180 protein-coding genes, 6 tRNA genes, 2 pseudogenes and 1 riboswitch (2 of these 189 only partly in view) are annotated in these 230,686 nt (G+C 40.6%); of the genes and pseudogenes, 92 read left to right on the forward strand and 96 right to left on the reverse strand.

Going from position 1 to position 230,686, the window contains the following annotated elements:
- The 5 genes from IEY03_RS01350 to IEY03_RS01370 all read right to left on the reverse strand — a co-directional run.
- Positions 1-63, reverse strand: the 5' portion of a protein-coding gene (locus IEY03_RS01350) for a YnbE family lipoprotein (RefSeq protein ID WP_188840017.1). 81 nt of this gene lie to the left of the window's left edge; only the first 63 of its 144 coding nucleotides appear in the window; its start codon is at positions 61-63; its stop codon lies beyond the left edge, outside the window.
- Between the two features lie 58 nt (positions 64-121).
- The gene (locus IEY03_RS01355; RefSeq protein ID WP_188839538.1) at positions 122-3,262 is read right to left on the reverse strand and encodes an intermembrane phospholipid transport YdbH family protein; all 3,141 of its coding nucleotides are present in this window, start codon (positions 3,260-3,262) and stop codon (positions 122-124) included.
- Between the two features lie 103 nt (positions 3,263-3,365).
- Positions 3,366-4,211, reverse strand: coding sequence for a D-hexose-6-phosphate mutarotase (locus tag IEY03_RS01360; RefSeq protein WP_188839539.1), 846 nt, complete (start codon positions 4,209-4,211; stop codon positions 3,366-3,368).
- A 96-nt stretch (positions 4,212-4,307) separates the two neighbouring features.
- Complete coding sequence (locus tag IEY03_RS01365; RefSeq protein WP_283103296.1) at positions 4,308-4,910, reverse strand: DUF938 domain-containing protein; 603 nt, start codon at positions 4,908-4,910, stop codon at positions 4,308-4,310.
- Positions 4,907-5,569 (reverse strand): response regulator transcription factor, encoded by a 663-nt coding sequence (locus tag IEY03_RS01370; protein ID WP_188839540.1) that lies wholly within the window; start codon positions 5,567-5,569, stop codon positions 4,907-4,909. Before IEY03_RS01370 ends, IEY03_RS01365 begins: the two co-directional genes overlap by 4 nt.
- Positions 5,570-6,289: 720 nt before the next feature.
- Between IEY03_RS01370 and katG the strand changes: the two genes are divergently transcribed.
- Entirely contained in the window at positions 6,290-8,452 is a 2,163-nt protein-coding gene (gene katG, locus IEY03_RS01375; RefSeq protein WP_188839541.1) for a catalase/peroxidase HPI, read from the forward strand.
- Between the two features lie 422 nt (positions 8,453-8,874).
- Here katG and IEY03_RS01380 read toward each other — a convergent pair whose 3' ends face one another.
- The 5 genes from IEY03_RS01380 to kdnA form a co-directional block, all read right to left on the reverse strand.
- Positions 8,875-9,315, reverse strand: coding sequence for an acyl-CoA thioesterase (locus tag IEY03_RS01380; protein WP_188839542.1), 441 nt, complete (start codon positions 9,313-9,315; stop codon positions 8,875-8,877).
- Between the two features lie 280 nt (positions 9,316-9,595).
- Complete coding sequence (locus IEY03_RS01385) at positions 9,596-9,841, reverse strand: DUF2897 family protein (protein WP_188839543.1); 246 nt, start codon at positions 9,839-9,841, stop codon at positions 9,596-9,598.
- A gap of 20 nt (positions 9,842-9,861) precedes the next feature.
- On the reverse strand, positions 9,862-10,599 hold the full coding sequence (gene kdsB / locus IEY03_RS01390) for an 8-amino-3,8-dideoxy-manno-octulosonate cytidylyltransferase KdsB (protein WP_188839544.1): 738 nt from the start codon (positions 10,597-10,599) through the stop codon (positions 9,862-9,864).
- A 71-nt stretch (positions 10,600-10,670) separates the two neighbouring features.
- Positions 10,671-11,741, reverse strand: coding sequence for a 3-deoxy-alpha-D-manno-octulosonate 8-oxidase KdnB (kdnB, locus tag IEY03_RS01395; protein WP_188839545.1), 1,071 nt, complete (start codon positions 11,739-11,741; stop codon positions 10,671-10,673).
- A 76-nt stretch (positions 11,742-11,817) separates the two neighbouring features.
- Positions 11,818-13,002, reverse strand: coding sequence for an 8-amino-3,8-dideoxy-alpha-D-manno-octulosonate transaminase KdnA (gene kdnA / locus IEY03_RS01400; RefSeq protein ID WP_188839546.1), 1,185 nt, complete (start codon positions 13,000-13,002; stop codon positions 11,818-11,820).
- 499 nt (positions 13,003-13,501) lie between these two features.
- Positions 13,502-13,601, forward strand: a riboswitch (TPP riboswitch).
- A 190-nt stretch (positions 13,602-13,791) separates the two neighbouring features.
- Between kdnA and thiC the strand changes: the two genes are divergently transcribed.
- From thiC to IEY03_RS01440, 8 genes are all read left to right on the forward strand, one after another.
- Complete coding sequence (thiC, locus tag IEY03_RS01405) at positions 13,792-15,768, forward strand: phosphomethylpyrimidine synthase ThiC (protein ID WP_188839547.1); 1,977 nt, start codon at positions 13,792-13,794, stop codon at positions 15,766-15,768.
- Positions 15,768-17,645 carry a bifunctional hydroxymethylpyrimidine kinase/phosphomethylpyrimidine kinase gene (locus tag IEY03_RS01410; RefSeq protein WP_188839548.1) on the forward strand — a complete coding sequence of 626 codons (1,878 nt, stop codon included), beginning with the start codon at positions 15,768-15,770 and terminating at the stop codon, positions 17,643-17,645. The genes thiC and IEY03_RS01410 overlap by 1 nt, the downstream gene beginning before the upstream one ends.
- A complete protein-coding gene (locus tag IEY03_RS01415) occupies positions 17,642-18,427 on the forward strand; it encodes a HesA/MoeB/ThiF family protein (protein WP_188839549.1) in 786 nt (261 codons plus the stop codon). The genes IEY03_RS01410 and IEY03_RS01415 overlap by 4 nt, the downstream gene beginning before the upstream one ends.
- 53 nt (positions 18,428-18,480) lie before the next feature.
- Entirely contained in the window at positions 18,481-18,684 is a 204-nt protein-coding gene (gene thiS, locus IEY03_RS01420) for a sulfur carrier protein ThiS (RefSeq protein ID WP_188839550.1), read from the forward strand.
- A 2-nt stretch (positions 18,685-18,686) separates the two neighbouring features.
- Positions 18,687-19,463 carry a thiazole synthase gene (locus IEY03_RS01425; RefSeq protein ID WP_188839551.1) on the forward strand — a complete coding sequence of 259 codons (777 nt, stop codon included), beginning with the start codon at positions 18,687-18,689 and terminating at the stop codon, positions 19,461-19,463.
- On the forward strand, positions 19,463-20,590 hold the full coding sequence (thiH, locus tag IEY03_RS01430) for a 2-iminoacetate synthase ThiH (protein ID WP_188839552.1): 1,128 nt from the start codon (positions 19,463-19,465) through the stop codon (positions 20,588-20,590). The genes IEY03_RS01425 and thiH overlap by 1 nt, the downstream gene beginning before the upstream one ends.
- Before the next feature lie 69 nt (positions 20,591-20,659).
- A complete protein-coding gene (locus IEY03_RS01435) occupies positions 20,660-20,941 on the forward strand; it encodes a chemotaxis protein (protein ID WP_188839553.1) in 282 nt (93 codons plus the stop codon).
- A 66-nt stretch (positions 20,942-21,007) separates the two neighbouring features.
- On the forward strand, positions 21,008-22,483 hold the full coding sequence (locus IEY03_RS01440) for a putative metalloprotease CJM1_0395 family protein (protein WP_188839554.1): 1,476 nt from the start codon (positions 21,008-21,010) through the stop codon (positions 22,481-22,483).
- On the opposite strand, the gene IEY03_RS01445 is transcribed toward IEY03_RS01440, so the two are convergent.
- Together IEY03_RS01445 and IEY03_RS01450 are read right to left on the reverse strand one after the other, a co-directional pair.
- A complete protein-coding gene (locus tag IEY03_RS01445; protein ID WP_188839555.1) occupies positions 22,459-23,382 on the reverse strand; it encodes a LysR family transcriptional regulator in 924 nt (307 codons plus the stop codon). The genes IEY03_RS01440 and IEY03_RS01445 overlap by 25 nt on opposite strands.
- A gap of 242 nt (positions 23,383-23,624) precedes the next feature.
- Positions 23,625-24,167, reverse strand: a pseudogene (locus IEY03_RS01450) (DUF4287 domain-containing protein).
- A gap of 676 nt (positions 24,168-24,843) precedes the next feature.
- On the opposite strand from IEY03_RS01450, the gene bufA2 reads away from it, so the two are divergent.
- The 3 genes from bufA2 (at position 24,844) to IEY03_RS01465 (ending at position 27,198) form a co-directional block, all read left to right on the forward strand.
- On the forward strand, positions 24,844-25,302 hold the full coding sequence (bufA2, locus tag IEY03_RS01455) for a BufA2 family periplasmic bufferin-type metallophore (RefSeq protein ID WP_188839556.1): 459 nt from the start codon (positions 24,844-24,846) through the stop codon (positions 25,300-25,302).
- A 145-nt stretch (positions 25,303-25,447) separates the two neighbouring features.
- Positions 25,448-26,392, forward strand: coding sequence for an MNIO family bufferin maturase (bufB, locus tag IEY03_RS01460; RefSeq protein WP_188839557.1), 945 nt, complete (start codon positions 25,448-25,450; stop codon positions 26,390-26,392).
- Complete coding sequence (locus IEY03_RS01465) at positions 26,389-27,198, forward strand: HvfC/BufC N-terminal domain-containing protein (RefSeq protein WP_188839558.1); 810 nt, start codon at positions 26,389-26,391, stop codon at positions 27,196-27,198. The genes bufB and IEY03_RS01465 overlap by 4 nt, the downstream gene beginning before the upstream one ends.
- A gap of 277 nt (positions 27,199-27,475) precedes the next feature.
- Here the strand turns inward: IEY03_RS01465 and IEY03_RS01470 are convergent, their stop codons facing one another.
- The 7 genes from IEY03_RS01470 to IEY03_RS01500 form a co-directional block, all read right to left on the reverse strand.
- Positions 27,476-27,823: a hypothetical protein gene (locus IEY03_RS01470; RefSeq protein WP_188839559.1), complete on the reverse strand. Its 348-nt coding sequence runs from the start codon at positions 27,821-27,823 to the stop codon at positions 27,476-27,478.
- A 103-nt stretch (positions 27,824-27,926) separates the two neighbouring features.
- Positions 27,927-28,964, reverse strand: coding sequence for a DUF262 domain-containing protein (locus tag IEY03_RS01475; RefSeq protein ID WP_188839560.1), 1,038 nt, complete (start codon positions 28,962-28,964; stop codon positions 27,927-27,929).
- Positions 28,961-30,001, reverse strand: coding sequence for a hypothetical protein (locus IEY03_RS01480; RefSeq protein WP_188839561.1), 1,041 nt, complete (start codon positions 29,999-30,001; stop codon positions 28,961-28,963). The genes IEY03_RS01475 and IEY03_RS01480 overlap by 4 nt, the downstream gene beginning before the upstream one ends.
- 104 nt (positions 30,002-30,105) lie before the next feature.
- The gene (locus IEY03_RS01485; RefSeq protein ID WP_188839562.1) at positions 30,106-30,744 is read right to left on the reverse strand and encodes a hypothetical protein; all 639 of its coding nucleotides are present in this window, start codon (positions 30,742-30,744) and stop codon (positions 30,106-30,108) included.
- 757 nt (positions 30,745-31,501) lie between these two features.
- Positions 31,502-33,169, reverse strand: coding sequence for an asparagine synthase B (gene asnB, locus IEY03_RS01490; RefSeq protein WP_188839563.1), 1,668 nt, complete (start codon positions 33,167-33,169; stop codon positions 31,502-31,504).
- A gap of 405 nt (positions 33,170-33,574) precedes the next feature.
- Complete coding sequence (locus IEY03_RS01495; RefSeq protein ID WP_188839564.1) at positions 33,575-35,251, reverse strand: M28 family metallopeptidase; 1,677 nt, start codon at positions 35,249-35,251, stop codon at positions 33,575-33,577.
- A gap of 395 nt (positions 35,252-35,646) precedes the next feature.
- A complete protein-coding gene (locus tag IEY03_RS01500; RefSeq protein WP_188839565.1) occupies positions 35,647-37,023 on the reverse strand; it encodes an L-serine ammonia-lyase in 1,377 nt (458 codons plus the stop codon).
- A 300-nt stretch (positions 37,024-37,323) separates the two neighbouring features.
- Here IEY03_RS01500 and nagZ point away from each other — a divergent pair, with 300 nt between their 5' ends.
- Positions 37,324-38,340 carry a beta-N-acetylhexosaminidase gene (gene nagZ, locus IEY03_RS01505; protein ID WP_188839566.1) on the forward strand — a complete coding sequence of 339 codons (1,017 nt, stop codon included), beginning with the start codon at positions 37,324-37,326 and terminating at the stop codon, positions 38,338-38,340.
- Positions 38,341-39,083: 743 nt separating this feature from the next.
- Here nagZ and IEY03_RS01510 read toward each other — a convergent pair.
- Genes IEY03_RS01510 through IEY03_RS01520 form a run of 3 tightly spaced genes read right to left on the reverse strand, consistent with a single transcriptional unit; the run spans position 39,084 to position 44,276 of the window.
- Positions 39,084-40,127 (reverse strand): peptidoglycan binding protein CsiV, encoded by a 1,044-nt coding sequence (locus tag IEY03_RS01510; protein ID WP_188839567.1) that lies wholly within the window; start codon positions 40,125-40,127, stop codon positions 39,084-39,086.
- Entirely contained in the window at positions 40,127-43,636 is a 3,510-nt protein-coding gene (mfd, locus tag IEY03_RS01515; RefSeq protein WP_188839568.1) for a transcription-repair coupling factor, read from the reverse strand. Before mfd ends, IEY03_RS01510 begins: the two co-directional genes overlap by 1 nt.
- A gap of 28 nt (positions 43,637-43,664) precedes the next feature.
- Positions 43,665-44,276, reverse strand: a complete 612-nt coding sequence (locus tag IEY03_RS01520; RefSeq protein WP_188839569.1) for a hypothetical protein — start codon at positions 44,274-44,276, stop codon at positions 43,665-43,667.
- 156 nt (positions 44,277-44,432) lie between these two features.
- Here IEY03_RS01520 and IEY03_RS01525 point away from each other — a divergent pair, with 156 nt between their 5' ends.
- The 4 genes from IEY03_RS01525 to IEY03_RS01540 all read left to right on the forward strand — a co-directional run bounded on the left by IEY03_RS01525 (position 44,433) and on the right by IEY03_RS01540 (position 48,140).
- Entirely contained in the window at positions 44,433-45,677 is a 1,245-nt protein-coding gene (locus IEY03_RS01525; RefSeq protein ID WP_188839570.1) for a lipoprotein-releasing ABC transporter permease subunit, read from the forward strand.
- On the forward strand, positions 45,677-46,384 hold the full coding sequence (gene lolD, locus IEY03_RS01530; RefSeq protein WP_188839571.1) for a lipoprotein-releasing ABC transporter ATP-binding protein LolD: 708 nt from the start codon (positions 45,677-45,679) through the stop codon (positions 46,382-46,384). Before IEY03_RS01525 ends, lolD begins: the two co-directional genes overlap by 1 nt.
- Positions 46,377-47,618: a lipoprotein-releasing ABC transporter permease subunit LolE gene (gene lolE / locus IEY03_RS01535; protein WP_188839572.1), complete on the forward strand. Its 1,242-nt coding sequence runs from the start codon at positions 46,377-46,379 to the stop codon at positions 47,616-47,618. Before lolD ends, lolE begins: the two co-directional genes overlap by 8 nt.
- Positions 47,619-47,885: 267 nt before the next feature.
- The gene (locus IEY03_RS01540) at positions 47,886-48,140 is read left to right on the forward strand and encodes a DUF3624 domain-containing protein (protein ID WP_188839573.1); all 255 of its coding nucleotides are present in this window, start codon (positions 47,886-47,888) and stop codon (positions 48,138-48,140) included.
- 134 nt (positions 48,141-48,274) lie between these two features.
- On the opposite strand, the gene IEY03_RS01545 is transcribed toward IEY03_RS01540, so the two are convergent.
- Entirely contained in the window at positions 48,275-48,778 is a 504-nt protein-coding gene (locus IEY03_RS01545; RefSeq protein WP_188839574.1) for a DUF2062 domain-containing protein, read from the reverse strand.
- 31 nt (positions 48,779-48,809) lie between these two features.
- Here IEY03_RS01545 and IEY03_RS01550 point away from each other — a divergent pair, with 31 nt between their 5' ends.
- The 4 genes from IEY03_RS01550 to IEY03_RS01565 are packed head-to-tail and all read left to right on the forward strand — an operon-like array spanning position 48,810 to position 54,538.
- Entirely contained in the window at positions 48,810-51,482 is a 2,673-nt protein-coding gene (locus IEY03_RS01550) for a DNA internalization-related competence protein ComEC/Rec2 (protein ID WP_188839575.1), read from the forward strand.
- A 36-nt stretch (positions 51,483-51,518) separates the two neighbouring features.
- Positions 51,519-53,318 (forward strand): lipid A export permease/ATP-binding protein MsbA, encoded by a 1,800-nt coding sequence (msbA, locus tag IEY03_RS01555; protein WP_188839576.1) that lies wholly within the window; start codon positions 51,519-51,521, stop codon positions 53,316-53,318.
- The gene (lpxK, locus tag IEY03_RS01560; protein ID WP_188839577.1) at positions 53,318-54,358 is read left to right on the forward strand and encodes a tetraacyldisaccharide 4'-kinase; all 1,041 of its coding nucleotides are present in this window, start codon (positions 53,318-53,320) and stop codon (positions 54,356-54,358) included. The genes msbA and lpxK overlap by 1 nt, the downstream gene beginning before the upstream one ends.
- Positions 54,359-54,538, forward strand: a complete 180-nt coding sequence (locus IEY03_RS01565) for a Trm112 family protein (RefSeq protein WP_188839578.1) — start codon at positions 54,359-54,361, stop codon at positions 54,536-54,538.
- A gap of 160 nt (positions 54,539-54,698) precedes the next feature.
- Here the strand turns inward: IEY03_RS01565 and metG are convergent, their stop codons facing one another.
- A complete protein-coding gene (gene metG / locus IEY03_RS01570; protein WP_188839579.1) occupies positions 54,699-56,771 on the reverse strand; it encodes a methionine--tRNA ligase in 2,073 nt (690 codons plus the stop codon).
- A gap of 152 nt (positions 56,772-56,923) precedes the next feature.
- Between metG and apbC the strand changes: the two genes are divergently transcribed.
- From apbC to IEY03_RS01615, 9 genes are all read left to right on the forward strand, one after another.
- Positions 56,924-58,045, forward strand: coding sequence for an iron-sulfur cluster carrier protein ApbC (gene apbC, locus IEY03_RS01575; protein ID WP_373290820.1), 1,122 nt, complete (start codon positions 56,924-56,926; stop codon positions 58,043-58,045).
- 6 nt (positions 58,046-58,051) lie between these two features.
- Positions 58,052-58,690 (forward strand): uridine kinase, encoded by a 639-nt coding sequence (udk, locus tag IEY03_RS01580; protein ID WP_188839581.1) that lies wholly within the window; start codon positions 58,052-58,054, stop codon positions 58,688-58,690.
- A 31-nt stretch (positions 58,691-58,721) separates the two neighbouring features.
- Positions 58,722-59,309 carry a dCTP deaminase gene (gene dcd, locus IEY03_RS01585; protein WP_188839582.1) on the forward strand — a complete coding sequence of 196 codons (588 nt, stop codon included), beginning with the start codon at positions 58,722-58,724 and terminating at the stop codon, positions 59,307-59,309.
- Entirely contained in the window at positions 59,306-60,139 is an 834-nt protein-coding gene (gene pabC / locus IEY03_RS01590) for an aminodeoxychorismate lyase (protein WP_188839583.1), read from the forward strand. The genes dcd and pabC overlap by 4 nt, the downstream gene beginning before the upstream one ends.
- A gap of 51 nt (positions 60,140-60,190) precedes the next feature.
- Positions 60,191-61,201 (forward strand): endolytic transglycosylase MltG, encoded by a 1,011-nt coding sequence (gene mltG / locus IEY03_RS01595; RefSeq protein WP_188839584.1) that lies wholly within the window; start codon positions 60,191-60,193, stop codon positions 61,199-61,201.
- Positions 61,198-61,833, forward strand: a complete 636-nt coding sequence (gene tmk, locus IEY03_RS01600) for a dTMP kinase (RefSeq protein ID WP_188839585.1) — start codon at positions 61,198-61,200, stop codon at positions 61,831-61,833. Before mltG ends, tmk begins: the two co-directional genes overlap by 4 nt.
- 98 nt (positions 61,834-61,931) lie before the next feature.
- A complete protein-coding gene (holB, locus tag IEY03_RS01605) occupies positions 61,932-62,891 on the forward strand; it encodes a DNA polymerase III subunit delta' (protein ID WP_188839586.1) in 960 nt (319 codons plus the stop codon).
- Positions 62,892-62,955: 64 nt separating this feature from the next.
- Complete coding sequence (locus tag IEY03_RS01610; protein WP_188839587.1) at positions 62,956-63,282, forward strand: PilZ domain-containing protein; 327 nt, start codon at positions 62,956-62,958, stop codon at positions 63,280-63,282.
- 45 nt (positions 63,283-63,327) lie between these two features.
- Positions 63,328-64,116, forward strand: a complete 789-nt coding sequence (locus tag IEY03_RS01615; protein WP_188839588.1) for a TatD family hydrolase — start codon at positions 63,328-63,330, stop codon at positions 64,114-64,116.
- A gap of 371 nt (positions 64,117-64,487) precedes the next feature.
- Here the strand turns inward: IEY03_RS01615 and rsmF are convergent, their stop codons facing one another.
- Positions 64,488-65,942, reverse strand: a complete 1,455-nt coding sequence (rsmF, locus tag IEY03_RS01620; RefSeq protein WP_188839589.1) for a 16S rRNA (cytosine(1407)-C(5))-methyltransferase RsmF — start codon at positions 65,940-65,942, stop codon at positions 64,488-64,490.
- Positions 65,943-66,055: 113 nt separating this feature from the next.
- Between rsmF and IEY03_RS01625 the strand changes: the two genes are divergently transcribed.
- The gene (locus IEY03_RS01625) at positions 66,056-67,282 is read left to right on the forward strand and encodes a spore maturation protein (RefSeq protein WP_188839590.1); all 1,227 of its coding nucleotides are present in this window, start codon (positions 66,056-66,058) and stop codon (positions 67,280-67,282) included.
- Positions 67,283-67,401: 119 nt separating this feature from the next.
- Here the strand turns inward: IEY03_RS01625 and IEY03_RS01630 are convergent, their stop codons facing one another.
- The 8 genes from IEY03_RS01630 to IEY03_RS01665 all read right to left on the reverse strand — a co-directional run bounded on the left by IEY03_RS01630 (position 67,402) and on the right by IEY03_RS01665 (position 75,138).
- Positions 67,402-68,217 carry an alpha/beta fold hydrolase gene (locus IEY03_RS01630; protein ID WP_188839591.1) on the reverse strand — a complete coding sequence of 272 codons (816 nt, stop codon included), beginning with the start codon at positions 68,215-68,217 and terminating at the stop codon, positions 67,402-67,404.
- Between the two features lie 181 nt (positions 68,218-68,398).
- Positions 68,399-69,073 carry a M15 family metallopeptidase gene (locus tag IEY03_RS01635; RefSeq protein ID WP_188840019.1) on the reverse strand — a complete coding sequence of 225 codons (675 nt, stop codon included), beginning with the start codon at positions 69,071-69,073 and terminating at the stop codon, positions 68,399-68,401.
- 32 nt (positions 69,074-69,105) lie between these two features.
- A complete protein-coding gene (dapE, locus tag IEY03_RS01640) occupies positions 69,106-70,236 on the reverse strand; it encodes a succinyl-diaminopimelate desuccinylase (RefSeq protein ID WP_188839592.1) in 1,131 nt (376 codons plus the stop codon).
- Positions 70,233-70,577 (reverse strand): ArsC family reductase, encoded by a 345-nt coding sequence (locus IEY03_RS01645; RefSeq protein ID WP_188839593.1) that lies wholly within the window; start codon positions 70,575-70,577, stop codon positions 70,233-70,235. Before IEY03_RS01645 ends, dapE begins: the two co-directional genes overlap by 4 nt.
- Before the next feature lie 202 nt (positions 70,578-70,779).
- Positions 70,780-71,295 carry a PTS glucose transporter subunit IIA gene (crr, locus tag IEY03_RS01650; RefSeq protein ID WP_188839594.1) on the reverse strand — a complete coding sequence of 172 codons (516 nt, stop codon included), beginning with the start codon at positions 71,293-71,295 and terminating at the stop codon, positions 70,780-70,782.
- Between the two features lie 155 nt (positions 71,296-71,450).
- Complete coding sequence (gene ptsP / locus IEY03_RS01655; RefSeq protein ID WP_188839595.1) at positions 71,451-73,169, reverse strand: phosphoenolpyruvate--protein phosphotransferase; 1,719 nt, start codon at positions 73,167-73,169, stop codon at positions 71,451-71,453.
- A 9-nt stretch (positions 73,170-73,178) separates the two neighbouring features.
- The gene (locus IEY03_RS01660; protein ID WP_188839596.1) at positions 73,179-73,436 is read right to left on the reverse strand and encodes an HPr family phosphocarrier protein; all 258 of its coding nucleotides are present in this window, start codon (positions 73,434-73,436) and stop codon (positions 73,179-73,181) included.
- A gap of 97 nt (positions 73,437-73,533) precedes the next feature.
- Complete coding sequence (locus IEY03_RS01665) at positions 73,534-75,138, reverse strand: methyl-accepting chemotaxis protein (protein ID WP_188839597.1); 1,605 nt, start codon at positions 75,136-75,138, stop codon at positions 73,534-73,536.
- A gap of 269 nt (positions 75,139-75,407) precedes the next feature.
- Here IEY03_RS01665 and IEY03_RS01670 point away from each other — a divergent pair, with 269 nt between their 5' ends.
- From IEY03_RS01670 to IEY03_RS01685, 4 genes are all read left to right on the forward strand, one after another.
- On the forward strand, positions 75,408-76,121 hold the full coding sequence (locus IEY03_RS01670) for a DUF3334 family protein (protein ID WP_188839598.1): 714 nt from the start codon (positions 75,408-75,410) through the stop codon (positions 76,119-76,121).
- Positions 76,122-76,174: 53 nt separating this feature from the next.
- A complete protein-coding gene (locus IEY03_RS01675) occupies positions 76,175-77,206 on the forward strand; it encodes a LacI family DNA-binding transcriptional regulator (protein ID WP_188839599.1) in 1,032 nt (343 codons plus the stop codon).
- Positions 77,207-77,305: 99 nt separating this feature from the next.
- Positions 77,306-78,229: a transporter gene (locus tag IEY03_RS01680; protein WP_188839600.1), complete on the forward strand. Its 924-nt coding sequence runs from the start codon at positions 77,306-77,308 to the stop codon at positions 78,227-78,229.
- 24 nt (positions 78,230-78,253) lie between these two features.
- Entirely contained in the window at positions 78,254-79,192 is a 939-nt protein-coding gene (locus IEY03_RS01685; protein ID WP_188839601.1) for a DUF808 domain-containing protein, read from the forward strand.
- A gap of 199 nt (positions 79,193-79,391) precedes the next feature.
- On the opposite strand, the gene IEY03_RS01690 is transcribed toward IEY03_RS01685, so the two are convergent.
- The 11 genes from IEY03_RS01690 to IEY03_RS01740 all read right to left on the reverse strand — a co-directional run bounded on the left by IEY03_RS01690 (position 79,392) and on the right by IEY03_RS01740 (position 99,426).
- The gene (locus IEY03_RS01690) at positions 79,392-79,775 is read right to left on the reverse strand and encodes a DUF805 domain-containing protein (RefSeq protein WP_188839602.1); all 384 of its coding nucleotides are present in this window, start codon (positions 79,773-79,775) and stop codon (positions 79,392-79,394) included.
- A 221-nt stretch (positions 79,776-79,996) separates the two neighbouring features.
- Entirely contained in the window at positions 79,997-82,453 is a 2,457-nt protein-coding gene (locus IEY03_RS01695; protein ID WP_188839603.1) for a glucan 1,4-alpha-glucosidase, read from the reverse strand.
- A gap of 53 nt (positions 82,454-82,506) precedes the next feature.
- Positions 82,507-84,066 carry an MFS transporter gene (locus IEY03_RS01700; RefSeq protein WP_188839604.1) on the reverse strand — a complete coding sequence of 520 codons (1,560 nt, stop codon included), beginning with the start codon at positions 84,064-84,066 and terminating at the stop codon, positions 82,507-82,509.
- A gap of 657 nt (positions 84,067-84,723) precedes the next feature.
- Positions 84,724-86,898 carry a glycoside hydrolase family 97 protein gene (locus IEY03_RS01705; RefSeq protein ID WP_188839605.1) on the reverse strand — a complete coding sequence of 725 codons (2,175 nt, stop codon included), beginning with the start codon at positions 86,896-86,898 and terminating at the stop codon, positions 84,724-84,726.
- 123 nt (positions 86,899-87,021) lie between these two features.
- A complete protein-coding gene (locus tag IEY03_RS01710) occupies positions 87,022-88,806 on the reverse strand; it encodes a protein adenylyltransferase SelO (protein ID WP_188839606.1) in 1,785 nt (594 codons plus the stop codon).
- Between the two features lie 225 nt (positions 88,807-89,031).
- Positions 89,032-89,628: a tRNA (pseudouridine(54)-N(1))-methyltransferase TrmY gene (gene trmY, locus IEY03_RS01715; protein ID WP_188839607.1), complete on the reverse strand. Its 597-nt coding sequence runs from the start codon at positions 89,626-89,628 to the stop codon at positions 89,032-89,034.
- A 322-nt stretch (positions 89,629-89,950) separates the two neighbouring features.
- Positions 89,951-90,823 carry a GGDEF domain-containing protein gene (locus IEY03_RS01720; protein WP_188839608.1) on the reverse strand — a complete coding sequence of 291 codons (873 nt, stop codon included), beginning with the start codon at positions 90,821-90,823 and terminating at the stop codon, positions 89,951-89,953.
- A gap of 303 nt (positions 90,824-91,126) precedes the next feature.
- Positions 91,127-93,127 (reverse strand): alpha-amylase family glycosyl hydrolase, encoded by a 2,001-nt coding sequence (locus IEY03_RS01725; protein ID WP_188839609.1) that lies wholly within the window; start codon positions 93,125-93,127, stop codon positions 91,127-91,129.
- Between the two features lie 4 nt (positions 93,128-93,131).
- Complete coding sequence (locus IEY03_RS01730) at positions 93,132-95,048, reverse strand: glycoside hydrolase family 13 protein (RefSeq protein WP_188839610.1); 1,917 nt, start codon at positions 95,046-95,048, stop codon at positions 93,132-93,134.
- 70 nt (positions 95,049-95,118) lie between these two features.
- Complete coding sequence (locus IEY03_RS01735; protein ID WP_188839611.1) at positions 95,119-96,618, reverse strand: tryptophan halogenase family protein; 1,500 nt, start codon at positions 96,616-96,618, stop codon at positions 95,119-95,121.
- An 84-nt stretch (positions 96,619-96,702) separates the two neighbouring features.
- Complete coding sequence (locus IEY03_RS01740) at positions 96,703-99,426, reverse strand: TonB-dependent receptor (RefSeq protein WP_188839612.1); 2,724 nt, start codon at positions 99,424-99,426, stop codon at positions 96,703-96,705.
- 500 nt (positions 99,427-99,926) lie between these two features.
- Here IEY03_RS01740 and IEY03_RS01745 point away from each other — a divergent pair, with 500 nt between their 5' ends.
- From IEY03_RS01745 to IEY03_RS01760, 4 genes are all read left to right on the forward strand, one after another.
- Positions 99,927-101,549, forward strand: a complete 1,623-nt coding sequence (locus tag IEY03_RS01745) for an alpha-glucosidase family protein (protein WP_188839613.1) — start codon at positions 99,927-99,929, stop codon at positions 101,547-101,549.
- A 79-nt stretch (positions 101,550-101,628) separates the two neighbouring features.
- On the forward strand, positions 101,629-102,897 hold the full coding sequence (locus tag IEY03_RS01750) for a sugar MFS transporter (protein ID WP_188839614.1): 1,269 nt from the start codon (positions 101,629-101,631) through the stop codon (positions 102,895-102,897).
- 288 nt (positions 102,898-103,185) lie between these two features.
- Positions 103,186-104,400, forward strand: a complete 1,215-nt coding sequence (locus IEY03_RS01755; RefSeq protein WP_188839615.1) for an RsmB/NOP family class I SAM-dependent RNA methyltransferase — start codon at positions 103,186-103,188, stop codon at positions 104,398-104,400.
- 161 nt (positions 104,401-104,561) lie between these two features.
- Entirely contained in the window at positions 104,562-106,799 is a 2,238-nt protein-coding gene (locus tag IEY03_RS01760; RefSeq protein WP_188839616.1) for a sensor domain-containing phosphodiesterase, read from the forward strand.
- Positions 106,800-106,999: 200 nt separating this feature from the next.
- Here the strand turns inward: IEY03_RS01760 and ald are convergent, their stop codons facing one another.
- Positions 107,000-108,115, reverse strand: a complete 1,116-nt coding sequence (ald, locus tag IEY03_RS01765; RefSeq protein ID WP_188839617.1) for an alanine dehydrogenase — start codon at positions 108,113-108,115, stop codon at positions 107,000-107,002.
- Between the two features lie 181 nt (positions 108,116-108,296).
- Between ald and lrp the strand changes: the two genes are divergently transcribed.
- The 6 genes from lrp to serS all read left to right on the forward strand — a co-directional run bounded on the left by lrp (position 108,297) and on the right by serS (position 115,398).
- Positions 108,297-108,800 carry a leucine-responsive transcriptional regulator Lrp gene (gene lrp, locus IEY03_RS01770; RefSeq protein ID WP_188839618.1) on the forward strand — a complete coding sequence of 168 codons (504 nt, stop codon included), beginning with the start codon at positions 108,297-108,299 and terminating at the stop codon, positions 108,798-108,800.
- 247 nt (positions 108,801-109,047) lie between these two features.
- Complete coding sequence (locus IEY03_RS01775) at positions 109,048-111,735, forward strand: DNA translocase FtsK (RefSeq protein ID WP_188839619.1); 2,688 nt, start codon at positions 109,048-109,050, stop codon at positions 111,733-111,735.
- Between the two features lie 11 nt (positions 111,736-111,746).
- The gene (gene lolA / locus IEY03_RS01780) at positions 111,747-112,388 is read left to right on the forward strand and encodes an outer membrane lipoprotein periplasmic chaperone LolA (RefSeq protein ID WP_188839620.1); all 642 of its coding nucleotides are present in this window, start codon (positions 111,747-111,749) and stop codon (positions 112,386-112,388) included.
- A gap of 6 nt (positions 112,389-112,394) precedes the next feature.
- Positions 112,395-113,726, forward strand: coding sequence for a replication-associated recombination protein A (locus tag IEY03_RS01785; protein WP_188839621.1), 1,332 nt, complete (start codon positions 112,395-112,397; stop codon positions 113,724-113,726).
- Positions 113,719-114,093, forward strand: a complete 375-nt coding sequence (gene crcB / locus IEY03_RS01790; protein ID WP_188839622.1) for a fluoride efflux transporter CrcB — start codon at positions 113,719-113,721, stop codon at positions 114,091-114,093. Before IEY03_RS01785 ends, crcB begins: the two co-directional genes overlap by 8 nt.
- Before the next feature lie 18 nt (positions 114,094-114,111).
- A complete protein-coding gene (gene serS, locus IEY03_RS01795) occupies positions 114,112-115,398 on the forward strand; it encodes a serine--tRNA ligase (RefSeq protein ID WP_188839623.1) in 1,287 nt (428 codons plus the stop codon).
- A gap of 378 nt (positions 115,399-115,776) precedes the next feature.
- On the opposite strand, the gene IEY03_RS01800 is transcribed toward serS, so the two are convergent.
- The 6 genes from IEY03_RS01800 to punR all read right to left on the reverse strand — a co-directional run bounded on the left by IEY03_RS01800 (position 115,777) and on the right by punR (position 119,095).
- Positions 115,777-116,106 (reverse strand): TusE/DsrC/DsvC family sulfur relay protein, encoded by a 330-nt coding sequence (locus tag IEY03_RS01800; protein WP_188840020.1) that lies wholly within the window; start codon positions 116,104-116,106, stop codon positions 115,777-115,779.
- A 17-nt stretch (positions 116,107-116,123) separates the two neighbouring features.
- Positions 116,124-116,420, reverse strand: a complete 297-nt coding sequence (gene tusB, locus IEY03_RS01805; protein ID WP_188839624.1) for a sulfurtransferase complex subunit TusB — start codon at positions 116,418-116,420, stop codon at positions 116,124-116,126.
- The gene (gene tusC, locus IEY03_RS01810; protein WP_188839625.1) at positions 116,417-116,773 is read right to left on the reverse strand and encodes a sulfurtransferase complex subunit TusC; all 357 of its coding nucleotides are present in this window, start codon (positions 116,771-116,773) and stop codon (positions 116,417-116,419) included. Before tusC ends, tusB begins: the two co-directional genes overlap by 4 nt.
- A 13-nt stretch (positions 116,774-116,786) precedes the next feature.
- Positions 116,787-117,176: a sulfurtransferase complex subunit TusD gene (gene tusD / locus IEY03_RS01815; RefSeq protein WP_188839626.1), complete on the reverse strand. Its 390-nt coding sequence runs from the start codon at positions 117,174-117,176 to the stop codon at positions 116,787-116,789.
- A 58-nt stretch (positions 117,177-117,234) separates the two neighbouring features.
- Positions 117,235-117,894: a Bax inhibitor-1 family protein gene (locus IEY03_RS01820; protein ID WP_188839627.1), complete on the reverse strand. Its 660-nt coding sequence runs from the start codon at positions 117,892-117,894 to the stop codon at positions 117,235-117,237.
- A 298-nt stretch (positions 117,895-118,192) separates the two neighbouring features.
- Positions 118,193-119,095 carry a DNA-binding transcriptional activator PunR gene (gene punR / locus IEY03_RS01825; protein WP_188839628.1) on the reverse strand — a complete coding sequence of 301 codons (903 nt, stop codon included), beginning with the start codon at positions 119,093-119,095 and terminating at the stop codon, positions 118,193-118,195.
- Between the two features lie 112 nt (positions 119,096-119,207).
- Here punR and punC point away from each other — a divergent pair, with 112 nt between their 5' ends.
- The 16 genes from punC (at position 119,208) to IEY03_RS01905 (ending at position 140,601) form a co-directional block, all read left to right on the forward strand.
- The gene (gene punC, locus IEY03_RS01830) at positions 119,208-120,476 is read left to right on the forward strand and encodes a purine nucleoside transporter PunC (protein ID WP_188839629.1); all 1,269 of its coding nucleotides are present in this window, start codon (positions 119,208-119,210) and stop codon (positions 120,474-120,476) included.
- An 89-nt stretch (positions 120,477-120,565) separates the two neighbouring features.
- Positions 120,566-120,655 (forward strand) — tRNA-Ser (locus IEY03_RS01835).
- 98 nt (positions 120,656-120,753) lie between these two features.
- Complete coding sequence (locus IEY03_RS01840; RefSeq protein WP_188839630.1) at positions 120,754-122,166, forward strand: site-specific integrase; 1,413 nt, start codon at positions 120,754-120,756, stop codon at positions 122,164-122,166.
- A 945-nt stretch (positions 122,167-123,111) separates the two neighbouring features.
- Positions 123,112-124,086, forward strand: coding sequence for a retron St85 family effector protein (locus IEY03_RS01845; RefSeq protein WP_188839631.1), 975 nt, complete (start codon positions 123,112-123,114; stop codon positions 124,084-124,086).
- Positions 124,083-125,015 carry a retron St85 family RNA-directed DNA polymerase gene (locus IEY03_RS01850; RefSeq protein ID WP_188839632.1) on the forward strand — a complete coding sequence of 311 codons (933 nt, stop codon included), beginning with the start codon at positions 124,083-124,085 and terminating at the stop codon, positions 125,013-125,015. The genes IEY03_RS01845 and IEY03_RS01850 overlap by 4 nt, the downstream gene beginning before the upstream one ends.
- Before the next feature lie 144 nt (positions 125,016-125,159).
- Entirely contained in the window at positions 125,160-125,627 is a 468-nt protein-coding gene (locus tag IEY03_RS01855) for a hypothetical protein (RefSeq protein ID WP_188839633.1), read from the forward strand.
- A 412-nt stretch (positions 125,628-126,039) separates the two neighbouring features.
- On the forward strand, positions 126,040-126,531 hold the full coding sequence (locus IEY03_RS01860; protein ID WP_188840038.1) for a hypothetical protein: 492 nt from the start codon (positions 126,040-126,042) through the stop codon (positions 126,529-126,531).
- Between the two features lie 137 nt (positions 126,532-126,668).
- Complete coding sequence (locus tag IEY03_RS01865) at positions 126,669-128,201, forward strand: DUF1254 domain-containing protein (RefSeq protein WP_188839634.1); 1,533 nt, start codon at positions 126,669-126,671, stop codon at positions 128,199-128,201.
- Between the two features lie 214 nt (positions 128,202-128,415).
- Entirely contained in the window at positions 128,416-128,865 is a 450-nt protein-coding gene (locus IEY03_RS01870; protein ID WP_188839635.1) for an acyltransferase, read from the forward strand.
- 644 nt (positions 128,866-129,509) lie between these two features.
- Complete coding sequence (aguA, locus tag IEY03_RS01875; protein ID WP_188839636.1) at positions 129,510-130,622, forward strand: agmatine deiminase; 1,113 nt, start codon at positions 129,510-129,512, stop codon at positions 130,620-130,622.
- 95 nt (positions 130,623-130,717) lie between these two features.
- Entirely contained in the window at positions 130,718-132,421 is a 1,704-nt protein-coding gene (locus IEY03_RS01880; protein WP_188839637.1) for an amidase, read from the forward strand.
- 183 nt (positions 132,422-132,604) lie between these two features.
- Positions 132,605-133,414 (forward strand): RecX family transcriptional regulator, encoded by an 810-nt coding sequence (locus tag IEY03_RS01885; RefSeq protein ID WP_188839638.1) that lies wholly within the window; start codon positions 132,605-132,607, stop codon positions 133,412-133,414.
- A 189-nt stretch (positions 133,415-133,603) separates the two neighbouring features.
- Positions 133,604-134,467: a tetratricopeptide repeat protein gene (locus IEY03_RS01890; protein ID WP_188839639.1), complete on the forward strand. Its 864-nt coding sequence runs from the start codon at positions 133,604-133,606 to the stop codon at positions 134,465-134,467.
- 395 nt (positions 134,468-134,862) lie between these two features.
- Complete coding sequence (locus tag IEY03_RS01895; protein WP_188839640.1) at positions 134,863-138,267, forward strand: EAL domain-containing protein; 3,405 nt, start codon at positions 134,863-134,865, stop codon at positions 138,265-138,267.
- Positions 138,268-138,340: 73 nt separating this feature from the next.
- Positions 138,341-139,027, forward strand: coding sequence for a pseudouridine synthase (locus IEY03_RS01900; RefSeq protein WP_188839641.1), 687 nt, complete (start codon positions 138,341-138,343; stop codon positions 139,025-139,027).
- Positions 139,028-139,485: 458 nt separating this feature from the next.
- Entirely contained in the window at positions 139,486-140,601 is a 1,116-nt protein-coding gene (locus IEY03_RS01905) for an AI-2E family transporter (protein WP_188839642.1), read from the forward strand.
- A gap of 164 nt (positions 140,602-140,765) precedes the next feature.
- Here the strand turns inward: IEY03_RS01905 and IEY03_RS01910 are convergent, their stop codons facing one another.
- The 8 genes from IEY03_RS01910 to sodB all read right to left on the reverse strand — a co-directional run bounded on the left by IEY03_RS01910 (position 140,766) and on the right by sodB (position 155,072).
- Positions 140,766-141,656: an MBL fold metallo-hydrolase gene (locus tag IEY03_RS01910; RefSeq protein ID WP_346055472.1), complete on the reverse strand. Its 891-nt coding sequence runs from the start codon at positions 141,654-141,656 to the stop codon at positions 140,766-140,768.
- Between the two features lie 30 nt (positions 141,657-141,686).
- Positions 141,687-144,752 carry an efflux RND transporter permease subunit gene (locus IEY03_RS01915; protein ID WP_188839643.1) on the reverse strand — a complete coding sequence of 1,022 codons (3,066 nt, stop codon included), beginning with the start codon at positions 144,750-144,752 and terminating at the stop codon, positions 141,687-141,689.
- Positions 144,749-148,000 carry an efflux RND transporter permease subunit gene (locus tag IEY03_RS01920; RefSeq protein WP_188839644.1) on the reverse strand — a complete coding sequence of 1,084 codons (3,252 nt, stop codon included), beginning with the start codon at positions 147,998-148,000 and terminating at the stop codon, positions 144,749-144,751. Before IEY03_RS01920 ends, IEY03_RS01915 begins: the two co-directional genes overlap by 4 nt.
- 12 nt (positions 148,001-148,012) lie before the next feature.
- Complete coding sequence (locus IEY03_RS01925) at positions 148,013-149,080, reverse strand: efflux RND transporter periplasmic adaptor subunit (RefSeq protein WP_188839645.1); 1,068 nt, start codon at positions 149,078-149,080, stop codon at positions 148,013-148,015.
- Positions 149,081-149,394: 314 nt separating this feature from the next.
- The gene (locus IEY03_RS01930) at positions 149,395-150,948 is read right to left on the reverse strand and encodes a SpoVR family protein (protein WP_188839646.1); all 1,554 of its coding nucleotides are present in this window, start codon (positions 150,946-150,948) and stop codon (positions 149,395-149,397) included.
- A gap of 8 nt (positions 150,949-150,956) precedes the next feature.
- Positions 150,957-152,228: a YeaH/YhbH family protein gene (locus tag IEY03_RS01935; RefSeq protein WP_188839647.1), complete on the reverse strand. Its 1,272-nt coding sequence runs from the start codon at positions 152,226-152,228 to the stop codon at positions 150,957-150,959.
- 65 nt (positions 152,229-152,293) lie between these two features.
- Positions 152,294-154,228, reverse strand: a complete 1,935-nt coding sequence (locus tag IEY03_RS01940) for a PrkA family serine protein kinase (RefSeq protein WP_188839648.1) — start codon at positions 154,226-154,228, stop codon at positions 152,294-152,296.
- A gap of 262 nt (positions 154,229-154,490) precedes the next feature.
- On the reverse strand, positions 154,491-155,072 hold the full coding sequence (gene sodB / locus IEY03_RS01945; RefSeq protein ID WP_188839649.1) for a superoxide dismutase [Fe]: 582 nt from the start codon (positions 155,070-155,072) through the stop codon (positions 154,491-154,493).
- Between the two features lie 241 nt (positions 155,073-155,313).
- On the opposite strand from sodB, the gene grxD reads away from it, so the two are divergent.
- Positions 155,314-155,655 (forward strand): Grx4 family monothiol glutaredoxin, encoded by a 342-nt coding sequence (grxD, locus tag IEY03_RS01950; RefSeq protein ID WP_188839650.1) that lies wholly within the window; start codon positions 155,314-155,316, stop codon positions 155,653-155,655.
- 83 nt (positions 155,656-155,738) lie between these two features.
- Here the strand turns inward: grxD and IEY03_RS01955 are convergent, their stop codons facing one another.
- From IEY03_RS01955 to cmoA, 7 genes are read right to left on the reverse strand one after another with little or no spacing between them, the layout of a single operon-like run.
- Entirely contained in the window at positions 155,739-156,881 is a 1,143-nt protein-coding gene (locus IEY03_RS01955) for a DUF3541 domain-containing protein (protein ID WP_188839651.1), read from the reverse strand.
- Positions 156,859-158,634 (reverse strand): hypothetical protein, encoded by a 1,776-nt coding sequence (locus IEY03_RS01960; protein ID WP_188839652.1) that lies wholly within the window; start codon positions 158,632-158,634, stop codon positions 156,859-156,861. The genes IEY03_RS01955 and IEY03_RS01960 overlap by 23 nt, the downstream gene beginning before the upstream one ends.
- Complete coding sequence (locus IEY03_RS01965; protein WP_188839653.1) at positions 158,597-159,553, reverse strand: alpha-L-glutamate ligase-like protein; 957 nt, start codon at positions 159,551-159,553, stop codon at positions 158,597-158,599. Before IEY03_RS01965 ends, IEY03_RS01960 begins: the two co-directional genes overlap by 38 nt.
- Positions 159,553-161,058, reverse strand: coding sequence for a UUP1 family membrane protein (locus tag IEY03_RS01970; RefSeq protein ID WP_188839654.1), 1,506 nt, complete (start codon positions 161,056-161,058; stop codon positions 159,553-159,555). Before IEY03_RS01970 ends, IEY03_RS01965 begins: the two co-directional genes overlap by 1 nt.
- A gap of 8 nt (positions 161,059-161,066) precedes the next feature.
- A complete protein-coding gene (locus tag IEY03_RS01975; RefSeq protein WP_188839655.1) occupies positions 161,067-161,843 on the reverse strand; it encodes an ATP-dependent zinc protease family protein in 777 nt (258 codons plus the stop codon).
- A 25-nt stretch (positions 161,844-161,868) separates the two neighbouring features.
- Complete coding sequence (cmoB, locus tag IEY03_RS01980) at positions 161,869-162,861, reverse strand: tRNA 5-methoxyuridine(34)/uridine 5-oxyacetic acid(34) synthase CmoB (protein WP_188839656.1); 993 nt, start codon at positions 162,859-162,861, stop codon at positions 161,869-161,871.
- Entirely contained in the window at positions 162,858-163,589 is a 732-nt protein-coding gene (cmoA, locus tag IEY03_RS01985; protein WP_188839657.1) for a carboxy-S-adenosyl-L-methionine synthase CmoA, read from the reverse strand. Before cmoA ends, cmoB begins: the two co-directional genes overlap by 4 nt.
- A 331-nt stretch (positions 163,590-163,920) precedes the next feature.
- Between cmoA and IEY03_RS01990 the strand changes: the two genes are divergently transcribed.
- The 7 genes from IEY03_RS01990 (at position 163,921) to IEY03_RS02020 (ending at position 175,695) form a co-directional block, all read left to right on the forward strand.
- Positions 163,921-166,749, forward strand: a complete 2,829-nt coding sequence (locus IEY03_RS01990) for a diguanylate cyclase domain-containing protein (protein WP_188839658.1) — start codon at positions 163,921-163,923, stop codon at positions 166,747-166,749.
- A gap of 567 nt (positions 166,750-167,316) precedes the next feature.
- On the forward strand, positions 167,317-169,095 hold the full coding sequence (gene aspS / locus IEY03_RS01995) for an aspartate--tRNA ligase (protein WP_188839659.1): 1,779 nt from the start codon (positions 167,317-167,319) through the stop codon (positions 169,093-169,095).
- Between the two features lie 150 nt (positions 169,096-169,245).
- Entirely contained in the window at positions 169,246-169,992 is a 747-nt protein-coding gene (locus tag IEY03_RS02000) for a YebC/PmpR family DNA-binding transcriptional regulator (protein WP_188839660.1), read from the forward strand.
- A 3-nt stretch (positions 169,993-169,995) separates the two neighbouring features.
- The gene (gene ruvC / locus IEY03_RS02005; RefSeq protein WP_188839661.1) at positions 169,996-170,517 is read left to right on the forward strand and encodes a crossover junction endodeoxyribonuclease RuvC; all 522 of its coding nucleotides are present in this window, start codon (positions 169,996-169,998) and stop codon (positions 170,515-170,517) included.
- Positions 170,514-171,131, forward strand: a complete 618-nt coding sequence (gene ruvA / locus IEY03_RS02010) for a Holliday junction branch migration protein RuvA (RefSeq protein WP_188839662.1) — start codon at positions 170,514-170,516, stop codon at positions 171,129-171,131. Before ruvC ends, ruvA begins: the two co-directional genes overlap by 4 nt.
- 20 nt (positions 171,132-171,151) lie before the next feature.
- On the forward strand, positions 171,152-172,156 hold the full coding sequence (gene ruvB / locus IEY03_RS02015; RefSeq protein WP_188839663.1) for a Holliday junction branch migration DNA helicase RuvB: 1,005 nt from the start codon (positions 171,152-171,154) through the stop codon (positions 172,154-172,156).
- 977 nt (positions 172,157-173,133) lie between these two features.
- On the forward strand, positions 173,134-175,695 hold the full coding sequence (locus IEY03_RS02020) for a TonB-dependent receptor plug domain-containing protein (protein ID WP_188839664.1): 2,562 nt from the start codon (positions 173,134-173,136) through the stop codon (positions 175,693-175,695).
- Positions 175,696-175,768: 73 nt separating this feature from the next.
- Here IEY03_RS02020 and gloA read toward each other — a convergent pair whose 3' ends face one another.
- The 4 genes and pseudogenes from gloA to IEY03_RS02040 form a co-directional block, all read right to left on the reverse strand.
- Positions 175,769-176,179, reverse strand: coding sequence for a lactoylglutathione lyase (gene gloA, locus IEY03_RS02025; RefSeq protein ID WP_188839665.1), 411 nt, complete (start codon positions 176,177-176,179; stop codon positions 175,769-175,771).
- A 573-nt stretch (positions 176,180-176,752) separates the two neighbouring features.
- A pseudogene (locus IEY03_RS02030) lies at positions 176,753-177,013 on the reverse strand (iron-sulfur binding domain-containing protein); the annotation flags it as partial.
- Positions 177,014-177,201: 188 nt separating this feature from the next.
- A complete protein-coding gene (locus IEY03_RS02035; RefSeq protein WP_188839666.1) occupies positions 177,202-178,143 on the reverse strand; it encodes an NADP-dependent oxidoreductase in 942 nt (313 codons plus the stop codon).
- 20 nt (positions 178,144-178,163) lie between these two features.
- A complete protein-coding gene (locus IEY03_RS02040; protein ID WP_188839667.1) occupies positions 178,164-178,550 on the reverse strand; it encodes a putative quinol monooxygenase in 387 nt (128 codons plus the stop codon).
- Between the two features lie 116 nt (positions 178,551-178,666).
- On the opposite strand from IEY03_RS02040, the gene IEY03_RS02045 reads away from it, so the two are divergent.
- Positions 178,667-179,587 (forward strand): LysR family transcriptional regulator, encoded by a 921-nt coding sequence (locus IEY03_RS02045; RefSeq protein ID WP_188839668.1) that lies wholly within the window; start codon positions 178,667-178,669, stop codon positions 179,585-179,587.
- 135 nt (positions 179,588-179,722) lie between these two features.
- Here IEY03_RS02045 and IEY03_RS02050 read toward each other — a convergent pair whose 3' ends face one another.
- Together IEY03_RS02050 and IEY03_RS02055 are read right to left on the reverse strand one after the other, a co-directional pair.
- Positions 179,723-180,154 carry a phenolic acid decarboxylase gene (locus IEY03_RS02050; RefSeq protein WP_188839669.1) on the reverse strand — a complete coding sequence of 144 codons (432 nt, stop codon included), beginning with the start codon at positions 180,152-180,154 and terminating at the stop codon, positions 179,723-179,725.
- 28 nt (positions 180,155-180,182) lie between these two features.
- Positions 180,183-181,037, reverse strand: a complete 855-nt coding sequence (locus IEY03_RS02055) for an NmrA family NAD(P)-binding protein (protein WP_188839670.1) — start codon at positions 181,035-181,037, stop codon at positions 180,183-180,185.
- Between the two features lie 108 nt (positions 181,038-181,145).
- Here IEY03_RS02055 and IEY03_RS02060 point away from each other — a divergent pair, with 108 nt between their 5' ends.
- On the forward strand, positions 181,146-182,075 hold the full coding sequence (locus IEY03_RS02060) for a LysR family transcriptional regulator (RefSeq protein ID WP_188839671.1): 930 nt from the start codon (positions 181,146-181,148) through the stop codon (positions 182,073-182,075).
- A gap of 332 nt (positions 182,076-182,407) precedes the next feature.
- Here IEY03_RS02060 and nth read toward each other — a convergent pair whose 3' ends face one another.
- From nth to IEY03_RS02125, 13 genes are all read right to left on the reverse strand, one after another.
- Positions 182,408-183,040, reverse strand: coding sequence for an endonuclease III (nth, locus tag IEY03_RS02065; RefSeq protein ID WP_188839672.1), 633 nt, complete (start codon positions 183,038-183,040; stop codon positions 182,408-182,410).
- A gap of 7 nt (positions 183,041-183,047) precedes the next feature.
- Positions 183,048-183,743 carry an electron transport complex subunit E gene (locus IEY03_RS02070; protein ID WP_188839673.1) on the reverse strand — a complete coding sequence of 232 codons (696 nt, stop codon included), beginning with the start codon at positions 183,741-183,743 and terminating at the stop codon, positions 183,048-183,050.
- Positions 183,736-184,359, reverse strand: a complete 624-nt coding sequence (gene rsxG, locus IEY03_RS02075) for an electron transport complex subunit RsxG (RefSeq protein ID WP_188840022.1) — start codon at positions 184,357-184,359, stop codon at positions 183,736-183,738. The genes IEY03_RS02070 and rsxG overlap by 8 nt, the downstream gene beginning before the upstream one ends.
- 24 nt (positions 184,360-184,383) lie before the next feature.
- The gene (rsxD, locus tag IEY03_RS02080) at positions 184,384-185,436 is read right to left on the reverse strand and encodes an electron transport complex subunit RsxD (RefSeq protein WP_188839674.1); all 1,053 of its coding nucleotides are present in this window, start codon (positions 185,434-185,436) and stop codon (positions 184,384-184,386) included.
- A gap of 2 nt (positions 185,437-185,438) precedes the next feature.
- Positions 185,439-187,736, reverse strand: a complete 2,298-nt coding sequence (gene rsxC, locus IEY03_RS02085; protein ID WP_188839675.1) for an electron transport complex subunit RsxC — start codon at positions 187,734-187,736, stop codon at positions 185,439-185,441.
- Entirely contained in the window at positions 187,736-188,311 is a 576-nt protein-coding gene (gene rsxB, locus IEY03_RS02090) for an electron transport complex subunit RsxB (protein ID WP_283103301.1), read from the reverse strand. The genes rsxC and rsxB overlap by 1 nt, the downstream gene beginning before the upstream one ends.
- The gene (gene rsxA / locus IEY03_RS02095) at positions 188,311-188,889 is read right to left on the reverse strand and encodes an electron transport complex subunit RsxA (RefSeq protein WP_188839676.1); all 579 of its coding nucleotides are present in this window, start codon (positions 188,887-188,889) and stop codon (positions 188,311-188,313) included. Before rsxA ends, rsxB begins: the two co-directional genes overlap by 1 nt.
- 146 nt (positions 188,890-189,035) lie before the next feature.
- Positions 189,036-190,934, reverse strand: a complete 1,899-nt coding sequence (locus tag IEY03_RS02100; protein WP_188839677.1) for an EAL domain-containing protein — start codon at positions 190,932-190,934, stop codon at positions 189,036-189,038.
- Positions 190,935-191,179: 245 nt separating this feature from the next.
- Positions 191,180-191,255 (reverse strand) — tRNA-Asn (locus tag IEY03_RS02105).
- A 22-nt stretch (positions 191,256-191,277) separates the two neighbouring features.
- Positions 191,278-191,353 (reverse strand) — tRNA-Asn (locus tag IEY03_RS02110).
- A gap of 18 nt (positions 191,354-191,371) precedes the next feature.
- Positions 191,372-191,447: transfer RNA gene (locus IEY03_RS02115), tRNA-Asn, on the reverse strand.
- 18 nt (positions 191,448-191,465) lie between these two features.
- Positions 191,466-191,541: transfer RNA gene (locus IEY03_RS02120), tRNA-Asn, on the reverse strand.
- 33 nt (positions 191,542-191,574) lie between these two features.
- A tRNA-Asn gene (locus IEY03_RS02125) sits at positions 191,575-191,650 on the reverse strand.
- Between the two features lie 1,341 nt (positions 191,651-192,991).
- Between IEY03_RS02125 and uvrB the strand changes: the two genes are divergently transcribed.
- On the forward strand, positions 192,992-195,010 hold the full coding sequence (gene uvrB / locus IEY03_RS02130; protein WP_188839678.1) for an excinuclease ABC subunit UvrB: 2,019 nt from the start codon (positions 192,992-192,994) through the stop codon (positions 195,008-195,010).
- A gap of 96 nt (positions 195,011-195,106) precedes the next feature.
- Here uvrB and asnS read toward each other — a convergent pair whose 3' ends face one another.
- Complete coding sequence (gene asnS / locus IEY03_RS02135) at positions 195,107-196,507, reverse strand: asparagine--tRNA ligase (protein ID WP_188839679.1); 1,401 nt, start codon at positions 196,505-196,507, stop codon at positions 195,107-195,109.
- Positions 196,508-196,739: 232 nt separating this feature from the next.
- Between asnS and IEY03_RS02140 the strand changes: the two genes are divergently transcribed.
- Entirely contained in the window at positions 196,740-197,075 is a 336-nt protein-coding gene (locus tag IEY03_RS02140) for a hypothetical protein (protein ID WP_188839680.1), read from the forward strand.
- Between the two features lie 10 nt (positions 197,076-197,085).
- On the opposite strand, the gene IEY03_RS02145 is transcribed toward IEY03_RS02140, so the two are convergent.
- The gene (locus tag IEY03_RS02145; RefSeq protein WP_188839681.1) at positions 197,086-197,661 is read right to left on the reverse strand and encodes a CoA pyrophosphatase; all 576 of its coding nucleotides are present in this window, start codon (positions 197,659-197,661) and stop codon (positions 197,086-197,088) included.
- Between the two features lie 221 nt (positions 197,662-197,882).
- Here IEY03_RS02145 and IEY03_RS02150 point away from each other — a divergent pair, with 221 nt between their 5' ends.
- Positions 197,883-198,794: a DMT family transporter gene (locus IEY03_RS02150; protein WP_188839682.1), complete on the forward strand. Its 912-nt coding sequence runs from the start codon at positions 197,883-197,885 to the stop codon at positions 198,792-198,794.
- 166 nt (positions 198,795-198,960) lie between these two features.
- On the opposite strand, the gene IEY03_RS02155 is transcribed toward IEY03_RS02150, so the two are convergent.
- On the reverse strand, positions 198,961-200,370 hold the full coding sequence (locus IEY03_RS02155; protein ID WP_188839683.1) for an anti-phage deoxyguanosine triphosphatase: 1,410 nt from the start codon (positions 200,368-200,370) through the stop codon (positions 198,961-198,963).
- A 192-nt stretch (positions 200,371-200,562) separates the two neighbouring features.
- Between IEY03_RS02155 and IEY03_RS02160 the strand changes: the two genes are divergently transcribed.
- Positions 200,563-201,228 carry an SDR family oxidoreductase gene (locus IEY03_RS02160; RefSeq protein ID WP_188839684.1) on the forward strand — a complete coding sequence of 222 codons (666 nt, stop codon included), beginning with the start codon at positions 200,563-200,565 and terminating at the stop codon, positions 201,226-201,228.
- A 130-nt stretch (positions 201,229-201,358) separates the two neighbouring features.
- Here IEY03_RS02160 and yfaE read toward each other — a convergent pair whose 3' ends face one another.
- The 5 genes from yfaE to ubiG all read right to left on the reverse strand — a co-directional run bounded on the left by yfaE (position 201,359) and on the right by ubiG (position 207,222).
- Complete coding sequence (gene yfaE / locus IEY03_RS02165) at positions 201,359-201,757, reverse strand: class I ribonucleotide reductase maintenance protein YfaE (RefSeq protein WP_188839685.1); 399 nt, start codon at positions 201,755-201,757, stop codon at positions 201,359-201,361.
- Positions 201,747-202,877, reverse strand: coding sequence for a class Ia ribonucleoside-diphosphate reductase subunit beta (gene nrdB, locus IEY03_RS02170; protein WP_188839686.1), 1,131 nt, complete (start codon positions 202,875-202,877; stop codon positions 201,747-201,749). The genes yfaE and nrdB overlap by 11 nt, the downstream gene beginning before the upstream one ends.
- Positions 202,878-202,953: 76 nt before the next feature.
- Positions 202,954-205,242, reverse strand: coding sequence for a class 1a ribonucleoside-diphosphate reductase subunit alpha (gene nrdA / locus IEY03_RS02175; RefSeq protein WP_188839687.1), 2,289 nt, complete (start codon positions 205,240-205,242; stop codon positions 202,954-202,956).
- A gap of 574 nt (positions 205,243-205,816) precedes the next feature.
- Complete coding sequence (locus IEY03_RS02180) at positions 205,817-206,497, reverse strand: HAD family hydrolase (protein ID WP_188839688.1); 681 nt, start codon at positions 206,495-206,497, stop codon at positions 205,817-205,819.
- Between the two features lie 2 nt (positions 206,498-206,499).
- Complete coding sequence (gene ubiG / locus IEY03_RS02185; protein WP_188839689.1) at positions 206,500-207,222, reverse strand: bifunctional 2-polyprenyl-6-hydroxyphenol methylase/3-demethylubiquinol 3-O-methyltransferase UbiG; 723 nt, start codon at positions 207,220-207,222, stop codon at positions 206,500-206,502.
- 380 nt (positions 207,223-207,602) lie between these two features.
- Between ubiG and gyrA the strand changes: the two genes are divergently transcribed.
- Both gyrA and serC read left to right on the forward strand, forming a co-directional pair.
- Complete coding sequence (gene gyrA / locus IEY03_RS02190) at positions 207,603-210,311, forward strand: DNA gyrase subunit A (RefSeq protein WP_188839690.1); 2,709 nt, start codon at positions 207,603-207,605, stop codon at positions 210,309-210,311.
- 173 nt (positions 210,312-210,484) lie between these two features.
- The gene (gene serC / locus IEY03_RS02195; protein ID WP_188839691.1) at positions 210,485-211,576 is read left to right on the forward strand and encodes a 3-phosphoserine/phosphohydroxythreonine transaminase; all 1,092 of its coding nucleotides are present in this window, start codon (positions 210,485-210,487) and stop codon (positions 211,574-211,576) included.
- A 55-nt stretch (positions 211,577-211,631) separates the two neighbouring features.
- Here the strand turns inward: serC and IEY03_RS02200 are convergent, their stop codons facing one another.
- Complete coding sequence (locus IEY03_RS02200) at positions 211,632-212,822, reverse strand: amino acid aminotransferase (protein ID WP_188839692.1); 1,191 nt, start codon at positions 212,820-212,822, stop codon at positions 211,632-211,634.
- A 386-nt stretch (positions 212,823-213,208) separates the two neighbouring features.
- On the opposite strand from IEY03_RS02200, the gene aroA reads away from it, so the two are divergent.
- From aroA to IEY03_RS02245, 9 genes are all read left to right on the forward strand, one after another.
- Positions 213,209-214,492 (forward strand): 3-phosphoshikimate 1-carboxyvinyltransferase, encoded by a 1,284-nt coding sequence (gene aroA, locus IEY03_RS02205; RefSeq protein WP_188839693.1) that lies wholly within the window; start codon positions 213,209-213,211, stop codon positions 214,490-214,492.
- Positions 214,493-214,685: 193 nt separating this feature from the next.
- A complete protein-coding gene (gene cmk, locus IEY03_RS02210; protein ID WP_188839694.1) occupies positions 214,686-215,372 on the forward strand; it encodes a (d)CMP kinase in 687 nt (228 codons plus the stop codon).
- A 136-nt stretch (positions 215,373-215,508) separates the two neighbouring features.
- Positions 215,509-217,176 carry a 30S ribosomal protein S1 gene (gene rpsA / locus IEY03_RS02215; protein WP_188839695.1) on the forward strand — a complete coding sequence of 556 codons (1,668 nt, stop codon included), beginning with the start codon at positions 215,509-215,511 and terminating at the stop codon, positions 217,174-217,176.
- Between the two features lie 79 nt (positions 217,177-217,255).
- Positions 217,256-217,543: an integration host factor subunit beta gene (gene ihfB / locus IEY03_RS02220; RefSeq protein WP_188839696.1), complete on the forward strand. Its 288-nt coding sequence runs from the start codon at positions 217,256-217,258 to the stop codon at positions 217,541-217,543.
- 122 nt (positions 217,544-217,665) lie between these two features.
- Positions 217,666-217,974: a LapA family protein gene (locus tag IEY03_RS02225; RefSeq protein ID WP_188839697.1), complete on the forward strand. Its 309-nt coding sequence runs from the start codon at positions 217,666-217,668 to the stop codon at positions 217,972-217,974.
- Between the two features lie 2 nt (positions 217,975-217,976).
- Positions 217,977-219,137 carry a lipopolysaccharide assembly protein LapB gene (gene lapB / locus IEY03_RS02230; protein WP_188839698.1) on the forward strand — a complete coding sequence of 387 codons (1,161 nt, stop codon included), beginning with the start codon at positions 217,977-217,979 and terminating at the stop codon, positions 219,135-219,137.
- A 67-nt stretch (positions 219,138-219,204) separates the two neighbouring features.
- Positions 219,205-219,909, forward strand: coding sequence for an orotidine-5'-phosphate decarboxylase (pyrF, locus tag IEY03_RS02235; protein ID WP_188839699.1), 705 nt, complete (start codon positions 219,205-219,207; stop codon positions 219,907-219,909).
- A gap of 37 nt (positions 219,910-219,946) precedes the next feature.
- A complete protein-coding gene (locus IEY03_RS02240; RefSeq protein WP_188839700.1) occupies positions 219,947-220,759 on the forward strand; it encodes an SDR family oxidoreductase in 813 nt (270 codons plus the stop codon).
- Between the two features lie 12 nt (positions 220,760-220,771).
- The gene (locus tag IEY03_RS02245; protein WP_188839701.1) at positions 220,772-221,323 is read left to right on the forward strand and encodes a DUF2058 domain-containing protein; all 552 of its coding nucleotides are present in this window, start codon (positions 220,772-220,774) and stop codon (positions 221,321-221,323) included.
- Between the two features lie 41 nt (positions 221,324-221,364).
- On the opposite strand, the gene IEY03_RS02250 is transcribed toward IEY03_RS02245, so the two are convergent.
- Positions 221,365-222,219, reverse strand: coding sequence for a hypothetical protein (locus tag IEY03_RS02250; protein ID WP_188839702.1), 855 nt, complete (start codon positions 222,217-222,219; stop codon positions 221,365-221,367).
- Positions 222,220-222,416: 197 nt separating this feature from the next.
- Between IEY03_RS02250 and IEY03_RS02255 the strand changes: the two genes are divergently transcribed.
- Positions 222,417-224,171 (forward strand): acyl-CoA dehydrogenase C-terminal domain-containing protein, encoded by a 1,755-nt coding sequence (locus IEY03_RS02255; RefSeq protein WP_188839703.1) that lies wholly within the window; start codon positions 222,417-222,419, stop codon positions 224,169-224,171.
- Between the two features lie 172 nt (positions 224,172-224,343).
- On the opposite strand, the gene dacB is transcribed toward IEY03_RS02255, so the two are convergent.
- Positions 224,344-225,864, reverse strand: coding sequence for a D-alanyl-D-alanine carboxypeptidase/D-alanyl-D-alanine endopeptidase (dacB, locus tag IEY03_RS02260; RefSeq protein ID WP_188839704.1), 1,521 nt, complete (start codon positions 225,862-225,864; stop codon positions 224,344-224,346).
- A 231-nt stretch (positions 225,865-226,095) separates the two neighbouring features.
- On the opposite strand from dacB, the gene IEY03_RS02265 reads away from it, so the two are divergent.
- From IEY03_RS02265 to IEY03_RS02285, 5 genes are all read left to right on the forward strand, one after another.
- Positions 226,096-226,428, forward strand: a complete 333-nt coding sequence (locus IEY03_RS02265) for a DUF1904 family protein (RefSeq protein ID WP_188839705.1) — start codon at positions 226,096-226,098, stop codon at positions 226,426-226,428.
- 10 nt (positions 226,429-226,438) lie between these two features.
- Positions 226,439-227,752: a CDP-diacylglycerol--serine O-phosphatidyltransferase gene (pssA, locus tag IEY03_RS02270; protein ID WP_229778172.1), complete on the forward strand. Its 1,314-nt coding sequence runs from the start codon at positions 226,439-226,441 to the stop codon at positions 227,750-227,752.
- Positions 227,753-227,820: 68 nt separating this feature from the next.
- Positions 227,821-228,582, forward strand: a complete 762-nt coding sequence (locus IEY03_RS02275) for a tRNA-uridine aminocarboxypropyltransferase (RefSeq protein ID WP_188839707.1) — start codon at positions 227,821-227,823, stop codon at positions 228,580-228,582.
- Positions 228,583-228,674: 92 nt separating this feature from the next.
- Positions 228,675-229,043, forward strand: coding sequence for a hypothetical protein (locus IEY03_RS02280; RefSeq protein WP_188839708.1), 369 nt, complete (start codon positions 228,675-228,677; stop codon positions 229,041-229,043).
- A 22-nt stretch (positions 229,044-229,065) separates the two neighbouring features.
- Positions 229,066-230,686, forward strand: the 5' portion of a protein-coding gene (locus IEY03_RS02285; RefSeq protein ID WP_188839709.1) for a RecQ family ATP-dependent DNA helicase. The gene runs 338 nt beyond the window's last position; only the first 1,621 of its 1,959 coding nucleotides appear in the window; the start codon lies at positions 229,066-229,068; its stop codon lies off the right edge, out of view.

A 230,686-nucleotide genomic window follows, 5' to 3' on the forward strand; every position in this document is an offset into this window, starting at 1 on the left:
CAAATTAATCACGATTGGTTTATCTGGTGGCTCGATTTTTACTGTAGGTGTACAGCCAGTCATTATGCTGGTCAGTAACACGCTTAAGGTCAGGGCTGCGGCAAATTTCAAAGTATCTTCCTTATTTAACAGACTTTTCTATATTGGATTGTAGCTGATTACCAATTTGGGTGCTGCGGTATAATTGAATCAAATTTTCTTCATGGGTGTAATTGAGATGAATGGGTCTTACGATATCTTGGCTTTTCCCTTTAACGGCGATATTAAATTGCGCATCACCATTAGCTTGCATATCAAGCGTGCCTGCCAGTTGTTGATAATTCAAATGTTCTAAGGCATCGAATACTAAATCCAAATAAGGTTGGGTTTGTTTTAACTGCTCTATAGCTTCGCTGTTTGCTACCTCTATCAAGCCTCCAGGTGCTCGAGCGGCAATGTGACCTCCTGTGATGGTCAGTTCGCCGTTAATTAACTCTAAAGGTAAGACACCATCAAAAGTACCGTTGGCGTACACACCCACTTGCGGCTGCTGTGTCAGTAATGCTTCTAAACTTAACCCCTGTAATAATAAATAGCCATGCGATCTGTCTTGCAACTTAAATACAAATTCAGGAATTAAAAATTGTCCTTCTAGTGCATCACCCGACATGGTCATGCTTACGTCGGTATGGCTTAATCCAGTCAGTTTTTGCAGCCAGTTGTTCAATGGCTTGTCAGGATCCATTGTTAAATCTAAGTTTGCGAGAATATGCACATCTTTGAAGATGATCCCTGAGCGGCCATTAGCAATATTGATACGTGTTTGAGGGCAACTCAGTTGACTGAATGAAACGGCTTCAGTCATTGCTTGCTGCCAAGTAAATTTACACTCTGTGTGAATTTTTGTATCGCTAATATATTGGTCAATATAGTCAACATTGAGCTTCTCTATCTCTGGTTTTAGCAACATTTCAAAGTAATTAACCCCTTGTCGCTGGCTCATTGAAAAGCTGCTGTTGAGCGTTATTAATCCCTCGATATTGAAACCCGATGGTAACTTTTGATTTTTAATTATTGTAGGTAAAGCGGCAGTGATATCAGTTTCTAGCTGCCATTGTCCTGCTAACGAAAATAATTGGGGTTGAAAGTAATGTTGACTGCTGGCGTGGATAGTATCAAATTGCCATTTATCATCACTTTGTATTAAGCCGTTGTGGATATTGAACTGCTGATTAATGGCCAATTGATTTAAATTAAGCAAAGTTTGTTTGCGCTGTTTTAATGGCGTTTTAGTGACTTTCAATTGCTCAAAGCGTGTGTCGAGAGAATGATTACTGCTGCGCGCCAGTAGTTGTTCAGGGAGTGACAAAGTTGTGTTCAATGAAAAAGTAAACGCAGTTGGTGTTTGCCAAGTAAACTGCGCTTTTTCAGCGTTAATTTGTTGCTTGGTTGTTGGGCTTGATAGCAAGGTAGCTACCTTGTTAAAAGATGCCAGCACAGGGGGAATGTTTAGCTGAACACTGTTATGGTTAACCTTTATCTGACTGATTTTGGTTAGCTGTATCTCGGCATAATCACTGATCACTTTCTGCATCTGCGACTCAGGCGCTTTGTTAGTCGTTTTAGCTAATTGAAGCTGATCTAGTATGACTTTACTTGATGGGTGTATGGTTAATACCTCATCAAAGCCATTATTAACCCACTCACGATGATAATCGGCAGCCAATCTCACTAACCCTTTGCCTAATGATAATTCATCCATAGGTAAGCGTAAGGATAAAGGCTCTGCTTGCAGTGGCGATAATAAGCTCACAATATCCGTTGGTTGTTGAAGCGAAAATTCACTATTTAAGGCAAAGTGGATTTCACCTAGACTATTAAGCTTTAATTGGCTCAGGCTAAGTTGGTTATTTAATATTGTTCCGGATATATGGGCATCCATTTTTGGGGTGCTAAAAGTAATAGGCCAAGATTGCGATGTGGGTGTCGCTGGAGCCGGGTCTGTTAACTTGGATTGCGCCGCACTTAATGGTATCCAAAGCGTGCTCGCTTCTGGCAATGAGGCTGAAAGCGTAACTTGGGCAACATTTTCTTCTAAACTGGACAGTAACAAGCCATTAATAAATTCAGCAGCCTGATGTGCTTGTGATGGTGACGAAAATTGATTGAGTATTCGTTTTAGCTGGTCAGGGGTAAAACTAAATTGCTGCTTAAAAGGGGTAAAGTCAAGTTTGGCACCATAGGCCAATTGCGTAATATCTTCTATTGGTTTTTTACCAGTCGCGTTCGCGCCAATGGCAGCTGGCATCAATTGTTCTTTAACTGAAACCTCTATAGCAAATTCATCCTGCAGATGAAGGTTTAACCAGGGATAAAGTGCTGAACGAATATCTAACGTTGTAAAATGATTTGAAGAGGTTATCTCGCCATTGATTAAATCAAAGTGCGTTGTGGCATGCCAGTCACCTTTGATGTGGATCTGTTGATCATTTATGGGGGATAACACTTGTGCAAGTTGCTGTTCAATCTCAACAATAATACTGTTTTTAGCCACTTCATTATCTTGCAACGCTAATTTGTGTAACGCTGCCGTTAAGTATGATGAAAATGCATTTAACCCTAGTTGGCTTTGCTCTAGATTAAGCCTGGATGAAAAAGTGACAGCATTGGGTTTAAGCTGAGCTTGAAGATTAAATAACTCATTATTATCAAATCGCCACCGCGTATTAAGATCTCCCTGATTGTTAAGGGTTAGCTTATCCATTTTTAAACTGTGACGAAAACTCACTGGAGCTGTCTTTGCTGGATTATTTGTAGCGATAGCGGGCAGGTTTATCAACACTTCGCCCAAATCAATATCAGGTATTTGATTAAATACCAGTTGCCATGCCGCGCTGGATTCGGCTTTTTGCTGACGTTGGCGATTAAAAAAGCTCGCACCCAAATCAATATACACATTTTGACTGCTGAGCTTGATGATATCACTTGGGTCGAGCTGTTGTTTCTGTACTATCGCCAACGTATCAGTAAGGCTTAATTCAAAACCTTGAATCGCGATATAACTGTCTTCAATTTGTAGAATAAGTCTCGGGATCTGCAATTGATTAATTGATACTAATTGCGAGTCTAGATTAAGTACTTGAATATCATAGGGTGCAAGCAGTTGATTGAGCACCTTTACACTGATGGGATGAATATTTTGGCTGACATACCAACCCGCACCGATAAACATCAGCAGGACAAATAGCAATAATCGTTTAACGGTGAATATGCCTTTAATCATTAACATGTCATGGTAAATTAAAAAGCCAGAGTATCAAACTCTGGCTTTAAAAGTAATGCAAAAAACTATTTGGTTTAAAACAGATTTACTGGATCAAAAAAGGCTAAACCCAGCGAATGTGGGTGGTTAATATATGACACTCACCCGCAGCTAATGTCACTTTATCTTCAAGTACATTTGCCGCTTCTAAACACACCATAGATAAATAATCATCAGCTTTGAATCGTGAAAGACGAGTCGACTTTTCTATCCAGGGATTCCATAACACAGCTGAACGGCTATTTTCACGGCTAACTTCAATCGTGCCTTCAGGGGTATGCAAATGCTGTACTAACGATAAATCTGTGTACACGCGATCGGTTTCTTTATCAAAACTTACATCATCTGTCGGTTGTTTATAGGGTCCTTCGCCAAACTCTATGTATTTAGACTGACTAAAGCCAGAGGCTTTAAGTTGGTGAATATCCTTTACAGGAAAATAAGTGTGTAATGCTTGAGTTAGGCTAACTGCATAATCAGCATTATTTTGGTTTACTATACTAACAGATAAGGTTTCACCTAACGTAAATAGCACTTTGACTTCAGTATCGTGCGGCCAATACTGCTTGTCGTGTTCGCTTATTTTCAAACTGAACGTTAGGTCCACAAGTTGATCACGCATTTTTACCGAATCTAAATCCCATATACGTGTGCGAGCAAAACCGTGTTGCGGAAAACCTTCAACCCCATTCATACCAAACCAAGGCCAACAAACCGGAATACCACCGCGGATCCCATTACCTATTTGGTAATCGTCAGCTTCTGAAACCCACAATAACGGGGCTTTTCCTGTGGGGGTAAATTGATCAATTTGTGCGCCTTGCATAAAAATACGTGCCTGACAAAGATCAGTGTTCACCTCGACATAATCAAGGCCATTAGGATGCTTCTTAGTGGTCACTGAACCCATAATATATTTCCTTGTGTTCAACTACGTAGTGCTTTTAAGATTGATGCTTAACTTAACCGTTTTTGCGTCAAAAAGTAAGTCAGTAAACAGTGGAAATTATCGCTTGATAAAATGCACTAAACGATTATTGGCAGGCATAGAAACATCTTCTACGAGTTCAAATTGTTGTGCGTTTGCTAATTCCACTATCCATTCAATATCACGAATTCCGCTTTGTGGGTCACGTTGTTTTAGCCAAATATCAAAATTAGCATTACTGTCACTGGTATATTGTTTTTGATAGTTAAAGGGGCCATAGATAAACAGGTTTGCATTTGTGAGAGTGATTTTGGCAACTCCTGCAAAAAATGCCTCTACAAGTTGCCGGTTGACTATATGTAAAGTATTAGCTGTAAAAACAGCATCATAATTTTGTGTTGGCCATGTTTGACTAATATCAAGTGCAATAGCAGAAGGTAAATTTGATCGCTTGAAATGGTTAATACGGCAATTGATATGGTTAATATTGCAGTGCTGGTCGCTTGCTTGCCAGGTTAAATGAGGAAGTTGATGGGCAAAGAATGTCGCATGTTGCCCAGTGCCTGAACCCACTTCAAGTAACTGAAGCGAGTCTGTTAGTTTAGGCTTTAATACATCTAATATAGGACGTTGGTTATTTTCACAGGCTTGAGAAAACGGCAGCTGCGCTAACTCAATCAAGATAAATTTACCTTTTCCATTTCAAGTTGCTGCAACGCAATTACCGCCTGAGTACGGTTTCTTACCCCAAGCTTTCTAAAAATAGCAGTGGCGTGAGCTTTGATTGTGGCTTCCGACACACCAAAATCATAGGCAATTTGTTTGTTGAGTAAGCCTTCGGCAAACATTTGTAACACCTTGTATTGCTGTGGTGTTAAGTCAGATAAACGGCTGGCCATTTGATCTGTTGCATCATCACTGACCGGAACTATTTGTGTTCCAGGAGGTAACCAAATATCGCCATAAAGCACAGCATTAAGGGCTTGTGCAAGGGTCTCCATAGATGAAGATTTTGGTATAAAACCACTGCTTCCGTAATGAATCGCTCGACTAACAGTATTAATATCCTCATGGGCAGATATCACCACAACAGGAATGTTAGGGTAGTGACTACGTAAATGGATCAGCGTCGAATATCCATGCGAGCCTGGCATTTGCAAATCCAGCAAAATAAGATCGACTGGCGCTTCATTGTTATCCATTAATTGTTGCAATGCTTCGGCACTGTCAGCTTCAAACCATTGAGTGTTATTGAAAGCTGAGCTTAGTGCTTGTCGTAAGGCATTGCGAAATAAGGGGTGGTCATCGGCAATAATAATGTTTAAATTTTCTAGCTTCATGGCTGTTATATTTCGTTGTTGCGCGTGAAGATTAAGTCAATGTAACAGAAAAGTAACTGGAAATTCCAACGCTTTATATCAGAATTAACTAAGATTTTTAAAAAGTTAGACTTTGGTCTAATAAGCGTTAGCGGAAGGCTATCTTTGGCTGTTTGCTCATAGTTACCATGTCGTGTTTATCCAATACTGGCTAAAAAACCTACTTTAATAAAACAATTTTGATCTTAAATTTACGCTAACGGGTATAGAAAATAGTTAAAGTCACTGCAACTTGAATGAAGAGATGAAATGGATATTTAAAATAATTCCATTCAATCACTTACAGTCAAACTTGAAGTCTTTGTTGATAACAGTGCTGCATTTATTGTCCCGAATTGAAGTGATGGCGACTTATTCACTCAATAAAGTAAAAGCGGTTGTCAATATCACGATAAATAGCAGTAATTATCTGAAAATCATCATAAATCAACTCGAATAAATGAAATTATCTAATTTTAAGTTGCAGATGCTAGGCGCATCACGTTTCAGCAAGTGTCTCATCGATGCACATTAACATTTGGTTTAGATTAGGTTTTTCATATTTAAGTTTTTGTTTTTGTTGCTTAAATGTGTATTTATGTTGTCGGTTAGTAACTTTTGTAATGCAAGTGAGAGCGCATATTTTTGATTCAAAGCTAAACTCATTAAGTTGACATTTAGCTTACAAATAGGAGATTAGAAATGACAGGAAAATGTCCAGTAATGCATGGCGGTGCAACCACTCAGCCAATGGCGAGTACCGATTGGTGGCCTAAGTCATTGAACTTAGATATTTTGCATCAACATGATAGTAAAACAAATCCAATGGGTGCTGATTTTGATTATCAGCAAGAAGTCAAAAAGCTTGATGTGAAGGCGTTAAAAAAAGACTTGCACAACTTAATGACCCAAAGCCAGCCTTGGTGGCCAGCTGATTGGGGGCATTATGGTGGTTTAATGATCCGAATGACATGGCATGCAGCAGGTACCTATCGTGTCGCTGATGGTCGTGGCGGAGCCAGCACTGGTAATCAACGCTTTGCACCATTAAATTCATGGCCTGATAACGGTAACTTAGATAAAGCCAGACGTTTATTGTGGCCAATTAAAAAGAAATACGGCAACAAACTTAGCTGGGCAGATTTAATTGCTTATGCGGGGACGATCGCCTATGAGTCGATGGGCTTGAAAACCTTTGGTTTTGGATTTGGCCGCGAAGATATTTGGCATCCAGAAAAAGACATTTACTGGGGCGCTGAAAAAGAGTGGCTTGCCCCAAGTGATAACCCTAATAGTCGCTATTCAGGTGAGCGTGATTTAGCCAATCCTCTGGCAGCGGTAATGATGGGGCTTATTTATGTTAATCCTGAAGGGGTTGACGGTAAACCTGATCCACTTAAAACCGCGCAAGACGTGCGCGTGACATTTGCACGTATGGCAATGAATGATGAGGAAACCGTGGCGCTAACAGCCGGTGGCCACACTGTAGGTAAAGCCCATGGCAACGGCAAAGCCAGCTTATTAGGTCCTGAGCCTGAAGGCGCTGATATTGAAGATCAAGGTTTCGGTTGGTTAAATAAAACCTCACGCGGAGTGGGTCGTGACACTGTCACCAGTGGCATTGAAGGAGCGTGGACAACCCACCCAACACAATGGGATAACGGCTATTTCGACATGCTACTTAATTACGACTGGGAGCTTAAGAAAAGTCCTGCCGGAGCATGGCAGTGGGAACCGATAAATATTAATGAAGCGCATAAGCCTGTTGATGTTGAAGATGCTTCTATTCGTCATAACCCCATTATGACCGACGCTGATATGGCGATGAAAATGGATCCTGAGTACCGCAAAATTTCAGAACGTTTTGCTAAAGATCAAGATTATTTCTCCGATGTATTTGCAAGAGCATGGTTTAAATTAACCCATCGAGATATGGGGCCTAAAGCCTGTTACATCGGACCGGATGTACCAAGTGAAACCCTCATTTGGCAAGATCCAATACCAGCTGGTAAAGTGGATTACGATGTGCAAGCCATCAAAGATAGTATTGCAGCGAGTGGTTTAACGGTTGCCGAAATGGTCTCAACCGCTTGGGACAGTGCGAGAACATTTAGAGCATCTGATCGCCGAGGCGGTGCAAATGGGGCTCGTATTTGTTTGGCTCCACAAGCACAATGGCAGGGCAATGAGCCAACACGATTAGCCAAAGTGATTGGTGTACTTAAACCCATCGCCACAAAAAGTGGCGCCAGTGTCGCCGATGTAATTGTGATTGCTGGTAATCTTGGGATTGAATTAGCCGCTAAAAAAGCAGGCCATCAATTGACTGTGCCATTTTCTCCAGGACGAGGTGATGCAACAGAGGATATGACAGATGCAGCATCATTTGATGTACTAGAGCCATTGCATGATGGCTATCGTAATTGGATTAAAGGCGACTATGTTGTTAGTGCTGAAGAGTTACTGCTAGATCGCAGTCAACTGATGGGGCTGACCGCCCATGAAATGACGGTATTAGTTGGTGGCATGCGCGTAATGGCAACCAACTATGGCGATACTAAGCATGGTGTGTTCACTGAAAATGCGGGCTCACTTAGCAATGACTTTTTCGTTAACTTAACAGACATGAATTATAGCTGGAAACCTACGGGTAAAAATCTGTATGAAATTTGTGACCGAACGACTGGCAAAGTAAAATGGACGGCCACTCGAGTTGACTTGGTATTTGGTTCTAATTCTATTCTTCGCGGATATGCCGAAGTGTATGCGCAAGATGATAACCAAGAAAAATTTGTTAAGGATTTCGTCACCGCTTGGACCAAGGTGATGAATGCCGATAGGTTTGATTTACACTCGGCGTGTTGATCAAAATAGGGCGATAAAAAAATCCATCCGAGTCGTGTTATATACCCAAACAACCTGAAGATGCTCGATTTCAGCAAGAATTTAAACGCGTTTAGGCAAGGCATTGATTGCGGGGAATGGTTATTCCCTTTTCAAAATCAATAACGCAGCATAAACGCGTGTAAAACTTGCCCTCAGGGAGTTTCACCGTGTTCCCCTGATTTTTAAATCAAGAGCGTTGTTGCGCTAATTTATAAGGTACCTACATTACCGCATTAACGCGCCTAGTATTGAAAATACGGTGAAGCTCTGAAACACGTATATTCAAGTTGTTTGGGTATAAACGATTGCGGATGGATTTTCTCTTTATTGGCTAGCAATACCAGCTACCAATTAATTTTCCGTAATACTGTCAAGTGAGAAAGCCACTTGCATTATCACTGTTAGCTTAAAGGCCACACCTTAGTCGGATTACGTTGTTCATCAACGGCCACAAAGGTGAATACCCCTCTGATGGCATGCTCGCGGTGGTCGTTATACATATCTTCAACAAAAATATTCACTTCAACCTTAAGTGAAGTATTGCCAACATGGATCACCCGAGCGACTAATTCAGCAAGGCTACCTGCGGGGATCGCTTTTTTAAAATCAATTCTGTCAGAGCTTACCGTAACTAGAGATTTACGGCAAAAACGTGTCGCGGCAATAAAGGCTGTTTCATCCATCCAGGCTAGGGCGTCACCACCAAACAAGGTGTTATGGTGATTTGTGTTCGATGGGAAGATGGCTTTAATTACGCGAGCTTCAGAGTGTTCTATACGAGCCTGCATGGCATCAGAAAGTGGGCTGGTTTCTGGACTAGTATCTGTAACAGTAAGGGGCATATTACTACCTGGTTTGTATAAAAATTGATGGTGAAGTAAAAAATCATTCAAAGCTTCATTTCAATCACATGAGAAGCTTGGAATATTCGATTGAGTTGATTGTATTGATAGTAGTTTCAAGGTCTTTTGGCAGTGAATGGTTAGCCATTACTTAAACGTATCACAATAAGGTTGAGTGTTTTTTGTACTGTTCTGGCATCAACAACCAACAAAAAAATCAGCATAAAAAACCAATAAAAAACGGCCAACAAATGATGGCCGAATTTCATAACAGCCTAAATTAATCAACTTTTGATGATGGCTTATCTTTGGCATTAACCTCGCTCTGTTGTTCAGATGCGGTTTCATCGGGTGCTTGTTTCTCAGAGGCTTGGCGGCCATCTTCTGAAACAATGCTTTTACCCTTGTGAGTGCCTAAATGTGGCATTTTAAACTTAGCACTGTATTTTAATACGGCTAGATTGCTGGCAATAATGCCCACCACTAAACCTATGATAATCCAAACTTCAAAACCTGATAAATCCATGATGGCTCTCCAAGATTTTGTTAGTCAACGGCTAAACGTAATTCACATTTACGAATATCTTCTGGTGTGTCGACCTCGGGAGAATCAAATGCGCTGATCGCAATTTTGATTTTGTGGCCGTACTCTAGGGCACGCAATTGCTCTAACTTCTCTAAATCTTCTAACTTACCCAGTGGCAATTGAGCAAATGCATTAACAAAACGGCGGGTGTAAGCATAAACACCTAAATGTTTATAGACTGGATAATCTTGGGTGTCGCGGCCAAAAGGGATGCGCGCACGCGAGAAATACAGTGCATTAAAATCATTATCAAACACCATTTTAACGTGCATTGGGTCATCTAATTCTTTTTTATCGACAATTTCAAAGCCCAAGGTCGCCATTTCAAATTCGCCAGGGTGACGTTCAAATAAGCTAATGATTTGTTCAATCGAAATAGGGTCAATGAGTGGTTGATCGCCTTGCAGGTTAATCACTAAGTCATCGTCGGCTAAACCTAATTGGCTAATTGCATCGTTAATTCTGTCGGTACCTGATGCCGCATCAGCACTGGTCATTACCACTTTGCCACCAAAGCCTTCAACAGCATCTTTAATGCGCACATCATCTGTGGCAACGTAAATGTTGTCTAATCCTTTGGCTAAAGACGCACGTTCGTAAACGTGTTGGATCATGGGTTTACCATTAATCGGCGCTAATGGTTTGCCAGGAAAACGACTTGAACCATAACGAGCTGGAATTAATAGAGTAACATTCATTAATAAAAACCTATTTTAATGGTAAACAAAAGGGCTCATCTGAGCCCTTATGACAAAATGACTTAGAGGTATTATATACGACGGAACAACTTAGTCAGCATTTCATCGGTAACTTTTTCTTCCCAGCCTTTACCGTAAACATTGTCCCATAGTGGTCCCATGCTCTTAGTCACAGCAACCATCTTGGCGATAGTTTCGTCTGGTAAGTCTTTACAGATGTTTTTCGGTAGTGTGATGTTGTGAATTTCCATCATTTTACGGAACTCAGCTACACCTTCAGGATAGAATTCTTCTAACACATCAAATGCTAAACAGTTACCGATACCATGATGATAACCCAGTACATATCCTAAACCATAAGATACAGCATGACATGCACCTACTTGGCTATAAGCAATGCTCATACCGCCCATGTAAGAGGCCATCATTAGCTTGTCATCTTTTTCTGGATGATCGTCTAAATACACTTCACGACATAAATCCATCGACTTTTCAGCGAAAGCTTTAGCAAATTCGTTAAGGTAAGTGCCTTGTAAAGACTCAACACAGTGGATAAAGCAATCCATACCTGTGTAGAACCATTGATCAGTAGGAACACCAGCAATCAGTTCAGAATCCATAATGATTTGATCAAATACAGTGTAGTCTGAGTTCAAACCTAACTTACGCACCGGTCCACATAATACTGCAGTACGTGATGCTTCTGCGCCAGTTCCTGATACCGTAGGAATACCAATATGGTGGATGGCTGGGTTTTTGATTAAATCCCAACCTTGATATTCAGATGAACTACCTGGGTTAGTTAGCATGAGCGAAACGGCTTTAGCTAAATCCATTGTAGAACCACCACCTAAACCAACAACACTGACAGGCTGTTTAGTATTAAAGGCTTTTACCTGTGCGGTTAACGCATCAACTTGAACCGTTGTTGGCTCGTCATCTACGTTAACGTAAATAACTAAGTCATGGCTTTTGCTAGGAACTCGGCCTGCTAAAGGTTTGTCTTGGTGTACATCGTCAACAAGAAATACCACAAAATCATCAGCTAGCTTGCGTTCTTGAGCTAATACATCATCAAGTTGCACGAACGAGCCACGACCGAAAATCATTTTTGGTACACATTTAAAATTTTTAAAACTCATTACAACACTCTCCAGTTGAGATATTTACTGTAAAAAGTACTGTCACCTCAAATGAGGTGACAGAAATAAAGGCTAATTAGGCAAAAGCACGTTTGATGTTTTCAATACGTTCTGCAATTTGTTCGTCAGTCCAAGACAGCTTGATCAGCATAGAAATGGTGCGGCTCATAATTGCATCAGACTTTGGTGTCTTAATTTGAGTATAATCTGGGCGATCGGCAATAAGCATAATCGGTAACGCTGCAGGGGCTTTTAACTCCTGAATGTGCTTCCAGTTTTTCAAGTAGTGCCAGTTGTTAATATACCAGTAAAAACAACCATCAACTTTGTTTGCCGCAAGCTTTTTGTTGATTTCAATGGTACGTTCTTCTGTTGGTAAGAAGAAAGTTAAGAAACCTGCTGAGTCACCCTGTGGATCCGGAATTTCACGGAAAGTCACTTCAGGGATGCTCGCCATAGCATCTTTAATGGTTTTTTTGTTCTTACGCTGAATCGCGATAATTTTATCTAACTTACGTAACTGAGCTAAACCCATAGCAGCATTCATTTCAGAAATACGGAAGTTTAAGCCCATAATAGGGTGGCCTTCAGCACCACGATCGTTACCTACATGGTCATGGCCATGATCTGAGAACATGTGGCTGTGGTTGTAGATTTCAGTGTTGTTAGTTACTACAGCACCACCTTCACCACAAGTAATGGTTTTCACTGAGTCAAATGAGTAACAACCTACATCACCGATAGTACCTAATGCTTGACCTTTATAACTGCCACCAATGGCTTGGCAAGCATCTTCTAAAATGACTAAGTTATGCTTTTTACAGACGGCTTTAATCTCGTCCATTTTTGCCATAGAGCCACACATATGAACTAAGTTAATGGCTTTAGTGCGAGGCGTAATGACAGCTTCAATGCCTTCAGGCGATAAACATAATGTTTCATCAATTTCAGCAAAAATAGGGATGGCGCCTGCCATGAATACCGCTTCAACAGAAGCTACAAAGGTAAATGGCGGAACGATAACTTCATCGCCAGCGCCAATACCCGCAGCAGCCATAGCGGTTTGAAGAGCGGCGGTGCCACTTGATAAAAGATGAGCATGTTTAACATTCATCTTTTCACAGAGTAACTGCTCCATGTCGCGAGTTTTCCAGCGATCATTGCGCATGTGGTCAAAGTTATAACGGAAGGTAAAACCGTTCTCCATTACATCAGCGACTTCCTGCTTTTCTTCTGGACCGAATAATTCAAAACCTGGCATGGAAATTATCTCCTAAAATTCTACGCATCTTTGCGTTTACATAAACTCGCTAATTATAACTAGGTTAATGGGGAGACTGCGACAGTTATTGAAAAATAATTCATTTTTCTTTAGTGCTGCGGATTAATTAGTCTAACCCGCGCCTCACTGATACATATCGCCATCTTTATTTAACGATTATTGGGCTGTGATAAGGCATGTATTTAAGCCGAACTGGAAGTTAGCCGATGGCAGACCCAAAGCGTTAACTTGCTTCCACACACCGCAGCGAGTGACAGCCAATGGCTGCTTCAGAGTCGAGGTGAAATTCAAAATCAGTGACTCCCGCAAATATTCAGTGATGAATGCTGGATAACAGTAATATTTTCAACAGAAGGCTTATAAGAGGTGAATCTGAATACAACCACAAACGCTAAAAAAGTGCATGGATTATAAAGGGATAAATATTTAATCTGATTGGTATGACTTGTTTTTAATCAATAATTCTGATTATACTGCTGCCATCTTGTCGGAGTGCCATTAAGGCTGAGACCGTTAATTCGGGATCCGTTGAACCTGATCAGGCTAAAACCTGCGTAGGTAACAAGCATAATAATCCTCAGTGATTATTCATGCGTAAAACTTGAGTGGTTTTACCATATCCACATAGTTTTACCCGTGTTTACCCCTTTTGATTATTGACAGCAATTTGAGTTAAACACAGATTTGTAATGTGTTTTTCATATTGCTCGCTCTCAACACATTTTCCTCCAGACAAGCAACTTTCTCTCATTTAATTCGAGGTTGCTCATGTCAAATCGTCGCCAAACCCGTGCCAGTGCACAAGCTTTTATTGATACTTTAAAACCGCTACAACATCCTAATTCTGAGAAAATATACCTTCAAGGTAGTCGGGCTGATCTTCGCGTAGGAATGCGTCAAATACTGCAAACCGATACGCTGATGGGGGGGGATGAACAACACCCAATTTTGCAAGCGAACCCGCCCATTAAAGTCTATGACTGTGCAGGCGCATATTCTGATCCACAGGCAAACATCAATGTGCGTGAAGGCTTAGCTAAGCTTAGACAGAGCTGGATTGAAGAACGCAACGATACAGAGCAGCTTAACAGTGCAAGTTCGCATTTTACCCAGCAAAGATTAGCCGATGATGGCTTAGATCATTTACGTTTTGATGCTTTAGTGCCACCGCGCCGCGCTAAAGTGGGCAAGCGGGTAACCCAAATGCATTATGCTCGCCAAGGGATTATTACCCCTGAAATGGAATACATTGCCATTCGTGAAAACATGGGCAGACAAGAAGTTACCGACAGTGTATTAACCCAAAAAGCCCAAGGCGAGGCTTTTGGTGCTGAAATTGGTGCCTTGATCACCCCAGAGTTCGTGCGTAGCGAAGTGGCAAGAGGCCGAGCGATCATCCCGCTGAACATCAATCATCCTGAATCTGAACCTATGATTATCGGGCGTAACTTTTTGGTTAAAGTGAACGCCAATATTGGTAACTCAGCGGTGACATCCTCAATCGAAGAAGAAGTGGAAAAACTTGTCTGGTCGACTCGTTGGGGCGCAGATACCGTGATGGATTTATCGACTGGGCGCTATATTCATGAAACCCGTGAGTGGATCATTCGCAATTCACCCGTTCCTATTGGCACAGTACCTATTTATCAAGCACTAGAAAAAGTTAATGGCGTTGCGGAAGATCTCACCTGGGAAGTGTTTAGAGATACCTTGATTGAACAAGCCGAGCAGGGGGTAGATTACTTTACTATCCATGCTGGGGTGTTATTACGTTATGTGCCAATGACGGCAAAACGCTTAACAGGCATAGTGTCCCGTGGTGGGTCGATAATGGCGAAGTGGTGTTTAAGTCACCATAAAGAAAGCTTTTTATATGAGCATTTTCGTGAAATTTGCGAGTTGTGTGCCGCGTATGATGTGTCATTGTCATTAGGTGATGGCATGCGACCAGGCTCGATTGCCGATGCCAATGATGAGGCGCAATTTGCAGAATTAGAAACCTTGGGCGAATTAGTTAAAATTGCCTGGGAATACGATGTGCAAACCATCATCGAAGGGCCTGGGCATGTGCCAATGCAGTTAATTAAAGTCAATATGGAGAAGCAATTAGCCCATTGTGATGAAGCGCCATTTTATACCTTAGGCCCGCAAACAACCGATATCGCACCAGGCTATGATCATTTTACTTCAGGGATAGGTGCCGCCATGATGGCATGGTATGGCGTAGCCATGTTGTGTTATGTCACCCCAAAAGAGCATTTAGGCTTACCCAATAAAGAAGATGTTAAACAGGGACTTATTGCCTATAAAATTGCCGCCCATGCTGCTGATGTCGCTAAGGGGCATCCGGGGGCACAGGTACGGGATAACGCCTTATCAAAAGCCCGTTTTGAATTTCGCTGGGAAGATCAATACAACCTAGGACTTGATCCTGATACCGCCAGAGCCTACCACGATGAGTCATTGCCACAGGAATCCGCTAAGGTGGCCCATTTTTGTTCTATGTGCGGACCTAAATTTTGCTCGATGAAAATTACTCAGGATGTACGTGAATACGCCGCAAACCTTGAAAAACAAGCCGCGCAAACTATCGAGGTCATATCACCTACCGATTACCAGTCTTACCAAGGCAGCAGTCATACCGCCGATGATATTGCAGTGAAAATGGCACAAAAATCTGCTGAATTTAAAGCGACGGGTTCAAAGCTTTACCATCAAAAGTCACTGGAAGAGGTAGCACAATAATGTCTGCTACTCATGTGTCGGCGTTGTCATCAGCGTCTGAACCGGACAGTAGTGCGCACGCACCGGTTGGCAAAATTGTCTGGACGATAGCGGGTTCTGATAGTGGTGGCGGTGCAGGTATTCAAGCCGATTTGGCCACTATTCAAGATTTAGATTGCCATGCCTGCACTGTCATTACCACGCTGACAGCGCAAAATTCGGTCAATGTGAACTTAGTTGAAGCGGTATCAGAAGCAATGTTATTTGCACAATTAGATACCTTGCTGATAGATATGCCGCCTGATGCAATCAAAATTGGCTTAATTGCCAATCAGCAGCAAGTAAACCAGTTGGCACTGTGGTTAACCACGGCATTCGCTAAAGCGCACAAAAAAATCCCGATTATTTTAGATCCTGTGATGGTGGCCAGTAGTGGCAAGCTGTTAAATCAGCACTCGCTTGATTTTTCGCCTTTTCGTGGTGTTGTTAGTGTGATCACCCCAAATCAGTCAGAGTTGGTAGCATTAGCGGGGGCGCTTAAACCTCAACACCAAGCAGGCAATCCAGCTAAGGGCCAAGCTAAGCCACAAGTCGATGCCGATATACGCGTTCAAAGTGTGTTTCCATCAGCAACCCCTAGGTCGCCATTAGCCGATAACGTTTTAACCTTAGGTAAAATGGTGTTGATGGCGCAGCAAGTCAGTCAATTTTTTGATTGTCATCTTGTTGCCAAGGGCGGTGATGCAGCGTGGCAAGTAGATAAGGCTATGGATGTGTATGTTTGTCAACACGTTGAGGGCGGCAGCACTGAACATAATGACAGTGTTTTTGTGCTGAGCAGTGAGCGAATTGACACTGATAACAATCACGGTAGCGGCTGCACCTTATCCACTGCTATTGCCTGTTTTGTCGCCCAGGACTTTGTGTTACATGATGCGGTAGTGCTAGCAAAAGCCTATGTTAATAAAGGGCTAAAACACAGCATTAAAATCGCTCAGGGGCCAGGCTATTTGGCCCGTACGGGTTGGCCAACCTCGCTAGCGTTAATGCCGCATATTACTCCGTTAATCGTTAACCATGAACAATGTATTGAGCGTGATTTTGCCAGTATTGAGCAGCAAATCAGCCAGTCTCTCAGCCAAAAAACACGCATTCAATTTGCGCAGTTATCACGGCCACTTGAAGTCTATCCCGTCGTCTCAAGTGTATCTATGTTGGAGTCGTTGTTGCAGGGCGGTTGTAAAACGCTGCAGCTGCGGCTTAAGCAACAAGTGGACTGCTGTGATAAAGGTGTCGCTTTTGGGGATGATCTGCAAAAAGTCCTCTGGATTGAGCAACAAGTGATTAAGGCCATTCAATTAGGCCGAAAGTTTAATGCACAGGTATTTATTAATGATCATTGGCAGTTAGCGTTAAAACACGGCGCATTTGGGGTGCATTTAGGCCAAGAAGATGCTTTATCAGCCGATTTAGTGGCTTTAGCCGAAAAACAAATCGCCTTAGGTTTATCTAGCCATAGTTATTTTGAAATATTACTCGCCACTCAAGTTAACCCATCATATATCGCACTCGGTCATATTTTTGCTACCACCACAAAAAACATGCCCTCTAACCCCCAAGGATTAGCAAAGTTAGCAAGATATACCTCGTTATTGCAGGCTCATTTTCCAACGGTGGCGATTGGTGGAATTGACTATCAAAGCCTTAAGGATATTGCAGCCACAGGTGTGGATGATGTGGCTGTTGTGAGGGCAATTACCCAAGCGAGCAATCCTGTTGCAGCTTATCAGGCGCTAAACCAGCAGTGGAAAATGCTCAAAGGTTTATCAACTGAGGTGAATGCACAGGGGTTAACTCACACGCCGATTATCGCAGAACATTATCAGGAGGCATTGTGAAAACAAGTTTGAACGATCATCAGTACATACTTTATTCCAAACAAATGCTATTGGCAGATGTTTCTGAGCAAGGGCAACTTGCCTTGTTGAATGCAAACGTTGCTGTGGTAGGTGTGGGTGGACTTGGCCAGCTGGTGGCACAATATCTAGCCGCAGCAGGTGTGGGTCAAATACATTTGATTGATGATGATAAAGTGGCGTTATCTAATTTGCCCAGACAATTATTGTTTAATCCAACTGATATCGAGTCGAATAAAGCCCATGTTGCGGCTGATAAGCTGCAACAGCGGAATCGCGACAGCAAAATATCGGCTCATTCAATTCGGTTAACGTCGGATAATTATCAGCTGTTATTCAACACCATATCGCCACAGGCAATATTTGATTGCAGTGACAACTTTGCCACACGCCAGTTAATCAATCGCATCGCGGTTGAGCAACATCTTCCCTTGTTCAGCGCGGCAATTTCTGCAGATCAGGGCCAATGGTTTGCCTACTTACCAGAGTCAATGTTGACAAAAATTCCACGCACCAACACTAGGCCGCACGGATGTTACCACTGTGTATTTCCTGCCGACAGTTTGCTAAGTCAAAACTGTAGTGAAATGGGAGTGTTAGGGCCCGCTGTGGGCATAATGGCATCGATGCAGGCGTTAGCAGGCATGAATTACATTGTTGGCCGACATGTTGAATTTGGCGTGCTGCATCGATTTGATGCCAAACGCTTGTCATGGTCAAAAGCCACCATGGCGATGGATAAACACTGCTGTGTGTGTCGTTAACAGCTAACTAGACGACAACAAATGAAGCAAATTGAAACCAGTAAGGATTGTCAGTGATAGAAATACACATCAATGGCGAGTCGCAACAGCTTGCTGCCAATATCACTTTGGCCGAGATACTCGCACTGAAGCACATAACGCCGCAAAGTGTTGCTGTGGTGGTAAATCACACCATTATACCGCGCAGCCAATGGTCACAACACCAGTGTCAAGCAGACGATCAGCTTGAATTTTTTTCTGCAGTATCGGGGGGGTAATTATGTTAACGATAGCCGATCATCAATTTGAATCACGTTTATTTACCGGCACAGGAAAGTTTACCAACTCGGCAACCATGCTGGCATCTATAGAGGCATCGGGGTCGCAATTAGTGACCTTAGCCATGAAGCGCATCGATTTTAAAATGGGTTTAGATGATTTACTCAGTCCATTGCAATCGCGTGGGGTTAAACTGTTACCTAATACCGCTGGGGCAAGAAATGCCAAAGAAGCCATATTTGCCGCTGAACTGGCTTATCAAATGTTAGGCACTAAATGGATTAAGCTGGAAATTCACCCCGATCCCAAATATTTACTGCCCGATCCCATTGAAACCCTCAATGCAGCCCAAGTGCTGTGTGAAAAGGGCTTTATTGTATTGCCTTATATTCATGCTGACCCAGTGCTTTGCCGAAGATTAGAAGAGGTTGGCTGTGCTGCGGTGATGCCATTAGGAAGTCCAATAGGCAGTAATCAAGGATTGGCCACCGAAGCTTTTTTGAAAATCATTATCGAGCAGTCATCTGTACCCGTGATAGTGGATGCGGGTATTGGCGCGCCGTCACAAGCGTGTCGGGCGATGGAAATGGGGGCAGACGCAGTGTTGGTGAATACTGCCATTGCCAGTAGCGCTAATCCTATTTTAATGGCGCAATGTTTTCAGCAAGCGGTACAAAGTGGGCGCAAGGCCTACAAGGCAGGTTTAGGAGCGGTAAGTCATAATGCCAATAATACCAGTCCTCTTACTGGCTTTTTAACCACTCGTAAGGTGTCGTAATGAGTTTTTCAGCGCGTTTTAGCCAGTTGAATATTGATGATTTATCAATGAAGCTTTATGCCTCTACACCCGCTGATGTTGAGCGGGCATTGCAATATCCTAGTGGCAATTTAAGCAGCTTGATGGCATTACTATCTCCCGCAGCAGAAGCTTATATTGAACAGATGGCGCAGGCTGCGGCGCAAATTACTCGCCAGCGCTTTGGCGCTAATTTGGGGCTATATTTACCGCTATATTTATCTAATTTATGCGCTAATGAATGTGATTATTGTGGTTTTAGCATGAGCAATAAAATCAAGCGAAAAACCCTTAATGATGACGAATTACTTGCAGAAGTCGACATCATCAAATCGCGGGGGTTTGATTCAATTCTATTGGTTTCAGGTGAGCATGAAACCAAAGTCGGTATCGAATATTTCGCTCACGTTTTACCACAAATAAAACAACATTTTAGCTATGTTGCGATGGAGGTGCAGCCGTTAAAAACCGACGAGTACCAGCGGCTAGTCGCACTCGGTTTAGATGCCGTAATGGTTTACCAAGAAACCTATCAACCTCAAACGTATACAAAACACCATACCCGAGGTAAAAAGCAGGATTTTATCCAGCGTTTAGATACTCCAGATAGAGTTGCTAAGGCGGGGGTTGATAAAATTGGCTTAGGGGTCTTGCTCGGCTTGGATGATTGGCGGCTAGATGCTCTGCTAATGGGATATCATCTCGATTACCTTGAGCGCCATTATTGGCGCACTCGTTACAGTATTTCACTGCCAAGGCTTAGACCTTGTACCGGCGGCATTGAGCCAAAAGTGCTGCTAACCGATACCGGGTTAGTGCAAATGATTTGCGCTTTTAGACTTTTTAATCAACAGCTTGATATTAGTTTATCAACGCGTGAAACACCTGAATTAAGAGATAATTTACTGCCGCTAGGTGTAACTCAACTCAGCGCGGGCAGCTCAACTCAGCCAGGAGGTTATCAGCAACCGGATAGTCAATTAGATCAATTTGAAATCAGCGATGAACGCACTGTGGCTGAAGTGATCGCTGCCATGAAAACCCGTGGCTTTAACCCAGTATTTAAGGATTGGGAAAAAGCATGGGGACTTAACAACGCCAATGGTTAAATACTGTACATTTATGCCAGCATGAGCGATACTGTTTAGCAGGCTCACCTGTTTATTTAAGGACGTTTTATGCAAATTCAATCCGCGTATTCATCGGGTGTTCAAGGTTTACAAAGCTCACAGCAGGGTCTTGCTCAAGCTACCACTGCTGTAGCCGCGCCTGATCCAAAGCCAACTGCACCGCCAGCACAACAAGATACGGTCACATTAAGTAGCCGTGCCGTTGATCAGTCTGATAAAACAAGTGCGTTGGTGTCTGCTGTTGAGTCACAACAGCAAGGCGAAGCCTCAGTTAAAGTGATAGAAGCTGCCACTGAAACAGTGGGTAGCATTATCAATATTGAGGCTTAATAACTAAGCTGGTTGTTGATTTAAATATAAACTCTTCAACCAAACTTAGCTTATTAGTGATGAAAAATGGATATTCGTCAATCAAGCTTAACCATGAATTCTCTCCAACCTGCTGCGACTCAATCAAAGCAGGTTTCGTCATTAGCTGCTAATTCTGCTGCCACCATGGCAACGTCTATTGCACCAAGTCACTCTGCCTCATTGACAAGTGTCACAACAAATATTACTAAGTCAGCTGCGCTGACTAGCCCATTAGTTTCGAGCCCCTCAGTTGCTAACTTAAGTACAGTATCAACCCCTGCAACGGGATCATCTGTCCCAAAGGTTACAGCCACGTCTGTCGCTGCAGTATCAACATCTTCGGCAGCAGCGGTATCACCAAACCAGAGCAACAGTTTTAACTTACGTACCGGGCCTAGCCAAATTGGTGGTTTTAATCCTGGGCAAATAGCTAATTTATCTGGGGAAATATCGGGCACAACAGCATCATTTACCGCGTTAGCTGATGCAAGTACTGCCCCAACAAGCACCAATAACGCTATTAATTCAGGATCGAATTCATTATCTGATACCACTCCAGTCGCCAATCCTTTTGAATCAAGTTCACCCTCGTTAGATGGCGCAAACGATGCCGCCGCACAAGAGAGGATAAATCCATTTGAGGATACAGGCTTGATAGATGATGCTACTCAGCAAGATGCATTACCTCCAGCCATGCAAGAGTCTGTTAAACAAACTGAACCTCAAAAACAACAAGCTGTTCAAGCTGAATCTAACCAGACTAATGAACAGTCTGATGCAGAAAAAGCCGCTGAACACGCTGAGAAACAAGTAAAGGCGCAACAACAAAAACAGGTTCAAGCTGAGCAACAAATCATCAGTGAACTGTCAAAGCGCGATATTGAAGTGAAAACCCATGAACAAGCCCATAAAGGCATAGGTGGGATGTTTGCCCAAAGCCCGTCATTTTCATATGAAAAAGGGCCAGATGGTAAGCGCTATGCGGTTGATGGTGAAGTGCAAATTGATGTGGGGGTGATCAAAGGCGATCCCCAAGCCACTTTTAACAAAATGCAAAAAGTGTATGCCGCGGCTATGGCGCCCAATCAGCCATCAAGTGCTGATATTCGGGTTGCGGCAGAGGCGGTGCAAAAAATGAATCAAGCCAAAGCTGAAATGGCCGAACAAAGACAGGAAAAAATCGTTCCAGCAGAAGACATTCAATATATCAATGAATTAGCCAATATTTATAAACAGGCAAATGTGGAACAAAATGGCTTTCAGGAGTCGCAATTAACCCCGTTCGCATTACCTGATAACAATGATGCTATCCCCAAAGTGACCTTTGGTGTGAATAATGAGGCCGATGAAGTGTCTAACCCTGCAAGTCGATTTATTGAGAAAATGAATCAAGCAGTCGATACGCAATCGCCACAAATGCCATCGGCCACTTTAGCTTACCTCAAAAATCAACAGCCAGAGTCCACCAATAACTTACCCACCTATGATAAATCCTATCAAGCTTTAGCCTTTTCGGTATAAGCCGTCATCGCCTCAATACCATGTTGAAGTGAAATTAAACTTTCAAGCAAACGGCTAGCTGGCCCTTGTCTGTCACGGTTGGGAATAATGATATTTAGGGTGATCCTGCGCTGATAGCTGCCATGCAACTTGAGTTTGTGTAATTTGCCGTGTTTTAAATGATCTTCAACCAAAAAATTGGGGATCCAACAAAATCCCATTTTTCGGCCTAATATGACTTTGGCTTCATGAAAATTGGACACAGTAATCCGCTGCTCTGCTTTTAACCACCCAATATCATTCATAGAGTTAGAGCCCGTATCTTTGATGACTACCTGTAAATGCTGTGCCAGTTGTTTTTCATCTTCTATGACATCAAGTTGAGCTAAAGGATGATCAGGATGACAAACCAAATCAAAATCGCACTCGCATAGTGGTTGTGCTAAATGTCCGCGCGGTGGCGTAGCGCAAATGGCAATGTTAACCATTTGCTGATTAATTAAATCATGGGTGCCAGATATCACTGAATCAAGTACGGTCACTCGAGTGCCACGGCTAAGTGGAATAAAAGCTTCAAGCGCATCGACTAACTTTTCAGTTGGGTAAATAATTTCTTTGGCTATGGTTAAACTGGGTTCCCAACCTTGGCCTAAGTTGGTTGCAAGCTGTTCAAGCTCATCAACGGATTGTGTAAGGTGACGTGACCGACGCAGCAATACTTCACCTTGTTCGGTTAGGTAAGCTTTGCGACCTTTCACTTCGAGTAACTGAATACCCAATTGATGCTGCAGTTTGGCTACCGCATGATTAAGTGATGACTGGCTTTTATTGAGTTGTTCGGCCGCCTGAGCATAGCCACCATGATCAACCACTGCTTGTAAAATTCGCCATTGCTCAAGGGTGGATTTTGCACGAGTCATATCAAAGCCTTTATTGTCATATTCAGTTAGTTGAATGGCGTTAACCAGCACTCAGATAGTAGCATTTTGTCGCACAAAACATAGTGAAGAGGGCGCTTTTAAATCTGTTATCAGTATGGCATCACTTTCTATTAGCTTGAGACTGAATATGGGTGCATGTGGCATTAACAACTGAAAATACAAATAAGCAGGCTTGAAACACGGTCATATAGCATAGCGCGGCCTAAACTGTTTTGTTTTGACTAAACCGATGCCGCGTATGCTTTTGCTAGCCATTCTATCAGTTCGGCATCAACGTCAGATATATTGTTAAGCTGTATTCTATGCGTGCACATGGTGCCAAATGGACCAGAATCTTCTAGGCGGCCTTGAACTTCGGCTCCTTTTAACTTCAAGCCCAAGTCTATTCTCGTTTAAGTTGCTGGTTTAATTAAGGCAAACTGATTTTTTCTAATGAAACTGACACTGCCTTTCTTGGGGGTAATGACAATATCTTCGCCTAATTTGCATATTTCAGAGAGCAAAATGTCATAAATCGGTTTAAGCAGCTCTTTACCAAGATACTGATTTAAAACCAAATCGTCTGGTGAGTCAGTTTGTTGCTTAGATAAAGTGACAATTGTATTTGCAAATCCATGTGTCACGCCATACTCAGTTTTCAAAAAATTCACCGCAATAGAGTGCTTTTAAAAATGTTTTTTATTCAATATTTGAATCCATTCTTCCAGCTTTTTCCCCGTTTTATCAGGCATATTTTCAATCATTGTTTGTAGTGCTTGATCCATATACTCCACCTTTTGATTCAAAATATAACGCTTGGCTTGACTGTCCCGAAGCGAAACTACTTCAACAACAGCCACTTGAGAGCACCCAGTATAGGCATTAACTTATGAGGTGAAAGCCTCCGCATAAGGTTCACCGTTACTCTTTTCCATTAGAGAATAACATACCGTTATTAAAGGTTAACGACTTGAGAATGGCAAGGGCTGATGAGCAGGGAGGTTTTTCCATATTGGCTCACCATGGCATTTATTCACCGACACGCACAGTTTTTGATTTAAACAAGAGCGATCCTATAAACTCGGCCGCCCCAAGCATGGGGCGGACGGGCGGCTCGCAAATACTCATGGTTCACAGTTGCCGCATTTAGGTAAGTTGAAGGCTTAAAAAGTCTAACTGATATTGAGTGTTTTAAGCCTCACATTTGAATGTAAAAGTAAGGTTATTTATAAAGTTTACTCTGACCTGAATTATTATTTTAATCTTTATTATCATGAGGTTGAATCGGAATGGTAACGGTGTTTTAACGCAACAATAAGCTTATTCAAAAAAATACTTGTAAGATCTCCTGCACTATAAAGGTCTTTATCTGTACCTCGCTGTAGTCACTATGTAAATAATCAAAGATGCTACCGCAGGGTTAAAATCAAATTGAATTATTATCAAGCAAAGGGATACATCATGAACACTAAAGCAAAAAGTAGCCTAACAGGCGCAGCATTAGCACTGGCAATGGCGAGTTTGTCAGGTCAAGCAATGGCAGCTGAAACAAGCTCAGCACCTTTAGCTGCTGGCGAAACAGATTTAGTTCATTGTTATGGCGTAAACGCTTGTAAAGGTCACAATGACTGTAAAACGGCAGATAACGCCTGTAACGGTCAAGCAAGCTGTAATGGTACTGGTTTTGTTGGCATGCCATCAAAAGCCTGTGCTGATGTCGGCGGTACGCAAAAAGACGATTGGGTAGGCAAGGTCACTGAAGCAGACTTAGTCCATTGTTATGGTGTTAACGTGTGTAAAGGCCATAACGATTGTAAAGGCGCTGACAACGCGTGTGGCGGCATGGCTAGCTGTAAAGGTACTGGTTTTGTGAGTACTACGGCAAAATCATGTGGCGACATTGGCGGTAAAACAAGCTAAGTCGGTTTAGTCTGATGGCTCTGTCCTGAATTATCCTTTCAGGGCCATCAAGTTTTGCGGATACCATCTACTTTAAACTAACCCAATATTAAATAAATACTCCCCTATTGATGTTAGAAATAATTGTATTTAAATAGGATCTCCCATGCCAGATACACGTATTAAAGAAGACTTTCTCGGATTCGGTTTGGGCTTACGTACAGATCATTTCGAGCATATTTTACAACATCAACCCGATATTGATTGGTTTGAAGTCTTGTCAGAAAATTACTTAGTTGCTGGCGGTAAACCTCGATATTATTTAGAAGCGATTGCAGAACAATATCCTGTAGTGATGCATGGCGTATCGATGTCAATTGGCAGTACCGACCCACTCGATATGGACTACCTTAAAGCATTAAAAACACTCAGTAATGATATTCAGCCTAAATGGATTTCAGACCATATTTGTTGGACCTCCATTCACGGCATTAATAGCCATGATTTACTGCCTCTGCCTTACACCGAAGAAACCGTGAATCATGTTGCTGAGCGTGTGCGTATTGTGCAGGACTTTTTAGGTCGACGAATGCTGTTAGAGAACGTATCCAGTTATTTGTCATACCAAGACTCGACCATGGATGAATGGGACTTTTTAAGCCAAGTGGCAGAATCGGCTGATTGCTTAATTTTACTCGACATTAATAACATTTATGTCAGCGCTCGTAATCATCATTTTAACCCACTCGATTATCTTAAAAAAATAGACCCTCGTCGGGTACAACAATTTCATTTAGCCGGTCACAGTGACTTTGGAGATTATGTCATTGATACCCATGACCATGATGTGCCGCCTTCTGTTTGGACACTTTACCAAGCCGCACTAGAACGCTTTGGACCTGTGAGCACCATGATTGAGCGCGATGCGAATATTCCCGAATTTCCCGCGTTATACCAAGAATTGCTTGAAGCGAAACATATTGCAGAGTTAACCCTGCCCGAAAATGCCGAATTAGCCCGTTCAAGTTTTGGTACTCGTTCACTTGATGGCTTAAATAAGCAGATCAGCACTCATTACGTGTCACAGCAACCAGTCAGGGCAAAACAATGAGCCGTTTAGTTGAGATTCAACAGCAATTTATGCAGTATTTACTTTCTGATGCTGCCGATACTCAGCACGGACAAATTCAGTCGATAATGAAAGCTAACGTGTCTGAACAAGCGGGGATCAGTGCCAATGATCGCCTTCAAATTTATTCCAACGCTTACCGGATCCGCTTAAAAGAAACCATTGAAACCGACCACCAGCTACTTGGGGTATATTTGGGAGACCATTTATTTGATAAAATGGCCGCCGACTATACTCGTCAATATCCCTCAAGTAATAAATCTTTGCGCCAATTTTGTGATGATTTACCAAACTTTCTACAACAAGATGATTTTTTTAAACAACATCCCATTATTGCTGATTTAGCCCGATTTGAACGTCGTTTGCTGAATGCCTTTGACGCAGCTGATAGCCCGCGCACAAGCTTTAGTGATTTACAGGCTATATCGCCAGAATTTTGGCCCAATTGCTGTTTACGCTTTCATCCTAGCGTACAAATATTCACTTGTAACAGTAATGCTGTCGAAGCCTGGCAAGCATTAAAAGTGGATGCCACGCCGCCAGAGCCAGACTATCAGTCGCAAAGAGCATGGTTACTATGGCGCGGTGAATCGCGCCTAACAGAGTTTGCTTCATTAACAGCAGCTCAACATGCATTACTATTGGGATTTATTCAGGGCAACAACTTTGCCGACCAATGCGAGCAAATGCTGGAATGGCACAATGAACAATCGGCCCCTCTAATGGTGTTACAAACCTTACAAGCTTGGTTTCAACAGGGTTTGATTAGAGCCGTAGTGAGTAATTAGATGATTGTGATAAAAGCGATTTAAGAACATGAGTTATTGAGTAGTTATAAAACAGCGGGGATACAGCAAGTGCTGAGTATCTTAAGAAGGCTGGACTATTTTCACTAGAGATGGATAGGCTGCAGTTCATCATTCGACATGGTTCACAGTTGCCGCATTTGGGTAAGTTGAAGGCATAAAAAGTCTAACTGATATTGAGTGTTTTAAGCCTCGTATTTGACTGTAAGACTGAAAGCATTAGGTTTTTATAAAGTTTATTCTGACTCGACTTATTAAGCTACCTATTACGTATTTCTAAAGACATATCAGGCGCATCTTGCCAATTTATTTGCTTAATATCTGTTACACATGATGATGCTGGGCGAGAGCTTTTATATGAATTAACCCCTGAGACCTGCCCTTTGTAAAACCATATAACTCGATAATCATGATATCCGAATCCAGCGCCTGTCTGACAGTATTGCCATGCTTCATTATCACCTTTAAATTGACGGTCATCAGGTGTACCCATAACGGTAGTAACTTGCTCTTTTGTGTCTCCAGAATTAACAAGCAGTGCTTTCTTGTCTAGTGACCCACAACCAAAAAGTGAAACAGTAACGCATAACAATATGACAAACTTCATTAGTATTTCCTTGGTGACATAACGCCTCAAACCCCGGCGCAGCTCCGCTGCGACCGCGTGCTTTGATTTGTTATATGCTTCTCTAATTTCATTTCAATGCTCTCTACCGCAAGCAAAACTCAATTAAAGCACTTTTTCTTTTAGTTCTTTGGCTCTTTCCTTTTGTGGCATTCATCATGCTTTGCTTATACCTAGCTATCTCTGGTGCTGCTTGATAGTCTGCATTTTTATATACAGAAAAGAATTCGTGCAGCTTTTCCTTAAGGGAAGTTCCTTTTCCTTCAGTAAAGCAGTAGTATGAAAACGCCCAAACCCCATATAAGTGACTAACACCGGAAACGTTATAATCAGAGAAATTTAACTCAAAACCTTTTAATATATTATCTACCCCAGAAAAACTCTGTTCCAATTCCTCCCAGTTAATAACAGTAGATCTCGCATATTTAGCATAATAATCATCAAGAAGTTTTTGAGTCGATGAAAGTTCAACACCTTCAATTAAAAGAAAAATAAGCTCTGATATTAACTCAATATCTTCCATTCTATTTTTATTAGTGATTTCTAGTTCATCATTCCAGAATTCAGATTTTGCTATCTTGAATGCAAGTGATATTAAAGGAGAGTCGTAGTAATTGGAGTGCCTCAACTCTTGCCCAGTTAGCTTTTCGCCGCTACGATTTAATCGGTCAAATATCTTGTCTACGACCTTATCATCTTTCGTATAAACATATTCTATAGGTAATGGGTACCTCCAGAATTCCTCAAGAATACTTTCCAACCCATCATTACTTTCAAGGTCGCTAAATGTAAGCCCCGCAAGCCCATCATCATGAAGAGGATCGGTGTCATCATCGATAGTAGATATTTCATTATCTATAAATCTGAATATAGAAGTTAGTCGCTGTTTTCCATCAATGACTTCAAAATAGGTTTTTCCTTGCTTATCAATATGTTCCCGAAGAAATATTGGAGGTATAGGTATATTTTTCAATATACTATCTATAAGCAGAGATTGCTGCTCATCACTCCATACACTTTTTCTCTGATATTCAGGATTAAGATTAAACTTTTTTAGTATCCTACCTTCATTCAGAGAAGATATAGTCATTGTATTGGATTTTCTATCAATTCTTATGCTCATAGCACTAACTCCGAAAGAATGTCACTTCCGTCAAAATGTATATAATTTTTAAAGAGGCTATTAATAACAGATTCAAAATATTGATCCATAGAAGGATTAATATTTACCATATCTATTTCATCTGAAGGCGCTATCAATATATTGTCAATTTCAGCTCTATCAACATGCCAATAAGATATTCCTGAAATTATCATAAGATCATCCTTTTTAAGCTCTTTGATCTTAGGTTCGTAGATTTGCCTTAAGCTTGCATTCCATCCATCTCTAGTTCTGTTTACATCGCCTGCAGGTGGTATCAGAAAAATGATGGGATTATTTGTACACAAATCATCGTATTTCACTTGGATATCTGTTGCAGAGCAATCCGCCTTTAAACCTTGGTAATTAATATTAAAGCTAGAAAGAGGCAGATCTTCTTTATATTTAAAGCTGATCGAACCATGCGGTTTAAACAACCTAAACTTACAATCGCCACCGGCTTTTGTCATTGGAGGTAGTTCAAATTCAATACCTAGTTTTAGTAAAACTCTCTCGAGCCAAATGTCATAGTTGTATGTAATTATCACTACTTCTTCTACGACACTTGAGTCATTCAAAGATTTCAGATACTTGGCCCATGACCAATCAGAAATATCATCGGGTATGTCAGCAAGCTTGTTGTTGTAATCGATGAATAGGTACTTAAGGTATGAAGTTAATTCCTTATACGCTCTTAGGTATTTTTGGTCTGGGCCTATATCATTTGAACCAGTCAGGGCATAAACATTAACACTAGTAACTATTTTTTCGATAATTTCCATTGTTTCTGTTTTAGACAGATAAGGTCTAGCCCCCAAATCCCATAGGTTAGGTGTGTATTTTTTCGACAGAAATCCTGGGTTTTTATTTGAAGGCCACTTTAGCTTTGCTCCATGAGAAAAGAGGTTTGAAACATCTATACCATTCCATATTTCTGGCTTTTCCTTCGACAGATGATTAAGGAAATCTATTGAAACTCCATTCCCCAGAACAATGCATACCTTTTTTTTCTTTGCCATAATTATCTTCTTAGCTGCTCCGAGTGAGTTTTTGATTTTGCATATAACGCCCAATTCAGCTGGCAATTGAAGCGCAGCGAAAATTGATCCGCTGCAGTTGCTTGTTAAACCTCGCCAACACGAAGAATACCCCTAAAGTCTTCTTCAACAGCCTTGCGAGCTTGGCCCATTTCATAATTTACTTTTTCAAACAACTTTTGGAGGTTCGGAGTATTACCCTGACCCAATGATTCACCAGAATTGATCGCTACTCGAGCTTGGTCGAGCGTTTGCGCTGCGGACACATAAAACTCAGATACTCTTTTGGCTATATCAGCAGAAAAATATATTTTGTTCTTCTCAAAGCTTTCAACAAAAGAATCAAATTTTGGTAGCGCCAATTCATATGCTTCTTGTTTTAACGGTTTGTCCCTACCGAAGTAATCTGGTCGAATTGTGTCGTAAATTGCCTCGTGTAGCTCAACTAATAGCTTGTATACATCATCAATAATTGCGGCACGTTTTTCGATTAGCTTTGCATGACCTAATTGCGCAGCATGTCTTTCAATCTGTAATTCATGCTCAAGTGATTGAGTTTGACGTGCATGTGAGGATTCAATCTGCTTCAGTGCTGCATCAAATTGGTATTTTTCCCTCAGGTGAATTCGGTTTTTCCATATGGCACCTAAAAAAGCGGAAAATGCAGCTAGTATGACCGCTACTTCCCCAATTTCTTTTAACGTAAAGCTTAAAACTTCATCCATTATCAATTACTACTCCATGAGGTTTAACAGCTTATTGAACGGCGCATCATTCAATGTCGGCAGTTTATAATAACATTCTATTTTTCTATTTTATTGATATAAAATACTTTTTAACAATTACAAAGCAAAGCGTGCAAAATGTATTTTGAATAATATTGTAACGCTATGAATGAATAAAATTACAATATAATTAATCCCTTACGAAAATTATCAAATGTAAGTACCTAAAACTTATGAATGACTTTTAAACAAATTAGGACAGAGTGAGCTTTATAGTTCAGATGATTGTTACATCATGATTGACTGGCTTTATCATCCCTAATAGGCGTAATCGAAACTTGAGTTCGAGTTAACCTTGCGCTGTCCTTAAGTGTCTACACTTTATTCTGGCTTGAGGCGATAATCAATGCCTTGTGTCACATTATTTGAAATATTTCATTTAAAAATAACAACTTGTATCAATACGTATCTAGCAAAGCAAAATCGAAGAGATTACGTGGCGGCGTGCAAATGCGGCTGCGACCTTTGCCAGCAGGGCCACTATTTGACATCCATGTCATCGTGGCATTTGTGATTCCATTCACATCAGATTCTGACGTAGAGACATTATGGAAGTGCTTGCGGCGTGTCGCAGAAGTGTTTTCACAAAGCTTAAACTTGTTAGGTCAGAATAAAAAAACGCCCGTGATATTAGTCGCGGACGTTTAGGTTTTGCTAGAATCTAGAATCTAGAATCTAGCATCTAGAAGCGAGCAGATTACTGGTAACTGCTGGCGTGGACGTTACGTACAGCACGACCTGATGGGTCGATAATGCCGCGTAAACTTTCATCCCATGCTAGTGCTTCTGGCGTAGAGCAGGCTACCGATTTGCCACCGGGTACGGTTTCAGCAGCGCTGGCTAATGGGAAAAACTCTTCAAAGAAACAGCGATAGAAGTAGGCTTCTTTGGTTTCTGGTGTGTTGTACGGGAAACGGAATTTCGCGTTAGCTAATTGCATATCATCAACGTGTTTTGCTGCATGATCTTTTAATCCGTCAATCCATGAATATCCCACACCGTCACTGAACTGTTCTTTTTGACGCCATGTCACTTCTTTAGGCAATTTGTGTTCAAATGCCTGACGCAGTATGTGTTTCTCAATTTTGCCATTTTTCGACATTTTTGCTTCTGGGTTGATGCGCATTGCCACATCCATAAACTCTTTATCTAAGAAAGGCACTCGTGCTTCTAATCCCCATGCTGCCATGGCTTTGTTAGCACGTAGACAATCAAATAAATGTAATTTATCAAGCTTACGGACTAATTCTTCATGGAAAGCCTGCGCGTTTGGTGCCTTATGGAAGTATAAGTAGCCGCCAAACAGTTCATCTGCGCCTTCGCCTGATAACACCATTTTAATACCCATAGCTTTAATTTTTCGGGCCATTAAATACATAGGTGTTGCTGCACGAATGGTTGTAACGTCATAGGTTTCTAAATGATAAATCACTTCTTTAATGGCATCTAAACCTTCCTGGAAAGTATAGATAATAGGGTGATGAATGGTGCCAATGGCATCAGCCACTTTTTGTGCTGCCACTAAATCTGGTGATTCAGCTAAACCCACAGCAAAAGAATGTAACTGTGGCCACCATGCGCCAGTTTCACCATCGTTTTCAATACGATGTTTGGCATAGGTTTGGGTAATTGCCGACACAACCGATGAATCTAAACCGCCCGATAGCAATACACCATAAGGCACATCAGACATCAGTTGGCGTTTAACCGCGGCTTCTAATGCATCACGTAACTCTTCAACACTGGCTGGGTTGTCTTTTACCGCATCAAACTCCATCCAATCACGGACATAGTATTTGGTTGGTTTGCCATCGGCTGAGTATAAATACTGTCCAGGTAAAAATTCTGCCACAGTTTTACACACTGGCATAAGCGCTTTCATTTCTGAGGCAATATAGAAGTTGCCCGCACTATCGTGACCTGAATACAGAGGAATAATCCCCATATGATCACGACCCACCAAATAGGTGTTTTTAGCTTTGTCATACAGTACAAAAGCAAAGATGCCGTTAAGTTTATCTAAAAAGTCGCAACCGTATTCTTGGTATAAAGATAAAATCACTTCACAGTCAGAGTTGGTTTGGTATTGGTATTTATCACCTAAATCAGCTTTAAGTTGCTTGTGGTTATAAATTTCACCGTTTACCGCTAAAACAAGGTTGCCATCTTGGCTAATTAGCGGCTGAGCACCGTGGTCAACGTCAACAATCGCTAAACGTTCATGGGCAAGAATGGCCTTGTCGTCAGCATAAATACCAGACCAATCTGGTCCGCGGTGACGTAACAGTTTTGACATTTCAAGTGCCACTTGGCGCAGCTCACTTGCATCTGATTTGATATCTAAAATTGAAAATATTGAACACATAATACCGCTCCAGCAACATTGTTTAATCTTTATCTGTTTTGTACTTTGCCAGCATTTTCTTCACTCGCCAAGTGTTATTTTTGATTAAATCTCATGAAAATCGTATTTTTAGAGACAATATCATCGTTTTGGTTCGTTATTAATAAGGATAATTCAGTCAAAACAGCTAAAAGTTGATTTATGTTCATTTATCTTGCCGAGGATAGGCAATTATTGAAGAATTGTTAGTGGTGTTGCTGAAGATAAATAAATCCTCAGGCAGTGTTGTTTGCCGATTTTTTGCACAAAAACAGATAGATTGCGCTGAGTTGTACTAATGAGATCAGTTTGTTGGCAAATAAAAAGACCAGAAGCTTGGCTTCTGGTCTTTGGCTTTATATCTTATTTGGGGGGAAGATAAATAGGTTACTTGGCTGGACGCAAGTGATTAAACTCTGAGCCGACAAGGTATCCAGGCCAATCTTGGTTATTGCCAAGTGTTTGTGCGGCTTGGTAATACACTTCTAAGTCCTGTAATGCGCCGGATAAATCCCATGACTCATGATAATGATCACAGACGTTGTGGTAACAGCCTTTCATGGTTTTTTCCATGTCAGTTTTATAGGCCGCGGTAGCATCATCTAGTGGTTCACTGCCACCACCAGCAAATACGGCTGGTACGCCGTACTTAGCAAAGCTGAAGTGATCTGAGCGGAAAAACCCGCCAGATGCTGGGTTACGCTCTGATTTAACTTCGCGGTTTTGCAGTTTTGCCGCATCGGCTAGATAGTTTTCTAATTCTGACTGACCTTTACCAACGATAGTGTAATCTTTGGTTTTACCATAGACATTGGTGCTGTCTAGGTTGAATACCGCAACCGTTTTGTCTAAAGGATAAATTGGATTGGCGGCATAATAACGTGAACCTAATAAACCTTGTTCTTCACCTGTTGTGGCGATAAAGGTGACTGAGCGTTTCAGGCCATTGCCTTGTTTTGCTTGCACCGCAAACTGGCGGGCAATTTCCATAATGCCCGCCGTGCCAGAGGCATTATCTAGGGCACCGTTATAAATTTGATCGCCTGTTTTGGTGTCATCTTTACCTATGTGATCCCAATGCGCGGTGAACAATAATTGCTCATCAGCTTGAGTCGAGCCTTTTAAGGTGGCGACAACATTATAACTGTCAGCATATTCTGCTTTATTGGCAAATTGAATATTGGCTGTTTGGGCTAGATCAACGTTGACCGCCTGATCCGCCGCGCGCTCCATTAAGGTTTGCAGCGAGAATCCTGCTTTAGTAAATAACTGCGTAGCCGCAGTTAATGTCATCCAGCCTTCAACTTGAATACGATTTTTAGCTTCATCTGTGTTTAACGCTAAATCCTGTTGCGGGCCTGTCCAACTGTTTTCAACCACAGACCAAGGGTATGAGGCGGGTTTAGTATCGTGAATAATGATGGCGCCCAATGCACCTTGACGGCTGGCTTCTTCAAACTTATAACTCCAACGGCCATAATAGGTCATGGCTAAGCCATTGAACTGGCTGCCTTCAGGATGAGCAAAACCTGGATCGTTAATCAATATGACGGCAATTTTACCTTTCATATCTAGATCAGTGTAATCATTCCATTGATACTCAGGTGCGTTAATTCCATAACCGACGAACACCAGTGGCGTATTTTCAATGCTTATTTGCTCATTGGCATGACGACTACTCAGTACAATATCTTGACGATATTGCATTGGTAAATTGGCTAAGGTAATGCTTTGCTGTTCGCTTGGGGTGTAGGTCACCATAGGGACGGCTTGTAAAAAACTGCCTTGGTTTGCCCCAACTAAACCCATGTCGGTAAACTGTTTGGTTAAATAATCTAAGGTCAGTTTTTCCCCATGGGTGGTAGGGGCGCGGCCTTCAAATTCGTCAGATGATAATGTCTTAATATCAGCACGAAAACGCGCTTCATCGAAGATAACATTGGCAGCGGCTTGATTAACTTGGCTAGTTTGTTGGGTATGTTCAATCTGCGGTTGTGCGTCTTGATCGCCGTTACAGGCACTCACCATAAGAGCAATGGCGCATAATGGAAATAAATGCTTCATCAGTATTCCAATTGTTTTTATTCGTTGTTGGTTACTCTAGTGGAGGCATAATGAAGCAAGCCAGCACCTGATAACAAGTGTGTTGCTTTTAAAATGTGTTACCTAATGTAAATAACCCCAGCGTGGGATAATAAATACATATTAAGCACCTCTTTATATCGCTAGCTGGGTTAAATTGAGTGCGAATTAAAACGTGTTACTGTGTGTTGAATGGTGTTTATTTTTGATGATGCTTGTTTTAACCAAGGCAATGGCGTGGGCTAGAAGAGTGGCTGCTGAACAAAATTTCAAGGTAGAGGTTAAGCCTTGCACATCTGAAAGCCGTAGTTAAAAAAGCAATAAAAAAGCCAACCTATGACAGTTGGCTTTGTTTAACTTAACTCAATGGCTAAGGATTAACACTCAACAATATTTACCGCAAGACCACCTTTGGCGGTTTCTTTGTACTTACTGCGCATGTCTTTACCTGTATCCATCATGGTTTTGATCACTTTATCCAGTGACACTTTATGATTACCGTCACCACGTAAAGCCATACGTGAGGCGTTAATGGCTTTGACTGCGCCCATCGCGTTTCGCTCAATACAAGGCACTTGTACTAGACCGCCAACAGGATCGCAGGTTAAGCCTAAGTTATGCTCCATACCGATTTCAGCAGCGTTTTCTACATGCTCAACAGTGCCGCCCATGATCTCAGTCAGTGCGCCTGCTGCCATAGAACAAGCGACGCCAACTTCACCTTGGCAACCAACCTCAGCACCTGAAATAGACGCATTTTTCTTATATAAAATGCCAATCGCAGCGGCGGTGAGTAAATAGCGGCTACATACATCGATATCGACTTCTTGGACAAACATATCGTAGTAACATAAAACGGCTGGAATAATACCCGCAGCACCATTGGTTGGCGCGGTAACAACGCGATCGCCTGCGGCGTTTTGTTCATTCACCGATAGGGCAAATAAGTCAACCCAGTCCATTGCTGTGAGTGGATCTGTGTTATTGCGGCCTTCAGCTTTTAAGCGGCGATATAAAGAGGGCGCTCGGCGGCGAAGTTTAAGCCCACCTGGGAGAATCCCTTCTTTTTGATAACCGCGTTCAACACAGGTTTTCATGGTTTGCCAAATCTTCCATAAACCTTGTTTAACTTCATCTTCAGTGGCAATGCTCAGTTCATTTGCCATCATCAGTGATGAAATACTTAAGCCATTTTCACAACATAACTCCAATAGTTGTGCTGCACTGTGAAAGTCAAAAGGGGCCTGTTTAATCGGTGTTGCAGGGGATGCATTACGCTGGGTAATTTCATCTTCATCAAGAATAAACCCACCACCGACCGAGTAATAAGTACGTTGATATATGATTTCGCCTTTCGCTAACGCATAAATTGTCATGGCGTTGGCATGAGCCGGTAAGGTTTTGCGGCGATGGTATGTGATCCCGTCTTCTCGGGTAAATTTAACATAGCGGCCATCGGCAAGTTTTAACTGTTGATCTTTAGAGGCTGATTCTAAAATGGCGTCAATGGTGTCAGTGTCTACGGTTTCAGGATCTTCACCCATTAACCCTAAAATAACCGCTTTACCTGTACCATGGCCTTTACCTGTTTGACCTAAAGACCCAAATAATTCGGACTGCAGCTCATCGGTGCTGTTTAGCAGGTTATGTTCTGCTAATTTTTCCATGAAGATTTTACCGGCTTTCATTGGACCAACTGTGTGGGAACTTGATGGGCCTATGCCTATTTTGAACATGTCAAAAACGCTGATCATTATATATAGCCTTTGTTAGGTCGTTTATTGTTTTAGTTATTTGAGAGTATTATCATCGCGCTATTAACATTATCAATTCACTGCCGCGTAGATATTTCACTATAGACGATCATGAACTGATTTGTGTTACTTCTCATATACAAATAGTAATGAGCGGCTTTAAGATGGAACACTCAGTTATTGTATAGAGTATCCCATAGTTTTTAATGGTATTGCTCATTAGTTTTTTTTATGCATTTTTTTCAGATTAGCCTGACTTATACATCAATGGATTCAGGATAAAATATTAGAGGTATTCGTTTGAGTTATTTAATGATGGATCTGGCGGGTTTAAGTGTATCGGCTCTTGAAGCGGAACAACTACAACATCCGCAAGTGGGTGGAATAATCCTATTTAGTCGCAATTTTTCTAATAAAGACCAATTAGTCGAGCTAGTTAAGCAGGTTAGGGCAATTAGGCCTGAGCTACTGATAGCGGTCGATCATGAAGGTGGGCGAGTACAAAGATTCAAAGATGGCTTTACGCATATACCCGCTATGGGCGATATTTTACCCGCAGCCGATGGCGACATGGCATTAGCAAAACTGTGGGCTAAAGAGTGTGGTTTTTTGATGGCCGTTGAGTTGTTGGCATGCGACATTGACTTAAGTTTTGCACCAGTTTTAGATGTAAACGGTATAAGCGAAGTGATAGGTAAACGCAGCTTTAGTCCAAAGCCTGATGAGGTTGCCACTTTAGCTGAGGCATTTATTAGTGGTATGCAACAGGCAGGTATGGCGGCGGTAGGAAAGCATTTTCCTGGTCATGGCAGTGTGGCGGCCGATTCACATATTGCTATGCCAATTGACAGCCGCACTCAAGCTGAAATTGAAGCATTTGATATGCAGCCGTTTGTCAGCTTAATGGCAAAAGGGCAATTAAATGGTGTTATGCCAGCCCATGTGATCTACGACAAAGTCGATCCCAATCCTGCGGGATTTTCTCAATACTGGTTGCAAGATGTTTTGCGTCAGCGGTTAGGATTTAAAGGGGTTATTTTTTCAGATGATTTAGGGATGAAAGGCGCAAGTTTTGCTGGCGACTATTTAGGTCGTGCCAAAGCGGCATTAGATGCGGGCTGCGACATGATATTAGTCTGCAATGATCCCGTTGGCGTAGAGGCATTATTGTCAGACTTTGTATGGCCAAGTTTACCACCAGTAGCAAATGCCATGAGTTTAAAACCTCAGCCATTAACCGTGGTGAATGCCTTAGAGCAGGATGCGCGCTGGCTTAACGCGATTGAAATGGCCAAGCACATTCATCAGGCCGTTTAATGTGTGTTAGCGATGTTGAGCCTGTGTCGCTTTTATCGAGCGCATTGATGACTGTTTTGCCTTAGAGATTTTTAGGTTTTTATACAGGGTTAGTTGCCGCAGTTACCATCACTTTTTAAGCTAAAATTGGCCTAAAAGTGAGTGGTTTGTGTATTTTTAGAGCATTTAGCCAGGCGAAAAAGACTAAAGATGGCAAAAAACGTATCATCGTGATACAAATTGATACAGATAGTGTTTGAAATGCGATTCTGATGCTATCTGTAATGTCATATTTTTACTGTTTTATGCAATTTTTGCAGGCGGCTATCTTTGGTAGCCGCTTTTTTATTATCTCTTTATTATTGCTTCTTTTTTATTGCCGCTTGGTATTATCGCGCTTAATTACCCCCCAAAAAAATGCCACCTAAAAGTCTGGTGTTGCAGTATTGCTTAATATTCTGGCTGCAACTGCAACTGCAACTGCAACAGCATGGGATTTTACATCACCTCAACTTAGGTTAAGGATGAATAAACAAGATATAAATAGTTTACATTCAATAGTTTGAAATCAACCTTGAGCTTTGTGCTGATAACCAGCTGACTTTACGTGATTTATGGGTATTTAGCGGGGCTTTTGTCTGTTAATTCAACGCAGTAGTGCTGCAAAGCGCGGTTAAATATGGGTTTATTATTTCGCTCTGTGGCCATAAAAAAACCGGAGAATAACTCCGGTTTAATGTGCAACAGTTTACTCAATGGTGAATTTATTGAGAATAGGGTTGGATCACACCTGATTGAGTCCCTTGTGATGGCTCAGTTTGTGGCAAACTTTGCTGTATCGGCTCACCTAAATCAATTGGTTTTACCATGCTTGGTTGTGCCATTTTTCTGATTTGCATCACAATACCCATTTGCGGGTGATCAAAATAATGGATTTCACCGCTACGGACACGACGGTTTTGAGTTAAAGGGATTGACTGCAAAAACGGCTGCATGGTCTTTTCTACTTGCATATTCACGGCATCGAATTGATTAAACTCACTGCGGTTTGACTCGACAAGTTTTTGTGTCGGCTTACGTAATGCTAAGTTATTTTCGATGTATAAATAGTGGCTTAAATATATATTGATTGTGCCATCAAGCTCCCATACGGGTTTAACTTGCTCGGTTTGCATCATATTACCTAAAGTTGAATAGTCACTCATTGATAATTGATACGCAGGGGCACTGGTGCTTTGGCTGCTGACTTGCTGCCCGTGGTAGTCAAATTGCTTTGAATAATCTTTACCACCAAAAATACGCACCGCTTTGGCATAGCGTTTTGACTGCATATTTTGCTGCCAAGTTAGATGCACCATAGGTTTTACGTTGCGTTCGCGGCTAACGGTTCTAATAATGTCTTTAAATCGACTTTGGCTTTGTGCTAATAGCACTGGGCCTTGGTTTAAGTAGGCCTGTTGCGGACTGGATGCTGCAATTTCAACCGGTACTTGGCTAGGATGGCTGCGTACTGTGCTACTGGTTAACGGATCATTACAATCTGGGGTTATGTCAGTAGACCAATCATTGGAGGTGCAGCCACTTAAACTTGCGGCAACACCAGTGATGTCGGTGCTGATTAATGGCGTGATAAAGTCGATTGCGCGTTCATTAATTTGTGGCGCAGGAGTATTGATCCATTGCTCTAATGATTGGCTGTCACGCTCAAATATAAACACTTCCACTTCAAACCAAGATTCCGCCTTGGCTTGAACTGACATAGACAACGCACTCAGCGTTGCCATTGCTATCACTATTTTACGAAGCACTATTGCTCTCCAGTTTGATGTTTAGCAAGCTGTTCAAGTAAGGTTTTTAACAATCCGAGTCGCTTTTTACTTGTTTCAGCTGGAATGGTGAACTTTAACTTATTTGGCCCATCCATTCGATAGATTTGTGGCTGCTTTTGCAATAAATCGATGATAAACATCGGATCGACTTTGTGTTGAGCTCCAAATTCGATGCTGCCACCTTTTGCATGCATCTCAATTCGCTGTAATCCGAGTTCAGTGGCTTGATGCTTGTATAGGGTGATATCCATCAAATTGCGGGTTGGATCGGGTAACATACCGAAACGGTCAATAAACTCTACTTTAAGTTCATCAATCATTCGCTCTGAATCACAATTGGCAATGCGCTTATACAATGATAAACGCATATTGACGTCGCTGACATAATCTTCAGGTAGCAGCGCCGCAATGCGTAAATCGATATCACATATGGCGTTCATCATGTAAGCCAATGAGGGCTCTTTACCTTCTTTTAGCGCTTTAACGGCGGACTCTAACATTTCCATATACAGGCTAAAGCCGATTTTACTGATGTGGCCGCTTTGCTCATCACCGAGTAATTCACCGGCACCACGAATTTCAAGATCCTGAGTGGCCAGTAAAAAACCTGCGCCTAGATCTTCCAGTGCATCAATGGCTTCTAGCCGCTTACGCGCATCGGCTGTCATGCGTTTGGGATGTGGCGTCATCATATAAGCGTATGCCTGATGATGGGAGCGCCCCACACGACCACGTAATTGATGTAACTGGGCGAGACCAAACATATCGGCGCGGTGGATTAAAATGGTGTTGGCGCTGGGCACGTCAATACCGGTTTCAATGATGGTAGTACATACCAGCACGTTAAACCTTTGGTGGTAAAAATCAGACATGACTTTTTCTAAATCACGTTCGCGCATTTGTCCATGTGCAGTAACCACACGAGCTTCAGGAATAATGTCACGAATTTCTTGAGCGGCTTTTTCAATCGTTTCAACATTATTGTGCAAGTAATACACCTGACCACCACGCAAAATTTCCCGTAATATCGCTTCTCTTACCGTGGCAATATCGTACTCACGTACGAAGGTTTTAACCGCTAAACGTTTGGCTGGTGGCGTGGCAATAATGGATAAGTCACGCATGCCTGACATGGCCATATTCAAGGTACGAGGAATAGGAGTTGCGGTTAAGGTTAAAATATCTACATTGGCGCGCAGGGCTTTAATTTTTTCTTTTTGGCGGACACCAAATCGATGCTCTTCATCAATAATTAATAAGCCGAGATTATCGAAGTTGGCCTCTGCGGTGAGTAGTTTGTGCGTACCAATCACAATATCTACTTTACCTTCGCCTAACGCTTCGACAACTTGGCTTTGTTCTTTAGCGCTTTTGAAGCGTGACATTACTTCAATCACAATCGGCCAATCCGCGAATCGGTCTTTAAAGTTTTCATAATGTTGTTGAGCAAGCAGGGTGGTTGGCACGAGTACCACAACCTGTTTACCCGCATTGACGGCAACAAAAGCGGCGCGCATGGCAACTTCGGTTTTACCAAAGCCAACATCACCACACACTAATCTGTCCATGGCCATCGGCGCTTGTAAATCCGCTAGCACGGCATGAATTGCACTTTCTTGATCGACGGTTTCTTCAAACGGAAAACCTTGGGCAAAAACGGCGTATTCATCTTCATCTAACGACAATGCTTCACCAGGTCTTGATTGGCGACGGGCGTACACATCTAATAACTCAGCGGCGACATCACGAATACGCTCGATGGCTTTTTTCTTCGCTTTGGCCCAAGTTTCATTACCCAATTTATTCAGTTGGGTATTGTCATCATTACCAACACTGTAGCGGCTGATAAGGTGCAATGACGATACGGGGACATATAATTTATCTCCGCCGGCATATTCTAACTTTAAGTATTCAGCCACTAAGCCACCGGTATCAAGGGTTTCTAATCCTTGATACAGTGCAACGCCGTGCTCTAAGTGCACAATTGGTTGACCGACTTTTAATTCGGCTAAGTTTTTGACTAAAACATCTGAACTGACTTGTTTTTGTTTTTCTCGGCGGCGTTGCTGTGAAATTCGGTGACCGAATAGCTCAGTTTCACAAATGATACTGACTTTACCCTTAGCACCAAGCTCAAGCTCACAACCTCTTGATAATGGCGATACAATTAAGCCAATAAACTCTTTCGCGCTAACGTAATCATCAATATGCTTGAATAATTTAGGTTTAATGCCGATTTTGGCCAGTAACTCTACCAGAGCTTCGCGGCGGCCTTCAGACTCAGCCACAAATAGCATTTGTGGCTGCTTTTGGCTGTAATCCTGTAATGCCTGCATGGGTTGTTTAAGCTTATGGTTGGCATTGATATCACCAATCGGTTTTGCTTTAACCATTTGCGCCGCTTTAGGCGCTGACTCTGAGTCTAGCTGCCCATCATCCGTGACGGTTGCCTGAATAAACTGACTGCGCGGCATCGGTTTAAATGCGGCAAATAATTGTTCAGTTAATAAATACAGCTCTTTGGGTTCGAGTAACGGCCGGAGTGGATCGACGCGGCGATCTTCATAACGGCTATGTATTTCATTTAAGTGTTGTTCGCAGGCTTTCTCAATATCACCTAAGGTAATAAGTTGGCTTTGCTGGGGTAAATAATCAAATAATGAGGCACTGTCATCAAAAAATAATGGCAAATAGTTTTCAATACCTGCGGGCATGAGATTACGGCTAACCAGTTGATAAACAGACTCAGCCTCTTTTGATATCACTTCAAAACGGCGACGATAGCGTAATCTAAATCCTTCAATCGCGGCGCTGTCTGTTGGAAACTCTTTGGCTGGTAACATGCGAATGTGTTCAAGTGCCATGCCTGAGCGCTGGGTATCAACATCAAAAAAGCGAATTGATTCAACCTCGTCATCGAATAACTCAATTCGTAACGGTTGTTTTGATCCTGTTGGGAAAATATCAATAATTGAACCACGGATTGCGAACTCACCATGTTCGTACACTTGATCAACAATATGGTAGCCCGTGTCGGTAAGATGCTGACGTACTTGATCAAGACTATAAATATCGCCTTTTTTCAAAATCATGACGTTGGCGGTTAAAAAAGCCTTGGGTGGCAAACGCACCATCAATGTGTTAACCGGCACAATGACCACGTTGTGGCTGCTTTGGCTGATTTGCGCTAATGACTCAAGACGCTGCGAAATCAGATCCTGATGGGGCGAAAAACTGTCATACGGCAAGGTTTCACGATCGGGGAATAAACACACATTGACCGTAGAATTTGCCAGTAAATAACTTAATTCTGCTTCTAATGCTAGCGCACTTGGTGTGTCGTGGGTAACGACCAGACTGGTGCCTGAATGTTGGTTAATTAAGTTTGCCACTGTCAGCGCTTGGGAGACTCCGCCTAGCGTAGATAAAATTTGCTGATGTTGGCCTTTTTTGACACTTGGCGGGGCTGTTACACTAAATTGCTTCATGAAATTGATTAACTTGTATTAAGAGAACTTACAGATTGTCATTACGTTGCTGCTTGCGCAGTTTGAGCATTTTTTGTTGTACATTTAAGCTGGCTTTCACTAATTGCTCGATATCTTCATCTAAAATCTGGGTGTAGGTGAGTTCGATATGCCATGACGGTGAGGCTGCTGTTACGTCAAGCGCTTGGGCTTCTAGATTGACCTGTTTAGCGGCGGTGACTTTACAAATGCACAGCACAGCAACCACCTCAGCGTGAAGATAAATGTGGCAGCTAAAAAGAGATCCCACTGCAATTGGGGTAGTCGATTGAATACTTAAACCACTGCCACCAAATTGAAGCCCTTGATATTGTTGACCCGTTTGGGTTTCTTTTTCTAACACGTGCTGTAACACTAAGTCCACTTTACGCGATTGAAGTTTTAAAAATTCGACAATGGATTTTGTTTCGCTGTCTAGCTGGCGTAATTGCATTAAGCAGTTAGCTTCAAGCGCTTTGACTTCAGACAAGAGTTTCAAGCCCGTGGATTGCATTTGCCGCAATTGGTTATCGTCAGGTATCGGGCGTTGATTATCCCAAGCATTAAGATAAACATTAAACTCGTGAGGCACGCTAAAATAAGAATTGCTATCGTTTATCAAGGTTTGCCTCTTTATTTATCAAACTAATACCCCTATTATCGTGCCCAACTTGATGGTTTAGCAAGTCATAAGCTTTTAACGTGAGTTTTAGCCTAGTTTTTGACTCAGATATAACCAATATACGCCCGAAATACGGCAGTGGATGACAAATTTTATATGAATTTTGGATTTTCTTTTTTTGTGGGGTATCGCTATTGGCGCGCACGTAAAGCCAATGCCTTTGCTTCATTTATTACTCTGTTTGCTGTGTCGGGCATTTTTTTAGGCGTGGCGGCGTTGATTGTTGTTAGTTCTGTGATGAATGGTCTTGAAGGCCAACTTAAAAACCGTATTTTAGGTGCTGTGCCACAACTTACGCTTATTAATGACGCTGGTTTTGACGACTGGCAAGCAAGTGTTTTATCCGTTAAGCAAGATACGCGTTTACAACATGACATCATGGGTATTGTACCGAGTGCGACCACTCAAGGTATGTTGCAATCCAGTTCAAATATTGCCGCCGCTCAAGTGTTAGGGGTATTCCCTGAACTTGAACAGGGGTTATCCAGTATTATTTCTCATACTTACTCAAGCGCGTTTGATGCGCTTACGCCAGGCAGTTATGCCATTGTGTTAGGCAGTGAGCTGGCGAGGAAATTAGGCGTAAAACCCGACGATGAAATTCGTATTTTAAGCGGTGATGGCGTGGTTTATTCCCCCCTTGGGCCAGTGCCGAGCCAACGTAAGTTTAAAGTAGCAGGCGTGTTTGAAATGGGCGCGCAGGTCGATGCCTCGGTGGCTTATGTGCATTATCAAGATGCGCGCCGCTTAATGCGCCAAAACCCCAACGTGATCTCGGAATTAAGGGTTTACTTAAACGATCCTTTTAATGTTGCCAGCATCACACCGTTAATCACAGATACCTTAAACCAGCAAGGTATTAAAGTTGCTAGCCGTGATTGGCGTGACGACTTCGGCCATCTATTTGCCGCCGTGAAAATGGAAAAGAATATGATGTCGTTAATGTTGAGTTTAATAGTTGCGGTTGCGGCTTTTAATATTGTCTCGGCTTTGGTGATGATGGTAGTGGATAAAACCACTGACGTTGCCGTATTAAAAACCCAGGGGCTTACCACTGCTGCGGTGATGAATATCTTTATCGTGCAGGGATCACTGAATGCCGTTTTAGGCTTAGTGATAGGCACCTTAACCGGCATTGTGCTTACCCTTAATTTGAATGAGATTTTAACCACATTAGGCATATCTATTCTTGGCGCAGGTCAAACGCTTCCGGTGCAATTATCACTGGCACAATTGACAGTGATTGTGGTTGGCACTTTATTCATTACCCTGATTGCCACTATTTATCCAGCGTTACGTGCCGCTAAAGTTCAACCTGCTACTGCATTGAGATACGAATAATGACCCAAACTAAACAAGTATTACTGCAAGTTAATCATGTCAGTAAACATTATCACGATGGCGAAGTGACTACCCAGGTACTCAAAGATGTCAATCTTGAAGTATATAAAGGCGAGCAGTTAGCCATTGTGGGCAGTTCGGGTTCAGGTAAAAGTACCTTACTGCATTTAATGGGCACCTTAGATACTCCAAGCGATGGTCAGGTGTTACTCGATGGTGCTGACATTTACCAACTATCAGCGGCAAAGCAAGCCAAATTGAGAAATGAAGACTTAGGTTTTATTTATCAATTCCACCATCTTTTGCCTGAGTTCAGTGCAATTGAAAATGTGGCGATGCCAGCTTTTATTCAAGGTAAGGATAAGCAGCAATCTTTGCAAAACGCCAAAGTCTTGCTCGAACGTGTTGGGCTTGGGCACAGATTGCAACATATTCCTGCGCAGTTATCGGGCGGTGAAAGACAACGCGTTGCTATTGCCAGAGCCTTAATCAATCAACCAAAGTTGGTGTTGGCTGATGAACCTACGGGTAACTTAGACGCCAACAGTGGTGAAACGGTTTATCAATTGATCCGTGAATTAGCCCAGCAGTTTGGTACGGCTTTTGTTGTGGTAACCCATGATCACAAACTAGCAGCAAAAATGGACCGCCAATTAACCATGAAAGACGGTGTGTTACAGGTGTCAGCAGGTAACATTAATGAGTAAATGGTTACCGTTTTTAATCGGTTGGCGTTTTTATCGCGCTAGACAAAACAATGGCTTTATCGGCTTTATTTCATTTGCCTCGACTGCAGGTATTGCACTGGGTGTCGCAGTGCTTATCATTGTATTGTCGGCAATGAATGGCTTTGAAAAAGAACTGCAAAATCGTTTACTTGGGGTGATTTCTCACGGTGAACTCGTTGGAGTGAACGAACCTATTCATGATTGGTTAGCTATTGCTGAAACCGCTAAACAAATTCCTCAGATCACAGGGGTTGCGCCTTTTGTGCGTTTACAAGGTTTGGTGCAGAAACCCGGTGGCTTTCAAGGTATTGTGGTAAACGGTATCGACACTGAATATGAACAGCAAGTGTCGCATATTGCCCAGTATATGGATGACAGTGCTTGGCAATCTTTGCAAGGTAATGACAATCATATCGTTTTGGGACGTAGTTTATTAGATAAACTGCAATTAAAGGTGGGTGATACCTTGGCAATGTATACACCAGATGCTAACAACAATCGCTTGAGCGCAGCTAAAAGCCATCGATTTACCGTCAGCGGTGTGTATGATTTGGGCGGTGAAATTGAAGCGTCTCAAGCCTATGTCCCACTTAAATATTTAAGTGATTTACTAAATCTAGGCACTGGCGTTAGTGGAGTGCGCTTGCAAGTGGATAATGTGTTTAATGCGCCAGGTATTACCCGTGATTTAGGCTATGCCCAAGAGCAATATCTCTATCTAAATGATTGGACACGTTCGCAAGGCCATTTATATCAGGATATTCAACTTGTCAGAATGGTGATGTATCTAGTGTTAGCGTTAGTGATCGCAGTGGCCTGCTTTAATATTGTTTCTACTTTGGTGATGGCGGTACGCGATAAGGCTTCTGAAATTGCGATTTTAATGACAATGGGATTAAAGCGCTCTGCCATCATGACCATATTTATTATGCAGGGCGGATTAAATGGCTTGTTAGGTTGCAGTTTAGGCGGGGCAATTGGGGTTGTAGTTGCACTTAAATTGAGCAGTATTGCTAAAGGTATTGAATCTATTTTTGGTATTCAGTTATTAGATTCAGATATTTATTTTATTGATTTTTTACCATCACAGCTACAAATTCATGATGTGATTTTTGTGGTTGTATTGGGCTTAGTGATGAGTTTAATTGCAACGATTTATCCAGCTTGGAAAGCAACAAAAATAGCACCTGCAGCAGCACTCGCCGGTCGATAAATTGGGTTCTTAAATAAGGCAATACGGTGATGACCACTAATGCTCAACTATCGTCACCTGTGTTGCACACACATCGCTTGGTATAGAGTGCTGGCCATTACCGATTGCTTAAATATAGCCAGCATTGGTCTGCTTGAGAAAGTCGGATTTCGCCGTGAAGGACATTTTATTCAACATACAATGTTTAAGGGAGTGGTGTGATGAATACCAATACGCAATGCTAGCCAGTGAATTTAAACTGTTCAGAAAACCTAACTAGAGCACTTCATGTCCTGTCATCAATGTGATGAGTCAATTTTTATCCAAAAGCTTGGTCGTTGCTATCGCTGCATGGCACAACTTAGCCTTTTATCAGTGATCGGCTGGCCGCTTTGGTGGTGGTTTTTCGCTGAACACCCCAAAACCGTTGAATCGATAGCGTTACTATTTTTCTGTGTGGCTTTTAGTGGCTTGTTGTTTCTGCATCTAGTGTTTTGGTGGTTTTACCGAATAAAAAACACCGTAAACCGTCAGCATAAATAAGCATTCAGCTACATCAATACCTTACCGGTTAATGTTGGGGATGAAAGTTGAGGTGATTTTTGAACTGTGGTTTCAATCAGACCGTAATTGCACTTAACCGATGACGTTTTAGTCAATTAGATCTGAGGGGTTATCTATTTTCTTTTTTGCCATTTAAATAGAATTGAATATTTCCATAAACTATTAATAACCAAATAACCGACAGAAGCACAGACGATGCCTAATACAAAACATCCCAGTAAAAATGGTGGGCCAATTGTCGACAGGGATGCTTCAAGCCATTGCCAACTGGCTTCAAATTCAAAATGCTGACTTTCTAGGCCCAGTAACTTAGAACCCAATAAATAAGCGACGTAGAACATAAAAGGCATGGTGACAGGATTGGTGATCCACACTAAGGCAACCGCTACCGGAATGTTAACGTTGAACATGATTGCTAAGCCTGCCGCTGCAACCATTTGAAATGGCATAGGCATCCAACCGACAAAAAGCCCTACAGCAAACGCCCCAGGGGCAGACTTTCGATTCAATACCCACAGGTTAGGCTTATCTAATAGTTTGCCGAACACACGCAAATATTTATGCTTTTGCAGTGTTTTAGGATCAGGCATAAATTTTTGTATGAATTTTTTTGGCATCTTAGTTGATTACTGTCTTTACTAATATCTTATGAATCGATTTGTTTTCGGCTTTTGCATCAGTAGCCTTAGCGCATTACTTTGGCCAGTTATGCCACCTATGTGGAGTTTGGCCTTAATACTGCTGTTGGCTTTCATTTTCCTGAAAAAAGCACCGCTGTATAGTGGTGCTGCTTTTGCCGTGTTTTGGATAAGCATCTATTTCTATTCGTTAGACTTTCAACCAAGGTTCACACTTCAAAACAAGGTTACATTTACCGGTGAGATAGTATCACTAGTTAATGGTGACCGCGACTGGATAAGTTTGGATGTACGTGTAATTGAGCCAAAATTAACCAATATTAATCTATCTGATGGCGTAAAAGGGATACCAAGGGACAGATTATATCGCCTGACCTGGCAGAACCCCCCTTTAATTACTGTAGGTCAAGTTTGGCAATTTGAAAACACACGCTTGAAGCCAATTACCAGTATTGCCAATCAAGGTGGGTTTAATCAGCAGCGTTTCTATATTCATCGTCATATTGTGGCCAAGGGACAGGTAAAGCAGGCGAGTTTAATCTCTTTTAAGCCATCAATAAGGCAAGAGTGGTTATCGTCGTTTGCGTTAGTCGCTCCCCAATTAAAAAATGGTGACTTATTACTGGCTTTATTGTTTGGCGATAAAAGTCAGATATCAGACGTGCGCTGGCAGCAATTAAGGCAAACGGGTACTGGGCATTTAATCGCTATTTCCGGCTTGCATTTATCAGTGGTATTTGGCCTGGTTTTTATTGGTTGTTTTGGAGTCTTAACTCGTTTTCGATTTGGGCAGTTTTTATTATCGAAAATTCACTGCCAGTTCGGATTATTTCCTTTATATGCCTCACTGACCATCGCCACATCAATGGCATGGGGTTATGCTTATTTAGCAGGTTTTTCAGTATCAACACAAAGAGCATTAATCATGCTGGTTTTATTGGTATTGCTTAGTTTACTGAAACAGCATCATTCTTTGTGGCAACGATTAATGTACGCGCTGGCAGGCGTATTACTATTTGATCCCTTTTCTATGTTAAGTGCAGGTTTTTGGCTGTCATTTGTCGCCTTAGGGATTATTTTGCGTTTCACTGACCAGCACCAGCACCAGCACCAGCACCAGCACCAGCACCAGCACCAGCACCAGCACCAGCACCAGCATCAGCACCAAGCGCCAATGACGAAGTCAGCCATGACATTTGGGGCTAATCTAATGCAAAAATTGTTGGGTTATTGCTTGGCATTGTGGTCAGTTCAATGGCGATTAGCGATAGGGCTCGGTGTTTTGCAAGCTTTATTATTTGGCACAGTGTCTATCCACAGTGTTTGGATAAACTTGCTGGTGGTGCCTTGGTTCAGTTTTTTCGTGATACCAATAGCCTTGCTAAGCTTTGTTGTTTGGTCAGTGTGGCAAGCTTTTAGTCATCTATTCGGTACAAATATTGTGGTTGAATTGCCTTTCAATAGTTGGATTTTTGCTTTGGTAGATCACTTATTAGCGCCATTTACCGCATTACTTCACCAGTCTGAATATTTTCCAAGTAGTCTGCTTGATGTCAATGAAGCCTGGATTGCAGCAAGTCTATGTAGCCTAATTGGTTTTGGGTTATTACTGACATGTCGTTGGTCCATTTTTAATTCTGGCTATCGTGTGGGTCAAAGTATCAGTAAGCGGCAGAGCGGACTGAGTCAAAATGGTTTTATTCTTTGCCTATTGACCTTAGTCATGAATATTCCAATGCTGCAGCTGGTGCTGAATTCATTCACGGCAGCTGATATGGGGGAATTTACTCAAAATACGCAGATAGACACCCGTGGGACTTTTATTGATAACCAAAGTTATGACATCAGTTTACATACTTTAGATGTGGCCCAGGGGACGGCAATTGTGTTGCAGCAAGGTGAAAGGGCGCTGATATACGATAGCGGGGCTGCATTTGGGGATTTCAGTTATGCTGAGCGGGCAATAGTGCCTTTTTTAAAAACAAGGGGGATCACCCAAGTTGATTATATCGTTATCAGTCATCATGATAACGATCATAGCGGCGGTTTAAATACCTTAATAACGGCCTATCCAGATGCTGAAGTCATTGCAGATAAAGCGCAGACGTTACTTGAGCGAACTCAAGCACATCAAACGGCCAACGTCAGTGATTGTCAGCCTGGTGTTCGGCAATGGGGGAGCGTCGCAATCACGACTTTGGCGGATCATTTACAGTCCAGTAAAGACAATAATCGTTCTTGTGTGATGATGTTGGCCATTTATCAGACTGCTAATTTTAACCAGAAAAATAGCAATGCTGCAATAAAGGTGCTGCTCACAGGCGATATAGAAGCGCTAAGAGAGCAAAGCTTATTGGAAAATCAGCAAAAGCTTGCAGCCGACATTTTGTTTGTCCCCCATCATGGTAGTCGTACTTCTTCTTCCTCGGCATTTATTGATGCCGTATCGCCTCAGTTAGCCATTTTTAATGCTGGTTTTAATAATCAATATGGTTTCCCCAAGCAAGATGTTATCTCCCGCTATCTAGATCGTGATATCACCACTTTAGTTAGCGGCGAACAAGGTCAAATAAGCATAAAATTTACAGCAACTGATTACCAAATAAGCACTTATCGACATGATATGGCCCCTTTTTGGTATAACCGATTGTTTAGATTTGGCCAGATAGTTAAAGCAGAGTAGAATGCTATCCATGTTTGTCAGCAAAGAATGATATTGATGTCGTCGCACTCAGATAATGAAATGTGGAGCGTTTTTAAACGCTTAATGATTTATGTTTTACCCATGAAAGCTATGTTTATTATGGCTGTGTTGGGTTTACTTACCTATGGCGCAGTCGACGCCGCGTTTATTGCCTTTATTAAGCCATTTATCGATCAAGGTTTTGGTGCCGCGCCTAGCGTCGCAGGTGTTGAATTGCCAACACATGGCGGCTTTAATGCCAATACAGACATCATGATGATGGCGCCTTTTGTAGTGGTAGGTATGTTTACCTTGAGAGGGATTGCCAACTTTGTGTCTACCTACTGCGTCTCTTATATGAGCGCGCAGCTTATTATGGATATGCGTCAGCAGGTGTTTGAACACTATTTACGTTTACCTGTTAGCTATATTGATCGCGAAAATAGCGGTAATTTAATTTCTCGAGTGACTTTTGATACCGAGCAAATCGCCAGAGCCTCAGGCAGTGCATTGATTTCAATTGTGCGTGATTCTATGACAGTGGTAGGTATGTTGGCGATCATGTTTTTCTACTCATGGAAATTATCACTGTGTATTTTAGTGATTGGTCCTTTGATGGGCATTGTCATCAGTATTGTCAGTAAACGCTTTCGTAAAGTTTCAAAACAAATTCAATCCGCGATGGGCGGAGTGACTGCGACCACAGAGCAAATGATTAAAGGCCATAAAAACGTCTTGTCATTTGGCGGCCAAAAAACTGAAATGGCACGTTTTTTTGAAGTAAACGATAAAAACCGTCATCAAAATATGAAATTGGCGGTGGCACAATCGGTTAGCCAGCCGGTCATTATGATTATTGGATCATTCGCGCTGGCTTTTGTATTGTACGCAGCAAGTTGGGAGAGCATGCAAACGGATCTCACAGCGGGTACCTTTACCGCTATTTTGGGTGCCATGATGGCGATGCTGCAACCGATTAAAAACTTAACTAGAGTCAATGCCGAATTCCAACGCGGCATTGCAGCTTGTACAACTGTGTTTGAATTACTCGACACGCCAGCAGAATCTGATACTGGCACCCATGAAGTCGAGCGTGTGCAAGGTCATTTACAATTTAACGGTGTGAGTTTTAGCTATCCTGAACAGGAAAAGAAAGCCTTAAATCTGATCGAGTTTGATGTTAAACCGGGTAAAACCGTCGCTTTAGTCGGACGCTCAGGTTCTGGTAAATCGACTATCGCTAATTTGATTACCCGCTTTTACGGTGGATTATCAAACGGTGATATTTTACTTGATGGCACTAGCATTTATGATTATCAGTTAAAAAATCTACGTAATCAGGTGGCATTGGTGTCACAGCAGGTGACGTTATTTAACGATACCATTGCCAATAATATTGCCTACGCCTATCCAGGAGAGGTCACACGAGAACAAATCATCAATGCCGCCGAACTAGCCTATGCCATGGAGTTTATTAACACTCTTCCTGATGGGCTTGATACTCAAGTGGGTGAAAACGGCGTGTTATTATCAGGCGGACAACGTCAGCGTATCGCGATTGCTCGTGCCATGCTACGTGACGCGCCCGTGCTTATTCTAGATGAAGCCACGTCGGCATTAGATACCGAATCGGAAAAAGCGATTCAAAAAGGCTTAGATAACTTACGTCATAATCGTACTTCTGTGGTTATTGCCCATCGTCTATCAACGATTGAATCAGCCGATGAGATCTTAGTCATAGACCAAGGTAAGGTGATTGAGCGCGGCGTGCATAAAGACTTAATCACTCAAGATGGCGTATACGCTAACTTGTATCAGATGCAGTTTGGCAGCTAATGCAAAACTGGATTAACCAAGTTTGGTATCATGGTCACTGGGCAAAATGGTTTTTGCTACCTTTATCAGGGATTTTTGGACTGATAAGTTTTATCAGGCGCACCTTATTTAGGCTGGGGATCAAGCCGACTCATACTTTGCCAGTGCCTGTTGTGGTTGTAGGTAATATTACTGCAGGGGGGAGTGGTAAAACCCCAACGGTAATTTATTTGATTAACCTATTACGGGCTAATGGCTTGAAACCTGGGGTTGTTAGTCGCGGATATGGTGGCAAGACTAAAGGTGTAGCCAGTGTCACGCCATTAAGTTTAGCGACTGACGTTGGCGACGAGCCGTTAATGATTGTTAGTCGTACCCATGTACCTATGGTGGTTGGCAGTCAACGGGTGTTAGCGGCCAAAAAACTGTTAGCGGATTTTGATGTCGATGTAATCATTTGTGATGATGGGTTACAGCATTATGCCCTAGGCCGCGATATCGAAATTGCGTTAGTTGATGGTGGACGTCGATACGGTAATCAGTGTTTATTGCCTGCAGGCCCTCTAAGAGAAGGGCTATGGCGATTAAATTCGATAGATTGGATCATCAATAATGGTGGCCCAGAGGTTACGGCTAATTCTGACGACTTAACAGAACACCTCATGCAGCTAATACCAGCGACGGTTTGTCAGGTTCAGTCTTTAAATAGTGCCTTACACCAAACTGCAACAGATCCCCAATTAACTTTGCAACAAGCACCGATAACCGCAATGGCTGGGATTGGTAATCCACAACGTTTTTTTGACAGTTTAGTTGAGCAGGGATATCAACTTGAACAAGTGGTAGCCTTTGCCGATCATCAAGCCTACGACAAGCAACAGTTAATTAGGCTTTCTGAGCAAACCCCTTTACTGATGACAGAAAAAGATGCGGTTAAATGTCGCGATTTTGCATTACCGAACTGGTGGTATTTGCCCGTAAATGCGAAGCTAAACCCAGAATTTGATACCCAGTTTATGAGTCGAATGACTCAAGTTATCCAACTTAAGAAGGAAAGTTAAATGGCTTTTGATAAAAAGTTACTTGATATTGTCGCGTGTCCTGTGTGCAAAGGTAAACTGGATTTTGACAAGGAAGCACAACAGTTGATTTGTAAGTTTGATAAAATTGCTTACCCTATTAATGACGGCATTCCTGTGTTACTTGAAAACCGTGCAATTCCTTTAGCACCGACAGAATAGACGGACAGCTAGTAAAGTTAACTGTTTTAATGGTTTGATAAATCAGCATTTATGAAACTGAGTTACCAGAGCAATTTTTACTCTTGTTAGCATAAATAAAAAGGCTGAAATCATTTGATTACAGCCTTTTTTGTGTTTTAGCTATCGTGTCTGGTGACGGTTATTTTACTCGCATACCAGGTTGAGCTCCTTCATGTGGCTCTAGGATCCAAAGATCTTTACCACCGGGACCTGCGGCTAATACCATGCCTTCAGACATACCAAAACGCATTTTACGTGGCGCAAGGTTGGCAACCATTACCGTTAACTTACCGACTAAATCTTCAGGTGAGTAAGCTGATTTGATACCAGCAAAGACTTGTTTAGTTTCGCCGCCAAGGTCTAACTCTAATTTTAACAGTTTGTCAGCTTCAGGCACATGCTCAGCTTTCGCGATACGTGCAATCCGAAGGTCTAATTTTGCAAAGTCGTCAAATTCAATCGTGTCACTGATTGGATCATCTTGTAACGGATTGCCACTAGTGGTTCTAACATCCGATTTATCAGCTTTCTTGCTGTTTGTGTCAACTGGCGTTTGAGTGACTTGCAAGTTGTCTTTAGAGGCATCAACCATAGCGGCGACTTTATCAAGATCCACACGCTGCATCATGGCTTTGAATGGCACGATTTCATGGCCAGTCATGTCCATGTTTAAGCTGTTCCAGGTCAGCTCTATTTGCAAGAACGCTTCCACATCCTGACTTAAACGAGGTAGCACAGGCTTCAAATAAGTCACAAGAATACGGAATAGATTCAACGCAATAGAACACACTTGATGTGCTTGCACTTGTTGATCTTCTTGCTTGATAAGTTGCCAAGGCGCTTGATCTGCAACAAAACCGTTAGCGATATCGGCAAGCGCCATAATTTCACGCATGGCTTTGCCGTATTCACGGGTTTCGTAAAACTCTGCAATTTGATCTTGTTTGGCTAAGAAAGTTTCAGCTAGGCTGTTGTCGGCAATTTTTGCCAATTTGCCATCAAAACGTTTGCTAATAAAACCTGCTGTGCGAGAGGCTAAGTTAACTAACTTGCCAACTAGATCTGAGTTGACACGTTGTGCAAAATCCTCAAGATTTAAATCCAAATCGTCAATACGGCTACTGAGTTTTGCTGCGTAGTAGTAACGTAAAAATTCAGGGTCTAAGTTATCTAAATAAGTACGCGCCTTGATAAAGGTGCCTTTTGATTTAGACATTTTAGCGCCGTTAACTGTGACATAGCCATGTGCATACACACTGGTTGGCTTACGGTAATTTGCGCCATGTAACATTGCTGGCCAGAATAGACTGTGGAAGTAAACAATGTCTTTACCGATGAAGTGATAAACCTCAGCAGTAGAATCTTTTGCCCAAAATTCATCAAAATTGATATTAGGATTTTTATCACAGAAGTTTTTGAATGAACCCATATAGCCAATAGGTGCATCTAACCAAACGTAAAAATACTTGCCTGGTGCATCAGGGATTTCGAAACCGAAATACGGCGCATCACGTGAAATATCCCACTGTTGTAGGCCTTGCTCAAACCATTCACTGAGTTTGTTTGCCATTTCTTGCTGAAGCGAGCCAGAGTTTATCCATTCTTGTAACATGCCTTCAAATGCTGGCAAGTCGAAGAAAAAGTGCTCACTGTCTTTCATAATTGGCGTGGCACCTGATACCGCTGACTTAGGATTGATTAAATCCGTTGGGCTGTAGGTTGCGCCGCAGCTATCACAGTTGTCGCCATACTGTTCTTCAGACTTACATTTAGGGCAAGTACCTTTGACAAATCTGTCAGGTAAAAACATCGATTTTTCAGGGTCAAATAACTGAGAAATCGTTTTTGACTTAATAAACCCACCCTCACGCAACTTAAGGTAAATGTCGCTTGCTAGCTCGCGGTTTTCAGGGCTATGTGTGCTGTGAAAATTATCAAATTGAATATTAAAGTCAGCAAAGTCTTGTTCATGTTCTTTTTGAACTTGAGCAATCATTTCTTCTGGGGCAATACCCAGTTGCTGTGCTTTTAACATGATAGGTGTGCCGTGGGCATCGTCGGCACAAATATAGTGACACTCATGACCGCGCAGCTTTTGATAGCGAGACCAGATATCAGTTTGAATGTATTCAAGCATGTGGCCTAAATGGATAGGACCATTGGCATAAGGAAGGGCACTGGTAACCAGTATTTTACGCTGTGATTGGGTCATTTTTTCTCAACATCGAATTTCGCTAAAAATATTGCCCAGATACTAACTGAAAAAAGCAATATTTTCACCAAAACATGCATGAAAATATCCCAATTAGTCACTAAATTTTTGTGAAGTTCTGATACACTTGCACAAATTTGTCAACGGGAGTCATGCTTTTGTCTATTTCCTATCCTGATTATCAACTTGATGCGCAATTATTAACCCCAGTGTTAGCTATTTTAGATGCCCATCAAGATCCTTATTTAAAGCAAGGTTTAGTTACTGCAGGTTGTGTGGTTAAGTTAGCCATTGAAGGCAAAAGGCTTCTACTTGGGTTGGTTTATCCATATCCTTGTATGACTCAATACCGCGATACGGTAATGGCGATTACTAACAAGCTAGCGGTTTTAGATGCAATTGATGAAGTCGAATGTGAAATCGATTTTCAACCAAGAGTATATTCAGCTATAACCTCGGTTTCGCCTATTGCCAATGTTAAGCAGGTTATTGCGATTGCTTCTGGTAAAGGCGGCGTTGGTAAATCGACTACCGCGGTAAATTTAGCATTAGCGCTTAAAGCGGAAGGGGCAGAAGTCGGGATTTTAGATGCCGATATTTATGGCCCATCAATCCCATTGATGCTGGGTATTCCGCATTTTAGACCACAATCTCCAGACGGTAAGATGATGACCGCGGCTTCGGCTCATGGTATATCAGCGCAATCAATTGGATTCATGTTGGGTGATGGCGAAGCTGCAGTGTGGCGTGGCCCAATGGCGGCAGGCGCACTGGTTCAATTACTCAATGAGACCCAATGGCCTGAATTAGACTATTTGATCATTGATATGCCTCCTGGAACCGGAGATATTCAGCTTACATTGTCACAAAAGTTTCCTGTCAGTGGCGCTGTGATTGTGACCACGCCGCAAGATATTGCTTTAGCCGATGCCCAAAAAGGCATTACCATGTTCAATAAAGTGCAAATTCCTGTGTTAGGGATTGTTGAAAACATGAGTTTCCATTTATGTCCTGAATGTGGCCATAAAGAACACCCGTTTGGTACGCACGGGGGCAGTAAAATTGCCGAACGTTATAATGTACCTTTATTAGGTGCATTACCGCTAAATATCAATATTCGTGAGTCAATGGACAATGGCGCGCCTAGCGTTGTCAAAGAGCCTGATTCGGAAGTGTCGGGCATCTACCGTGAAATTGCCCGTAAATTAGGTGCGCAACTAGCGCTCCAACAAGTTAAATCAACCGTTTCAATCAGTATATCGGACGACGAGTAAGCTTATATGAATTCTCAACAGTGTGTCATTATTGGTATCGCCGGTGCGTCGGCGTCAGGTAAAAGTTTAATTGCTAATACCATTTTTCAAGAACTTTGCCGCGATTTAGGCACTAACCAAATTGGCGTGATAAACGAAGATGCTTATTACCGTGATCAATCTCATTTGACCATGGAAGAGCGAGTGCAAACCAATTATGACCATCCTAAGGCGCTAGATCATAAATTACTTGCCAGCCATCTAGAGTTACTTAAACAGGGGCAGGCCGTTGATATTCCACGTTACAGCTATACCGAGCACACTCGTATGTCTGAAACCGTTGAGATGTCGCCAAAAAAAGTGATTATTCTCGAAGGTATTTTACTGTTAACGGATCCTAAGCTGCGTGATTTAATGGATGCCAGTGTATTTATGGACACGCCTCTGGATATCTGTTTTTTACGTCGTCTTACCCGTGATGTCGCAGAACGTGGTCGCACAATGGAGTCGGTGATTTCTCAATATAAAAAGACGGTTAGGCCGATGTTTTTGCAATTTATTGAGCCGTCTAAACAGTATGCCGATATCATAGTGCCACGTGGTGGCAAAAACCGAATTGCGACCGATATTTTAAAAGCGCGAATTCAACATTTGTTAGCAAAATAAACGTTAACTCATTATCAAAGAGGCTACATCAATGCGTCTAACTGATATCGAAATCGAACAAAGTTTAGATGAAGGGCTGATAGTTATTTCTCCTAGACCACCTGTAGATGCTATATCTGGTGTCAGTGTTGATGTTCGCCTTGGTGATCAATTCCGAGTTTTTCAAGATCATACCGCCCCCTTTATTGATTTAAGTGGCCCTAGCGTAGAAATGCAAGCGGCCTTAGATCGCGTCATGGGCGATAAAATTACCATTGCCGAAGGGGATGCTTTCTTCCTGCATCCAGGGGAATTGGCGCTTGCGGTTACCCTTGAAACTGTTACTTTGCCAGCGAATATCGTTGGCTGGTTGGATGGACGTTCATCATTAGCACGTTTAGGCTTAATGGTGCATGTAACAGCACACCGAATAGATCCCGGTTGGCAAGGTAAAATTGTTTTAGAGTTTTTTAACAGCGGGAAACTGCCACTTGCATTACGCCCTGGTATGACAATTGGTGCGTTAAACTTTGAGCGCCTAAGTGGTCCAGTTGCTCGACCTTATAATCAAAGAAAAACTGCTAAATACAAAGATCAGCAAGATGCTGTCGCCAGTCGTATTAGTCAGGACGAAAAATGACGCAAGTATGGGTTAATCAGCAAACGACAATAAACGTCAGCCCGTTTGATCGTGGTTTAGCCTATGGTGATGGCGTATTTGCAACCATGCGTACCTATCCAAAATCAGCCCCACAATCTGGCATTATGTTGTTGAAGTTACACTTAGCAAGATTGGCACAAGGCTGTGAGAGATTACATATCAATTGGGGGCCTTCCGAGACCTTAATTTCTCATTTATCAGATTTAGCACAACAGTACCCAAACTCTTGTATTAAGTTATTACTCACCCGCGGCGTCGGCGGACGGGGTTATCAGGCTCCGGAACAAGCCAATATCACAGAAATTACCTCAGTACATGAAATCCCTATCCATTATCAAACCTGGCAAAAGCAGGGTGTTGCTTTAGCGACCTCAAAAATAAAATTAGCTCAACAGCCCTTATTGGCAGGGATAAAGCATTTAAATCGTTTAGAACAGGTGTTGATAAAATCACAGCAACTTCCGGATGGCTTTAATGACTGGTTGGTTTACGATACCCAAGACAATGTTATTGAAGCTTCAATGGCCAATATATTTATTGTGAAAGCAGAACAGGTATTCACTCCAGCGATAAATCAAGCCGGTGTCAGTGGGGTAATGCGTGAAGCGGTTATTGAGGCTTTGTTGAGTAATGGCGTCGATGTGCGTATTCAGCCTTTAAGTCTAAATGATATTGTTGATGCCGACTCAATCATGCTCACTAATAGTCTGTTTGGCATTATCAATGTTATAAAAGTCGATAAAAACAGCTATCAACCTTGGGCTAACACAATTGCAGTTGCACAAAAGTTGCAAACGACATTAAGCTAAAGCGCTTAGAAAAAATAAACAATAATAATCATTCACCTAACTTAGATGTCTATGAATACAATAAAAACGCGACTATTAGCCAGCTTGATCCCATTTTTTACCATTATTTGTTTGGCGGGATATTGGTATGCAAAAGATATTTTAGAATACAAAAAACAGCCTTTAGCCATCACAGAAGCAACACAAATTACGGTTAGTGCAGGTACTTCTTTAGTCAAACTCACTCAAGAGCTAGAGGAAAAAGGGATTGTTACCGACAGCTGGAAAACACGATTTCTCGTTAAGCTTGAGCCTCAATTTGGGCAAATTAAAACCGGTTTGTATCAAATGATGCCTGGTGACAAGCTGGTTGATTTTTTGAATCGCGTTAGACTTGGTCAGGAAGTGGCTTTTTCGGTAACATTAATTGAAGGTAAAACCATTAAAGAATGGCTGCCAGTATTGAAAAACCTTGAGCATATGCCGTTTGAAGATGATGTTTTTAATCGTGTATTAGCGGCTAATGGCGATACTTCAGGATTACCTGAGGGCAAGTTTTTCCCCGAAACCTTCCATTACCGCGTTGACGATGATTTATTTTCTATGCTGCAACGCAGTTATCAGATGATGCAAACCCATTTAGCTCAAGCTTGGGAGCAACGCGATCCTGATCTTAAATTAAACTCTCCTTATGAGTTATTGATTATTGCCTCAATTATTGAAAAAGAAACCGCACAGGAATCTGAGCGCAACTGGGTAAGCGCGGTATTTAATAATCGATTAAAAAAAGGCATGCGTTTACAAACTGACCCAACCATTATTTATGGAATGGGCGACCGGTATAAAGGCAACATTACTAAAAAAGATATATTAGAAAAAACAGCCTTTAATACTTATAGAATCGATGGGTTACCACCGACACCTATTGCAGCCCCAAGCAAAGCGTCTTTATTTGCAGCCGCAAATCCGGCTAAAGTGAATTATTTATATTTTGTGTCAAAAAATGATGGTAGTCATATTTTTTCATCGACTTATAAAGAGCATAACCGTGCAGTTAATGAATACCAGAGAAACAGAAAATGAGTCAAACAGGACAGTTTATTGTTATTGAAGGATTAGAGGGCGCGGGTAAGTCCAGTGCTATCGACTTAGTCCATAGTATCATTACCGCAGCAGTCGGCCATGAGCCTGTTTGCACTCGAGAACCTGGTGGTACGCCATTGGCAGAGAAAATCAGGGATTTAGTTAAAATCGCTGAACCCAATGATCCCTTATGTGATGAAGCGGAATGCTTACTATTTTATGCGGCGCGTACTCAATTAATTGCTAATGTGATTAAACCTGCATTAGCGAAAGGACAATGGGTACTCGGGGATCGTCATAATTTATCATCGCTTGCGTATCAGGGTGGTGGTAGAGGACTGATGCCTTTAGTTAAAGCCATTAGCGATGCCAGTTTGCATGGCTTTAAACCTGACTTAACACTGTATTTGGATATTGAACCTAGTTTAGGCTTGCAACGCGCATCGCAGCGTGGTGCACTGGACAGAATTGAGAAGCAGCATATTGCGTTTTTTGAACGTGCTCGTGAAACATTCCTCCAGTTTGCCGCGCAAGACAGTTCGATCATTGTGATTGATGCCAGTCAAACGATGGAAAAAGTGCATCAAGATATCCGTGCACAATTAACCAAAAGACTCTCATCAGCAGCATAGCTGCATCGAAGAGTCTCTGTCTTGTATAAATGGCCACTCATTCGCTGTAAAAGTATTATTGAAAGGTATACAGGCCCTAGCTATCCTCTGGGAAGATAATGACCGATTACACTCTGACACAATTACCATGGCTATTGACCCCATTTGAGCGGTTTGCTCGACTTTGTTACCGAAATGAACATAGTCATGCACAGTTAATTCCAGTGGATGTGGCATTAGGCGGTATTCAACTGGCTGCAGATATGGCACAAATGGCATTGTGTGGAGACAGAACCCCTGTCGGTGCCTGCGGTCAATGTAAGGCTTGTTTATTGTTTAAAGCGGGTAACCATCCCGATTTACATTGGATCCGCAGTGATGGCAGTCAAATTAAAGTTGATCAAATCCGAGAGCTTTGCCAATCTTTGATCCACACAGCGCAGCAATCAGGCGCTCGGGTTGCGGTTATTGAACACAGCGAGCGGATGAACATAGCTGCTGCAAACGCGTTGCTAAAAACCTTAGAAGAGCCTGGTAGTAATACATTACTGCTATTACAAACAGATACACCGGCAAATCTATTACCCACAATCACCAGCCGTTGCCAAAAAATAGCCTTTATAACACCAACTCGAAACGAGATTATTGACTGGCTGGCACAGCAAAACTTATTACCCAAGGCTGATGCTCAGGGGAATCGCCATGACGTAACCTGGTGTTTAGGTGTCGTAGGTGGACCAATCAAATTAGCACAGAGTTTGGCATCTAAACACTATCAACAGTTACTTGATTATCGTCAGGATTGGTCGGCAAGTTTACAGTCGGGGCATCTGCAAAACAGTTTATTAAAATTATCAGAACAACAAATTATTGATGCCTTGAAGGTTTTATATTTGTACTTGAGGCAATATGTGTTAAAAAGTAATAAGTTAAATCCTCTTATTCAGTCAAGAGTGATTGAATTAGCAGGTGATGTGATGCACATGAGTCATAAATTGACTACAATGGCTAATGTAAACACTCAAGCCTTGTGCCAAAATTATGTATTACAATTCAGGCATGTGCTTGCACTCACTTAACGATTATACTTGTTGAGTTTAGTCAGCTTCAGAATTACTCATAACTAGAGAAGTAAAAGATACTATGGTCGACTTGGTGGTTAACTACGATACATTGCATCAGCTATATCGTGCCTATATGCCGTTTATTAAGCCGGCGGGTTTATTTGTGGCAACCACAGAAAGTCATTTTTTAGGCCAAGAGCTCACCATTGCCTACCGTTTACCTAATACAAGTCAAGTCAATGAATTTAAAGGTTCGGTTGTGTGGATCAATCCGATAGGTGCATCCGGTGGACGCCCTGCAGGTATTGGGATTAAAATTAAAACCGATCCTGAAAGCCATAAACATCATATCGAAAAGCTATTAGCCCAAGAATTATCATCAGGTGATTTGACCTGCACCATGTAGCTCGGTATCCTCTGCATCCCATTTATTTAAATCATCTCTTTAACTATGCTAATTGACTCTCACTGTCACCTTGACCGTTTAAAAGCGGCGCCAGATCATGCTGCAATGCAAATCATCATGAATAATGCTAAGGCTCAAGGAGTCGATTATTTATTATGTGTCAACGTGCGCCAGCAAGGTTTTGAGCTAATGCGTGATAAAGTTGCGCAGTTTGATAATGTCTTTTTATCATCCGGTGTTCATCCGTTAGATGTTAAAGAAGGTTTAGATGTTGCACAAATCAGACGCTTTGCAACCGATCCTAAAGTGGTCGCCATTGGTGAAACTGGTCTAGATTATTTTTATGCTGATGAAACTAAGCAATTGCAGCAGCAATGCTTTGAGCAACAGATTGCACTAGCGGTTGAAGTGAACAAACCGTTAATTGTCCATACCCGTGATGCTAGAGAAGATACGATTGCCATGTTAAAAAATGGCCAAGCCGATAAAGTGGCGGGAGTGCTACATTGCTTTACAGAAACATGGGAGATGGCAAAAGCGGCTATCGATCTCGGTTTTTATATCTCAGTGTCAGGCATAGTGACCTTTAAAAATGCGGGTGATTTACGCAGCGTAATTCGTAAAGTACCTAAAGACAGGTTGTTAGTTGAAACCGATTCACCCTATCTTGCGCCTGTTCCTCATCGAGGACAAGAAAACCAACCCGCTTATGTTAAAGACGTGGCAGAGTTTGTTGCTGAGTTACGCGGTGAAAAATATCAGGATTTAGCTGATTACACATCCGAAAATTTCTTTGCCTTGTTTAAAGATGCCGCCAAATTAGTGGGTCGATAATTACCTACGCCAGTATGTAATCAATCGATTGTAAATACAGTTCACCGGTACGATAGCTTGATTAACTTCAACCATATTTGTTAAATTTTTAGCCAAAAAAAAGACTCAAAACGATCCAGTTGTTTTGAGCCTAGGGGAATGGCTCTTTGCAGAGCCGTGCGCTAGAGTGGAGGGACATATGTACAAATTATAGACAGTGTTTTTTAGCTTTGCCTAATAAATTAGTGTTATTTTTGTACATATTCTTAGTCAATTAACATTACGGCGACAAACTCTCGATTTATTAGATAATTAACCTCGACTCTGGTTAAAAATTTCATTGGCTAACTGGCCCTGATAAATCAGTTAATTGAAAATCCATTCAAGCTATATTATTCAATGATGGTGACATTATCTCTAACCAATTCCCGTGGAAGGTTGTTTTTTAGTCTATGGCCTAAATGCTTTACTACACCTAAAACACTTTGATGATGGCTGACTAACATTTCGCCCTGGGGATGTTGTGATAACCATTGCTGATTTTCAACACTAAAACTTGTGGTTTCAATGTCACGTCCCATTAAAAATTGTTGTGCTTGCTGGGCTGACAGTTCAATACAATGCGGGTTTGTTTCAGTTGAACCAAGTAAAGCCTGTACAGCTTCGTGTTTGACTTTAAAACCTTTTTTCATTGCATCTGCCAGTTTTAGACCGATACGCTGAAAACGCATTTTGCCAATTAGTGAAGTGAAATTATTCGGAAACAGCCAAAATTCATCATCACGTTGCATTACACAAGTGTCCATTGGCAGTGTAATACTAAAACTGTCTGTTAAGTATTGTGTGAGTGCCATCTGTTGCTTTTCTGTAGCAGGTATAAAAGGAAAGTTCTTCTGTAATTTAGGTTGTTTTTTAATACGCTCTACAGTGGCTGTTTTTTTGATTTTAGCGACAAAGAAACCTTCACTATCATATATTTGTGGCCAGACATGTAAAAAACCTTCAGGGGTACAAGCCACTTGTGCATTAGGGAATAAATCGTTTAATGGCAAAAACTCTACCGCATCAGGATAGGTTTGCTGTAAGTGATAACAAATTTGCTGATTCTCTAACTGACTTAATGTACAGGTTGAATACACTAAGGTTCCACCGGTTTTTAATGCTAAAAAAGCCGATTCAATTAAATCCTTTTGGGTATCAGCTATAGCCATCACATCACTAATATCCCAATTTTTTAGCGCATGAGGATCTTTTCTGACTGTGCCTTCACCGCCGCAGGGGGCGTCTAATAAAATGGCATCAAAGGTTTCATATAAATATTCGCCAAATACCCGGCCATCGAAGTGGGTCAGGGCTACATTACTGGCGCCCATGCGCAGCACATTAGCATGCAAGACCTTCACTCGACTTGCTGAATATTCATTGGCAACTAATAAGCCTTGGTTTTGCATTAAAGCCGCTATTTGGGTGGTTTTTGAACCAGGAGCTGAAGCCACATCTAAAATCATGTCAGTTTGTGATATGTCATCAAATAATGCAGTAGGTGGTAACATTGAGCTGGCTTCTTGAATGTAAAATAGCCCCTGAATGTGTTCAATGAGATTACCCGGCTGTAGTTGTTCATCATGGTTTATCCAAAACCCATCCTTACACCAAGGGATAGGTTCAAATTGCCAACCTTTAGGCTGCATTATTTGTATAAAGTCAGCGCTGCTGATTTTTAAGGTATTAACCCGTATAGATTTTCGCAGTGGTTTATCGCAAATGGCGATAAATTCATCTAGGCAAAGATGTTCAGGTAATTCTTTAGTGATGTGTTTGATAAAATTTGGATTTAATTGAACCATAATGCAGACATTGTTCACTCTCGTGGCATAATTAACAGGATCATATCATGGAATGTGGCCGCAAGGTTGCATTGGGATGACAAACCCATAACCATTATTAAAAAGGACAGGGTGTGCTGAATCGAGTTTGGTTAGGCTTTTTTATCACTGCGGCGATTGCCATCTTATTGCAGTTGATCTCAGGTAATATAACAGTCTTGAACGATTCTGTTAGCGCACTTTTTGCCAGCGCAAAATTGGCGGCTGAAATCTCGCTAGGCTTAATTGGCGTTTTAGCGTTATGGATGGGATTAATGCAAGTTGGCGAGAAAGCTGGTGTTGTTGGGTTATTTGCCAAACTTTTCGAACCTTTATTATCTCGACTGATGCCAGAAGTTCCCCGCGGCCATGCTGCATATGGCAGTATCAGTATGAATTTAACCGCCAATATGTTGGGGTTAGATAATGCTGCAACGCCACTGGGGTTAAAAGCGATGCAAGACTTGCAAAGCTTAAATACCGACAAAACCGTTGCCACTAACGCACAAATCCTGTTTTTGGTACTCAATACTTCTTCAGTGACACTGGTACCTGTGACAGTGTTTTTATATCGCGCTCAGCAGGGTTCGGCATCTCCAGCTGAAATATTCCTGCCCATCTTACTTGCGACCTGTGCATCGACATTGGTTGGTTTAACTGTCGTGGCGATTGTTCAACGTATTTCTTTACTCAATAGTGTGATTCTTGGGTACGGCGCATTGCTTTTGTCATTATTAATGGCCTCGATGTTTTATTTGCTCAGCTTGAGCGCCGAAGCGATTGGCGAGGTGTCTAGCGTGTTAGGTAATGGTATTTTATTATTACTAGTCCTTTGTTTTGTCATTGTGGCCGGCATAAAAAAAGTGGCTATTTATGATGAGTTTATTGAAGGCGCCAAAGGCGGATTTGAACAGGCAATTAAACTTATACCTTACCTATTAGCCATGTTGTTAGCCATTGGTTTACTCAGAGCCTCTGGCGCGCTTGATTATGTACTACAAGGGTTAGCTGGGGTTGTATCTTGGATGGGGTATGACACGCGTTTTATTGATGCAATGCCAACAGCGATAATGAAACCTTTTAGCGGATCAGGTGCTAGAGCCATGATGTTAGAAACCATGGAGCATCATGGTGTTGACTCGTTTGCGGGTAGATTAGCGGCAATTTTTCAGGGCAGTACTGAAACAACTTTTTATGTCTTGGCGGTTTATTTTGGCTCTGTAGGAATTCGAAATGGACGCCATGCGTTGGGATGCGGATTAGCAGCTGACTTAGGTGGTATAACTGCCGCCATTGCGGTGTGTTACTGGTTTTACGGTTAAACGACATCGCGCTTTATTGTTTCGCCAAGCTGTCCCTGTGAGGATAATACTCATCTAAATAGGTAGGAAAACCTTATTCGTATGCACATTACGAATAAGGCACTAGTTTAAGTCGCTGCTTATTGCTGCTGATAAAAGTTTTCCAATAGAGTATTGATTTGTGCGGGTTGTTCAACCATGGCTAAATGCCCAGCACCTGCAAGGTGATGTAAACTGGCACCATCAATATCATCACTCATTAAGTAACTTTCTAATACTGTCCTAAGTTGATTTTCCACCCCGATGATAACCAGTGTCGGTAAAGTGAATTGCTCAACCAATTCCATGGTGTCGCGTTTATAAATAGCCATATGAGCAAAACGGCTTAACACAGGAACTTGCTGACTGTCGATTTTGATTAATTGTTGGCTGAATTGATTTACCAGATTGTGATCTGGTTTTCCCTTAGCAAACATCAAAGTACTGATAGTGTTGGCCAGCTCTTCTGTGATGATTTTTGTTTGGTTCATTACGTCTAACCATTGCTGATACTTGACGCAATTAACTTCTGGTTCAAAGCCGATAAATGCATTTAGCATGACCAATGATTTCACTTTCGATGGTTGCAGTAACACCATTTCCGCTGCAATAGCAGCGCCACAGCCGTGTCCAATAATGTGATATTCTGCTATCTCAATATCAGCTAAAAATTGTGCTATATGGCTAGCCACATCGACTAAATTTCTTGTTTTAGCTGGAATGAATTTACTGTCGCCATGCCCCCACAAGTCTATGGCAATACAGCGATAATGCTGGCTTAAATGTGTCACTTGTGCCTGCCAAATCTGCCTGTCAGCAAATAATCCATGCAGGAGTACAACCACATCACCTTGACCGTGATCGGTGTAATGCAGTGGTTGTTGTTCGATTAAAGCTTGTTTTGAATTCGATAACATAGTGAGACTCAATAATTGATCAAGATGGCTTTGATAATTGTTCGCCGCCAGTAAAAATATAGTCAAAAACTAGGGCGATGGACGTCAGCAGACGCTTGTATTCTAATTTGGCTATCGTTTCATCTATTTGTCATGCCTTGTTTAAAATGCAGTACTTTTAAACAAAATAACCCCTGTAACGTTAGTCGTTAAACGGGGGGGGAGCGACAAATTTAACGTAATGGCTAACCAGCTTATCAAGTTGAGATAACGTAGACAGCTTTAGTTCAAAATCAGCGTTATCCAGCACTTTTGCTAAGTCACTCCCTGAAAAAAGGCTCGTGTAACCCCTAGATATAGGAAAGTAACTTAAATGCCATTCCTCCGGGCTGACACCACTTTTGCCATGTTGAAAAGGAAAGTAAAAACCAAATTGTGCTGCGTTTTGCTGTAACCACAGGTATAAGTCATGACAGGGGCCACCAGCTTGATATTCTTTTGCGACTAATTGTAAATTATCGCGGTTGATATTACTCGGGTCATATACATCGATATCTGTGCCCCAATGATGTCGAGATGCGCCTGGAAGTGCAGACCAAAGTAAAATGGCGTCGATAGTTTCTTCAGATGATAAAGAGCTAAAATCAATTGGTTGATGCTGTAAATCGAGCAATTGACGTTTGCCTGATGCTTTGGCATTCCAAATAGATAATTGCTTATCAAAACTACGATAAGCAGAGCAGATGGCAATCTCAATGCCAGCATTTTTTGCTGACGTTCGCATGGCAGAAAATGCCCTAGCGGCATCCTTTTGCAATAGCAAAGATTCAAACTCTATCAATGCAGAGGCATCCAAACCATATAAATTTGGATGCATGATTGTTGATGGCGTGGTGTCGCTATTTGTACCTAGTCGCACAAAAGTTTTTCCAAAATTCGCTCATAACAGAGTGTCAGTAATTCAAGATCTGCGGTGCTGACACACTCATTGATTTTGTGGATGGTCGCATTAACAGGCCCTAATTCAATCACCTGAGCACCTGTAGGGGCAATAAAGCGTCCATCAGAGGTGCCACCTGAGGTTTGTGGATCGGTATCATAACCAGTGACTTCACGAATACTTTGCTTAGTTGCTTCTAGTAATGGTCCATCGCCAGTTAAAAATGGCAGGCCATTGAATACCCAATCAATATCATAATCTAAGCCATGGGCGTCTAATAAGCTGAGTACGCGCTGGATCAATTCTTCAGCTGTCACTTCGGTGGAGTATCTGAAATTAAACATCACTTTGAGATCGCCAGGGATCACATTAGATGCACCAGTGCCACCGTTAATATTCGCAATTTGAAAACTGGTTGGCGGGAAAAATTCATTGCCGTTATCCCAGTGCATTTGTGCCAATTCAGCTAATGCAGGTGAAGCCTTATGAATAGGGTTGTCGGCTAAGTGAGGGTAGGCAACGTGGCCTTGAATTCCTTTCACTGTTAGGTTGCCAGTTAAGCTGCCTCTACGACCATTTTTTACAACATCACCCAGTTTATGGGTTGATGAAGGTTCGCCAACTAATGCCCAAGTGATTTTTTCATTCCGGGCTTCAAGAGTTTCAATCACTTTCGGCGTGCCATTAATGAATGGGCCTTCTTCATCGCTGGTGATCAAATAGGCTATCGAGCCTTTATGATTGGGATGTTTTGCCACAAAGCGTTCGGTTGCAACTATCATTGCCGCCAAAGAGCCTTTCATATCGGCTGCACCGCGGCCATGCAAATAGCCATCAATAATTGTTGGGTCAAAAGGCGGTGTATGCCAACGACTTAAATCACCCGTAGGTACAACGTCGGTATGGCCTGCAAAACAAAAAACCGGGGCTTCAGTACCGCGGCGAGCCCACAAGTTAGTGGTATCGTGAAATACCATAGACTCGATATTAAACCCAATTTTACTCAAGTGATCAGCCATTAAAGGTTGGCAACCTTCATCGAGCGGCGTTACCGAGGCGCGTGAGATTAAATCTTTTGCTAAATCAATAACATTACTCATTTTTTGAACCACGCTTGATAGTCAGCATCTTTAAAACCTACCATCACGTTTGACTGGCTTTCTAGGACAGGACGTTTGATTAGGGTAGGGTGTTCCAGCATTAAAGCTATGGCTTTTTGTTCGGTTAGATCCGTCTTTTGAGCTTCATCCAAGCCTCTAAAGCTAGTGCTTCGCTTGTTAAATACGGTTTCCCAACCTAAGATTTGGCACCATTTAGCAACACTTTCCTGGGTCAGAGCTTGCTCTCGAAAATCATGAAATTCGTGGTCAATATTATGTTTTTCTAACCATTTACGTGCTTTTCGAACCGTGTCGCAATTTTTAATACCATATAACTTCAATCTGAATACTCCCTTTATGATTTACTGCGCTTTGGGGTGTGATACAACATTGTGGCATTGTGATTAAGCTTGAACAAGATAAAGGCGCGTGTTTGAAGATATTTCACCCATTAGATATCACAAAAGAAAAAGCAGATAATCAATATCTGCTTTTCTAACACGCATGTCGATTGGTATCGACGCTATTAATTGACTCAGTTGTCTATGATAGCTGAACCGTGAAAATAATGTCTTTTCCTGCTGTGACATGACCTTGAGGGGATTTATCTAGCCCTTTAATGTCTTCCATATTGGCAAGTACAACAGGAGTTAACAGGCTTTCCACTTGCCCCTGTAAGAAGGCTAAATCAAAGGACAAAATTGGCTCCCCGGCTTTAACTTGTTGCCCTTCCTCGGCAAGACGTTTAAAACCATTACCACGAAGTTCTACAGTGCCGACGCCAAAATGAACAAATAGTTCTAATCCTTGTGGTGACTCTATACTAAATGCATGATTAGTTTCAAAAATTTTACCTATGGTGCCGTCAATAGGGGCGAGTATAAATTCACCTTCTGGATTGATGGCAATACCATCGCCAACTATTTTTTCGGCAAATACCACATCGGGTACTTTTTCAATGGGTACGATTTGTCCGGAAACCGGTGCATAGATAGCAATACCCCCAGTGAGTTCTGGTTGGCCTGAAATTAGTCGACGAATACGGCTTAAAAATCCCATTTGAGCAAGCCTCTTGTTATTGTTGTTTTCATTATAGTTGTCTCTGGCCAACTTATAACACATTCTAAGCTTAACTAAATACTTTGATTGATTTTTACATCTTGATTATCAGTGTGTAATTAGTGCGATTTGGATAACGTGCTGCCAAATCAGTATTAATTGCTTAAGTTAAACGTTTTTATGGCCTCGTCAATGGCTGCATTGGAAATTAGTTGCTTAACCGATTGAGCATGCTGATAAAATGCACTGTAGTTACCCTCGACAATACGTGCTTTCACCGCCAGTAAACTAGCGGGGTTAATGCTAAGTTCATTTAAGCCCATGCCCATCAATAGGGGTAAGACGTTTGCATTGCTAGCTAGCTCGCCACATAAACAGACTTTAACCTTTGCCTGATTGCATTTCTCAATCGTCATGGCAATCAATTTCAGTACAGCAGGCGATAAAGGTGGATATAGATTCGCTAATTTAAGGTTAGTGCGATCCGCTGCAAGGGTGTATTGAGTTAAGTCATTACTGCCTATACTGACAAAATCTAAATAAGGTAGCATACTTTCTAGTGACAACACGGCCGCTGGGGTTTCCACCACAATCCCATATTGAACAGTGCCAAACTTTTTACCTTGTTCAACGAGTTGTTGCTTTGCTTGTTCTATTAGCTCAAACGCTTGAAGCAGCTCTTCAATTTGACTCACCATAGGAAACATCAAGCGAATATCACCATGACAAGCCGCTCTTAAAATGGCTTTCGTTTGCACAATAAACATGTCAGGGTGCAGTAAACTGTAACGAATACCTCTTACGCCAAGGGCGGGGTTTTCTTCACTATGTTGGTTTAAGCAGGGAATGTCTTTATCAGCGCCAACATCAAATGTTCTAATGGTAAATACTTGGCCATTTAACGCTTGTAACGCATCACAATAAAGTTTGTATTGTTGGTCTTCATTGGGTAATGCCTGGGCATTCATCAGTAAAAACTCTGTCCTAAATAAACCTATGCCGTCACTTCCAACTAACATTAATGAACTGATATCGCTTAAATTGCCCACATTGGCTCGTAATGTTAATGCATGTCCGTCTAGGGTATGGCTAGGTTTATCTTTGTATATGAGTAATGCTTGCTGCTGCTTGAGGTAGTCTGCGAGCTTATGCTCGAGCGATGCTTGTACTTCAGCATTCGGTTCAATGTAGAGTACACCCTCGATGGCATCGAGGATCAGCGATGAACCATCTTCAATATGACCATCTTGGCTGGACCAGGGGCAATTTAATAATGCTGGAATGCCAGCTGAGCGCGCTAATATTGCAGTGTGGCTGGTTAAGCCGCCAGATTCTAATACAATGCCTTTAATAAACTTCAGCGGTAACATAGCAAAGTCTGCGGGGGTAAGGTCATCTGCCAATAAAATGGTATTTTTAGTCAGTGTTGATAAGTCGTGCTGGCTTTTACCTTGCAAAGTGGTGATCAAGCGTTTGGCGAGTAATAAAATGTCCTGACTACGATTAGCAAGATATGGATCGTCTATGTCAGCAATTGCCAAAGCTAGTTCGTTAAAAATGCGTTCAACCGCGACAGTCGCACTGACTCGATATTGTTCAATGTGTTGTTGGATGTCTTCCAAAAGCGCTTCATCTTCAAGGAATAAGATATCTGCATCTATTAATTGAAAGGTATCGCAGCTTGGACACACACGTTGTTGGCAATCTTGAAGATAGCTAATGAGTTGGTCAGTCGCTTTTTTTAAGGCATTTTTCTCAGATGGGATATTGGCAACAGGCAGTAAACGTAGGTCCAGTGGTTGAGGGTGAGTGCTAATATTAAGTGCTTGCCCAATTGCCAAACCCGTTGAAACCACAATGCCATTTACCTGCATGATAACCTCTTAGCTTAAGGTAATGAGAAGTTCAGAAACCCTTTCAACCGCCTGTTGAGCTTGCTCCCCTTGCGCCAAAACCGTTACTTCAACGCCCTGATATAAGCCCAGGGTTTGTAGCTTAAATAAACTTTTAGCACTCGCTTGTTTACCATTACATTCCACAATCACATCACAAGCAAAACTTTTTGCTTCTTTTACAAGTAAAGCCGCAGGGCGAGTATGAATACCATGTGGTGCTGTGATGGTAACGGTTTTTTGATACATGATGAGACTCTTTATAAGGGCTGAGGCTAAAACCGAATTACTATACCTTAATGTACCAAGTCATCAAAGCAAGCAATTCGATGCATTTTTTTGATGGCTAAATCTTAAATTGCTTCAGAGTCTTGTCCATCTTTTGGCTAATGTGCTTTAACTCATTTGCCTCATGCTCATTGGTTTCATTGGCAATGACGACTTGGTCGGTAAGATTTGAAATCGAATTAATGTTGATATTTACCTCCTCGGTTACCATTGCTTGTTGCTCTGTGGCACTGGCTAATTGGTTGGTCATATCATTAATGTTGCCAACCAGCGCCAAGATTATTGCCATTGCTTCACTCGACTGGCGCGCCTTTGATTGTAAGTCGTCCGATTGCTGTAAAGTTTGGCTATTACTTTGCCTCAACAATTCAATCCCCTGATGAATTTTCGCGACGATTTGATTGATTTCATTGGTTGAATCTTGAGTTCTGTTGGCTAATGCCCGTACTTCATCGGCAACCACCGCAAATCCTCTTCCATGAGTGCCAGCTCTGGCGGCTTCAATTGCAGCATTCAGTGCCAGTAGGTTAGTTTGATCGGCGATACCTTTAATGACGTCTAAAATTGAACTGATTTCATTGGATGATTTTGATAATGACTCACTGACTTCAACGTTATGGCGTAATTCATTGCCTAGCGCTTCACTTTGGCTAACGGTTAAATGCATCAACGCCTGTCCATGTTTAGCCTGAGAGGTGACTTCAGTTGCGCTTTCTGCCGTTTGCTGAGTATTACGTGCCATGTCTTGGGTGGTAGTCAGCATTTGATGAATCGCCGCGGCCACGCTTTGGGTTTCTTGATTGACGTTTTGGCTGCTTTGCTGGCAAGTGCTGACCGAGGCTAATAATTCACTGGCATTGATATTTAATTGTTTACCAATAGGATTAAGCTCACCAACAACATTGGCAATTTTCACAACGAATAAATTGAATGCTTTTGCTAATTCAGACACTTCATCTTTGCCATTTTCATCTAAGCGCTGGCGCAAATCGCCTTCACCGGCGGCAATGTCTTGCATCGTCGCGATGACAGTGTTGATGGGTGTTGTAATTGAACTATTCAACAATAAGAAAAAGATGAAAATGGGCACTGAAATCATCAGCATAATAATCAAATAATCTACAATAATCCCACTCAGGTTGGCGTTGATGTCGTCCATATTCGCATTAGATACCAGGTAAACATTTCGCTGGTTATCATAAACGGCTGTTAATAAGCGAGTCTGGGAGCGACCTTTAATATTGAATTCAATACTGGCGTTGGCAAAGGTTTGAGTTTTAGCTTGATCAAGTAAATGGCTAAGACTTAATTGACCACCGGTATCGGTTAATCTGCTTAAATTTGTGGTAAAAAGTGGATCTGAGGTTTTCGACAATATTTGTCTGTTAGTGTCTAATAGATAAATTGGGTTTTGACTGTGTTGATTGATACCATCTAGTAGGTTAACAAGTTGATTATCATTATATTGATTAACAGCTAGTTCATTTGCTGTTGCGAGAAAAAGGCTAATGTTACTTTCTAATTGATGATGTTTTTCATGACTCAAATTGTCATATTGCTTTTTGACTGAAAAACTACCAAAACACACGGTACCGATAGCGGCTAAAATAAGCATGATAAATAAGCGTTTTAATATTGTTAACTGGCGTAATGATGCAATCATTGCCGTCCTCATTAGGTCAACTCAAGATGGCATTAGGATATAAGAAATAGCACCAACTGTAGTGTTTGTAATACCAAAATTGTGATGTGTGAAACAAATTAAGTAAAAACTAAATTTACTGGCAGAAATTTAAAAATAATGTTAAATCAAAAGCTTAATGAACTATCAAGGTTTTTCACTAAATTAGTAAGCTAAAGAGTTGTTTTAATTTTGATTTTTTATCATTTTACCCGCAAGATTAGGGTAATTATAAAAATAAGGCGTCCCCCATGAATGCATATCAAACCGTTAACAATGACGATATTTTGTTAAAACTCTGCCATTCAGTTTCTCATGTGCTTTCTAGTACGAGTGCGAGCCATGTTACCCATGCTGGCATGGTGCAATCTATTTCGCGAACTCGTTTAAAACCAGATCTGGGTTGCTTTTCAATTTTCGATGGTGGATTTTCTGGTTTGGTAGTGATTAATTTCTCTGCTGATGCAGCAATTGAAATTTATCGCCGCTACATGATTAACATGGGCATGCCAGAAACAGAGCTGGCTTTTTCACATACTTCCGATGATGTTGCTAACGTGATGGGGGAGTTGATGAATCAAATTTTAGGTGATTTTATTGGCAAAATATCTAAAGAGCTGCAAACATCAATTAGTCAAAGCCAGCCTAAAATGTTAACTATTAACAAAGAGTTGACCATTTCTGTTGATACGAATTTAGATAATGCAGTTGCAAGGCGCGTGTCATTTCGCACAGAAAACAATCATATTTTCTATCTCGAATTCGCTATGGATAAAACCGAGTTTATGCGTTCTGAAGATTTTGAAATGGATGAAGAATTCGATCCAGATTCTTTATTTGAAACCCATAGTCCAAAAGAAGCTAAAGCGGTTAAAGCATCTCATGTAAAGCCAAAGCAAGATCCTAAATCAGCAGGTGTTGTTGTTGCAGAAGCTGATAGTTTACTCGATGAACTCGGGCTTTAGTTTGTTTAAAAAGTCTAATAGCAAAATAAAATGAATAAGGCAGAGCGATAAACATGGCATCGAAAGCAACATCAATTGATATTGCTTATCGCGCAGGCGTTTCCCAATCTACGGTTTCACGCGCGTTAAGAAACAGTCCTTTAGTTAATTTAGAGACTCGGCAACGTATTCAAGCGATTGCCAAAGAAATGAATTACAAAGTTGATAAGAATGCCAGTAATTTGCGAACACAAAATAGTCATACCTTAGCGTTGTTGATTTGTGAAGATCCCACTAATGATGATTCAATGATTAATCCGTTTTTCTTATCTATGTTAGGGTCAATCACGCGGGCAACTGCGCAACAAGGTTATGATTTATTAGTTTCATTTCAACAGCTTTCAAGTGATTGGCATGCTGATTATGAAGACAGCAACAAAGCCGATGGCATTATTTTATTAGGCTATGGCGACTACATGGATTATGCCCATAAGCTTGAAAAGCTGTTGGCGCAAAACACCCATTTTGTTATTTGGGGCGCGGAACATAATAATAAATCAGTATTATCCATTGGTTGTGATAATCACCAAGGTGGGGTTATTGCTACCCAGCACATGTTGGCACAGGGTAGAAAACACATTGCATTTCTAGGCGATTCCTCGAGTCATAGCCCTGAATTTAGAGATCGCTATCTAGGTCATTGTGAAGCGTTAAAAGAACAGCAAATCAAACCCAATAAACAACTGCAGTTTGATGCAATTAGTACCGAAAGCTCAGGGTTTGATGCCGCTAATAAACTACTGGACAAAGGTATTGAATTTGATGCGATATTTGCAGCAAGCGACCTGATCGCAATTGGCGCATTACGTGCCTTAAAGAAACGGGGTGTCGACGTGCCTAATGATGTGGCGATTATTGGCTATGATGATATCCCAGTGGCCAGTTTTGCTAATCCATCTTTAACAACCATTAAGCAAAATACCCAGTTGGCAGGAGAAATATTGGTCGAGAGTTTGTTAAAACTTATTCGTGGCCAAGAGGTTGCCCCTATGTTGATCCCAACCAATCTTGTCATTCGTCATTCGTGTGGTGCAAGCGCCGACTAATGGCTGATGAATGGCAGATGAATGGCAGCTTAACTCTGGAAACACATTGTTATGCAGTGTGTTTATGTTGCAATAATCATTAAAGGACTGATAGATTCAATGCCAACGCTACCATTTCAACACTTGATTAAACCAATCACCATTTCGATTTTCCTTACAAGCTTTCTGTTTAGCTTGAATGGCTCAGCACAAGATTTAGAACCTCGCAGTTATACTAATATTCCGATTGATATGCAGTTTATTGTTGCGGGTTACGGCCGTTCGCAAGGGGGGTTATCACCTGCACCAGAAGTGCCTCTTGAAGAGTCGGATATTGAAATCAATGCGGGTATTTTAGGTTATGCGGCGACGTTTGATTTAGGTGGCAGTTCGTCAAAATTTGATATGGTGACTAGCCGACTTTGTATTGGTGGTTCGGCGATATTTAAGGGGGAATATATAGAAGATGAGCGCTGCGGATATGGTGATCCCAGTTTCAGATTGACCTGGAATTTCTATGGTGCCCCGTCACTCACTCGACAAGAATTTGCCCAATATAAAGAAGGGTTAGTCATGGGAGCCAGTTTACAAGTGACAGCACCTATTGGAACCTATGATGCCAGTAAGCTAGTCAATATTGGCGCTAATCAATGGGTATTTAGACCAGGTTTTGGGGTGTCATACCGGATTGGTGATTGGTATTACAGTGCAAATACCACAGTACGTTTATACCAAGACAACAAAGAGTTTTATAACGGAATTTACTTAGAGAAAGCCCCACAATACTCACTTCAGGGCCATCTCATTTACAGTTTGGCAAAAGGTCAGTGGTTATCATTGAGCGCAAATTACTTTATCGGTGGTGAAACCACTAAAAATGGAATTAAAGCTGACGATGAACAAGATAATTCACGTTTTAGCTTAACTTACTCATTTGCATTGAATCAAAATCATAGCTTTAAGTTGTATGCTCATACAGGCGTGATTACCCGCATAGGTAACGACTTCGACTCATTTGGCGTACTGTGGCAGTATGCGTTATAACGCGTTTAAAGGAATAAATTGACTATGGCTGGTGCAAGTTTACTGACATTACTTGATGATATCGCATCGATTTTGGACGATGTCGCAGCAATGAGCAAAGTGGCCGCTCGTAAAACTGCGGGCGTATTGGGTGATGATTTAGCATTAAATGCGCAACAAGTATCAGGTGTCGCTTCTGAACGAGAGTTGCCAGTGGTATGGGCCGTGGCTAAAGGCTCGTTTCGTAATAAATTGGTGTTAGTGCCAGCAGCATTAGTGATCAGTGCTTTTATTCCGTGGGCAATTACGCCGCTATTAATGTTTGGTGGCTTATTTTTATGTTACGAGGGGTTTGAAAAACTACATCATTCCTATACACATAGAAAACCAAAAGACCTGCATAATAATAACGCGCCAGCACAAAAAATCGCCGAAGATATCGAAGATTTACAGGCATATGAGCAAGACAAAATAAAGGGCGCCATTCGAACCGATTTTGTTTTGTCTGCTGAAATCATTGCAATCAGTTTGGGCGTTGTTGCTGAGTCAGACTTAATGAACCAATTTCTAACCTTGTCTGTCATTGCTGTGATCATGACAGTCGGGGTTTATGGTTTAGTGGCAGGGATAGTAAAGATAGATGACCTTGGCTTCTACCTTAACCAGCGGCAAGGTGCAGGGCTATTGACTCGTTTTGGACGTTACATTGGTTTGAAATTGATTTTAGCCGCACCTTATCTAATGAAAATATTAACCCTAGTCGGTACGATTGCTATGTTTATGGTTGGCGGGGGGATTTTAACCCATGGTCTACATCTAGTGGGAGAGTCGATAGAACATGCTGCAACCTGGGTGTCTCAATTGGACTATATAGGTACAGTATTAGCTCTCATGGCGCCCAGTGTATTAAATGCCTTGTTTGGCGTTGTAGCAGGAGCGTTAGCACTCGCCTTGATGGCCATGGTACAAAAGATTCGAAATTAATAACCCTTGTTTAAATCAGCAATAAACCCCAACAAAAAAGCATATTGTCGCGCTTAAAAACGCAGCAATATGCTTTCTAGTTTTGAGTTTTTAATCAACCTTCGTTAATCATGTTTATAAGGCTATCGCATTACAAGTCACTGATTAATTGATATACGTGAATATCGATTCTATTTAAATAACTGATCATTAAGTAAAATTAAGCGTTTAATTCATTGTCAGTTAACATTTTAGGGTTAGCTCCATATTCATTGTCTTCTTTACTGTCAAAACAGAATACGACGAGTAAGAACAAGGCGCCCAGTAAAGGGATTAATCCAATTAACAACCACCAGCCAGAATGATTGGTGTCATGCAAGCGTCTAACCGCAACCGCAATACTCGGAATAAGCACTAATAATGTATACACACCGCTAAGAGTCCCCAAACCTGTGATTTCATCGTAACTACCGATCCCCATATCAACCAGTGATAATATAAAACTTACGATAAAATTGAATAAGGTAAACATCCAATATTCTTTACGACGCGCACGTCCACTAAAAACAAAATATTGCTTCAATACTTTTACATACCATTCCATTGTTTAATATCCTAAATTTAAAATTTACTTAACTTTTAGTCTGGTGAATATACACCAAAAACTGTTAGCTAGTAGTATCAATTTCATTACTGATTAACAAGTAAAACGGCTAAAAAATACCGCCATATTGTGAAATTTGGCGGTATTGATACGAATGAAAATGTGCTGCTAATTCAAAGCTAGCCAATAATTGAGATTATTAACGGATACAATAAAAGCTATCAGCGTAATTTTTTCTCAACAATAGGGTAGTGATCCCACACCTGTTCGTCGGTCATCGAACGCACCAACTTTACATATTCAGCATGTGTCCAAGCCAGTGGCGTTGCTGAGTTTGTGCCTTGTCCCATAGTGTATTGGTAACGTGTTGTGTTACCAACCCCATCCCAAGATTGTTCTGGTAACATTAATCCTTGATTGGCAAAGGTTTCCATGCCCTGTACATAGGTATTGATAAGTTGTTTTTTAGTTACTGGAGTAAGATCGCCAACAGCTTTTGCCAGTGCCAACTCATAATGCCCACGCTCACCGGTAAAGAATGGCCATACTCGACCCCGTTGTTGTTCAGTATTGCCTTTTTCGGCATAACTTAAACCAGTAACGGTATCCTCACCATAACCATCGTTGCCATAACGGCGATAACCTGGAATCTTAGTGCCATCTTTAGCGATAAATTCGTATTTCAATCGTAAATTGTCTTCAAGCTGTGTGTTATCTACCAGTGTTACGCTGTTTTGAATAATTGGATCCTGAGCGTTTTTAACCCCATAGCGCACCAACTCTAAAAATCCACCATCTAAAATTAACCGCTGATCTATGCCTGTTTTACCATTGTTATCGAGTAATTTATCCGCGGCATTTGGCGTGCCGTTTGGACTAATACGAAGATAAAAAGGCTTAGTTTCACCCTGATTATTTTGCGCAAAATCACCTGTGTTGGCGATCATAGTTGCGGCTAATTCACCCTCAAGTTGACGAGCGGCGTTTAAGTACAATGCACTATTTTGATCTTTTGCAAGAGTTGCTAATTCACTTGCCGCTACAAGGCCTGCAATTACAGCCGCTGTGGTAGAGGGTGAATATCCTGCTTGCTCTTCCCAGCGTTCCTGTTGCGTGCTCGGAGGATTGATTTGAGTGTCATTCCAATCCAGTTTTACCTTACCGCCTGTGATTAAAAAATCAGCCGCAGGTTTGAGCATTTGATGGTACCAGTGAGTCGCTTCTGCATCGTTTAGAACGCCAGCTTGCCATAGCTTCCAACCTAGCATGATTGGCATAGCAGTTTGATCAAGCTGGACACCAACCCATTCAATTTCGCCATCAACATGGGTTTTTTGTAAAAACCATCCTGGGGTGCCTTCATAGCCAGGCGTATTAGCAGTTACCTGAACTTTTTTCAGGTATTCAAATGCCACTTTAGGCGTTTGGGTATCACCCATGGCTAAAAATGCCATGGCGCATTGATAAAAATCGCGCGGCCAAACGGCTTTATATCCTGTGCTACCCACTTTGGCAGAAACTGTGTCTCCCCATGGGTTAGACAATGATGCAATTAACGCCCCTGCATGGGTTTTATCTTCCTGAGCTTTTAACACTAATGCGCTGGCATAAAGTAATTTGCCACCATCAGTGGTGTTATTTGCCATGGCGGTGAGCGGCGTCAGTGAAGCTAAATAATCTTTCCAGCCAAGATGTTTTTCATCACCAAGGTATGCGCTTAATACTGCGTCATAACCTAAGGCTAAAGTGGTATTCGCGTTATCTAAGCTGGCTTGCTTATCAGCACCAAAACCAAGGGTGAAGTTAACCGTATAACTGTTGCTATTGAGCGTAGGGTATTGCGCGGTCAATGCAACATTACCGACAGTGGCTTTGTCAGTGGCTGTTGTTTGGTATGTATTGTCTAATTGGCCGTTATCAGTTAAGTCAGCTATGCCATCAGATGTGCCTACAAAGCCCGCGCTGGCTTTAACAAAGTCAACATCAGAGCGAATGGTTAACACAGATGAATCCTTTGCGTTGGTATGGGCTATCAGCGCATTGTCGTCAACCGTTGCAATGTCATTGGCGCCACTATTATCAATATGCGGATTAGCATAAAGGTACGGGGTAATGCCATCTTCAAAGGCGGTAAATACGACTTTCATCATTAAACTGTCACGGTTGGGATCCGTAAAAATATGTTTCTCAATTTGGTATTTTCCGTCTTTATCTTTATTGACTATTTTATAAGCTAAAGACTGTGGTCGGCCTTGCGCATCAGTATGTAAATACTCAATGGTACTGTTTGTATGGTCTTTTTCTGTATCAATAAATCCATTACCCACAATCACAAATTGCAGTTCCTTTATCTGTGCATTGTGGATCATGCCGTACATGGTTTCGGTTAAAATACCTTGCGCGACTGAAAACCAAACTTTGCTGATTGGGTTAGTTTCAGAGCCTTGATATTGCCCCTCAGTGTATGGCTCATACGAAGTACCTATGCCTGTTTTACCTGAAAATGCCCATACTGGATCTGCTCCAGGTGCGCCAGGGGCAATAGAAATAACACTTGGCGGGGCAAGTTGAACATTTTTGACCGATTGATTTTCTGAACAGCCTGATAACCCAAGTAATGCAATAGTGATAACGCTGCTGAGCGGCGATTTTTTGATGATTGAACGCACCTTTAACATGGCAAACCCCAATTTTTTTAGTTTATTTTATTCGAATGCAAATCGTGAACGCGTTATTGAGTGTGTTTGTTCTGATCCACAAATAATACTGCGATACCTGAAATCATCATAAAGACCCCGCCTAACAACACAGCGTAAATAGGCTGGCCATCAAAGAATAACTTCAATAAAAGTCCAAGAATACTGGCGGCTAATAACTGAGGTATCACAATGAAAAAGTTGAATATTCCCATATAAACACCCATTTTCTGCGGGGGGATCACCCCAGATAACATGGCATATGGCACAGACAGAATTGACGCCCAAGCAAAACCAACACCAATCATAGGGATCCATAATTGTGTTGGGTCCTGAATAAAGTAGAAGCTGATTAAGCCACTGCCACCTATAAACATATTGATGGTATGGGTAAATTTAATTCCGACGGCTTTGGCCAAAAAAGGGATAATTATTGCTGCTATTGCTGCAAAGCCATTATATGACGCGAATAACATGCCGACCCAATCAGCGCCGTCATTGTATGCTTGGCTGACCACGTCCATTGTGCCGTAATGGTGAGACGTTACCGCTGCCGTGGTATATATCCACATAGCAAAGAGTGCAAACCAGGCAAAAAATTGCACGACAGCTAACTGGCGCATGGCTTTGGGCATGTGAAACAGATCATCTACCACGTTGAAAACTAAACCCATAGCACTGCGTGGCTGTTGTTGGTTATTGGCAAGCTTAATTGAGCAAATAAGTTGTAATGGACCAAAGGTAAAAATGCCTAAGCTTAAAATGTACAGTTGTTTGTCTAAGTCATTAAAAATGATCGCGGCAGTAAATATTGCGCCGATCACCATCCACAAAACAGCGCCATTGCGATATTGCTTTACTGAGCGGGTATTGGCGGGGTGAACGTGCTGCTGGCTAGATTCCTGTTGATGAAAATGCTCAAGTTCTTGTGGTGAATACTCCTTGGTAGAAATCACTGTCCAACCTACAGACAAGAACAATACTGCACCACCAAAATAAAATGCATAGCGCACAGAGTCGGCAATTTCGCCTGCAGGTGCTGTGTTGGTTACATCGAAGTAATTGGTCAGAATATATGGCAGCGCAGAGGCGATTACCGCACCAATCCCAATGAAAAAGCTTTGCATTGCATAGCCTTGGGTACGTTGGTTTTGTGGCAAATTATCTCCCACAAAGGCGCGAAAAGGTTCCATTGCGATATTGATTGATGCATCCATAATCCACAACATACCCGCGGCTATCCAAAGAGTTGGCGAGTGCGGCATAACAAATAAAGATAGGGTAGTTAGCACTGCGCCAATGAGAAAGTAAGGACGGCGACGCCCTAACAAGTTCCAGGTGTTATCACTTAGGTAGCCGATGATCGGCTGGACAATTAAACCCGTTAATGGGGCTGCTATCCATAGAATGGGTATCGCCTCAATATCGGCACCCAAAGTTTGAAATATTCGACTGACATTGGCATTTTGCAACGCGAAACCGAATTGGATCCCTAAGAATCCAAAACACATATTAAATATTTGCCAAAAATTAAGTTGGGGCTGGGTATTGGGTATGGGGCTCAGCGTTTGATTGTTTTGGTTATTTGCCGACATTTTTCTTCCTTTATAAGGGGTAAATCTATTGCTTACCCTTGCTAACTCGTTAGATAAAAAAATGGCGAATACACATCTCCCTAAGACGGGTATTCGCCAAAGACCTAATATCTTTACTCGGTAAATAACACACCCAATAAAGTTAATCGAGGTACTCCAAAGCTGATACTTCCCATGGCCTGTTCGGTATCAGAAACGACCTAGCCTTCTTCATCTCCACAAGCAGAGAGTGAAATTAGCAGGTTTTATAGTAGCCTCGGGCTATTGTTTTGCACAACTGAATACATACGTATTCATCAATTGCCAGTAACCTAATCAGTACATTTTAGTTACATTTGTCGGGCGTAACTCCAGAGGGCCTTTATACCCAAACAACTTGAAGATACGTGTTTCAGAGCTTCACCGTGTTTTCAATACTAGGCGCGTTAATGCGGTAATGTAGGTACCTTATAAATTAGCGCAACAACGCTCTTGATTTAAAAATCAGGGGAACACGGTGAAACTCCCTGAGGGCAAGTTTTACACGCGTTTATGCTGCGTTATTGATTTTGAAAAGGGAATAACCATTACCCGCAATCAATACCTTGCCTAAACGCGTGTAAATTCTTGCTGAAATCGAGCATCTTCAGGTTGTTTGGGTATATACATAACAACATGTTATTTAATGACTTTAAATCTTATTGCCGCTCCGCCACTGCTGGCCATTGTTAAGGTCAGTTTATCATTCGCGGTAACTGTTTTTTGCTCAATAACATAATCATAGGGATTGGTTAACCAATCTGCTTGATCACCATCGCGGTATATTTGGGCTAAGTACTTTAGCTTAGGTGTGAGAAAATCTAGCTTTATGTCAACTTTACGTGGTTGCTCATTGGTTAAACCGCCCAAAAACCAATCGTCATTTTTACGAGATTTACGTGCAAAAATAACATACTCACCCACTTCGCCCGCTATGGCTTTTGACTCACGCCAGTCGGTTGGTACATCCAAAATAAATTGAAATGCATCTAATCGTTCAACATAGTTACGTGGCAAATCAGCGGCCATTTGAATTGGGCTATATAACACCACATACAAGGCTAATTGCTTCATCAGTGTCGTTTGTACACGATTTATGGCATCAAGACCCTCGGGGGCTAAATTGAATATACCAGGGGTAAAATCCATCGGACCCGATAACATGCGGGTGTAAGGTAAAATGGCGGTATGTTCAGGACTATTGGGTGGATTTCCCCAAGCATTGAACTCTTGGCCTCTTGCACCTTCTCGGGCGATCCAGTTTGGGTAAGTACGGCGCAGGCCTGTATCTTTTATGGGTTCATGGGTGTTAATGCTGATCCCACGTTTTGCAGCTTCGGTAACGCTATGCAGGTATTCATTGACCATAAACTGACCATCGTGCCATTCATGGCGGGTGATACCGTTATCATCGACTCGTTTGATATCACCGCCATCAGCCACATAACCGGTTTTAACCTGGGTGACGCCATGCTGTTGATATAAATCGTAAGCTGCAGACATTTGTTTGCGGTAATTTGTCACCGAGCCCGATGTTTCATGATGACCTATCAGGCGCACATTCTTAGCTAAACCGTATTGGCTAATGGCTTTAATATCGAAATCATCGTAAGGTTGGGTAAAACTAAATACATCGCCGTTATGAAACCAACTACCATCCCAACCTTCATTCCAGCCTTCAACTAACACACCATCAAATCCATATTCGGCAGCAAAGTCCATATAGCGTTTAGTTTCTGCTGTTGTGGCACCGTGTTTGTCGCCAGAGCCCCATGTTTTTTCATTAACATGCATTGCCCACCAAATGCCTATGTATTTGCCTGGTTGCACCCAAGAGACATCGCCGAGTGTGTTCGGCTCATTCAGATTCAAAATAAGATCTGAATTCAACAAACCTATGGCATTATCACTAATCTGAATGGTGCGCCAAGGGCTGTTAAAGCCAGGTTGGGTTTTTACTAATATCCCGTCAGACCAAGGGGTAAGATCGGCGCGTAATGTACCATCACGGCGTTGATCTAATACCATAGCGGCATAGTCGGTCAGGGCGGCTTCATGAATGCTTAAATGCACGTTTTCAGCCGTTCTAAAGGTCATGGGAGTATGGGCGCGGTCAATTTTATCGAGGGAGGTTGTCTGGTATAAATACTCATAACGGTTCCATCCTCTCCCTGGGATCCACCATGCGGTAGTATGCTGTGGGTCGGGTATGACAAATTCTGTTAATTCGTGAGTAATGTCCAGTTTGGGCGTGTTAGCCAGCCCAGCTTGTTTTGGCACTGAATAGCGAAATCCAATACCATCATTAAAAGCTTTAAATTCAATATCAAATTCGACTTTTCCATTACTGAGCGTTGCCACAATGCGATTATAATGATCGCGCACATTTTCACGCTCACCCCAAGGTAGCTGCCAGGTTTGATCAACACTGTTACTGTTAATTTCTTTAATGTTGAAGTCGACGCCAAACTCACCTAACTGTTGGAATACCAAACCCAATTTGCTCGGATTAATCACGGTTTTGCCGTTAAATTGAACTTGATATTCAGGATAGCCATTATCGTCTGTCAAAGTAACAGAAATGTGCTTATCAGGGGAGACGACATTGACCGTTTTTGCTTGGGTTATGTTTGGAGTGGCTAAGCTGAAAAGTGCTACAGCACAGGATAAGCTAATAATGTTAGGTGTAAAACTTAGCTGTTTTGCTATGCCAGCAACGCGGGTTGTCACAGACGAGGCCAGTAAATGCGCCGAGCGTGAGGTTATAGTGGCCAGAGGTAATTTGGTTGAGCCAGATAAATAAGCGTGCGCCATACAAAATCCTTGTTGTTTATTATTTTTTATTCAACAAGCAATATATGACGCCTTCTGATTTTACCGCAAAGATCTGCATACGTATTCAACGTTTATTCCTGATACTTAAGCTGTCCCTTAGTATTACGAAGAGCAACTTAAGTGCGACAGGCCACCTACAGCAAAAAACTCAGCTGCCTTGAGTCGATAGTATTTATCTTCTACTTCCTGAGTCTGCTCTGCATAAGGTTGTGTCATCACAGACTGAAGTTCTTGTACGAGTGAGTAATTTCCCTCGTTAGCTTGGGTGTATGCTGGCACCAGTAACCACTCACGCAAACTGTATTTGGGGTTGATAAGATTCATCTGCTTTGATATTTGCTCCCGCGAGCGAGACATCACTAGATTTTCATGGGCTTTTACATCTGAACAGGCATCCGAGCTTGCCTCAAGATTGAAATAGTCTGTACAACCCAGTAATAATTGCCATTGGTATAGCCAAGCTGACCAGCGTTGTTCAAGCCCTTTGCTAGCATATGGTAAATGTTGGTAGAAACTTTTTTTCAGCGGGGTAATGTCGGCTGGCAGTTTAGAAAGCTCGCGAAAGAACAAGGTGTAATCAACAGGTGTTTGCACCATAAGCGCTTCAAGCTCAGTAAATAGCTCTGCATTGAATGAGTTTAGTCCAAGTTTGGCCGCCCACATCTGCTGCATTTTTGTTTGCATCTCGGTCGAAAAGCCATTTACCAAATTTTGAAGCTGATTTAGATCATTCGCTTTTGTCGCAAGCAAGGGGCTTAATGCTGTGCAAAACATTAAGAAATTGCGCTGTGCAGCCACGCCTTGATTCAAAAATGCAAAGTGCTGACCGCCACCTGTCCAAGGTTGGTATTGTGGGTCAAATACATCGCAAAAGCCGAATGGCCCGTAGTCGAGAGTGAAACCACCTGCGGCGCAGTTATCACTATTAAAGTTGCCCTGACAATAACCAACGCGGATCCAGTTGGCCACTAATGAGGTCAAGCGCTGACGGAACTCGCTTGCTAGCAGCAATACCTTGTCGCTAAAGCTAAGTTTCGCATCAATAACATCAGCGTACTCACGATCAATTAAGTGTAAAACCAATTGTGCAAGCTCTGCCATCGCTTGTGGGTGTTCTTGCTTTCGAGCACGGCGTCCAAAAAGTTCGAGTTGTCCAACCCTAATAAAGGATGATGCAACACGTGTAGATATAGCGACCGATTCATTGATCATTCTGTCAGGGTCCTGCGAGAGCGAACCCTCGGAATACCAAGGACGCTTAACCGTTTCGGTTTTTGATACATATAAACTCAGCGAACGCGAGGTTGGCACACCAAGTGCGTGCATGTGCTCTTGTGCTAAAAATTCTCGAACACTGGAGCGCAGAACAGCGCGACCATCGGCGCCACGACAATAAGGTGTGCGACCGCCACCTTTAAGCTGCATTTCCCAACGTTGCCCCTTGAACACAGCTTCAAGTATCGACATAGCACGGCCATCACCATAGCCGTTACCAGTTTTGAACGGGCACTGTTGTATGTATTCAGTACCAAAAATAGATAAAGCGTAACCACTGGCCCAACCGACTTTACTCATTGGTGCGGGCAGGTTAGACATGTCACCAGAAAACAAACTCATGAAGTCAGGAGACTGTGCCATGCTGTCAGCAAACCCCAGTTGTTTAAATAAAGTCTTGCTATGTGCAACATACTCGGGGGCTTGTATAGGCGTTGGTTTTACGGTGACGTAATGACCAGAAAATACTTGGCGCGGAGCATAGTCGATGCCATGTTCTGTTGCGTCAGGATCGCAATTAAGCGTGTCCATAAATGAATAGTTAACCAATTTAGCGAGGTCGTCGATGCAATTGACTGTTTGAGCTGTATTCAACGGCGGTTTAATTATCATAGGGTTTCTCGATGGTAAATAATTGCAAGTACCGTTTCCCTAGTGGGTGATATCACCAAAGTGAAAAGGCTCTCTTGAACTGTATTTGCTCATTTAGATGGTCAATTTTTCGGATGCTTTGATAAATCAACCGTTTATTAAAGTGCATGTTAAGAAAGAGCCAATCTAAACACAACTGGCTTCAATTCGGTAACACTTAACAGGCTTAATTCCCATCGTCCTAAATTACAATCGCATGTCTAACTCATTGTGAATTAACAACACGCATTGTGATGCAAACAGCATTTTAGGGCCTAAATTGATATGTTGAGTACCAAGACGTTTTAGGCTGTTAAAACTCTTTTTGGGCATAGGAATATGGTCGGTGAGTAAAAAGCAAACATTATGGGCGAACTCCACTTCACGCACTGGAGTGCCTTTTTTCTCTAACATATATAACTGATAATCTTCAGCTAACTCTTGAATTAACTTTTCAAAACTAATTGTACGCACGGTAATGCCAGATTCAACATCACGGGTTTGTTCTTTACTCATGCCTTTTGAGGCATCTAAGGCTTTGGCTATTTTTGCGGTGAGATTTTGTTCGTGAAATCCGCCAATATTGCGTAGCTCATTGGCCGTGAAGCTGATGGTTCGGGAAAAGTCATTGGTACTTTCTAGCACCAAATGTACGATGACATCGTTGCGATATGATTGCGCCACAAAAATGGTGTTCATTAGCACATGGGCTAAAATTTCTGTATGTGCTTCTTGACCAATACCCGCAAGAAAAAGTTTACTGTCGACGGGAGCCGCTCTGGCTCGTAAAACAAAGGCGCGCATGTAAAGTCCTGTTGAAATAAAAACGCAATCCAATTGAGTTCAAGACCAGATGACTTATAAAACATTAGGATACGCGGTATATGTTTTTCACTGAAAGATAATCAATCAACGAATACGTGTGGGATATTATCTCAGTTTTACGTGGGGCTGTAACGCTAATAATCAATTTAATCAGTTAGCAAAACTCTGATAATTTGGACATAGAATATCGCCAACCGCTAAATTCAGTTGTGCCATAACTCAAAAATAATCTGCGAGTTGATCTATGTTTTGCTTAGCTATAGTGCTGACTTGTCTGATGGAACTGACATCTAATGGACCATTATTGTGCTTGGTATAAGACGACACAATTTCGTCCGTTTGCCTTGGCTTGGTAAAGAGCTTGGTCGGCACAGTCAACGTCTTGCTCTAAACAACGAGTGTAATATCCATGGTAAATACCGACACTGACGGTACATATAATCGTTTTGTTATTACATTCAAATGATAGCTGTTGAATATATAGTCTGAGAGCATCGGCAATATTAATGGCTTCATCAGAGGTGACATCAGCTAAGGAGAACAGAAATTCTTCTCCTCCCCAGCGAGCCAATATATCATCGCTACGAGTTTGAGATTTTAAAGCGTTTGCGACAGTAGATAACACTTGATCACCACATGCATGTCCATAATTATCATTAATGGCTTTAAAATGATCAATATCTAATAGCAAAAGAGCTCGGCCTTCACCGTCTTTAGGGGCAAACTCACCAGTAACATTTTCGATGAAAGCACGTCGATTTAACAGACCCGTTAATTGGTCTGTTTCTGCTTTTACTTTTAATTCACTTATAAATTCAGTATGTAAGTTCATCCAGCGGTGGATCCCAATACTGAGTAAAATAAAGCCGAAGGTTTTTAAAAAATCATCAAGATTACTTTCACTGACTGTACTTTGGACAAAAAACTCCTCTGTTAAATCCATAAAAGCAGACATGCTATAAAAAGCCGAACCGCAAAGTAGTAACCAATAGACTTTAGGGAAGATTTTGAGCGGATTGATATAATACATTACCGTAAAACAGGCGATAAACATCAACAATTCTGCGGTTAATTCAACTAAATCTTGCGGCCAAGAAAACGCATAAACATTAAGTTGGTATATAAATGCCAAAAAATAAAGCATTAAAATACTGAATTGAGTTTTATATTTCATCTGCGCCTTACTTTCTAAAACATGCATACTTAGTCGTGAGGAATAGTTAGGTTTGTTGCTATGTAGTTAAGCATAGCAATAATTTGAAAGTTCGCCGTTTTGAAGTCGGTTATACAGGAGTAATTAAGATAAAACGATTAGTGAAAATGCAAACTGATTAGCACCTTAAGCAGGCTGTTGAGATTAAATCCTATCTGAGCTTTTAGCTTATCAGCTGTTTCAGCAAAGAGAGCATTTGAAAACTATCGATATATTCAATAAGCCGTCTAGAGTCATCACATACTGTTGACGGCGTGTTGATTGTTAAGGTGTTAGTTCAAATATGACAGATTGAAGAGGGGATAAGTGTATATTAACCACAGCGCCATGATCTTTTTGAACGACAAAATCAGCTGCTGGTGTTGCTCCATCGAGTAAATTTTTGAGCTTGGCATCAGCTTCAATATTCCAAGTTTTGAGCAAGTCTTTAGGAACATTAAGTGTAAATTGACTGCTATGCAGTGGGCTGAAGTTACTCACAATAATCAGTTTTTGTGCTTCAGAATAACGAGTAAACGCAAACACTTTATCGTTGTAGCCGGCAACATTCATATCACGTTGGTAGCTATCTAACTCTTGATATTCCCCCTTAAGCGCCGGAGCGGTATGACTTAAATTGAGCAGACTTTGGTAATATTGGCGTAATGCCTGTTCTTGTTTTGTAGATTGTCCGCCATCAAACTTGCCGTTATTCATCCAGCGTTGATGTGCAGGCACGCCAATATAATCAAAAATACTGGTACGTGTTGCCTGACCAAATCCTGCATTTTCAACTGCAGCTTCGCCAACATCTTGGCCAAAATACAATAACGTGGGTGAACGACTTAAGGTTGTCGACACCACCATAGCAGGTAATGCCGCTTCAGGGGTGGTTGCAAACTCTTTGGTGTGAATACGTTGTTCATCATGGTTTTCTAAAAAGTGCAGCATATGAGCTTCAATATCAGCAACTTTTTCCTGAACTGTGGCGATTTGAGCGGTACTGGCTTTATCTTGAATAATGGCCTTTAAGGTGTCATATAAATCGACTTTGTCATAAAGGTAATCCATTTTACCCTGTTGAATATATGCCCGATATAAACTGGGGTTGTATACCTCTGCCAATAAAAATGCATCTGGTTTAGTGTGTTTTATTTGGCTGTTTAAGTAACTCCAAAATTCAACCGGTACCATTTCAGCCATATCATACCTAAAACCATCAACCCCTTTTGTTAACCAGTATTGGGTGATGTGGGCAAATTTTTTCCAAGAGTCTGGAATAGTTTGTGTTGGTTGAGATTGCCAAAAAGCATAATGAGCCTCAACAGGTTGAGTATCAAAATGGCTAGGCAGCGCAGGGAAGTCATGGCTGCCGTCTGGTTTAACACCATAATTTATTTTAACCGTTTCATACCAGTCATTTGCATCGGGTTTGGCTAACCGTGAGCCGTTGCCAGTCCATTTTGCCGGAGACTCTGAAAATAACCCATCACTAAGCGGATTGGCTTCACCGTTTAATGGTTGGTAGCCATTGGTTGGATCAGGGACCTGAAAGTCTTCACCAACTACATAGTAAAAATGATTATCTTTGGCGTAAACTTGCGTTTTGTCATCTTGTGCGCCAAAGCCTTCAGCGCCTTCAACTGGCGCTAAAATTTGATAGTTACGCGCTACATGATTTGGCACAATATCAATAATCACTTTCATGCCGTTTTGATGAGTGCGGGCAATTAACGATTCAAATTCCGCTAAGCGGTTGGCCGGATCATCAGCCAAATCAGGGTTAACGTTATAGTAATCTTTAACCGCGTATGGTGAGCCAGCACGGCCTTTAACAACATCAGGGTCGTCATTACTGATCCCTATGTTGCTGTAATCATTGATCAGCGCATGATGGGGTACGCCGGTATACCAAATGTGGGTGGTGCCTAAGGATTTTATATCTTGTAAGGCAACATCGGTAAAATCGCTAAATTTTCCGACACCATTTTCAGTGATTGTGCCCCAGGGCTTATTCAGGGTATTGGTATTACCGTATAAACGGGTAAAAACCTGATAAACCACAGCTTTGTGGGCTAATACCGGGCTTAATGTATTGTCTTGCGCTTTGCTGAGTAACTTTTGTTCATCCCATTTTTGCTCGGCAGAGCGTTGTTCAATGGCAATACTATCCGTATTGGCTTGTTGTATGCTTACAGGCGTTGATTCTGAGCATGCTGATAATGTCAGTAAGCTGGTTATCGTGAGTAAAGATAAAGCACTATGGCTATGTTTAACATTTTTCATCTTATTAGCCTTTGCTGCTTTGTTGAGTGATAGACAAAATGGTGACACCTTTTTGGGTTAACTTAAGCGCTGAACCTAGTGAAAAAGTGTCAGAGGTTAAGATATCTTTTGCCTTGTTAGATGGCTGAATGATTTGATTAAAACGTTGTAAATCTAACTCTAGTGGCTGTTCGTTTTTGTTATAGATAATCATCAGAATTTCATCATCGGTTTGTCTAAATTGCACATAAACCCCATTCTTAGGTGCGAAGTGCTTTAATGTGCCCGCTGAAATCGCTGTGGATTGCTGACGATATTGCAGCAGCGTCTTGGTAAAGCTCAATGCGTCTAATTGCTGTGCGGACATATTTTGCTTATCAAACACATTTACTTCATCGCCTTGCCATCCTCCAGGGAAATCGGCTCTTACCGCACCGTCATTTCTGTCTTTAGTTGGGCTAGTCATTAACACTTCAGTGCCGTAGAAAATCTGCGGAATACGATTACTGGTTAACACATAGGCCATCGCCATTTTGTAAAGGGTGATGTCTTGATTTAATAAGCTAAATAAGCGATTAGTGTCATGATTGCCCTCAAATAATACCAATTGAGTCGGATTGGCATACACAACATCATTAGCTAGCATTTCATACAGAGTAATTAAGCCGCTGCCCCAGTCTTCTTTTTCGTTCAGGCTGGAAATGATTTTTTCATACAAAGGAAAATCCATCATGCTAGGTGAGTACGATTGATAACCATCTTGATTGATTTTTCCTGCTTGCCAATAACTGACGGTAATAGGGTTTGCTGACCACTCCTCACCAACAATATTAAAGTGTGGATATTCAGCCATAATGGCTTGTGACCATTTTGTTAAAAAGGCTTTGTCGGCATAGGAGTAGGTGTCTTCACGAATACCACTGAGTCCAGCATATTCTACCCACCAGATACTATTTTGAATTAAATATGTGGCCAAATATGGGTCACGTTGGTTGAGATCTGGCATAGTGTCGGTGAACCAGCCATTTTCAAATTCAGCGGTATCAATAGCGGCGGCGTAAGGGTCTTGCACTGTCGTTCTTCTGTGGCTTGTATAGGTAATGTTTTTATTGTTTTCTAGCCAGTTTGACTGACCGTTAATCCAGGTCGATGTTGGAAAGCCAAGGCTGTTATCACCTGTCATCCAGTGATGACCCGATCCCATATGGTTAACTACAACGTCTTTTATTACTCCGATCCCGAAACGACTAGCTTCTTCTACCAGAGATTTGTACTCCGCATTACTGCCAAAGCGAGGATCAATTTTATAAAAATTGGTGGTTGAGTAACCATGATAGGAATACCGCCCCTGATTATTTTCAAGGAGTGGATTAATCCAAAGTTGAGTAACCCCTAAATCTTTTAAGTAGGGTAGCGCTTTGCGGATCCCTAAGATATCGCCGCCATGTCGGCCATCTTTATCTTTACGGTTAGCTTCTTCAAGCATATCTGGATGGTTATCATTGTTGGGGTTACCGTTGACAAATCGGTCGGGAGTGATCAGGTAAATCACATCTTTATTATTAAAACCCTGACGATGTTGAGCATCTTTTTGGCGAGCTAAAATGGGATATTCAATTTGTTGTACTAATTGATCTTTATCATAAAGACCAAAGATCAGCGTTTGTGGTCTGGCCTGGGTTAAATCTAGATCGATAAAAAGGTGATGTTGGCTTTGACTCGCATCAAACTTGACCAGGTTTACGCCCGCAGCATTGATTAATTTAACCTCAAATTGGCTGATGTTTTCACCATAGACAAGTAACTGTAACTGGCTATTTTGCATCCCCGCCCACCAAGAGCTAGGCTCAACGTTAAGGGCGTTAATTTGGGCGAAAGAGGGTGAAGATAATAATAAACCAGCGATGAAACTGTAACGCAGCTTAGGAGAGAAAAAGTTCATGGTGTTACCTTGTTTGATAAAATTTGGCGTCGGTAGAGTGAGAAAAACAGATTAATGACGATAAATGCTGTTAAAGCCGTTGAATAAATTGTTCATGCTCGGGCATATTATCAACCGCACGTTTTATTATGGCTTTCACGTTAGCCAGAAATTCGCTGAGTTCCTGAGGTTGAATACTGTTGGCAAGAGGGTTGTGGTCCAAAGGCATAATGCCTTGCCCTAACATCACTTGAACCCAGGCTGCCTCAGTGAACAATTCATCTTGATTGCGAGTGACAGTACCGGTTGCTTTAAATAAATTTATTTTATTTATTAATGATTCGGGGATGTCCATTTCTCGGCACTGTTGCCATAAATCAGCCTGCTCAGTAGAGTCATTACTGCGTTGATTTAAGTGATAGTGCAAAATAATAAAATCGCGGATTTGCTCAAACTCTAATGCCGATTGACGGTTAAATTCATCAATATTTGCTTGCTGGATCCCTTGATGGGGAAATAATTTAGTTAAACGAATGATCGCTGACTGAACAAGATGCAAGCTGGTGGACTCTAGGGGTTCTAAAAATCCGCTTGATAGTCCAATCGCGACACAGTTTTTATGCCATTGCTGTTTACGTCGACCGGTTGTGAATTGTATTTTACGCGGTTCCGTTATCGGTTTAGCGTCTAAATTTTTCAGTAACAGGGCTTTTGCATCGTCATCAGAGATAAATTGACTGCAATAAACCAAGCCATTTCCGGTGCGTTTTTGCAAAGGAATGCGCCATTGCCAACCGGCATTATGGGCAATTGAACGCGTATAAGGGGTGATGTTTTCAACTCTCTCGCATTGCACCGCATAAGCACTGTCGCAAGGTAACCAGTGCTGCCAGTTTTCATAGCCAACCTGTAATTGCTGCTCAATGAGTAGCGCTGCAAAACCAGAACAATCAATAAAAAAATCACCCTTAATACATTGATTATCCGCTAATGTAATCGATTCAATATGACCGTCTTTGCTCAATTGAGTCGATGTAATAAGGCCTTCAATGCGTTTTACTGCTAAGTTTTCACTGTAATTTCTTAATAAATTTGCATAAAGTCCCGCATCAAAGTGATATGCGTGGGTGATCCCCGCAAGTGGCGAGCCAGCAACTGAATCTATGGCATCAAATTTATTGTGTTTAGCGGCTTGATAGTTCAGGGAATATTGCCAAAAATCGCTAGCTTGGTGCGGATTGGATTTTAACCAGTAGTGATGAAATTGGGTGAAGCCAATGTCTTTGCCAATGTTGCCAAAGGCATGCATGTAACTTTGTCCCTGTTTACCCCAATTTTCAAATTCAATGCCGAGTTTAAAGGTTGCTTGGGTTTGTTTGATAAAGTCGGCTTCTTTAATCCCAAGTACGAGATTGAATAATTGTAGCGGTGGGATAGTGGCTTCACCAACACCGATAGTACCGATATCATCTGACTCGACTAAGGTGATATTGAGCTGACTTTTAAAAAGACGGGCTAACATGGCGGCTGCCATCCAGCCTGAAGTGCCACCACCTACAATTACAATGTCTTTTATTTTGTTGTTATTCATAGTAATCGCCTTAAATATTCAATTGCTGCAAAAACTAAAAAAGCCCCTGTAACGGGTTACAGAGGCTTTCTTGTCGCCATTAGATTAGAACTTGTAGTTCGCACCTAACATAAAGTTACGGCCATAGTTTTGATAATCACGTACGTGACGTGCATCATCTCCAGTGTATGACGTAAATGGCTCGTTGGTTAAGTTGTTGACTTGGAATAATACTGATAAACCATATAAGGCATCAATACCACTTTCACTGAAGTCGTAACCGACTTGTGCATCAACAACGGTTTCAGCAGCAACGTTAACATTGACTCGGCTAAGGCTGATCGCAGTGACTTCACCTAAGAACTCACTACGGTAGCGTGAACTCACACGAGCTTCAAAGCCTGAGTTTTCATAGTAAACCGTGGCGTTAAAGGTTTTTTCAGAAAGGCCAGGGAGCGTAGTTGGATCACTGTCTGGGGTTTCTTTGACTTCGGAATCATTATAAGACGCACTCATAACAGTACCAAATCCAGAAAGCACATCAGCAAATAGACCAAAATCTAAAGAGAAAGATGCTTCAACGCCTTGAACATAGCCACCTTCACCATTTTGCGGTTGAGTAACTAAACCTATTGGGTTACCTCCTACGTCAGGGAAGATTTCACCAAAGTTGAATTCAGAACGTTGATCGTAAACATAGTTTTCTAAATCTTTGTAGAAAACAGCGACCGCAAAGTAACCTTGATCACTAAAGTAGTTTTCATAGCTTAAGTCGTATTGACGAGCTAACCATGGACGAAGTTCAGGATTACCCGCACCACCAGACCAGTTAACACCATCATTTGGGTTAGCGTTATAGCTGAAGTTAGCATTGGCATTCATTTTGTCCATGCGTGCACGAGTCAAAGTGCGAGCAGCAGCAAAGCGTAACATTTGACCATCAGCAACTTCTAAACCTAGGTTAAGACTTGGTAACCATTCGGTATAGCTATCACTTGCAGTTCGAGGGGTTTTAACCACAGTTCCTGAGTCGGCAGTAGCAACTGTGCCATTTGAGCTCTGATCTGTCATGACGGCTTGTAAACCAAGATTACCTGATAGTGGTAAATCGAACAATTCAGACTCTACATTGGCTTTTACAAATGCAGTGGTCACATCTTCAGCAACTTGCCAAGAGTTAGTAGCACGACTTAAGTCAACGGTATCAGCGTTTGTTTCGGTGTAATTGCCATCATTATAAAATGCTAGAGAATCATAACTTAGCATGTTACCCATACCGAAAAAATCCAGTGAGGTAGGTGCTAAAAGGTACTCATCTGGCACGGTTTGCATGTCAGGGTAGTCTTTTAGTGTGAGGTAAAAGCCGTTATCTTGCTTAGTCTTTTCACGTTCTGTGTAGTTAACACCAAACTCGACACTGCGAACATCACCCTCATCAAAGATATATTCGGCAGCAAGTTTAACTGATTTTAAATCATCTTCAATTTCAGGCTTGTTGATAAAACCATCTTGGCTATCCGGTCCTACAGGGTTGCCCCAGCTAAACGGACCACCTAATTTAATTACATTTGGATCTGAATAATCTAGGTTGTGCGATAGGTGGTAACTGCCATCACCATCATATTCAAAGCCAAGTTGATCGACTGCACCGTTACCATTACCACGACCTGTACCACTGTAACTTTCCATACCAATGTCGGTTCTGTCTGATTTTGACATGGCAATATCAGCTTCTACAGCCCAATTATTATTCACTTGGAACTTGTTATTCCAACCTACAGATAATGACTCTGCATCACGGGTATTAACATCGTTACGAACCACTACAGCGGCATCATTGATGGTACCTTTGGTCACTAAACCATCTTGGGTTTCTAATGCCGTTATTCCTGAGTTACCCCAACCAGCGCCCCATTGACCAGGAATTTCAATACCGCGTAAGCGTTGATCATCAAAAAACTTGGTATAAAAAATATCAACAGTCGAATTGAAAAAATCATTAGGTGCAAATTCAATAACCCCAAGGAAACCATCACGCTCTAGTTCAGAAGAACGCACGAAAGGCTTAGCACCACCTAATACAAATGGGTTATCTGGATTGTAATCCAATTCTGGATAGCCCCATGCTTGCCAACGCTCCTCTTGGTTTGGCGACACCATACGAGAATAACCAAGGGCAATACCAATAGTGTCATCGGCAAATTGGTCGATATAGGAAATACTACCGCGGTAACCTTTATCATCAGATCCACTGTTAAGTGCACCTAGATCGTTCATTTCACCACGAAGACCCACAGCAAATGTTTGCTCGCCATGTGCTAGTGGGCTGATAGTTTGCATATCAACTGTGCCGCCGATAGCTTGCGCCATAACCGAGGCATCAGGCGTTTTGTATACAACAACACGGTTTAATAATTCAGAAGGGTATTGGTCAAATTCAACACCGCGGTTATCGTTAACAGAGGTTTGTTCACGTCCATTTAAAGTGGCAGTAGTAAAGTCTGGTCCTAAGCCACGAATAGAAATAACGTTGGCTCGTCCATCTAGACGCTGCGCAGCAACACCGGGTAAGCGAGCGAGTGACTCGGCAATTGATACATCGGGTAACTTACCAATGTCTTCAGCAGAAATAGCTTCAACGATTGAAGATGAAGACATTTTGAGTGATTGTGATTCTTGTAAACTGCGGCGAATACCAGTGACTTGAATGACTTCAATATTTTCATCTGCAGTGGCGGTGGTGGTAGCATCGTCAGCAGCATAAGCACTTATACTTGCACCTGCAGCAGCTAACGCTAATGTGAGTAGGCTCGGTTTAAAAAGCAACATTCATCTTTCCCCTTTTGTGAATGCTTAACCTTGATATGTCCAGATCAAGTATTAGCAATCCTTATGATTTTGGTAACAGTCTTTATTGTGTTTTTTGTATCAGCTGTCTTAATTGACTGCATAAGCGCTGAAGTTATGACCAAATTGTTGCACAACAGTGACGATACTACTCCTAGGATTGTTTTGCCGACAATATTATGCATACGTATTCAAAAGTATGGCACATTATTTTTGGGTGTTTTTTTACATTTTATTAACTTGCTTTAGGTGTCGGTATTATTGGTTATGTCATTGTATAAATTAGTTATTAACTTAAATTCGCTAAGATGTTTTGATAACAAAATTAATGCATACGTATGCAGGTGTATTGAACCTGATTTCAAAATTCACGTATCCTCGTTGCAACAACAAAATACTGATGACGCGTTAACGCGTTGCAACATGTGTTTAACAGCTTAGGTTTGTCTTACCAGTGTTGAGCATCATTTAGAGGGAATGTAATGGGTCAAGTAACCTGGTGGCGCGGCGGTATCATTTACCAAGTTTATCCACGCAGTTTGATGGATTCGAACGATGATGGAGTGGGTGACTTACAAGGGATCATTGCCAAACTTGATTACATTTCAAGTCTAAATGTAGATGCAATTTGGATTTCACCTTTCTTTAAATCACCGATGAAAGATTTTGGTTACGATATTAGCGACTATCGCGATATTGACCCGATGTTTGGCACCATGGCAGATTTTGATGAGCTTATTACTAAAGCACACAGCTTAAATATTAAGATCATAATCGATCAGGTGCTGAGCCATACTTCTGACCAACATGCTTGGTTTCAAGAGAGTCGTCAAAATCGAACCAATTCGAAAGCTGACTGGTATGTCTGGGCAGATCCTAAAGATGATGGCAGTGCTCCGAACAACTGGTTAGCCATTTTTGGTGGTTGTGCATGGGAATGGGAACCTAGGCGTCAGCAATACTATTTACACAACTTTTTAAAAAGCCAACCCGATCTAAATTTCCATTGCGATGATCTGCGCCAAGCTGTATTGGACAATGTTGAGTTTTGGCTGAAAAAAGGTGTAGATGGCTTTAGGCTAGATGCGATTACCTTTTGTTATCATGATGAACTATTACGTGATAACCCGGCTAAACCCAAAGGTCAACGTCAGGGACGGGGTTTTAGTGAAGACAATCCTTATGCCTATCAATACCATTACTATAATAATACTCGCCCACAAACGGTTGGGTTTATTGAAGAGTTGCGAGCATTAATTAATCGCTATCCTGGTGCTGTCACCTTAGGTGAAGTGTCATCTGAAGATTCACTTGCAACCATGGCTGAATATACTCAAGGCGACGATCGTTTGCATATGGCTTATAGTTTTGAGCTGCTAACCGATGATTTCAGTGCTGCATATATTCGTCAAACTGTAGAAGAATTAGAAGCCAGTATTGGCAACGGCTGGCCATGTTGGGCTATCGGTAATCATGATGTGCAGCGTGTTGTGACGCGTTGGGGAAAGGGGGAATCGAATCCTGATTTAGTTAAAATGCTTAACGGCATGTTGTTTTCATTACGCGGCAGTGTTTGTAGCTATCAGGGCGAAGAATTGGGCTTAACTGAAGCTCCAATTGAATTTGAACAGCTTCAAGATCCCTTTGGCATTGCATTCTGGCCGATGTTCAAAGGCCGTGATGGCTGTCGCACGCCAATGCCTTGGTCAAAAGATGCTATTCAGGCAGGTTTTTCGAACGTCGCACCATGGTTACCCATTCCATCCGCGCATGCTGAAAACGCGGTTGACGCCCAAGAGCATAATGCTCAGTCAACATTGAATAGTTATCGCCGTTTTCTAGCATGGCGAAAACAACAACCTGTGTTGGTTAGTGGCGATATTCGCTTTGTCGAGGCGAATGTTTCGATACTCGCTTTTGAACGTGAGTTGGCAGGAAACAAAATGTTAGTTTTGTTTAACCTTTCAGAACAAAGCACTTCATTTGATTTTGATGGATATCAATTGAATGCAGAGTTAAACGAGCATGGATTGTTAGCGGGTAAGCTTGTTGGCAACACTATCGAGCTTCCACCATTTGCCAGTTATTTTGCTAATATCAAATAAATTGCAAACGCCGATATCAAAGATATCGGCGTTTGTTTTTCACCTTTTTAATAACAATAATGAATAAAGGAATCTATTTATGGCGCTATCAGCACCCGCTAATACCTCTACCGTATCATCCGATGGTAATAACAATTACCGTTTTGCGCTGGTATCGCTCACCTCGTTATTTTTTATGTGGGGATTTATCACCTGCTTAAATGATATTTTAATTCCACACTTAAAATCGGTATTTTCGCTCAGCTACACAGAAGCAATGTTAATTCAGTTTTGCTTTTTTGGTGCTTATTTTTTAGTGTCGCTTCCAGCGGGTACTCTAGTTAAAAAGCTAGGCTATCAAAAGGGGATTGTCACTGGATTAGCGATTGCCAGTTTAGGATGTGCCTTATTCTATCCTGCAGCGGATTTTGCTGTTTATGGCTTATTTTTAGCCGCGTTATTTGTGCTTGCTTCAGGTATCACCATTTTACAAGTTGCTGCTAATCCTTATGTGAATGCCCTAGGGAGTGTAGAAACAGCATCAAGCCGTCTTAATTTAACTCAAGCATTTAATGCCTTAGGTACAACAGTCGCTCCATTTTTTGGTGCTGTGCTGATTTTATCGGTTGCATCAGGTGCAACAGCTGAATTATCCCATGCGCAAGCTGAGGCGGATGTGGTTAAATTACCTTATTTGCTATTGTCTGGCATGCTGGCACTACTAGCAGTGATATTTTCTAAATTATCATTACCCAAAATTGTTGAGCATACTGAATCAATCGATGTTTCGGGCACAATAAACCATAATGGAAAAACCAGTGCCATGCAGTCAATGCACCTTGTTTTAGGGGCTGTTGGTATTTTTGTTTATGTCGGTGCTGAAGTGTCGATAGGTAGTTTTTTAGTCAGTTTCTTGGGTGAAGAAAGTATCGCAGGTCTTAAAGAGGCTGATGCAGCTAATTATATTGCCTATTACTGGGGCGGAGCAATGGTAGGAAGGTTTATTGGCTCTGCCGTTATGCAGAAAATTCCAGCTGGTTCAGTATTAGCTTTTAATGCCTTTATGGCTTCATTGCTGGTGTTAGTGGCAATGAATACCCAAGGTGTAATTGCCATGTGGGCTATTTTGGCAGTGGGACTATTTAACTCCATTATGTTCCCCACCATATTTAGCTTAGCACTGCGTGACTTAGGTCCGCACACTTCGCAGGGATCAGGCGTTTTATGTTTGGCTATTGTTGGTGGCGCGATAGTGCCTTTACTTCAGGGCGTGATGGCTGACAACATGGGCTTACAACCGGCATTTATTTTACCAGTATTATGCTATGCCTTTATATTATTCTACGGTGTTAAAGGCGCTAAGATGTAAACATAAAGCACTGATTAACAGAATTAGCTTTGTTAAAGCGGCCTTATCGGTCGCTTTTTTCATTGCTATCATTGCTGTTAATACCTATGATCGGCGCAAATATTCTATTGGCATTCATTATCTAGTGATTTCACTTAGCCAAAGCCTTTGTTAATGACAAAGCCCACACAGGTGACAAGCGAGCCTTAAGTTGCTTCACCCAACTGTGCAGGTAAATCATTAACGGCCTAATAATGACCGTCTATGGTTATACGTTGTTTTTAATCTTGTTTCTAAATTGAGAGTGTTATGCTGACTTTTCCTTTATCTGGTAGTTCTTCTGAGCTGGTTTTAAATGTATTAACTATGGTGTTAAGCCAGGGAAAACCTTTGGACCGAGCCTATTCGCATAACTTTTCCGGTTTAAAACTCGAGCCTTCAGAACAAGCGAGAATAACCCTTGTCGCGGGTGATATTTTACGTCGTTTGAATCTTTATTGTTTCATTGTCGATATTGAACAAGATGAATTTGATCGCTTAGGGTCAAAACTACTAAATGGCTGGCATTTATTTCATGGACTTGAGTTACCTAAAATGCAGTATTCATTGCAAGTTGATGAAAAGCTACTGAAACAAAAAATCGAATTGGCTAAAACAATGCCTACTTTATGGGATGGCTGCCCTGAATGGTTAGATATTTTAGGTCAAGCACAGCTTGGTGATAAATGGCCTGCAGAGCGAGTTGCACTGACACACATTCCTCGTCGGTTTATTCGCGTTAATGAATTAAAAACAAACCGTGAAAAACTGATGGCAAGCTTAGCTAAAGAAGGTGTAGAAACCCAAATAGTGGACTCTGTCGACAGTGCCCTTGAAGTCACTTCGAATTCTGCATTATTTAGAACCGATTGCTTTCAAAAAGGATTTTTTGAACAACAGGATGCGGGATCGCAATTAGTTGCCGCAGCTGTTGATGCTCGACCTGGAATGCGCGTCGTAGATGCCTGTGCAGGCGCGGGCGGCAAAACGTTACATATTGCTGCACAGATGGAAGGTAAAGGGCGATTATTGGCGATGGATATCGAACAGTGGAAACTAGATAACCTGAAAACTCGTGCCAAAAGAGCAGGAGCCCATAATGTTGAAACCCGTATTATTGCTAGTTCAAAAACAATTAAACGTTTAAAGCTTACAGCCGATCGCGTATTGCTTGATGTGCCATGTTCTGGTTTAGGAGTGTTAAAACGTAATCCCGATTCCAAATGGCGCGATACAGCTGAACGCTTACCTGTTTTGATCGAATTGCAAAAGCAGATTATTGATAGTTACAGCCGCATGGTGAAAGTAGGTGGGATGCTCATTTATGCGACTTGCTCAATTATGCCTGATGAAAACCGTAAGCAAGTAGATCGATTTTTAGCCGATAATCCACATTTTAGCTTTATTGAAGACGAAACAATTCTAGTGTCAGAACACGGATTTGATGGCTTCTATCTTGCTAAAATGATTAGAACTGCGGAATAACCATTAAAAATCAATCATAATCAACGGCATTATGGTGCATAATTGTTAACGTGGTGTTTGGGTTTGGTAACTAATGTTTGATAAACTACACTAATACACATAATCTAAAAGACATGTGATTTTTTATAGCTGATTTTCTAGTATTGGTTACGCGGAGCAGTATGGATTCTGGTCAAATAAATATCAAAGCGGTTTCTGAGATTGTGCATACGGACGAGCACAAATCGAGTCTTGAGCGCTATAGTGCCATTTTAAACATGGTACTTGAAGGAGTGCCTTTAGGTGAAATGCTGCATAGTTTGGTATTGTTGATCGAAGCTCAAAAAATTGGTACTCGCGCTTCGGTATTGTTATTGAGTGATGATGGCACAAGGCTATTATCGGGTGCTGCGCCCAATTTGCCAAACGATTATAACGAAGCGATCAATGGTGTGGTGATTGGTCCAAATGTGGGTTCATGTGGCACTGCGGCTTATCTTCAACAACGGGTGATTGTTGAAGATATTGAGAACCATCCTAATTGGGCGGATTATAAATCGTTACCCCTAAAAGCGGGGCTGCGGGCTTGTTGGTCGGAACCGATATTTGACAGTATGCGCAATGTACTTGGTACCTTTGCTATGTACTATGACACCATTAAATCGCCCACATCCCAAGATTTAAGTTTAATCCAAGAAGCGGCAAGATTAGCGAGTTTAGCCATCGAACGCAGTCGAGGATTGCACTTACAGCGTCTTAGCAGCAAAATTTTCGAAAGTTTACCAATTTCATTAGTTATTACTAATGAGCAAAAGGCAGTTTTAACCTGTAACCCAAGTTTTGAAAATTCAACAACCCTTTATGATGCTAAAAATAAATACTTTAATATTCAAGACTATCTGCAACCCTCTTGTCCTGAATTAGTTAAGGAGTTATTTAACGCCATTCGTCGTGGTTATTCTTGGCAAGGCGAGCTTAAAGCGCGAAAAACACTCAATGACATTATAGATATTGAGCTTGTTGTAACAGTCATACGTGATTCATTAACGCAGCAAAATTGCTATGCATGGTTGATTACAGACATTACCGCACGTAAAACCACAGAAAAATTAATTGATTTTCAAAATCATTATGATCAACTAACTGGACTTGCAAATCGGAAATATTTGTTTAATAAAATGGACAGTTTGATCAATGAATCTCATAGCTTAGATGGAGAAATAGAACCATTTAGTATGATGATATTAGATTTGGATCACTTCAAACAAATTAACGATACACTCGGTTCAGATAATGGTGATGAAGTACTGCAAACCGTGGCCAAAAGGTTATTAGAAGTTTTACCTGAGCATAGCTTACCTGCTCGCATTGCCGCTGATGAGTTTGCAATTGTCCTTCCTGGTTTTCAAAGTAGTCAGAAATTATCTGAATTTGCAGATAAAATTAAAGCCGCCATTGGTAAAGAAATGTCTGTTGCTAATCAAACCGTTTCTATTGGTATGAGCAGTGGTTTTGCAACTTTTCCAAGCGATGCTACCACCGCTGAGTTAATGCTTAATTGCGCTAGCCAAGCTATGTACAATGCAAAAAGTAGTGGTAGAAATTGCCATCAGTTTTTTAATCAAGACATTCAATTAGAGGCTGAGCGTAAAGCGCAATTGCATTTTCATTTGAAAAAAGCCATTAATCAGAATGAATTGGAACTTTTTTATCAGCCTATTGTTAATCCATTAAGTGGTAAAATAATTAAAGCAGAAGCTTTACTGCGTTGGTGTCATAACGGCCAATATATATCACCTGTAGAGTTTATTCCTATCGCTGAACAATCAGGTTTGATTGTTGAAATTGGTGAGTGGGTAAAGACGCAGGCAGCTTTAACGGCTATCGAACTGAAAAAATCCGGTTTATTTATTCCGATCTCTGTCAATGTATCTACATTAGAGTTTTGTTCGCTGGAACTGCAAAAGCGGTTTCTGCAGTTTTTTGATAGGGTTGTCGACAAACTCAACATGGAAGAATTTCCCTATCAAATGATTACCTTAGAGATCACTGAATCATTGATGATGAAACAACAAAAAGAAGTGAGTGAATTACTGTCTTTATTGCGTCATAGAGGTATTCAAATTTCAATTGACGATTTTGGTACAGGTTATTCATCATTATCTTATTTAGTCAGTTTCCCAGTCGATCAAATTAAGATCGATAAATCCTTTATTCATCAACTTGAAACAGATCCTAGACATAAAGCCTTGGTAGAAGCAATTGTCAGTATGAGCCGAGCACTAGAGTTAACCGTTGTTGCAGAGGGAGTGGAAACCCAAAGCCAAGTCGATTTTGTTAATCAACAACAAATTCAAGCTGTACAAGGGTATTTTTATTATAAACCTATGTCTAAATCAGATTTCTTCGGTTTGCTATAAGTTGTTGATTAATAATTATTTGTTAAAAATATTTTGTTTAGTGCTTCTCTGTTTAAAACAGTGCTTTATATTGTGTTAATCGTTGGAAACAGAACAATGTGCTGATTATATTGTTAGTTATTTATCTCACAATAATAGCATAAAAAAATACCGCTTAATTAGCGGTATTTTGTTTTAATTCAGTTGGTTACTGGCAATAATTAAGCCAGTAAACTTTTTGGTTCAGTGAATGTCAGTGATAGTGCTTCTGCCACTTCTTTACATACAATTTTACCGTGCATCACATTTAAGCCGTTCAATAAGTGCTTGTCGCTTAATAATGCTTCTTTATAGCCTAAGTTTGCTAAGCGGATAATATAAGGAAGTGTTGCATTGTTAAGAGCAAATGTTGAAGTACGCGCAACAGCGCCTGGCATGTTAGCTACACAGTAATGAACAACATCATCCACAATGTAAGTTGGATCTTGGTGAGTAGTCGCATGTGATGTTTCAACACATCCGCCTTGGTCAATAGCAACGTCTACAATCGCACTGCCAGGTTTCATGCGCTTAATCATGTCTTTAGTGACAAGTTTAGGTGCAGCTGCACCAGGAACCAATACACCACCAATCACTAAGTCTGCTTCTAACACATGACGTTCAATCGCATCGGCAGTTGAGTAAATCGCTTTAACTGCTGAACCGAACTGAACATTTAAACGACGTAAAGCATCAATACTACGGTCTAACACAACAACGTCAGCACCCATACCAACAGCCATTTGAGCTGCATTAGTACCGACCATACCGCCGCCGATAATCACAACCTTCGCTGGCTCAACACCAGGAACGCCACCTAGTAACATGCCACGGCCGCCTAGAGATTTCTCTAACGCACGCGCACCAGCTTGAATAGACATACGACCAGCGACTTCTGACATAGGAGCAAGTAATGGTAAACCACCACGATCATCAGTGACTGTCTCATAAGCAATACAAACAGCGCCACTTTTAACGAGATCTTCAGTTTGTGGTAAATCAGGTGCTAAGTGTAAATAAGTAAATAAAATTTGGTCGTGACGTAACATCGCACGCTCAATGGCTTGTGGCTCTTTTACTTTTACAATCATTTCAGCTTTAGCGAAAACTTCTGCAGCAGTCGCTAAAATTGAAGCGCCTGCATCAATATAGTCTTGATCAGTAAAACCAATACCAACACCAGCATCAGATTGAACAAAGACTTCATGACCTTTAATAGTCAATTCGCGAACACTTGAAGGAACCATACCAACACGATATTCGTGGTTTTTGATTTCTGTTGGAACACCAATAATCATTTTTGAGCCTCGATTTGAATAGTACTCGTAGGGAAGACGAGTAATTTTATTATTAATTATTACCCTGAACGTGCTTATTTCAGGGGTCTCTAGTATAGTACCGCTCAAGCAGTTTATGCTGCTGAAGTTCGATAATAAAAAGATAATAATGTTGTTAAAGTGGTACAATAGAGTTAAAAATATGGCACATAATAAGAATTATTCAATTAAAGATTTAGACCGTATAGATAGAAACATTTTGAATGAACTGCAGATAGATGGACGGATTTCAAATGTTGAGTTATCAAAACGTGTCGGTCTTAGTCCAACCCCTTGTCTTGAAAGAGTTAAACGACTAGAAAAACAGGGGTTTATCAATGGTTATACCGCATTAGTTAATCCACATTATTTGGGCGCGTCACTATTAGTATTCGTGGAGATCACATTGAATCGTGATACCCCTGATATTTTTGATCGCTTCAATCGTGCAGTGCAGTTACTCGATGATATTCAAGAATGTCATTTGGTGTCGGGTGATTTTGACTACTTATTAAAAACCCGTGTATCCGATATGTCAGCTTATCGTCGTTTATTGGGTGAGACCCTGTTAAAGCTTCCTTCTGTCTCTGATACTCGTACATACGTTGTAATGGAAGAAGTTAAGCAAACAAATAAAGTCGCACTTAATTTAATCGCCGAGTTGTAACTTTTTAAGGTTAGCTGTAAATCGCAGCAGTTAACTTTTCAAGCCCGCTTAAGCAGAAATAGGCTATTAGCTAGCTATTTCTGCTTATTATTTATCCAGCATTTACACTTAACGATTTAAGCGATGAAATCCTCTTCACATTCGATTGAGCTAAAGGCTTTCACAGTGCATAATCACTGAAAACACAGATTAATTCTGTGATATTCTATTTAATAACTGTCTTTAATTTCATGTATGGATGATACCGTTGACTCAGGGAAATAGTTTAAAAACGCTCAGTGGTCTACAGCGACTACTTGAAGGCGGCTTAATTTTTTGTTGTATGGTCGCAACATACATATTATTGGCCTTATCTAGCTTCAGCCCCAATGACCCCGGCTGGAGCCAATCGCATTTCCAAGGCGAAATTCATAATTGGACGGGTGCTGTAGGTGCCTGGACCGCTGATGTATTGTTGTATTTCTTTGGTTTTATTGCCTACTGTATCCCCGTTATTATAGCCACTACAGGTTGGTTCTTTTTTAATCGTGCGCACCGGTTATTGGAAATTGACTATTTTTCAGTCGGCTTACGCATTATTGGTTTCATGCTAATGGTGTTAGCCTTGTCTGCGCTAGTCAGTATGAATGTGGATGATGTATATGTGTTTTCTGCCGGTGGTGTGGCAGGAGATGTCATTAGTCAGGCCATGTTGCCGTACTTTAATGTACTTGGAACTGTATTACTTTTATTGTGTTTCATTGGTGCAGGTTTCACTTTAGCAACAGGCATTAGTTGGTTAACCATTATTGAATTAATTGGTCATGCTGTGATCTGGTTAGCGAAAAAAATATGGCATTTACCACAGTCATTTAAACGCGATCGTGAAACAGAAGACACTCGCGGTTTTATGTCTGTTGTTGATAAATTTAAGCAACGCCGTGAAAGTGGTTTTGATGATGAGTTATCTCAACCGCTAATTGCAGAAGACGAGATAGATACCAATATTAAGATCAATCCTATTGATGATATTAATGATGAGACTGACATTGAAACTGCAGATAAACCAACCATAAAATCATTCTCTATGCCCGAGCCTAAGGCAGAAAAAAAACGCAGTATATTCAGCCGCAAAATAAAAGAAGCGCCGGTAGAACCTAAAGTTGAAGCTGATTATGGCGATGATGACGACCGTCTTGAGCCAAAAATGTTCCAACAGGATATTAATGATTTAGAACCGTCATTTGATTCTTGGTCTGCAGAAGATGAAGATAAGATCCCCAGTTTTTCAGCAATTGATGATCTTGATGATAACTATGACATTGTCGACGAACCTGAATTTGAACAGGTGCATTCGACAGGTGCCTTAGTTGCACAGCAGCAACCTAAAAAAGAAGCCAAAATTGTTGATGGCATTGTTTTGATTGACGGCCTTGCACCTGAAAAGCCAAGGGCGCCAATGGCCCCTTTACCTGACTTGAGTTTACTTGACATACCCGATAGAAAAAAGAATCCAATCAGTGAGGAAGAGCTTGAGCAGGTAGCGCGTTTGGTTGAAATTAAATTGGCTGATTTTAACATCGTTGCAAATGTTGTGGGTGTTTATCCTGGCCCAGTGGTGACTCGGTTTGAATTAGAACTCGCCCCCGGTGTTAAAGCCTCAAAAATCACTAATTTATCAAAAGATTTAGCACGTTCTTTATTATCAGAAAACGTGCGCGTTGTTGAAGTTATCCCAGGTAAAGCTTACGTTGGTTTAGAGTTACCGAATAAATTCCGTGAAACCGTATTTATGCGTGATGTACTTGATAGTGATGCCTTCAGAGAGAGTAAGTCGAAATTGTCTATGGTATTAGGCCAAGATATCTCTGGAGAGCCGGTCATTGTTGACCTAGGTAAAATGCCGCATTTATTAGTCGCAGGTACTACGGGCTCTGGTAAATCTGTGGGCGTAAACGTGATGATCACCAGCTTATTGTATAAGTCTGGTCCTGATGACGTGCGATTTATTATGATCGACCCTAAGATGCTTGAATTGTCGGTATATGAAGGTATTCCACATTTATTATGTGAAGTGGTAACCGATATGAAAGAAGCCGCCAATGCACTTCGTTGGTGTGTGGGCGAAATGGAGCGTCGTTACAAATTGATGTCAGCACTAGGTGTACGTAACTTGAAAGGTTATAACATCAAAATTAAAGAGGCGGCAGCAAGAGGAGAGTACATACCCGATCCATTATGGAAGCAATCTGAGAGTATGCTCGATGAAGCCCCACCATTAGATAAGTTACCTGCCATTGTAGTGGTAGTTGATGAATTTGCCGATATGATAATGATTGTGGGTAAAAAAGTGGAAGAGTTGATTGCCCGTATTGCCCAAAAAGCCCGAGCTGCCGGTATCCATTTGATTTTAGCAACACAGCGACCATCGGTAGATGTCATCACAGGTTTGATTAAAGCTAACATTCCTACCCGAATTGCTTTTCAGGTGTCATCACGGATTGATTCGCGCACGATTTTAGATCAACAGGGTGCTGAAACCCTTCTGGGGATGGGTGATATGTTGTATTTACCACCCGGAACGAGTGTGCCTAATCGTGTTCATGGTGCATTTATTGATGACCATGAAGTTCATAAAGTGGTAGCCGATTGGTGTGCACGTGGCAAACCGCAATATGTACAAGAAATTTTGAACGGCGTGTCAGATGGCGAGCAAGTATTATTACCTGGAGAGTCTGCCGACTCAGATGATGAACTTGATGCGCTTTATGATGAAGCTGTCGCTTTTGTGACTGAAACGCGCCGAGGTTCAATTTCGAGCGTGCAAAGAAAGTTTAAAATTGGTTATAACCGTGCAGCAAGAATAATTGAGTCAATGGAAGCTCAAGGTATTGTTAGCTCCCAAGGTCATAATGGTAATCGTGAAGTATTGGCGCCACCGCCACCAAGACATTAGTAGGAAAAAATATGCGATTAAAACAAATGGCCTATATTTCAATTGCCGCTGCTACTTTGATGGGCAGTAGTATTGCACTTGCTAACGATGCTGCGGCGTTACGTGGCAAGCTGACAAATATTGATAATTTACATGCAAAGTTTCAACAAAAAGTCACCGATGTAAACAATAAGCCGATTCAAACGGGCAGCGGTATTTTTGCTTTGTCATACCCGAATAAATTTTATTGGCATTTGACCGAGCCTGATGAGTCTTTAATTGTGGCTGATGGTTCAAGTTTATGGATTTATAATCCGTTTGCTGAAGAAGTAACTGTAATGGATGTCTCTCAAGCGGTAGATGCCTCTCCAATCGCCTTATTAGTTCATCGCGATGAAGCCACCTGGTCGCAGTACAATGTTATGCAATCGGCTAAAAAATCCGGTTGCTTTGATATTGTCCCCAAAGAGGCCAAAGGTAGCGTTATTGCGGTGACTGTGTGTTTTAACAATAATCAGTTGTCAGCTTTTGATTTAACCGATGAACAAGGTAATTTAAGTCAATTTAGCTTACTTGAGCAGCGCAACGTGACGCCAACTGAGCAATCTTTGTTTCACTTTGCACTCCCAGAAAATGTTGATATTGATGATCAACGTTTAAAGCAGATCCAATAATTTTTCGTGGCCAATCTCGACTTTAATTTCGCACCCGATTTTCGCCCTTTAGCGGCGAGAATGCGGCCGCGTGTTATCAGTGAATATATTGGCCAAATGCATTTGCTTGGTGCAGGACAACCGTTACGTAAAGCATTAGAGGCCAATCGTGCGCACTCTATGCTGTTATGGGGCCCACCCGGCACAGGGAAAACCACCTTAGCCGAGTTAGTCGCGCATTATGCTAATGCTCATGTAGAACGGATATCTGCAGTGACTTCCGGTGTCAAAGATATTCGCGCGGCTATCGAACAGGCAAAAGCGATTGCTCAAAGTCGTGGTCAAAGAACGTTACTGTTTGTTGATGAAGTCCATCGCTTTAACAAAAGCCAGCAAGATGCCTTTTTACCTTTCATTGAAGATGGTACGGTTATTTTTGTCGGTGCAACAACTGAAAATCCGTCATTTGAAATCAATAATGCACTGTTATCTAGAGCCAGAGTTTATTTAATCAATCGATTAACCAATGACGAAATCATTCAAATTGCTCAGCAAGCCTTAACGGATATTGACCGTGGTTTAGGTAAAAGGCAGCTGGTTTTATCCCATGACGTGGCTAATTCATTAGCGCAAATTTGCGATGGAGATGCACGTAAAGCACTTAACTTACTTGAGTTAATGGGCGATTTAGTTGCCGATAAGGGTGAGTTTACCCTTGATATGCTCACCCAGGTGGCTGGTCATCAGGTGGCTGGCTATGACAAAAATGGCGATCAATTTTACGATTTAATCTCAGCGGTTCATAAATCGGTTCGTGGCTCGGCTCCTGATGCCGCCTTATATTGGTTTTGCCGAATATTAGAAGGTGGTGGCGATCCGTTATATGTTGCTAGGCGCCTGCTCGCTATCGCATCAGAAGATATAGGCAATGCAGATCCGATGGCAATGACAGTGGCTCTCAATGCTTGGGATTGTTTTCATCGATTAGGACCCGCTGAAGGTGAACGAGCCATAGCACAAGCTGTGCTGTATCTTGCGAGTGCACCCAAAAGTAATGCTGTGTATACAGCGTTTAAACAGGCTAGAGATTTGGCTAAGCAAACAGGGCATGAGCCTGTGCCAAATCACTTACGCAATGCTCCCACGCAATTGATGAAAGATATTGGCTATGGTCAAGAATATCGTTATGCCCATGATGAACCAGATGCTTTTGCGGCTGGTGAGAATTATTTCCCTGAATCGCTACAAGATGCACAATTTTATCAGCCAACTAATCGTGGTTTCGAAAAGCGCATTAAAGATAAATTGGCCAACTTAGCCCAACGAGATCAACACAGTGAGCTAAAACGCTATGACTAATATTCTATTTGTCGCTTTAGGTGGTTCAATTGGCGCTGTTTTGCGCTATCTAATGTCAATTTTTATGATCCAAGTATTTGGAAGCAGTTTCCCTTTTGGTACACTGTTGGTCAACGTATTAGGATCGTTTCTAATGGGGATAGTTTATGCCTTAGGGCAACTTAGCCATTTAAGCCCTGAAGTTAAGTCACTCGTTGGTGTTGGCTTACTTGGAGCATTAACTACCTTTTCTACTTTTTCTAATGAAACTTTATTGCTGATGCAAGAAGGTTTATGGTTTAAAAGTATGCTTAATGTGTTGCTGAACGTTACCCTATGTTTATTTATGGTGTACTTAGGACAGCAGCTAATTTTTTCTCGCGTTTAACTAAAAAGAACTGACAACATGCTAGATCCAAAATTTTTGCGTAACGAACTTGAAGACACTGCTAAACGTTTAGCAGCCCGTGGTTTTACCTTAGATGTTGATCACATCTCTGCCTTAGAAGACAAGCGTAAAACGCTACAGGTTGAAACTGAAGAACTACAGGCTTCTCGCAATGCGATTTCTAAGTCCATTGGTCAAGCTAAAGCTCGTGGTGAAGATACAAGTTCGATCATGGCGCAAGTAGGTGATTTAGGTGCTCAGTTAGACGCTAAAAAGACCGAATTAACCGCATTACTGCAAGAATTAAACTTACTTGCAATGAGTTTACCTAATTTGCCTGACGATGCTGTACCACAAGGTGCAGATGAAAATGATAACGTAGAAGTTAGACGTTGGGGCACACCTAAGTCGTTTGATTTCGAAGTTAAAGATCACCTTGATTTGGGCGAAGCACTCCAAGGTTTAGACTTTAAAAATGCGGTAAAAATTACCGGTTCACGTTTTATTGTCATGAAAGGACAAATCGCGCGTTTAAATCGTGCCCTTGGTCAGTTCATGCTAGATACCCATACAGGTAAACACGGTTATACCGAAGCATACGTGCCGTTATTAGTGAATGAAGATAGCTTATTGGGAACTGGGCAATTACCTAAGTTTGGTGAAGACTTGTTCCACACTAAGCCAGCTACTGAAGAAGCGCAAAGCTTGTCATTAATTCCAACAGCTGAAGTGCCACTGACTAACTTGGTTCGCGATACCATTGTTGATGAAGCTGAATTACCGATTAAAATGACGGCTTTAACAGCGTGTTTCAGAAGTGAAGCAGGTTCATACGGTCGTGATACCCGTGGTTTAATTCGTCAGCACCAATTTGATAAAGTTGAATTAGTGCAAATTGTTCATCCAGACCATTCAATGGCAGCATTAGATGAGTTGACTAAGCATGCAGAAAGTATTTTAGAAGCTCTCGAACTGCCATACCGTACCGTTGTTTTATGTACCGGTGATATGGGCTTTGGCGCGAGTAAAACTTTTGATATCGAAGTGTGGTTACCTGCACAAAATACTTACCGCGAAATCTCTTCTTGTTCAAACATGAAAGATTTCCAAGCACGTCGTATGCAGGCTAGGTATCGTAATAAAGTGGATAATAAACCTGCTTTATTACACACCTTAAATGGTTCTGGTTTAGCGGTAGGGCGTACTTTGGTTGCGGTTATTGAAAACTATCAGAATGCTGACGGTACAATTACTGTACCTACAGTATTACGTCCTTATATGGGTGGTTTAGAAGTTATAGGGTAATTCCGAAAGTTATTGACTAGGAAAGACTTTTTCATTAAAAATAGCGTTATTAGATATTTGCTGTTGAGAAAGTCAATTCATGGCTCGCAAGCCTAAAAATAACAATGTGGTGTATTCTGTAGTGATGTATTTTTTTGGGTTTATGGTAATAGCTCAATTGAGCCAAGCCTTATATATTTTACTCGAAAATACTTTGCCGTAGTCGTTCAGCAACATATAAAAAAGCCTCGAAGAATGACTCTTCGAGGCTTTTTGTTTTTAGAATCAGACTATAAATCTACCTGACTTTAATTACGCTCAAATAAATCTTTTAGACGCTGAAAATAGGGGGCGCTATTTTAAAGGTTTAAAGGTTTAAAGGTTTAAAGGTTTAAAGGTTTAAAGGCACTTAGCGGGTTTAGGTAAACCGGCAATTTTAGTCGCCTGCTTTGCAGGACCAACAGGGAATAGGGTGTACAGATACTTTGAGTTGCCTTTATCAGGCCCCATACTTTGTCCAATTGCCTTTACCAATACCCGAATAGCTGGGCTAGTTTTGTATTCTAAGTAAAAATTTCGTACAAAGTGGATCACTTCCCAATGGGAGTCTGTCAATTCAATGTTTTCAGTCGCGGCAAGTATTGGCGCCATCTCTTGTTGCCAATCCTCTACGTTTTTCAAATAGCCCTGTTTGTCGGTTTCGATAGCGTGGCCGTTAAACTCAAACATAAATTCAAAAGCGGAACTTACCATGTAATCACCTTAGTGTGTCGTAGCGATTGATTAACGAATTCTGTATCATCAATCACATTAATTTGAATGTTGGAGATGCTGGCTAATTTAGGCTCTAGTCCTCGAGCTCTGATTTCATCTTTTAAAACATAAACAGCGAAAGGGGCAATTAAGTTTAGCCAGTCTGGGTACAACAAAGCATTTACCGCATCAGCTGTCAGAATAAGGCTGTCGCCAGCTGTGATATATCTTAAACACATACGCAATGCGTTATCATGGCTAGCGGATGTTTGAATGTGATGTAAAATCAAAATACCAATACCTCATCAGCGTGTACGAGTGATTCACTAATGGCTTCAGCCTCAGCTATTTGTACATCTATGGCTAACTCTTGTTGTTTGATCCCGAGTGTGTCAAGTGATTGTTTGCAGGCTAATATGGTTTCAATTTCATATAATTCAAAAGCCTTAAACACCGAAACATAATCTTTGCTGCCTGCTAATTCAGCTTGTTGATTAGGCAATAAATGCAATACCGCTTCATCACAAAATATCAGTGACACTTGCTGCTCAAAACTTGCACTTAATAACGCAAAATCTATTCCTTCTCGGGTTTTTGTTGTGCCATAAGGGGAATGTCGAAATACTATCGATATTTTTTTCATTACAAGTTTTTCCTTAAAAACACACTAGGCGATCGGCATGTTCTATGCCACTGACCAATTCGCCCAGGCCACCCATAATGAATGTGCTATCACTGTTCCATTGCGGCTTGCTATTTTCTACTGCATCTTGTTCAGATAACACACCACGTCTTAATGCTGCCGATACACAATTAATCAGCGGTACGTGTTGCGAGTGAGAAAAGTCTACCCATAATTGCTGCAGATTAATTTCATCCGAGGCAGGGCAATGTAATGAATTGCTGTTCTGCACGCCATCTTGGTAAAAAAAGACTTTGATAACCTGATGACCAGCAGATGTGGCAGCTTGGCAGAACTTAAGTGCTCTGAAGCTGGCTGTAGACCCATAAGCGGGACCGTTAACTTGGACGATGAATTTATTCATTATAAAAAAAATGACCCTAAACTAGGGCCATTTTAACTTAATTTATCAGCAATGACGATTAATCGTCGTTACCCATGCCTAATAAGTGAAGTAGTGCCATGAATAAGTTGATAAAGTTAAGGAATAAAGAAATGGTTGCACGAATGTAGTTAGTTTCGCCGCCGTTAACGATACGGCTAGTATCAAACAGGATCAAACCGACCATTAACATGGCTACCGCCGCTTGAATGGCCATGAATGCCACACCATTGCCAACAAACATGTTGATTAGCGATGCACCAATCACTACAAGTAAGCCTGCAAATAAAAAACCGCCCATAAAGCTGAAGTCTTTCTTGGTGGTAATTGCATAAGCCGATAAGGAAACGAAAATTATCGACGTTAAACCAAAGGCTTGCATAATTAATTCAGGGCCATTTGCTAAGCCAACATAGTGATTTAAAATATACCCCAGTGATGCACCTTGCATACCTGTGAAAGCAAAAATCCATGCCAACCCAGACGCATTGTCCGCTTTTTTCAACGTCACCATCATCACGACGATACTGCCCAAAGACAGGCCGATAGACATAAAGGGACCGATATTCAATGCCATTGCAACACCAGCCATTACCGCAGCAAAAGCTAATGTCATCGAAAGCAACATGTAAGTGTTTTTAATGAGTTTGTTTGTTTCCATCGTCGTAGCATGTTGGCTCGACAAAGTGTGTTGATTCATAACAGTCTCCAAGACATTTAAATACGTGGTGTAGCGTTTTTTAATCATTCAGTTTTATCATCTTAAACTGAATGACAGTCAATTCGTTAATAAGGGCTCAGTAACGTAGATAGTTTTATTCATCATAAAGCCAATTCAACATCAAAGCGTACTCATTTAGCATTCATTTCATTGTCAACAAGCTAGCTTAATTGAATCTTAAAAATGAACTTTTGTACAAATTCAATTATAACAATTCAATGGCTATATTACTGTAGAATATGGGGCCATTTTATTAATTTTCAAGTCATTAGGTTATTTAAGCTAACCACTCTCGATGTAATTTATCTGTTTCACCTAAATAATCAAGTACCCATTGAAGTGCAGGGGACATACGGTTTTGATCCCACGCCAAGCAACACGGACTTGATGATTTAGCGTTTTGTAATGTTTTTTGGATCAACATACCACTGGCGATAAAAGGCTGTGCAAGGTGGATTGGCATATATCCAATACCTAGACCTGATCGAAAACAGTTAATGGCGCGGATCCAATCCGGTACGACTAAACGTCGCTGATTGTCTAACAACCAGGTGGTGCGTTTAGGGATTTCTCTAGAGGTATCTTCAAGACAAATTGCTGGGTACTGACGAAGTTCATCATCAATTAATGGTCTGTCGATTTCGGCAAGCGGGTGGTTCTTACTGACTAAAAAAGCCCATTCAATATCTTTCATATCACGATACTGATATACACCACCAACGGGTATTGCTGTGGTCGCACCTATTGCTACCATGCTTCGCCCACTGGCTAATGACTCCCAAACACCATTAAACACTTCGATTTGAATGATCAATTCTACATCATCAAAGTGTCGATAAAAGTCGGCAATCAATGAACTAATTTTATCCGCACGTACTATGTTATCTAACGCAATTGACAAGGTGGGTTGCCAGCCATTAGCAACACGTTGCGTTTCACGTTTCAATTCATCCATTTGTCTGAGCAATTCTCGTGCATGCTGTAAAAAGTGTTTACCTGGTTCAGTTAAGGTAACCGAGCGGTGATGTCGCTCAAATAACACTACACCAATATCTGTCTCAACCTGTTTAACGGCATAACTCACCGCAGACGGCACTTTATGTAATTCATTCGCTGCTGCGGTAAAACTGCCTAATCGGGCAACAATGTCGATCATATGAAGTGTTTGTTCTGAAAGCATAGTAAAACCTTGCTGTGATATTTTTTGATGGCTAGGTTCAAATATAAACGTTTCACAGAATAATTTCTAATATTTAAACTATGTCTAATGAAAAATAATTTGAGTATTAGATATGCGTAAACAACAAAAATCCCCTGGTATTATTGAGAAAGCTGGTTTTTTTATCTATTTAACCATTCTGAGTATGCTATGTTTTATCGCCACAGATATGTATTTGCCTGCTTTTAAATCAATTGAAAGCTCATTTGATGCAACCACAGCAGATGTGGCAATGTCACTCACGACATTCTTAGCGGGTTTAGCATTTGGTCAACTGCTTTATGGTAAGTTAGTCGAAAAATGGGGCAAGCGAAATGCATTACTGTTAGGGTTAATGCTATATATCATGGCAACTGGCCTGATCATTGTTAGCGATAATATCGTGATGATGAATATAGGCCGTTTCTTCCAAGCCATCGGTGTATGTAGTGCAAGTGTCATCTGGCAGGCTTTAGTTATTGAAAAATATGATGCTGAAGAATCACAGCATGTACTGTCAAACATTATGCCGCTAGTTGCGTTATCACCTGCAATAGCGCCATTAATCGGGGCGTTGTTTTTATCGTACTGGGGATGGCAAAGCATTTTTGCCTGCTTAGCCATATTGGGGGTGATGTTGATTCTTATGACTCAGTTTTTTGTCAATGCCGACAAGCCATGTGCAAAAGCGATACAAACTGATAAAAACAAGGCCATGACATTTAAGCAAATGTTAGCTAAGCCATTTTATGTGGGTAATGTGATGATATTTGCCGCTTGTTCAGGTGCATTCTTTTCTTACTTAACCCTGTGGCCAGCTGTGATGGATAAGTTTGGCTTTGACGCAACAGCAATAGGTTTAAGTTTTATTCCGCAAACGATAATGTTCATTGTTGGGGGATATGGCGGTAAAATTCTGATCAAACGTCTTGGTAGTCCAACTGCATTAAAAGTGCAGTTAGGGCTTTTCTTTACTACAACCATACTGATCTCAATTTTGACCATCGTTTTTGAGATGACCACTATCTATCCACTACTGATTGTGTTTGCTTTTATGGCTGCAGCTAATGGCGCGATTTATCCTATTGTGGTGAATAACGCATTACAAACATTTAAACATGATGCCGCAAAAGCTGCAGGATTACAGAACTTTATTCAAATCAGTGTCGCATTTGGTGCATCAAGTATTGTGGCTGCATTTGCTAGCGCAGGTGAACAGGCAATTGGCTTAGGTATCTTGATCTGCTCAGTGATGGTATTTGGCGCGTATTACACTAGCCGACATACAACATGGCAAAGCGTGCAAGATTCGTTCACTATGCCAGATCCAGCTCGTATCGCGATAAAAAAGACTAAACACTAATCAGATTGGTTTTAAAATAATCACATAGACAATTATTTTAAATTAGGGCTTTACAGCTCCAATAGGTTGTCATATTATTCGCGGCGTTCGGAGGGATGGCAGAGTGGTCGAATGCACCGGTCTTGAAAACCGGCAACGGTTTACCCCGTTCTAGGGTTCAAATCCCTATCCCTCCGCCATATTATAAAGTGAAAAAGCCATTGATAATCAATGGCTTTTTTGCTTTCTAGCATTTGAAAAATCCTATTCTCAGATCCAAAACGGATGACTGAGACATATGTACCTATTCAGAGCCACAAATTGTACCTATTACACCCGCATGGTGTTGCCTGCTTATCTGCGTGATAAAGGCTTCGCTGCCGACATCAAAGTATCTTTGCTCACTAAACAGCGCTCAATCGCTATTGGCCGTAACCTTGTGGTTGCGGGTATCTTACGACCATTAATCAGTAGCTTAACCCCACAATCACAGCCAGATACATTTAAAGCACACGTCAATCAATTGATTAATGATGCCCGTGTAGGCTTTGTTGGGGTAACAGAAACGCTTGATGAAAATGCCAAGCCATTGCGAGAAGTCACCCAGTGTATTCCCACAAGACCAACGCAATTAGCACATAATACTGCGACATATGACAATTATCCCTATAACGATAATCGGGTATCGTTAAATCCAGTAATGAATAAAAGCAGCGTAAATTCAATAGCTAATGTAAGTTTGCCTGACGCGTTATCTAAATTTATCACCTCCAAACAAAAGCAGTCTGTCTCAGCCTTAACGGTAAAGCAGCTCAATCAACGTATAGGCCACTTTATTGAGCGAACCCACCTAGATTATGTATTCGACATCACCAGCGCTGAGGCGATGGAATACAAGGATTGCTTGCTCGAAGAAGATCGAAGCCATAAAAGTAATAAAGACTACCTAGCGGCAGTGTCGCAGTTCTTTAAATGGTGCAAACTCATGCGCTACACCAGCGCCAACCCGTTTGATGAGGTGAAACTATCCAAGCCAAGCAACCAAGCTGGGCACGATTTAGCGCGTCAGCGCTGGCAACCGAGCCAGATAAAGCAGGTATTTTGTTCAAGTGAATTTATCGACAAAAGCCAGGACTTTAAATGGATAACCTTACTGATGCTATACAGCGGTTTACGCCCAGCAGAAGCGTGTCAACTTCACAGTGATAATATCAGCGTAAAAGACGGTATCGCGGTAATGACCATTACCAATGAAGGTGCAGGGCAACAACTTAAAACAGAGCAATCAAAACGTATTGTGCCCATACATCAACAATTGATTGAATTAGGTTTTATGGATTTTGTCGAAACCCGAACAAAACAACAAACATCAAACCGGACATCAAAAAGCCAACCGATATTTACCTACAAACCCAATAAAGAGGGGATTTGGTCACACACCTTTTGTCGTGAATTTGGCAAATTACTCGACCAACTACACTTTATCGCAGGTAAACGACCAACCGCTTATTCATTCAGACACACCTTTATCGATGAGCTTAAACAATTACAAGTCGAAGAATCATTGGTTGCCCAAATTGTGGGTCATGCTTATCACAACATCACCTTTGGCCGTTATGGTAAGAAATTTGAAATAAAAACACTCAAGCCAGTGGTAGATAAAGTCAGCTTTAAACTGAATTTAACGCCACAGCGGTTAAAACTTGGCTGAATTTAACATCACAGCGAGCAAACTGACGTTGATTTCATCGTTTCCTAAAGCAATTTACACGCTAAAAAACGCTCATACAGGGGACTTAACTCATATGACAGAGACGCTATCTCACAAATAAGTCGCATATCTCAGAGAGATGATTCATTTTTTACGGCTAGAAATAATGCACGAATATCGCTTAGAAAGACCAAAAAAGCTTTATATTTTCGAGATAACAGTCAATCAGACTAAAAATGCTGTTTTATAGTGGCAAAGGTATGAGTGAGGTTCGAACAACCGTAAATATTTTGCTACACCAGAGAGCGAGCCATTTCATGAAACAAAATGCACTCGCACTCCATGAGAGCAAAAAAAATACCGTGATTTTAGCTTTATTCAAAAATGCTCCCGTACATGATTTTTAGCTTTTTATTGGTCTAAATTGATGAGTTAGACGCGTACAGCGTCATAATTTGAAGTCAAAGCCGCACACGAAGAGAGCAAGAGCGTGATTGGCACCGCAGTCTGGACTGCGAAAAAGATTAGCCCACTAAAAGTGGGACAACATAGTAACCCGGTACGCTCCTATCCCACTTTTGTTCCAAAAGGTCGGATAGGAGCTACGGGCAAGGGGAGATCCCCTTTGAACCCCAACAGCCACATGCTGCGAATGTGAAAAAGATTACAAACCTCAAGCTACATTCAAAGTATTATAGTTTAAGGGTTGTGTTTTACTTTTTAGCAAATTATGATGAAAGGACTCTTTAGCGTTTAGGCTGTTTAAATTCACGGCTTGTCCGGCGATTCGCTAGACACAAATTTATTGAGCACATTTGGGCTGCGTTAGATATTTATCTACCGATCCTTCGTGCCTCAGGAGCGATAGATAAATATCTAACGCTTCCTTTGAGTAAAGAGTGGACAATGGGACTTTAGTCCCATTTTTTTATATAAGGATGTAAGTTGAGTACTAAGTTTGAAAACATTTTAATAGAAACGTTTGAAAAACTTTCTACTGAGAAATTTAAAGTAAATTTAGAATCTCATCATCTTTTCGTTTGCGGAGGGGTGGTAGATGTCCAATCTGTTATTCCTCTAAGCTTCAGAAATCATTTAATTTCATATTCCGCCTCTAAATATCCTGCTGTTTTCGATTCAATAGTCCAAGCTGAAACATTTAAAGATTATTTTAAAGAGAATGCTTACCCTGATCTTCTAATTTTTGAAGAAGAAATTGCTAATTTAGCATCTCTGGTTATTATATTTTTAGAGAGCCCTGGTTCATTAGTGGAACTGGGGATGTTCTGTACCAAACCAGATTTTTTTAAAAAGTTGATAATTGTTGCACCACAAGAGGAAGTAAGTGGGGAGGACTCCTTTATTTATTTAGGCCCTCTTGAAAATATTAAAAAGAAAGAACCTACTGCTGTTGCTATCTATCCATGGCCCAAAGCTAACGAACAATACGAAAATGATCATCTTGAAGATTTATGCAAATCAATAGAAGAAAAATTATCATCGTTGCCTAAAAATGTTGAGTTCAATGCTAAAAATTCTGGTCATATAGCTTTTTTAATTGCTGAAATTATCCGAATTAGCTACCCAATAATTTTGAGCGAGATTGAGTTAGTTTTAATGTCTTTGGATATAGAAATTAAGCAATCCGAAATTACTCGTCATATATACCTGCTTAATAAATTGAAAATAATCGATTCAATTTTTTATAGTCGCTATAGGTATTATTATTCAAGGCAACCAACGATTAGAATTTTAAATTTTGGCAAACTTTCAACAGGAAGTGGGTTTGATGAACAAGCAATCAGAATGAAATTAAAGCAATCTTTCGTGGCGTTTCAGGATGACCAATCTAGAAAACGAAAAAATGCGATGAAAGACATACTAGTAAAATTCGAAATGGCTAATGGAGGTGTAAAATGATTATTGAATATTTATCAGAATCTCTTTTTATGGCTAAGTATGATATTGTTAATTTTGCTTTGACATCACCTCACCGCTATAAAGTTTATGAAATTCCAAAAAGAAATTCAAAAAATACAAGAACAATTGCTCACCCTTCGAAAGAGCTAAAGTTTATTCAAAGGGAGCTTTTAAAGAAGCTTATTGAAATCTTGCCAGTACATGATGCAGCATTTGCATATCAAAAAGGTATTGGAATAAAAGATAATGCTAATAAGCATTCAAATTCTAAATATTTATTAAAAATGGATTTTAAAAATTTCTTTCCAAGCATAACTCCATCATTATTTTTTTCTATAGCAGAAAAAAATGGAATTGTTTTTGATAAAAATGATCAGTTAGTGTTGAAAGGGTTATTGTTTTATAAATCAAAGGCTAACAAAGAGTTGACGTTAAGTGTAGGTGCGCCAACATCGCCTTTGATATCAAACTTTCTGATGCATATATTTGATCAAAAAATCAGTTATGAATGTTCGCTTAAAAAGGTTACATATACTAGGTATGCTGATGATATTACTTTCTCTACTAATATTAAAAATATTTTATTTGAGCTTCCTGAAATAATCATGCAACTGTTACAGGAAACCGTTGTAGGTGTTGAAATTAACCCTGAAAAAACTATTTTTACTTCCAAAGCACATAACAGACATGTAACGGGTGTAACATTAACAAATGAAGGTGGATTATCGATAGGTAGGGACAAAAAACGATTGATATCCTCGATGATACATAAATCAAAATTTAATACATTAGCTAATGATGATGCATGCTATTTATTAGGACTAATATCACATGCGTCCCATATTGAGCCTGAGTTCCTTGAGCGAATAATCAAAAAATATGGACTGGAAGTTATTCAGAATATTAAATTAAGCGCTATCACGAGTTAACGGTTTTTACTATTTAGTAATCTGCGTGGCTTCTGTTATTGTTAATCAAAAAAATATGTATTAAGTGTACACCCAGTTATTGACAAAAGAACTAATAAATATTTAAATGTCATATATCGACTACGAATGTTCACTATCTGAGATGTGATTTTTCGATTAGCTATTGATTATAATGAATTTTATTTTTATTTTGTGGCTGGTTTCTTGGGTTCAAATCCCTATCCCTCCGCCATATTAAATACGAGAAAAGCCGTTGATTATCAACGGCTTTTTTTGTATTTGGCGTTTGAGGGGCTCTCCATAAGGATTGACTCAGACAATGTATCTGCTTTTGACATAAGCAGAGCCCCCAACAACGTATACTTCACGCGTATCTGTTTAGCCAAATCATTACGCGATAAAGGTTTTCCTTTTGATGTAAAAGTCTCACAACTGACTCGTGACAGAGCAGAAGCCGTCATCCGTAACATCGATGTTGCAGGAGCTCTCAAAAAAATCATCAAGTCTATTGACCATCAAATCCGTATAAATGACTTTATTCGCTACGTTGATGAGGTCATTAATCATCTCAGAACTCAAGCATATTGTTGCTCAAATCGTCGGTCACGTTAATCTCAACATCACTTTCAGTCGTTACGGCAAAGATGTAAACGTTGCAGCATTGCTTAAGGATATTGAGGGAATTGAATATAAAATTTGATGTTCGGGTGTGGTCAATAAATACACTGTGAACTTATGCCCTCCATATACGTGTGCCATCAGTAATACACTGTTTTATATTGAGGAATAAAAACGGCACAAAAAGCATCGATATTTTGAAATACACCTACTAAATTTTCATCCTTTTCTAATATTATTTAGCAATATATAAATGATTAGATGGTATCAATTGAGCCATGTTAGTAATGCTAGTGATCTTATTGTAAATAAAGAAGTTTAAGTCCTTAAAACTAGTGCAATATAACGATAACCCGAGTACTGTATACATATCAATCCTCACATCCACATCGAAATGACAAGGCCTATGAAAAACAAACTGATTATCGCTGTTTGTTTAGCAGCATTATCCAGCACCTCCGCGTATGCTATTAACGCAAAGTACAGAGAGCAACTTATCCGTTCCGGTTGCACTCAGGTTTCTGAGCGGCAAGGATGCGACATTACTAAGTCTAAAGCTGAAAACGCGAAGGCTGGTTTTGTGACTGAAGCGCCAGTTCAAGATGCTAATGTCAACGATATTACTTTTCACGCTACTGGCTCAGTCTCTTGCTCATTGGGAGATGCGCAGGGTTCATTGCAGTGTGAGTTCGGCGTCATTCGCACTACGCTTGGAAACGCGGAAGTGCATGTCACGCCTCCCGATGGGCTCAAGCGCATTTTAATTTTTTCGGGCGAGAAGGTGTCATCCGACCGCTACTCGACAGTGAAAGTAAGTAAAAAGCAAGATCTCTGGCTTATTGACGTGAATGACTACGAACATTATCAGATCTCAGATGCTATGATTTTTGGTGATTGAGTGGTATCTAATAAGTCGCTCAAGGTCGGGCTTGTCACTGGATTGTCTCAATCGACGCATCCTGTGTATATTATGCGCCGCTGGTGTCAGTCCCTTAGCTATGCAATGGATTATCTAATAAACATAAGGAAACGATAATGAAGTCAATACGAAGGGAAGCGCTGGTTGCTACAGCGCTTGCTTGCCTGCTGATGCTTAGCACATCAGGATCCGCCCAGACCACAGGGTTTGACGAACTGGCCAACTTGCCATTCGTTGAAAACAGGCCGACAGCGGAAACCGCACAGATCTTGCAAGATGAGCTACTTTTTCAGCGTGCCACCCAGACCTATCTCTGGGCAATGCCGCTGATCAACACGCTTGGGATGAAATATGGTTCGGAGAAAGTCTTCGGTGAAGGCTACAACGTCCTGCCAGTTTGGAAGCAGCGCCTCGACGCGAAGACGCTAGTAACGACCCCAAACTCAGATGTGCTTTACGCGATGAGCTATGTTGATCTTGGCAAAGATGGTCCGCTGGTATTTGAGGCACCACCTGGCCTACAGGGCATTCTACTCGATGCGTGGCAGCGACCAATTCCGGTCGATGGCGGTAATTTCTTTGGCGACGTTGGCCTACCTGGGCCTGATGCGGGTAAAGGCGGCAAGTTTCTCTTGCTGCCGCCGGGCTACAGCGGTGAGGTGCCGGAAGGCTATTTTGTCTATCGTTCGGCAACCAACAACGTTTTTGTCTTCTTACGTGCGTTCTATCAAGATCCGAATGATCTGACGCCTGCCGCCGAGCTGGTTGAACAGTCGAAGATCTATCCGCTCAACAATAAAGCGGGTGCTAGGCCAATGACATTCCCGAATGCCTCAGGTGTTCCGGCAAACATGCTGCCAGTTTCCGATAGCCATGCCTTCGACCAGCTCAAGCAATTGCTGGACAGTGAGGGCAGCCATTTAGCGAGCCCGGATGGACTCGGGATGCTGGCGTCCATCGGTATTATCAAAGGCTTGCCGTTCAACCCTGATGAGCATGAGCGGCAGATCCTCGATCGGGCTGCCAAGACGGCCTACAAGATGAGCCGTGTTGTCGGCTTCAAAGAAGTCGTCAATGGGCGTTCTTTACGTGTTTACCCTGACCGCGTCTGGCTTAATCCTATCGCCGAAGGGACACCGGAAAATCCGAGTGGGCCGTTTGACTTGGCCTGGGGCAGAAAAGCTGAGGGGTATATCGATCTCGACACTCGCATTTGGTTCTTCACCGATTACTACTCGCTTAGCCCAGGTATGATGTCGCAAATACCGGGCAAGGGCGCGAAATACATGATTGGCTTTACCGACAGTCAGGGGGTGTCCTTGACTGGCAGCAACAGCTATCAACTTAACTTGCCGGCCAATATACCGGCCGCCTTGTTTTGGTCGGTGACGCTTTACGAAGCTGAAAACGCCTCTGGTCTCGCTAATGGTAGGCCTTTCCCATCGCTCGGCTCGCGCGACAAGCCAGTGCAGAATGCCGATGGCAGCACGACTCTCTACCTCGGGCCGAAGGCTTTGGAAGGCAAGCAAGCAAACTGGCTTGCAACCGTACCGGGTAAAGGCTATTTCGCGATCCTACGGCTTTATGGACCAACAGAGGCTGCCATCGACAAGAGCTGGAAGCCTGGCGATATCGAAAAGGTGAAATAGCCTTTTAATCTCCGCTAACCATCGGTGAAGCTGTGCCTTTGACAGGGCTCGGCTTTACCGTGGCATACAAAAAATCCCTACCGAAAAAATACAAATTCCTATAGCATAAAAACCGATTAATTTGGTTGTGGCATAGAGCTAGACCAATTAGTGGTTTATGTTTTGCAAACAGCGTAAAGCAAAAATATTAAAACGTTAGGCATAAGGAATTATCATGCGAAGCTCATTGTCTCTTTCACAATATGTTAAGAAACGAAATGGGGTTCCTCTGGGCGCAAGCCACTCAATGAGAAATATGTTTGCACGTTCCTTAGGTGCTAAGTCTTTTCCTGTGTTTTGGTATTACTGGAACCCTATTTGGAGCTACTATTTGTCTCGTAACGTCATGAGACCACTTAACAAGTTTTTACCGAGCTCATTGGCTGTTTTCATCACATTTATCATCAGTGGCGCACTCCATGATTTGGCTGTTTCGCTGGTTAAGTGGAAAGCCGTTTTCTTTTTCACCCCATGGTTTGGCTTAATGGGGTTAATCGTTATAACCAGCACCAAATTAAGTGTTTCCTATGGGCATTTTGCTTGGCACACCAGAGCAACTATCAACGTTTTTATTATTGTTGTAACGCTGTGTTTAACATACGTAGTTGACGGCGTGTATGCCTAACTAATGACTAGGAGGCATCGACAACTTATCCAAGAAATATCTTAATATAATTTATCGACTGTAAATGCTGACTTTCTTGGGGTGCTATTTTTATTAGTTAATGATTTTAAAATGTGTAATCTTTTTTATGAGTGATTCTGTAGTTGTTATTTAGTGAATGCAGATTATCTCTTCTTTTGACTAAATAAGATAAACGTTGACTATTAGTGTTTTCTTTTTTTGAGGTGAGAGGCTTTGCATATGGATTGATTCAAACAATTTATCTGCTTATCTTTAAGCTCGCTTGAGCAAACCTTTTCTGTAAATCTATCTGTTAAGCCCAATATTTACCCGATAAAGACGTCTATTAACAAGGCGTCTGCAGTCTTGTTGAAATAATATCCTAAATTTATCTAGCCTTATAAATTCTTATCAATGTCTTACATTCAACTATTTAGCCCAAGCACTCATAAATGATATGATGTGTGGCTGTCTTAACTACGAATCCTAAGCTTAGCCAATAAATATGTGGCAATGTCGGTCTTACTTTTCGTATGATGATTGTAATCATTTGATTTAATGTATTGATATTTATTATTTTATTCTTTCGTCCTATGTTAGGACGCAGCCTTTTTAGTATTTCAGCATTACTGGAGACAAAGCTCATGACAAACATGAATGCGGATGCCGCTAAGTTATCGACTAAGCCATCTCAAGATGGATTTAGCATGCCCGGCGAATGGGCTCCGCAGCAAGCTGTGTGGATGATTTGGCCATATCGTCCTGATAACTGGCGCTCTGCTGGTGTTTACGCTCAGGCGACTTTTGCTAAGGTAGCCGATGCGATTGGTGCCGCAACTCCTGTTTATATGGGGGTTCCGCAGTCATTTCTGGTACAGGCAAAGACGGTTATGCCTGAGCATGTGACTTTGGTTGAAATAGAGAGTAATGATTGTTGGGCCCGTGATACAGGTCCTACGGTTGTAGTGAATGCCAAGGGCGAATGTCGTGGTATTGATTGGGGGTTTAATGCTTGGGGTGGGCATAATGGTGGCTTGTATTCACCATGGGATCAAGATGAGCAAGTTGCACAAAAGATGCTTTCTGTGCATGGTTTTGATCGTTATCAAACGCCGCTTATCCTAGAGGGCGGCTCAATTCATGTTGATGGTGAAGGTACCTGTTTGACCAGTGCTGAATGTTTGCTTAACAGTAACCGCAACCCAGACTTAACGCGTGAACAGATAGAAGCATTATTGTCTGAGTATTTAAATGTACAACAATTTATCTGGTTAGAAGAAGGCGTATATATGGATGAGACAGATGGACATATTGATAATATGTGCTGTTTTGCTCGTCCTGGTGAAGTTATTTTACACTGGACTGATGATAAATCCGATCCACAATATCCTCGTTCAAAAGCCGCGCTAGATGTATTACAAAATGCAGTTGATGCACAAGGTCGTAAATTAAAAATCCATCTATTACCTCAGCCAGGTCCTTTGTATTGTACAGCCGAAGAAGCGCAAGGTGTCGAACAGGGCACAGGTGTTCCACGTACGGCGGGTGAACGTTTGGCAGGTTCTTACGTAAACTTTTTAATTACCAACCAACGTGTTGTGTTCCCATTACTTGATCCTGCCACGGATGAAATCGCTGCCCAAAAACTACAGGATATTTTCCCAGAATATGAGATTGTTGGAGTACCTGCGCGTGAGATCTTATTAGGTGGCGGTAATATTCATTGTATCACCCAACAGATCCCTTCTGGGCAGTAAGTAAAATCTAAGGAGAACACAATGACCATTAATGGCGCTGTTTTTTCAATAAATTTGACTGTCAATACAATTGGCTTTCAATAAGAGGTCGTAACATGTTCGAAGTCACTGAGGTTTCTATTGCCGAGCTGCGTGCAGCCCTTGAGTCCGGTCGTACTACAGCAGTTGAATTGGTTAAGTCTTATTTATCACGGGTTGACGCTTATGATGGCCCGGCGACACAAACCAAGCTAAATGCGTTAGTGGTGCGAAATCCTGATGCCATAAAAGAGGCTGAAGCTTCTGATGCGCGACGTGCAATTGGCAAAGTACTCAGCCCACTTGATGGCATACCTTACACCGCCAAAGATAGCTATTTGGTTAAGGGGCTGACTGCTGCGTCAGGTAGTCCAGCGTTTAAGGATTTAGTTGCCCAATATGATGCTTTTGCCGTCGAGCGCCTTCGTGCCGCAGGTGCAATTTGTTTAGGTAAAACCAACATGCCTCCTATGGCAAACGGTGGCATGCAACGCGGTCACTATGGTCGCGCTGAAAGTCCATACAATGCTAACTACCTTACTGCTCCTTTCGCTTCAGGTTCCTCTAATGGCGCCGGGACTGGCACAGCGGCAAGTTATTCTGCTTTTGGATTAGCCGAAGAAACATGGTCAAGCGGTCGTGGGCCAGCATCAAATAATGGCCTGTGTGCTTATACTCCATCTCGCGGCGTCATTTCTGTTCGTGGAAACTGGCCGTTGACACCGACCATGGATGTTGTAGTGCCATATACCCGTACTATGGCTGATATGCTCGAAGTACTTGATGTTATTGTTGCTGACGATCCGATCACCCGAGGTGATCTGTGGCGCTTGCAACCTTGGGTTGAAATCCCTAAAGCTTCAAGCGTGCGTCCACAATCTTATTTAGACCTGGCAGCACAAGCTGACACTCTTAAAGGCAAGCGTTTTGGTGTGCCACGCATGTATATCAACAAAGATGAATTAGCTGGCACGAGTGAAAATCCGGGTATTGGCGGCCCTACAGGGCAGCGGATTAATACTCGTGAATCCGTGATAGCACTATGGGAAGCTGCTCGTCAAGCGTTGGAATCTGCTGGCGCAGAAGTCATAGAAGTTGACTTTCCGCTGGTGTCTAACTGTGAAGGGGATCGCCCAGGCGCACCGACAGTATTCAATCGCGGCATAGTAACCCCCGAATTTCTTGATGATGAATTATGGGCATTGTCTGGTTGGGCTTTCGATGAGTTTTTGCGTGCTAATAATGACCCTAAACTGAATAAGCTTGAAGATGTTAACGGTCATTTAATTTTCCCGCATGATCTAGGCACCTTGCCAAATCGTGAGGGGGATCTTGCTGCCGGTATGGATGAATATGTCAACATGGCCAAGCGTGGGCTAAAATCCTATAACCAAATCGATAGCATCCCAGATGGTCTGCGCGGCCTTGAGAAAACCCGTAAGCTTGATCTTGAAGACTGGATGGACGCACTCAAACTTGATGCAGTGTTGTTTCCTACCATGGCAGATGTCGGCCCTGCAGATGCGCATGTTAACCCTGCCTCGGCAGATATCGCTTGGAGCAACGGCATTTGGGTAGCCAACGGTAACCTGGCTATTCGCCACTTAGGTGTACCGACAGTGACCGTACCTATGGGGCTAATGGCTGATATTGGCATGCCTGCAGGGTTAACCTTTGCTGGCCGGGCATATGACGACAACAATTTGCTTAGGTTTGCAGTGGCTTTTGAGGCAACAGGTAACAAGCGTGTGATCCCTCCACGTACTCCAGTGCTGAAGTAAAAAGTATTAGGCGATGCACAGCGGGATTGGTTTATCAACCAATCCCGTTTTGGTATTTAAAATAAGCATCTCCTTAGTCTAAATAAGCTAGCGGAATGCTTATAATGGATATGTTAATAGTAGAAAATCTCCAGTAGAGTTCTGCTACACTGATGATTTACTGGATCGGTTAATTAATTCGTCATGCAGCACAAGCCATTACGTCAAGCCACCAACATAGATCAAGTTTTTAGTAATGCTTATTGGCACCTTGGTCAACAGGACTTTACCATTAGGGAGATCCGCACCAAGCTTGAACGAAAAACTGATAACCAACAGTGGATTGACACTGTCATCACTAAATTGGTTGAAGATGGCTATTTAAAAAATGACGTTCAATTTGCTATACGTTATTGCGAGTTAGCTTTTAGTAATGAGCTGGGTAAAAGCGCAATCAAACGTAAATTGCAAATACGCGGGATAGGCATCACAGATATCGATAATGCTATTGAGTTGGTGATGCAACAGCAAAATATTGATCCCTATGCACTAGCCACATCAAGGTTACTCAACAAATTTCCCACTTTTCAGCATACCAGCCGTGAAAAACTGTTCTCGCAAATGATGATGAAAGGATTTTCCCATGCTGAAATTGAACATGCATTATCACAACATCCCCAGCGTGAGTCACTACGAAGTAAGTTGGCGATAAAGGCTGATAAAGTCGACTTAAAGACTGAAATTATTAAGCTATATAAAAAAGGTAAGGGTAAAACATTAATATTACAGGAGCTAAAACAACGCCTGGTTGATATTAAACAATTTGAAGAAACGCTTTACCAATTAGGGTTAACAGATGAAGTTGATTTTTACTTGAGTTGTAAAAATGAACTGGTCAAAAAGCGATACGACCTATCCGATTATAAACAAAAGTCCAAAGCTTATGCTTATTTATCCCGTAAAGGCTTCGACAGCGATCAAATCAATCATGCCATGACTGATGATGAACAGTAACAGCTATTGCTTATACTGTTGATATTTAAAATAAAAAATCGCTTTATTAAACATGGTTAGGATGTCTTATTTTAAAGGCATGTAATTATTGCTGTTCGATAATGTCACATTTTTAATAGACAAAATTACTATAGACAAATGATATTTAAACCTCAATAGTAAAAGATTATTCAAAAATGGATTTTAATTATGAAAATAAATACTATTATTTTTAGTCTTTTGGTCAGCTTTTTTACTTTTACTCCAACACAAAGTGAAGCTAGTCAGCTTTCAGAATGTAATACCTCAGATTGTGTCGAATATTTTAAAGCATATCGAATTTTAACTAAGCGGGGTCATTCATCTGCAATGGCTATGCTGGGTGAACTTTATTATTCAGGTTATGGCACTGATAAAGATTTAGATATGGCGTTGAAATGGTATCGCCGAGCAGGAAAGTATGGTGTTTTAGATGCAAAATACAAAGCAGGAGTGATGTATCTTCAAGATACCCATTTAAAGGATATTGATGAAGGTATTGATTATTTAATCTATGCTTCAAAATTAGGGCACAGTCAATCTTCATTGTTACTGGGTAAATTATATTTAGGTGGAGGGATTGTTGAGCAGAACGTGAAACTGGCTGATGAATACCTATCACTAGCTTATGAAGAAAGAAATCAAGCAGCAATCCAATATGCTGAAACACTTTATTATCATGAGACAACTAAATCACTGCCTTTAGATAGTTTATATGCGCATGTTGCACAAGATATAGCCCAATTGGAACCTCAACGAGTAGAAGATGAACAAACAAAGGTAGCAGTAAACTTTCCAGAAGGCGAAATGGAAACTATTGATGTAATAAATGATTCCTTTGAAGATATGTTTCGTTCACACATCGCTCAATTAAACAATATGATTCCAGATACTGCAAAAGGTACAGGGTCAAATATAGCCGGCCAAACCTGTGGAAGAATGTGGGGATGCAGCAGCGAGGGTGATAGAGAACGAATTCAAGATATGATGTTGTCAGACTGGGGATTGAGAACTCTCCAGTTTAGGCTTGAATGATAATCATAATGCCAATATCCTTTTCGTTATTAATGACATAAGAATTATGTGACTTTGATTTTATAAAAAATCACAATCGTTCGCGAAATGGAACAAAAGCACGCAGTTTATTGTTGGATGAGGAGTTGAGATGTAATGTCTCAACTCTTTTTTATTGAGTAATGCCAGCTTGCGTAAATGAAAAGTCCAGTTTTCTAGTTAAATCGTTAGTAATCTATAAATTAAGCCCAATCTCGTGATTGATTTATACTATTATAAATTAATGAGATTTTACAAAGTCTCAACAATTTGCCAATTTCAAGCAGTTTTTGCTAATATAGTGTGGCGACACAATTATAATAAAAATAACAACTTATCCGTAATGTTTTTATGGAAAATCGTTACAGGAAATTTAAATGGGCATGTTTTCTAAAAATTCTAATCATTCCATTGTTAGTCATACTTTGGTATCTGTAGGGATCAGAATTTTAATCGTTATTTCTCTGGTAACCACTATCAGTTATTTCCATATTTTTTCAACTATGGAAGCAACTAAATTAGCAGAGTTCAAATCTCTTACTTTGGAAAGAGCTGCAAGAGAAAGTCAAATATTTTCCTTAGCTGAGGATAATCATGATTTGCTCAAAAACGCTATTCTTGATGCTTATCAACCACTAAATATCGATGGTAATAATAGTTTTTTTGAACAACAGCTGGTTGTGCAAGCAGATGGAGGGATACGAGTAAATCCGGAAACATTTGATGCAGCCAACAGTGCGGGAGTTTGGATAGCAAAAGATGTCGAGATTACCGATGAGTTGCAATACCGCGTCAGTATATTACATGGGCTTATTAGTGATTATGGCAAAAGTTGGCGTAATCGATTCATAAATACCTATGCATTTGGAATTGAAAACTTTGCTGCCATTTACTGGCCATCAATTGCTGATTTTACCTATCGCCTAGAAGCCGATTTTGATATTAGACTTGAAGAATATTTTGCCATATCCATAGAAGAGAATAATCCTCAGAAAGAAACGGTTTGGACGGGGGTATATCTTGATAAACAATCAGATATCTGGATGGTTTCTATTGAAACTCCAATTTATTACCAGCAACAACATATTGCTACCATCGGCAACGATATGTCTTTGGACGAATTATTTAAAAGAACCATTAATCAAGCACAACAAGGGGGATATAACCTGATTTTTAGGGAAGATGGCAGATTGATTGCTCACCAAAAATATGTTCAACAGTTAAAAGAATTCGATGGGAATTTTATTATTGAGCAAAATGGAGATGATGCTTTAAAGTCTATTTATGAAACCGTCATTAATGCTAAAGATAAATCGCAAATAATCGAACTTCCTTCAATCGATGCTTATTTAATGGTAAGCAAATTAAAAGGGCCTGCTTGGTACTACGTGAGTGTTATTCCCAAATCACTTGTCAGCAACGTCGCTTCAAATACCGCTATCATTGTCTTTATATCCGGCTTTATCGCACTGATAATCGAATTACTTGTTTTGTTTATTGTGATGAAACAAAAGATCACTCGACCTTTATCTGAACTTAATCGCGCCACATTAGCATTAACACAAGGTTTACAAGCTCAGCATATTGATGAAGAGCGTCCTGACGAGTTAGGACGTTTAGCAAGATCCTTTAATCTCATGAACCAAAATTTGATCAAACGGGATAAACAGCTTGCCAACGCAAATCACATATTAGAACAACAATTACAGCAGATACAATTAAGCCAAGACAGTTTAACTAACGCCCAGGCCATCGCACGTTTGGGAAGCTGGCAATATGACACCACCACGCATAAATTAACGGTTTCTGAGCAATTAATATTGTTACTGCAGTTGACCCCATTGCAAGTAGAAGAGCTTGATTTAAAGACATTGTTTAATCTTTTAAACAACAGTGAACTTGATGAAATTATTGATGTTTACCAGTGTTTTGTTACCGAGGGAAAAGCGTTTACGATTATCCATGAGGTAAGCGATATTAATCATCCCCAAGATACAAAATATGTACACTCAACTGGGCAAGCTAGTGAGGATGGGCGAGTGCTAACAGGCACAGTGCAAGATATTACTGAGCAGCACAAAGCAGAACAAGCAAAAATTGAAAGTCAGAAATTATTTAACAATGTTTTTGAAAACTCCACTATCAGCATGGCAGTTGTCAGTTTAGATGGACGGATACAACAAGCTAATAGCACAATCTGTAAAACCTTTGGTTACACAGAAGATGAAATTTGTCAGCTGAATTATATCGATTTATTGCCTGCCGACGAACGCAGTGGCGGTACCGGCGAGTTAGAAATTATTAAAAATGTGACATTACCTTCTTACGATACAGAGCGGATACTGGTATGCAAAGATGGTACTGAACTATACTGCTATATTAATGTATTTGTTCAAAAAAATGCCCTTGGGATATCTGATTACATATTTATTCAATGCATAGATATTAGTTTAAGAAAACAAGCTGAAGTTAAACTCAATCAATTAGCATTTCATGACCCTCTGACAAACTTAGCCAATAGAACGTTATTTATAGAGTTTTTAACAAAAGCCATTAAACAGTACCAACGCAATCCTAAATACAATTTTGCTTTATTGTTTCTTGATCTTGATGGCTTTAAATTGGTCAATGACAGTTTAGGACATCTAGAAGGTGATAAATTACTTGTCGGCATTTCAGAAAGACTGAATCACGTTATTCGTAACTCTGATACGTTAGCAAGATTTGGTGGCGATGAATTTTGTGTATTAATGGAATATATTAATGATGAAAAACAGGTAATTGAATTGGCTCAACGGATTAATACAGCCCTTTCTGAGCCTTTTTTATTAAAAAAAGAGTCGGTTATTACCAATGCCAGTATAGGAATTGTGCTTGCTAATCCATCTTTGATGGATGCCCAAGATTATCTACGTGATGCAGATAGTGCTATGTACCATGCAAAACATAGTGGTCGAGGCAGTTATGCGGTATTCAATGCTGATATGCATAAAATGGCAAAGGAGCAGTTAAGGCTGCGAAATGAAATGAGCAAGGCATTGGATGATAAGCAACTTGTTGCGTATTTTCAGCCTATTATAAATGCTGGGACTGGCCAGATTTATGGATTTGAAGCGCTTGTTCGTTGGTTTCATCCTCAGAAGGGATTGATTGCTCCTGACAACTTTTTACGTATGGCAGAAGAAATTGGCCGAATAGCAGAAATTGATTATTTTGTGATAGATCAAGCAATTGAACAAATAGTTAAATTGCGTAAATTGCTCAACAGGGATGATTTATCCATCAGTTGTAACGCTTCTAGTGAGCTATTGTCTACTTATCAAGTTGTTGAAAAACTGAATAAAATTTTAGTTAAATATAAATTACCTCCGCACTGTTTCAATATTGAAATAACTGAGAATGTATTAATCAATGATCCTGAATTGACTATGAAAATTTTACATCAGTTAGAAGCACTTGGAATAAATATTCACTTAGATGATTTTGGTTCAGGCTATTCATCACTGAGTTATTTGCATCGTTTCCCTATCCATAATATAAAAATCGACAGGAGTTTTGTTAACAGATTATTGGATAATGAAAAAGACCATGCGATTGTTGAAAGTATTTCATTACTTGCTAATAGACTTGGTATAGGAGTTACCGCTGAAGGTGTTGAAAATATTTTGCAATATCAGGCGTTAAAACAAATTGGTATAGCAAGAACCCAAGGCTATTATCATGGAAAACCAATGGAGCAAGCTGCTGCATACGAGCTGTTAACTGCTGAAAGCATGCGGTAATAATAAGTGACTAGAGCAGAGCCATTCACTAATCTAATTGGAATATCTTTTAACCTCTATAGTGATGGGTCACATGCGGCTTGATAAATTTGTTTTAAAAAGTACTCGATTAACAAAATCTGAGGTAATGACCCAAATTAGTGAAGGTCATGTCTCCGTTAATGGCGTGATAGAAACACGAGTACATTGTCAGGTACACGAAGATAACAAGATAGAACATAATGGCATATTATTGGTTACCCGACCGTTTCGATATATGTTAATGCATAAGCAAACGCATACCCTGAGTTCTAACCTCGATGGTCATTATCCCTCGTTGCTGACGGGACTATCCATAGCTGATAAAGATGAGTTGCATATAGTTGGGAGACTAGATGCTGATACAACAGGCCTGGTTTTATTAACCGATGATGGACGTTGGTCTTTTAATATTACCCGCCCAGAGCGTGACTGCCCGAAAGTATATAGAGTGGTATTAGCAAAGCCTATTAATGATGAGGCGGTTAAAAAATTACAGCAAGGCTTGTTATTACAAGGAGAAACTAAGCTGACATTAGCGGCAAAAGTAGACATCGTTAATGAGTATGAAGTGAAATTGACCATCAGAGAAGGGCGTTATCATCAAGTCAAAAGAATGTTTTTTGCAGTAGGCAACCGGGTGAATAAACTGCACCGCGAACAAATTGGCCAAATCGTACTCGATATTCCAGCCGGAGAATGGCGGCTATTAACCCATGATGAAGTGGAGTTGCTTAGCTAGTGGTGGCATGTTTCAAAGCTAATAGTGATTAAATTTCCAATAATTTCATATCGCACATAAGCCTATCGATATTGCTGTAAATAGCCGCAATATTCATCTCAAAAAATCCATAGTTTATTTAAGGTTAACGATGTGAGATTTTGTTCGTTTAAAGGTGAATTTATCATTTTTAGATAAACAATATATGTTGTACAGTACTGCAAGTTATTGATGGTTATTATAAATATTATTTTTGCATGGAAAAGTATTCAATTTCCAGCTACTTTATATGCATCTCTACGAAGTAAAAGATGTTATAGCATTGATTACTCAATTTGTATTACCAAGAGGCTACTTGATTTTAAAGCTACCCTAAAAATTAACATTAAGATGGTACGGTATCCGTTATACACTTCAGGCAAGGATAGAGTTGTCGAAAAATTATTTAATAAACTCAAAATTAACCAAAGGATTGAGAGATGAATTCAAAAAATGATTTTGCATCAGGTGCTTTTACCCATGCCGTAATTGATGCAGCAATTAAGGTCGCTATGGTATTTGTAATGGTAATTTGGTGTTTTCAAATTATCAGACCATTTTTAATGCCCATTCTATGGGGAGGCATTATTGCTATTGCCCTGTATCCTATCGTGATGATGTTAGCCACTAAGTTTAAAATTTCTATCGGTAAATCAAGTTTAGTAGTGACTCTGTTGGCATTGTCATTACTTATTGTTCCTAGTGTGATGTTTTCTGAAGCATTAGTATCAGGTACAACTGATTTTGTATCAGAAATTAAAGAGGGCACATTTGTCATTCCACCACCAAAAGATTCGGTGGCTGAATTACCGTTAGTAGGTAAAAAACTGCATGAGTTTTGGTTGCATTTATCTGTAGATTTGCAAGATGTGATTCAAGAGAATAAAGAATATATCGCGAGCTTTTCGACATCAGCCGCATCAGCGATAGGGAGTTTTGGTTTAACCGTTTTACAATTCATTATTTCGATCGTGATTGCTGGCGTATTTATGAAGAATGCTGATGGTTCTGGCCAAATGTTTTATAAAATAGCGGTCAAATTAGCAGGAAAGCACGGCAATGAATTTGCCTCACTTGCAGTAGCCACTGTACGCAGCGTAGTGCAAGGCGTTATAGGTGTCGCCTTTATTCAATGCATTTTAGCCGGTATTGGTATGGGACTGGTTGGTGTGCCAGGCACAGGGATTTGGATGTTGTTGGTGTTAATTTTAGCCATTGTTCAATTACCGGCGTTAATTGTATTAGGGCCGATTATCGCCTATGTATACACGGTTGAAAGTTCAACTGTTGCGACAATATTTATGATTTGGAGTTTGGTGGTTGCCACCAGCGACACGTTCTTAAAGCCGATTTTAATGGGTCGTGGTGTGGATATTCCAATGCTAGTGATTTTACTCGGTGCAATTGGCGGTATGTTACTTTCAGGTATTGTGGGCTTATTTGTTGGCGCTGTGGTATTAGCATTAAGCTATAAATTGTTCTCTGCATGGTTGGTCATCGAAACAACCGAAAAGCAAGTGGGATCTGCTAACGAAACTGGCAAATCTGAGGCTTAAGGATTGACTCGTTTACTATGAATGTCTTGTTTTAGTTAGTGTAAGACTAAGGTGACATGACAAAGCTTGCTGTATTGATGATTTAATCATCCCATGAAAAATATCAACAAAATGGCCAATCTATTGATTGGCCATTTTTATGTTTGCGAGTCATCTATATAAAGTTATAAATCTTTGTAGAGAGTATCTATCCATTTGTCTTCATTAATAAATGCCCAACTCCAAGTTTTATACTGTTCGGGTAGCCCCATCTTTTTTATGTCCTGCAAACTGTGGCCCTGATCTTTATGTGCTTTCATCCAATTTATACTGTCATCCAACATATGCTTGAATTTCAATAAATCGCTTTTATTGGCTAAGTCACCATGACCAGGAATAATTTGCACATTATCATCAATTTTTGCGATCACGGCTGCAACATTATCTCGATAACCCATTACTGAACCGCCACCATCTAAATCAACATAGGGAAACCTATCTTTAAAGAACAGATCGCCCATATGAATGACATTGGCTTTTTCCCAACGCACAACACTGTCACCATCGGTATGACCTGGGCCTAAGTGAAACACATCTAAGGTGTCTTGATTAAAGTGAATCGAAATATGATCAGAGAATGTGATAACCGGTAATGCACTGGATGGTGTTTTACTGTCAGATGATAAACGTTTTAGCACATTATGATGAGCCACTATGGTCCCTTTTTCACCAAAGTGAGCATTACCACCTGTATGATCACCATGGTAATGGGTATTGACTATGTATTTGGGCATACCAGCTTGGAGCATATTAAGAGAAGCGGTAATTTTATCTGCCAGCGGCGCAAATTGGTCATCAATAATCAATAATCCATCCGTGCCAACTGAGACGCCAATATTGCCGCCCGCGCCGACAAACATATAGGTTGATTCCGTCAACTGGGTGGATGTGATTGCGACATCTTTAAATCTATCATCAGCAACACTTTGTCCCGCTAACGTCATTCCAACAATAAGAGCACAAGTTGATATGTTTTTTAAACGTTTATTTCTATTAGCTAAAGTATTAAATAACATGATTTATCCTAAAGTTAATTTGCAATATAACTACACAGTCCAAGGTAGCAGTTTTTTGGCAAATTTGTCAGCGAGGCCCAATCTAATCGCCGCGTTATGACGCAAAATATACAGTCCTTGGTAACACAATGGCACTAAATATAAGCTTGTTATGGTGGAGAAGGTGAGTCCGCCAATAATTGCTATCGCCATTGGTGAGTATGGTGGACCACCACCGCCGATTTGAGTATCTCCCATCGCTAAGGGCACTAATCCCAACACGGTAGTCGCAACCGTCATTAACACGGGGCGCAAACGCGTGATGCACACATTGATTATCGTATCTGACAACTTATCAAGTCCTGGAGTCATTTGATTAATTTGGTCTACTAACACAATGCCATTATTAACTACGATCCCCATTAGAATAAGGATCCCTATCATAGACATTACTGACATGGGGGTAGCTGTTATCCATAATGCCCAAAACACCCCTGTGATAGAGAATAGGATTGAAGTAATAATTGCAGTTGGCAGTAATAATGACTCAAACAATGCCGCCATAACGATATAAATCATTACGATTGCCAGTAGCATGTTAACTGCCATGATAGATTGATCTTCATCCTGACGTTCAAACCCGCCACGCAATGAATAGTCATAACCATAGGGAAAATTAATAGAATCCATTACCCGAGAGATTTGCTTTTGCGCCTCTTCGGTTGTCATATCATCTAAATTAGCACCTATGGATAACGCGGTTTGGCGATTGTAGTGTTTGATACTGTCAAAGCGCGGCACTATGTTGATTTGCGCTAAGCTATCTAAGGTATACACACGATTATCTTTACGTAATATTGGCAGCTGTTTTAAGCGCTCTAATGAATATTGCCATGATTTATCGTACGCAAGTTCAATTCTTAATTCGCCTGACGGGTCATGTCGAAATGATCTTAATGGTGTGCCTCTTAGTGCTAAGGCAATACTAGAAGCCACTTCATTAAGTTTAACGTCAAGCCTTGCAGCCATTTCACGATCAACTATCACTACCACTTCCTGCTGTGCACTATTCACTTCGGAGCGAACATCGACTAAGCCTTCAATATCGTTTAATAAGGGCACAACTTGATTACTTAAACGAATAAGCTCAGAAGTGGAACGGCCGGTTAAAGTGACTCTGACACCATTTTGATCGTTACCCCAACCAAATTGCGGTGTGGCTATCGAGAACTTAGGAAATCCTTCACGGATATTCTTCTTGAGTTCTTTCATGTCGATATCAAGATCTTTTTGCAAAATGATGGTGGATTGCACATCGTGAGGTGCGTAATAGCTGTAAACCGCATCGATGTGAAACTTATCTTTATTGGCATATAAATAAGCTTCCATTTCAGATACTAAGGCTTCAGTCACTCGCAGGGCATGTCTGCCTTCTAACTGATAATTAATATAAAGGCGATCATTGCCTTCACCGTCACCTTGATCTTGTTGCACCATAGATAAAGGTAAAGCGGTTGAAACCAATATCAACACAGAAATGAAGGCTGAACGTTTAGGTCTTGCCAATACCCAGGTCAAACTATGGTGGTAAAATGAGGCTAATTTTCCTTTTTTTTCATTTAGATCAATATCAAAGTGAAATGTGTTTAACATTAATGGAATTAGTGTTTTAGCCACCAACAATGATGCGGCTAACGAGATACAAATGGCGATAGCCACATGCTCAAGGAAGATAGTAAGTTGTACCTTCACTCCAAAAATATTAGGTAAAAATACAATAGCTGTGGTCAAAGTACCTGCTAATACGGCCAGGGATACTTTATCTACTCCGGCTAATACTGCCTTTTCATTGGCTTTAAGCTGCTTAGTGTCATCGATATGACCCGCTTGTTTTTCCTGTAACACACTTTCTGTTACTACGACGGCATTATCAATTAGCATACCGACAGCGAGTAATAATCCCATCATCGACAGAATGTTTAGGCTGTAGCCAAGAAAATACATCCCCGCTAATGTCATACAAAGTGAGATAGGCACAGATGAAACCACCACTAGGGTCATCTTCAAATTGCGTAAAAACAGATACAAGACACCAAATGATAGTAGGGCCCCTAGCAAACCTGATAACAATAAATCTTGTAGTGAGGATTTAACCCCAAAGGCCTGATCTTCCATAATAAACAGTTTAACGCCGTTAAATTGTTTATCTTGTTTTGTCAGCTCGATAACTTTCATCACTCGGTCAGAGACTTCAACTAAGTTCGCACCTGATTCTTTAAATACATCCACACCTACAGCATATTTTTGGTCTAGATGACGGCCTTCAATTTTTTCTGGTAAAGCAAAATGAACTTTAGCAATATCACCTAGGGTGATCCCTGGAATAAGAACTAAATTATTGATGTCATCAAGGTTGGTAAATTCTCCTTTGGGCGAGACTTGGAAAACATGACCATCACTTTTTAAGGTACCCGCATTAATAACAAAGTTTTGCGCTAGTAAACGACTTTGTAAGATTTGATTATTGATGCCACTGGCAATTAACTTGTCGGCATCAATTCGAATATCAATCTGTTTTTGCTCTACGCCATACAGAGTGACCTTTGATACGCCATCAACGCGCTCTAGAGGCTTACGTAGCTGTTTATCCAGCAAATCAAAGGCATTAGAAAGCTCTTTTTCGCTAGAGATACGAATTGTCAGTACAGGCATGTCAGCGGTTGAAAACTGCTGAATAATTACGCGCTCTAAATCTTTGGGTAATAAATGCCTGACTGAATCAATTTTCTCACGTGCTTCTAGGCTTTTAGTGGCAACCTTTTCTCCCCACTTAAGGTTTAGCTGGATAAAGGCGCCATCTTGGGTGGAATCTGAATGTAATTCTTCAATGCCTCCAATAGTGGCAAGCGCTTCTTCAAGCACCTTAGTGATGTCCCGTTCAACTTCAGCAGGGCTAGAGCCTTTATAAGGCACTTGCACCATGATTTGTGGAATATCAATACCTGGAAACATCTCTAGCGGTAACATTCTGCTAGCCGCCATACCAAACAACATGATTGCAACAAAAAACATGCTGGTGGTTACGGGGCGCTTTAACGCAAGATTAGTGATGTTCATATGCTTGCCTCCGCAGCAGTCGATAATTCTGCAGGGACAGTGTAAGTTTTACGATCGAATAAACCGTATAAGCATGGAATAACCAGTAAGGTAAGTAAGGTAGACAGAAGTAAACCAAAAATAACGGTAATCGCCATTGGCGCTCTAACTTCGCTACCGTCACCCATTCCTATCGCCATTGGTAATAAACCTAATGCCGTGGTCAGTGTAGTCATAAGAATAGGGCGTAAACGTGATTTGGCGGCCTGTTCGATGGCATTTAATTTATCCATACCATCTAGACGTAATTGATTGATCCTATCAACCAACACAATGGCATTGTTAACCACAATACCCGCCAACATAATTAAGCCAATAAATACCACAACACTTAAGTGAGTGTTGGTAATAAATAAACCCAGAATACTACCAGCCACAGCCATAGGAATTGCGATTAAAATAAATAATGGGTGCAGAAGTGATTCAAACTGACTAGCCATAACTAAATAAACTAAGAATATGGCTAACACTAAGGCAATTTTCAATGAGTTGAATGAATGTTCCATCTCTTCATTTTGACCACCAAAGTTAGTTTGAATTGATGCAGAGAACTGCTGTTGAGCCAATATTAGTTTAGCTTCTGCTACCGCATCACTTAAGTCACCAAAGCCAAGGTTTGCAGATACAATTGCCACGCGTTGCTGACTTATGCGGTTAATCGCAGAAGGGCCTACTTGTAATTGAATGTCCGCGACAGCACTTAAAGGGATTGGTTGTGAACTATTTGGATTGATGATGAGTGCATCAATGTCAGATATTTGATCGCGCTCTGATAATTCACTGCGAACCAAAATATCCACTTTACGGTCACGAACAGTATATTGACTCGCAACAGTACCACCGACGCGCTGGGCTATTCGTGCGGCAACTGTTGGTGCATCCATACCTAGCGCGGCAAGTCTTTGATGATCAAATTGAATACTGATCTCAGGCTGTCCATCACGTAAGCTAGTATTCAAATCTGTAAATCGTGACGATTGAGCAAGGGCATCCACCAGCTTATCAGCGCTGCTTTTTAATTGCGCTAAATCGTAGCCTGATAATTCAATTTCTAATGGCGTTTTAAAGCTAAATAACTCTGGTTGCTCAATTTTTGCATCTAGTTCCGGGATCCTTTTGGCTGCTTGTCGCAATATAGATGCGACAGATTCAAACGCGGTAGGATGTGTCAGTACAACCTGAAGTCTACCCCAGTTTTCTCCGCCTCTCGCTGTGTCAGAGGTCATCAGACCGCCACTACCGGCTTGGCTAAAGGTGTGCTTTACATCAGGATTGTCAGTAATCGTCAGTGCCAGTTGTTGTAGCACTTTATCGGTTTCGCTGACTTCTGTGCCTGGAGGTAATAACAGTTCAACATAAAACTCGCCCTGGTTCATCGGTGGGATCAATTCCATCCCTAATTTTGGCAGCAAACTACCTGCACCTAGGGTAATACCCAGTGCGACTAGTAATGTCAGAACTTGATGTTTGAGCACATTATCGAGCAAATGGTCGTACACTTTGGCTAATGCGTTATAACCATAGTTAAATACTGTTGCCAGAGGGCGCATAATAAGGCCGAATAACCAACTGACAAATCGAACCATCACAATTCCGAAGGTGAGTAAACCCGCAGGAATATATCGGAAAAGTAATTTAAACGGCCAACTAATCACTGCAAGAGTGTAATAGCGCACTTTTTCAAATCGAGTTGTTGGCTTAACTTGAGGTTGAACTTCTGTCGATGGCGGCAGACTTTTAAATCCCTGACGCGACGCTAACATCGGGATGGCTGTTAATGCGATAAATAGTGATGCAAGTAAGGCAAAGGTCACGGTGAGTGCTTGGTCGGAAAACAAGGCGCCGGCAATGCCGTCAACAAACACTAAAGGAACAAAAACCGCCAATGTTGTGAGGGTAGATGCCACAATTGCACCAGAGACCTCTTGGCAACCAGCAATTGCTGCCTGCATTTTACTTAAGCCCTGAGACTGGTATCTGTCGATATTTTCGAGTACCACAATCGCGTTATCAACCAACAACCCAATTGCTAATGCTATACCTCCTAAAGACATAATATTGAGACTAATATCAGCAAAGTACATCATGTTAAATGTGGCAATAACTGAGAAGGGGATTGAGATAGAAATAATTAACGTTGCTAAGATATTACGTAAAAATAAGTAAATCACTAACATGGCTAATATGCTACCAATTAGGGCTGATGATGTGACCTCATTCACGGCACTTTCAATAAACTCAGATTGGTCATAAATAATGTTAAGCTGTTTATTTTCATCAGCCTGATTAATTTTGTCTAATTCTGCTTGCAATTTTTTTGCTACAGTAACCGTATTAGCATCACCTTCTTTATAAATAGCGAGTTCGATAGACTCAACGGCACCAATTCGAGTTATATCGCTACGTTCTTTATATGCGTCACTGATTTGTGCTACTTCGCTTAAGCGAACTAAAGTCTGTCCATCACGAAAAATGATAACATTTCCTAACTCTTCCAGTGAATTAAATTGATTCAAGGTTCTGACTAAATACTCTTTATCGCTTTGAATCACTTTACCTGCAGAAAGGTTAATGTTCTCTTGATTGATCCTTTGTTTAATATCATCAGCGTTTAAGTTTAATTGGGCGAGTTTTTGCTGATTCAGTAAAATATGAACTTCTTGTTCAAGACCGCCTGATAATCTGACCGCAGCAACACCTGAAAGGGCTTCTAAGCGACGTTTTAATTCTTCTTCAGCAAATGTACGCATTTGCTTAAGGTTAGTCTCAGTTGCATCAGGCACTGAAAACGCTAAACGCATAATTGGATCAAGGTTTGGGTTGAACCTTAATAACAGCGGTTTATTGATATCTAGTGGTAGTTCAATCGTGTCCAGCTTTTCACGTACTTCGAGGCTTGCCATATCCATATTGCTGCCCCATTCAAACTCAAGTACCACATCAGACATACCTGAGCGAGAGATAGAGCTAATTTTTCTTAAGCCCTTTACAACACCAACAGCTTCTTCGATGGGTTTGGAAACCAGTTGCTCAATTTCAACGGGTGCTGCGCCATCATAAGCGGTACGAATAGTCACACTAGGGTAGCTCAAATCGGGTAGTAACATGACTGCGAGTCGGCTAAATCCGACCATGCCAAATAGCATAACTGCAAGCATGAACATCCAAACCGTCACAGGACGATTAACAGAAGTTTTAATGATTGACATAAAATCGCTCCGTTATCTAATAGCCGCAACATTTAAGGGATTAATCACTTCTACAAGAGACTGATCTTTCAGATTTTGTTGGCCACGGATGACGATTTGTTCGCCTAAAGCTACGCCTGATATAATTTCTACAGTATTATCTTGACGATATCCTAAGTTGACGACTCTACGTTCGGCGATCGTGTCTTTGATAACATATAACGCTTGGGTATCATCTTGATTGATTAACGCGTTATATGGCACTGTAATTACATCATCATGGGTATCGTATTTAATTTCTACCCGAGTAAACATACCGGCTTTTAATTGAGCCTTTTTATTGGGTACGGCTAAGGTCACTTTAAAGGTGCCACTTTGGGCATCAACAATTGGGCTAATTCTTAGGACAGTTGCATCGACCAAATTATTATCGTGCTGATTCTGACGCACACTTGCATGTTGGCCTAAGCGTAAGCTCGGGAGTTGCTGCTCTGGTAAATGCACGATACCGTGGAGTTCGTCTTGATTAACGACATAGAATAGTTCGTCAAATTCACGCACCATATTGCCTTGTTTAACATGTCTTTTTGCTATAACACCGTCTATGGGCGACACGATACGACTTTCTTTTACTTGAAGTTCAGCCAGATCGCGCTTAGCGATGGCGGCTTGCAGGTTAAATTCGAGTTTGGCCATAGTGTCTTGGCTAATAAACTCTTTGTTAGTCATCTTGCGTAAACGATTTAATTCTTGTTCGATAATTTGCACTTCAGCTTGTGATCGATTGAAGTCGTATTGCTGACGTTTCGCATCAATTACGGCTAATACCTGTCCGGTAGTGACTCGATCACCTTCTTCAACATTAATATTGTCAATGAGTCCAGAAATCCGTGTCATCACGTGGGCTTCTTGAGGTGCTTCGAGGGTTGCGGTTGTGCTATAGAAAGATGACACATTTCCCTGTGCTACTAATGTGGTTTCAACGGGAACGGCAAATTTGTCTTCTTCTTTTACTTGCTCTGCTTCTCCGTTGCAACCTGCTAGCAATACAAAACAACAAAAAGGGATCATAAATTTTTTTACTGATTGAATCCTGTCCATGGGAACCTGCCTTAAATAAGTTAAGCTGTGTTACGTTGCGATTGAAACCAATTTAGCTTGTATTAGCCTACGCCGTTTCTTGACTTCGTCACGCTGACTTTTGTAACAAATGTTGATTTATTGTGATGTATAAAGCAGGAAGCGTGCCAATATCTATATTGTTTATTTACAGTTACTTAGTGTTTGTTGTTTGATGTTTAAGAATATAATTAAGATATTTGTAGTGAAAAAATTAACATGTTAGTCAGAATGACTAACATGTTGGATTAAATTGACCTAGCGTTTAGCGTTACATACTAGGTTAATTGCGATTATTAAATGGTTACATGCGCGGATGAGGTTGCGGCGGGATCTGTTGACGATATTATTTCAGGACAGGTTGCTATGACGGTGATTTTTTCATTGTCATCTATTTGCTCTAAGCTGACTTTAAAACCCCATAAACGATGTAAATGTTTTAAAACCTCGCTGGAATTATTCATCAATGGAATATTATTGTGCGGTGTATATCGTAATGTTAATGATCTATCGCCATTTATGTCGACATTTTGCACCTGAATATTGGGTTCGATATTGGATAAATTGTATTGTTGCGACAACATGTTACGAATTTCTTGATAGCCATTTTCATCATGGATGGCTGAGACATTAAGGAAGGAACGATTGTCGTCATCTAATATGCCAAATAGCTTGAAGTCTCTGATAACTTTTGGAGATAAATACTGACTAATGAAACTTTCGTCTTTAAAATTTTGCATTGCAAAGTGCAGCGTTTTTAACCAATCACTTCCTGCAATTTCAGGGAACCAATGTTTATCTTCTTCGGTTGGATTTTCACAAATCCGTTTAATGTCAATAAACATATTAAAACCTAAAGCGTATGGATTTATGCCGTTGTAATATGGGCTATTGTAGGCAGGCTGAGCCACAACAGCGGTGTGACTTTGCAAGAATTCAAGCATAAATCTATCGGTGACTTTGCCTGTATCATATAAATGGTTAAGTATGGTGTAGTGCCAGAATGTGGCCCAACCTTCGTTCATCACTTGTGTTTGTTTTTGCGGATAAAAATATTGTGCCATCTTCCTGACGATCCGCACTATTTCACGCTGCCAAGGCTCAAGTAGCGGGGCGTTTTTTTCCAGAAAATACAGAATGTTTTCCTGCGGTTCAGATGGAAATTGTTTACGTTTGGTTTCAACATGCTCTTGATTGCTGGTGGGGACGGTACGCCATAAGTCATTAACCTGACTTTGTAGGTATGCTTCACGATCTTTTTGTCTTGCTTGTTCTTCGCTAAAAGAAATTTCAGAAGGGCGCTTGTATCTATCTACACCATAATTCATCAGTGCATGGCACGAGTCGATGGTGAGTTCAACTTGTTCAACACCGTATTTGAGTTCGCATTGATGGATATAATTTTTTGCAAATACCAAATAATCAATGATCGAGCTAGCATCGGTCCAGGTTTTGAACAGGTAATTGTTCTTAAAGAAGCTATTATGACCAAAGCATGCATGTGCCATCACTAACGCTTGCATGGTAATTGTGTTTTCTTCCATTAGGTAGGCAATACAGGGATCTGAATTGATCACAATTTCATATGCCAGACCCATCTGGCCGCGCTTGTATCCTTGCTCTGTCTCAATAAATCGTTTACCAAACGACCAATGGGTATAACCAATAGGCATGCCTATTCCGGCATATGCATCCATCATCTGTTCTGCAGTAATGATTTCAATTTGATTGGGGTATGCATCGATTTTAAAAAATTTGGCGGCCTTTTCTATTTCATCGAGATAGGCTTGCAACAAGTCGAAAGTCCATTCAGGGCCATCACTTAAAGGCGAACGGGTAGATTTATCCATAGTGCCTCCTAAACAGCTTGTTTCTTAAAGAGTTCTCTAAATACTGGGTAAATATCGTCAACTTGCTTGATATGTTGTACCGCCATGTTGTCGAAGCTTTGTTGTAACTTTTCATATTCTTGCCACAATGACTGATGCGCCCTGTGGGTGATTTCGATATAGCTGAAGTATCTGACTAAAGGCAAAATGTGTTTACTCAATAGTGTTTTACATACCGGTGAATCATCTGACCAATTATCCCCATCTGATGCCTGTGCCGCGTAGATATTCCATTCATTTGCAGGGTAGCGAGCCTGTTGGATTTCATGCATTAGCTTTAATGCACTCGAAACTATGGTGCCGCCAGTTTCTTGCGAGTAGAAGAACTCATGTTCATCAACTTCTTTGGCTTGTGTGTGATGTCGTATGTACACAACTTCTAAATTTTTGTAAGTGCGAGTTAAAAATAGATATAGCAGAATATAAAAGCGTTTCGCCATATCTTTGGTTGCTTGATCCATAGAGCCGGAAACATCCATTAAACAAAACATCACCGCTTGGCTTGATGGCTTTTCTTTCTTCGAAAAATTGTTATAACGTAAATCAAAAGTATCTATAAAAGGCACTTTGGCGATTTGCTTTTTTAAGGTTTCAATTTGTGCTTTTAAATCAAGAATAAGCTCTGCTTTTGACCCGGGTGTGTTCTCTAACTCATACAGTTCTTGCTCAATTTGTTTTAGCAATTTCTTTTTACTGCCACTCATGGCAATTCTTCTTGCTAAGGAAGAACGCAATGAACGAACAATATTAATGTTAGCCGGCACCCCATCGTTGGTGAACCCTGCGCGATAAGTTTGATATTCAACCAGTTTATTTAAACGATTTTTTTGTAAATTGGGTAATTCTAAATCCTCAAAAAGTAATTCTAAGTATTCATCTTTGGATATTTGAAAAACAAAATCCTCATTGCCTTCTCCAGAATCGGAGGCATCGCCTTTTCCAGAACCTCCGTCACCTTGGCCTCCTTGAGGTCGTTCAATTTTGTCACCCCGGTTAAATTTATCATTACCAGGATGTACCATTTCGCGAGTGCCCCCTTTACCTTGCCTGAAAAGGGGTTCGCTAATATCCCGAGTCGGAATACTGATTTTTTCGCCTTTATCAATATCCGTAACACTGCGTCTTGTTACCGCATCACTAACGGCTTTTTTTATTTGTTTTTTATATCTTTCAATAAAACGTTGGCGATTAACAGTGCTTTTTCCCTTTGCATTTAATCGTCTATCTATGAAATTTGCCATACGCACCTCCCAAGCCTAAAAGCAGGCTTTACTTCACTTGACTACAGAGTAAAGCCTGTGTTGGGTTATGATGATTTACGCACACGTAAATACCATTCCGACAGTAATCTGACTTGTTTTTTGGTATAGCCTTTTTCCATCATACGATTAACAAAATCATCATGTTTGCGTTGGTCATCATTGGATGTTTTGGCGTTAAATGAAATAACGGGTAATAAATCCTCTGTATTAGAAAACATCTTCTTTTCAATAACTGTTCGAAGTTTTTCATAGCTAGTCCAAAGTGGATTATTACCCTCATTATTTGCTCGAGCTCTAAGGACAAAGTTGACAATTTCATTACGAAAATCTTTTGGATTACTTATCCCTGCCGGTTTCTCAATTTTTTCAAGTTCAGCGTTTAATGCGCCTCTATCGAATAATTGACCTGTTTCTGGATCTCTATATTCTTGGTCCTGGATCCAAAAATCAGCATAAGTCACATATCTGTCGAAGATGTTTTGTCCATATTCAGAATATGATTCTAAATACGCGGTTTGAATTTCCTTGCCGATGAATTCAACATATTTGGGGATCAAATATCCTTTTAAAAACTCTAAATATCGCTCGCTGACTTCATTTGGAAATTGTTCTTGCTCAATTTGTTTTTCAAGCACATAAAATAGATGTACAGGGTTAGCCGCAATTTCGATGCTATCAAAGTTGAAGACTTTGGATAAAATCTTGAAAGCAAAGCGAGTCGAAAGGCCGTTCATGCCTTCATCTACACCTGCGTAGTCTCGGTATTCTTGATACGATTTTGCTTTTGGATCCGTATCTTTCAAACTTTCACCGTTATAGACCCGCATTTTAGAATATATCGACGAATTTTCAGGCGGTTTAATGCGCGACAGCACACTAAATTGCGCAAGGGTTTCTAATGTCCCTGGCGCACATGGGGACTCAGATAGTTCAGAATTGGTAAGCAGTTTTTGATAGATTTCAATTTCTTCTGAAACGCGAAGACAATATGGGACTTTAACAATATATACACGGTCTAAAAATGCTTCATTATTTTTATTATTCCTGAATGTAGACCACTCTGATTCGTTACTGTGAGCCAAAATTATCCCAGTATAGGGTAGAGCGGACAAACCTTCTGTACCGTTATAATTACCTTCCTGAGTTGCAGTCAATAAAGGATGCAGCACTTTAATCGGCGCTTTGAACATTTCAACGAATTCCATTAAGCCTTGATTCGCGCGGCATAATGCGCCGGAATAAGCGTAAGCATCGGCATCATCTTGCGAGAAATGTTCTAGTTGTCGAATATCGACTTTTCCGACTAATGCTGAAATATCTTGATTGTTTTCATCACCAGGTTCCGTTTTAGCAATACCAATTTGATCTAAAATAGAAGGGTAAACTTTAACTACTCTGAACTTAGAGATGTCGCCACCAAATTCATGTAAACGTTTTACCGTCCAAGGTGACATGATGGTTTTTAAATAGCGATGTGGAATATTATATTCTTGCTGTAGTAAGGCACCATCTTCATCTAAATCAAATAGGCAAAATGGATGGTCATTAACCGGACTGCGCTTGCCATTGGCACTTAATATGTAAATTGGCACATGCTGAATAAGCGATTTAAGCTTTTCTGCAAGAGATGACTTACCACCACCAACAGGGCCTAAAAGATATAGGATCTGCTTTGACTCCTCCAACCCTTGTGCTGAATGCTTAAGATAAGACACAATTTGTTCTATGGCTTCTTCCATACCATAAAATTCATTAAAAGCAGGATATCTTGAAATAAGCCTGTTTGAAAAAATCCGACTTAACACCGAATTTTTTGATGTATCGACAACTGCTGGTTCGCCAATTGCCATCAATAAACGTTCAGCAGCAGATACGTAAGCACTCTTGTCTTGCTTACAAATTTCGAGAAATTGCTCTAAGGTATATTCCTCATCGAGTTTTTTCTCATATCGTTGTTGGTAATGTTCGAATATGCCCATAATAGCCCCCTAAAACGTCTATGCCAGAATGGCAACTTTAGTGAGGCGTTAGCTAATTAGGACCGCTTAATAAGTCATTACCTAGGCCTCTACATATTCAGTTTAGGATAAAAAATGTGACACTGTGCAAGATAATTATAAATAATTGTTTATAAAACAATGATAAACGTAGCAATTGCAATAGTTGCATTTATAAGGCACTAGATTTGAAATACAAAAAAGGAGCCTTTAGGCTCCTTTAATAAGTTAATGGTGATTGTGATTAAGCGAAATTGCTGTTCACGAATTCCCAGTTAACTAATTGCCAGAAATGGTTTAAATATTCTGGACGTGCATTACGATAATCAACGTAATATGCATGTTCCCAAACATCAACTGTCAGTAATGGAGTGACTGATTCATCAGTTAATGGAGTAGCTGCATTGCTGGTGTTAACGATAGCCAATGAACCATCAGCTTTCTTAACTAACCAAGTCCATGCACTTCCGAAGTTATTTACAGCAGAATCAGTGAATTTTGCTTTAAATTCTTCAAAAGAACCAAATGAAGCGTCAATCGCAGCAGCGATAGAACCTGTAGCAGCGCCGCCAGCGTTAGGTGCTAAACAGTTCCAGTAGAACGTGTGGTTCCAAACCTGTGCTGCGTTGTTGAACATACCACCAGTAGAAGTTTTAACAACTTCTTCTAAGCTTTTGCCAGCAAACTCTGTTCCTTCAACTAAACCATTTAATTTTACAACATAAGTGTTGTGATGCTTACCATAGTGGTACTCAATTGTTTCTTGAGAAATATGTGGTTCTAGTGCGTTCTTTGCATAAGGTAATGCTGGTAATTCGAAAGCCATTAGTCTCTCTCCATGGATTTAGGTTTATCGTTTTTATACCTAATTGGTACATTGCTCTGTAGCTATTGTACTGATTATTTTTGTGATGTGAATCATTGTTTCTTGAATAATATCGATTAAGACGATTCATTAGTTGAATTAATCTATACCCTTACAAACTGTAGCATTTTGTTATTGCTCAAGGTGTCGTACAATATACGCATTCTAGCTATTCATACTTTGTCTACCATTAGGAATTAAAATGGAAACTGTAGAAAAAATTAAGCAGCAGATCAGTGAAAACCCAATCATTGTTTATATGAAAGGCTCTCCAAAATTACCTAGTTGTGGTTTTTCTTCACAAGTTGCACAGGTGATGATTAACTGTGGTGAACAGTTTGCTTTCGTGGATATTTTACAGCACCCTGATATCCGTGCTGAATTACCGAAATATGCAAATTGGCCAACATTCCCACAATTATGGATTGAAGGCGAGTTGATTGGTGGTTGTGACATCATCACTGAGATGTTCCAAAAGGGTGAACTTCAGCCAATTATCAAAGCAACCGCTGATAAGTTCCGTACTGAAGACGCTGCAGAATAATCATATTATTTAATTGCGACTAATAAAAAACCCAATGCATGCATTGGGTTTTTTGTTATGAACAATTCAAATTTATTGAATGGTTAGTGCAATGTTGGTTTTACCACTGCTTTGTTATCTTCGAGTTTTACATTAACAAGACGAGGTAAGTTTTTCTTAGTGCTCTTGATGTTGGCTAAATAAGGGCCTGGATGCAAAGTATCAGGCCAATCAAGTAACATCATAGCGAGTACGTTTCTGTGTTCACCTGTAGCTAAGTCTGCTTTACCCGTTGGTGATGGGATCATCTGCATTTGCGGGTTGTAAGATGAAATCACATAATCTTTTACCTTTTGGGTGACCGGGTGATTTTTATGTCCAGTGATCAAGAAACTAATCCCCACCTCAGTAGTAATATCTTCAGTGGTATCTGCAATTATGCGATCAATATTCTTTTCAAAGTAATCTAAGATCCATTGATATTCTTTTGGATCTACTTGGTATTGATAATATTCGCTTGCTGCAAAAATAAAGTGAGTCATACCATAGATTTTGTTCTTGTACTGACCTTTAGACAACTTAGCATCTTTACTGTCTGGGTAAGTTTTCATGAATGCGGCTTTATAAGCCGGATAGTAGTCGCCAACACCAATTTGCTTAGCCCAGAAGACATAGTTGATCAACTGTGCAGCCCAAGACTTAATCATTTTTTTATCGGTAAATGCTGCTGTAAAATCATGCTCTTTTAATGTTTTGACCATTAAGTCATGACAAGGGCCAGTAAAACCAAACTCATCAATTCGGCTTGAATAACGAAGTAGGGTATCACTTAACAGCATAAATTTTGGATAGGGGACAATGGCTTTTTTACGGGCTTTCCCGCGTGGGCCTTTACCCAGTTTACTTGCCGCAAGGGCTGATTCAGTTTCGATAAAATTAGGCTTATCAAGATTACATGCGTAATAGGCTTGACGCTCTGCAATAGTTAACAGATCGATTAGTGCACCATTGGCGTATTTGGGGTCACCAGTCATGCGGAATTGACGAATAGCATAATGGCCTTGAACACGGGGTGGCAATGTATACAAGTTTGTTTCTAAATTGGTTTTAAGTTGTTGGTAAACTTGTTCGCCAGTTAAATTGTGTACTGGATTAACATAGGGTTCTTTGGCAAATAAACTGCTACTCAGTAACGCAGCGGATAATGCAACTAACGAGAGTGTTTTACTCTTGCTTAGTGCCAGCATAATTAATTCTCCGTAATAGGTTTTCAAAATCCATTGGCTGTTTAAATATGGCAGACAATTGATCATATATTGCTTGATTGTGTTCATTAACGATGAGCACATCAAAAATGTCCTTGGCTTGACTGCTGGAAAGCGTTTCGTTAAGGATTAACTGCGCCAGTGTTTCTTGCCATTGCAGAAGATAATAACTAATGCCTTGATTAGCAATAGCCTGGTAACTAAATATTGCGTCAGCACCTGTTGGCCAAGGTACTCCGAAACTGTCATTGAATGCATTTGACACACTTTTATGTAAACTCGACTCGTAAAGGAAGTAATTTGAAAGATCTGCTTGCTGATAAAACAAAAGGGCAACTTTTGCTTTGAAGATACGCTGTTGCTGTGCAAAAGATTGCAGTAATTGCACTCTAGCAGATGTTGTATATTCTAATCCCAGTTTGTTTACGAACCATGCAGATAACCAATAGCTACCTAAACTTTGATTTGCTAAAGAAATATCTTGATGATTCAAATAATAAAAAGGACTTCCTTTTGCTAGTTGATTAATGATGTCGCTAACAATAAAAACAACATCGTTGTGCTGTTTAACCGTAGTCAAATTCAACGGGAGTTTCAGTCCATATTGGCCAAATTGATGGCCAATCACGGCCTGTTTTATTCTGTGATGGTTAATCTTGCTAGTATGCTCATCTAACTCCACATAGATTTCACCTAATAGTCGCTGACTTAGCCAAACGCGGTATAAACGAAATGGATTGTCAGTTGTTGAAATTAATTCAAATCGCAAATCAAACTCACTTAGCAGAGTAAACATTTGTTCTAGGAACAATAACGATTGATGCGGGGCAACAGAAACTTTAGGTAATGCTTGTAATTCTCTGGGCAAATCCCAAGGGGCCAATTCAATATTGATCGTCTGGCTGTCGAGAAATCGGTTTAATTGTGCAGCAGTTAAACTATGGACAGATAATTGATGATCAGCCACATTGCTAAAGCCAGATTGGACAGCAAGCTGGTTTTTCAGTTTATGTAGTGCCAATAAGTTTAATTTATTTTGGGGTTTAACACGTGTCTGGTAAGCAAACCAAGCTTGTTGTCTACAGCTGTCATCTGTCTGTGATAGCAGATAATGAGCAACATTAGCTTCAGTGGTCGATTTTGCTTTAGGTGATTCCTGTGCATTATCAACGATTTCTGCTAGTGCACATGATTTAGTTGCATGAAATGAAAAATCTTGCATGAAATAATGCCTAATCATGGCTTGCAAGCTGTGTAACTGTGATTTGACATCATAGCTTAATTGCTGCTTTTGTATGTGCTGTATTGTTTTTATATAAAGCGTAGATGCGTCTTTAGCATTGTTTTGTTTACGATGGATTAAATCTTTTTCTAATTGATTGGCATCTATATTGTTTAACAAAGCAGACAGTTCATCCGCTAAATGAACCTGACAATTAAGCAATTGCTGCTGTTGCTCAGGATGTTTGGTGAAATTTCTGTAGTAGTTATTACGATCATTTAAATTATTTAGCGTTAGCAGAGTTGCTTCAAATTCAACTAATGAATTGCCAGAATTCATTGATAAAGAGGGATGGGATGTTGCGGATAATTGCCATTCTTGTGGAATGGCAATTTCTTGTATGGCATTAAACTGCAGACATTGATCGACAAACAGATTTAAAGGATTCGCCACAGCAAGTGCTGTGGCAAAACAATTAAAATAAAGGCTTATCGCAAAAATGCTTTTTCGCATATTCTACTCGTTGCTCTACAGACATAGCAGGGCCCTTTAATGACTCTACATGTTTAAGTCGCGGTAGAATGCCTTTGCCATTGGCTATTTGAATAGTTAAACCTGGACGAGCGTTTAATTCTAATAGTAATGGGCCACGATTTTTATCAAGTACCATGTCGGTACCTAAATAACCCAGCTCACACATTTCATAGGCACTTGACGCGGTATGAAGTAAGGTTTCCCAGTGTGGTACTTGAATATTCGATAACGGAAAATGGGTATCTGGGTGCTTATCTACAGGGACATCAAATTGCACAGCATGTAAGCTTCTACCCGTAGCTATATCTAATCCGATACCAACAGCTCCTTGATGTAAATTAGCTTTACCATCGGAGGCTGCGGTTGAACAACGCAGCATGCCCATGACTGGAAAGCCTTTAAATACAATAAGTCGAATATCTGGCACACCTTCGTAGCTCACACCGTTGAAAATAGGATCAAACTCGATTAATCCTTCCACTAACGCGACATCAGGTTTACCTCCAAGTGAAAATAAACCACTGAGAGTGTTTGAAACATGACGATAGATTTCATTAGGAGTAACTTCGTTACCATTGGCTTTAAAATAGCGGCCATTTTCAACTCGGGTAATGACTAATATGCCTTTACCGCCTGAGCCTTTTGCAGGCTTAATCACAAAACCAGATCTGCCTAATACCATACCTGGTATTTGTTCAATATCGTGTTGTTCTTTCACCACGCCAATAAGATCAGGTACAGCAATACCGTTGGCTAAAGCCAATTGTTTAGTGATCAGTTTGTCATCCACACGTTTATAATGTTTACGTGGATTGTATCGTCCAATATAACTGATGTTTCGCTTGTTCATGTTGAGCACGCCAGCGCGGCTAAGTTCCCAAGGCCAGGCATACTTCATTACTTTTCTCCCACTAAGGGTTTAAAGCGTTTTAGTTCAGTTAAGCGATAACCTGTGTACTGACCCATTACTAGCACTAAGGCCAGAATAACTAGGTGAATACCTAAGAAGTTAAATACCCAATGCTGTACTAAGGTGTTACTCATGGCTAAATAAGCAATGGTTGCCACAAATAAGCTACCGCCACCTGATACAAAGACTTTCTTAGGGCCTTCTTCTTCCCATAGAATTGACATACGTTCAATGGTCCAGGCAAGAATAATCATTGGGAAGAAAGTAATGGTCAGCCCTTCACTTAACCCCAGCTTGAATGAGATAAGTGTGAACAAGCCGATAATAAAGATAACCACGATGATGACCGCAGATATTCGGGATATTAACAACAAGTTAAGCGTTGACAAATAGGAGCGGATCATCAAACCAAAAGATACAATTAACAGAAAGCCTATTAATCCTGTCAGCAGGGTGGTTTGAATGAACGCCATTGCAATTAACACTGGCATAAAAGTGCCGGACGTTTTAATGCCGACAATAACGCGTAAAAATACTACAACTAAAACACCGATGGGGATCAACAATATACCCTTGAACAGACTTTGTTCTTCAAGGGGCAATTGATACAATGAAAAGTCCATAGCATCGTCGGTCATCATCATGTCAATTGATGTCGCTAATGCCGAGCGAGTATCTTGCAACATCGAGAAGTTAACGAGCGAATTACTTCCACCCATCACTTCTAACACAGAACCACCAGCATGTTCCCAAAGCACAAGGTTGTTATCACGCCCTTGTTTATTGTTTTGAACATCAAATAAATGCCATTCGCCATCTTGGTATACTTGAACATAGGTGGTCAATTGTTGACGACGGCGCTGATCTTCAAGCAGTAAACCGCTGACATATCGGGCTGGTACGCCTTTAGTGTGAAGCATTTGTAAAAACAGTTTGGTTGAATTATTCGTCGATAATAACAAAGACATGTTTTGGCTTTGATTATCATCGTTGATCAAGGTCATTAACTGTTTAGCAAAAGACAAATTGGTCGCACTGCGGCCCCATACGTCTTCAACAATTTGTTCAGCAGCCGTTTTTTCGGTGGCAGGCCACAAATAAAGTTCAGTATCGGCAGGTTCTTGTTCCGCGTGGAGCGCTAATTTTCCGGTAGGAACAAGCGTAACGCGATAAAATAACGACTGCGGCCCAGATGCTTCGCGAATTGACCAAATTGCTTTGCGATTTGACTCGTTAGTAATCGTTAAACCATAACCTGGAGAGGTTGTGTTTTCGACTAAAATATCGAACGCTGGATCATTTGGTAAAGAAAATTGTACTTCTGCAGGTTTATTGCGGCCATTGAAGCTAATTTTCGCGTCAATTGCCCAGCTTTGAACTTGCTCGCCAGGTAAAAAAGGCACATTGTGCTGCATACCACGATAAATACTGGCACCTATTCCGGTAACAAACAGTAAAATAACGAATATATAAAACGGTTTACGAGAATGCATTTGTTGGCCTATTTAATTAGGGTAGTGACTTGGTTTTTTGCTTTACCGTGAATGTAGATTTGTCCTACATCAACGATCGCAATGTCTTTCATAAATTTACGCCCAAGCAGTAATGGATAATCTAAATGACTTCTGTCGGTTAGATTTAAATCTGTTTCAGCCGCATATTTACCAATCTTTAAATGAGCGTGGATAACCGGACGACGATCATCACCGCTTTCAACGTCTTGTTTAATTTTGACAAAGCGTTCAACTTTTGACTCAAAGGTATCACCAGCTTGATCTGGCCCATTGGTCATAACATCGAATCGAACCCACTCTTCACCGTTACGCTCAAATAAAACAATGTTACGCGCATCTAAAGATGAAGATTCTGCGCCAGTATCGATACGAGTGGCAAATTTAGTTTTTAATTCATCAATATAAACACTTTCAACTTCACCGAGTAAGAATTTTTCACCTACGAGTGCTTCAGGGCATTGCGATGGAACGGCTACCGGACGTGGCGTTGGAATTGGAGCGGTTACGACTCGTATTTTTTGCGTTTGTGCCATCGCCTCACTGACTTGGGTTTTTAACTTGCGTATTTCCTCAGACAAATCGTTGATGTCTGTAGACTGTTGATTACATTGCTCGTGAAAAGCATTAATAATCTGAACTTGAGAGGACTGTAAGGTCGTGTTCAAGTCGGTATTTGTAATTGTAGGTGTGCTAGGTTGTTGAGTTGCGGTGCAACCCGAGACAAGTATTGCCGCAAAGGATAGTGCAAGTGCCTGCTTAAACATGTCAATTCCTGTTGAATATTGAGAGTTAAATTAAATCTAAGTTAGGTTGATTTTTAGTCGCAATTATAATTGCTCTTTTTGGTGCTGGATAACCTTCAACCGTTAAGCTTACGTCATTTGGATCGAGATAATCTACTAGGGATTCATTTTGCATCCATTGTGTACTACGTTGTTCAGCAAGAGATGTTATATCAACATCTACACATCTTACATCAGTAAAGTCGCATTTTCTTAACCACAGCATTAATGCTTCAACAGACGGTAAAAACCACACATTGTTCATTTTACCATATCTATCTTTTGGAACTAAAACTGCATTTTCATCGCCATCGATAACAAGGGTTTCAAGCACTAACTCACCCCCCATACGTAATTGATCACGTAATTGCATAATATGATCGATAGGAGAGCGCCTATGATAAAGCACACCCATTGAAAATACAGTATCAAATGCGTCTAAAGGTGGAAGTTCTTCTATACCTAAAGGCAACAAATGCACCGGATACTGTTTTCCCGCTAGGCGTTTTACAGCTTCAAACTGGCAAAGAAATAATGGAGAAGGATCAATACCCACAACGCATTTAGCTCCTTCACCATACATGCGCCACATATGATATCCACTTCCACAGCCAACATCTAATACTGTTCGATTTTTTAACGGTGAAAGATGTGGTTTAACTCTATCCCATTTCCAATCACTTCGCCATTCAGTATCAATCTGAATACCCTGTATCGAAAATGGACCTTTACGCCAAGGTTTAAATATACCCAATAAATTTGACAGCTTTTCCGTTTCACCTGCAGATAGCTGTTTGCCACTGCCTATGGTGACGCTTGAATTGAAATCGATAGTATCAGGTTCAGGATAGTGCAATTTATTAAGAACTTTTTCCCATTTGGGTAAATTACCGTGTTTATGCTCTCGCTGCCAATTGCCAAGTATAGAAGGTAAGGTTTCTAACCAGTGTTGTAGGTTGGAATCAGCTATTTCTTTATAAAATCCACTAAAATTGATCATTTTACCGCTACCATTGAAGCAAAATTGAAACACTGAAACCAAACAGATGAATGACTGAACCCACACTCAGTGAAACGCTTTGTATGATGCGTTAGTGTATCTGGACGCATCACATTTTCTAATGCGCTTCTTTTTTGACTGATTTCCAATTCGCTGTAACCATTGGCACGTTTAAAATCCAAATGATGTTTATCGAGTAATTGTTGAATCGTTTCATCTTCAAAACGAAGTTTCTCTGAAAGAACCAATATTCCACCAGGCAACAAACCTTGATAAATGCTTGTTATTAACGCGTTACGATCGGCCACAGGTAAAAACTGGAGGGTAAAATTCAGTACCACCATTGAAGCATTTTCAAAGGCAATGTCTCTTATGTCGCCACAAATCAACTCAACTTGGGTATCACTGACATAAGCCGATAGGTTCTCATTACAACGTTGGATCATCGACTCACTGTTATCCACCGCGATAATTTTGCAATTTCGTTGCTCAATTTGGCGTCGAATACTTAAAGTTGCAGATCCAAGTGAGCAGCCTAAATCGTAAATATTGGAATTCTCGGTAACGAAAGATTTAGCAAAATCACCAATAGTATTAATGATTTGTCCATAACCAGGTACAGAGCGGCGTATCATATCATTAAATACGCCGGCGACTTTTTTATCAAATACGAAATCAGCGACTTGTGAATTTGCCGTAGCGTAGATATTGTCGAGTTCAGAGTTCATGTAATGCGAGTTAATAAAATTCTAACTCTATTTTAGCCAATCAAAGTAAAGTGCAGCAAGTATTGCTTAAAAATTTATTATTTTTTATTACCTTGCCAATTTGTGATGGCTATAGTAGTGATCATATTTCAATTTAATTGACCAACAAACTTTAATAGATACTGACAATTTTTTTCTTTTTTACACATTTAAACAAAAAACGATTAAAATAACAGGGTTTAACTAAGATGAATTCACTAAGGTTATGAAAAATAGCATTAATTCATTTTAAAGGGATATATGCACATAGGTATTTTTGCGACAAATACCAGAAAGTAGATAGGGACACCACTTGAAATTAATCGGACGATTACTATTCTGCATTCTATTGTGGAGTAATAGCTGGAATGTTGTAGCTAACATTAGCCAAAGTACTGAAGATTCCATAAACCACGTCAGTTTAGTACTCGGGGAGGATAGTTATCCTTTCCAATACATTGACGATACAGGAAAGCCTGCCGGTATCCTGGTAGATTTATGGCGTGAATGGTCTCTAGTGACCAGCATTCCAGTGTCGTTTGAAGTCCGAAATTGGCAGCAATCATTAGATAGTGTTAAAAATGGACAATTCGACGTTCATATTGGCATGAGCCCAAATGATTCCCGAAAACTCTATTTTGATTTCGCAGATCCTATTTCTTCCTTACAAACATTCTTGTTCGTCCACAAGTCAATTGGCACAAAAAATAACTTCAATGATTTACTCGCCTATCAAATAGGTATTGTCGACGGTTCTTCCCATGAACAATCTTTATTGGCAAAAAACGCTAATTTTTCATTTAGAAAATATCCTAGCAGAGAAGCGCTATTATCTGCAGCGGCAAAAGGTGAGATCCTTGTTTTTGCTGGTATAGAAGGTTTTCAGCGAAATATGTCATTAGAACAAGACATTGCCACTGAATATTATATTTCATCTAGAATACCGATTGATAAAACGGATATTTCACCCGCGATAGCCAAAGGCAATCCAATACTATTAGCGACTATCAATGCTGGTTTTGTAGCAATTGATGCGCAACAAATTGAACGTATTGAACGTCGCTGGCTTGGATACCATAGAGATAACGCGGGTGTTTTAATTGCGATGCAAACCAATATTGAACCCTATGCTGACATTGGTAACGATGGTTTACCACATGGTTTATATATTGATTTATGGAAGTTATGGTCAACAAAAACCGGCATCAGTATCGATTTTGTTGTTGGCGATATGAACAGCTCAGTAGAAGATATTAAACGCGGTTTTGCCGACGTACATATTGGTTACCCTGAAAGTAATGAAATGCGTACCGGACTTAAGCAGGCATGGCATTTAACATCGATTAAAAGCCGCTTTTTCAGTTTGAAAAATGACCTGCAAGATCTGAGGAAAATAGATAATCTCCGCATAGGAGTGTTTCCAACAGCGCCTTATATTTCTGAAATTCACAAACTATATCCCAATGCACAATTGCGTTTTTATGAGTCAACTGCAGATATGGTTGATGCAACTGTCAAAGGTGATGTCATAGGCTTTATTGCATCGTCAGCCATGTCCTCACATTATTTATTGACCAATAAGCTTTGGACTGATTTCAAACAATATTCAAACATCGAATTTTCAACAGATATTTATAGTTTAACGCGTCTTGATGACAGTGGATTGGCAAAAAGGATCCGTGCAGGTTTTGATTTAATCTCACCTGAAGAACGTTTACAAATAGAACGTAAGTGGCTTATTAATCCTGAAGATCGTTACTATAGTGGCGTTACAAGTCATATCATTTTATCTAATCAACAAAAATCCTATTTATCGAGTTTAGGTGCGATAAAAATGGGTTATTTGAAGGATTGGCGCCCGATGGAATTTCAGGGCAAAAACGGTGAGTTTTTAGGTGTCAATTCAGATATCAAATCAATATTAGTCAATCATCTTGGGCTATCTATTATTCCCGTTGCTTTTGATAACTTTGACGAAATGCTGCTGCAACTGGAAAGTGGGGAAATTCAACTTGTTGCTAGTTTAGCCTATAACGCTGATCGTGATAAAAACATCCTCTTTAGTGAGCCTTACTGGCCATCTCCATGGGCTGTAGCCAGTGATTTAACTCAACCGCCTATTTTTCATATTGGTCAACTAAATAATAAAACCATCGCAGTGGTAAAAGGTTATCAATTAATTGATCAAGTCAGGCAACTTCATCCAGAATTATCACTTGTGATAGTCGCTGATACCCAAGAAGGTTTGGATGCCGTCGTTGAAGGCCACGCTGACATGTTTGTTGAAAAAGTTAGCACTTTGGCGGATAAGTTGAAAAACGGTCAATATCCGAGTTTAAAACTTTCTTTAATAGCAGATTTGGCCGATCAACAAAGTCGAATAGGCATATTTAGTGATTTAACTAACTTAAAACCATTAATTGATCGTGTGCTTGCGACTATTGACAAAACGAGCCAACAAGAGCTCTATCAAAAATGGAATGACGTAACACTCAACACAGACAATCAATTTTACCAACGTTGGATGAAATCTCTCATCATTGGTTTGCTGATTGTTAGTGCGATTGCCGTTGTAGTTTTAGTGGTTAATCGTAGACTGAAAATTGAAATTACACGTCGTAAGCGAGCAGAGAGCCAACTGGTATTTATTGCTAATCATGACAATGTCACAGGGTTAGCAAACAGAACATTACTAGAACAAGAATTAGCATCAGCTATTAGTTCTCACCAGAAATCAAATACTAAGTTTGCAATTTTATTTATTGATTTAGATGGATTTAAAGTCGTTAACGATGAACATGGGCATGATGTTGGCGATAAGCTACTAAAGTGTGTAGCTGATTTATTAAGCCAGTCTATTCGCGCTACAGACTTTGTCGCGCGATTTGGTGGCGATGAATTTGTCATAATATTAAATCATCTAGACAGTATCGAAAATGCCAAACGACTTGCAGATTTGGTGTTAAAGAAATTGTCTCAGCTAAATGTTATAGAGCAAAAACCTGTGCAGATATCAGCCAGTATAGGTGTCGCACTATTTCCAGATGATGGCGTTAACTCTGATGAATTGCTTAAATGCGCCGATTTATTGATGTATCAAGCAAAGCGCACAGGTGGGCATCGTCATCGAGATAATCAATAAGACTGTCGTCCATTGTTGTTGCAAGATTATTTTTGCCGTGAATGCTAGGCTATTTGCCCAATAATAAATATGCTTTTATTTGATTCGCTAGTTAAATGTACAAACTGTAAGCCATGCTAGGTTTACAAATATTGCTACTAACTATTGATACTAATTGGATGCAGTAATGTGTGTCGTGGTAAGCTTATGTTTATAATCATATTTTCTTTAAATCTACCCCCAGATGCTGTCTACATCCACTAGATAGTCCTTTGCTATAGTTAACCGGACATACCGGTTATAACCATATTGTCTTGGCGATTTTTTATCCAGTTAATTCATTTTATCCCTTGCAGGTCTGGTTAATTTGTTTGTTCTGCCTGATACTGCCCACATTATTTTAGATTGATATTTTATTTTGCCGAATTCAGATGCAATATTTTGATGATGACGGCCATTTATATGCCAATAAATTCATACTGAAACGAGCATATTTACGCTGTTTAAGTATATAATGCCGTTTTATCATTGTTGATATGCGAAACGTTTGCTTTTCAAAATTCGTTCTTATTTAAAGGATACTGTTCAATGCGTAGCCATTATTGTGGAGACATTAATAAGTCTCATTTGGGTCAAGAAGTTACCTTAGTTGGTTGGGTTAATCGTAGTCGTGACTTAGGCGGCGTTGTTTTCCTCGATTTACGTGATCGTGAAGGGTTAGTTCAAGTTGTATATGATCCAGATCTAAAAGACGTATTTGATGTAGCTAGCACATTACGCGCTGAATTTTGTGTTCAAGTGACAGGCCTCGTTAGAGCTCGTCCAGACAGCCAAGTTAATGCCCAAATGAAAACGGGTGAGATTGAAATATTAGGTAAAGGCTTAACCATTATTAATGCTTCTGCGCCGTTACCTTTAAGCATGGACAACTACCAGAACAACAGTGAAGAGCAACGTTTAAAATATCGTTACCTTGATTTACGTCGTCCAGAAATGGCAGAACGTTTAATTTTTCGCGCAAAAGTCACCAGTTATGTACGTAACTTCTTAGATAATAATGGTTTTTTAGATATTGAAACACCTATTTTGACTAAAGCTACACCTGAAGGCGCACGTGACTACTTGGTACCAAGTCGTACTTATAAAGGCCAATTCTTTGCATTGCCGCAATCACCACAATTGTTTAAACAGTTGTTGATGATGTCAGGTTTTGATCGCTATTACCAAATCGTAAAATGTTTCCGCGACGAAGATTTACGTGCTGATCGTCAGCCTGAATTTACTCAGATTGATATCGAAACTTCATTTATGACCTCAGAGCAGGTCATGGAAAAAACTGAGCAGATGATGCGTGGTTTATTCCTAGATTTACTTAATGTCGATTTAGGCGAGTTTCCTCGCATGACATTCGCTGAAGCCATGCGCCGTTTTGGTTCAGACAAACCTGATTTACGTAACCCTTTAGAACTTGTAGATGTTGCCGACTTATTAAAAGAGGTTGATTTTGCAGTGTTCAATGGTCCTGCAAATGATGTTGACGGCCGTGTAGCAGCTTTGCGTATTCCAACAGGTGCTTCATTATCACGTAAGCAAATTGACGATTACACAAAGTTTGTCGGTATTTATGGTGCTAAAGGTTTAGCTTGGATGAAGCTAAATGATCTAGATGCTGGTATAGACGGTATTCAATCTCCAGTGCTTAAATTCTTAACTGAAGACATTGTTAAGCAAATCGTTAGCCGTACTGATGCGCAGACTGGCGACATTATTATGTTCGGTGCAGACAAAGCGAATATCGTTGCTGAAGCTATGGGGGCGTTACGCCTTAAAGCCGGTGAAGACTTCAAATTACTGCAAGGTCAATGGCGTCCGCTTTGGGTGGTAGATTTCCCAATGTTTGAAAAAGTGGAGGGTGGCTTGCACGCTGTTCACCATCCATTTACTGCGCCGCGTGGCGTATCAGCCGAAGCCCTTAAACTTGATCCTGCCAATACCGTTTCAGATGCATATGACATGGTTTTAAATGGTTGTGAATTAGGTGGTGGTTCGGTTCGTATTCATAATGCAGAAATGCAAAGCACAGTCTTTGAATTACTAGGCATTGACAAAGAAGAAGCGAAAGAGAAATTTGGCTTCTTATTAGAAGCATTACGCTATGGCACACCACCACATGCAGGTCTTGCATTTGGTTTGGATCGCATCATTATGTTAATGACAGGTGCAAGCTCAATTCGTGATGTAATGGCATTCCCAAAAACCACTACGGCAGCTTGCCCATTAACCAACGCCCCAGGTTTTGCTAATCCACAGCAACTTGTTGAGTTAGGCATTAATGTGATTGAGAAACCTAAAGCAGACGCCGAATAAGTTATTCAGTGATGCTATTAAGTTAACAACATTCCGAGGCAATTGCCTCGGTCTGTGTTTATAGTGTGGCAAGTTTTTATTATTACCTTTCGTCAATGCAGTTTGTCATTGCATTTACGAATAGATTAACCGACAAAACAGGAGTCTTTCATGGCAGGACACAGTAAATGGGCGAATATCAAGCACCGCAAAGCTGCGCAGGATGCAAAGCGCGGAAAGCTATTTACCAAGTTTATCCGTGAGTTGACTGTAGCCGCCCGTGAAGGAGGCTCAGATCCAGATGCTAATCCTAGACTCAGAGCCGCAATCGATAAAGCTTTATCGAATAACATGACCCGCGACACGGTAGAACGTGCAATTAAACGTGGTGCTGGTGAAATGGAAGGGCAACAGCTTGAAACTATTATTTATGAAGGCTATGGTCCTGGTGGCAGTGCAGTTATGGTTGAAACCATGACAGACAATCGAAATCGCACTGTATCAGGTGTGCGTAACGCTTTCAGTAAAAATGGCGGTAACTTAGGCACAGATGGCTCGGTTGCATACTTATTTACCAAGTTAGGTGTTATTTCTTATGCTGACGGTATAGATGAAGAAAGTGTAATGGATGCCGCTCTTGAGTCTGGTGCTGAAGATGTCGTTATCAATGAAGATGGTTCCATTGATGTTTACACCTTACCTGACACTTTCGGCAAAGTGAAAGATGCCCTTGATGCTGCAGAGCTGGAATGTGTCAATGCAGAAGTGATACAGGTTCCATCGACCAAAGCTGAACTTGATTTAGAAAGTGCCGAACAATTCTTAAAGCTTATCGATACCTTAGAAGATAATGATGATGTTCAAGAGGTTTATCATAATGCAGATATCAGTGACGATGTGATGGAAAGTTTAGGGTAATCAATGGCAATTATTTTAGGTGTTGACCCAGGTTCGAGGATAACTGGTTATGGCGTTATCCAGTGTATTGGTCGCCAGCAAGTGTATCTTGGCAGTGGTTGTATTCGCACCCAATCTGATGAGTTACCCCAAAGATTACAACAGATTTTTGCCGGTTTATCTGAAATAATCCGTCAATACCACCCTGACGAATTCGCCATAGAACGGGTGTTTATGGCCAAAAATGCCGATTCTGCATTAAAACTTGGTCAAGCAAGAGGCGCCGCGATTGTTGCGGCTACATGTGCCGATTTATCCGTTGCAGAATATAGCGCGACCCAAATAAAAAGTGCTGTGGTGGGGACAGGTCGAGCACAAAAAACACAAGTCCAGCATATGGTCACTCAGTTATTAAAATTACCCGCGGCGCCGCAAGCTGATGCTGCAGATGCACTTGCTGTTGCCATGTGTCATTATCATACCAATCAAAGCCTAGCGGCCTTGGGTGGTCGTGCAAATACAAGAACATACGGAAGATACAAATGATCGGTCGTTTAAAAGGCATTTTAGTTGAGAAACAAGCCCCGGAAATTGTGCTTGATGTTAACGGAGTAGGCTATGAACTACAGGTTCCCTTAACCAGTTTTTATGAGCTTCCTGAGTTAAACCAACCTGCAATGGTATATACCCATTTTGTTGTCCGAGAAGATGCCCAACTATTATATGGTTTTATCACCAAGCAAGAACGCGCTTTGTTTAGACTGTTAATTAAAACCAATGGCGTTGGACCTAAATTAGCGCTGACCATTTTATCAGGCATGAGTGCTGGTGAGTTTGTTGCCTGCGTTGAGCGCGATGATATTGTGACCTTAGTTAAGTTGCCTGGCGTGGGTAAAAAAACCGCTGAGCGCCTAGTAGTGGAGATGCGCGATAAACTTAAATCGTTATTAGCCGCATCCGTTGGCTCAGAGCGTGAGTTTGTTTTGCAATCCAATTATTCACCAGCACCAGCGGTTGAAAGTGCAGAAGAAGATGCAATATCCGCATTAATCTCGTTAGGGTACAAGCCAGCCCAAGCCAGTAAAGCAGTATCTGCAAATTATAAAGCGGATATGACGTCAGAAGTACTCATTAAAGCCGCATTAAAGTCGATGCTTTAACCTAAAAGGACAGTGGTAACATGATTGAAGCAGATCGATTAATACAACCTCAAGTCTTGGTACAAGACGAAGTTATTGATAGGGCTATGCGGCCTAAAATGCTTGACGAGTACACGGGTCAAGATGATACCCGAGCCCAATTAAAGGTGTTTATTCAAGCTGCGTTAAACCGAAAAGAAGCGCTCGATCATATGTTGATTTTCGGGCCACCAGGTTTAGGTAAAACCACCCTCGCCATGATTGTTGCCAATGAAATGGGGGTGAATATTAAATCAACCTCGGGACCTGTGTTAGAAAAAGCGGGTGATTTAGCCGCACTTTTAACTAACTTAGAAGAAGGTGACGTATTGTTTATCGATGAAATCCATCGTTTAAGCCCCGTCGTTGAAGAGATCCTTTATCCTGCACTAGAAGATTATCAATTAGATATTATGATTGGTGAAGGACCAGCTGCTCGCTCTATCAAGTTAGACTTGCCACCATTTACCCTCGTTGGTGCGACTACCAGAGCGGGGGCATTAACTTCGCCATTACGAGCACGTTTTGGTATTCCGCTCCGACTTGAGTTTTACAATGTAAAAGACCTAACCACTATTGTTACCCGTTCTGCCAAAGTGATGGATTTAGCGATTGCACCTGAAGGCGCGGTAGAAATTGCCCGACGTTCACGGGGTACCCCGCGTATTGCCAATAGATTATTGCGTCGAGTGCGTGATTACGCTGAAGTAAAACACGATGGTGTTGTAACCAAAGAAGTGGCGGAACAAGCGTTAGACTTGCTTGATGTTGATCTCGAAGGTTTTGATTATTTAGACAGAAAGCTATTGCTAGCGATTATTGACAAGTTTATGGGCGGGCCGGTCGGGCTTGATAACCTTGCTGCTGCAATTGGTGAAGATAGAGATACCATTGAAGATGTACTGGAGCCGTTTTTAATCCAACAAGGCTTTATTCAACGTACTCCAAGAGGACGGATTGCCACGGCAAGAGCCTATCAGCACTTTAATATTATTCAACCTGTATAAATTATCTTCTCATAAAGGGCACTTAGGTGCTCTTTTTTATACCTATATAACAGTAAGTAGTCATTTCTGCGTTAGATAGCTGGCCGCATATTTACCACCGTATTTGGAAATCATAAATAGATAAACTGATGCCATACTTTAGCAAATTTTAAGAAAAATTAAGCGCTGCTGCAGATTATGTTATCGCTCGTTTTAATCTTTCAACTATGGTTATCATTTATTTTGTTTAAAAAAATTAAAATAATGTATTTGGTGTTTAAATAATGCTGTAGATTTTTAATGTATTTACTCAGAATTGATTTAAAATGCCAAATCAATAGAGTGGCAGGTTTACACTTTAATACATATGTTTACGACGTGTTATGATAAGGCAAATGTCTTCTAAATATAAAACATATTTTTAGAGTTATTTACAATCTACCTATATGTAAAAGTATTGAATAGTTATCTTGAATATAAATTTAATATGTTAAAAAGGCTTTGAACATAATCAGTATTAACACTTATCAATAGACACAGTGTGCTAACCACTCGCTTTTAACTTTACCTCCTATCTAACCTTTACAACTTTCATAACCTATTGCCCTAACATCATGACCTGTAGCTATAAAATTCAATCACTCATTCCCATAATAGTTCCAATGAGTATAATAAAACAATTAAAATGTGATCTGTGTCACATTACAATAAGTTTTAACGTATATATATTGTTAAATAAGTTTCAGTTTAATGCTCTGCAAAAAAATCAATAAGCAGTTTTTGTCGCTTATTTGGTTGTGCACATTAGTTAAATTTTATTAGGTTAACAAATTACTTTAATTTATTAAGATTTTAATTAACATACTTTATGGTAAAGGTTAATTATTTGGTGTTTGACCTGTTTTGAAATTTTATTCAGTATCCAGCTATCGTTATTTCAATGAAAATTTATATAACGAATATATAACAATAAATTATAGCTAGGGAGCTTATATAAAATGACCCAAAGATCACTTTTATCGACAAGTATAAAAACCGCTTTATTTGCATCATTTACAATTTCATCCGGTATATCAGTTTCAGCATATGCTGCGGAGGAAACCGCAAAAGTTGAACGTATTGAAGTTACTGGTTCTCGAATCCAACGTCAGGATATGGAAACTGCATCGCCAGTCACTGTGATTGATGCCGCAGCCATTAAAGCTGAAGGTTTTACTTCAGTTGATGAATTACTCCAAGCACAAACATCAATGGCAGGTGCTGCAGTGGGTTCTAGCACTAACAATGGTGCCGATGGTGTCGCTCAAGTTGATTTACGCGGAATGGGATCACAACGTACTTTAGTACTGCTAAATGGTCGTCGTATGGTCAATTCAGGTTCTGGTGCTGATAGTGCAGTGGATTTAAATGCGATTCCTGTTGCCATGATTGCCCGTGTTGAAATCTTAAAAGACGGTGCTTCAGCGGTATATGGTTCTGATGCCATTGCGGGTGTAGTCAACATTATCACCAAGAAAGACTTTGAAGGTTTTCAGTTTGATGTCCAAGGTGGGATGACTGATAAAAGCGATGGCGAAAACGGAGAAATAAGTGCGCTTTATGGCATGAATACTGACTCAGGTAATTATACTTTTGGGGTGGCTTACTCAAAACGTGAGGGCGTGATCCAATCCGATCGTGACTGGACAGATCCTGGATATAGCTCTTTTATCCCAACGGGTTCCTTGGGCGGAAAAGTAGTAAACGATCAAGGTGAATGGGTTAAACGAGATAGCGGATATGACTTTACTCAAGATAGCTATTTCCAAACTCCGAATGAACGTACCAGTGTATTTGCAAACATGGTGCAAGAAATTAACGATGACATCGTGTTTACTGGTGATTTTTTATATACCAAACGTAAATCTAGTCAACAAATGGCAGCCCAACCAGCCGATATCATGTTAAATGTGTGTGGTGACAGTAACACATTACCGGGCGAGCCATGTATCACTCTTAATGACGCAATGATTGCTGGCGGTATTGCTGCAGATGATACTGGACGTGTTAATTATCGTCGTCGTACCACAGATGTTGGCCCACGTATCTACTCTCAAGATACAGATACATATCGTTTATCAGCCGGGTTAACAGGTACCTTAGATGTTCATACTGGTTTCAATTGGGATGCGTCCTATACCTACGGAAATAATAAAGCAAAAACACAGGTCGATAATTCAATTAATGCGACTAATATGGAAGCCTCTGTTTATGCTAACCAAGATGCATGGTTTAGTGGCGACCCATTAAGCCAAGCTATTATCGATGATATCAGCTTTACCGAACAAAACACGGGGGGTAACGAGCAGCATACTTTCTCTGCGGGTTTAAATGGTGAGTTGTTTGATTTAGACGCTGGTGCGGTAGCCTTTGCTATTGGTGCTGAATACCGCTATGAGAGTGGATATTATACACCTGATCAAGTTATTCAAGATGGAGACAGTACCGCTGCACAACAAGATGCCACTGATGGTGATTATAATGTGTTGTCAATTTTCCAAGAAGTGAGTGTACCTTTTACCGATAAGCTAACCGGTGAATTTGCGCTCCGTTATGATGATTATTCAACGTTTGGAAAAGCAACAACTTGGAAAGTGGGCTTAACCTATGAGGCTACTGATGATTTAATGCTTCGTGGTGTTGCAGCAACCGGCTTTAGAGCGCCTAGCATTAGTGAACTATATGGTGGCGATACTGGTTCATTCGATTACTTAACTGATCCATTAGGTCATGAGCAAGATCCACAAATATTAGTGCGTTATACCTCTGATGATGATTTAGAAGCTGAGGAGTCGGAATCATTAACGGCGGGCTTAGTATATTCTCCGAGTGCAATTGATGGTTTATCGTTAACATTAGATTACTGGAGCTTTAAAGTTACTAACGCAATCACTCGTTTAGACGTGCAATCTGGTATTAATGCATGTTTAGTGGGTAACGATAGCACGGCATGTGAAACATTCGGAATCGACCCAACGGCAGGAGCGGCTAAGTTTGACAACTTAACAAGCTCACTGACTAACGTGGGTTCGCAAGATACGTCAGGTATCGACTTTAACCTAGCCTATACGTTTGAAGGCTTAGGTCTAGACTGGAAGATCAGTAACGATACCACTTACTTGCTGAACTTTGAGCAAGATAACGAAGATTACACCGGTACAATTGACGGCAATTTTGGTGCGTATGCAAAAGTACGTAACAATTTCAGTATTCAGGCGTCACAAGGTGACTGGAGTGTAATGTATTTTAATCGTTATATTGGTGAGATGGATGATCATTACACTGATTACGATGATAATGGCAATCCAGTTGCAGCCTTAGCAAAATCTGATGCTGTGCTTTACCACAATATCTCAGGCACATACCATATCAATAATGATATGACTGTCACTGCGGGTGTTAAAAACCTCACCGATGAAGAACCGTCTAGAGTATCGAATGGCTCTGATGGCGGTACGGTACCTGAAGTCTATGATGTTATTGGACGTCAGTACTATGCTGGTTTCTCAATGAAGTTTTAAGTTAGATAGCGATAAAAAAAGCCAGCTGTTGCTGGCTTTTTCTTTGGGGGTTCTCCTCGTTAGGATTAATTTATTATCCTAATGCTGCCGTCGCGGCATTTTTTTGAATTAACTCAATTTTATAACCATCAGGATCTTCAACAAACGCAATTTCTGTTTTACCGCCTGCAACAGGACCAGGCGCGCGAGTGACTTTTCCACCTGCGGCTGCAATCGCTGCACAACGCGCATAGATATCTTCTTCACCTATCGCTAAATGGCCAAAACCCGTGCCAAGCTCGTACTGTTCAACGCCCCAGTTATAGGTCAACTCAATCACTGCTTGACCGGTTGACTCCTCGCCAAAACCAACAAATGCAAGGGTATATTTATACTCAGGGTTTTCAGATTGACGTAATAATTTCATCCCCATGACTTCAGTATAAAAAGTGATACTGCGTTCTAAATTACCCACTCGGATCATAGTATGTAAAAGTTGCGACATGATAGTTGTCCTATAACAGGCGAATGATAAAAAGGGCATGATATCAATAGTTGTAAAGGGTGAACAGCAAAGTTAAGCGTTAAAGTTAACAGCATTCATAATATAAAGGTGCTTTTGTTGAGATTTAATGAATATCAGTAAATAGCATATATTTTACACTCTACACAGGATGCGCCCCTTGATCTAACGGGCAGTGACAATGATATTTGAAGCCTATAGGATAATGGTTTTGTTAGAAGTAACGTTTATAACGGCTTGTTTGACAGACATTTAGTATTTCTAGTTAAGCTGTGGCTGTAAAAATGAAATAAAATTTGCTGTAGTTCACAAATGCGCAGTTCAACGCTACTAAAAACCTCTCAGCGCGCTATGATTTGTTTATAACAAAATGGGAGATTTATTATGACAACCGAACTTAAAATGGCTTTAGGCACTACTGTAATAATTGCAATTTGTTTTAGTGCTTTCTTTGTTTCACTTTTTTAAAATTTAATCGACCATTAAATCAGCATAAACTAAAAGCCGCATAATGCGGCTTTTTTATTTGAAATACACAGCTCGGATACGTTGGAATTAATCTTCAGGATAAATTTTATCGTTAAACTCACACAAGTCTTCTATCAGGCATGAGCCACATCTTGGTTTACGAGCCAGACAAGTATAACGCCCGTGTAAAATTAGCCAGTGATGCACATCGACTTTAAATTCTGCTGGTACTACTTTTAAAAGCTTTTTCTCAACCTCTACCACATTTTTACCCATGGCAAATTTAGTACGGTTTGAAACGCGGTCAATATGAGTATCTACCGCTATGGTGGGCCAGCCAAAGGATAACGAAAGTAGAAGTCAAATTGTAAATTGATAAAAACACCTTTATCAGCAAGTAATCAGTAGAGATACGTTGTTATCCTTTGAATATAAATTAGCTGAGTAATTTAATGATCTTAAATGTTGCCCTTAAGTTATATAAGCTAAAGGGCAATACGATGAGCTTGACAATAAAGCTATCTGCTAAACACAGGTTAGAATGTTAGCGCAATCTTTCCTACGGTTCTGCCTGATTCAAGTGCAGCATGTGCTTTCGCCATGTCTGAAAAATTGAAGACAGATGAAACATGTGGTTTTAAACTCCCTTCACTTAATAGGCCGGCCAAAAACGCCATATCATCACCATTTGAAGCAACTAACATTGCCTCTACATTTACGTTTAATGGTGCTGCTTGTTGTTGCAATATTTCTGGAATTTCCATCATAGCAATAGATACTAGGTTGCCGTTTGTACGCATTACCTTTAATGATTTAGCTGCGACTTCTTCACCTTGTGTATCAAACACAAAGTCGATGTCGGTCAATACGTTTTCGAAATCCTGAGAGCGGTAATCTATGTGCTCATCAGCGCCAAGTGACAGAATAAAGTCGCGATTCTTTTCAGAGCTCGTAGCAACCACATAAGCGCCTAATTTTTTTGCGATCTGAATGGCAAAATGGCCTACACCACCTGAGCCTGCATGGATGAGGACTCGATCATCCGTTTTAACTTTATTTTTCATCGCTTGCAATGCAGTAAGTGCGGCTAGTGTGGTAACAGCGGCATCCGTGAACGTTGCATTTTCTGGAATGGTTGCCAGTTGCGCCTCTGGTGCTGCAACAAACTCCGCATAAGTTTTACCGTGTCCAGGAAAGTTAACCATGCCAAATACGTTGTCGCCAACAGTAAATTTACTCACTTTGCTACCCACTGCGACAACGGTCCCTGCGACATCCCAACCTAGTGTGATTGGGCGTTCCGGACTAATTAAGCCTGATAAACCCTCATCTGAGTATTTAATTTTTGCATCTACTGGGTTGACGCTGATTGCTTTACTTTCGATCAATACTTCATTATCGGCAATGCTGGGTTTTGCAATGTCGACAAGCTTTAGGTTGTCGGCCGAACCTGCTTTTTCTAGTACTATTGATTTCATTTCTGTCTCCGTTAATTAATTTATTTAGACGCGTTTTCTACTAAATACAGTGCAGCAGGCTCAGGTTTTGCGCCTAGTTCAGCCATTATTTTTAATGGTGCTTCACCTTCGTACTTTGTTCCTTTGCGTGAATTAGGGCCAAGGTGCTCAAGCAAGATGCTGGTAGACGCCCAACTTTCCACCAGCCAAAATACAGAGGGATCTTTCCAATCTTGGTGGAAACCAAATTGTAAGCAACCATCTTCGTCTAAAACGTATGGAGTGTAATCCTTATAAAATTCTATAAATGCTTGGACGTTAGCTTCAGGAATAGGAAATTTGACAGTTAGGCCAATAGCTCCTTTATGTTCAGTTGACTGAAACCACGCCATTGTTTCTTCAAAGGTAATAATATTTTCATTTGCCATTAGCGGTCTCCAATTATTCAAAAAACGTTGTGTAGCGGTTGGTTGTTAGATTAATGTTTAAATTAACTTAAATAAAGTTGATAATGATTGAGGTATTATCAAAGGAAAATTGATTTATGTTGGTTAAAGATTTGCAAGTCACGTTAAAGGTGGCTGAATTTAAAAGTATTAAACTCGCTGCAGAAAGTTTGGATATGCAAATTGCGACTGCCAGTGCTGCCTTGAAACGTGTTGAAAAATCTTTTGGTATTGAGTTGTTTGTTCGCTCAACGAGAAACTTACGTCTTACCAGTGCGGGTGAAAAGTTTATTCCGCAAATTGAACAAGCCTATTTAATGCTCACTAATATTAGCGAAAGTGTTAGGGAGGAGCAGGGGTTAGTTGAAGGAGACCTTAGGTTGTCGGCACCGTCTGATTTAGGGCGAAGTGTGTTGTTGCCATGGGTTAATGAGTTCATGGCATCGCATCCTAAAATAAATCTAAAGCTACACATTAGTGACTCCAATATCGACTTCTTTCGAGATCCAATCGATATTGGAGTCAGGTATGGCGTGCCAAAAGATTCTTCTATGTACGGTTACAAAATTTGTGATGTCCCTATCGTTTTGTGTGCCGCTCCATCATATTTAGAGCAGTTTGGTACACCTGTCAGTCCTAATGATTTAGCTACGCATAAAGGTCTATGTTTTCAATTGAATGGCAATGTGCATGATACTTGGAGTTTTACCAATGGTGAGGAAACCATTAAAGTAAAGTTGAACAGCGATCGTACAACGAACGACTCAGAGTTAGTTAAAAGGTGGTGTGCTGATGGTTATGGACTTGCTCAAAAATCGATACTGGAAATGGCCGATGAATTACTTGCAGGCAATGTGCAGATGTTATTGCCGAGCTATTCGAAAATGACGATAGAACTTTGGCTGATTTGCCCCAGTCGTCAATTAATTACACCTATGATGCGATTATTCAGAGAACATATTCGAAAACGATGTCAGGATAAACTCAGTGAATTAGCGTCAGCAGGTTATGTTTTTTAACGAAAATTGAAGGGGCTTAACTTACCCCCTCTTATTTATTATGAATGAACATTAATCAAGATAGTTTTACCTTGCTTTATCCCAAAACTCACACAAGCTTCCGAGAAGTAGTGGTCAAATTAACATCCGAGGTCGCTATTTTTTTGAGTGGTTATCCTTAATTATTTCGGCGCCGTGAAAGTGGATTTCGTGATCATCAGGCAGAATTATTAATGCACTTCCGTACAAAATTTTATCTTTAAAGTTGATTAATAAAGTAACATGATCGCCATACCCGTCTTCATACCAACTTACAAAATATTGGTTGTTTGAGACTTCAAATGCTTGATAGTTAAATGGTCCCCACCATGTATCGGGTTTAGAGCCCGTCAGATACTGATAAGAAATTCCCTCTTTTTCAAACTTAACGTTATATTTTCGTCCGCTGGTATATTCGTAAGTAATTTGTGTCCCTTCTAATGATTCGGTTGGTTTAACTAATTCATTTGCGATCACTGACGTTGAAAGCAGCGATAATATATAAATATTAAACGCCCATAGTTTTATAAATGCACCGATAAATTTCATAACTAGCTCCTAAGTTTAGTAAAAAAGGTTAGGCAAAAGTTTTCAAATAGTCGCGTATCGTCAACATTTTATTTCCTAATATTTGGGTTGCTGTGTTTGATACTAGGTCATATTCTCCTGCTGCGGTTGCTTGCTGTAAACCTGAAATGGCCGTTACCATAAACTCAGGTAAACCCACTTGCGAAAGCATTTGCTTAAAGTTTTCTTCTGGCAATACTTGTGCCTCTACCTTAGTTTCCCAAATATCACTTGCCAATGTAGCAATTTCGAAAAGGTCGATAGCCTCAGGACCGCTAAGTTCATAGATTGAAGATGACTCATTGTTACTTGTCAGTAATTCAACAATAATTTTGGCAATATCTTGTTTGGCTAAGTAGGTCGATTTCCCTTTAGCTCCGGGTAACGCTAATACGCCAGTTTGGCGAGCGTGGGTCAAAGCGCCAGCTAAATTTTCAATATAGCTTGGGTTGCGCAATATACTATAGCTGATCTCTGACTCGATTAAAGAGCGTTCAGTTTGCTGATGGATTTTTGCAAATGGAAACAAACTTTCTTCAACGGGATTTACAAAGCTAGTATAAACAATATGGCTGACCCCCATTTTCTTCGCAGCGTCAATGGCAAATCCATGTTGTTTAATTCGTTTCTCAACTGGCGCATCGCCTGAAATAAGCAATAGAGTACTGCATCCAATAAGTGCATCTTCCATACTTGCGGGGTCATCAAAGTCAAAGTGAGCAACGCTGTATCCCTTCGAATTCCATGAAGATAGCTTTTCGGGAGTGCGACTAGTAAGCTTGATTGACGTTTGACTTTGCTTATTTGATAAAGCCTCTACAACTAAATTGCCTAAACTGCCACTGGCGCCTGTAATAACAATCATGTGATTATCCTCTGTTAATGTGATTGACACTAATTACTATAAATATTTTGCGTTGACAGAAAAAGCTGATAAGTTTGATAGTTATTATTGAAAAAGTTGATAGCTAAAATGAAGTTTGGAAATTATTTGGATATAGATGGAAAACAATTACACCTGTTGGTTACCATCTTTGATGCGGGGTCATTGTCACAAGCTGCAAGGCTTCTTGATGTTAATCAATCGACATTAAGCTATTGGTTGGAGTCATTGCGTACCCAGTTTAATGACCCGTTATTTATACGCTCAGGTCAAGGAGTCATCCCAACAGAGCGTGCAGAGTTGCTTGTTCCGCAAGCGAGAGAAATTCTTGTTTCTCTTTCTGAATTTAGCCAAGTTGCTCAATATCATCCCGAAAATGATACTAGCCAACTCATTATTGCGGCAAATGCGCTAGAGCGTGACCTCATTGTTAAACCACTGTTAAAGCGTATTCGAGAGTTGGCGCCTCACCTAAGGTTAACGATTAAAACAACCGGCTCTTCGTTTGAATTAGTGAAAGACTTAACTGATGGGAATGTGGAGTTAGCATTACTTCCTACAGGGATATTAGATGGTGACAACATTGTGCAAAAAGGGTTGATGCCTATAGAGTTTTCGGTGTTTTATGACGCTACCATGACCAGTGAACCAGTAGATATTGACGATTTTTGTGTTCGGCCACATGGCGTGGTATCGCTTGGTCCCGATCCTTCTTCTACCATTGATGTTGCTTTACGAAAATTAGGGAAAAAACGAAAAATTTCCATCGATGCTCCTGATTTTGACACGTTGGCAACCTTGATGAAAGGAACTGATGTAATTGCTAGCTTACCAAATTTACTTAAATTAAGCGCATTTAAACAATTTTCTATCGCTCCGTTGCCTTGGTATTCTTCAAAAAATCGGATCGCTCTTTTTTGGCATGTAAAAAAAACGAATTCTGTTCGATTACGGTTTTGGCGGCAAGAAATAGAGAGTATTGCAAATTCCATTGATATTACAAAAGCTCAATTGACCTGAGAATAGAAGCGTCATATTTAATGGAGTCGACAGAACAACTGCTGCTGTTGGACGTTTGATGAGGGACAATATCATTTGAAAGCTTTAATAGTTTTCACGAAGATAGGTTTGTTATTCAGTTTTACTCTTATATAAATAAAAATATTCGATCATATGAGAGCCGTATTTTGGCATACGTGCTGTGCACACCAAGTAGAGTAAGTTACTGACCAGAACACCATCAAAATTGATAGATATCGCATCGTAAATTTACAGACTATTAACTATGGATGATAGTCGAAGGTAACTGCTATTTCTCCTTCACTTACATGTAAATACAAACCGGTCAATGATCATTCAGTCTTGTCTTTAAACTCACATAAATCTTCGATAATACAACTACCACAACGTGGTTTACGCGCCACGCAGGTATAGCGACCATGAAGAATAAGCCAGTGATGTACGTCAACTTTAAACTCAGCAGGTACAACTTTTAATAACTTCTGTTCAACTTCAACGACATTTTTGCCCATGGCTAGTTTAGTACGATTCGATACGCGGTCGATATGGGTGTCCACCGCGATTGTAGGCCAGCCAAAGGCGGTATTTAGTACCACATTAGCCGTTTTGCGACCGACACCGGGTAGCGCTTCTAATGCTTCACGATTTTCAGGTACTTCGCCATTATGAAGGTCTATTAACATTTTGCAGGCGTTAATGACGTTAACCGCTTTGTTATTGTATAAACCTATGGTTTTAATATATTGCTTTAATCCGTCGACCCCTAAATCATAAATTCCCTGTGCAGTATTGGCGACGGGGAACAATTTATCAGTGGCTTTATTAACGCTGACATCTGTTGCTTGAGCTGAGAGGGTTACGGCGACTAACAGTTCAAAAGGGGAACTAAAATTGAGCTCAGTCTCAGGTTTCGGATTGTTGTCCCGTAATCGTTTGAGTATTTGTATTCGCTTTTGTTTATTCATCAGAAAACTAGCTCACTTTGGTGATACGTACACGCTCCACCGCCTGGGTTATTATTTTAGGCTGGCGCTGCTTAACCTTTTGGTCAATATAGTTTTTTAAGGCGATTAATAATCCCATGGCAATAAATGCACCTGGGGGAAGTAACGCTAACAAAAATGCATTATCGACTTGCCATAGATGAAGTGTAAGCGATTTAGCCCACTCTCCGAGTAGTAAATCCGCGCCATCAAAAAGAGTACCTTGCCCAAGTACCTCGCGTGTTGCGCCCAGTACGACAAGCACAGCAGTAAAACCCATTCCCATCATTAAGCCATCAAAGGCAGAGTGAGCAAGGGTGTTACGAGATGCGAACGCTTCTGCACGACCGATAATCACACAGTTAGTGACGATGAGTGGCAAGAAAATCCCCAGCGATAAATACAAGCCATAGGCGTAGGCATTGACAAGTAATTGTACGCAGGTAACCAGAGCGGCAATAATCATCACAAAAACCGGGATGCGAATTTCTTTAGGAACATAGTCGCGAACCAAAGACACTAATATATTAGAACCGACTAACACTATTAATGTTGCTAGACCCAATCCAAGTGCATTCGTAATTGTGGCAGTCACGGCTAATAGCGGACATAAACCTAATAACTGGACTAAACCTGGGTTATTAGACCATAACCCTTGCTTAGCGATTTCTGAATACTTACTCATGGGATTCTCCGCAGCGGCGACCACTTTGGTAAAGTGTTTTTCGATTTACATCAACAAAAGTAACGGCGTTGTTGATGGCCTTTACATAGGCTCTTGGGGTAATAGTCGCGCCAGTAAATTGATCAAATTGACCACCATCTTTTTTTACTTTCCAAGAAGGATCGTCTTTGTGCCATTGCTGACCAGTAAAATGAGTCACCCAATCTGATTTTCGCAGTTCAATTTTATCACCCAGCCCAGGTGTTTCTTGATGAAGTAGGGTGCGTACGCCTAAGATATTATTATCATTATCTATGCCGATGATAAGCTTTATGCCCCCGTTATACCCATCAGGTGCAATAGCTTCAATTGCAATGGCACTCGGTATTTGTGATTGCATTGCGATATAAGCAGGTAAATCTTCATCTGTCCCCAAAAGATCAGGGGAGTTAACCAAAATACATTGCGATACTAATTCATTATCATGGTATTGCGTGGGGATTACTTGAGTTAATGTTTGACTAAGTTGCGCACGCTGCTGCTGTATAATGGTGTCTTTCGTCAGCCCGTTTACAACCGCAACTAAGCCAGTACAACACAAAGCGAAGATGCCCAGAATAGTGCCATTTTTAAGCATTGAATTATCTTTTATTGACACAATTTAACTCCCTGAACGATGGCCATATGTTCTAGGGCGAACATAATGGTCAATAAAAGGGGCACACATATTTGCCAATAAAACGGCGAATGCCACAGCATCTGGATAGCCACCAAAGGTTCTAATCACATAAATTAACACCCCAATCATAACGCCGAAAATAATACGCCCTCGATGACTTGTCGCAGCCGTGACGGGGTCGGTTGCAATAAAGAAAGCCGCTAACATGGTGCCGCCTGAAAATAAATGCATCATTGGGCTGACATGGGTGTCTGGGTTGAGTAAAAAACCGAAGCTGGAACAAATAAACAACGCGCTTAGGATCCCAAAGCTTATCTGCCAACGTATGATCTTTAGTTTGAGCATGATCAAGCCACCAATAAGGAAAGCCAAATTGACCTCAAACCATCCCAAACCTGCCATGCCGGAGAAGATAGGTTTGGCAAGACTTTCATGGGTTGTCATACCCATTGATAAGTCCGTTTTCAATGTATCAAGCGGTGTTGCCATTGTGGAGCCGTCAATTGCTAAGTTGTGGCCGATCACTAAAATATCCGAGGCTGAATTGAATACCGCATTTAAGGCATACGTTAAATCAACAGATTGCTGTGCAGCTGACATAGGTGAAACCCAGTCGGTCATTTGTACTGGGAACGAGATGAGTAATAAAACGTAACCCGCCATAGCAGGGTTAAACAAATTATTACCCAGACCACCGTAGAGATGTTTAACAATGATAATTGAAAATAATGTACCAATAACAACAACCCACCAAGGGGCTAATGGTGGAATGGCAATAGCCAGCAGTAACGCGGTGACCAAGGCACTATTGTCAGCTAAAGTAGATTTTATGGGGCGATTTCGCAATGATAATATGGCTGCTTCTGCTGCATAAGCGGTTATAACCGCGATTGCTATTTGCAACAAAGTACCAAATCCAAAAAAGTACAGCTGAGTCGCAATACCAGGAAGTAAGCACAGTGCGACTCTTTGCATGACTTTGGCGGTTTGTAACGTCGAGCCTACATGGGGCGATGAGGCAATCTTAAATGCCATGATTAATCCTTTTTCTCGGCTTGTTGAGCCAACTTTTTCGCTTTTGCTTTAGCAACCGCAGCTGCAATTTTGGCTTTTTTATCCAGTACGGCACTATCTAAATTTGGGGTTTGTTCTAGTGTTATCGATGAACTTGATAATTGTGACTCAACATTGCTTGTTTCTACCTGCTGTAACTTTTTCGCTTTAGCCTTTGCAACTGCAGCAGCTATACGCGCTTTTTTATCCTGCTCAGCTGGATCAGTATTGTCATCAGCTATAGTCTTTTTCGCCATTGCGCCATTGGCAGATGCGGTTATTGAATTATCTTCATTAGGCTCAGTGTCAGCTGAATCGGATGCAATTTCTGTTTGTTGTAACTTTTTCGCCTTAGCTTTGGCAATCGCGGCAGCGACTTTGGCTTTTTTGTCATTCAGTGATGGATCAGTATCTGACGTTGAACTATCAGCTAAGCCATTAACAGCTTCATCCGATGTTATAGCTTGATTATTTTGCGCCGCTTTTTTGGCCTTAGCACGGGCAACCGCAGCAGCGATTAGATTCTGTTGCGAAATACCCCCTTCGACAACACTATCTGATGGATTGTGAGTATTGGATGGTGTTTGCGTAGCATTATTTTCTATCGAAAATTGCTCAGCCGATTGAGCTGCCTTTTTGGCTTTTGCTCTAGCAATTGCAGCACTTACTGCGGATTTTTTATCTACGCCAGTGCTGTCATTGGCATCATGCTTAACGATCGATTGCAGATTCGCTTCATTAGACTGTGCCGCTTTTTTGGCTGCTATTCTTGCCATAGCCGCCGCGACAGCATCTTTATCGGATGACTTCATATTTGCTTGGCGTTTTTCAGCGGCTTCTTTAGCTTTTGCCTCACGAGCAAGTTTTTCATCTTCTAAGCGTTGCAGTCTGGCTTCAAACCTTAGTTTGGCTTGTTCTGCGAGGACTTTTTCTTCAGCTTCAACTCTTAATGCTGATTTAGCTATACGATAATATTCAACTAATGGAATATCGCTTGGACAAACATAGCTACAGCAGCCGCATTCAATGCAGTCTTGTAAATTGAAACTAGCGGCTTTGTCATATTCTTGCGCTTTAGCATGCCAAAACAATTGCTGTGGTAATAAAAGTGCAGGACATGCAATGGCACATTCGCCACAGCGGATACAGGCTTTTTCGTCACTGTCCGGACTAATTTCTTCATTGGAAGGGGCTAAAACACAGTTAGTCCCTTTTAGTACAGGCACATAAGGATCATGTATGGCATAACCCATCATAGGGCCACCAATAATGAGTTTTTGAGTTGTTGATGGTCTGAAATCAACAAGCTCAAGTGCTGCAGCTACTGGAGTACCAATGGGTAACCAATAATTTCCTGGTTGGTGAATGTTTTTTCCCGTAAAAGTCACCACGCGCTCAATCAAAGGTTTACCAGAATAAATGGCGTCTTGGATAGCAAAAGCTGTGCCCACATTTTGAACCACAATCCCTAATTGAGAAGGTAAGCAGCCACTTGGCACTTCTTTACCTGTGATAATTTGAATCAGCTGTTTTTCACCACCAGATGGATATTTAGTCGGGATGACTGTAACCCTTGTGCTGTTTGCTGGCAATTTACTAAGGTGAATTGCCTGCTGCATAGCTTGTGCGGCTTCTGGCTTGTTGTCTTCAATGGCGATAATGATGCGTTGTGGACCTAATAGGCGATGAATAATTTCTATGCCTTTTAGGATCTCGTTACTGTATTCACGCATTAAACGATCATCAGAGGTGATATAAGGTTCACATTCAACACCATTGATGATGACAAGATCAATTTCACTGGCCGTGTTTAATTTGATATGGGTTGGAAATGCAGCACCGCCCATACCGGCAATTCCAGCCTGTTTGATTTTGGTGATAATGTCATCATTAGAAAGTGCTGCTGGATCTGACGTAATAAGATCGCACCAATTGTCATAACCATCAGCATCTATGATGCAGCTTAATACGGGTAAGCCTGATGCATGGTTACTGGCAACGGCCTTAATCGCTGTGACCGTTCCAGATGTAGGGGCATGAACTGGTAAATAGATAAAACCCGTGCCCTCAGTTAACACTTGGCCTTTTAAAACCGTCTGACCAACCTCAACCAATAAACGAGCTTGTTCGCCAACCTGAGGGATCGGCACGACAAACTGTTTGGCCAATGGTAATCGACCAATGGCTTGCTGATTTGATAATTGTTTAAGTTCTGGAGGATGAATGCCGCCAGGAGACTGCCAAAGTGAGCCTTTATCTAATTGTTCTAATAAAGTTAACACTATCTTTCCTCAAGGCTTTCTGACACAAGGGTTACAGGTATTGCATTAAGCTTCCAGTCCCAGTTTTTTAATGTGGTTTCTACCGGAAGCATATCAATACAGTCAACCGGGCAGGGCTCAACACATAAATCACAGCCGGTACAATCTTTAGCAATGACAGTGTGCATTAATTTACCTGCGCCTAATATTGCATCGACAGGACAAGCTTGAATGCATTTAGTACAGCCTATGCATTCGTCTTCTCGAATGTATGCGACTTTTTTTACTGCTTCTTGCGCTACTTGATCCAATGGTTCGGGGTCAACACCCATCAATTCGGCCAATTTTTCCATAGTAGCAGTGCCGCCAGGTGGGCATTTATTGACTTTATCACCGTTAGCTATGGCTTCTGCATAAGGACGGCATCCAGGGTATCCACATTGACCACATTGTGTTTGCGGTAAAAGCGCTTCCACTTGATCTATGATCGGGTTGCCTTCCACTTTAAATTTATCGGCGGCGTAGCCTAAAATGATCCCAAAAACGATGGCTGAAATTGTCAATACCGCTACAGCGACAAAAATATGAGTGATCATTATTTTACCAGCCCCGCAAATCCCATGAAGGCCAATGACATAAGGCCTGCTGTGATCATTGCAATTGCTCCGCCTCTAAAGGGTAATGGTACATCAGCAGCGGCGAGACGTTCTCTCATTGCAGAAAATAAAATTAACACTAATGAAAACCCGACTGCAGCACCAAAACCATATACCGCCGATTGTAGAAAATTATGATCTTCATTTACGTTAAGCAGTGCGACACCTAACACGGCACAGTTTGTGGTGATTAATGGTAGATATATACCCAATGCGCGATGCAGTGTGGCACTGGTTTTTTGGACTAACATTTCAGTGAATTGAACAACTACCGCGATGACCAGAATAAAACTCATGGTTCGTAAATAAGATAAATCAAATGGTTGTAACAAGAACTCATTGGTTAAGTAGCTTAAAATCGATGCCAGTGTAAGCACAAAGGTGGTGGCCATTGACATACCAATCGCGGATGCCAGCTTACTGGATACCCCCATAAAGGGGCATAAACCAAGAAATTTGACTAATACAAAGTTGTTAACCAGTACGGTACCAATCAATAAGAGGAGATACTCTGTCATCGCTACGCATTTATTATTAAAAGATCTGCGTATTATCTAAGGTTTAGCGCTGAGAAACAACGGATAAAAAATAAGGTTAACGAGATTTTCGCTAACCTTTACAGAAATATGTCCATATTGTTTGCCACGCATTGTCGAAAACGATGTTATTCCGACGTCATAACCTCACTCGGTTTTGCTAAGTAATACCCTTGATAGCCATCGATAAACAACTTTTCAAGGGTCATTTTTTCATCTTGACGCTCAACACCAGTAGCGATAACTAATATGTGCATTCTTTTAGCGATATCAACAATCATACGAACAAAAAAACGATTATTATTATCAGATTCAATTTGATCACTGTAGCTACTGTCCAGCTTTATATAATCTGGACGAACTTCACTAAAGAATTTGAAAGATGTAAATCCAAGACCAAAACGCTCGACGGCAACCTTAGCACCGACTTTATGGATTTCAGACACAAAACGATAACTGGTATTTAAATTTGTTTGCATTCCAGATTCATTCACTTCAAAAACCAACCGAGATGCCGCTTTTCGGTGATTGCTTAATACATCTTTTAACCAAAAGATAAATTCGTCTTGTAAAGCCGATGTGGCACTGATATTGACACCCATTGAACCCGTTAAGTTTGGATTGTCTTGGATTAACTGTAACGTGCTTGTCACAATCATTTTATCTAATTCGATATTTAGGCCGTATCTTTCAGACATTGCTATTACCGTTGCTGTCGGCAAATGCTGGCCTTCGGCATTAAAAAAACGGGCTAATAATTCACGATATAAGTCTTTGTCATTGTTACAAGGTAATAGGGGCTGTTGATAAAATTTAACTGCGCGACGGTCAATAATATTGTTGATGGTGATTTTCCAGTGTTCGTCACCGAATTTTTCATTACCATCAAATTTTTCTAGGAAATGGAAACGATTTGGCCCCAGTGTTTGTGCAATACTTACGGCTGAATCAGCCATAGCTAATAATGTTACCGGATCATCCTCTGATTGATAGGGAACAATACCTATATGTGCTACTGAGTCTTTTTGAGTGTTTAAGGTATAATCATCGAATTGCTGTTTGAGTTTTTCAATATAATTACTACTGTCTTTTAGCGTTGAATTCTCCAGAAAAAGGGCAAAATCACTACTGGAGATTCTATAATACTCTTTAATCGTGTTTCGATTGCCTGCATTTCGAATGCAGTCAGATACTTTCCCTAAATAATCATCTCCCGCTAAACGACCATGAAGTTGATTTATGTTCGCCAGTTCTGATGCTTTAATGATAACTAACACACCAAATTCATTTTTTTGAGGTTGAATTAACTTGTCTAATTGAGTTGTAAATCTTGGCCGAGTCGAAAACTCAGTGACAGGATCAAGATAAGCCAATTTGGTGAGTTTTTCATTTTCAAGCCTTACCTGCTCTAAGTTTTCTTTTAGCCGGCAACGGCAATTCTCTAATGCAATACTAATAGGGCTAAGCAAGCCATTAAGGCGTGATGCTTCGATGGCTTGAAACGAAAGCGTTGGAATACTATCGATATAATGAGCTGCATACTTGATACGTTTTTTAAGGGCGAAAACTAAAAGGGCAAATAACAGCATTAAAACGATATAGGTAATCAATAGCTGTTCAAATATTGTTTGTAAATTCGCTAAACTATTGTCTAACAGTGTTTTAGTACTCAAACGAACTTGCAACCTACCTTCTGGTAAATTGAAACTGTGATCTAAATTGAGGGTAAAAAATTTATCTGCAATATTTGGTTCACGCTTAGCCAAGCTACCAAAAGTATAGTTATATGTGCTATCGGATTTGTGGCTGAATTGAAAAAATTGCAAGTCATTATCACGACTAAAGATTTCGTAGAGTTCCTTACCATTACCAGTCCAATCTTGGTAATTTACAGCATAGGCAGTAAAGTTTTGGTTTACTGTTTGAGCATGACTTTGAACTTGATGATTTTCAAGTGTATAAACACGCAGAAACAACAACCCGAATACGAGCAGTAGTATCAATTGGAAGGATTTTGATAAGCCCATAAGATATCCATAATATAAGGGTGATCTCTTTTCGTACAAACATCAGTGGCTAAAAAATATTTAAAAACTGGATAGTTAAATTTTGATTTATACCAAAGAGATAAAATTGCATAAGCAAAGTATCATAACAGAATAACTAAGACTAAATCACTAGCCTAAACAGGTTATATGTTAGCAGGGTATGAATAAGCGGTAGGATTTATATATAAAGAGGGGGCAGTGTAAGAATAAATAAGATATTTAATTGGCTCCCCAGACTGGACTTGAACCAGTGACATACGGATTAACAGTCCGCCGTTCTACCGACTGAACTACTGGGGAATCTTAACTATCTTTTATTTGATGGCTCCCCAGACTGGACTTGAACCAGTGACATACGGATTAACAGTCCGCCGTTCTACCGACTGAACTACTGGGGAATTTATCAATGTTTTAAGTGGCTCCCCAGACTGGACTTGAACCAGTGACATACGGATTAACAGTCCGCCGTTCTACCGACTGAACTACTGGGGAATACTTAAATTTATTATATGGCTCCCCAGACTGGACTTGAACCAGTGACATACGGATTAACAGTCCGCCGTTCTACCGACTGAACTACTGGGGAATTCTATAATAATGTAATCAACTCAACTTGTTTTGGCTCCCCAGACTGGACTTGAACCAGTGACATACGGATTAACAGTCCGCCGTTCTACCGACTGAACTACTGGGGAATCGAACAACAATGTATTGCTGAGAACGGAGCGCATAGTAAAACGCTCTGTTGCATGAGTCAACTCGAGTTCTAAAAAAAAGTGAAATTAACTTGTTAACTGCTCATGTAATGTGCATCGTGAACGACTTTTGGGCATTAATGGTAAAAATTGGACACATTAGTTTCATTTAACATGAGCAGAAGATGTGATGTGAGTTGTAATCACACTCAAACTGATAGAAGAAGGGTTAAACGATTAATCATGAAACAAACACCACATATAATGACATGGCCAATTTAACATTCGCAGGATGGTCAATTAAGTAGATGACTTCATTATTGCGTCAGCGAATATTTTGTAGGGGTATTTTCAGGTTTTAATCACTTCAAATAATGATAATTGAACTAGATGGTAATACTTCAACGTATCTAACACTGCTAATAGCTAAGCATACTAATCATCGACTCATAGCAATGAATGTTTTGGATTATTTTGTGATAACAATTTCTTAAAAGCTTGCCTGTGATTGAATCGGTAAAAGTGGTCGTTAACCTGAACTGAGTAATAGATGAGTAAATAAGTTTTAAAGTACCCTTAATCAATGTGATTAAACTGCAACTGGTACTTTTTACAGAAAATAAGGTGATTACACCTGTAATATCTGGCCTATTGCAACTAAATTCAACACAGTCAGTAGAGCAAAGTAGAGAGGTTATTGGATAAGAATTAGTCTCAATGCTTAGCTTAGTTAAATTATCGAGTGATAAAAACCATCCAAAGACCACTAACTGCTGTCCTGAATCACCCTCAACCTAGTCATGTTTAGTGTAAAGCAGTACAACATAAAAAATGAAAAGATTTCAAATGTAATAAACTTTCATCAAGCTTTAATGACAGTTGATGGAATTGACCATAACGTCAACCCCGCATGCTGCCTGAGGTTTAATGAGTTATCCACTAAATCTGTGGATAAGCTTGTGGGTTACTCTTGTTTATAGGCTGCAAACACTGATTAAGCCTCAGTTCAGCTTAAAATGGTAGATTTATTTAGCATGAGCTTAAGCTCTTGTTTTTAAATGATTTAAAAAAAGCAAGATGTTTTTTTTAACCAATGGTGATCAGGTTGCAAAATTGTAATTAGTTACAAACGACTATTGTGTATTAAATTGCAGTTAACGCTGAGGTTTAAGGTTGCAAAAGCGACTTTTACTGTGGTAAAGCATTTTGTTTAATAGTTTCATCTCTATATCAGTAATTTGACATTTATCCATGATTGACGTTTTTCAAAGCAATTAATTTCTAGGGGAAATAGGCTTTTTTTATTATGATATTTGCATTATACAAAAAAAGAGATTCCGCGTGCCAGATCAGCTCTTTCGTTTAAACTCTCAATATACTCCAGCAGGCGATCAACCCACAGCAATTAACCAATTAGTGGAGGGATTACAAAATGGAGTCGCTAGCCAAACATTGTTAGGCGTAACTGGTTCGGGAAAAACATACACCATAGCCAATGTAATCCAAACTATGGGCCGCCCCACGATCATCATGGCACCCAACAAAACCCTTGCTGCACAACTCTATGGTGAGATGAAAGAATTTTTTCCTGATAACGCCGTTGAATATTTTGTTTCCTATTATGATTACTACCAACCAGAAGCCTATGTTCCCGCTTCAAATACCTTCATTGAAAAAGACGCCTCGGTTAACGCGCATATTGAACAAATGCGCCTGTCAGCGACTAAAGCGCTTTTAGAACGTAAAGATGTGGTCTTAATCGCGTCTGTGTCGGCTATCTATGGTCTGGGTGATCCAGATTCATATTTAAAAATGTTGCTGCATCTTCGTCAAGGGGATTTTATGGGGCAACGGGACATATTAATTCGCCTCAGTGAGTTGCAATATAAGCGCAATGATATTGAATTACAGCGCGGTACATATCGGGTTAGAGGAGAGGTCATCGATATATTTCCCGCCGATTCTGAACGTGATGCTATTCGTGTTGAATTATTTGACGATGAAATTGAAAGGTTAAGTGAGTTTGATCCACTCACAGGACAGATTATTAAACGCATTGCCCGTACCACTATTTATCCTAAAACGCACTACGTCACTCCAAGGGAAAAAATTTTGGCTGCAACTGAATTCATCAAAGAAGAACTCAGACAACGTCGGAATTTTTTACTTGAGAATCATAAGCTAATAGAAGCGCAACGGATTACGGAGCGAGTTCAATATGATGTAGAGATGATGGTAGAACTAGGTTATTGTTCTGGCATTGAAAATTATTCACGCTATTTATCGGGGAGATCACCGGGAGAGGGGCCACCGACACTATTAGATTATTTACCTGCCGATGGCCTGTTAATCATCGACGAATCTCATGTTACAGTTCCGCAAATTGGCGCCATGTATAAAGGTGATAGAAGCCGCAAAACAACTTTAGTGGAATACGGCTTTCGATTGCCATCAGCACTTGATAATCGGCCCCTTAAGTTTGAAGAGTTTGAAAACTTAATGCCACAAACAATATTTGTCTCGGCTACCCCGAGCCAATATGAATTAGATAAAAGTGAAGGTGAGATAGTCGAGCAAGTCGTTAGACCCACTGGCTTACTTGATCCTGAAATTGAAGTCCGACCCGTTGGCATTCAAGTTGACGATTTATTATCGGAAATTCATAAAAGAGTTGCGGTTAATGAACGAGTACTTGTGACCACATTAACCAAAAAGATGAGTGAGGACTTAACCGATTATCTTGACGAACATGGAGTGAAAGTACGCTATCTTCACTCGGATATTGATACTGTTGAACGCATGGAAATTATCCGCGATTTGCGTTTAGGGCATTTTGATGTGATCGTTGGAATTAACCTATTGCGCGAAGGTTTAGATATGCCTGAAGTCTCGCTAGTGTGTATTTTAGACGCGGATAAAGAAGGTTTTTTACGTTCTGAACGTTCACTTATCCAGACTATTGGACGTGCGGCTCGTAACATTAATGGCAAAGTGATCCTCTATGCAGATAGGATCACCAACTCGATGGCTAAGGCAATGGGAGAAACCGAACGCCGCCGTGAAAAACAACGTTTACATAACCAAACTCACGGCATCACGCCAAGAGGCGTAGTAAAAAGCATTACTGATGTCATGGATGTGGGAGAAAGTAAACAAGGTAAACGCACTAAAAGCATAGGTAAGCTGGATAAAGTGGCAGAAACCAGCCCACAATACCTGAGCATTGCTGACATTAGTCATCAAATTGATTTGCTTGAAAAGCAGATGCTTGAGCATGCAAAAAACCTAGAATTTGAACAAGCTGCAGCGTTAAGAGATGAAGTTAAACAACTTAGAGAGCAACTTATCATCGCCTCTTAGTTGAGATTGATATACGGAAATTGTTTAATGTCATTTGTTTTGAGCATAAAAAAACGCGCTAATTAAGCGCGTTTTTTATATCAGTAAGCAAACCTATTAGAAGTTAGCTGAACGAGGTGCGCGAGGGAATGGGATCACATCACGAATGTTGTTTACGCCAGTAACATAAGAGACTAAACGCTCAAAGCCTAAACCAAATCCTGCATGTGGCACTGTGCCATAGCGACGTAAATCGCGATACCACCAGTAATCTTCTTGGCTTAGTTCCATCTCAGCTAAACGCGCATCAAGTACATCTAAACGTTCTTCACGTTGTGCGCCACCGATAATCTCACCAATGCCAGGAGCTAACACGTCCATTGCCGCAACAGTTTTACCATCATCGTTAAGACGCATATAGAAAGCTTTAATGTCTTTAGGATAGTTTTTAACTACCACAGGCGCTTTAAAGTGTTCTTCTGCTAGGTAACGTTCATGCTCAGATTGTAAATCGATACCCCACTCAACAGCGAACTCGAATGATTTGCCACAATTCTTTAAAATTTCTACTGCGTCAGTGTAATCTACCTGCGCGAAATCACTGCTCACGAATGACTGTAAACGTTCGATAACTGTGTTATCTACACGCTGATTAAAGAAGGTTAAATCATCCATACGCTCTTCAAGCACGGCATTGAAAGCGAACTTAAGCATTTTTTCTGCTAGTTCTGCAGCATCATCTAATGTTGCAAATGCAACTTCAGGCTCTACCATCCAAAACTCTGCCAAGTGACGAGTTGTATTAGAGTTTTCAGCACGGAAAGTTGGTCCGAAAGTGTACACTTTAGATAAAGCGCACGCATAAGTTTCAGCATTTAACTGACCCGATACGGTTAAGAATGCTTCTTTACCGAAAAAGTCTTTGTCGTAATCCACTTTGCCAGCATCAGTTAGCGGCAGGTTTTCCATGTCTAAGGTTGATACACGGAACATTTCGCCCGCGCCTTCACAGTCAGAAGCGGTGATCAGTGGCGTAGAGACCCAAATAAAACCTTCTTGATGGTAAAAACGGTGAATAGCTTGTGATAAACAGTTACGTACGCGGGCAACAGCACCAATAATATTGGTGCGTGGACGTAGATGAGCTAATTCACGAAGGTGTTCAATTGAGTGACGCTTAGCTGCCATAGGATAGGTGTCTGGATCATCAACAAAACCAGTAACATTAATTGAGGTCACTTGTAGCTCAAATGCCTGTCCTGCACCTGGAGATTCGACAACTGAACCGGTCATTTCAACGGCACAACCTGCGGTTAGCTTTAAAACGTCTTGCTCATAATTATCTAAGCTATTTGGCACAACGCCTTGGATTGGGTCAAAACATGAACCATCATAAACGGCTAAGAATGAGATACCCGCTTTTGAATCACGACGAGTTCTAACCCATCCTTGTACGGTTACTGATGAACCAACAGCGTGTTCACCTTTAAAAACTGAAGCGACAGATGCAATGCTCATTGTTGCTTTATTCTCCAAGATCAAAATAGTAAGTAATTTTGTGTTTATCTTACCTTTATGGTGGCTTTTCTCAAGCTGAAAACGTTATTCTAAGTGTATTAATCCGATAGTTTTAATTAGCAGACGTAAATAACATGTAAAATTGATCTTTTTGGTGTTGTTTTTTGTGATTTTGGATTGGTCCATGACTAACGCTGCAAAAATCAGTGCACAAAGAGGATAGGGTAGAAAGATGACTCGATTAGATATATTTCAAATCATATTAACAATATTGTCATTATTAGGCTGGAGCTTGGCGATATATGCATTACTGATTTATGGTGAGGCAAGACCCGATCGCGCGGTTGGATATTTTTTATCAAAAGGGGTTGAAGTGCGATTTGACTGGGATCCGGCGTTAACCGTGAAATTAGAATATATCATTTGGTGGTGCGCAGGCATAAGCTTGCTCAATTTGTTGGTCAATTTTTACGCCAAAACGACGGCTCGAATTGGATTTTGGTTCAATATTCCGTTGTTATTTCTTGTTTCATTATCCGCGGGGTTATATATACGTTACGTGGTGTAGTTCTCAGTTATCAATTATCAATATGGCGGCACAATAAATCAATAATGGCCGCTGTTACGCCCCAAATAAATTTATCTTCAAATGGCATATAATGCACTTGATACAGCTTGCCTTTTCGCCAATGTTGACCCAAATGACGATTTTCGCCTTGTTTAAAGTAATTTAATGGGACTTTAAAGCAACTGTCTACTTCACCGGGATCAATGATTAAATCAAATGGTTGGTTAATAATCCCTATAATCGGGGTGATGGTAAATCCGGTAAAGGTTTTGTGGGGAGGGAAAGCGCCTATAACTGTAACGTTGCCCCTTTGTAGTCCAATTTCCTCTTCAGCCTCACGCAATGCGGTATCTGTTGCATTCTTATCATTGTCTTCTAATTTCCCTCCTGGAAAACTAATTTGCCCAGGGTGATGCCTCAGGTGTAAAGGACGTTTAGTTAACAGGAGGTAGAGCTGACCATCAATTTGCTCTATTGGGATCAAGACTGCCGCTTCACGTCCGGGGAAATGAGCTGGCGCAGAGCTGATGTTACTGACCGAAAGAGGCTGTAGTTGAAAGCGGATCAAAAAATCATTTAATTGCATATAAAGTATGTAAACCTTAATTTTTTTGCAAAATAGCTGTCATTGGTAACTACACGATTGCTATATGGATGCCGCTTAATGCGCTGAAATTAAGTTAACTCAGACCTAGACTATTCTAAAGGATTTTCTCATTTTTTATCTTGGAAGATTAATTTTCAAGGGTGCTTGTAGTCAATCAGCAACTTAAGTAGTCTTGTTTTCTTTTATCGATGGAATGCGCTGTGATTGCCAATTTATTACTCCTATTAACTGCCGCTGTTTGGGGCTTTGGATTTGTTGCCCAATCAATGGGGATGGATCATTTATCTCCTTTTATGTTCAACGGGTTACGCTTTTTAATTGGTGCAGTAAGTTTACTGCCATTACTATGGTTTTTTGCTCATAAAAAATCGTTATTAATTGGCGATAAAAAGTCATTAGTGTTGGCCGCTATGAGTGCCGGTTCAGTGTTGTTTTTTGCGGCATCATTACAACAGGTAGGCTTACAGTTTACCTCAGCAGCCAATGCGGGTTTTATCACAGGTTTGTATATTGTCATCGTACCTGTATTAGGATTGATCCTGAAACACCAAACAGGGGTAAATACTTGGGTAGGCTGTGCTATTGCGGTTTTCGGACTTTACTTTCTAAGTATTAAGGATGACATGAGCATTGGTTATGGTGATTTATTGCAACTTATCGGCGCGGTATTTTGGGCTATTCATATCCTTATAATCGATCATTTTGCTAAAAAGCACTCTCCGATTTTACTTTCGCATTTACAATTTATTTTTTGTGGCTTGTTGAGTATCGCGGTATCACTGATAATTGAGACGACTGAAATAGGTAACATAACTTTAGCCTGGGCAGCCTTGGCTTATTCTGGCATTGTCTCTGTGGGTGTCGGTTATACCTTGCAGGTCGTCGCCCAAAAAAATGCCCATCCAGCACATGTCGCGATTATTTTAAGTTTAGAAACTGTGTTCGCTGCAATAGGTGGCATTTTAATATTAGATGAAACACTAGAACCACGAGCCTTGCTAGGGTGCAGTTTGATGTTGGCAGGTATTTTAGTGTCACAAATTCCACTGCGTTATTTTGTTAAATCGTGGCGACAGACTAAACAAACACAAATTCAATCTGATGAATCCTAGATTTCTTTTGAGCCTTGTAGTTTTTTGGTAAGCACTTTATACATGGTTAAGTGCTTACCCAATTAAATACACTCGTATGATTTTCGATATATTGTGCTTACTGCGATGATTTTTCTGTGTCGAGTAAGCGCGTGAATGAAAATATTTAAAAACAATAACCTAAGTATCAAAGCTCTCTGTTGAGCTCTAAAATGCCGGCGGTTTTACTGCCAAATAATTGTTGATGTAATCTAGCCGCGAATTCATCTGTCATACCAGAAATATAATCCGCAATCACCCGCATTGGATTATTATTTTCCTGCTGAGCCTTTAGCCAACGTTCACCAGTATTCAGGGGTAATAATCGCTTGGGATCAGATGCAAACGCTTCAAATAACTCCATCACAATTTGCTGACCTTTATACTCAAGCATTTGAATTTCTGGCTTTCTAATCACGTATTTAAATACAAACTGCTTGAGCACACTTAACGTGGTGGCAAAATCTAATTCAAGCTCTGCATGATATTTGAGTAAATGTTCATCAAATTCAGGCTTGATTTGTATATTTATCGCCGTGACAAAGGCATTAACCAGTGTGCCGATGGCGTCTTTGCGTAAATGATGTTGATTCGAGAATAATTTGGCACCTATGGTGTGGATTTCATGTTTAAGCCAGCTATCTTCTATGTGCTGTAACGGAACAACAACGTCTTGCTGCCATTGGTGTGGATTTACGATACCCATCACTATGGCATCTTCAAGATCGTGAACCGCATAGGCAATATCGTCAGCTAATTCCATTATGGAACAATCAAGTGATTTAAACTTTGTCTTTAAATGCGGGTAGTCAGGGTGAACGAGACTTTGCTCACTGGCTAAAAACAATTGGCGATCGTTTTCGGTTAAACACGATAATACCCAATCTAAAATGGGTTTATCATCATCAAATATTCCTTTAACAGGCGGCCAATCCGAAGGTTTTAATTGTCGATGATTTAATACGGGGGCAGGATGAGTGTTGATCCATAATTGCGAGTAGGGAGCCGGGTATTTTAATATGCCCAAAAGTGTTCTGCGGGTTAAATTCATCCCGGTGGACGGGGTGTACGGTTCTAGCCGAGCCAATATTCGAAACGTTTGGCCATTCCCCTCAAAACCTCCATGATCGCGCATCATATAATGTAAAGCGACTTCACCACCGTGTCCAAATGGCGGGTGGCCAATATCGTGGGCTAAACATAATGATTCAATTAAACTCATTGAATTCAGTAAATACTTAAGATTAGGGTATTTTCGTCTTAGTTGCGCCGCAATACCTGTACCTATTTGAGAGACTTCTAGTGAGTGAGTTAAACGTGTGCGATAAAAGTCGTTCATGCCTATGCCTAAAACCTGTGTTTTTGCTTGTAGGCGTCTAAAGGCAGCACTGTGCAATATTCTTGCTCTATCACGTTGAAAAGGACTGCGGTGATCGTTTCTTCGTTGTTTATCTTCACCCGATATGCGTTGGTGCCAGATATTTTCATGGGCCTTGATATTATCGGGACTTGAAATAGCAGATGTAGGTAGCAAAAGTGAATTAGAGGCAGATGACATAGCCGAAAATCCTTATAATTTTAGATGAGCGATACCATTCAGTTGTTTTCTCATAGCTTGCTCAAACATTGGCTAAAATAATAACCTGATTTTACTGTACTTTACGCACTAATATCCTGATAAGCTAGTTTTTATCTTTTAAACAAATGCATTGGTTCAACACATATCGATACAAAGCAGAGGTAAGTTAATATGAATAAAAATGTCGTGATTACAGGGGCTAACCGAGGTATTGGTTTGGCTTTAGTGAAGGGGTATTTGGCACAAGGCTGTCATGTTTTTGCCGTCTGTCGGCATTCTTCTACTGAGTTAAATGCGTTACCTGCTGTCACCATAACTGATGTTGATGTCGCTACTGATGCTGGGATTAATAAACTGTTAATCGAGCTACAACAGGTCACCATAGATGTACTTATTTGCAATGCTGGTATATTACGTGATGAGAGCTTATCCAATCTAAATATTAATAGCATACGAGCACAGTTTGAAGTCAATGCCCTTGCACCACTTAGAATTGTCTCCGCACTTCAAGCGCAAATAAACGATAGCGGTAAAGTTGCCATGATAACGTCACGGATGGGTTCGATTGCTGATAATGGATCTGGTGGCCGCTATGGCTATCGGATGTCTAAAGCCGCGTTAAATGCCGCTTCTATGTCGCTTAGCATTGATCTTAAACAGCGTAATATTGCCGTGGGCATTTATCACCCAGGATATGTGCAAACCGACATGGTAAATCACGGCGGAGATATTTCTGCAACAGAGTCTGCATCACGCTTAATTGGATTAATTGAACAACTGAATATAAGTGAAACCGGAGTGTTTAAACACTCAAATGGACAGGTTTTACCCTGGTAGCAATGTCAATGCGTGATTTATTAGTACTGCATGCCAGAGGTAATAAAAAGCGGTAAACTATTTTTAACTTCAACAAAGTTAACATGCATGACTGGTATGATTTTATTTGATGGCATTGGCCGTGCAAACGTTAGTTTTGCTGTGCTGTTGCCGTTTCAATGTTGAAACTTAATTCAAGTGCTTCTTTTGGTTGTGTCGATGGTTTTTTGTTAATGGACTTAGAGCGAACGGCTAGTTCGACATTATCCATTGATAAAGCAAGATTAAGATCCGTTTGTGGAATACAGCAGCATGGCAAGCATTCGTTTGCTTTAAGTTCAGCTAGCGGCTCTTTGATATAAGACACTTCGCCTGAAATAATTTGAGTTTTACAAGCGCCGCAAAAACCATTGCGGCACTCTGAAAACACTTTTACTTTTTTATACTCAAGCGCCTCAAGCAAGGTTTCTCGCTTGCCATCGAATAGGATCGCTGGTTGGCCTTTAAGGCTAACAATCGGCGCTTTTATAAAAAAATGCTTATAAGTCAAAATCTAAAAACTCGTCGCTGTCTACCGCTGAATCGATTTGACCAACAAGATATGAAGATACTTCAACTTCCTGCGGCGCAACCTGAACAGCATCACTTTCTAACCAGTTTTTCATCCAAGGCAGTGGATTTGATTGCTCTTCGTAAGGAAGAGGTAAACCTACAGCTTTCATGCGCTGGTTAGTAATGTACTCAACATATTGGCAAAGAATTTGTTCATTTAAGCCTATCATTGAGCCATCTTTGAATAAATATTTGGCCCACTCTTTTTCTTGTTCAGCAGCTTTAAGGAATAGGTCGTAAGACTCTGAATAGCATTCAATGGCAATCTCAGCCATTTCAGGGTCGTCTTTACCACCTTGCATTAAACTCAGAATATGCTGAGTGCTGTTTAAATGCAGCGCTTCATCACGAGCGATTAAACGAATGATCTTGGCATTACCTTCCATTAATCGACGCTCAGCAAAGGCAAATGAACATGCAAAGCTGACATAGAAACGAATAGCTTCTAATGCGTTGACCGACATCATGCACAGATATAAGGTTTTCTTTAAAAGGCGAAGGGTAACGGTAACTTCTTTTTCACCAATGAGGTGAGTACCTTCACCATGTAAATTATGAATTTGAGTCAAAAAAATCAAATCATCATAATACTTAGCAATATCACCAGCACGCTTCAAAATCTGCTCATTTTCTACGATGTCATCAAACACAACCGAAGGGTTATTAACAATATTACGAATAATATGAGTGTAAGAGCGAGAATGAATGGTTTCAGAGAATGACCAAGTTTCAATCCATGTTTCTAGTTCTGGTATCGAAACTAAGGGTAAAAAAGCCACATTGGGTGAACGCCCTTGAATAGAATCAAGTAAAGTTTGGTATTTTAAGTTAGACAGGAAAATGTGTTTTTCATGTTCAGGAAGACTGGCAAAGTCAATCTTGTCACGGCTTACATCAACTTCTTCTGGGCGCCAAAAAAAAGACAATTGCTTTTCAATTAACTTTTCGAATATCTCATACTTTTGTTGATCGTAGCGTGCCACGTTAACGTTTTGACCAAAGAACATAGGTTCTTGGGTTGCGTCATTCGGTGTTTGACAAAATGTTGAGTAAGCCATGTTTGTTTTCCTAAAAAGCGGGGAAGCACCCCGCATTTAATTCCTTAATAAATTAACCGTTCCATAAACTTGCGTTTTATATCTTACAAGCACCGCCGGCACAATCATCATCTTCTTTCTCGATGGCGGTAATGTCATCGTGCTGATCAGATGCGCCGTCACGGGTGTTATGATAGTAAAGTGTTTTAACACCCAGTTTATAAGCGCTGAGCAAATCTTTTAGCAAGGTCTGCATTGGCACTTTACGGCTTGGAAACTTAGTTGGGTCATAATTGGTGTTAGCAGAAATCGCTTGGTCAATAAACTTCTGCATGATACCCACAAGTTGTAAATAGCCTTCATTGTTTGGCATGTTCCAAAGTAATTCATAATGATCTTTTAATAGATCAAAATCAGGTACAACTTGCTTTAGCTGGCCATCTTTACTGGCTTTAACACTGATTAAACCGCGTGGCGGCTCGATACCATTGGTTGCATTAGAGATCTGTGAAGATGTCTCTGATGGCATTAATGCAGACAAAGTTGAGTTACGTAAACCATACTGCTGAATGTCTTTACGTAAACTTTCCCAGTCTAAATGTAATGGTTCGTCACAAATTTTATCCAAATCACGTTTGTAAGTATCAATTGGCAAGATACCTTTTGAATAGGTGGTCTCATTAAACAATGGACACGCACCTTGCTCTTGAGCCAACTTCATCGATGCTTTTAATAAATAAAACTGGATGGCTTCAAATGTTTTGTGTGTAAGGTTGTTAGCTGAACCATCAGAATAACGCTTTCCATTTTTAGCCAGATAGTTTGCAAAGTTAATCACGCCTATCCCAAGGGTGCGGCGGTTCATTGAACCCAACTTAGCCGAAATAATCGGGTAATCTTGATAATCTAATAAATTATCTAATGCGCGCACCGCCAATTCAGCAAGAGGTTCTAACTCTTCCAAATGCTTAATCGCACCCAGGTTCAAAGCCGACAGTGTACAGAGGGCTATTTCACCATTCGGATCATCAATATTCTTTAATGGTTTAGTCGGCAAAGCTATTTCTAAACATAAGTTAGATTGCTTGATTGGCGCTACTTTTGAATCAAAAGGGCTATGAGTATTACAGTGATCCACGTTTTGAATATAAATCCGGCCCGTAGAAGCACGCTCTTGCATCATTAATGAGAATAACTCGACGGCTTTGATTTGTTTTTTACGAATCGCAGGGTCTTGTTCGTACTGCAGATACAAACGTTCGAATTCAACTTGATCTTCGAAGAATGCATCATACAAGCCTGGAACGTCCGATGGGCTAAATAGACTGATGTTTTCAGCTTTAATCAAACGCTGGTACATTAATTTGTTTAACTGCACACCATAATCTAAATGGCGAACACGGTTATCATCAACACCACGGTTATTTTTCAGAACCAGTAATGACTCAACTTCTAAATGCCATAGCGGATAGAAAAGGGTGGCAGCACCACCACGCACGCCGCCTTGAGAACAAGACTTCACCGCAGTTTGGAAATACTTGTAAAATGGTAAGCAACCGGTATGGAAGGCTTCTCCGCCACGAATAGGGCTACCTAACGCACGAATTCGGCCCGCATTGATACCAATACCCGCTCGTTGACTCACATATTTAACAATAGATGATGCGGTAGCATTAATTGAATCTAAGCTATCGTCACACTCAATTAGTACACAAGAGCTGAACTGGCGAGTTGGTGTACGTACACCGGCCATAATCGGCGTCGGTAAAGATATTTTGAAGCTTGAGGTCGCATCATAGAAATCTTTTACATACTTCAATCGAGTTTCTTTTGGATATTTAGAAAATAAACAAGCCGCGACCAGTATGTATAAAAATTGAGCGCTTTCATACACTTCGTGTGTAACACGGTTTTGTACTAAATATTTACCTTCCAATTGCTTTACTGCAGCATATGAAAAGTTCATATCTCGCCAATGATCAATATAGCTGTCAAGGGTATCGAGTTCTTCTCGACTATAATCAGCCAGAATATGCATGTCGTATTTACCCATTTCAACTAAACGGGTGACATGGTCGTAAAGCTTTGGCGGTTCAAACTGACCAAAGGCTTTTTTACGTAAATGGAAAATGGCTAAACGAGCTGCAACAAATTGATAATCAGGTGCTTCCGGTGAAATAAGGTCAGCAGCGGCCTTAATAATCGTCTCATGAATAGCTTCAGTCGGAATACCGTCAAAGAATTGCAGGTGAGATCTGAGTTCAACTTCAGAAACTGAAACGTTTTTTAATCCCTTGGCAGCCCAAGTGATCACGCGATGAATTTTATCTAGATCGATAGTTTCACGTTCGCCACAGCGTTTTGTGACAGTCATATTGCTATTCATTGAAGAGAGGCCTTGATTATATCTGTTATTGTGATTGAGCGCTTATTACTGCAGGCGATCGTGTCTAACCACACGGTTACGTTCCCTTGTAAAAACAATCATCCTTAAGCATTAAAGACGACGGTTTGTGACATTACAGCAAAATAAGTCACCCGTTCAGCTTAAAATAATGAGTCATTTATGTTGGCTCACTAGTGTCTGAGATTGTATTTGACACACAAGATATGGTGTTATTTAAAATCTAAGATACAAGATAGTGAGGTTGGAGAGATTTTGCAAGCCACAATTTATAGAACATCTTGTGGATAAGTTGAGGATAAATGTATGGGTTAGTAAAAGCTAACCCTACACCCCAAATTTCTATAGCTTTTCTATCTACTGTTGATTAATTGTTCTAAATATGAAAATAGTTTGATCGCTAAAATTATCGTCGATCGCTTTGCTTGAAGCATTTTTTTATTGATCTTTAAAACAATGTTTGGATCTCTGTTTAACGCCAAAATTTATCCGCTGACTTAAGCCAGAAAATGATTAAATTATCCTAGATGAACTGGCGATTAAATCACATTGAAGTTTAAATAAAGAAGTCATATAAGCATTGTGTTGTTTTGAAATGTAATTGCCCAGGCCAACGTTCTGGGGTGTCATCAACGGATAAATAACCCCAATATGCAATACCACCAATCATATTGGCATTCTTAGCCGCAACAAGATCCCTTTCGGCGTCACCTAAATACAGAATGCTTTGTGAAGGTATACCTATCTGTTGTGCGGCAAGTAACATCGGAGCAGGGTGCGGTTTTGAGTAAATAGTGCTATCACCGCTGACGATTGATTTAACCCGTGAAGTTAAACCTAATTTCTTCACTAAAGGACGCGCGAAACATGCATGTTTATTAGTCACTATGCCATAGGGGATATTTTGTCTATCAAGCAGGGTCAGCAATTCATTGAGCTGGCTGAATAAACAACTTTTATCACCATTGATTATCTTATAATGCTCCAATAATCCATGTTGTATTTGACGTTGTACTACTTCATCAATATTGGGCAGAGCCGCTTTCACCAAGGCTAGACTGCCGTGAGTAACAGCATGTTTAACCTGCTCAAGTTTGCACTTTTCAAAGCCAGCATCTACAAGCCCTAAATTTAACGCGTAGATCAGATCGGGCGCAGTATCGGCAAGCGTACCATCCAAATCGAATAGCACGCCTTTAATGGCGGATTTATCGAGTCTACAGTTGGATAATGCCAATATCAGTCAACCTTCTGTGTGGCAATCATGTAATTTACATCAACACTTTTACTGTATTTAAAAACGCCAGATAACGGGTTGTAAGTGATACCTAATGCATCTTTACAAAGTAGGTCTGTTTTATCGACAAGGCCGATCAATTCAGAGGGACGAATAAATTTATTGTGATCATGGGTGCCAACAGGAAGCATTTTTAACAGATATTCAGCGCCAACGATGGTTTGTAAATAAGACATCCAATTACGATTAATAGTTGAGAAAAACACATAACCATTAGGTTTAACCATGTCGCAGCAGGCTTGGATAACGGACAATGGATCAGGAACGTGCTCGAGCATTTCCATACAAGTTACAACATCGTAATACTCTTTGTGATTGTCTCTATGCTGCTCTGCAGTACTTTTTATATAGTTCACCGAGACACCACTTTCAAGCGCATGGAGTCTAGCGATTTCTAAAGGTTCATCACCCATGTCTAATCCATCTACATTGGCACCAATTTTAGCCATGCTTTCGGATAAAATCCCACCGCCACATCCAACATCAAGCACTTTCTTAGCAAAAAGGCCTTGTGAGGTTTGATCAATATAGTTAAGTCGTAACGGATTTAACTGATGTAATGGTTTGAATTCACCATTTGGATCCCACCATGTTTGAGCCATTGCTTCAAATTTAGCAATCTCTTGTGGATCGACATTTATATTAGAAGAGGTTTCAATAGACATGCTGTACCTAAATTTATCAATTATTGATTATGACGCCATTATATCGTCTGAATCGGTTTTTAATAGCGCTAAAATATTGGATTGCACCTAATAAGGAGTGATATTCATCTTGAAGCGCATGTTATTTGAACAATTAAACATGCTGATCACCATTGATATGAAATTTTGCTCAAAAGTTAACGTCATTTTACTCAATACAAACTTTGCTAACTCATTGTCAAATTTATTAATTCATATTTTTTTTACCCCTAAAATCAAATTGGTTTAGGTTTGCTCTAGCGACAATATATATCTGTGTTAGAATGCCAAATCACGTTTTAAAGCTCGACGATAATATGGAATAAAAGTCGTCAGCTCAATTTCAGGGGAACGCGCAGTTTATGACTGATCTGGCTTCATCTATTTCGCCAATTAATATTGAAGACGAACTAAAAAATTCGTATCTAGATTACGCTATGAGCGTAATTGTGGGTCGTGCATTGCCTGACGTGCGTGACGGCTTAAAGCCGGTACATCGCCGCGTATTATTTGCGATGAGCGAACTTAAAAACGACTGGAACAAACCTTATAAAAAATCCGCTCGTGTGGTTGGTGACGTTATTGGTAAATATCACCCACATGGTGATACTGCTGTTTATGACACTATTGTTCGTATGGCACAGCCATTCTCGTTACGCTACACCTTAGTAGACGGCCAAGGTAACTTTGGTTCTGTTGATGGTGACTCTGCAGCGGCAATGCGTTATACCGAAATTCGTATGGAAAAGTTAGCCCACTCTTTATTGGCTGACTTAGAAAAAGAAACCGTCGATTTTGTCCCTAACTACGATGGTACTGAATTCATTCCAGCGGTATTACCAACACGAGTACCGAACTTATTAATTAACGGTTCTTCTGGTATTGCTGTAGGTATGGCTACCAATATTCCACCGCACAACTTAAGTGAAGTTGTGAAAGGCTGTTTAGCATTAATTGATGAGCCTAGCTTATCGATTGAACAGTTAATGGAATACATTCCTGGCCCGGATTTCCCAACCGCTGCATCAATCAACGGACGTAAAGGCATTATTGATGCCTATAACACTGGCCGTGGTCGTGCAATTATGCGTTCTAAAGCCGAAGTCGAAACCGATGAAAACGGCCGAGAACGTATTATTGTCCACGAAATTCCTTATCAAGTTAACAAAGCACGCTTAATTGAAAAAATTGCTGAGCTGGTTAAAGATAAGAAAATTGAAGGTATCAGTGGTTTACGCGACGAGTCTGATAAAGACGGTATGCGTATTGTAATTGAGATCAAACGCGGTGAAGTCGGCGAAGTTGTACTTAATAACCTGTATGCTCAAACTCAAATGCAGTGTTCTTTTGGTATAAACATGGTGGCCCTAACCAATGGCCAACCTAAGTTATTCAATCTAAAAGAAATGCTAGAGTGTTTCATTCTTCACCGTCGTGAAGTGGTTACACGTCGTACTGTATTTGAATTACGCAAAGCGCGCGATAGAGCCCACATTCTTGAAGCATTAGCCATTGCACTCGCTAACATTGACCCAATTATTGCGTTAATTAAGGCATCTCCAACGCCTGCAGAAGCTAAAGCCAAGTTAATTTCGCAAGGTTGGGAATTAGGCCACGTTCAAGGCATGTTAGAGAAAGCCGGCGATGATGCTGCTCGTCCAGAATGGTTAGAACCAGAATACGGTATTCGTGACGGTCAGTACTATTTAACTGAACAACAAGCGCAAGCGATTCTTGAATTACGTTTACACCGTTTAACCGGTCTTGAACACGAAAAAATTCTCAGTGAATACGAAGAATTATTAGTGCTTATTGCTGGATTACTACTTATTTTGCGTAGTCCAGAGCGTTTGATGGAAGTCATCAAAGAAGAATTACAAGAAATTCTTGAGCAGTATGGTGATGAGCGTAGAACCATTATTAACGCCAATGAAATTGATATGAGTCTTGAAGATTTAATCAATGAAGAAGACGTTGTGGTAACACTATCTCACTTAGGTTATGCCAAATATCAGCCATTAACTGATTATCAAGCGCAGCGTCGTGGTGGTAAAGGTAAAGCGGCGACCAAAGTTAAAGATGAAGATTTTGTTGAAAAGCTATTAGTTGCTAATACACACGATACTATTCTTTGTTTCTCGGACTTTGGTAAAATGTACTGGTTAAAAGTTTATCAATTACCACTTGCAAGTCGCACTGCTCGTGGTCGCCCAATTGTTAACTTATTGCCATTATCTGATGGCGAACGAATTACCGCGATTCTTCCTGTTCGTGAATATGCAGATGACAAATTTATCATCATGGCAACCGCGCACGGTACAGTGAAGAAAACAGCATTGACCGCTTATAGCAACCCACGTGCAAATGGCATTATTGCCGTTAACCTTAAAGAGGGCGATCAACTTATTGGTGTTGATATCACTGAAGGAAGTGATGACATCATGTTGTTCTCTAACGAAGGTAAAGTGGTTCGCTTTAACGAGAAAGCTCGCGATTCTGAAACCGGAGCAGTAAAAATTGATGCTGAAACCGGTGAAGAAATCATTGCACTGCGTCCTATGGGCCGTACTGCAACGGGTGTTCGTGGAATTAAGTTAGAAGAAGGCCAACGCGTTGTATCCTTGATTGTTCCTAAAGGTGATGGTGCCATTTTAACGGTAACTGAAAACGGTTACGGTAAACGGACTGAGCTTGAAGAGTATCCAGCTAAGAGCCGTGGCACTAAAGGTGTGGTTTCAATCAAAGTTAGCGATAGAAATGGTGCCGTTGTTGGTGCTGTTCAGGTGGGTAGCAACGATGAAATCATGTTAATCAGTGACAAGGGAACATTAGTCCGTACTCCGGCTGAAGGTGTGTCAGTTATAGGTCGTAACACCCAAGGTGTAACCATCATTCGAACCGCTGATGACGAAAAAGTGGTTGGTTTACAACGTATCGAAGAAATTCAATCTGATGAAGAATTAGATGAGCAAGGCAACCTTATTGTCGTAGATCCAACTATCAATGAAGATGTTGCAGCTGATACTGTTGAAAACAGTGAAGTGAGTGATGAGTCAGACGAACAAGAGTAATCTTGTTGGGAGATTAAATTAAAGCGAGCGCCTATGGCGCTCGTTTTGTTTTACGGAAAAATATTCATCAAAAACGCTTCATTAAGCACTATTCATCTGTTAATAAAGTCCTTAGTATTAGAAGTCTAAAATCATCTAATTGATATCAATAACATTGAGTGAAGGAGTTGTCTGTGAGCACAATTTATAATTTCTGTGCAGGTCCTGCGATGTTACCTCAAGCGGTAATGCAAAAAGCACAACAGGAATTAATTGATTGGAATGGGCTAGGGGTTTCCGTCATGGAGATCAGTCACCGTAGTAAAGAGTTTATTGCATTAACACAGCAAGCAGAAAAGACACTTCGCGAGCTCATGAATATTCCTAAAAACTATCATGTATTATTTATGCATGGTGGTGGCAGAGGACAATTTACCAATGTTGTCACTAATTTCTTGGGTGATAATGGCCGAGCCTTGTATTTAACCTCAGGTCAATGGTCTAGTTCTGCCGTGAAAGAAGCTAAGCGTATTGCAGGTGAAGCACAAATTGATGAAATCAATATTGTCGAAACCATCAATGGTTTACACCAAGTTTGTATGCCTGATCTGAACCAAATCAACAATGATTATCGATATGTGCATTACTGTGCCAATGAAACCGTCGACGGTATTGAGATATTTGAATCGCTAAATAGCCCTTGGCCCGTAGTTGCTGATTTATCGTCGACAATTATGTCGCATGAAATTGACGTCAGTAAATTTGGGCTTATTTATGCCGGTGCCCAAAAAAATATCGGTCCGTCAGGTTTATCGATTGTTATTGTTCGTGATGACATGTTGTCATTGCCCAGTTTAGTGCAATCTTCTGTTATGGATTACAACATCACTAAAGATAATGACTCGATGTTTAATACACCACCGACATTCGCATGGTATTTAGCTGCCGAAGTATTTGAATGGCTAAAAACGGTAGGCGGCGTGAGTGTGATGGAGAAAATCAATCAACAAAAAGCCCAATTACTTTATGATTGTATTGATCAACTTTCATTTTATAAAAATGGTGTAGCCATCGAAAATCGCTCTAGAATGAATGTGACTTTCCAGCTTGCTGATAGTACGTTAGACACTGAGTTTTTAGCGAAAGCGGAACAGGCAGGTTTAGTTGCCTTAAAAGGTCATCGAATTGTCGGTGGTATGCGTGCCAGTATATACAATGCGATGCCAATTGAGGGCGTGCAGAAATTAGTTGATTTTATGCAAGAATTTGCTCAAAAACACAGTTAATGCCACTTGTTGTTAACTTGCATAAAAGGGCTGATTAATCAGCCCTTTTTAATCTTTACAAAATTGATGCAATTGACTTTGCCAAATAGTCCACATTTGATTCACTGATCCCAGCAATACTGATACGGCTAGAACCCACCATATAAATACTGTGCTGCGATTTAAGTAATTCAACCTGAGTTTGATTAACCCCTAAGAATGAAAACATTCCTTTTTGCTGTGCAATAAAACTAAAATCCTGTTGCACACCGTTTTCAATCAACTTATTGACTAACATACTGCGATTACCATTAATACGATTACGCATCACAGCTAACTCATCTAACCATTGCTGTTTTAAATCTGCATCCGCAAGGATAGTTTCAACGATTGCGGCACCATGCGCAGGCGGCATAGAGTAAATACAACGCACTACATATAATAATACTGAAAATGCAACATCTGTTTGAGCGGCATCTTTACCTATAATAGAACAGGCACCAATTCGTTCACGATATAAGCCAAAGTTTTTCGAACATGAGCTGCATAAAATCATGTTTTCAACGGCAGCTGCCATTTGGCGAACACCATAAGCATCTTCATCAACGCCATCCCCAAATCCTTGATACGCCATATCAATGAGTGGAGTGTAACCTTGCTTAGCCGTCACACTGACAACTTCATCCCATTGCTCCGTTGTTAAATCCATTCCGCTTGGGTTATGACAACATGCATGTAAAAGTACGACATCATCTTTTGCAACCTGATTTAAGGTTGCTAGCATTTGCTCAAATTTTAATGATTTTGTATCGTAATCATAATAAGGATAAGTTTTAACTGTTATTCCCGCAGCTTCAAATAAGCCAGTGTGGTTGGCCCACGTTGGATCACTCACCCATAACACCGCGTTCGGACGACAACGTTTGATAAAATCAGCGGCAACACGAAGCGCCCCAGTGCCGCCAGGTGTTGAAACCGTTCTAATTCGATTTGCAAGCAAAGCGCTATGGTTTTTACCAAAAGCCAGTTCGGTCATTAATTGATTGAATTGAGGAGATCCAGTTGGACCAATATAAACTTTAGTGTCTTCAGAATCGGTACGGCGTTGTTCAGCCACTTTAACGCAAGCAAGAATGGGAGTATGACCCTGAGGGTCTTTATATACTCCAACGCCTAAATCCACTTTATTTGGATGTGAGTCAGCGCGATATTGAGTTAATAAACCTAAGATAGGATCAGCAGGCATGGCTTTTAATAGTTCAAACATGAGAAAACCTTATAATGAATGATATTTCTTTTTATCTAGGATAACGCGCTTTGATCACAGAGTTAAAGTCCTTATTTGTGACAAATCAGTTTAATTATTAAGTTGAGAATAATTCAGTTGGAAACTATTAATGACATGCAAAAAATACTGTTATCTTTCACCACAATCTGCTGTAATGGCTCCCCATTACAATAGACCGCTTTTATGATGCAAACCTCATGTTCTCGCAGTTAAGTGCGAAAACGACGTGAAACCAATGGCGCAATTATTTATGCGACACCAGCATGAATAATGTAATTAAATTGTTCCACTTAGCTTATGTGTTTATGATAAGAGTAAGTACAGTTTCAATCCTGAATTTGATTAATTGATAGAAGAAGACATACATGAAGCAACTGCGTTTAGATCCTATCGCGAAGATGAATGGCGAAATTAATATTCCAGGTTCAAAAAGTATCTCTAACCGAGCATTGTTGCTAGCAACTTTAGCAAAAGGCACCACGACACTTACAAACTTGCTCGACTCTGACGACATTCGTTATATGTTAGCCTCGCTTAGACAATTAGGCGTAAAATTTGAGCTCAGTGAAAACAACACGGTTTGCCAAGTGCAAGGCCTTGCTGGCGTATTGAACTCAGTCGCGCCGCAAACGCTTTTTTTAGGTAATGCTGGTACAGCAATGCGCCCCTTGTGTGCTGCTTTAACCTTAGGTCAAGGACAGTTTACTTTAACCGGTGAGCCGCGAATGGAAGAGCGGCCAATTGGTGATTTAGTTGATGCGCTGCAACAACTAGGTGCTGCCATTACTTATCTCAAAAATCCAGGTTTTCCACCACTCACTGTCAATGCTACTGGTTTAAATGGTGGCGATGTCGAAATTGCAGGTGATTTATCAAGCCAATTTTTAACGGCTTTGTTGATGGTTGCACCTTTAGCAAAAGACAGCGTTAATATTTTCATCAAGGGGGAACTCGTATCCAAACCTTATATTGATATCACTATTGCCTTAATGAAGCAGTTTGGTGTTGAAGTGATTAACCATAATTATGCCCGTTTTGAAATTGTGGCTGGTCAACAGTATATTTCCCCTGGCAAAGTGTTAGTTGAAGGGGATGCTTCTTCAGCATCTTACTTTTTAGCTGCTGGCGCTATCTGTGGCGGAGCAGTCAAAGTGACTGGTGTTGGTAAACTGAGTATTCAAGGGGATGTTAAATTTGCGGACGCACTTACTGCCATGGGCGCTGAAATTGAGTGGGGCGATGATTTTATCATTGCCAAAAACTCATCTTTAACTGCTATAGATATGGACATGAATCATATTCCAGATGCAGCTATGACTATTGCGACAGCAGCCTTGTTTGCCAAAGGCACCACATCTTTACGTAATATCTATAATTGGCGCATTAAAGAAACTGACAGATTAGCTGCCATGGCGACAGAATTACGTAAAGTTGGCGCAACCGTCGAGGAAGGACACGATTTTATTACCATCACACCACCTGAAAAAATTAATTCTGCAGCAATAGATACCTATAATGATCATCGGATGGCAATGTGTTTCTCTTTGTTGGCTTTTGCTGATTGCGGTATAACTATTAATGATCCAGATTGTACTTCCAAGACATTTCCAACTTATTTTGATGAGTTCCATCGCTTATCAACCAACTAAATTAACCAATTAAAACAAGCTTAAAGCGTGTATTTTAAAATGAGGTTGGCAGACTAACTTGCCAACCTCATTCATTTTTAAGTTATTTTTTACCTAAGCAAAGGCTTTTTATTTGGAATTGTTATACAATACCGCCGCTTATTTTTGGGTAAAACTTTTTTATATTCATGGATGATGTTTTTCGGAGGAATTTATGACTGAACGGGCTCCAATCGTGACTGTGGATGGTCCTAGCGGTGCAGGGAAAGGGACGATATGTCAGTTATTATCCAAACATTTAGGCTGGCATCTTTTAGATAGCGGGGCGATTTATCGTGTACTTGCCCTTGCTGCTATTCATCATGATATAGAATTGAGTAATGAAGAAGCCTTGACCTTAATGGCGGCTCATTTAGATGTGCAGTTTTTAACTAATGCTGACAATAACGGTATTAAAGTCGTGCTTGAAGGCGAGGACGTGACGACGACTATTCGCAGTCAAGAGTGCTCTGACGCTGCGTCCAAGGTGGCCGCATTGCCACGCGTACGTGAAGCATTATTACGCCGTCAACGTGCTTTTTCGGCAATGCCTGGATTAGTTGCTGATGGTCGCGATATGGGCACGGTTGTGTTTCCTCAAGCACCCGCAAAAATCTTCTTAACCGCTTCGGCTCAAGAGCGAGCACAAAGACGCTTTAATCAGTTGCAGGACAAGGGCTTCGATGTTAAAATCGACCGCCTTTTAGCTGAGATTATAGAGCGGGATGAGCGCGATATTAATCGTTCTGCTTCGCCTTTAGTGCCAGCTGAAGATGCACTAGTTGTCGATACTAGTGGTATCTCTATTGAAGGCGTATTAGCGCTCGTATTAGAGCACGTAAACAAAAAAATTACGGACTAGTTAAGATTTATAGTAACTTTATTAGTTATTTAAGCTAAACTAGCTGTAGGTATTCACGTTAAGGATGACGTGGATAATATTACTAGACTCCACATCTAGGATGGATGGTGGTTTATTACATAAAGTAACTTAAAACATGACTGAATCTTTTGCTGATCTATTTGAACAATCCCTTCAAACTCTTGAGTTCCGTCCAGGTTCTATCGTTCGTGGTACTGTTGTTGCCATCGAAAACGGTATGGTACTTGTTGACGCAGGCCTTAAGTCTGAAAGCCCAATTTCTGCTGACGAATTCAAAAACGCACAAGGCGTTTTAGAAATTCAAGTTGGTGATGAAGTTGATGTAGCGCTTGACTCTGTTGAAGATGGCTTTGGTGAGACTCAATTATCTCGCGAAAAAGCTAAGCGTCATGAAGCTTGGATCGTTCTAGAAAAAGCGTACGAAGATGCTGAAACTGTAATCGGTATCATCAATGGTAAAGTTAAAGGTGGTTTCACTGTTGAATTAAACGGTATCCGTGCCTTCTTACCAGGTTCTCTAGTTGATGTGCGCCCAGTTCGCGACACCGCTCACTTAGAGTACAAAGAATTAGAATTCAAAGTTATCAAGCTAGACCAGAAGCGCAACAACGTTGTTGTTTCTCGTCGTGCTGTTATCGAATCAGAAAGCAGTGCTGAGCGTGATGCACTTCTTGAAAATCTACAAGAAGGCCAAGCAGTTAAAGGTATCGTTAAGAACCTTACTGACTACGGTGCATTCGTAGATTTAGGTGGTGTTGACGGTCTATTACATATCACTGATATGGCATGGAAGCGTGTTAAGCACCCATCTGAAATCGTTAATGTTGGTGACGAAATCAACGTTAAAGTTCTTAAATATGACCGTGAGCGTACTCGCGTATCACTAGGTCTTAAGCAACTTGGCGAAGATCCATGGTTAGAAATCAGCAAGCGTTACCCAGAAAACACACGTTTAACTGGTCGCGTAACTAACTTAACTGACTACGGCTGTTTCGTGGAAATCGAAGAAGGCGTTGAAGGTTTAGTACACGTTTCTGAAATGGATTGGACTAACAAGAACATTCACCCATCTAAAGTTGTTAACTTAGGTGATGAAGTTGAAGTGTTAGTTCTAGACATCGACGAAGAGCGTCGTCGTATTTCTTTAGGCTTAAAACAGTGTAAAGTTAACCCATGGGATGACTTCGCTACTAAGTTTAACAAAGGCGACAAAGTATCAGGTAAGATCAAGTCAATCACTGACTTCGGTATCTTCATTGGTCTTGACGGCGGAATCGATGGTCTTGTTCACTTATCTGACATTTCTTGGAACGGTACTGGCGAAGACGCAGTTTCTGAATACAAGAAAGGCGATGAAATCCACGCTGTAGTTCTTTCAGTAGACCCAGAGCGTGAACGTATCAGCCTAGGTGTTAAGCAAACTGAAGATGATCCATTCAACGCATATTTAGCTGACAAGAAGAAAGGCACCGTAGTACACGGTACCGTTGCTGCTGTTGATGCTAAAGGTGTTACAGTTGAACTAGCTGAAACTGTTGAAGGTTATATCCGTGTTGCTGACATTTCTGCAGAGCGCATCGAAGATGCATCTACAGTATACTCAGTAGGTGATGCAATCGAAGCTAAGTTCATGGGTGTAGATCGTAAGAACCGTTCTATCAGCTTATCTATCAAAGCGAAAGATGAAGCTGAACAGAAAGAAGCGATCGCAACTTTGAACAAGCAAGACGATGCTGTAATCAGCAACGCAATGGCTGAAGCTTTCAAAGCAGCTCGTAAGTAATCGAAAATCGTCTGTTGTATGGGGAGTTTCCCTCCCCATTAGGCGACTGTGTTTGGCTTGGAAATAGGGGATAGCTAGGATGACTAAATCTGAACTTATCGAAAAACTCGCCACCAGGCAGTCGCAACTGTCGGCGAAAGAAGTTGAAAGCGTTATCAAAGAAATGTTAGAGCAAATGGCAACAACATTAGAAAGCGGTGATCGTATTGAGATCCGTGGATTTGGTAGCTTTTCTCTTCACTATCGTGCGCCGCGTGTTGGCCGTAATCCTAAAACTGGAACCTCAGTTGAATTGGATGGCAAATATGTACCGCACTTTAAGCCGGGTAAAGAACTGCGCGAACGTGTCGATGCTGTTAATCAATGATTAACGCTTGAGTAAAAAGCCTCCATTTGGAGGCTTTTTTGTATCTATTCAAAGTCAAAGCTGGTCAGCGCAGTAAATATCTTAGATAATCATTTTATTGCTGTGTTCAAATGGAGAATCGCGTGAAGTCTTTTTTCGCAATTATTATTGTAGGAATGTTGTTTATCTTGGCTTTGTTATTCGGCGCTAAAAATGAACAGGTGGTTACATTAAGCTATTTTGTTGCCGAAGGTCAGTATCGTTTACCCGTTGTGTTAGCCGTGGTGTTTTTAACCGGTTTTGTGTTGAGTTGGTTACTTGCCAGTTTTTATATTATGCGAATGAAACTTGCTTTGCGTAAGGCCAATAAAAACCTGGCTAAATTAGCTCAAAGTGGTGGTGACAATAATAAAACGTTAGCAGTACAACCCCATGTGGATATCGCACCTTAAATATGCTTGAAATTCTGTTCTTATTATTGCCTATCGCAGCTGGCTATGGCTGGTATATGGGGCGTAGAAGTATTCTGCATCGCGATAGTCAAAAAAGTAAAAAATTAAGCCGTGATTATTTTACAGGCTTAAACTTTTTGCTTTCAAATGAATCAGATAAAGCTGTCGATCTTTTTATCAGCATGTTGGATGTAGATGATGAAACCATCGATACGCATCTCTCGTTAGGTTCTCTATTTCGTAAGCGTGGTGAAGTTGACCGCTCCATTCGCATCCACCAAAATTTGATTGCCAGACCACACTTAACGACTGAGCAACGTGACATTGCTATGATGGAGTTAGGCAAGGATTATATGGCGGCCGGTTTTTACGACCGCGCTGAGGAAATATTTCTAAACTTAGTTAATCAAGAAGACCACAGCGAAGAAGCTGAGTCTCAACTCATTTCTATTTATCAAGTCACAAAGGAATGGCAAAATGCCATCGACGTGACCAAAAAACTCCCCAAGAAACGCCAACTGGTATTTAAATGCACCACGGCACATTTCTATTGTCAGTTAGCTGATGAAGCATCCGACATTCAGGTTAAAATAAAGAAATTACGATCTGCGATTAAACAAGATGAAAAGTGTGGCCGTGCTTGGTTAGCTTTAGCGAATATTTACCTCGATAATCTGCAATTTAATGAGTGTAAAGAGGCGATAGTGCAATTGTTAGCTGCCGATCTCGCACTTTTTCCTGATGCTATTAATATTGCTAAACAGGTTTACCGTCAAACATCGGATTGTCACGGTTATGAGCAATTACTCAGCGAAGCCTTATCTAAAGGTGCTGGTGCAACGGTTGCTATTGCATTAGCTGAGCATCAAATCAGCAAAAATAACAGTGAAAAAGCTGAAGCCATGATGCTGGATAATTTATATCGACACCCTACAATGAAAGGGTTTCAACATTTAATGAAATTGCATATTCAACAAGCAGAAAACGGCAAAGCAAAGCAAAGTTTAGCCATGCTAGAAAAACTGGTAGAACAACAAATTAAATTTCGACCCAGTTATCGTTGCCACGAGTGTGGTTTTCCTGCACATGCTTTGTACTGGCATTGTCCTTCCTGTAAGCAGTGGGGCAGTATAAAACGTATAAAAGGGTTAGATGGCGAATAGCTTACTGACCTTGAATTATAAATTAATCACATTATTTCAAAGCACTAGATGTAAAGTTGGAGACAGTATGACTGATAAACCGATTGTTGTGGCATTAGATTACGACAACAAAGCTGATGCCTTAACTCTTATCGATAAACTTGACCCTGCAATGTGTCGCTTAAAGATTGGCAAAGAGATGTTTACTTTATTCGGGCCAACATTAGTTAAGGATATCCATAATCGTAACTTCGATTTATTTTTAGACTTAAAATTTCATGATATCCCTAATACAGTTGCCAAAGCGGTCAGTGCCGCAGCAGATTTAGGCGTTTGGATGACAAACGTCCATGCCAGTGGTGGTTTAGCTATGATGCAAGCGGCAAAAAATGCACTCGCGTCATATGGTAAAGATGCACCTTTATTGATAGCGGTAACCGTTTTAACCTCAATGTCAGATGAAGATTTGGCATTACTAGGCATTAATGTACCTGCGTTCGAACATGTATTACGTTTGGCTAAACTGACACACCAGGCTGGGTTAGATGGGGTAGTGTGTTCAGCGCAAGAAGCAAAATTATTGAAATCTACCTTTGGTGAAACCTTTAAGTTGGTGACGCCAGGTATACGACCAGCGGGGAGTGATGCAGGCGATCAGCACCGCATAATGACCCCTCCTCAAGCCATTGCCGTTGGTTCTGATTATTTAGTAATTGGCAGGCCTATAACCAAAGCGGTTGACCCATTAGCCGCTTTGACGGCAATTCATCAATCTTTACAAACAGAAGTTTAGGTTTTTCAGCCTCACTGCGCTTCAAAAAGGAATAAATATGTTTGATTTTACTAACCAAAACGTTGTTGTTGTCGGTGGTACCTCAGGTATTAATTTACAAGTTGCAGTGAGCTTTGCTAACGCTGGTGCCAATGTTGCCGTTGCTAGCAGAAATATCGAAAAAGTGAATGCTGCGGTTGCGTTATTAAATCATGCAAATCCAGATGGCAAACATCTTGGGGTTAATTTTGATGTACGTGATGAAGATGCTTTAACACAAGGTTTTGATGTCATAGAAAAATCATTTGGGCATATTGATGTTCTTGTCAGTGGTGCCGCTGGTAACTTCCCTGCTAGCGCCGCTAAACTTTCGAATAATGGCTTTAAATCAGTTATCGATATTGATCTCATCGGCAGTTTTCAAGTATTAAAACAAGCTTATTCTTTGTTAAAACGTCCAAATGCATCAATTATTCAAATTTCTGCCCCGCAAGCTTTTATTGCAATGCCTCTACAAGTGCATGTTTGTGCAGCTAAAGCAGGGGTTGATATGTTAACCAGAACATTAGCCATTGAATGGGGGTTAGAAGGCATTAGGGTCAACTCTATTGTGCCTGGCCCTATAGCTGAAACGGAAGGTTTTAATCGTTTAGCTCCCAGTGAAGGATTGCAAAATAAAGTTGCATCCAGCGTACCATTACAACGTAACGGTCAAAAGCAAGACATCGCTAATGCCGCATTGTTTTTAGCTTCCGATATGGCTTCATATATAACAGGTGTTGTATTACCTGTTGATGGTGGTTGGTCTTTGGGTGGTGCCAGTATAGCGATGACAGAATTAGGCAGTATGGCTGTAAAACAGGGTTTATAATAAGGATTTACAATGGCAAATGCATTACAAGAGCAGTTACTTAAAGCCGGTTTAGCCAGCAAACAAAAAGTAAAAAATGCTAGAACACAACAGCGTAGAGATAAAAAAGCCAAAGTTGATGATGGCAGTGCAGCATTGAAACAACAAATTGCTGAACAAAAATTACAGCAAGCGAATAAAGACAAACAGTTAAATGAACAGCGTTTTAAAGAAGCGAGCGAAAAAGGCCAAGTAAAAGGATTAATTACTGAATTTACACGCTTTGCAATTACGCTACCTAAAGATGCTGAAACTAAGTTTAACTATACGTTAGATAATAAAATCTATTCTGTTTACATAAACGATAAAATCCAAGCACAACTGCTTAATGGTTCTTTAGGTATTATTCGTTATGAAGACAAAAGCTATTTAGTCCCCCATAAACTGGCTGTCAGAGTCCAGCTTTTAGTCCCTCAGTGGTGTGGCTATCTTTGGGATGTAACAGCTAATGATGCGGTAGAGCAGGTCAGTGATGCTGATGACCCATATGCGGATTATGCGATTCCAGATGATTTGATGTGGTAAGCAAATATTTATGAGTAAAGCCTCACACGGTGAGGCTTTTTTTATCCTTTGATATTCTGCAATGCCAATACTTGCTGACAATATGCTAATTGATGGCGAATGGGGTCTAAATATTGCGAAGCTTTAAAGTCGACCAAAAACCAGTTTGACTGATTATCTTCAGGAGTTTGGTTGTAAAACAATTTTTCACATTGAAGCAGTTTTTCCTGGGTAGCAGATACCAACCAAAATTGAATATCAACTAACGCCAATTTTTTAAGAATGATTAACTGTTTGTCATAGTCAACCGGGAACTGAGCTTGAGTTTTTAAATACGAGTCCGGTGTTAAATCGAATGTTGCAAATTCACTATCTGGTCCTAATAGTATTGTAAAAGGATCAATAATGACTTTTTCAATATTAGCATTTGAGAGATGCGGTTTGACATATAACTCTGGCCAATACAAATGTGAATGAGTCAGGGCAATACCCATTGCAATTCTTCGCTCTCCAAGCCAATTGTGTACCATGCAAGGTAAGGTCTCTGAAACATGCATACACTCATTACGTGCCAATGACGGCAATAGTGACATTCGCATTAAAGAAACTTGTTTCGAGATCATTGCCAACATCACTGCGGTTGTTAAACCTGAAGATGGCCAGCAGTCAACCTGATTAACTAGACTTTGTGCCACTGTCGTGAGTATATCGACGAAGGCAGCATCATTTACACTTCTTTCAACCCTAAAAGCTTCACTCACTCCGGCATAGGGGCCATTACAAATATTAATCGCTTCGTTGTGTGCAGTGGCGTTAAAGGTAATCGTTGCCCCTTCGTTAGAAGGGTGCCACTGCCCATCAGCATTACCAATTATGGTGGCATATTGAAGAGATTGGTATAGCGGTGCTAATGACATTATTTATTCTACAAATTCGATAACTGGCCATATTCTAACTCAAAAAACTGAACTAGATTAAATCTAAGCGGGTATCTTATCACTCATAGATAAAAAAGTGTGCTCGCTCTAGGTTATTGCTTAGTTTGATCTTGTATTCATAGCGTAAATTATATAAATTTAAACAACTGTTTTAATTATTCGTTTGAGAGACTGATATGAACCCATACCAAGCGCCGCTAAAGGACATGCAATTTTTGTTAGAAGACGTATTTGAGGCAACTAATACGTGGCAACAATTGCCAGAATTATCCGAAATGGTCGATATAGATACCGCGCTTGCTATTCTAGACGAAGCTAGCAAAATCAGCCGTGATCTTATTCATCCTTTGAACAGAAGCGGTGATGAGCAGGGCGTAGTGCATGATGGTGATAACATCATTACACCCGATGGCTTTAAAGAGGTTTATAACCAATTCTCGGAAGGTGGTTGGGTCGGTTTATGCGGTGACGCTGAGTTTGGTGGTATGGGAATGCCTAAGATGTTGGGGATTCTAGTCGATGAGATGGGCTACAGTGCCTGTAACTCGTTTGTGCTTTATAGCTCATTAACTGCCGGTGCAGCACTGTGTATTAATGCTCATGCGAGTGAAGAATTAAAAAATACATATCTCCCTAATCTTTACTCCGGCCAATGGGCTGGAGCAATGGACATGACAGAGCCTCATGCGGGTTCGGATCTTCGTGGTATTCGCACTAAAGCAGTACCTCAAGACGATGGAAGCTATGCCATTACCGGTAATAAAATCTTTATTACTGGTGGTGATCAAGATCTAACAGAAAACGTCATTCATCTCGTATTAGCTAAATTGCCTGATTCAAAAGGCATTTCCCTGTTTCTTGTTCCTAAAATAAAGGTAAACAAGGATGGTAGTTTAGGTGAGTCAAATGGTGTGACTGTCGGTTCAATTGAACATAAGATGGGTTTAAAAGCGTCTGCTACTTGTGTGATGAATTACGATAACGCGATGGGTTACTTAGTTGGCGAGCCAGAGCGTGGCTTAGTCTGCATGTTCACCATGATGAATTACGAGCGTTTAGCTATTGGTATTCAAGGCTTAGGTAATGCTCAAGCGGCTTATCAAATGGCAAGCGAATACGCAAAAGAGCGTTTACAAGGTGTCGCAGCTGGAGTTAAACCAACAGGCGTGTCAGATCCGATCATTGTTCATGGTGACGTAAGACGTATGTTGTTAACCATTAGGGCAATGACTGAAGCTGGTCGTGCGTTATCAGTATTAACAGGCAAGCAACTCGATTTAGCAAAATATGCTGATGGTGATGTAAAAGCTAAAGCGGCACAATATGTCGGATTATTAACGCCTGTGGCTAAGGCATTCTTAACTGATAGAGGTTTAGATGCTACGATAATGGCGCAGCAAGTGTTTGGCGGTCATGGCTATATTCGTGAAACAGGTATCGAGCAATTTGTGCGTGATACTCGTATTGCACAAATTTATGAAGGTACGAATGGTATTCAAGCTATAGACTTTTTAGGTCGTAAAGTCACTGGTGATAACCTTGATACGCTGACGTTATTTGTAAATGAATCTATCGACACTTTGAATCAATTAACGCATGTTAAAGATGAACATGTTCAAGCTGTTACAGCAAGATTTGATGCGCTTTTAACAACGGCGGCCTACATTAATGACAATAAAGCCATACAACCCGCTTTGATTAATGCTTGTGCTGTAGACTTTTTAGATGCTTTTGGGTACACCTTATATGGTTATTTCTGGTTAGTTATGGCTGATAAATCGACCAATAATTTAGATGCTGATTTCGCGACTCAAAAACGTTATCTATCTGAATTCTATATCGACAAATTATTAGTTAAAGCCGATTACCATTTAGCTCAAGTCAATAATGGTGATGCTTCAATTATGCAAATGCCAGCTGAGATGTTCTAATTATATTATTTTTACTCGATTGAAATGAGTAATAAAAAAGCACCGTTAAGGTGCTTTTTTATTGATAAAGTTTTCAATTGCAAAAATCTTGGACGCGTAGTTAATTTAACAGCTTAACTAATAATATTAGTCACTTATAGCTAAAATATACTCCGCCCAGAAAGGCTAAAGACTACTCAGATAAAGGCTGAGTTATTATTTGTGGTTGTCTAACCAATGGAATATCCATTAATCCTTGTAGTAAGACAGCCGAAAAAGGCGCTTTTTGCTTACGCTTAATTTGTGGACTTAAACCATTTTCAATCAATACAAATAAATACGTTTTACCATTTGAAGCAACAAACTGTCCCGCCAAGTTTGCCACGCCCAGCATACTGCCTGTTTTCGCCATAACTTTATGCTTTAATGGTGGTTTGTTAAAATAACGTTTGTATTTTAATGTGCCGCTTTTACCTGCAACAGGAAAACTGTTGATTAAAAATTGATAACTAGGATCGGATGCTATTACCTTTAATACCGACATTACGTGCTCAGCAGATAATAAATTATAGCGGGACAAACCTGAGCCATCCGCTATATTAGCGATCGTTAAATCAACACCCAGTTCTTGTAACATTGCAACAAACGCTTTGGTGGTTTGGTTAAAATTTAATGGATGATTAACGTATTTTTCTGCACTGGTTCGCAGTAAAGCTTCAGCCATTAAATTATCTGATTTGAGTAGCATTTCATCAATTAAATCAGTCAGCGGCGCTGATAAATGGCGTGCAATTATGGCTAATTCGCTTGAGTTACGAGGTTGTGATTCAACAATGATTTGACCGTTAAAGCTAATGTTAAGCTTTTTAAAAATGCCTTTAACCACATTAATTGCATATCCTTGTGGCTCACTGACCGCAATCGCCAAAGGAAGCGATTTTGCGCCCGAATAACAGCCTTTGAGGGTGAAGTGGTTACTGTCTTTACGTGACAACTGCAGATCACATGGGACATCTCTTTTATGGGGTTGTGCGTACACAGCTTCACTTTCAACATAGATAGGTCTTTTTCCCATCACTTTTAATGTTGCTATGTTATTAACACCATTAGCACTGAGACGAGCAAAAACACAATTTTTATCAATAATAAAACTCGACAAAGGCGCAGCATAACAAATGCCTAAATCATCCCACACCCAACCAGGTGCTTGCAGCTGTTCTTGATGATGGCCGATTAAATGAATGTCGCCATTAATATGCTTTACTCCAGCCTTTGCTAAGCTTTTTATTAAATTAATCAAGTTTGCTTGTTTTAAGGTGGGATCACCAGAAAATTCGACAAAAACATTATCATCCAAAACGCCATTTACAAGAGTTAAAGGCTGTTGGCTATACAAATTGGTTTGGTATTTGAAAGATTGACCAAGTTGTTTAGCACTAACCAATGCGGTGAGTAATTTTTGAATACTCGCAGGGTTCATTAGGGCATTGGCGTTTTGTTGAAACACGCTCCTATTATCTTTCAAATCCCAAATGCTAAGGGCAACTAAAGACTGGTTAGGGGTGATAAAGTCCATTAAAGCCGTAACATGCTGCTGATCGTCTGAAGGGAATATTGCTGATATTTGTTCAGAATGAGCAGTGGTTACCGAATAAGTAATGGTTGGTAATAACAAATAAAGTAATATTAAACGGTTAATTTTAGCTGAACACATATTGATACTAAGTTTGAACTGTATAATTGATAAATTACGCCATATTGTTACTTTTTGAAATGCTTAGCATCAAATAAACATTAAATGCGATTTTACTCAATCAACGACACCAATGCCTATAAATTAAGCTATAGGCGAGCTTGATTAGGGTGTTTGATGAGAAATTTCTTGCTCATTAGATGTTAAATCGGTACTTTCTATGCCAATTTATTCATCATTAGAGTTAGCAACATGCCTCATATAACAATACGCGGAATTACGCCGTGCATTGCCGAGAACATCAGCGACTCACTATTTGAACAGTTATCAATTATCTGCGGTAACACAAAAAATAGTTATACGTTAGAGTTACTAGAATCAAAACAATTCACAGGTACTAAGCCTTTTTTGAAATTCGTTTTGATTGAGATATTTTGGTTTCCCCGTGAGAAGCCAATTCAAGATGCTGTCGAATGCGCTATTCGCGATATCCTTGTAACAGCGGACGATTCATTAAATGATATCGCTGTTATGTTTCACGCCTTGAAACGTGAAAGTTACTATCGCAATGGTAAACATTTTTAAGGAGGATGCCTTGCTGGATAAGCTAGGTGGAATTTCACTATCACCCGATGCACTAAGTTGGTTGTTAACACCTGAAAATTTCAAAAAAACGTTAATGACCCAGATTGCTTCAGCCAAAAAATCTATTTATATCGCGGCGTTGTATCTTGAAGATGACGAAGCGGGTAGAGAAGTGCTGCAAGCATTGCTTGATGCTAAAGCGTGCAATCCTGAATTAGATGTCAAAGTCCTTGTTGACTATCATCGTGCTCGCCGTGGTTTAATTGGTCAAAAGGGCGACAGTGGTAATTATATATTGTATCGCAAAGCCATCGCTGAGGCTAAATATCCTATTGATATTTTAGGGGTACCAGTCAAGTCACGTGAGTTTATGGGAGTCCTTCATTTAAAAGGGTTTATCATAGATGATACTTTGATTTACAGCGGAGCGAGTATTAATAATATCTATATGCAACAGGGCAATAAATATCGTTTTGATCGCTATCATTTGATCAAAAGTGCGGAACTTGCTAGAAGTATGCGCACCATGATCCAAGAGTTTATCATCAATGACCCGGCTGTTGCGGCGTTAACCCAACCTGCAGAAACTGAAGTTGTTGGCGAAAAAAATGATATTCGCAGCTTTAAAAGTCGTTTAGCTCAAGCCAAATATGAGTTTGCCTCAACGCGAACTGGCAATCGAGTTACACCGTTAATCGGCTTAGGAAAAAAAGATAATCTATTAAACCAGACTGTTATTGAGTTAGTTGATAGTGCAACAAAACATCTTTTTATTTGCACTCCTTACTTCAATCCCCCTGCGGCTTTATCAAAAGTCATCACTAAGAAGCTTAAAGAGGGGGTTAAAGTCGATATTGTGGTCGGCGATAAAACGGCCAATGATTTCTATATTCCACCCGAGAAAGATTTCTCTACTATTGGTGCATTACCATATATGTACGAGCAATCATTACGCAAATTTTCCAAACGTCAGCAATGGGCAATAGAGTCGGGGTTACTCAATATTCATTTATGGAAACATGAGCATAATTCCTACCACTTGAAAGGAATTAGCTGTGATAACAAAAAACATTTGATAACTGGTTCAAATTTAAACCCAAGAGCTTGGGCACTTGACCTTGAAAATGGCTTATTGTTACATGATGAGTCGGGCAGTTGGAAACAGTCGTTTATTGAAGAACAAGAGCATATTTTGCAACACACTGAACGGCTATTTCATTACAGCCAATTAGATTCATTGCGAACATATCCACAACCGGTTCAAAAAATCATGAATCGTATACGGCGATTAAAAGCAGACTTTTTACTTAAACGTATTTTATAATGACTTAATAATTTTTCTTAAATCATCACTGTTAAAGGTGATGATTTTTCATTACATGAGCCAAGGTTATGACTGACAAGTCAATAGCACCACTGCACGCCGTCCACCAGTTATATCAATATCGAAAATCACTCTCAACGAAACCTTTCGGCGCCAGAGGTAAAAAACTGATTCGCTGTGATTTTTGCTTACTTGGCATTCAATTTTGCACCTGTCATCTACGTCAATCACTGAACTCATCACTCAGTTTTATGCTGATAATGTATGATAACGAAGTATTAAAACCCACCAACTCGGGTCGATTAATTGCAGATTTAATTCCTGACACACATGCATTTTTGTGGAATAGAACCGAGCCTGCAGTGGAAATGCTAGCCTTGCTAGAAAGTGATATTTACCAACCATATTTGATTTTTCCAGAACAATATATCGAAAATGGGCAAACGATTATGAATCAAGTTTCCCAGAGTCAATTAAACAATAAACGTCCTTTGTTGGTGATGTTAGACGGCAGCTGGCGTGAAGCTATCAAAATGTACCGTAAAAGCCCTTATTTACAGATGATGCCTGTATTGTCTTTCGCCCCTGAAATGTTAGCCACGTATGCGTTACGTAAAGGCAGTCATGAATTTCAATTAGGTACTGCTGAAGTTGCCGCATTAGCCATTGAGGCAGCCGGTGAGCCTCTCAATGGTATCGCATTACAAAAATGGTTTGATTTGTTTGTGGAATCTTCATTGTTGGGCCGAAATCGACGGGCCAAAGAAACACTCACACCCATTGAACAATTTAAAAGTCAGTTTATAAATGCACTTCAGGCAGCTAAATAAATACTATATTTGGCTAATTAATTCGCGATTAATCTTCAGAAGCATTAAGATAAAGTTTGCTCATAAATTCAATGATTCAAGGATATGTACCCATGAGTAATGATTATACCAATGGAGATCTAAATCGTGTTAGTAACAAGCTGGTGATCCTATATCGATTAGAACCAGGATGTTTAGGACCTGATGGTATCGATCATATTGAAGTATTTTGTCATATAGCCCAAAAAGCTTTGCAATCACTTAATGCCGAGATTTGTCAATGGCAGCTAACACCAAGGTTCGATAAAAATCTAGATGAAACCCAATATAGCCTTGCGGGAAAAATGTTAACCAAAGACAAAGCCATCAAATACGTACAAGCCTGTGATGCTGAACTCAGTCAACTTGAAGAGTTTTTTCAAGACAAATTAACTGAACTTATTAACAAATATATTGCGAGGAAACTTCCTTCATCTCAGTAGTATAAAAGACTAGGAAAAATCGATGAGCGACCGCCAAGAGCATTCAAGATTATCACTCCAATTACTGCATCACTTCGGTTTTGAATCATTTAGGGAAGGGCAGTTAGCCACTATTCAACAGGTCATTGACGGTCATTCATCGTTAGCGATATTTCCAACCGGTTCTGGTAAGTCGCTGTGTTATCAACTTAGCGCAATCAACTTACCTCATGTCACCTTGGTAATTTCTCCATTATTAGCACTGATCCAAGATCAACTAATATTTTTAAAGTCCAAAGGTATTCAAGCCGAAAGCATAGACTCCAGCATGACCCCACAGCAAATTCAAACTGTGATGCAATTGGTCAAACAGGGCCAATGTAAAATTCTGATGGTGTCTGTTGAACGTTTTAAAAATGAGCGTTTCAGACAATTTCTTTCGCAAATTACGGTTTCTCAGCTTGTGGTTGACGAAGCGCATTGTATTTCTGAGTGGGGGCATAATTTTAGGCCTGACTATTTAAAAATACCTCAGATTTGTCGTACTTTTTCCATTCCGCAAGTATTATTGCTTACCGCTACAGCAACCAAAAAGGTGAAATTGGACATGTGTGCTCGATTTAATATTGAGCCGCAGCATGTGGTGCAAACGGGTTTTTATCGTAGCAATCTGAATTTGCAAATCGAGCCAGTGGAACAAGCCAATAAAAATGATGTTTTAGTTAACAATATTAGCCATTTAACTGGCTGTGGCATTGTGTATGTAACGCTTCAACAAACAGCAGTGCATGTTGCTGATCACCTTAAAGCTGCGGGCATAAATGCCAGTGCTTACCATGCCGGAATGGACACAGAATCAAGACAAATGATTCAACAGCAATTTATGTCCAATCAAGTGCAAGTAATTGTTGCGACCATTGCATTTGGGATGGGTATTGATAAATCTGACATTCGCTTTGTTATTCATTATGACATACCTAAGTCAATTGAGAACTATAGCCAAGAGATTGGGCGAGCAGGCAGGGACGGCCAGCCATCAACCTGTATTACGTTAGCGAATTTAGACGGTTTAAACACCATTGAAAACTTCGTTTATGCCGATACACCTGATTTGCAGGATATTCAAACCTTACTTAACATTATTAGGCATGAAACGGATCAAACTGGAAAATGGGAGATGCAAGAACTCGCACTTTCAAAAGCTTGTAATATCAAATCTTTGCCGTTAAAAACCTTATTAGTACAACTGGAACTGCACAACATCCTTGAACCTAGCTTTGCCTATTTTGCCGATTTTAAGTATCAACTTTTAGTCGAAAAATCAGAGTTACTTAGCCGTTTTAATCGTTCTAGAGCTGCCTTTTTACAACAAATTTTCCAACATACTCAGTTTAAAAAAGTCTGGGGACAGTTAGATTTTGATGGCTTACATCAAGCGACTCAAGAACCTCGCGCTAAGATTGTTGCCGCGTTGGAATATTTAGCAGAGCAAGATCTGATTATTTTAGAAACAAAAAAAATGACTCAGGTATTTCATGTTAATATGGTCAATCTTGTTGAGCATGCAATTGCTGAACAAATGCAGCGGTACTTTAAAGACAAAGAAGTTAAAGAAATACAACGTATTGCCCAATTAGTTCGTTTTTTTGAGCTAGAGTCTTGTT

The sequence above is a fragment of the Shewanella aestuarii genome, assembly GCF_014647215.1.
Lineage (GTDB): Bacteria > Pseudomonadota > Gammaproteobacteria > Enterobacterales > Shewanellaceae > Shewanella > Shewanella aestuarii.

What these genes read in the sequence shown, in the direction of transcription:
- IEY03_RS01355 (WP_188839538.1), bottom strand. Translation starts at nt 3,262, where the DNA reads ATGATTAAAGGCATATTCACCGTTAAACGATTATTGCTATTTGTCCTG.
- IEY03_RS01360 (WP_188839539.1), bottom strand. Translation starts at nt 4,211, where the DNA reads ATGGGTTCAGTGACCACTAAGAAGCATCCTAATGGCCTTGATTATGTC.
- IEY03_RS01370 (WP_188839540.1), bottom strand. Translation starts at nt 5,569, where the DNA reads ATGAAGCTAGAAAATTTAAACATTATTATTGCCGATGACCACCCCTTA.
- katG (WP_188839541.1), top strand. Translation starts at nt 6,290, where the DNA reads ATGACAGGAAAATGTCCAGTAATGCATGGCGGTGCAACCACTCAGCCA.
- IEY03_RS01380 (WP_188839542.1), bottom strand. Translation starts at nt 9,315, where the DNA reads ATGCCCCTTACTGTTACAGATACTAGTCCAGAAACCAGCCCACTTTCT.
- IEY03_RS01385 (WP_188839543.1), bottom strand. Translation starts at nt 9,841, where the DNA reads ATGGATTTATCAGGTTTTGAAGTTTGGATTATCATAGGTTTAGTGGTG.
- kdsB (WP_188839544.1), bottom strand. Translation starts at nt 10,599, where the DNA reads ATGAATGTTACTCTATTAATTCCAGCTCGTTATGGTTCAAGTCGTTTT.
- kdnB (WP_188839545.1), bottom strand. Translation starts at nt 11,741, where the DNA reads ATGAGTTTTAAAAATTTTAAATGTGTACCAAAAATGATTTTCGGTCGT.
- kdnA (WP_188839546.1), bottom strand. Translation starts at nt 13,002, where the DNA reads ATGCCAGGTTTTGAATTATTCGGTCCAGAAGAAAAGCAGGAAGTCGCT.
- thiC (WP_188839547.1), top strand. Translation starts at nt 13,792, where the DNA reads ATGTCAAATCGTCGCCAAACCCGTGCCAGTGCACAAGCTTTTATTGAT.
- IEY03_RS01410 (WP_188839548.1), top strand. Translation starts at nt 15,768, where the DNA reads ATGTCTGCTACTCATGTGTCGGCGTTGTCATCAGCGTCTGAACCGGAC.
- IEY03_RS01425 (WP_188839551.1), top strand. Translation starts at nt 18,687, where the DNA reads ATGTTAACGATAGCCGATCATCAATTTGAATCACGTTTATTTACCGGC.
- thiH (WP_188839552.1), top strand. Translation starts at nt 19,463, where the DNA reads ATGAGTTTTTCAGCGCGTTTTAGCCAGTTGAATATTGATGATTTATCA.
- IEY03_RS01435 (WP_188839553.1), top strand. Translation starts at nt 20,660, where the DNA reads ATGCAAATTCAATCCGCGTATTCATCGGGTGTTCAAGGTTTACAAAGC.
- IEY03_RS01440 (WP_188839554.1), top strand. Translation starts at nt 21,008, where the DNA reads ATGGATATTCGTCAATCAAGCTTAACCATGAATTCTCTCCAACCTGCT.
- IEY03_RS01445 (WP_188839555.1), bottom strand. Translation starts at nt 23,382, where the DNA reads ATGACTCGTGCAAAATCCACCCTTGAGCAATGGCGAATTTTACAAGCA.
- bufA2 (WP_188839556.1), top strand. Translation starts at nt 24,844, where the DNA reads ATGAACACTAAAGCAAAAAGTAGCCTAACAGGCGCAGCATTAGCACTG.
- bufB (WP_188839557.1), top strand. Translation starts at nt 25,448, where the DNA reads ATGCCAGATACACGTATTAAAGAAGACTTTCTCGGATTCGGTTTGGGC.
- IEY03_RS01465 (WP_188839558.1), top strand. Translation starts at nt 26,389, where the DNA reads ATGAGCCGTTTAGTTGAGATTCAACAGCAATTTATGCAGTATTTACTT.
- IEY03_RS01470 (WP_188839559.1), bottom strand. Translation starts at nt 27,823, where the DNA reads ATGAAGTTTGTCATATTGTTATGCGTTACTGTTTCACTTTTTGGTTGT.
- IEY03_RS01475 (WP_188839560.1), bottom strand. Translation starts at nt 28,964, where the DNA reads ATGAGCATAAGAATTGATAGAAAATCCAATACAATGACTATATCTTCT.
- IEY03_RS01480 (WP_188839561.1), bottom strand. Translation starts at nt 30,001, where the DNA reads ATGGCAAAGAAAAAAAAGGTATGCATTGTTCTGGGGAATGGAGTTTCA.
- IEY03_RS01485 (WP_188839562.1), bottom strand. Translation starts at nt 30,744, where the DNA reads ATGGATGAAGTTTTAAGCTTTACGTTAAAAGAAATTGGGGAAGTAGCG.
- asnB (WP_188839563.1), bottom strand. Translation starts at nt 33,169, where the DNA reads ATGTGTTCAATATTTTCAATTTTAGATATCAAATCAGATGCAAGTGAG.
- IEY03_RS01495 (WP_188839564.1), bottom strand. Translation starts at nt 35,251, where the DNA reads ATGAAGCATTTATTTCCATTATGCGCCATTGCTCTTATGGTGAGTGCC.
- IEY03_RS01500 (WP_188839565.1), bottom strand. Translation starts at nt 37,023, where the DNA reads ATGATCAGCGTTTTTGACATGTTCAAAATAGGCATAGGCCCATCAAGT.
- mfd (WP_188839568.1), bottom strand. Translation starts at nt 43,636, where the DNA reads ATGAAGCAATTTAGTGTAACAGCCCCGCCAAGTGTCAAAAAAGGCCAA.
- IEY03_RS01525 (WP_188839570.1), top strand. Translation starts at nt 44,433, where the DNA reads ATGAATTTTGGATTTTCTTTTTTTGTGGGGTATCGCTATTGGCGCGCA.
- lolD (WP_188839571.1), top strand. Translation starts at nt 45,677, where the DNA reads ATGACCCAAACTAAACAAGTATTACTGCAAGTTAATCATGTCAGTAAA.
- lolE (WP_188839572.1), top strand. Translation starts at nt 46,377, where the DNA reads ATGAGTAAATGGTTACCGTTTTTAATCGGTTGGCGTTTTTATCGCGCT.
- IEY03_RS01540 (WP_188839573.1), top strand. Translation starts at nt 47,886, where the DNA reads ATGTCCTGTCATCAATGTGATGAGTCAATTTTTATCCAAAAGCTTGGT.
- IEY03_RS01545 (WP_188839574.1), bottom strand. Translation starts at nt 48,778, where the DNA reads ATGCCAAAAAAATTCATACAAAAATTTATGCCTGATCCTAAAACACTG.
- IEY03_RS01550 (WP_188839575.1), top strand. Translation starts at nt 48,810, where the DNA reads ATGAATCGATTTGTTTTCGGCTTTTGCATCAGTAGCCTTAGCGCATTA.
- msbA (WP_188839576.1), top strand. Translation starts at nt 51,519, where the DNA reads ATGTCGTCGCACTCAGATAATGAAATGTGGAGCGTTTTTAAACGCTTA.
- lpxK (WP_188839577.1), top strand. Translation starts at nt 53,318, where the DNA reads ATGCAAAACTGGATTAACCAAGTTTGGTATCATGGTCACTGGGCAAAA.
- IEY03_RS01565 (WP_188839578.1), top strand. Translation starts at nt 54,359, where the DNA reads ATGGCTTTTGATAAAAAGTTACTTGATATTGTCGCGTGTCCTGTGTGC.
- metG (WP_188839579.1), bottom strand. Translation starts at nt 56,771, where the DNA reads ATGACCCAATCACAGCGTAAAATACTGGTTACCAGTGCCCTTCCTTAT.
- apbC (WP_373290820.1), top strand. Translation starts at nt 56,924, where the DNA reads ATGCTTTTGTCTATTTCCTATCCTGATTATCAACTTGATGCGCAATTA.
- udk (WP_188839581.1), top strand. Translation starts at nt 58,052, where the DNA reads ATGAATTCTCAACAGTGTGTCATTATTGGTATCGCCGGTGCGTCGGCG.
- dcd (WP_188839582.1), top strand. Translation starts at nt 58,722, where the DNA reads ATGCGTCTAACTGATATCGAAATCGAACAAAGTTTAGATGAAGGGCTG.
- pabC (WP_188839583.1), top strand. Translation starts at nt 59,306, where the DNA reads ATGACGCAAGTATGGGTTAATCAGCAAACGACAATAAACGTCAGCCCG.
- mltG (WP_188839584.1), top strand. Translation starts at nt 60,191, where the DNA reads ATGAATACAATAAAAACGCGACTATTAGCCAGCTTGATCCCATTTTTT.
- tmk (WP_188839585.1), top strand. Translation starts at nt 61,198, where the DNA reads ATGAGTCAAACAGGACAGTTTATTGTTATTGAAGGATTAGAGGGCGCG.
- holB (WP_188839586.1), top strand. Translation starts at nt 61,932, where the DNA reads ATGACCGATTACACTCTGACACAATTACCATGGCTATTGACCCCATTT.
- IEY03_RS01610 (WP_188839587.1), top strand. Translation starts at nt 62,956, where the DNA reads ATGGTCGACTTGGTGGTTAACTACGATACATTGCATCAGCTATATCGT.
- IEY03_RS01615 (WP_188839588.1), top strand. Translation starts at nt 63,328, where the DNA reads ATGCTAATTGACTCTCACTGTCACCTTGACCGTTTAAAAGCGGCGCCA.
- rsmF (WP_188839589.1), bottom strand. Translation starts at nt 65,942, where the DNA reads ATGGTTCAATTAAATCCAAATTTTATCAAACACATCACTAAAGAATTA.
- IEY03_RS01630 (WP_188839591.1), bottom strand. Translation starts at nt 68,217, where the DNA reads ATGTTATCGAATTCAAAACAAGCTTTAATCGAACAACAACCACTGCAT.
- IEY03_RS01635 (WP_188840019.1), bottom strand. Translation starts at nt 69,073, where the DNA reads ATGCATCCAAATTTATATGGTTTGGATGCCTCTGCATTGATAGAGTTT.
- dapE (WP_188839592.1), bottom strand. Translation starts at nt 70,236, where the DNA reads ATGAGTAATGTTATTGATTTAGCAAAAGATTTAATCTCACGCGCCTCG.
- crr (WP_188839594.1), bottom strand. Translation starts at nt 71,295, where the DNA reads ATGGGATTTTTAAGCCGTATTCGTCGACTAATTTCAGGCCAACCAGAA.
- ptsP (WP_188839595.1), bottom strand. Translation starts at nt 73,169, where the DNA reads ATGCAGGTAAATGGCATTGTGGTTTCAACGGGTTTGGCAATTGGGCAA.
- IEY03_RS01660 (WP_188839596.1), bottom strand. Translation starts at nt 73,436, where the DNA reads ATGTATCAAAAAACCGTTACCATCACAGCACCACATGGTATTCATACT.
- IEY03_RS01665 (WP_188839597.1), bottom strand. Translation starts at nt 75,138, where the DNA reads ATGATTGCATCATTACGCCAGTTAACAATATTAAAACGCTTATTTATC.
- IEY03_RS01670 (WP_188839598.1), top strand. Translation starts at nt 75,408, where the DNA reads ATGAATGCATATCAAACCGTTAACAATGACGATATTTTGTTAAAACTC.
- IEY03_RS01675 (WP_188839599.1), top strand. Translation starts at nt 76,175, where the DNA reads ATGGCATCGAAAGCAACATCAATTGATATTGCTTATCGCGCAGGCGTT.
- IEY03_RS01680 (WP_188839600.1), top strand. Translation starts at nt 77,306, where the DNA reads ATGCCAACGCTACCATTTCAACACTTGATTAAACCAATCACCATTTCG.
- IEY03_RS01685 (WP_188839601.1), top strand. Translation starts at nt 78,254, where the DNA reads ATGGCTGGTGCAAGTTTACTGACATTACTTGATGATATCGCATCGATT.
- IEY03_RS01690 (WP_188839602.1), bottom strand. Translation starts at nt 79,775, where the DNA reads ATGGAATGGTATGTAAAAGTATTGAAGCAATATTTTGTTTTTAGTGGA.
- IEY03_RS01695 (WP_188839603.1), bottom strand. Translation starts at nt 82,453, where the DNA reads ATGTTAAAGGTGCGTTCAATCATCAAAAAATCGCCGCTCAGCAGCGTT.
- IEY03_RS01700 (WP_188839604.1), bottom strand. Translation starts at nt 84,066, where the DNA reads ATGTCGGCAAATAACCAAAACAATCAAACGCTGAGCCCCATACCCAAT.
- IEY03_RS01705 (WP_188839605.1), bottom strand. Translation starts at nt 86,898, where the DNA reads ATGGCGCACGCTTATTTATCTGGCTCAACCAAATTACCTCTGGCCACT.
- IEY03_RS01710 (WP_188839606.1), bottom strand. Translation starts at nt 88,806, where the DNA reads ATGATAATTAAACCGCCGTTGAATACAGCTCAAACAGTCAATTGCATC.
- trmY (WP_188839607.1), bottom strand. Translation starts at nt 89,628, where the DNA reads ATGCGCGCCTTTGTTTTACGAGCCAGAGCGGCTCCCGTCGACAGTAAA.
- IEY03_RS01720 (WP_188839608.1), bottom strand. Translation starts at nt 90,823, where the DNA reads ATGAAATATAAAACTCAATTCAGTATTTTAATGCTTTATTTTTTGGCA.
- IEY03_RS01725 (WP_188839609.1), bottom strand. Translation starts at nt 93,127, where the DNA reads ATGAAAAATGTTAAACATAGCCATAGTGCTTTATCTTTACTCACGATA.
- IEY03_RS01730 (WP_188839610.1), bottom strand. Translation starts at nt 95,048, where the DNA reads ATGAACTTTTTCTCTCCTAAGCTGCGTTACAGTTTCATCGCTGGTTTA.
- IEY03_RS01735 (WP_188839611.1), bottom strand. Translation starts at nt 96,618, where the DNA reads ATGAATAACAACAAAATAAAAGACATTGTAATTGTAGGTGGTGGCACT.
- IEY03_RS01740 (WP_188839612.1), bottom strand. Translation starts at nt 99,426, where the DNA reads ATGTTGCTTTTTAAACCGAGCCTACTCACATTAGCGTTAGCTGCTGCA.
- IEY03_RS01745 (WP_188839613.1), top strand. Translation starts at nt 99,927, where the DNA reads ATGGGTCAAGTAACCTGGTGGCGCGGCGGTATCATTTACCAAGTTTAT.
- IEY03_RS01750 (WP_188839614.1), top strand. Translation starts at nt 101,629, where the DNA reads ATGGCGCTATCAGCACCCGCTAATACCTCTACCGTATCATCCGATGGT.
- IEY03_RS01755 (WP_188839615.1), top strand. Translation starts at nt 103,186, where the DNA reads ATGCTGACTTTTCCTTTATCTGGTAGTTCTTCTGAGCTGGTTTTAAAT.
- IEY03_RS01760 (WP_188839616.1), top strand. Translation starts at nt 104,562, where the DNA reads ATGGATTCTGGTCAAATAAATATCAAAGCGGTTTCTGAGATTGTGCAT.
- ald (WP_188839617.1), bottom strand. Translation starts at nt 108,115, where the DNA reads ATGATTATTGGTGTTCCAACAGAAATCAAAAACCACGAATATCGTGTT.
- lrp (WP_188839618.1), top strand. Translation starts at nt 108,297, where the DNA reads ATGGCACATAATAAGAATTATTCAATTAAAGATTTAGACCGTATAGAT.
- lolA (WP_188839620.1), top strand. Translation starts at nt 111,747, where the DNA reads ATGCGATTAAAACAAATGGCCTATATTTCAATTGCCGCTGCTACTTTG.
- crcB (WP_188839622.1), top strand. Translation starts at nt 113,719, where the DNA reads ATGACTAATATTCTATTTGTCGCTTTAGGTGGTTCAATTGGCGCTGTT.
- serS (WP_188839623.1), top strand. Translation starts at nt 114,112, where the DNA reads ATGCTAGATCCAAAATTTTTGCGTAACGAACTTGAAGACACTGCTAAA.
- IEY03_RS01800 (WP_188840020.1), bottom strand. Translation starts at nt 116,106, where the DNA reads ATGTTTGAGTTTAACGGCCACGCTATCGAAACCGACAAACAGGGCTAT.
- tusC (WP_188839625.1), bottom strand. Translation starts at nt 116,773, where the DNA reads ATGAAAAAAATATCGATAGTATTTCGACATTCCCCTTATGGCACAACA.
- tusD (WP_188839626.1), bottom strand. Translation starts at nt 117,176, where the DNA reads ATGAATAAATTCATCGTCCAAGTTAACGGTCCCGCTTATGGGTCTACA.
- IEY03_RS01820 (WP_188839627.1), bottom strand. Translation starts at nt 117,894, where the DNA reads ATGAATCAACACACTTTGTCGAGCCAACATGCTACGACGATGGAAACA.
- punR (WP_188839628.1), bottom strand. Translation starts at nt 119,095, where the DNA reads ATGCTTTCAGAACAAACACTTCATATGATCGACATTGTTGCCCGATTA.
- punC (WP_188839629.1), top strand. Translation starts at nt 119,208, where the DNA reads ATGCGTAAACAACAAAAATCCCCTGGTATTATTGAGAAAGCTGGTTTT.
- IEY03_RS01840 (WP_188839630.1), top strand. Translation starts at nt 120,754, where the DNA reads ATGTACCTATTCAGAGCCACAAATTGTACCTATTACACCCGCATGGTG.
- IEY03_RS01850 (WP_188839632.1), top strand. Translation starts at nt 124,083, where the DNA reads ATGATTATTGAATATTTATCAGAATCTCTTTTTATGGCTAAGTATGAT.
- IEY03_RS01860 (WP_188840038.1), top strand. Translation starts at nt 126,040, where the DNA reads ATGAAAAACAAACTGATTATCGCTGTTTGTTTAGCAGCATTATCCAGC.
- IEY03_RS01865 (WP_188839634.1), top strand. Translation starts at nt 126,669, where the DNA reads ATGAAGTCAATACGAAGGGAAGCGCTGGTTGCTACAGCGCTTGCTTGC.
- IEY03_RS01870 (WP_188839635.1), top strand. Translation starts at nt 128,416, where the DNA reads ATGCGAAGCTCATTGTCTCTTTCACAATATGTTAAGAAACGAAATGGG.
- aguA (WP_188839636.1), top strand. Translation starts at nt 129,510, where the DNA reads ATGACAAACATGAATGCGGATGCCGCTAAGTTATCGACTAAGCCATCT.
- IEY03_RS01880 (WP_188839637.1), top strand. Translation starts at nt 130,718, where the DNA reads ATGTTCGAAGTCACTGAGGTTTCTATTGCCGAGCTGCGTGCAGCCCTT.
- IEY03_RS01885 (WP_188839638.1), top strand. Translation starts at nt 132,605, where the DNA reads ATGCAGCACAAGCCATTACGTCAAGCCACCAACATAGATCAAGTTTTT.
- IEY03_RS01890 (WP_188839639.1), top strand. Translation starts at nt 133,604, where the DNA reads ATGAAAATAAATACTATTATTTTTAGTCTTTTGGTCAGCTTTTTTACT.
- IEY03_RS01895 (WP_188839640.1), top strand. Translation starts at nt 134,863, where the DNA reads ATGGGCATGTTTTCTAAAAATTCTAATCATTCCATTGTTAGTCATACT.
- IEY03_RS01900 (WP_188839641.1), top strand. Translation starts at nt 138,341, where the DNA reads ATGCGGCTTGATAAATTTGTTTTAAAAAGTACTCGATTAACAAAATCT.
- IEY03_RS01905 (WP_188839642.1), top strand. Translation starts at nt 139,486, where the DNA reads ATGAATTCAAAAAATGATTTTGCATCAGGTGCTTTTACCCATGCCGTA.
- IEY03_RS01910 (WP_346055472.1), bottom strand. Translation starts at nt 141,656, where the DNA reads ATGTTATTTAATACTTTAGCTAATAGAAATAAACGTTTAAAAAACATA.
- IEY03_RS01915 (WP_188839643.1), bottom strand. Translation starts at nt 144,752, where the DNA reads ATGAACATCACTAATCTTGCGTTAAAGCGCCCCGTAACCACCAGCATG.
- IEY03_RS01920 (WP_188839644.1), bottom strand. Translation starts at nt 148,000, where the DNA reads ATGTCAATCATTAAAACTTCTGTTAATCGTCCTGTGACGGTTTGGATG.
- IEY03_RS01925 (WP_188839645.1), bottom strand. Translation starts at nt 149,080, where the DNA reads ATGGACAGGATTCAATCAGTAAAAAAATTTATGATCCCTTTTTGTTGT.
- IEY03_RS01930 (WP_188839646.1), bottom strand. Translation starts at nt 150,948, where the DNA reads ATGGATAAATCTACCCGTTCGCCTTTAAGTGATGGCCCTGAATGGACT.
- IEY03_RS01935 (WP_188839647.1), bottom strand. Translation starts at nt 152,228, where the DNA reads ATGGCAAATTTCATAGATAGACGATTAAATGCAAAGGGAAAAAGCACT.
- IEY03_RS01940 (WP_188839648.1), bottom strand. Translation starts at nt 154,228, where the DNA reads ATGGGCATATTCGAACATTACCAACAACGATATGAGAAAAAACTCGAT.
- sodB (WP_188839649.1), bottom strand. Translation starts at nt 155,072, where the DNA reads ATGGCTTTCGAATTACCAGCATTACCTTATGCAAAGAACGCACTAGAA.
- grxD (WP_188839650.1), top strand. Translation starts at nt 155,314, where the DNA reads ATGGAAACTGTAGAAAAAATTAAGCAGCAGATCAGTGAAAACCCAATC.
- IEY03_RS01955 (WP_188839651.1), bottom strand. Translation starts at nt 156,881, where the DNA reads ATGCTGGCACTAAGCAAGAGTAAAACACTCTCGTTAGTTGCATTATCC.
- IEY03_RS01960 (WP_188839652.1), bottom strand. Translation starts at nt 158,634, where the DNA reads ATGCGAAAAAGCATTTTTGCGATAAGCCTTTATTTTAATTGTTTTGCC.
- IEY03_RS01965 (WP_188839653.1), bottom strand. Translation starts at nt 159,553, where the DNA reads ATGAAGTATGCCTGGCCTTGGGAACTTAGCCGCGCTGGCGTGCTCAAC.
- IEY03_RS01970 (WP_188839654.1), bottom strand. Translation starts at nt 161,058, where the DNA reads ATGCATTCTCGTAAACCGTTTTATATATTCGTTATTTTACTGTTTGTT.
- IEY03_RS01975 (WP_188839655.1), bottom strand. Translation starts at nt 161,843, where the DNA reads ATGTTTAAGCAGGCACTTGCACTATCCTTTGCGGCAATACTTGTCTCG.
- cmoB (WP_188839656.1), bottom strand. Translation starts at nt 162,861, where the DNA reads ATGATCAATTTTAGTGGATTTTATAAAGAAATAGCTGATTCCAACCTA.
- cmoA (WP_188839657.1), bottom strand. Translation starts at nt 163,589, where the DNA reads ATGAACTCTGAACTCGACAATATCTACGCTACGGCAAATTCACAAGTC.
- aspS (WP_188839659.1), top strand. Translation starts at nt 167,317, where the DNA reads ATGCGTAGCCATTATTGTGGAGACATTAATAAGTCTCATTTGGGTCAA.
- IEY03_RS02000 (WP_188839660.1), top strand. Translation starts at nt 169,246, where the DNA reads ATGGCAGGACACAGTAAATGGGCGAATATCAAGCACCGCAAAGCTGCG.
- ruvC (WP_188839661.1), top strand. Translation starts at nt 169,996, where the DNA reads ATGGCAATTATTTTAGGTGTTGACCCAGGTTCGAGGATAACTGGTTAT.
- ruvA (WP_188839662.1), top strand. Translation starts at nt 170,514, where the DNA reads ATGATCGGTCGTTTAAAAGGCATTTTAGTTGAGAAACAAGCCCCGGAA.
- ruvB (WP_188839663.1), top strand. Translation starts at nt 171,152, where the DNA reads ATGATTGAAGCAGATCGATTAATACAACCTCAAGTCTTGGTACAAGAC.
- IEY03_RS02020 (WP_188839664.1), top strand. Translation starts at nt 173,134, where the DNA reads ATGACCCAAAGATCACTTTTATCGACAAGTATAAAAACCGCTTTATTT.
- gloA (WP_188839665.1), bottom strand. Translation starts at nt 176,179, where the DNA reads ATGTCGCAACTTTTACATACTATGATCCGAGTGGGTAATTTAGAACGC.
- IEY03_RS02035 (WP_188839666.1), bottom strand. Translation starts at nt 178,143, where the DNA reads ATGAAATCAATAGTACTAGAAAAAGCAGGTTCGGCCGACAACCTAAAG.
- IEY03_RS02040 (WP_188839667.1), bottom strand. Translation starts at nt 178,550, where the DNA reads ATGGCAAATGAAAATATTATTACCTTTGAAGAAACAATGGCGTGGTTT.
- IEY03_RS02045 (WP_188839668.1), top strand. Translation starts at nt 178,667, where the DNA reads ATGTTGGTTAAAGATTTGCAAGTCACGTTAAAGGTGGCTGAATTTAAA.
- IEY03_RS02050 (WP_188839669.1), bottom strand. Translation starts at nt 180,154, where the DNA reads ATGAAATTTATCGGTGCATTTATAAAACTATGGGCGTTTAATATTTAT.
- IEY03_RS02055 (WP_188839670.1), bottom strand. Translation starts at nt 181,037, where the DNA reads ATGATTGTTATTACAGGCGCCAGTGGCAGTTTAGGCAATTTAGTTGTA.
- IEY03_RS02060 (WP_188839671.1), top strand. Translation starts at nt 181,146, where the DNA reads ATGAAGTTTGGAAATTATTTGGATATAGATGGAAAACAATTACACCTG.
- nth (WP_188839672.1), bottom strand. Translation starts at nt 183,040, where the DNA reads ATGAATAAACAAAAGCGAATACAAATACTCAAACGATTACGGGACAAC.
- IEY03_RS02070 (WP_188839673.1), bottom strand. Translation starts at nt 183,743, where the DNA reads ATGAGTAAGTATTCAGAAATCGCTAAGCAAGGGTTATGGTCTAATAAC.
- rsxG (WP_188840022.1), bottom strand. Translation starts at nt 184,359, where the DNA reads ATGCTTAAAAATGGCACTATTCTGGGCATCTTCGCTTTGTGTTGTACT.
- rsxD (WP_188839674.1), bottom strand. Translation starts at nt 185,436, where the DNA reads ATGGCATTTAAGATTGCCTCATCGCCCCATGTAGGCTCGACGTTACAA.
- rsxB (WP_283103301.1), bottom strand. Translation starts at nt 188,311, where the DNA reads ATGATCACTCATATTTTTGTCGCTGTAGCGGTATTGACAATTTCAGCC.
- rsxA (WP_188839676.1), bottom strand. Translation starts at nt 188,889, where the DNA reads ATGACAGAGTATCTCCTCTTATTGATTGGTACCGTACTGGTTAACAAC.
- IEY03_RS02100 (WP_188839677.1), bottom strand. Translation starts at nt 190,934, where the DNA reads ATGGGCTTATCAAAATCCTTCCAATTGATACTACTGCTCGTATTCGGG.
- asnS (WP_188839679.1), bottom strand. Translation starts at nt 196,507, where the DNA reads ATGAGCATTGCATCTGTCGCTTCAGTTTTTAAAGGTGAACACGCTGTT.
- IEY03_RS02140 (WP_188839680.1), top strand. Translation starts at nt 196,740, where the DNA reads ATGACTCGATTAGATATATTTCAAATCATATTAACAATATTGTCATTA.
- IEY03_RS02145 (WP_188839681.1), bottom strand. Translation starts at nt 197,661, where the DNA reads ATGCAATTAAATGATTTTTTGATCCGCTTTCAACTACAGCCTCTTTCG.
- IEY03_RS02155 (WP_188839683.1), bottom strand. Translation starts at nt 200,370, where the DNA reads ATGTCATCTGCCTCTAATTCACTTTTGCTACCTACATCTGCTATTTCA.
- IEY03_RS02160 (WP_188839684.1), top strand. Translation starts at nt 200,563, where the DNA reads ATGAATAAAAATGTCGTGATTACAGGGGCTAACCGAGGTATTGGTTTG.
- nrdB (WP_188839686.1), bottom strand. Translation starts at nt 202,877, where the DNA reads ATGGCTTACTCAACATTTTGTCAAACACCGAATGACGCAACCCAAGAA.
- nrdA (WP_188839687.1), bottom strand. Translation starts at nt 205,242, where the DNA reads ATGAATAGCAATATGACTGTCACAAAACGCTGTGGCGAACGTGAAACT.
- ubiG (WP_188839689.1), bottom strand. Translation starts at nt 207,222, where the DNA reads ATGTCTATTGAAACCTCTTCTAATATAAATGTCGATCCACAAGAGATT.
- gyrA (WP_188839690.1), top strand. Translation starts at nt 207,603, where the DNA reads ATGACTGATCTGGCTTCATCTATTTCGCCAATTAATATTGAAGACGAA.
- IEY03_RS02200 (WP_188839692.1), bottom strand. Translation starts at nt 212,822, where the DNA reads ATGTTTGAACTATTAAAAGCCATGCCTGCTGATCCTATCTTAGGTTTA.
- aroA (WP_188839693.1), top strand. Translation starts at nt 213,209, where the DNA reads ATGAAGCAACTGCGTTTAGATCCTATCGCGAAGATGAATGGCGAAATT.
- cmk (WP_188839694.1), top strand. Translation starts at nt 214,686, where the DNA reads ATGACTGAACGGGCTCCAATCGTGACTGTGGATGGTCCTAGCGGTGCA.
- rpsA (WP_188839695.1), top strand. Translation starts at nt 215,509, where the DNA reads ATGACTGAATCTTTTGCTGATCTATTTGAACAATCCCTTCAAACTCTT.
- ihfB (WP_188839696.1), top strand. Translation starts at nt 217,256, where the DNA reads ATGACTAAATCTGAACTTATCGAAAAACTCGCCACCAGGCAGTCGCAA.
- lapB (WP_188839698.1), top strand. Translation starts at nt 217,977, where the DNA reads ATGCTTGAAATTCTGTTCTTATTATTGCCTATCGCAGCTGGCTATGGC.
- pyrF (WP_188839699.1), top strand. Translation starts at nt 219,205, where the DNA reads ATGACTGATAAACCGATTGTTGTGGCATTAGATTACGACAACAAAGCT.
- IEY03_RS02240 (WP_188839700.1), top strand. Translation starts at nt 219,947, where the DNA reads ATGTTTGATTTTACTAACCAAAACGTTGTTGTTGTCGGTGGTACCTCA.
- IEY03_RS02245 (WP_188839701.1), top strand. Translation starts at nt 220,772, where the DNA reads ATGGCAAATGCATTACAAGAGCAGTTACTTAAAGCCGGTTTAGCCAGC.
- IEY03_RS02250 (WP_188839702.1), bottom strand. Translation starts at nt 222,219, where the DNA reads ATGTCATTAGCACCGCTATACCAATCTCTTCAATATGCCACCATAATT.
- IEY03_RS02255 (WP_188839703.1), top strand. Translation starts at nt 222,417, where the DNA reads ATGAACCCATACCAAGCGCCGCTAAAGGACATGCAATTTTTGTTAGAA.
- dacB (WP_188839704.1), bottom strand. Translation starts at nt 225,864, where the DNA reads ATGTGTTCAGCTAAAATTAACCGTTTAATATTACTTTATTTGTTATTA.
- IEY03_RS02265 (WP_188839705.1), top strand. Translation starts at nt 226,096, where the DNA reads ATGCCTCATATAACAATACGCGGAATTACGCCGTGCATTGCCGAGAAC.
- IEY03_RS02275 (WP_188839707.1), top strand. Translation starts at nt 227,821, where the DNA reads ATGACTGACAAGTCAATAGCACCACTGCACGCCGTCCACCAGTTATAT.
- IEY03_RS02280 (WP_188839708.1), top strand. Translation starts at nt 228,675, where the DNA reads ATGAGTAATGATTATACCAATGGAGATCTAAATCGTGTTAGTAACAAG.